The sequence below is a fragment of the Novacetimonas sp. GS1 genome (assembly GCF_036686925.1).
Taxonomy (GTDB): Bacteria; Pseudomonadota; Alphaproteobacteria; order Acetobacterales; family Acetobacteraceae; genus Novacetimonas; species Novacetimonas hansenii.
Genome location: NZ_VSZP01000001.1, coordinates 1,110,203 through 1,272,500, shown reverse-complemented (window position 1 = coordinate 1,272,500; position 162,298 = coordinate 1,110,203). Strand labels below are relative to the sequence as shown.

Here is a 162,298-nt window from a genome sequence, read left to right as displayed (position 1 = left end):
CCTCCCGCAAGGGGGAAATCGCCACTTCCGGGATATGGGGCCATGCGCCCAATGCCTTGAGCACCCCCACCGAATGATGGGTCAACGCGATTTCGCGGCCATCGAACGGCGCCTCTGCCAAAGCTGCGGCAGGCGCACGTTCCAGAACCGTGACCGACAGGCCCAGCGCCTCCAGTGAAAGGGCGGTGGCCAACCCGACCGGGCCACCACCGATAATCGTCACGTCGCTTTGCACGTCCTGATACTCCTGTGCGGCTGCATCATCCCATGCCCCTGCCGGGACGGGTCCTGTGGAATCATCCGTTCAATAATTCCGTTCAATAATCATGGGGCACATGATGGAAGCTTCCGGCCTGCGCCCTTTTTCGGGAAAGGGTTCACCAAAAACTTTCTATGGTCCCCTGTGTTATTATCTGGGGTCTTTTTCATCTGCGGCGAAACGGGTGCCTATGCCTTCCCACTGTGCGACATAACCTTCGACCGAGGCGCGCCGTGCGGGGCGGGCATCGGGACCGGGCGTGCCGACAAACAGGAAGCCCGCCAGCCTGTGCGGGGCCTCAAACCCCAGTTCCGCCGCCAGTTGCGGGTCATAGGTCACATCGCCACTGACCCAGACCGCGCCGAACCCGGTCAAATGCAGGGCGTTAAGCACATTCATCGCCGCTGCGGCCACGGCCATTTCCTGTTCAATCAGGGGGATCTTGTGATCGGGACGCAGATGCATGCCCAACGCAATGACCAATGGCATGGTCGAAAACCGTCCGCGCCGCTTTTCGATCTTGGCCTCTGCCACATCCGGGTCAAGGCGCTTCATGCTTGCCACCACCAGTTCGGCGACACGGGCACGGGCGTCGTCGCGGATCACGACATAACGCCACGGACGCAGCCGCCCATGATCGGGTGCGCACATCGCCGCCGAAAGTATCCGTTCAAGCTGCGCCGCATCAGGCGCAGGCTGCACCAGCGCATCGGTGGAAAAGCGTGACAGCAAAAGATCAAGCGATGTCATTACATACGTTCCTTCGATAACGGGTCGGGTGGAACAGCACATGTGCATATCAACGTGCATCGCCCACCGGGCCGTGGGGCGGTGTTGCGACATGCCGATGCCGCCGCGACCCTGCGCACCCCGCCCATCCGCAATACGCGTCGCACCATGCCGCAGATACCGTGCAAAGCCAAGGGAACCGCACCAGCATGCCGCCGCGCGCGCCCCATGCGCACCAGTGGGTGGCAGGATCGGTATGGATTCCACCGCCCCCCTTGCTGTAGAAGGGACAACCATGACCGAACCCCGCTCCGCCACGATTCACCGCGCCACCAGCGAAACCGACATCACCGTGTCCATCAACCTTGATGGCACCGGGCAGACCCGCATCGCCACGGGTATCGGATTTTTCGATCACATGCTGACGGCCCTGGGCCGGCACAGCATGTGCGACCTGACGGTGGAGGCGAAGGGCGACCTGCATATCGACTATCACCACACGGTGGAGGATACGGGCATCGCGCTTGGCAAGGCATTTGCCCGCGCGATCGGCGACAAGCGTGGAATCCGCCGGTATGGCAGCGCGCTCGTCCCGCTTGATGAAGCGCTGAGTGAAGCGGTGATAGATATTTCGGGTCGTCCCTACCTTGCATGGTCGGTGGAGTTCACCCGGGACAAGATCGGGGAGATGGACACCGAACTGTTCGAGGAATTCTTTCGCGCCTTCGCCATGAGTGCGCTGGTGACATTGCATATCACGCAGCGTTCGGGCCGCAACTGCCACCATATCGCCGAAGCCTCGTTCAAGGCGCTGGCCCGCGCATTGCGCATGGCCGCCGAACATGACCCCAGGGCACAGGGCATCGTCCCGTCCACCAAGGGCGTATTGTGACCTTCTACGCCACATGGGCGCCACCGGAACGACCCGATGCGATGGCTGCGACCCTTGTGCCACAACGCATGTCGTGGCTGGTGCTGGTTTTGGGGTGGCCGGGGCTTCTGGCGCGCGGCGCCTTCGTCTCCGGGCTGATGGCCGGGGGCCTGACGCTGATGGCATGGGCCATCGTGCCCCATGGTGTTCCCCTGTTCGTGCTGCTTGCGGCAATGCATGTGCTGGCCGGGATATGCGCCGCGGACATCCTTGCATGGGAACTCCGCCTGCGCGGCCTGGTGCCCGGCCCCGTCATCATGGCCACCAATGCCAGTGATGCCCGCCTGCGCCTGGTACAGGCCACCGTACAGGCCACCGCCCCCTTCACCACCCCGAGTGCATGAGAACGCCGATGTCCTCCCCCCAGCGCCAGTCCATCGTCGTCATCGACTATAACGGCGGCAACCTTGCCTCCGCCGCGCGGGCGCTGACACGCGCGGCGCAGGATTGCGGCATCGCGGCGGATGTCACCATCACCGCCGACCCACACGCCGTACTGGCGGCCGACCGGATCGTCCTGCCCGGACAGGGTGCGTTCGCGGACTGCGCGGCGGGACTTGCCGCACAGCCGGGCCTGCAGGATGCGATCATCGCCGCGACAGACGGGGGCACGCCGTTCCTTGGTATCTGCGTGGGCATGCAACTGATGGCGACACGCGGGCGCGAACATGGGGTGACGCCAGGTTTCGGATGGATCAGGGGCGATATCACCCTGATGTCCGCCCCCGGCCTGCGCCTGCCGCAGATGGGGTGGAACCAGTTGGACTTCACCCCCGGTGCCCACCCCCTGACAGAGGGGCTGGCAGCCGATGCCCACGGCTATTTCGTGCATTCCTTCGCACTGAGCGGCCATGACCCGGCAACCCTTGTGGCCACGACCGATTACGGCGGCGCGGTACCGGCCATTGTCGCGCACGCAAACCGCGCAGGTACGCAGTTCCATGTGGAAAAAAGCCAGAAGGTGGGGCTGCGTATCCTCGCCAACTTCCTGCGCTGGGCCCCGGCACCCGCCACGGGCGGCGCATTGGGGCCGTCATGACGTCCTCCCCCGCCCCGCGCCTGAGCACGGAACGGCTGCAATCGCTGTCGGAAGACGACCTGCACTCCCTGTGCGAGGCGACGCACGCCGCCATCCTTGATGGCGGGGGGTTCGGGTGGCTTTCCCCCCCGCCCCATGATGTGCTGGAACGTTATTTCCGTGGCCTGCTGCTGGTGCCGGAACGCCAGTTGTTCGTCGCGCGCCATGACGGGATGATCGTGGGTGCCGCACAGCTTGTGCGCCCGCCGCGCAATAACGAAGCGCAGGCGATGAGCGCCACCATGATGCATTTCTATATCGCCCCCTATGCCCGTGGGCTGGGACTGGGGCAGATGCTCCTGACCGAGGTGGAGCAGTGCGCCCGCGCGATGGGGTACCAGATCCTCAACCTTGATGTCCGCGCGACGCAGGAAGGGGCCGTCGCCCTGTTCCGTGCGCACGGATTCTATCACTGGGGCACGCACCCCAGCTATGCCCGTGCGAACGGACAGACCGTCAGCGGACTTTTCTTTACCAAGCGCCTGCAGGATGACGAGCGGATCGTGCCCGCCCACCCGCAGGATACCTCCACCCCCATCCCTGCCGCAGGACATGCCGCCGTGACCGGACACAGCCTGACACTCTATCCCGCAATCGACCTCAAGGATGGTGCCTGCGTGCGCCTGCGCCGTGGGGAAATGGACCATGCCACAGTCTATTCCGACGATCCCGGCGCACAGGCGCGCGCCTGGGTCCATGCAGGATACAGATGGCTGCATGTCGTTGACCTTAACGGTGCGTTTGCCGGGCGTTCGGCCAATACCGAGGCGATCGAGGCGATCATCGCCAACGCCACCGTCCCGGTACAGCTTGGCGGTGGGCTGCGTGACCTCGACAGCATCGGCCACTGGCTTTCGGTGGGGATCACGCGCGTCATCCTTGGCAGTGTCGCGGTCAAGAACCCCGACCTTGTGCGCGAGGCATGCCGCCTGTTCCCCGGTCGCATCGTCGCGGGCATCGACGCCCGCAGCGGACAGGTCGCAACCGAAGGCTGGGCCGAAACGTCGGAGATGAAGGCCGTGGAACTTGGCCTGCGGATGCAGGATGCCGGTGTCGCCAGCGTGATCTTTACCGAAATCAGCCGTGACGGCATGCTGACGGGCATCGATATCGCGCAGACGGCGGAACTGGCGAATACGCTGGATATTCCCGTCATCGCCAGCGGCGGCGTCGGCAGCCTCGAACATCTCGAAGCCCTGCGCGCCGCAACTGCGCAGGCACCGGGGATCGAGGGCGTGATCGTTGGGCGCGCGCTGTATGATGGGCGCGTCAATCCCGCCGACGCGCTGCGGGTGCTCGCCTGATGCTGAAGCTTCGCGTCATTCCCTGCCTTGATGTCAAGAACGGGCGCGTGGTCAAGGGCGTCAACTTCGTCTCCCTGCGCGATGCGGGCGACCCGGTGGAACAGGCGGCGGTGTATGACGCGGCGGGGGCGGATGAACTCACGTTCCTTGACATCACCGCCAGCAGTGAAAACCGTGATACCATCCTTGATGTCGTCAACCGCACGGCCGAACGCATCTTCCTGCCGCTGACGGTGGGCGGTGGCGTGCGCACGACTGACGACATGCGCCGCCTGCTGCTGGCGGGGGCGGACAAGTGCGCCATGAACTCGGCCGCGGTATCACGCCCCGAACTCATCAGCGAGGCGGCACGGAAATTCGGCAGCCAGTGTGTGGTCGTCGCGATCGACGCCCGTTCGGACGGGCATGGATCGTGGGAGGTCTATACCCATGGCGGGCGCACCCCCACCGGGCGCAACGTCATTGACTGGTGCCGCGAGGTCGCCGAACGTGGCGCGGGGGAGATCCTGATGACAAGCATGGACCGCGACGGAACGGGCAAGGGGTTTGACCTTGATCTGCTGCGTGCGGCGTGCGGCGCGGTGCGTGTCCCCATTGTCGCATCGGGCGGGGTGGGCGATCTGCATCATTTCATCGAAGGGGCAAAGGCAGGCGCGACAGGGCTTCTGGCGGCCAGTGTCTTTCACTTCGGGCAGTTCACTATACCGCAGGTCAAGCAGGCGCTGGCCGGGGCTGGCCTGCCCGTGCGCCAGACCTGCTGATCCCCCCTTCCCTCCGAACGCAGCCCACGCACGAAAGAGACACGATGCCAAAGCCCCCCAAATCCAAACCCGACGCGCCAAAGGCCCCCAAGGCCAAGAAGGCCGCGACCACCAAAACCCCGGCCAAAGCACCTGCCAAGACCCCGGCCAAGGCGGCGTCAAAGGCTGCGGGCAAGGCCCAGGCCCCCACCATCGCCACAGACATGCCGCAGGCGACGCCAGACGTGCTTGATCGCCTGTTCGAGGTGGTGAGTTCACGGCGCGGCACGGACACATCCATCAGCCATTCCGCCCGCCTGCTGGCACGCGGACGTCGCAAGATCGCACAGAAATTCGGCGAAGAAGCCGTCGAATGCCTGATTGAGGCCGTATCGGGCAATCGTGACGAACTGATCAGCGAAAGCGCGGACGTGCTGTACCACCTGATTGTCATGTGGGTGGATGCAGGCGTTGAACCGCAGGAAGTCTGGTCCGAACTCCTGCGTCGCGAGGGCACAAGCGGCATCGCGGAAAAGGCTGCCCGCCCGCGCGACCCGCTGGCATGACCACACGCCGGACCATCGGCCCCATCGGACACGTGGCGCCATCCACCACGCCACACACCGCATCACCGCATATTATCTGACAAAGGACAGGGCAGAGATCATGGCCGTCAAGGAAAGCCTACCATACGATCCGCAGAACGTCTTCGCGCGTATCCTGCGCGGCGAACTGCCGTGCAACAAGGTCTATGAAAACGACTACGTCCTTGCGTTTCATGACATCGCGCCCAAGGCGCCGATCCATGTGCTGGTCATCCCCAAGGCCCCGTATGTGTCCTTTGCCGATTTCAGCCAAAATGCGTCAGAGGCGGAAATTACCGGGTTCACCCGCGCGGTGGGCCAGGTCGCACGCATCTTGCAGGTTGACGGGCCGGGGTACCGCCTGTTGTCGAATATAGGGGAGGAAGGCGGACAGGAAGTACCGCATTTCCATGTCCATATCTTCGCCGGGCGTGCGCTTGGCCCGATGCTGCCGGAATAATCACCCGGTGGCATAGAGCCCGGCACAATATAGTCGGGTGATACATAAAAGTTTTTGGGTGCCGCCTTTCGATCGAAAAAGGCGGCGTCTTCTGAAGCTTTTTGGAAAAAGCTTCACCAAAAACCTTTATGATTTCAGGATATTATTGAGCCTGACTTTTCAAACAGTCTCTAAAACGCCTTGAATGCCCTTCAGCAGCGACTTGTATTTTCCATTCCCCCTTTCTTGACCTTTTGGGGGCTCTCAGGCGGATGGCACCGCCGGGTCGGCCGCCTGCAAGGCGAACAGGCGGTGATACACCCCATCGGGATGCGCCATCAGTTCCGCATGTGTCCCATCCTCGCACACCGTGCCATGGCGGAAGACGATGATGCGGTCCAACCCCACCACCGTGGACAGGCGATGGGCGATCACCAGCACGGTCCGCCCTGCCATCAGCCGCTCCATCGCCTGCTGGACCAGTTGCTCCGATTCTGAATCGAGGCTGGATGTCGCCTCATCCATGATCAGGATGCGCGCATTGCTCAGGAACGCACGGGCAATGGCAATCCTCTGGCGCTCGCCCCCCGACAGCTTGACCCCGCGTTCGCCCACCATCGTGGCATACCCCAGCGGCAGACGTTCGATAAAGTCCGCCGCATTGGCCAGTTGCGCTGCCCGCACGATTTCAGCAGGGGTGGCGTCAGGCCGGCCATAAGCGATATTGTCACGCAGGGAACGGTGGAACAGCAACGGTTCCTGTGGGACAATCGCGATGGAGGACCGTAAGGAAGATTGCGCCACGGTGGCGATATCGGTGCCGTCGATGGTGATCCGTCCCGCCCGTACGTCATACAGCCGTTGCAGCAGTTTCGTCAGCGTCGTCTTGCCCGATCCCGACGGCCCCACCAGCCCGACACGGCTGCCTGCCGGGATATCAAGGCAAAGGTCTGAAAACAGCGGCGCACGCCCCTGCCCACCATAACCAAACCCGACATGTTCAAAACGGATATGCCCCTGCGTCACATGCAATGCAGGCGCGCCGGGCGGGTCCACGATCCCGGGAGGGCGGGCGAACAGGTTGACGAGTTCGTCCATCTCGTTCACCGCGCGTTGCACGATGGAGATCTGCTGTCCGATATCGCGCAGGTATCCCTGCACCACGAACATCATCGTCAGCACATAGGCCACATCCCCCGCATTGGCCTGCCCCCGCGCCCACAACACCACCACGGCTGCAATCATGCCGATGCGCATGACCAGGGCCGCCAGTGCCTGCAGGTTGGCGCTGTTGGTGCCACGCAGCCACGAACGCACGGTGCGGTGCCGCCAGCGCCCGACAATCCATGCCAGGTGCGCGTCCTCGCGCTGTTCCGCGCCGCTGGCCTTCACCACGGCGTTGCAGGTCACCGCATCCGCCAATGCCGCCCCCATCCGTGTATCCCACGTGTTGGCAAGGCGTGAGGCCGGCGCGACGTACTGCAATGTCAGCACGACCGACAGCACCACCAGCGCCACCGACCCCACCGCCAGCAACAGCCCCATCACCATCCAGTGCAGGCCAAGCACCAGCGTGGTTGCCACCAGCACCAGCGCCTCGGGCACCAGCAGGAGCATGATGGTATCACCCAGCGTATCCATCGCCCATGTCCCGCGCGTGATCTGGCGCACGGTCGAACCGGCGAAATTATTGGCATGCCATTCGCTGGAAAAACGCTGCACCCGCGCAAAGGCCCCGGTCATGATATTTTCCATGACACGGGAATTCAGGTGCGTGATCCCACGATAGGAGGCCCGCCGTCCCATTACCCCAGCAAGGCCCAGTGCAGCCAGCCCCGCGACCATGACCATGGCGTCATGCCTGCTGCCCGGATGGGCATGCGCGACATCATCCACCAGCCATCCCGCAAGCAGCGGCGTCAGAACATCGGTCAGGGTCGCGACCATCACCCCGCCCAGCGTCCATCCAAGCAGGGCCGGATGCATCCGCCAGCGCGCAATGGCGAAACCAAGGACAGCAACAAAAGTACGCCGCGCCCGCGCAGGATCGCGCGATGTGGGAAGGGTCGTGGTGGGGTTGGTCATGTCTATTCCGATACCCGCGCGGAACCGGCATGTCGCGCACGGGGGCTGTGGTGAAAGGCGATGAGGCTGTGTTTGAAATACACTGGTAACGGGGAACGATAAAATTTCCGGTGATGTCCTTCGTTTCACTACGGATAACGCCTTGAGCAAGGCTTTCCGGGACGGCCCCACCAGAAACTTTTACTTTCCCCAGATGCCCTCACGATCATCTTTTCAGACACCCTCAACAAAGAGGATACGGACGACTATCCGACCCTGGGGGCACGGAACAAGCGTCAAAGTGGTGCGACGCATGGATTTACAGAATATTGCAAAGGGTGGAAGAAAGACAGCATCGCCATTATCGTGATCCAGGACCGAGCATGACCACCCCCGCCCGACCCGGCCCCCGCCCTGCCCGCCGCGCCATGACACGCGCCGAAGTCCGCACCTTCATCGAACAGCTTGCCGCCGCCAATCCAGAGGCACGCAGCGAGCTTAACTTCGTCGATGATTTCACGCTGCTGGTCTCCGTCGTGCTGTCAGCACAGGCAACCGATGCATCGGTCAACCGCGCCACGGCAGGACTGTTTACCGACGCGCCCGACCCGGCGGCGATGGTTGCACTGGGCGAGGAAAAGGTTGGCGCGCATATCCGCTCCATCGGGCTGTGGCGGACCAAGGCACGCAATGTCGTCGCCCTGTCGCAACAGTTGCTCGACCGCTTTGGCGGGATGGTGCCACATGACCGCGCGGCGTTGGAATCCCTGCCCGGTGTGGGACGCAAGACCGCGAATGTGGTGATGAACATCGCCTTTGGCGACAGCACGATGGCGGTGGACACGCATATCTTCCGCCTTGGCAACCGCACCGGCCTTGCCCCTGGCACAACGCCACGCGCGGTAGAGGAGCAGTTGGTCAAACGCATCCCTGCCGACATGCTGCGCCCCGCCCATCACTGGTTGATCCTGCAGGGACGTTATGTGTGCAAGGCCCGCAAACCCGAATGCTGGCGCTGTCCCGCCTTTGCACCGTGCCAGTATCGCCTGAAGGATGATATCCGGCACGACGCCCCCACATCACAGGCATGATTTGAAAATATCATGACGTGAGATAAAGTTTTCTGGCGAAACTTTTGTCGAAAAGCGCCCCCCCCTCCGCCTGAAAGATAAGTGTTACGCCTCCGAGGCTTTCATACCCATCCCAAAGACAGGTATTAAAAAAGCAATCGCCGACAACACACTGAAACAATAAAATTTTTTGGAAATTTCCAAAATATCACAATCAGGAAAGGGATTTTACCATCCCTTAGAATCTGTTTAAAAAAACAGGCTGAATAACATCCTGAAATTATAAAGGTTTTTGGTGAAGCTTTTTTCCAAAAAGCTTCAGAAGACGCCGCCTTTTTGAAAAAAGACGGCACCCAAAAACTTTTCCTGTTCCTTATCAATGATTTGTTTTCAAACAGCCTCTCAAGCAATCATGCCGGAAGACCTTCACGCAGCGCTATTCCGCCTGCGCCATCGGCAGGTTGGGCGTCCCATGCTGCCCCGGTCCCATCACCCATGGCCGTGCGCCACGCACCTGCCGGTCGGAACGTACCACCACCCCGTGATGGGACGTAAGATACAACGCCTGCGCACCGGATCTCCATAATGTCAGATAATCGACAGGCGTCACGTCAGTACACGCCCCCTGCCCCACGGCGCGCAATGCACCGGACAGTATCACAACGCCATCCATCCCGGCGCAGGATGCCGCCGCCGTGCCATCGCGCAAACGCATCATGATACGATGCCCCCCACGCGCCAGCACACACATGCCCGCCTGACAGGTCAGACGCCCATCCGGCGTGGTCATGTCATCGTCCACGATGACGGCGCGACGGTCCAGCACGCGCACCCAGTCGCGCAAAACGAAGCTATCCACATGTCCCTTTGGCCCGACCAGCAGCCGGGGGCCATCCACCACCGCCAGCATCCGTCCCTGTGCCGGGATGATGACATCGGGCGCGCGCACCATCCATGGCGTCATCATGGCGATGGCGATCGGCATGACGCCGCATATCCGCCAGGTCGGACGCGTCCACAGACATAACCAGCACAGACCTGCGAAATATAGTCCCAGTCCCCACATGGGCATCTGTGGCACACCCACATGCGCGCCCGGCCATGCCGCAACATGATGCGCCAGCCAGATGACCACCGCATTGCCCCATCCCATCGGCACCAGCGCCAGCGAATCAAGGCCCACAGGCATCAGCACCAGCGCGCCCATCGCACACGGCATGATCCACAGCGCCGCCAGCGGGACCGCAATCAGGTTGGCCAGCACGAACCATGCGCCGACATCCGCAAAATGTGCCATGCCAACCGGCAGGCAGGCCAATCCGGCAAGGAGACTGGCCAAAGACAGATGCCCCACCCGCCCGATCATGCGCTGCCATGCATATTCCCCGTCGCGCAGCAGGCGCAGCGGCACCGCGCAGACCTCGAACCCCGCCCCCAGCGCCATGACAGCCGCCGCCGACATCTGCATCGGCAGTTCAAGCATCTCCCCCGGTTCCAGCAGCAGCATGCCCCCCATCGCCAGCGCAAGGGAACGCAGGGAAAGCACACGCCGTCCCGTCAGGATCGCCAGCGTCGCCACGGCCGCCATCACAAGGCCGCGCTGCGCCGGCAGGTGCGCACCCGTCAGCAGCACATAGCCACATCCCAGCACCAGCCCCGCCACCGCCGCGACCTGCCTGCACGGCCACCAAAGTGATGCGCGTTCCGAAAGCGCCAGAACGAAGCGCACGACCGCGATGCCCAGCCCCATGACGATCCCGATATGCAGTCCCGCCACAGCCAGCAGGTGCGCCAGCCCCGAATCCGCGAAATCAGCACGCGTCCGTGCCGAAAGCCCGCCCGATCCCCCCGTCAGCAGCGTCACGGCCATCGCGCCACGCTGATCCGGCAGGACATCCATGACCCGTTGCGCAATACGCGCCCGTACCCGCCCCAGCCAGACGGACCACGCCCCCGCCGTACCGGCGGTCATCACGGCAACATCCAGCGCACGGGCCGATCCGCCGATCCCCGCGAACCAGGCCCGTCGCTGCGCATCATACCCACCGGGCAGGTCCGGCGGCATTGGCGGGCGTAACAGTGCCCGCACCGTGATCCACATCCCTGGCGACAGCGTCTGCATGTCCCCATCACGCAGGCGCAGGCGGATCATGCGGCGCATCGGCGGCATGCCGATATCAATGCCATCAAGCAGGCGCACATGCGCAAGGTCCACACGACGGCGCGTCCCGCCATCCGGTGCGGCCACGTCCTCCACCGCGATGATCTGCCCCCGCATATGGGTGGCGCGATGCGGCAGGTCGGGAAATGGTGCCGCATGGTGCGCGGCCACCCATGCGGCAAGGAACCCGCATACGGCGGCACATGACAGGCCCGCGCCGAGACGCACACGCAGCAGATCGCCACGCCAGCGCACAAGCCCCGCCCCAAGCAGCGCGACCATGGCAAGGAACATGACCCACCCCATGCCGGGTTCGCACGACAAGGTGAAATAGGCCGCATTCCCCCCAGCCATCGCCACCGGCAGCCACAGCGCCAGCCGCCCGCGCTGCATCCACAGCCGCGCCGCCAGATCCGTTGCAAACCGCGCATACAGGCACCGCACATGCGACCACAGACGCGGCCACCGGGGATGAAGCCAGAAGGCAGAGCATCGGGCAGACCACCGGGCAAGCGACAGGAAAAGCCGTGGGAAAAGCCACCGGCAGGGCCATCGGGACGACCATCGTGCATGCCATCGGTCGTGGGGAATGGGGGGCTCCGTCAGGTTAGGGCAGATCCTGTTTGAATGCGTGCCTTCAAACAGGTGAAGATGCTCGTAAAAACAATAAACCGGAGCATTTTCACCGAACCGGTTTTCGGTGGAAATGCTCTGGCGCAATGAAGGATGATGATTCGGGTATATACCATGACCACCACAGGAAGCATCGGCACCCCCTGACGGCGATATTGGCATGCACCGACACACCTGCCCCCTGTTGGCAGGGGCCAACACATGCTAAGGAGCCGTTTCATGACTGTCCGTACACGCTTCGCCCCCAGCCCCACCGGCCTGCTGCATATCGGCAATGCCCGTGCCGCCCTGTTCAACTTCCTCTATGCCCGCCACCACGGCGGGAAATTCCTCCTTCGCGTGGAGGATACGGACCGCGAACGCTCCACCCAGAAGGCGGTGGATGTGCTGTTCGACGGTCTGGCATGGATGGGAATCCAGTCGGACGAGGAACCGGTGTTCCAGTCCACGCGCCAGGAACGCCACGCGCAGGTCGCGCATGAACTGCTGGAACGCGGGTTGGCCTATCGCTGTTACTGCACGGCCGAAGAGCTCAAGGAAATGCGTGAAACCGCGATGGCGGAGGGACGCCCCCCCCGCTATAACGGCATGTGGCGCGACCGTGACCCCGCCGACGCGCCGAAAGACACCCCCCATACCGTGCGCATCAAGGCCCCGCGTGAGGGGGAGACGGTCCTGCACGACCTTGTGCAGGGCGAAGTGCGCGTCGCCAACGCCGAAATGGATGACATGATCATCCTGCGCGCCGACGGCACCCCCGTCTATCAGCTTGCGGTGGTGGTCGATGACCATGACATGGACATCACACATGTCATCCGTGGCGATGACCACCTGACCAATACCTTCCGCCAGGCAATGATCTATCGCGCGATGGGCTGGGACCTGCCGAAGTTCGCGCACCTGCCGCTTATCCACGGCCCCGACGGCGCCAAGCTGTCGAAACGCCACGGCGCGCAGTCGGTGGTGGAGTTCCGGGAGATGGGATATCTGCCCGAAGCCCTGAACAACTACCTCCTGCGCCTTGGCTGGGGGCATGGCGATGCGGAAATCCTGTCGCGGGAGGAACAGATCAGGCTGTTCGACCTCGACGGGGTGGGGCGTTCCCCCTCGCGCATGGATTACGCCAAGCTGCTGCATATCAACGGCGTGTGGATGCGCCAGGCGGATGATGCACGCCTGACCGATGACGTGATGGACCGCCTGGCGCAGATGGACGGCGTGTCCACGGACGAGGCGATGCGCGCGCGCGTGCTGCGCCTGATGCCCGGCCTGAAGGAACGGGCCAAGACGCTGGTTGAACTCGCGGACAGTGCGGCGTTCCTTGGCCGCTCCATCCCGCTGTCGTTCGATGCCAAGGCGCAGAAGCTGCTGACCCCCGAAAACCGCGCGATGCTTGCACGGCTTGGCGCGGCCCTTGGCGCACTTGCACCGTTCGACGGGCCGGGGATCGACGCAACCCTGCGGCAGTTCGCCGAGGAAAACGAACTCAAGCTCGGCAAGGTGGCGCAACCGCTGCGCGCGGCGGTCACGGGGTCGAGCATGTCGCCCGGCATTGACGACACGCTGCTCGCACTGGGCCGTGACGAAGTCCTTGCCCGCATCAAGGCTGTTGCCGATGAATGAACGCGTGACCCATCCCCCTGCCCCACCGCGCGCGACGGGGGGGGCAGTTCTTTCGCACCTCCCCCCGCCACCTGCTGGGGGTACAGGGCATGCACCCGACACGCATCACCCCGATCCTCGACCTTGCAGACAGCTATACGCTGCTGAACCGTTCGCGAAAGACGCCGCGCGACCTGCTGCGTGGCCGCACGGTCATCAACCTGTTTTTCGAGGACAGCACCCGCACCCGCACGTCCTTTGAACTGGCGGGCAAGCGGCTGGGCGCGGATGTGGTGAACATGTCGGTGGCCAATTCGTCGGTGAACAAGGGCGAAACGCTGCTGGACACGGCCGCGACGCTGAATGCGATGCATACCGACCTGCTGGTGGTGCGCCATTCGCAATCCGGCGCCCCCGCCCTGCTGGCGCAGAAGGTGGAGGCCAGTGTCGTCAACGCGGGCGATGGCACGCATGAACATCCCACGCAGGCCCTTCTCGACGCGCTGACGATCCGTCGCCATTTTGGCGGCCTGCATGGCCTGACGGTCGCGATCTGCGGCGATATCAGCCATAGCCGCGTGGCACGGTCGAACATTCACCTGCTGACGGCCATGGGCTGCACGGTGCGCGTGGTCGGGCCGCCAACACTGGTGCCCGGCGCGATCGCCGCACTGGGCGTCAGCATCCATTACACGATGGAAGAGGGCCTGCGCGACGCGGATGTGGTCATGATGCTGCGGGTGCAGCGCGAACGCATGAAGGGCGGCCAGGTGCCCAGCCCGCGTGAATATTTCCGGTATTTCGGGCTGGATAACAAACGTCTGGCCCTGGCACGGCCCGGCGCGCTGGTGATGCATCCCGGCCCGATGAACCGGGGCGTGGAAATCGACAGCCGCGTCGCCGATTCCGAACAGAGCGTGATTCGCGAACAGGTGGAAATGGGGGTGGCGGTGCGCATGGCCGTGCTCGACCTCCTCTCCCGCGGGGAGGATACGCGATGAGCGCGACCGTCTTTGAAAATGTGCGCCTGATTGACCCGGCGAGCGGTCTGGACCGCCCGGGACGCCTGCTGGTGCGTGATGGTATGATCGCGGGCGTGGACCTGCCACAGGCCGAGGGCACGCCAGAGGGCGCGGCCATCGTACGTGGCGACGGACGCATGGTACTGTGCCCCGGGCTGGTGGACATGCGCGTCACCATCGGGGAACCGGGATTCGAATATCGCGAAACCGTGGCCTCGGCGGCACGCGCGGCGGTCGCGGGCGGGATCACGACCATCGCGGTGCTGCCCAACTGCCTCCCCACCATCGACGACCCGGCGCTGGTGCGTCTGTTGCGCACGCGTGGCGAGGAAACCGGCATGATCGGTATCCTGCCCTATGGCGCGCTGACACGCGGGTGCGCTGGCAGCGAAATGGCGGAAATCGGCCTGCTGAACGAAGCCGGTGCGGTGGCCTTTACCGATGGTATCCGCGCGATTGGCGATACGCGCCTGATGCGGCAGTTGCTGACCTATTCCCGCGCATTCGGCGCGATGGTCGTGCAACACCCGGAGGACCCGTCGCTGGCGCGGGGCGGGTGCGCCACCGATGGCGAACTTGCCACGCGCCTTGGCCTGCCGGGCATCCCCCCCGCGGCAGAGGCAATCCTGATCGCACGTGACCTGCGCCTTGCACGCATGACGGGTGGCCGACTGCATTTCGGCCATGTCTCCACCGCGGAAGGGCTGGACCTGATCCGGCAGGCAAAGGCGGACGGGCTGCGTGTTACCTGTGATACAGCGCCCCCTTATTTCGACCTGAACGAAACGGTGATCGGTGATTTCCGCACCTATGCCAAGCTTTCGCCCCCCCTGCGGGCGGAGGCCGACCGACGCGCGGTCTGCGCGGCCCTGGCGGATGGCACGATTGACGCCATCGCATCGGACCACGCGCCATGCGATGCGGACGACAAGCGCCAGCCCTTTGCCGTTGCCGCGGCAGGGGGAACCGGCCTTGCCACATTGCTGTCGGTAACGCTGGCGCAGGTGCATGCAGGCAACCTGACGCTGTCTGATGCGCTGGGGCTGCTGACGCATCGCCCTGCCGCCCTGCTGCGCAGCAAGGCGGGGACGCTGGCGACGGGCGCACCTGCCGACCTGTGCCTGTTCGATGCCGAACGCGCATGGAAGGTGGAGGCCGGGGAACTGCCCGGCAAGGCACAGAACACCCCCTTTGACGGTCGCGCGCTGGAGGGACGGGTACTGGCGACATGGAAGGCCGGGCGACAGGTCTTTGGCCTGGATGCGTCATGATCTACGGCATTCCATCCTATGACCTCCCGCTCATGGCGGCGGTGGGGTTCCTGTCCTACCTGATCGGCAGCATTCCCTTCGGGCTGGTGCTGACGGCGCTGTCGGGCGGGGGCGACATCCGCAAGATCGGGTCGGGCAATATCGGCGCAACCAATGTCCTGCGCACCGGGAACAAGAAACTGGCGGCGGGGACACTTGCCCTTGACGGGACCAAGGGGGCATTCGCGGTCTTTTGCGCATTCGTGCTGTGCCCGTTCCATACCGAAGCCGCCGAAGCGCTGGCGGCGGCATGTGCCGTGGCGGGCCACTGCTTCCCCGTGTGGCTAAAATTCCGTGGCGGCAAGGGGGTTGCGACGGGCCTGGGCGCGATGATCGCCCTGTCACCTGCCATCGGTCTGTGCTGCTGCGCCATGTGGCTGATCTTCGCACGGGCGACGCGCATCTCCTCCGCCGGGGCGCTGGTGGCATTCGCGGCCCTGCCGCTTGTCATGATCTGGCCAGGGCACGTGCCTTTCTCTTCCCCGCTCTATCTGGCGGGCGTGCTGATCGCTGCACTGATCATTGCACGGCACCATACCAACATCACCCGCATCTTTCGCGGGACCGAACCCCGGATCGGGCAGGCCCGCACGACAGGCCGGGACGGCACATGACCCCGCCGGACCATGCCCGCGTGGCCGCCTGCCTGCGGCTTGCACGGACACGGGGCATCGGTCCGGTTTCCTACCATCGCCTGATCCGCAAATATGGCGATGCGGGCGCGGCACTCGACATGCTGCTTCGCGGGCCGGAGGCGGGGCACGTACCGCCCTTGGGCGAGATCGCGCGCGAAATGGACCGCACGGCGGCCATTGGCGGACATATCCTCATTCATGGCGACGCGGACTATCCCCCCGCCCTTGCGATGGTGGCCGACGCACCGCCCGTCCTGTCGGTCATGGGGGATATGACGCTGCTGCGGGGGCGGATCGTCGGCGTGGTGGGCGCACGCAATGCCTCCGCCGGGGGGATGCGCATCGCACAGAGCCTTGCGACCATGCTGGCGGGGGCGGGTGTGACCGTCATGTCGGGCCTGGCACGCGGGATCGACGCCGCCGCGCATCGTGGCGCGTTGCCCGCACGGCGCACGGTGGCGGCCATCGCAGGTGGCCTCGACTGCCCCTATCCCCCGGAGCATGGCCGCCTGCACGATGAAATCGCCCAACAGGGCGCACTGATTACCGAGGCCCCGCCCGGCACCATGCCCCAGGCGCGGCATTTCCCGCGTCGCAACCGCCTGATCGCGGGAATCAGCCTTGGCTGCGTGGTGATCGAGGCGGCCATGCGTTCAGGCAGCCTCATCACCGCGCGCATGGCGCTCGACTATGACAGGATCGTGTTCGCGGTGCCCGGCTCGCCGCTCGACCCGCGTTGCAACGGCAGCAATGCCCTGTTGCGCCAGGGCGCCATATTGACGGAGAATGAACGCGACATCCTGCGTGAACTGCCATCGGGGCCTGTGCCGTCGCCTCTTTTCACACCTGCGCCGGACCCGGTTCCAAGGGGGGTGGAAATGGCGGAAAACATGCCTTCTTCCCCCCGTATGGATGGGCATGGAGCCCATGCGGCGGTGCTGGAGCTACTGTCTTTTGCACCATCGAGTGTTGACGATCTTGTACGGCGCTGCCAGTTCTCGACGGCAACCGTCCTTACGGTACTGTCGGAAATGGAGATGTCGGGCCTGATCGACATCCTTGCGGGGGATATGGTCGTCCTGTCTTCCGCCCCCCCGGCATGACCACGGACAACCGATGGATTGAAACGCGTGATCCGGAGACACAATGACTGACGTCGTGGTGGTCGAATCGCCAGCCAAGGCGAAAACGATCAATAAGTATCTGGGTGACAACTATACCGTTCTCGCCTCCTTCGGGCATGTACGCGACCTTCCCCCAAAGGATGGCAGCGTACGTCCCGACGAAGGTTTCGCCATGATCTGGGAAGCCGATGAACGCGGCGCCAAGCAGATGGCGGCGATCGCACGCGCGCTGCGCGGGGCGCGGCACCTGTATCTGGCGACTGACCCGGATCGTGAGGGGGAAGCCATCTCGTGGCATGTCCGCTCCATGCTGGAGGAGAAGAACCTCCTCAAGGGCGTGGACGTGCAGCGCGTGACCTTTAACGAAATCACGAAAAGCGCCATCCAGACCGCCATGGCGCATCCGCGCGACCTCGATTTTCCGCTGATCGAGGCCTATCTGGCGCGCCGTGCGCTCGACTACCTCGTCGGTTTCACACTGTCGCCGGTGTTGTGGCGCAAACTGCCGGGTTCACGCAGCGCGGGGCGCGTGCAATCCGTCGCCCTGCGCCTGATCTGTGAGCGCGAGGCCGAGATCGAGGTCTTCCGCCCGCGTGAATACTGGTCCATTGCCGCCCTTTTCTCCACGCCGAAAGGGGCGGCCTTCACCGCGCGGCTGACGCATCTTGATGGCGCGAAGCTTGACCAGTTCGACCTGAATGACGAAGCCTCCGCCATGGCCGCCAAGGCCAGGGTCGAGGCTGGAAGCTTCAGCGTCGGTGCGGTGGAACGGCGCAAGGTCAAACGCAACCCGCCCCCGCCCTTCACCACGTCAACCATGCAGCAGGAAGCATCGCGCAAGCTGGGCATGGGCGCGCAAGTCGCGATGCGCACGGCGCAGCAGCTTTACGAAGGCATAGATATCGGCGGCGAGACGGTCGGCCTTATCACCTATATGCGAACCGATGGCGTGCAGATGGCGGGAGAGGCCATCGGCGCGATCCGTTCGCATATCGGCACGACGTTCGGCACCGAATACGTGCCCGAAAAAGCCCGCGTTTATGCCACCAAGGCCAAGAACGCACAGGAAGCGCATGAAGCCATCCGCCCCACGGACGTGCGCCGCAGCCCCGCGGACATGGCGCGTTACCTGAACGCAGACCAGAAGCGGCTGTATGACCTGATCTGGAAACGCTCCGTCGCCAGCCAGATGCAGTCGGCGGAACTCGACCAGGTGGCGGTTGACCTGCACGATGCGCACGCACGCTGCACCCTGCGCGCCACGGGGTCGATGATCGCATTCGACGGGTTCCTGCGCCTCTATAGCGAAGGGCGCGACGACAGCGCGACCAAGTCCGAGGACGATTCGGACCAGGACCGCATGCTCCCGGCCATGAGCGAGGGCGACGCCCTCAGGCGTGGGGAGGTCACGGCGGACCAGCACTTCACCCAGCCGCCGCCGCGCTATTCCGAGGCCTCGTTGGTGAAGAAGATGGAGGAAATCGGCATTGGCCGTCCCTCCACCTATGCTTCCATCCTGACGGTGCTGCGCGACCGCAACTATGTCCGTCTGGAAAGCCGCCGCTTCATCCCCGAGGATCGCGGACGGCTGGTGACGGCATTCCTGACCTCGTTTTTCGAACGTTATGTCGATACGCAGTTCACGGCCGGGCTGGAGGAACAGCTTGACGACATTTCCGGCGGGCGGGCGAACTGGCGCGATGTGATGTCGGCATTCTGGACCGACTTCTCCCACGCCGTGGACCAGACCAAGGACCTCAAGATCTCCGACGTCATCAGCGCGCTGGATGCGGATCTTGCGCCCTATTTCTTCCCCCCGCGTGACGATGGGGGCGACCCGCGCGTCTGCACCGCATGCGGCACCGGGCGGCTGGGGCTGAAACTGGGACGGTATGGCGCGTTCATCGGCTGTTCCAATTACCCCACATGCCAGTACACCCGCCGCCTTGTGGTGGACCCCAAGGAGGCGGAAGACGCGGATTCGCTGAAGGAAGGGATGCGCGTTCTGGGCAATGCGCCGGACGGTGGCCCCGAAGTTACCGTGCGGCGCGGGCCGTGGGGTCTTTATGTGCAGCTTGGCGAACCTGATCCCGAGGACAAGAAGGCCAAGCCCAAGCGCGCGACCATCCCGCGCGGGATCGAGGGGGACAAGATCACGCTGGAACAGGCGGTTGGTCTTCTGTCGCTGCCGCGCATCGTGGGCATGCACCCCGAAACAGGCGAACCGATCGAGGCAGGGTTGGGCCGGTTTGGCCCGTATGTGAAGATGGGCGCCGTGTACGGTTCGCTTGACAAGGATGACGACGTCCTGACGGTGGGGCTGAACCGCGCGGTTGATGCGCTGGCGAAAAAGCTGGCCTCCATCCGCACCATTGGTCCGCACCCCAAGGACGGGGAACCGGTCATGGTGCGCAAGGGCCGCTTTGGCCCCTATGCCCAGCACGGGCAGATCGTCGCCACCCTGCCGCGCGGGCAGGACATGAATGACGTCACCATGGACGAGGCGCTGGCCCTGCTGGCGGAAAAGGGCAAGCCCCTGAAGCCCAAGGGCAAGACCACAAAGGCGAAGGCCGCCCCGCGCAAGGCCCGGACGACCAGGGCGAAGGCGGCGGATGCCGACGCCCCCGCCGATGGGGACGCCCCGGCGAAACCCGCCCGCAAGACCACCGCGAAAAAGGCCACAACCACGAAGAAGGCAGCCCCGAAGAAAGCGGCGACCCCGCGTACCCGCAAGGCCACGACCGCCAAGGCCACATCGGACAAGGCCGACTGACGATGCGTCAGCCGCGCCCGTCCGACACGGCGCCGGACGGGCCAGCCGCCCCCATGACCGACCAGCCGGTGCCTGGCAGCCAGGGACGGAATAGCCAGGGACGGATGCCCGACCGCGAGAGCATGAGGCAGTTCATCGCCGGTGCGACCGGCCGCGTGGGCAAGCGTGAAATCGCACGCGCCTTCGGCCTCGGGCCAGAGCATAAGGCCGCGATCCGCGACATGCTGCGTGATCTGGCACTTGAGGGGACGGTCGTGCCGGCCGGGGCAAAACGCTTCCGTGTGTCCGACCGCCTGCCGGAATCGGCGGTGGTGCAGGTCACGGGCACCGACCCCGACGGCGACCCCATCGCCCGTCCCGTGGCATGGGCACATGAAGGGGCCGCGCCCGTCATTTTCATGCATGCCGAACTTCGTGGCCGTCCCGCGCTGGCGCCGGGACAACGCGTGGTCGCACGGCTGAAGAAGATCGGGCCGGGAAAGTATGAGGGGCGGACACTGCGCCGTCTGGATGATGCGCCGGCACAGGTTGTAGGGCTGTATCGGGCAACGCCGCCCGATGATCCCGACACCGCACGCACGCCCCTGCGGTACCGCGAGGCCGGCCGCCTGATCCCCGCCGACCGCCGCGCCCGCGCGCAATGGAGCATCCCGGCCGGCGAGGCCATGGACACCCCCGATAACGAGATCGTCGTGGCGACCCCCCTGCCACAATCCGGCCCCGGCCTGCATCCGGCCCGCATCATCGAACGGATCGGCCCAGCCGACAGCGCACGCACCATCAGCCTGATGTGTGCCTGCGCCCACGGCATCCCCCACACCTTCCCCGCCACATGCACGCACGAAGCCGACGCCGCGCGCGCCGTGCCGGTCACGGGACGTACCGACCTGCGCGATGTGCCGCTTGTCACCATCGACGGGGCGGATGCACGCGATTTTGATGATGCGATCTATGCCGAGCCTGAGGGTACGGGATTCCGCCTGATCGTCGCGATTGCCGATGTGGCATGGTATGTCCGGCCCGGCAGCTCGCTGGATCAGGAGGCCCGGCGGCGCGGCAATTCCGTCTATTTCCCCGACCGCGTCATTCCCATGTTGCCAGAAGCCCTGTCGAATGGCTGGTGCTCCCTGCGACCGGGGGAGGACCGGGGCTGCCTGTTCGTGGAGCTTCATGTCGATGCCGGGGGCACAACCACGGCGCAGCGCTTTGGCCGGGGCCTGATGCGCAGTGCCGCGCGCCTGACCTATGAACAGGCCCAGGCCGAATCCGAAGGCCATGGCGACAGCATGACAGCAGCCCTGCCCGAAGGGATGGTCGGTTGCCTGTTCGCGGCATGGCGGGTTCTGGCCGCCGCCCGCGCACGACGCGGCACGCTTGACCTCGACCTTGCCGAACGCAGGGTCGTGCTGGATTCCCTGGGCCAGGTGGAGACGATTGGCCCGCGCCTACGCCTCGACAGTCATCGCGTGGTGGAAGAATTCATGATTGCGGCCAATATCGCCGCCGCGCGGGAACTGGAAAACCGTCATTATCCATGCCTTTATCGCATTCATGCCCCTCCCACGCCCGAAAAGCTCGAATCCCTGCGCGCGGCTCTCGCCACGCTCGACATACGTCTGCCTGCGGCTGGCATGATCGGGGCATCCGACCTTGAGGGCGTGTTGCGCGCCGCGCAGGGACAGCCTTATGCGCCACTGGTCAATGAACTGATCCTGCGTGCGCAGAACCAGGCGGAATACAGTCCCGACCCGGTCGGGCATTTCGGCCTGACGCTGACGTCGTATGCCCATTTCACCAGCCCGATCCGCCGCTATGCCGACCTGGTCACGCATCGTGCGCTGATTGATGCAACCGGGCTGGAACGTGGCGGCCCCGACCATGGGCGCACGGCGCTGGGCCAACTGGAGGAAATCGGGAGGGCGGTCACATCCACCGAACGCCGCGCCGCCGCCGCCGAACGCGACGCCATCGAACGCTATGCCGCGTCATGGCTGTCGGGACGGGTGGGCACGGTCATGGCAGGACGGGTCACCGGGCTGTCGCGCTTTGGCGTGTTCGTGACGCTGGATTCCACCGGCACGACGGGCCTGCTGCCGCATGGGGCGCTGCCGGTTGACCAGTGGCACCATGATGAGATCACGCAGACACTTTCAGGACGCCATGGCGGGATCACCTTCCGGCTGGGACAGGAAATCGCGCTGCGTCTGGATGAGGCGTCGCCCCTGACCGGGGCGCTGGTGTTCGCGATGCCTGATACGGTCGCGGGACAGGACATGGCGCCGCCACGCACACGCAGGCGACGCGGATGAAACGCCGTTCGCTGTTACCCCCCCTCCTGCCGCCCCTATGCGCGATAGTGTCCGTCACGATCCTGCGCACGCCGCCATCATCACCGTCATCGCCCACGCGGGAGGGAATGCCGCGTGGGCTGCGCATGATCCTGCAGGTGCCGCGCGATACGTTCCTGATGATCCTTGTCGTTGCCCGCCTGACGGGTGCGGCCTATGCCGATGACGCTCTGGTTTCCCCCGCGCCTGATCCCCCACCCCACCCCACACCCGTGCAGGCCAGCGACACCAGCCCGACGCAGGACCATTTCGATCCGACTCTGACCTCTTCCGTGCTGCGCGCCAGCCTGTCCTTCCTGCTGCCCCGCACGCTCGACATCCATACCGTGCGTGATTTTGGCCTGTGGGGCCTGAATGGGCTGAGCGCGATCGACCCGTCGCTGACGGTGGAGGAACAGCATGACATGCTGCACCTGTCGGTGGCGCAGCATACGGTCCTTGCGCTGGCGACTCCCGCTGCGGACGACCTTGCGGGCTGGACCGACGCGATCACCCGGATGATGGAAACCGCGTGGGAACGTTCCGCCGACATGCGCGCCACCGGGCAGGATGGCATGTTGCAGGGGTTCTTTGACGAACTGTTCAACCATCTTGACCCCTATTCACGCTATGTCGCGCCGGACGCGGCGGTTTCGGACCGTGGCATCCGCACCGGCGGCACCGCCAGTGCGGGCCTGACGCTGGGCCTGGACCATCACGCCATCATCATCACGGCGGTCAATGCGAACGGCCCGTCATGGCCGACCGCGCTTTCGGCGGGGCAGGTCATCTATGCCGTCAATGGCCGTTCAACACAGGATCGCACGGTGGAGGCGGTTTCAACATGGCTGCAGGGACCACCGGGCAGCCTTGTGCGCCTGCTGGTGGGGGCGCCGGGACGACGCCGCACCACGGTTTCGGTGCGGCGGGAATCCGTCCCCCCGGAAACCGTCTTCGCCTATACCAGCGGTCATCACGTTGTCCTGCACATCACAGCATTTTCCGCCAACACCGCCGAGGAGATGAGCCAGTACCTCGACGAGGCGATGAATATCGCGCATCTGAGTGGCCTTATCCTCGACCTGCGCGGCAACCGCGGCGGCGTGCTGCAACAGGCGGTGACGACATCTGCGCTGATGCTCGATCACGGGGTCGCGGCGATCACGCAGGGGCGCGACCCACAGGCAAACCATGTCTGGGCGGTGCAGGGCGGCGACATGACCAATGGCCTGCCGATCGTCATCCTGGTTGATGGCCGTACCGCCAGTGCGGCCGAAATCCTTGCCGCCGCGCTGGCGGACCAGAAACGCGCGGTGGTCGTTGGCAGTGCGACACTGGGCAAGGGGCTGGTACAGACGATCGGGCAGATGCCCAATGGCGCGGAACTGTTCGTGACGTGGAGTCGCGTCCTCGCCCCGCTGGGCTGGCCGCTACAGGGGCTTGGCGTCATGCCGCAGATCTGCTCCAGCCTGGGTGAAGCCAACCTTGAACGCCAGCTTCAGGACCTTGCCGCAGGCAATGCCGAAAGTGCCACATGGGTGCGTGCCTCGCGCCTTGCGCGTTATCCGCTGGAAGTGTCACGCACGCTTGCGATCCGCAAATCCTGCCCGGCTGCGATCGGGACGGATAATGATCTTGATGCCGCGCATTCACTTCTGGATAACCCGGAGGAATATCGCGCGGCGCTGGCGACCATTCCCGATGATCCTGCCGCGCCGCCTGCCCACGCGGAGTAGGGGCCACAATATATTGTGTTATTCCTGCATGCCTCCCTTTGTATTTATGCAAAACTGGAACAGTCATGATGGATGAGGAACCCCGGCTGAAGACCTCGATATGGGTCAGCGCGGTCCTGCGGCAGGCCAATCTGGCGGGGAATCCCGCCGTTGTGCTTCATCGTGGCGATGCGGATGCCGGTGGCGTGATGGTGGTGTTGCGCGACCGTCACGACGCGATGTCGGTACTGGCCCAGACACGTGCCCCCGATGGACGGCGGGCATGGTTCCGGGCTACAGGAAAGGCGGCCGTGGATCAGGCCGCCGTGGATACGTATGTTGAACGGCAGATGAAACGCGATCCCGATCTGTGGGTTGTGGAATTCGAGACGCCTGATCTGGCGCCACCATTTGAAGCAAGGCTGATATGAAGCGCGTGATCTTGCAAAGGTAAAAAGCGTCATTTGACACGCTGTCATGTGTGACATCTCGCACACAGTTGAAAATGACAGTGGGTCATGCCGCCGAAAGCGGCAGTATGGTCACCGCTTATGGATTGTCAGGGTGCGCATCTTTCCGCAAAAGAATGCACAGACTGACCGCCCAGAGGAACATGGCACGTTCACCCGACCGGGCAACATGTTGGAAATGGCCCGTCGAAGGGAGAAGAAGAGTATGAATCTGCGGTACGGACTGCTTGCAGGGTCTTTATTGGCTGGCTCGGTTACCCTGGGCTCCGTGCTTGTATCGGTTCCGGCATTCGCCCAGCCCGTTCAGGGCCTGTATATGGCGGGCGAAGGCGGTGCCAGCCTGCCGCAGGGACAGGTCGTGCGTCATTCAGACGCACGTGACAAGTACAGCCCAGGCGCGGTCGGAATTGGCAGTATCGGCTATGGTCTGGGCAATGGCTTTCGTGTCGAGCTTGAGGGCCATTTCCGCCATAACAACCTTGAATCCCTCGGCTCGATGGGTGGGAAATACAATGCCCACACAAATGGCCGTCAGGAAGAATCCGGCCTGATGGCCAATGCGCTGTTCGACCTCGACATCGGCAAGAGCTGGCTGTTCCCCTATTTTGGCGCGGGCATCGGCTATGGCTGGCAGAACATGAACGCGCTCATTACCGGCAATTACCAGGGGCAGGCCTATAGCCAGCATGTCGGCGGCACCTATGGCAACTTTGCCTATCAGGGGATATTCGGCCTTGCCTTCCCGATTCCATGGGCGGTTGGGCTGTCGGCGACGGCGGAATACCGGTTCTGGACCATGCTGGGGCCGCAATCGCACCATTCCGTCATTTCCGGCCCTGCCACGGCGGCGCTGAATTCCGATTACGGGTTCCGCAACGGCAACCGCGATACGCGCACGGACTTCAACCACTCCCTGATGCTGGGGCTGCGTTACGAGTTCAATCCCGCCCCGCCGCCACCACCGCCCGTCAGCGCACCCGCCGCGCCCGCACCGGTGGAAAACCGCACCTATCTGATTTTCTTCGACTGGGACAAAAGCACGTTGACCGAGCGTGCGCGCGCCATCGTCGCCGTTGCGGCGCAGGCATCCACCAGCACCCAGACCACCCGGATCGAGGTCAACGGCTATACCGATACCTCCGCCAGCCATCCGGGTCCGCAGGGCGAACATTACAACCAGGAACTTTCCCTGCGGCGCGCCCAGACCATCAAGGCGGAACTGGTACGTGACGGCGTACCCGGCCCGTCCATCGACATCCATGGCTTTGGGGAGGCCAATCCCCTTGTCCCCACCGGCCCGAACACGCGCGAGGCGCAGAACCGCCGCGTGGAAATCATCCTGCATTGAGGCCTGCCCGGTTACGGCCCGATTTCCGCCGACAGGACAACCGGACATGAAAAAAGGCGGCCCCATTACGGGAGCCGCCTTTTTTCATGTCCGTATCTGAAATCATGAAGATCTTTTCAGGAGCGCCCCCCTGAAAAAATCTTCACAGGAAAATTCATGATCCCGGCATGTTATGTTTTTTCAAAGCCCCCTTCAGACCAGGCCATTGAACAGCGAGGTCGAAAGGTAACGCTCTGCAAAAGATGGGGCGATGGTGACGATTGTCTTGCCTTCGTTTTCTGGCAACCGCGCAAGCTGCATGGCCGCATGCAGCGCCGCCCCCGAAGAAATCCCCACCGGGACACCATCAAGGCGCGCACAACGCCGGGCAGCGGCGATCGATTCCCGTTCTGATACCGTCAGGATACCATCAAGGCTGTGAAGATCGAGCGTATGGGGACAAAAGCCGGGCCCAATTCCCTGAATGCCATGCGGGCCGGGTTCATCACCATTCAGGACGGCGCTTTCGACCGGTTCGACGCCAAAGACCTGCAATCCCTTCTTGCGGGATTTCAGCCCATGGGCAATGCCGCTTGCGGTGCCGCCCGTGCCGACGCCGGCTACGACGATATCCACCTCACCGCGCGTATCAACCCAGATTTCCTCTGCCGTGGTGGCCGCGTGAATGGCGGGATTGGCCGGATTGTCGAACTGACGCGGCATCCATGCGCCCGGCGTGTTCTTCAAGATCGCCTCAGCCCGGGCAATCGCACCCGCCATGCCAAGGCGCGCAGGGGTCAGTTCCAGTTGCGCATCCAAAAGACGCAGCATCTTGCGCCGTTCGACCGAGGCCCCTTCGGGCATGGTGACAATCAGGCGATATCCCCGCGCCGCCGCGACAAACGCCAACGAAATGCCGGTATTGCCCGATGTCGGTTCCACCAGGATGGTCTTGCCCGGTGTGATTTCACCACGCCGTTCGGCGTCCATCACCATCGCCGCGCCAATCCTGTCCTTGACCGAACCAAGGGGATTGAAAAACTCCAGCTTCATCAGAAGGCGGCTTTTCAATTCGTCCTCCCGCATCAGATGGGGCAGTTCCACCAGCGGCGTCCCGCCGACCGTCTCGGTAATCGACCCGTAAACCCTGCCACGCGGCTGGGCAAAGCCGAATGTCATATCCTGCTCGGTCGAATCATTCATATGTCGGGACTCCTGTTGGTCGGATCATCATACAGATCGTGTTCCCTGACATAATCCACTGTCACGATGAACAGAAGCGTGGATCATCCGGGCAATTGCTGATAAATTCACGACAGGCAACTTTGTTTCACAAACAGGACCGTACGATATGCTTCTTCGGTGTGACAGGACCATGATCGCGATACTGATCATGCTTGACGTGGCATTTCATGCGGGGCGCAATGGAACCGTCAGTGCGGCGGACATTGCCGATCGCGCGAATCTGGCGCGCCGTGGGATCGAACCCCTGCTGCAGACGCTGTCACGCTCCGGACTGTTGGAAAGCATCCGTGGCCCGCGTGGGGGCTATCGCCTTGGCCGTCCGCGCCGCGACATCCTGCTGTCCGATATTCTGGAGGTTGTGACGGCGGACGAATCCACCGATGGCGGCCCGACAGGCCAGCTTTTTGAAAAAGTGATCGAACCGTGCTGGAAAGAGCTGGACGACACGGTCGAAAAACGATGTCGCAAGCTGACGCTCGATGACCTTGTGAAACGGGCTGAACATAGCGGCATGCGCCGCCCCCTGCCCGAACCCATTACATTTTCCATCTGAGGGGCCACCTTACAGGCAGGCCCGACGCGATCGCGCCATTACGATGGCACATGTCCCGTCGCCTTTGTAAATATGGACGACATCAGCGGCTTCTGACGGGTTTCGGACGCGTATCCGAATAATTTTCCCCACGACAGGGGCACGCATCCGCAGCAGGCCGCCACGGATGCATGGGATCATGCAGGGACCATGACCCCGGTTATTTTGCCGCGGTGCCGACGCCCGGCGCTTCGACATGGGCCGTGATGTTCAGCGTATCGCGCGGTTCCTTTTCCCCACGGATCAGTTGCACACGGAACGTGTCATTGCCGGCATAGGCAGTGTTCGCCGTATATGTCACATAAGTGTGATCGTTATAGTTGTAGATGAAGGCCTTGCCATGTTCCGGCGCGGGCGACACCCCAAAGGATGCATAGGCATGGCCGTCAGGCTTGCGCACCTCAACCGCGCAATATCCGTCGTCGCTGCGCACCTGCATCGTGGTGGCCTGCGTATCCTTGCCGGTCGATGCCAGCGGGTCCGTATGGCACAGGCCCGACACCTTCATGTAATTGTAGGGGTTGGGGGGACCGCCGAGATTCACAGCCGGTTTGTTCATACATCCGGCGAGCAGAACGCCCGTCGTCATCATCATTGCAGACAGTCGCAGTCGCACTCGATCAGCTCCGCTCTCTAGTAATCGCATCCATCCGGCATGCCCGTCCGGCCCGAACGCACCCGGCGCGGGACACATGGAGGACAGACTGCCACCGCCCCGCTCTAGAGCAACATGGCCGCAGGTGAAAGACCTATCCTTGATCCACACGAGTCGGTGACTATGACGGCAGGGTATGCACTTTTTTTGTCCGGGGGCATCTCCCCTCCCTTTTGGCCGATATCCGATTAGGGTATAGAGCCTGTCAGCATTTCATTTTTGCCGGTTCATGTGGGGGTCCACGGATCCGGCGACACTCACGCCGCAAGATCTGGAGAACCGTCCTGATGTCTTTGTCCTTTTGGCGCGCCGCGGCCGCTGGCCTCGCTCTTGCCGGCCTTGTCAACTCTGGCCATGCGCTGGCCGCCGGTCCGTGCTCCCCTTCCCCCGCGCACGAGGCATTCGATGTGCAGGGGCTCAAGAGTGAACTGATGGTCACTGCCCTGTCATGTGGCGCACAGGACAAGTACAACAGCTTCGTCACCAAATTCCGCCCCAAGCTGGCGGGCGAGGAAAAGGTCCTGACGGCCTATTTCCGCACCACCTATGGCCGCAGCGCACAGCGCCAGCATGACGATTACATCACGCAGCTTGCAAACGTGCAGTCCGAGCGCGGTCTGAAATCCGGCACCGCCTTCTGCCAGCAGCGCATGTCGATGTTTGACGAGGTGCAGGTCCTCGAAAGTGCTGCCGACCTGTCGAACTATGCACAGGCCAAGGACATCTTGCAGCCCGCGTCCTACCTGACATGCACGGCGCCCAACCATCCCGCGCCCGCAGCCACGCGCTCCAGCACACGTTCCACACGCCGCACGGTCCGAAGCTGATACGGGCAAGCCCGGCAGCCATGGTGTAAACAAGGAAAAAGGCCGGTCCATGTGTCCGGCCTTTTTTGCGTGCATCCCCCCACGCATCGGGCATTATGGCCGCGTGCAGGTGTCTATGTCTTGACATCACACGGTCTGAAAGCACAAAGAACAGTTCATGAACGACGATCTTTTCTCCAAGCCCGCCGCCCAACGCCGGACACAGGCACGCAAATCCCGCGCCCCTGCTGACGCCCCACGGGCCGGGAGCGAAGATTACGACGCCAGTGCGATCGAGGTGCTGGAGGGGCTTGAACCCGTGCGTCGGCGTCCTGGCATGTATATCGGCGGCACGGATGAAACCGCCTATCATCACCTGGCGTCCGAAATCCTTGATAACGCGATGGACGAAGCCGTGGCGGGCCATGCCTCTGTCATCGACGTGTCGCTGGAGGCAGGGAACTGGCTGACGATCCGTGATAACGGGCGTGGCATCCCGGTTGACCCGCACCCCAAATTCCCGCAGCGTTCAGCGCTGGAGGTCATCCTGACGACGCTGCATGCGGGGGGCAAGTTCTCGGGCAAGGCCTATGCCACATCCGGTGGCCTGCATGGCGTGGGATCGTCGGTGGTCAACGCCCTGTCCGCCCGGATGGAGGTGGAGATCGCGCGCGATCGGACAGTGTGGCAGCAGGTTTATGAACGCGGCATCCCTCTTGCCCCGATCGAAGAGGTCGGCCCGACGCAGAACAGGCGAGGCACGCAGATCCGCTTTGTCCCCGACCCGCAGATTTTCGGAAAGCTCCATTTCTCGCCCCTGCGCCTGTACCGCCTGTGCCGGTCCAAGGCATTCCTGTTCCGGGGCGTCACCATCCGCTGGTCATGCGATCCGGCCCTGATAAAGGGCACGGACGTCCCGGCGGAATCCGTCCTGCATTTTCCCGGGGGCCTGGCCGACAGCCTGCGTGACGAACTGGGCAATACCGCGCTGCTGACCGACATCTGGGCCGGGGATGCGGACCTGCCGACGGCCGTGGATGGCGAAAGCACCGGACGCATGGAATGGGCCATCGCGTTTGTCGAACGCGGGACGACAGGGCTTTCGTCATACTGCAACACCATCCCGACCCCCAATGGCGGCACACATGAAACCGGCTTTCGCACCGCATTGACCAAGGGGCTGCGCAACTGGGGCGAACAGCGATCCAACAAGCGCGCGGCCACGATCAATGCCGATGACATCATGGGCCTTATCTCTGCCAAGCTGTCGGTCTTTATCCGCGACCCGCAATTCCAGGGCCAGACCAAGGAAAAGCTGACCAGCGGGGAAGCAAGCCGCCTGGTGGAAACGGCGCTGCGCGACCGGTTCGACCACTGGCTGGCGGGCAACCCGCCACAGGCGGATAACCTGCTTGCGGTCGTGATCGAACGCGCCGAAGAACGCCTGCGCCGCAAGGAAATGAAGGACACCCCGCGCAAGAGTGCGACACGCCGCCTGCGCCTGCCGGGGAAACTTACGGACTGCACCCGTGAAAATGCCGCCGAGACGGAAATCTTCCTTGTGGAGGGGGACTCGGCCGGTGGGTCGGCCAAACAGGCCCGCAATCGCGAGACACAGGCCGTCCTGCCCCTGCGTGGCAAGATCCTGAACGTCGCCAGCGCCTCGGCAGAGAAACTGCGCGCGAACCAGGAACTGCGCGACCTTGTGGAGGCACTTGGCTGTGGCATTGGCGAACATTTCGACGCCAGCCGCCTGCGCTATGGCCGTATCATCATCATGACCGACGCCGACGTGGATGGCGCGCATATCGCGTCACTGCTGATGACGTTCTTCTATCGTGAACTGCCGGCGCTGATCCGTGGCGGGCATCTCTACCTTGCACAACCGCCGCTCTATCGCCTGACGCAGGGAGGCAAGACCGTCTATGCGATGAACGATGGTGATCGTGAACGCAGGCTGAAGCGCGAGTTCAAGCCCAATGCAAAGGTCGAGGTTTCACGCTTCAAGGGGCTTGGCGAAATGCCACCATCGGACCTGAAGCAGACAACCATGGACCCGAAGCACAGGACGCTGCTGAAGGTCGTCACCCCGATCGAAGACAGCAACCTGACACGCGAACGGGTCGAACACCTGATGGGACGCAAGCCTGAGCTGCGTTTCCAGTTCATTCAGGAACATGCCCGGCAGGTGGAAAACCTCGATATCTGAGGGAACAGCCCACCTTCTATTCCCATGCCAAATGGAAGGCAGTCTGGGGAAACTGTTTGCACGAAAACTGAAAAGGACGCCCCACCGATACTATGGTGGTGGCGTCCTTTTTCTTTCTGGACTGTTTGAAAACGCCCCATTGGGAGGACAGGGCGAAAGTCCTTACGCGCGGCCATCCCCCCAAAAAAGTAACGCCTCTGGACACTTTCCAGGACCAGATTTTCCAAAAACGTTCTTTGTTTTTATTGCGTTACTGACATCTCTTTTCCGGGCCGCTCCCACCTGTGCTCAGGGAAAGGCGGGGCAATCCCGCCCAGCCCTAGCCGGCCGCAGTCTGCGCCACGGGGGCCATACTGTCGGATGCAACGACCGGGGCGGGTTGCACAAGGCTGCTGACCGTCGGGTTGAACACCCGCAGGAAAGTACCCGGATGGATACCCATCCATAACGTCACCACCGCCAGGGGCACCAGCACCGCAAGTTCGGGGCCGGTCAGGTCCCGCAGGAGGGCGACCATACCCCCTGCCCCCTGCCCGAACATCACGCGGCGATACAGAACCAGCATATAGACCGCCCCGAGGATCATGCTCGACCCGCCAAGGAACGCCAGCCAGAAGGACACATGGATCGCACCGACCATCACCAGCAGTTCGCCCACGAACGCCCCTGTACCCGGCAGGCCGATATTGGCCATCACGAACAACATCGTCAGCGTCGCCAGCACAGGCATTTTGTGCGCGACCCCGGCAAGGGCCGAAATCTCACGTGTTTCCGCACGCCATGACACGGCAGAGACACAAAAGAACAGTGCCGCGATCACGATACCATGGGACAGCATCTGGAAGATCGCGCCGTCGATTCCCTCTGGCGTCAGGGTGAACAGCCCGATCGCGATCACCCCCATATGGGAAAAGGAGGAATAGGCGATCACCCGTTTCATGTCCGTCTGCGCCAGCGCGATGATCGCGGCATAAATAACGGCCACAACGCCCAGCGTCAGGATATAGGGCGCAAACACCCGCGCCGCATCCGGGAACATCAGCACGCCAAAGCGCAGCAGGCCATAGGCCCCGGCCTTTGACAGTACACCCGACAACATGACCGAGGCAGGGGTCGGGGCCTCGGTATAGGCATCGGGCAGCCATGCATGCAGCGGAAACAGCGGCAGCTTCACCCCAAATGCCAGGATGAACCCCGCCAGCAACCAGCCCTGCATCGCGTGGGAGAAGGAGGCATGCTGCAAGGCCGGGATATCGGTGGTGCCCGCCACGTTCCACATCACCAGCAGCGCGATCAGCATGAACAGCGACCCACCAAACGTGAACAGGAAGAACTGCAACGAAGCCCAGACACGTTTCGGCCCGCCCCAGATCCCGATCATCAGGCTGCCGGGCAGGAGCGTCGCTTCATAGAAAACATAGAACAGCACGAGGTCCTGCGCGGAAAACAGGCCAATCAGCGTGGTTTCCAGCAGCAGCATCGCCACCATGTAATCACGCACCCGCGTATTCACCAATTTCCATCCGCCAATAATCGCAAGCGGGGTCAGGAAGGTAGAAAGCAGCACGAACATCAGGCTGATGCCGTCCACACCAGCATGGTACGACACGCCAAAGGCGGACGCCCATGTCGCACGCTGCTCGAACTGCAACCCGATATGGGTGGGATCGAACTGCACCCACATGACCACGGACAGGACGAACACGATCGCACTGGTCCACAACGCCACCCACCGCGCAGAGGTCTCGACCGCTTCGGTCGTACCTCGCGTCAGCATGATGGCCAGAACGCCCCCTAGGGGCAGATATGTGACGAGGGAAAGCAGGATCGGGTGCACGTCAGTCTCATCGCCATGGAAAGATGGACCGAACTTAGGGACATTACGGAAATGAAATCCAGCCGCCTGCCGCTCACGTTCTGCCGAGCAGGAGGCCCCAGCCCCCCTGCACCCCCTTCTTACGCATCATGATGACAGCATGCGCAGCAACCTCAGCGACGGCCGAACATCCGCTCCAGATCGCCTTTTTCCAGCTTCAGCCACGTGGGCCGACCATGTGAACAGGTCCCGGCGCGCGGGGTTCGTTCCATGTCACGCAGCAGGGCGTTCATTTCCTCGTGTGTAAGGCGTCGGCCCGCCCGCACACTGCCATGACAGGCCATGCGTGCGATGATCGCATCCAGCCGCCCATCGACTGCCTGGGCCTGCGCCGGGGCCAGAAGTTCATCCTCCGCCAGTTCTTCTGCCAGGTCACGCAGCATCGCGGCTGCATTCCCCCCACCCAGCAGGGCTGGCACGGTGCGCACCATGACCGCATCGCCACCAAAGGCATCAATTTCGAGTCCGAGGGCTGACAGCGTATCGGCAAAGGACATCAGCAGGTCGGCCTGCCCCCTGGGCATGTTCACCACCTCGGGCAGTAGCAGGCGCTGCGCACGGATCTCACCGCCCAGATACTGCGCACGCAAGCGTTCGTGCGTCAGGCGTTCATGGGCCGCATGCTGATCCACCAGAACAAGTTCCCCCCGCGCGGTTTCCGCAAGGATATAGGTGCCCAGAACCTGCGCCACGGCAGCGCCAAGGGGGAAATCAGCCGCGGGTTCCGGATTAAGCATAGGGGAGGACACAGCCCCTTGCACCGCGGGGATATCCGCCTCTGACCATCTGACCACCTGACGCGCGCCCGGTGCGATATCCATCAGCGGCAGGCGGCGTTCGGCGACGCCTTCGGCCATCGGCGGTCCATCATCCCCATCCGGCGGAAATGGCGACATCTGCACCGGCGATACCGGCGGGGCTGATGCTGGTTCAGGTGGATACCAGATGCGCGCCCCACCTGCGGGCCGCGACTGTAACAGGCCGGGCCGCACGCCTGCGACGCCCGCACCGATTCCCAACGCCCGGCCCAGCGCACCAATCACCAGCGCACGCACGGCCGCCGCATCGGCGTAACGCAGTTCGGTCTTGGCGGGATGGACATTGACGTCCACCTGCTCTGGCGGGATCTGCAATGACAGGGCCACGACCGCGTGGCGGCCATGTTCCATGACGTTGCGATACGCCACACGCACCGCCGTACGCAGCACCGGGTCCACCACCGGACGCCCGTTCACCAGCAGCAGTTGCCCATTGGCCGTCGCACGATGCACCGAAGGCGCACAGATATAGCCCGACAGGCGCAGGTCCCCGCGCTCCGCCTCCACCGGGATCAGGCCATCGGCCTGCCCGGCATCCAGGATGGCCGCAGCCCGCGCCGCCATGTCCTGCGCCGGAAGGTCAAGGACGACACGTTGATCGAACTGCAGGCGGAAGGCCACATGCGGGGCCGACAGGGCGAGGCGGCGGACGGTGTTTTCCGCATGGCCCGACTCCACCCGCGCACTCTTGAGGAACTTGCGTCGCGCGGGGGTTGCAAAAAACAGGTCTTCCACCACGACACAGGTGCCCACCACCCCGGCACAGGGACGCGGTTCGTCCACCCGGCCCCCTTCGACGCGGATGGACCATGCGGTGGGCGCCCCCCGCGTGCGTGAGGTCACGTTAAGACGTGCCGCAGCCCCGATCGACGGCAGCGCCTCCCCACGGAAACCAAGGGTCGCGATCCGCACCAGCGTCTCGTCCGACAGCTTTGACGTGCAATGACGCTCCACCGCAAGGCGCAGGTCATCGGGCGTCATGCCGCAGCCATCGTCGATCACCTCGATACGTTCAATGCCACCATGCAGCAATGCGACCGAAATCCGCTGCGCCCCGGAATCGAGCGCATTTTCCACCAGTTCCTTGAGTGCCGCCGCCGGTCGTTCAATGACCTCGCCCGCCGCAATGCGGTTGACGACCTGTTCGGACAGGCGACGGATCACGGGACGGTCCGCGATGGGGGGATGTTCTGTCATAGGTGGCATCATGGACGCCCCACCCCAACACCGCCAGCATGCGCAGCAAGGGTGCAGGGGCGCGGACGCACCTTCGTATCAGGGAAAATCAGGACCTGCCATCATGACGGCAGGTTACTTCTTGGGCGCGGCGGATACCGTCGGGGTCGCACCCTGCGTCAGGTTGCGACCCAGAGCCGAATCCTCGCGCAGGCGGGCATTTTCGGCCTTGGCGTTGACAACATTCCCTGCGCCACCCCCATGCCAGAACATCAGGTGATCGACAAAGCTCGTGCCCGCCTTGCCCAGTTCCCCCTTGTCCGGGGCGTTGGAGGCCTCGTTCGCCTCCCCCACCAGCGCGGTCTGTCCGGGGCTGTTATCACCATACGTGCCCTGCAGGGCGACGTTGGGCGACAGGGTTTCCAGCGCCTGCATGCGCGGGTTGGATTCCTGCGCGCGCTGGACCGCGGCACTGCTTGGCGCGCCAAGCTCGTCCGAGGGCGGCATCGACAGCGGCGTGCGCGTGGTTACGGTATATTCGTCGGGCATGCTGCGTTCGAGGCCAAACGCGCGTGAGACGTCCCCACCCGAACAGCCGGTCAGGGAAAGACCACCTGTCGTGACCAGCGCAAGAGTGAGGGTTCGAAAAGCCGTGGATGCCATGATTCGCCTATTACCGCCCATGCAACAGTTAGACAAGCACCGCTTTGACATTCTGTCCTATCCCCTGTCGCGATCGAGAAGATTATCAATAATCAGGATGGCCACGCCACAATCTATCGCCGCATCGGCAAGGTTGAACACCGGCCATGACCACCCGTACGCATGCAGGTGTACAAAATCCACCACGGCCCCGAACTGCAGCCGGTCTATGACATTGCCCACGGCCCCGCCCATGATCGCACCCAGCGCGCCCGCCACCCACGGACGCGGCGTGCGCGACGCCCACAGCCCCAGGAGCACGACAATAAACAGCGCCACGACCGAAAAGATGACCCGACCGGCACTGCCTGCACCGCCCAACATCCCGAAGGTGATGGCATGGTTCCAGACCATGGTGAAATTCAGCCCCGGCAACAGGGCGACACTCTGCCGTCCCGGCAGATCATAACCGTGCAGCATCCAGTGCTTCGTGGCCTGGTCCAGGGCAAGGACCAGACAGAAGAACAGGACCGTCCAGCCCATTTTGCTGGCCCTGCGCCGACGTCGCGGCGTGGGTTCCAACATGCCAGATCCTGACATGACGGACGAACTCACGCCCGGCCCTGCACCACATCGGCACATCGCAGGCACAGTTGCGGATGGGCGGGCACGGTGCCCACTTCCTCCAGCACCTTCCAGCAGCGCGCGCATTTATGCCCCGTCGCCGCACGGATGACCGGGCCGCCATGCGGCGCACCCTGCGCATCGCCGGATGTGTCGAGATAGATCGACGCGCTGCCCGCCTCGATACTTATGTCAACCTGCGACACGATCGCGAGTTCGCACCAGTCCACATCGCCAAAGGCCGTGGCCTCATCCTCTGACAGGGGCAGCGTCACTGCGGCCTGCAGGGAAGATCCGACAACCCCGTCACGACGCGCGGCCTCGATCTCGGTCGTGATGATGCGCCGCACCCCGCGCAGCGTGGCCCAGCGATCCTCCAGCGCGGGCTGGTGCCATTGCGCCGGAATGTCGGGAAAGGGCTGGAGATGGATGCTCTGCGTCGTGCCCGGCCGCGCCAGCCATGCTTCCTCTGCCGTAAAGACCAGCACCGGGGCCAGCCACGCGCACAGGCAGCGATGCAGGTGATCCAGAACCGTGCGCGCGGCGCGGCGCTTCAGGCTGCTGGCCGCATCGCAATAGATCGTATCCTTGCGCACGTCGAAATAGAACGCCGAAAGGTCGGCGGCGCAGAAACCATGCAGCGCGGGATAGACCCCCACCCATTCATGCGTCTCCACCGCGCGCGCCACCAGCCCGCCCAGTTCGCCCAGACGGTGCAGCACCCAGCGTTCGAGTTCGGGCAGGTCGTCATAAGCGACGCGCTCGTCCTCGGCAAAGCCATCCAGCGCACCCAGCAGCCAGCGCAGCGTATTGCGCAGGCGGCGATAAAGCTCGCCCTGCTGTTTGAGGATATCCTTGCCGATGCGCAGGTCTTCGTTGGTGTCGGAGTTCATGACCCACAGGCGCAGAATATCCGCGCCAAGCGAATCATTGACGTCCTGCGGCGCAATGACATTGCCCAGCGACTTGGACATCTTGCGGCCCTGCTCATCAAGGACAAAGCCATTCGTCACCAGCGTGCGGAAGGGCGCGATGCCCTTAGTCCCCACGCTTTCGAGCAGAGAGGACTGGAACCAGCCACGATGCTGGTCCGACCCTTCGAGGTAGACATCCGCAGGAAACGGCATGTCGCCATGGCCCAGCACAAAGGCATGGGTCGATCCGCTTTCGAACCACACATCGACGATATCGAACACCTGTTCGTAATCATCGGGGTTGCGCCCTTCGCCAAGGAAGCGCGACGCGGGCGAGGCATACCACGCGTCCGCGCCCTCGGCCGCGAATGCATCGACCACGCGCTTCATCACGGCGGCATCACGCAGGACCTCGCCCGTGCGCTTCTCCACAAACACGGCGATCGGCACCCCCCAGGCGCGCTGGCGGCTGATGCACCAGTCGGGACGCCCTTCCACCATGGAGGTCAGGCGATTACGCGACTGCGCCGGGACGAACGTCACGTCATCAAGCGCCGCGAGCGCACGCTTGCGCAGCGCCCCTTCGCCATCCATGCGGATGAACCATTGCGGTGTCGCGCGATAGATGATCGGCGCGCGCGAACGCCATGAATGCGGATAGGAATGAACCAGCGTCGCACGCGCCACCAGCCCGGCCGGGGCCTGTCCCTCCTGCGCGGCATGACGCATGACGGCCTCCAGCGCGGTGCAGACCGGCTCCGCCGCCTTAAAGACGTGCTGCCCCGCGAACAGGGGCACCCAGTCGGCATAACGACCGTCATCCATCACCAGTTCGGTGATCTCCAGCCCGTGCTGGCGGCCAAGGTTGAAATCGTCCTCGCCATGCGCGGGGGCGGTATGGACCAGGCCCGTGCCCGCCTCGGTCGTGACATGGTCGCCCGGCAGGACCGGCACGTCGAAATCATACCCCTGACCACGCAGGGGATGGGCGCATACCGCCCCCTTCAGCGCATGACCGGGCAGGGTATAGAGCACATGATGCGCATTGACCCCTGCCGCCTTGCAGAACGGCTCGATCAGGTCTTCCGCCACCAGAACCTTCGATTCCGGTTCCAGCAGGGCGCCATCGGCCACGTCATCCACCCGCACCACGGCATAGGTGATGTCCGGGCCATAGGCGATGGCGCGATTGGCGGGAATGGTCCACGGCGTCGTGGTCCAGATGACCGCCGACACATCTTCAAGCGCATGGGCCGGGGTGGGATCATGGATGACGGGAAAGGCGACATGGATCGCGGTGGATTCATGGTCGCGATATTCGATCTCCGCCTCGGCCAGGGCGGTTTTCTCCACCGGGCTCCACATCACCGGACGCAGGCCGCGATACAGCAGGCCATTGAGCAGGAACCTGCCGATCTCCCCCGCGATTGCCGCCTCGGACGAGAAATCCATCGTGGCGTAACGGCGCGCCCATTCCGCCTGCACGCCAAGGCGGCGGAACTCGGCTGCCTGGATATCCAGCCATTTCTGGGCATAGGCACGGCATTCGGCACGGAACTGCAGGACGGGCACGCTGTCCTTGTCCTGTCCGCGCTTGCGGTATTCTTCCTCGATCTTCCATTCGATCGGCAGGCCGTGACAGTCCCAGCCCGGCACGTAATGGATGCCATAGCCCGACATGCGGTGTGCGCGGTTGATGACGTCCTTGAGGATCTTGTTCAGGGCATGGCCGATATGGAGATGGCCATTGGCATAGGGCGGCCCGTCATGCAGCATGAAGACCTGACGCCCCTGCGCCTGTTCAAGCAGGCTGTCGTCAAGCTTTTGTTCGGCCCAGCGCGCCAGCATCTCGGGCTCCCGCTTCGGCAGGCTGCCGCGCATGGGAAAGGAGGTGGTGGGCAGGAACACCGTCTCCCGATAGAGATCCTGTGGTTTTGACTCGGTCATGACCCTGTTTTCTGACTGCTTGATCCAAAGAAACATGGAGGGACGGGACACGCCCCGTACAACCGCAACGCAACCTTATGGGGAGGGTGCGGGCCTGCGGTCAAGCTTTCGCGACACCGACACGCCCCACCCGTCATGCCCCGCCTGTCGCCAGCAGGTAATCACGCGCGGCCTGCGTATCGCGCGCGATCTGCGCACGCAGGGCGTCAAGCCCGTCGAAACGACGCTCCTCCCGCAGCAGAGTATGCAGCGCAACCGACAGGGTCTGCCCGTACAGGTCCCCGTCGAAATCCAGCAGGTGGACCTCCAGCCGGCTGACCTGCCCGTCATTGATGGTGGGACGTCGCCCGATATTGGCGACACCGGGACAGACACGCCCGTCGCCCATGCGCACACTGACGGCATAAACCCCGCGCGCCGGTTCCAGATGACGGCCCAGTGCGATATTCGCAGTGGGGAAACCCAGCAGGCGCCCGCGCTTGTCCCCATGTTCGACCTGCCCGCGGATCGACCATGCACGGCCGAGTTCGTCCGCAGCGCGTTCGGGATACCCTTCTTGCAGCAGGCGGCGGATACGGGTGGAGGAATATGGCCCCGCCGCATCGCACAATGCAGGCACGACCGTCAGCCCGATACCAAGGTCATGCGCCTCCTGCGCAAGGAAGGCGACATCACCGCGCCTGCGATGGCCGAACGCGAAATCCGCGCCACAGGCGACATGCCGCACCCCAAGGCCCGCATGCAGGACACCGGTTACGAATTCCTCGGCACTCATGGCACTGAATTCAGGGGTGAAGGGAATCTGGAACACGTGCCGCACACCCAGCGCGACAAGCGCTGAGAACCGTTCATCAGGCAGGGTCAGGCGAAAGGGCGGATCCTGCGGGCGGAACAGTTCGCGCGGATGTGGCTCGAACGTCACGACCGCCAGTTCCCCTTCGGGCCGCGCGGCCCGCAACGTGCGCAGCAGGTGGGCATGGCCCAGATGCACCCCGTCAAAATTACCCAGCGCGGCGACCGTACCGCGCGCGGCGGCGGGAATGTCCCGCCAGTCGGTGTGAAGGTGCGCCTTCATGCCGGCACCGGCAGTCCGAACATCCGCCCTGCCGCGATCAGGGTTGCGGCCACCGGGTGCGTGGTGCCCGCACATGTCGCATCCTCGGGCCGCACGATCTGGCAGGTGCGCAGCCCCGCCTGCGCCGCCGCATCCAGTTCGGCCACCACATCGGACAGGAACAGCACGTCGCCCGCCACCCATCCGGCCCGTGCCACGATGTTGGCATAGCTCGACGCCACGCGCTTCCCCCCCATGGCAAGATCGTAGAAGCCGGAAAACAGGTCGGTGACGTCGCCGTCATCCGTATGACCATAAATCAGTTCCTGCGCCGCAACCGAACCGGACGAATAGACCGCAAGCACAACCCCGGCCGCCGCCCACAGACGCAGCACGGGCAGCACATCGGGATAAAGACGCGCACTGAGGTGCCCCGTGCGATAGCCCTGCGCCCATGCCATTCCCTGCAACGCCTTGAGCGGGGCGACCTTCTCGTCACGGTCCATCCAGGCCTCAAGCTGCGCCAGCGGCGGCACACCGGGGGCAAGGCGGGCAATCTCCGCCACCTGCGCGCGGACCTGCGGGTCGTCCGCGTGATCGCGCAGCAATCCCGGCAACGCCTGCCGGGCATAGGGAAACAGCACGTCATGAACGAAGGAGACAGGAATGGTCGTCCCCTCGATATCCAGCAGGGCGACACGCGGTGGCATGAGGGGCGCGATATTGGGCGATACGGGATCAGACGGCAATTTCACACCCTTTATCATCATCGGCGGCGGCAAAACGGGTGGCGATATCATCGCCGGTATACCGTGCGATCCAGCCATCGGGGTTGGTAAAGACCCGCAACGCCACAAAATCGGGAACAGCCCCGCCATCGAACCAGTGGGGGATGCCCGCAGGCACCGAAATCAGGTCCCCCGCCGTGCAGCGCACATTGAACACCCGCCCGTCGGTATGCAGGACGAAATCACCCTGTCCATGCACGAAAAACCGGATCTCGTCCTCGTCATGGATATGTTCGCACAGGAATTTGCGCCGGGTGGCGTCCCACCCCTCGCCCGCGCCATGCATGCTGATGACATCGGCGGACCCCGCGCCCGTTTCCCCCATCAACTGATCGAGATAGGGGCGATATGCCGCCAGCACGTCCGCCGCCGGGGCGGTGCGTGCGGGGGTGACGGGGCTGTCCCACCGTTCGAAACGCACACCGATCGCACGCAGCACCTGCGCGATGCGCGCGGGATCTGTCGTGCGTTCGACCGGGGCGCCGGGCGCATCGTCACGATAAAGCGCAAGGCTGCTCATGGACGGATCTTTCGTTTCTCCAGCTCGCACGCCAGAAGGAATTCGAGCCCCTCCAGCCGGGCAAGGGCCATATCCATGTCATCCCCCCAGACATAGACACCATGCCCACGGATCACATAGCCAAGCGGCATGTCGGGCATGTACGGCGCAATGACGCGGGCAAGGCGTGCGATATCCTGATCATTGTCGAACACCGGCAGGCGCAGGCTGGCCTCATGGGTCTTCTGCCCCTCGAACACCTTGAGCACTTCGTAACCCGCAAGGGTGATCGAATCCCCCGCCAGCATCGACAACACGGTGGAGGCCACGGAATGCCCGTGCAGGACAGCCCCGGTACGGGGCGAGGCTGCATAGACCTGGCAATGCAGCAGGGTTTCGGCGCTGGGCCGGTCACCTGCATGCACGGGCGCGCCATCGGCCGTGACCTCGATCACACCATGGGGGGTCAACATGCCCTTGTGCCCGCCCGAACGCGTGATCGCGATCAGCCCGTCAGGCAGGCGGCGGCTGATGTTCCCCGCCGTTGCCGGCACCCAGCCAAAGCGGTCCATGCGACGGCCGGCTGCGATGATCTCACTGACAGCGACCGCGCGCGGGTCGGAAGAAATAACCTTGTCCATCGAACCTTCACGCAATTTCGCGACTCACCACGTCACGCGATGCCCCCGCCCTGCGGGATGGCGTCGCGCGTTTTCATTTCACGTTCTGGCCCGACGGCTGCCCGCTTTCGCTGAAGCTTGCGTCGCGCTGTGGCGTGGCCGGACCTGAAATATGGCCGCCCGCGCCCTGCTGCGGCGGGGTGACGGGTTCATCGTCAGCCATGTTCTTCTTGAACGACTTGATACCGCGCGCCATGTCGCCCATCAGCGAGCTGATCTTGCCCCCGCCCCCGAACAGCACGAGCACGACCGCAAGAACGATCAGCCAATGTCCCCAGCTCAAGCTACCCATAACATCCTCGATTCCCGCGTCACCGACGCAAAAGCTGTTTTTCCCGTGACCCATGCCGCCATGGCATGCGCCAGGCACGTCCCCCCATCACATGAGGGCACGAACCCGTCCATGCAAGCATTGCCTCGCCGCTTTTGCGCCGCGCGATACCATATCGGCCCCGCCCCCGCGCATTACCTGAGCGGCAGAATGAAACCATATGCAGGATAGACACTTTTCCCCATGCCGTGAATGGGGCTCCACCAGACCTGCACCCGCGACCAGTCGTTGCGAGTCGAAACATCAATGACCGGGTCCGCCCGCCCGATGCGGCCGGGCACCCAGTTCGCCTGCTCCACAACGACCTCCCGCGGGCCACGGACGGACCGCACGACCGCGACATGCCCGTCAGGCAGCCGCCCCGTCGCGCGCAGCACCAGCACCGCGCCCGCGCGTGGGGCATGGGTGCGTGGATACTGCCCCGACGCCTGCGCCCACCAGCTTGCGGCCGCGCCACGCAGGTTCACGCCCGTCACCTGCCGGGCATAGGGCGCGCACTGCAACGCGCCATGCCAGCTTCCGCTGCCACTGCCGCCACCTGCGCATCCGCCAACCACCGGCAGCACAGCCACCGCAAGGACACGCCCCAAACGCAGCAACATTCGCGTCCCACGCCCGCCATCACACGTCATGCGGATTTCATGCGCCATATGCGTTCCTCCGCCTCCTGCGCGTCCATGCCCAGCGCGCGACAGGCAATATCGCGCGAAAATCCTGATCGCGCCATCGCCTCCATCGCGCGGCGGTCACGCATGGTGGCTTCGTCATCGGTGCAGTCGGGGCTGATGAAGGGACCGGCCCGGCGCTTGCGCACGAATACCAGCGCCGCGGCCAGTTCGGTTTCATGCGCGCCCTCACCACGGGTGCCCAGCGTCTCTTCCATCGCCTGCGCCACCACCGATGCCGCCACGCCACGCGCCTGCAGGTGCGCGCCCACCGCGCGACGCGACCGCCCCGCCCGCGTCAGGGAACGGGCGCGCGATTCGCTGAAGCGCGCATCATCGACCGCCCCAAGCGCCTGCATATCCGCAATGACGGCGGCAATGTCGGGTGCGGCGGCGGCGATGTGCTGCGTCACCAGCGACGGTTCCATGCCTTCCGCCTCCGCACGGCGGCCCCAGCGTTGCAGCACACGGCCCAGCATACGTTCCATGCCCGCGATGGTGGTGGCAAAGCGCGCGACATGGGCCAGCGCCGCCGCACGCAACGCCGCACGGTCGGGCGCGGGACCTGCCGGGGTGGGACGACGCGGCTCGCGCGCCACGCGCCGGGCGTGACGTGGGGACTTGCGCCGGGGGGGCGTGTCGGGGTCTGTCATGACCTGCACTGTGCCATACCTTCCCCGCCCAAGGCGATATGCCACGGCAATCCGCCGTCCCGCGGCGCGATACACATCCTGACATACAAGCGTGGGGCAATCTGTCACCCACACGCGATACGCAGCCGTGGACCATAACCTGCCCCCACTCCCGCACCACATAACACATGCCCGATAACACGTGCCCGTGGGTCATTGGCCTGTGGACATGACTTGAGGCCCCAGGGATATGGCAGGCCCTGATATGGCAGGCCGTGCCGGACTCCGTGGTTGCATTCATGTCATTTGGGCAATATTCTTTCCTATTCCGCGCGGCGTGGCGCGACCTGCATCCGGCAGGCCCCATGCCCACGGAAAGCATGAACGCGGCAAAGGCCCACCCCTGGCGGCGTGGGCTTTTCACGTTTTTCGCAAATGATTTTTCAATCCAAGCAACAGAAAACCACAAGGCAATTCCATGATTCCCGCCCTGATGCCGACATACAATCGCGCCGACCTCGCTTTCGAGCGGGGCGAAGGCGCCTGGCTGTACGCGGCGGACGGACGACGATTCTTGGATTTCGGGGCGGGGATCGCAACCTCCTCGCTGGGGCATAACAACCCCCACCTTGTCGCCGCCATCGCACAGCAGGCGGCACGGGTGATGCACGTCTCCAACCTGTACCGCATCCCGCAGGCCGAAAGGCTGGCCGAGCGACTCGTCGCGGCCAGCTTTGCCGACAGCGCCTTTTTCTGCAATTCCGGCGCCGAAGCAAACGAAGGCATGATCAAGATGATCCGCCGCGCACAGGCCAAGAGCGGCCATCCCGAGCGCGTGCGCATCATCTGTTTTAACGGCGCGTTCCACGGCCGCACGCTTGCGACGCTGGCGGCGACGGGCAATGCGAAATACCTCGACGGGTTCGGGCCAGTGGTGGACGGTTTCGACCATGTGCCGATGAACAACATGAACGCCGTACGCGCCGCCATCACGGCCGAAACGGCAGGCATCATGATCGAACCCATACAGGGCGAAAGCGGCGTCAACCCCGCCGATCCACGCTTTTTGCGGGAACTGCGCACCGCATGTGACGAATACGGCCTGTTCCTTGGCATGGATGAGGTGCAGTGCGGCATGGGCCGAACGGGCAAGCTGTTCGCGCATGAATGGTCGGGCATCACGCCAGACGTCATGTCCACGGCCAAGGGGATTGCCGGCGGCTTCCCCATGGGGGCGATCCTGGCGGTGGAAGACGTCGCCCGCCACCTGACAGCCGGCAGCCATGGCACGACATTCGGCGGCAATCCGCTGGCATGTGCCGCGGCGAACGCGGTCCTTGATGTCATCCTCGCCCCTGGTTTCCTTGATCAGGTGAATGCGCGTGGGAAAATGCTGTCGAAGGAATTCGACACCCTTGTCGCGCAATATCCCGACATTTTCGCCAGCCATCGCGGCCTTGGCCTGATGATCGGCCTGCACTGCGTGGCCCCAGTGGGCGTGGTACAGGACGCGGCAATGCATGAAGGTCTGCTCAGCGTCACGGCGGGGGGCAATGTCCTGCGCCTTGTTCCGCCCCTTACGATTACCGGGGAGGAATGCCGCATAGCAGGCGACATGCTGGCCCGCGCGGCGGTGCGCGCACGCGCCCACATGGCCGCCCAGACGGAGGACGTGGCATGAACGCGCTGTCCACCAACGCACCGAACCGGGCACAGCCGCGCCATTTCCTCGACCTGCGTGACCTCGATGCGGCCACCCTTCGCGCGATCCTTGACGTGGCGGCGGGTATCAAGCGCATGCAGCATGGGCGGGCGCGCCCGCTGCACCCACGCCTGCCGCTGCATGGGCGGATGCTGGGGCTTATGCTGTCCAAGCCCTCCACCCGCACGCGCGTCTCGTTCGAAGTCGGGATGCGCCAGCTTGGCGGTGATGTGATCCTGCTGTCGCCCGGTGACATGCAACTGGGCCGCGGGGAAAGCATCGCCGACACGGCGCGCGTGCTGTCACGTTTTGTCGATGCGCTGGTCCTGCGTACGGGCCGGACGCAAAACCTGCGCGAACTTGCGAAATGGAGCAGCGTGCCCGTCATCAACGGCCTGACACCGGATTCCCATCCGGTGCAGATCCTGGCCGACATCATGACGTTCGAGGAACATCGTGGTCCGATCACGGGACGGACGCTGGCATGGGTGGGGGATGGCAACAATGTCGCCACTTCCTTCATCGAGGCCGCAGCCCTGTTCGGCTTTCGCCTGCGCCTTGCCACGCCGCCGACGCACCTGCCCTGCACGCGCGCGGTGGAATGGGCACGTGCACAGGGTGCGGACATCACGGTGGGCACGGATGCCATGACGGCGGTGGCCGGGGCGGATGCGGTCATTACCGATACATGGGTCAGCATGTCCGACAATGCATCGGAACAGCGGGCGCATGCGTTCGAACCCTATCGCGTGGATGCCGCACTGATGGCACGCGCGGCCCCCGATGCCCTTTTCCTGCACTGCCTGCCTGCCCATATAGGCGAGGAAGTTACCGCTGACGTCTTCGACGGCCCCAATTCCGTGGTCTTCGACGAAGCGGAAAACCGCCTGCACGCACAAAAAGGCCTGCTGGTCTGGGCCCTGTGTGGCGATGACTGGCAGAGCTTTGGAAAGGAAACGCCCTGACATGACCGGCCCCGCGCAACAGCCCACCCTGCCCAGCACGACCGAAGATACCGCCAGCGTTCCCGGCTGGGTGGAAAAAAGTGTCAATGACATTTTCGCGGCCCTGCCGGGCGCGGGGCCGCAACTTGACGCCCTGCGCGATTCCTACCTCGACTGCCTTGCCGGGGCGGGACGCGGGCAGGATCTCGATGCGGAACATGACACCTGCCGTCTGGCGCTGCTCGATCAGGTGACGCAGGGCAAGCTGCTTGATACCGCGACAACGCAGGTCCTGACCCAGCGCCTTGAGGCGCTGGAGGCGGACATTACCGCCAACCTGTGATGCACGGTGCGCACAAGGATGTATGCAGGGGGGTATATGCAGGGGGCTGCATACGGGGATAAGGGGCACCATCCCGTGTCCCCATCAGCACCCGGCACCCATGACGCCATGCCTGCCGGGGCTGCGTGCATGACGGTCACATTGCGTCGTGATCGCCATGCCTCTGGTCATATGCCTCTGGTCCTATGTTCCTGCCTTCATGCTTTCCGATCGTGCGCTTTCCCGCCATGCGCCCTTCCTGTCATGCCTGCCGAGATCTGACGTCATATGATTGATACACCTGCCTTCCTTGACACCAACCGTCCCGACACCCCCAACCTGGTGGTGGAACAGGGGGTTGTGCCCTTCTACCTTGCCAGCCGTCCGGTACGTGGCCGCCTTGTGCGACCGGGCGTACTGACGGACACGCTGCTGACGCGCCATGACAACCCCGACGTGGTTCTGCGTCTGGCGGGCGAGGCACTGGCCCTGGTGGCGGGTCTGGCCTCAGCACTGAAATTCAGGGGATCGTTTTCACTTCAGGCGAAAGGTGACGGACCGATCTCGCTGCTGGTGGCGGACTGCACCGATGCGGGTGCATTGCGTTTCCATGTCAGGTCCGACGATGAAAAAGTCGCGGCCCTGCTGCGCGATCATCCCCATCCCACGGCGGCGCAACTGCTGGGGGGCGGCTATCTTGCCTTCAGCGTGGATCAGGGGCCGGATACCGACATCCATCAGGGCATCGTGGAAATCAGGGGAGAGAGCCTGTCGGACATGGCAGCGCACTACTTCACCACCAGCGAACAGCATGCCTGCTGGGTGCGCCTTTACTGTCACAAGGGGGATGCGGGATGGCGTGCGGGCGCACTGATCCTTGAACGCATCGCGACGGAAGGGGGGCATACCTCCGACGATGCCCCCGAAGATGGCGACGATGCGTGGGAGACAGCGACGACGCTGGCCTCCACCCTGACGGAGGCGGAAATCCTGAACGACAGCCTGTCGTCGGAGACGCTGCTTTATCGCCTGTTCCACAGCGAAGACCCGTGCATCGGCCACCCCCGCGCCCTGGCGTTCGGTTGCCGGTGCAGCCGCGCACGGCTTGCGGGTATCCTCGAAACCTTCCCGACCGACGACCTTGATCACATGGCCGAAGACGGGACGATCACCATGAACTGCTCCTTTTGCAACCATGCCTTCCACTTCCAGCGCGAAGAAGTCGGGCGCGACGCCGCATAGGCACGGGTCGCGCCGCACTTCGCTGTCGCGCGGATGGCGGAATGTGGCATGGTAGATGACGTTTCAACATGACCAGTCGCGCATCCGGACATGGACCGGGGCGCCAGAGCTTTTCCGGGAAATCCGTTCATGCATCCGCACTGCCTGTCCCTCCCCCGCATGTCCCGCATCACCCGGCCCGCGCGCATGCTGCGCCTGATGGCGCTGGGCCTGCCGCTTGTCATGCTTGGCGCATGCCATAGCGACCAGCAGCAGCCCACCATGACCTTCACGCCACTCAGCTACAGCAGCCTTGCGCCGCTGCCGCTGAATGTCGCCAGCATTTCCGTGGTGGACCGGGGACAGCCCGGAATGGTGCCCGGCGACCTGTCGGGTCGCGCGCCCACACCGCCGGATCAGGCGCTCAAGCAGATGGCGCATGACCGCCTGATCGCATCGGGCACCGGCGGACATGGCGTGTTCACCATCGACCGTGCCTCCATCCTGCATGAACCGGGTGGTATCCTTGACGGACAGATGAACGTCCACCTTGACGTCGTATCCGCCGATGGTCAGCGCAGGGGATATGCCGTGGCGCAGGTCACACGTTCCTTTGACCCGGGAACGCGCAAGGACGGCAATACCGATACGGCGTCCAACCTGTATGATCTGGTCAACCAGATGATGCAGGACATGAACCGGGAACTGGAAACGCAGATCCGCAATAACCTTGGCAACTGGCTGACAACTGCCCCGGTCACGGGCGCGGTGTCGGAACAGTCGCTGGATGGTGCATCCGCCCCCGTCGCAACACAGACCGTCACCATGCCGATGCCCAACACGACATCGAACACATCCATCCCAACCGTGACCACGACACCTGCCGCCACGACACCGGCGGCCACCACATCCGCCCCCCCGGCCGCCGCAAGCGAAGGGCCGGATGCGATCTTCCCCGACGGATATTCATCCGACACAGCCACCACCACGAAACCTGCGCGCCAGCTTTCCCCGAAACCCGGGTACCTGACCCTGCCCGCAGGCAGCAGCGGTAATTGAGCCGTAATCACGGCTCCGGGCTGACCTACGGCCCCAGCAATGTTTCAAAGGGCGTCACCAACATGAAAAAGGCGACGCCCCAATTCCTGTGCATTGCACAGATGACCTGAAAGCAGACATTGATAAGAAAAGCATTGATAGACCCGGCTCAATGGGCGATTTTAACTGTGAATTATTCGCAAATACACCGTATACTTAAATAACAATACAACAGACGGAAAGTTTTTTATTTCTTGAAAACGGGTTATTTTTGAAAAAAAATCTTATGATGTGGCTGTAAATAAATTTATTTACTCAACATTATTAATATATACCGCCATTCACGGTGAAGGCCGGATAGGTTGTTTTGGTTTCTCACTCGCAATTTATGGTCATGAGGTTGGGGATATTTGCCTCCAGCCTCATGAGATTTGATCCCAACGAATCTTTATTTTCTGCCAAAACTACTCAAACCGCTTTTTGCGTCAGACTTGATAACATACTGAAATCATAAAGGTTTTTGGTGAAGCTTTTTCCAAAAAGCTTCAGAAGACGCCGCCTTTTTGAAAAAAGGCGGCACCCAAAAACTTTTCTTGTTTTCTATCAATGATTTGCTTCCCAACAATCTCTCAAGATAGATGCGGATTTTCCCCAATACGCATGACGTTTTGCAAAACATGCCTCGCCACGACGTCCTGATGACTGCGCGATATTGCCCGCGATGTCTTCAGGCACTGGCGTCTCGACGATGGGCGGGAAGGTCTTCTTCCCGCCCGTTTTTCATTGCGCGCCGATCGTATGCAGCACCAATCCCGGCGTCAGGACCTGCGGCAGGACGACACCATCCCCATGCGCGGGATAATAGACATATAGCGGCACGCCATCACGCCCATGATCGTGCAGGAACGCACTGATTGCCGCATCACGCCCGGTCCAGTCGCCCTTCATGTACACCACCCCCTGCCGGGCAAAGGCATCGCGCACCCGCTGCGGTGACAGGGCAACACGTTCATTCACCAGGCACGAAATGCACCATGCCGCCGTCATGTCGATAAAGACGGGACGTCCCTGCGCACGCAACGCATCCAGCCGCGCCTGTGAAAAAGCTTCGACCCCATCGGCGGGATGTGCGGCGCCGCTCCCGCCGCCCTGCGGCGCAAGCGCGGGGGGCACCATCGTGACGCCCCCAACCGCAAGCGCCACGGCAAGCAGCGCCCCCCCCCGGCAGAACAGGACCATACCATCACGCCCCCCCCGACCGGCCATCACCATGTCCTGTGCCTGCCGCACAAGCCAGGCCGCGAATGCGACAAGTACCATTCCCCCCGCCAGCAGAGGCACCGCAACCTGCCCGCCCTGCAACGTTGCAACCCATGCCAGCCAGACGCATGTCGCCAGCATGGGAAAGGCCAGCGCCTGACGCACGATTTCCATCCATGCCCCCGGTCGCGGCAGCCGCCGCACCAACCCCGGCACCGTCGCAAGCAGCAGGTACGGTGCGGCAAGGCCCAGCCCCATGGCGACAAAGATCGCAATCCCCGCTACCGGCGACGCCGACAACGCACCCGCGATGGCCGCCCCCATGAATGGGGCCGTGCATGGCGTCGCCACCACAACCGCCAATACCCCGGTCAGGACATCGCCCATATGTCCCGACAGCCGTCCCGCGCCACCAAGGGCCGCAATCCCGGTGCCAAAGGAAAAGACCCCCAACAGGTTGAGCGAAATGGCGAACAGCAGCCAGCACATCAGCATGACGAACGTGACTGACTGAAACTGGAAACCCCATCCCACCGAATCCCCGGCCATGCGCAGCCCCACGATCAGCGCACCGAGCACGACAAAGGCCACGACAATCCCCGCCGCATACAGCGCCGCCCCGACCAGCGCCGCGCGCCGTTCCCCCTGCGCCATGCGTTCAAGCGACAGGATCTTCATCGCCAGCACCGGAAAGACACAAGGCATCAGATTCAGGATCATGCCCCCCGCAAACGCCAGCGCCAGCAGGCGCGCCAGCCAGACAACACGTCCCCCATGCGCCGTCCCCACCATCAGGGACGGACCGCCCGGATGCGCCGTAACCGCCAATGCCTGTTCCCGTCCCGATACGTCGCGGATCACCACGATGCCCGGCAATGCCGCATCACGATGGAACCCGTCCGTCACCTTCAGCCCCAGTTGCAGCAGGCCATCACGCACATGCAGTACCTGCGGTGCGTCATGGTCGATCTGCCCCGGCTGTTCGGGCATAAACCACGCATCACGCACCATCGCAGGCGACAGCCCCTCCCCCGACAGCGAAAGCGTGCCATCGGGTGCGATCGCCGCAGCAAAGGGCGACGCCACGGGACGCTGCGCCGCGGCACGCGCAAATAGCGGCGCCTGGGGCGAGGGATAAAGCGGCGCACGTGGCAGGGTCATTGTAAACTGCGCATGTTCGGGCACGCACACCGTGGCGCAGACCAGCCAGTCGGCCGTGGCCTCCACCACCATGTCCGTGCCCTCTTTCACCTCCTGCGGTTGCAGGCGCACCGGCAGCACGACATCACCGGTATAGGCATAGGACATCAGCGGCCCGTCACGCAGCCGTTGCGGAACGGGCCATTCAATTGGCCCCCCCTCTCCCACCGCACCGCCCGAGGCATGCACCGCCAGCGTCACCGCCTCCCCCGCGTCACCGGGATTGAGCCAGTAGGTGTGCCATCCGGGGGCGAGTTGCAGGCGCAGGCCGAAATGCATGTCCTGTCCCGGCATGAAGCTGTCGCTGTCGCTCAACAGCGTCGCCGTGCCATGCGGGCCAGATACCGATGTGCTTTGCGCCGCATGCGCGGGACACGACAGGGCGGGAAGCAGGACAGGAACAAGACCTGTCATGACGCACAGGGCGGACAGGAACAAGACGAACGGTAAGCGCAGGATTGCCAAGCAGGGATACTCCGTCAGCATAAATCGGGGGCGCGCCACGTGGGGACCACGGGACAGGCGCGATCATCATAGACCGTGCGAATTATAATGAGGATGATAATCCTGTCTCCACCCACCTGCCCGAAAACCCTGTCATCCCGGCACCGGGTCATCATAACGCCTGCCATAACGCCTGGTCATTGCCGCACAGGGCGTACGCGCGCCATAAAGCATGCCATGACGTCCGATCCCTCCCCCCAGCACCCGCTTTTCCCTGCCGGCCTGTTCGCGTCCGGCCCTTCTGCCGCGGAGGGCCTGCCCGTGGCGGAGGCGCTGCCCCGCCTGCGTGCCGCGTTGCATGACGGGGCGAACGCGGTGCTGGTGGCCCCGCCCGGCGCGGGCAAGACGACGCTGGTGCCGCTGGCACTGCTTGCGGCCCCATGGCGCGGGGATCGGCGTATCGTGATGCTTGAACCCCGCCGCCTGGCCGCGCGCGCCGCCGCACGGCGGATGGCCACCCTGGTGGGGGAGGAACCCGGCGGTCTGGTCGGATATCGCACGCGGCTGGATGGCGCCGCCTCCGCCGCCACACGAATCGAGGTCGTGACAGAAGGATTGCTGGTGCGCCGCCTGCTGTCGGACCCGACGCTCGATGGGGTGGCGTGCGTTATCTTTGATGAAATCCATGAACGCTCCGTCGATGCGGATGCGGCCCTTGCCTTCTGCCTTGACCTGCAACGTGAACTGCGGCCTGACCTGCGGCTGGTGGCGATGTCGGCCACGACCGACGCCGCAACCCTGTCACAACGGATGGACGCACCCGTCATCGACAGCGCGGGGCGGATGTTTCCCGTCGATATCCGCCACGCCCGCCACGACATTCCCCACCAACGCGACCTGCCCGATGCCATGGCGCGCGCCATCCGCGCCGCACTGGCGGAGGAAGAAGGCAATATCCTCGCCTTCCTGCCCGGCGTGGGCGAGATCCGTCGCACACAGGCCGCCCTGAGCACGTCCGGTGCGCAGGCGGGGGTGGAAATCCTGCCGTTATATGGCGAACTGCCGCCTGCGGAGCAGGATTACGTCCTGTCCGCCGAAGGCGGGCGGGCGCGCCGGGTCATCCTGTCCACCTCCATCGCGGAAACATCTCTGACGGTGCCGGGGGTGCGCATCGTCATTGATGGTGGATTCCGCCGCACGCCACGCCTTGATGTCGGCACGGGCCTGACGAAGCTGGAGACGGCGCGCATCTCCCGCGCGGCTGCGACACAGCGCGCCGGTCGCGCGGGACGCGAAGCCCCCGGAATCGCGATCCGCCTGTGGAGCGAGACGACCACCCGCGCCATGCCCCCCCATGACCGGCCCGAGATCATGGAGGCCGAACTGACGGGCCTGCGGCTGGATACGGCGGCATGGCAGGCGGCGATGGGCACCATGCCCGCTGCGCTGCCCTTTGCCGATACGCCCCCCAACGGCGCGTTCGAGGCCGCGCGCGGCCTGCTTGAAGCGCTCGGCGCGCTGTCGGCGGATGGGCAGATTACGCAGGCGGGTGTGCAGATGGCGCAACTGGGCGCGCATCCGCGCCTTGCTGCGATGATGCTGGCCGCGCGGACACCGGATGAAGCCGCACTGGCTGCTGACCTTGCGGCCCTGCTGGAGGAACGCGACCCGCTGCGCCCACGCCCGTCGGGCCGGGGGCCGGGCGGTACCACCATCCCGCCCGCCGATATCCGCCTGCGCCTTGACCTGATCGCCGGGGGCGAACATCCCGCCGCCGACCGTGGCGCCCTGTCACGCATCCGCCAGGCCGCGCGACAATATCGCCGCCGCATGGGAATCGGACGCGACGTGGAAGCACGGGGAGACTGCGCGGCGCTGCTTGCGGCGGCCTTTCCCGACCGTATCGCCCAACGACGCGGGGATATCGGCTCCTTCCGCCTGTCGGGCGGGGGCAGCGCGCGTATGGGCAAGACAGACACCCTTGCCACCCTGCCCCTGCTGGCGGTGGCGGGACTGCATGTGCGCACCGCATGCGAAATCCGCCTTGCGGCGCCACTCGACCCCGATAACCTGCCCGACAGCGTCCTTGCACGTGCGCATGAACAGGTGGAAACCACCATTGACCCGGCCACCGGCGGTGTCATGGCACGACGCAGGCTGCGGCTGGGGGCATTGGTGTTGCGCGACCGAACGGTCACGGCAGACGCGGCGGAGGTGGCAGACCTGCTGCTGCGTCAGGTTGGACAGAACCTGGCCGCCGCGTTTGAATGGACCGACGCATGCCGGCAGTTACAGGCGCGTGTCGCCCTGGCGCGCGGGGAACTGGGGCGCAGCGACCTGCCCGACATTTCCGACCCTGCCCTTGCGGCGGACGTAGGCGCGTGGCTTGGCGCATGGGTGGGCGGCATGTCACGGATGAGCGAAATCCGCGCCCTTGACCTGATGGCGGTGCTGCGCGCGATGATTGCGCACGACGCCCTGCGCTGGCTGGACCGGACGCTGCCGCCTGCGCTTGACCTGCCCGGGGGACGGGTGGGGATTGATTACCTCCAGCCCGTACCACTCGCTTCCGCGCGGGCACAGACCTTCTATGGCCTGTGCGAGACGCCGAAGCTGGCGGATGGTCGTATCGGGCTGCGGATCGCGCTGCTGTCCCCTGCCGGGCGGCCACAGGCGATCACCGCCGACCTTGCCGGGTTCTGGGCCGGATCATGGGCGGACATGCGCCGTGACATGCGCGGGCGCTATCCCCGCCATGACTGGCCTGAGGACCCGGCACACGCACAGCCATCGCAACGCCCGGCGCGACGCGGCGCATGAGGCGGGCGTGTGTCAGGAACATGCCGCAAAAACATGCGCGACAAATACGTACGAAGGGCGCGTAAGCAGGAAACGCATCATCAGGACAAAGGGACAGGGCGATACGGGAAGCCCGGACATGGGGAGCCTGACACTGGGAACGTAATACTGGGAACGTGACAGGGGGAGCACCACAGGGGGAGGGAACGTGACATGAACGCCTCAGTGGACAATGATTTGTCACCGCGTCGCCACACATCATGGCATTGCCTTTTTTTTCGCCTATCATCACAGCGACATGAGCAATTGTGCTCTTTTCGACCCCTTACGGATGCACATGGCCCGCCGTCTTTCCCGCCTGTATGCCATCATGCCGCTGACGCTGGCCTATGCCCTGCCGCCCTGCCCTGGTGGCGCGTGGGCACAGGCAGGCGTGGCCACGCCGCCTGCTGCCACATCGCCTGGCACCACATCGTCTGGCACCACATCGTCTGGCGCATCACCCACCGCATCGCCATTCGCCCCGGCCATGCCCCCGGTGGTCTCGTCCGGTCCCCTGACGTTCGCGCCACTGGTGCGGCTGGTGGGCCCGGCGGTCGTCAATATCGCCGTGACGCAGGACGTGCATGGCCAGCGCAACGGGCAACGCGTACTGCCAAGTGTGCGCGGCACCCCGTTCGAGCATAAATTCCGCGAACGCATGCGCTCCCACGGGGAGGAGATGCTGGGCGCGGGATCGGGATTCGTGATCGACCCGGACGGGGTCATTGTCACCAACACGCATGTCGTGGGCGATGCCGACCATATTACCGTCTCACTCGCCAACGGGACCGAACTGCCCGCCCACCTGATCGGCAGTGACGACCTGACGGACATCGCCGTCATCAAGGTCCAGCCACCACATCCCCTGCCCTTCGTCCGGTGGGGCGATAGCAGGCTGGTCAATATCGGTGACTGGATCATGGCGGCGGGCAACCCGTTCGGGCTGGGCTCGTCGGTGACGGCGGGCATCGTTTCCGCCCGGGGACGCGATATCGGCACCAGTCCGTTCGATGATTTCCTTCAGCTTGACGCCCCGATCAATCCCGGCAATTCCGGCGGCCCGTCCTTTAACCTGAGCGGACAGGTGGTCGCGCTGAATACGGCCATCGTCTCCCCCACGGGCGGGTCGGTGGGGATTGGTTTTGGCATCCCGTCGGAAATCGTCGCCCCGATCGTCGAGGAACTGCGTCGCAACGGGCATATTGATCGCGGCTGGCTTGGCGTGACACTGACCGATGGGGGCGACACCCATGTGACGGGGGTGGAAATCGTGGGCATCGACCATGGTGGCCCGGCGATGAAGGCGGGGCTTCATATCGGCGATTACATCACCGCCGTAAATGATGAACCCATCGACAGTTCACGCATGCTGATCCGTTCCGTCGCGGCAAAGCGCCCGGCCTCTACCGTCATGCTGCATATCCGCCGCCGCCATGAAACATTGAGCATCCCGGCCAATGTCGGTTTCCGCCCCGACGACACGGATGACTGATGCGCGGGACGGTTCGGGCTATCCCCGCCTATCCCACCGCGGGAATGAGGGCGGGAGGGGTTTCAAGCATCTGCTTGAGCTGCACCAGCGGATCGGATGCCGGCCTGCCGCCGTCATGAATGCTGACCCTGACATCTGGCGCGCGCGGCACGCCGGGGGGATCATCCATGACCGATATGCCCGGCGGCAATTCCCCCACCATGCGAAAGCTTACCCCCAGCCCGGCCCGCACGGCCGCCCATAGGGCCGCGACACTGCGCCCGGTAAAGACGATCCGCCAGGGAATGCCAGCCGCCTCCAGCCGATCAATCGCCCCCTGCCGGAAACGGCATGGGGCCGGCAGGACCACCAGGTCAACCATCTCCATCCTTTTGAAACACAGGCCGTCCCCCCCGATCCAACGCTGTGGCAACGTGCGCCAGGGTAGGGCATCCGCACGGCCATCCCCCCCAAAGGTCAGCACAAGATCCAGCACGCCACGATCCAGCGCATCGAGCAGGGCGCTGGCCCGATCGACGCTTGCCTCAAGCAGAACCTGCGGATATGCGCGCCGGAACAGCGCCAGAGTTTCGGGAAGCCATGTCTCGGCAAAATCCCCAACCACGCCCAGCCGCGCCTGCCCCGCCAGCGCGTGCCCACGCAATGCGGCCATGGCCTCGTCATTCAACGCCAGCAGGCGACGGGCATAGGCAAACAATGTCTCCCCCGCCGGTGTCAGCACAAGCCGACGCCCATGACGCCGCACCAGTGGCTGCCCGACCTGGCATTCAAGCTTACGCAGTTGCTGGCTGACGGCGGATTGCGAGCGGTTCAGGAGTTCGGCTGCACGGTTGAAACCGCCATATTCCTGCGCCGCGACAAAGCTGCGCAGGCAGTCGAGGTCAAAATGCGTGGGCATGGACACTTTCGTTTTCCTGAACTGAAACTTCAGAACAAGTCGTTATTCAAAACCATCGCTAGGCCCTAGGGATCATTACGGTCAAGGCGCGAACAACCGGGACCATCATGCGACATCATTTATGAAGGCATTCCAGACCATGATAAAATCCGTATTCCTCCCGGCGGTACTGGTCATGTTCTCCGGCAGCGCGGCTCTGGCCGCCTCGCCTCTTATGGGCACATGGACCCTGACCAAAGCGGATACGCTTTACCCGGATGGGCATCGTGTCCACGGTTTTGGCGATCCCCCGCAGGGGCGGATGATGGTGGACGCCAGCGGACATTACATGATCGAGATTTATCATCCGGCAGCAACACCGTTTGCATCTGGCACCAAGGCAACCGGTACACCGGCCGAATTCCGCGATGCCATGCTGCGCAACAGCGTGCATTACGGCACCGTCACGCTTGATCCCGCGTCCCATCACATCGTGTTTGATGTCGAACGCTCGGTCTTCCCGAACTGGGAGGGACAGCGGCAGTTGCGCGATTACACCCTGAACGGCACCCTGCTGAGCTATCAGGTGCCTGCATCGGCCACAGGGGACAGGACCATTGCGATTTCGGAATGGAAACGCCTGCCGGAGTGAGCCGAGGGGAAAATGCGGGCCTGCGCCGTGGCATCTGGGGCAGACACCTCATGCAGGCCCGCATCGAAGTGGCACGACCGGATGACGAATCGCAGGACATCGCGCTGTGGCGATCGTGCAATCTCGTGACGCAGCCCAATGATCCAGGGATGGATTTCCGGTTCGCACTGCCAGTGCGCCATGTCTTGCGTTCTGGTTTCAGGGGATGCCACAGGACAGGTCTTCGGAAGCGTCAGGGTCGGCCATGGCGGCAACCGGGACTGGCGCTCCTCCGTGGCCGCAACAGCGGAAGGGGACGAAAGCATCGGGCACGCGGTGGGTGAGGCCGGCGCACACTGGCTGCGCGCACCATGTGCCCGGGGGGCAGATCATGCTTCGCCCCCAAACCATGGTGCCCCCTTTTATGCACATATCGGCCATGAAGGCATGTCACGTGTCCCCATGGGCAAATGGCGCCTGCGGGCCGCGCTGATCTGGCAACGACGTCAGCAACACGCGTGCTGGTCCTCCCTGTCCACGGTCCATGCACCAACGCCCCGAACGAACAGAAACAGGACAGCAACAGATAAAGGGCAGGCGCGCCCCTTAACGCCATGGCCACCACTGCACATGTAACATCGGTAATGTCCGCGCGTCGCATCGGCTCTGGCCTTGTCGCGCGACGGGCGTAGAATGACATTCGAACTGCCGATCAGTGAGGTAATGTGCATATTCTTGTGGTGGAAGACGATCCGACGGTTCGCAATTTCGTGGCCAAGGGCCTGCGCGAGGCAGGACACCTGACCGAACTGACCGATAACGGCAAGGACGGCCTGTTCCTTGCGGTGAGCGAGAAATTCGACCTTATCATCCTTGACCGTATGCTGCCGGGCGGGATTGACGGCCTGCGCCTGCTGGAGACGATCCGCGCGCAGAACAACGCGACCCCCGTGCTGCTGCTGTCCGCGCTGGCGGATGTGGATGACCGCGTGCAGGGGCTGAAGGCAGGGGGCGACGATTACGTGACCAAGCCCTTTGCCTTCAGCGAACTCCTGGCGCGGGTAGAGGCGCTGGGACGGCGCGGACGCACCGAACAGGCGCCACAGACCAAGCTGGTGGTGGCGGATCTGGAAATCGACCTGCTGTCACGCACCGTTCGCCGTGCGGGGCAGAAGATCGACCTGCAACCACGTGAATTCCGGCTGCTGGAATACCTGACCCGCCATGCGGGACAGGTGGTGACGCGCACCATGCTGCTCGAAGGGGTGTGGGATTACCATTTCGACCCGCAGACCAACGTGATCGACGTCCATGTCTCGCGCCTGCGACAGAAGGTGGACAAGCCATTTGGCATGCCGCTGATCCATACCATCCGCAATGCGGGATACATGCTGCGTGCGGAATGACGTCCCCACCGGCAGAGGACGGCACCATACACGGCAGCACAACGCGCAATGGCCCAACGCGTGAAGGACCTGCCCCTGCATGAAGGCGCGCCGCGCAGGCCACGGCTGCGTGCGCTGCGTTCCGCCAGCCTGCGCTTTTCACTGGCGTACGGGGTGCTGTTTGCGCTGTCGTCCATCCTGTTCATGCTGTTCATCTGGTGGGGGACGATCGGCTTCCTTGAACGTCAGGTCGAAACGGCGATCAATGCCGATGCCCGCGCCCTTGTCGATCGCTGGGTCCTGGGCGGGGTGCCAACCCTTGCCCTGACGATCGAGGACCGGCTGGAACAGAACCTCGACGATGACGCGGTGTATATGGTGATCGACCCGGAGGGGAATTACCTTGCGGGCAACGTCTCCACCTGGCCGGCAAAGGTGCAGTACACCGATCGGTGGTATTCCCTGCCCGATACGCGCGCGGGCCTGCGGGGATTGGCCGAAATCCATGCCTATCGCCTGCCGGGCACGGAACTCACCCATACGGCGGGCCAACTGGACAGCGGCTATCGCCTGCTGGTGGGGCGCGACATGCGCGCACGCTCCATCCTGCGGCGGTTGCTGACCGATTCCCTGCTGTGGGCGTGGATCATGGTCACGCTGCTTGCCGTCAGCGGCGCGATGCTGGTGCATCGCATCTTCCGCCGCATGGTCAAGACCGTGGCACGCACGACATCGGCCATCGCCCATGGCGACCTGAACCGCCGCATGCCGCTGGTGGGCAATGGGGACGAGATGGACCAGGTGGCCGAGGCCATCAATGAGATGCTTGACCGGATCGTACGCCTGATGGATGGCGTGCGCGAAGTCTCCAACTCCATCGCCCATGACCTGCGCACCCCCATCACCCGCGCCCGCACACAGTTGGAGGACGCGGCCCTGCATGCGCAGGATGCCGACGAACTGCGGGCTGCGATCGAACGCGCGGTCGGCAACCTCGACAACATCACCGCCGTGTTCGAAGCCCTGTTGCGGATCGCACAGATTGAAACTGGCGCGCGTCGCTCCGCCTTTGCCACGTTCGACCTGCGCCCCGTCCTGTTCGATGTCGCAGAGCTGTACGAAGCGGTGGCGGAGGATCATGGAATCCGCCTCGCACTCGACATGGATGACGTGCTGCCCTTTTATGGCGACCGTTCCCTGATCCAGCAGGCTGTGGCGAACCTGCTGGACAACGCCATCAAGTTTTCGCCCGAACATTCGACCGTACACCTTGCCGCACGGCTTTCCCCCCTTGTCGCACGACGCACCGTCACCCCCGCCGGGGGGGCGATGCTGACGGTGGAAATACGTGACGAAGGCATCGGCATGACAGACGAAGACATGGCGCGCGCAACCGAACGTTTCTTTCGCGCGGAAAAGGCACGCAACACGCCGGGGTCGGGCCTCGGGCTCGCCATGGTACGTGCCATCGTACAGTTGCATGGCGGGGATATCCACCTTGCGACACATAATCCCGGCCTGTCGGTACGTCTGCACCTGCCGGTGGCGTCCTCCGCCCTGGCGGAATATGGATATGATCCGTTCGATGAGGACATGCCAGACATGACGCGAACTTCACAATTCTCCCATCAGCACGACACCAACAGTAGCGTATTATAGCATCATGAACATGCAACCGGTCACGGTCCCTGCCTTCCTTGTGATGAGCCTGTGCCTGTGTGGCCATTCGTGGCCCGTCGCGGCAGCGGATACCGTCACCGAGGCCACCGCCCCCCATGGCAACGTGGACCGGCCGGTTATCATCACCAGCGACACCCCTGCATTCTGCAACCGCCTGATCGGCATCATCGACGCCTATGGCCCCGGCCTGCCACATGACATCGACGACCTGCGCACGCAGGGTGCGGACCTGTGCCGGGAGGGCCGGGTACGTTCCGGCATCATCCGGCTGCGTCGCGCGCTGGTGGAACTGAAGGAGACCACGCATTCATGATCCCCGCCCCGATGCGCACACGCGCCCGTCCGGCCCGCCATATGCTGCGCGGCGCGCCGATTCTTCTCTCCCTCCTTGTCGGGACTGCCACAATGGCCGGTATCACATACGCCCATGCCGCCGATGGGGACGCCACGGCGGCTGACACCACCATGACCAAGCTGATGCTGTCGGCCACAGGCACCGTCCATGCGCCGCCCGATGAACTGACCGCCGTCTTTTTCGCCGAAGCCTCCGCCCCCACAGCCGCCGCGGCACAGGGACAGGTCAACACGCAGGTGGAAAAGGCAATGGCCAGCGCGCATGGCGTGACGGGCCTGACGGTCAGTGCGGAATCCTATACCGTGCGCCATCAGGAGGCCGATACCCGTAACAACCACCCGGCATTGTGGATTGCCCGGCAGAGCATCCGCATCACCGCAGCCGATGGCAAGATCCTGCTGCCGCTGCTGGGACGTATCCAGTCGGATAATCTGGCCCTGTCACGGCTGGATTGGTCCCTGTCCCGTCCGCATCGCACTGCCCTGCTGCAACAGGCGGAAGGGCTTGCGCTGCATGAACTGCAACAACGTGCGCAGGCGGCTGCGACGGCGCTGGGCTTGAAGGTCACACGTATCGAGTCGGTCAACCTGAATGACCAGGAAATGCCCCACCCGATGCCCATGATGGTAATGGCCGCACGCGCGGCCAGTGCCGACATGTCCGCCCCACAGGCCCCCGTCGCAGATCAGGATGTCACCGCACAGGCGGATGCGACCTTTATCCTGCATCCATGATGCGGTTATCCGCCAAACGGCCCTGCCAATAGAAATAATTGTCCCGGAGATGTCACCTATGGGGGATGTCACCTATGTTCAAGAAGGTGACATCCCCCGGAAGTCCTTTGAACCAAAGCCCTGACCAGGAAACATTCACGATTTCAGTGCATTATGTTTCCCAACCCGTCGGGGCGGCACACATATCAAAAAGCCCGGGCCACATCATGTGACCCGGGCTTTCGGATATATGGTCAGGCGGTTGCCACTGCGTATCAACGCGGGGCAAGCACCATGATCATCTGGCGATTTTCGAGCTTGGGCATATGCTCGACCTTCGCGATTTCATCCATTTCGCTGCGCACGCGCTCCAGCACCTTGATGCCCAGATCCTGATGCGCCATTTCGCGGCCACGAAAACGCAACGTGACCTTGACCTTGTCGCCTTCGCCGATAAAGGATTTCATCGCCCGCATCTTCACCTGGTAGTCATTTTCGTCGATATTCGGACGAACCTTGACTTCCTTGATTTCGATGACTTTCTGCTTCTTGCGGGCTTCGTTGCGCTTCTTCTGCTGCTCGTACTTGAACTTCCCGTAATCGAGAATTTTCGCGACGGGCGGCTCGGCGTTCGGGCTGATTTCCAGCAGGTCGAGACCAGACGCATAGGCGCGCGCAAGGGCATCACGCATCGGCATGATTCCCAGCATTTCGCCATCAGCATCGATCAGGCGGACCTGCGGAACGCGTATCTCCTCATTGACACGGGGCCCCTCTCGGTTCGGCGGAGTGGGCATCGGGGGTCTGGCTATGGTCATCTCCTGTGACTGTGCATTCAGATATCGTCGCGGCGGCCACCGGCCCCACGCCGAAACGCGCCCGACCCCGGACGACATGACGACGCGAAATCACGCGGACGCTGCTGATGTGGCAATATGTGGCGCAAACACAAGGGCCAGATCAAGTCCCGTGTGCAATAACCCTGACGGGGCCAGCCATGCATGCACCGCAAGCAGCCCCCAGCCAGACGCAACCGATGGGCGATTTCAGGTCATCGCCGCATGAAACAGAATGAAAAATTTCGGATGAAGCCCTGTCCGGAAAGCTTCAAATACTGCTGCCTTTTTTAAAAAAAGGCAGCAGCCGGAAATTTTTATCTGTTTTTTATCAGCACCTTGTTCAATCAGGACCGCCGCAGGTCCGGCGGGGTTGCTTCATGCGCCAGGGCCGTGACCGCCTCGTCCAACGGCACGATTTCCTGCGCCTTGCCCCCCAGGCGACGCAGGGCGACAGTCCGTTCCTCCGCCTCCTTGCGTCCCACCACAAGGATGACGGGCACACGCGCCAGACTATGTTCACGAATCTTGGCGTTGATCTTTTCATTACGCACGTCGGCTTCCACCACGACCCCCGCCGCCTGCAGCTTCTCCACCACTTCGCGGGCATAGGGTTCGGCATCCGTCACGATGGATGCAACGACGACCTGCACCGGTGCCAGCCACATCGGAAAACGTCCCGCATGCTGCTCGATCAGGATGCCAAGGAAACGTTCGAACGACCCAAGGATCGCACGATGCAACATGACGGGACGATGGCGGGCGCTGTCCTCCCCGACATAGGTGGCATCAAGGCGTTCGGGCATCACGTAATCAACCTGCAACGTGCCGCATTGCCAGTCGCGGCCGATGGCGTCACGCAGCACGAATTCCAGCTTCGGGCCATAAAATGCCCCCTCGCCGGGATTATGCTCGTATTCGACACCCGCCATGTGACACGCCTCTTTCAGCGCGTTTTCCGAACGGTCCCATGTATCGTCGCTGCCTGCGCGCTGCTCCGGGCGGTCGGCGAATTTCACGCGGAAATGCTCGAACCCAAGGTCCTGGTACACGGCCGAGAGCATACGCACGAAACGCGCCGTCTCATCCGCGATCTGTTCTTCGGTGCAGAAGATATGCGCATCATCCTGCGTGAAGCCACGCACGCGCATGATACCGTGCAGCGCGCCGGAGGGCTCATACCGATGGCAGGCGCCGAATTCCGCCATACGCAGCGGCAGTTCGCGATAGGAACGCAGCCCGTGGCGAAAAATCTGCACATGACATGGGCAGTTCATCGGCTTGAGCGCGAGGGTCTTGTCCTCGTCCTCCACCGTGGCGATGAACATGTGCTGGCGGTATTTGTCCCAGTGACCCGATGCTTCCCACAGGCCACGATCGACCAGTTGCGGGGTGCGCACCTCCTGATACCCGTTCCGGGTCTGCGCGCGGCGCATGTAATCCTGCAGGACAGAATACAGGCGCCACCCCTTGGGATGCCAGAAGATCTGGCCCACGGCTTCTTCCTGGATATGGAACAGGCCCATTTCACGCCCGATACGGCGGTGGTCGCGCCGTTCCGCTTCCTCAAGCTGGTGGATATGTGCGTCAAGTTCCTTCTGGTCGCGCCACGCGGTCCCGTAAATGCGCGTCAGCATGGGATTGCGATGATCGCCCCGCCAGTATGCCCCGGCCACCTTCATCAGGCGGAACGCCTTGCCGATGTCGCCCGTGCCGCGCAGATGCGGACCACGACACAGATCCAGCCATTCCCCCTGCCGGTAGATGGAGATTTCCTCATCCTCGGGCAGATCACGGATCAGTTCGGCCTTGAACCGCTCGCCCCGCTCCTCAAAGAAACGGATCGCCTCTTCACGCGGCCAGGTTTCACGTGTGAAGGGGGCATTGGCGTCTATGATCTCGCGCATGCGGGCTTCGATGCGGGGGAAGTCCTCGGGCGTGAAGGGCTCGTTACGATAAAAATCGTAATAGAAGCCATTTTCGATCGACGGGCCGATCGTCACCTGCGTTCCCGGCCACAGCGACTGCACCGCCTCGGCCAGCACATGGGCGGCATCATGGCGGATCATCTCCAGCGACTCGGCGTCCTTGCGGGTGACGAAACGCACATGGGCGTCGTGGTCGATTTCGCGGCCGATATCCATCAGGTGGCCGTCCACCTCCATGGCAAGCGCCGCACGGGCAAGGCCCGCGCCAATGGACTGCGCCACCGTAGTGCCCGTCACCGCCCCGTCAAAGCGGCGTACGGATCCGTCAGGCAGGGTGATGGCAGGCATGTTCTGGTGCTCCGATAAAAATGTGTCACGCTGTAATGGCGTCAGCGGAGCGCGGCTGCAACCCTGTCAATGTGTAATGTGGCCAAATCCTGCGCCCACAGTGCCCGTACCTGCCCCGGCGTACGCCCCAATGGCGCGCTGAGTGCCGGATCACCCGCGCGCGAAAACAGCACGACACTTGGTGTTCCCATCACCGCGGCAAGGTGCATCGGCCCGGTATCGTTCCCCACCGCGGCCACGGCGCGCGCCGCCACCCCGCCAAGGTCCAGCAGCGACGTCCGCCCCGTCATGTCCACCGTCGCATCGCACGCGGCGACAATGGTGGCGGCAAGCGGCGCATCGGCGCGCGAACCGATGACAACCGGGCGCAGCCCCCCCCGCCCACAGCCGTATGGCAAGCCCTGCGAACCGTTCCACGGGCCAGCGTTTGACCGGATGCGCCGCCGACGTACCCGGCACCAGCAGCACATATGGCCCCGGCAGGCGTGGCCCGTATCCCGACAACCACGAAATATCGGCGTCTGGCACCTCCGCAATGCCCGCGCGGCGCAGCTGGTCGCGCTGGCGGGCGCGGTTGTGCATGGCCTTGCGCTGCGGGTTGTCATGGGGTGCCTGTGCCCCGGGCGCGATGCCCGACCATGCGCGATGTCCCGACAGGTGGAAATAACGCGTGGTACGACCTGACGTCTGCAGGTCATAAATGAAATCATATTGCCGCAGCAGCGCACGCATCGCCATGACCGCCCGCAGGTTGCGCCACGGCGCGCGGGCATCGACGCGGACATCGTCGAACCATGGCGACGCCCGCGCCAGTTCAACAAAGGGCGCGGTCGTCAGCAATGTCACGCTGTCATGGCGATGATGGTCGCGAATGGCGGCGAAAGGAGCAAAGGACTGGGCAAAATCACCCAGCGCACCCAGCCGGATGACAAGGATGCGCCGCATGTGACCTCCAGGGGCTGTGTCAAACATGATCTTGATAACATAGTGAAAAATGGCAGGCGGTCAGGGTGCGGCACCTTTCAGACAGATCAGGGGAGAGATTTTAAATACCCACTGATCAACATAAGAATTCACACCAATACCAAATTGGATACTCCCAGATTATCAGGCCAGCACCTTTCGCAAAGCGTCCTTTTGCCTTCCTGCGCGGTTACCGCCCCCTCAGGGAGCTGCGGGATCGGCCTCCAGCAACGAAAGGTCCTGCCGCGCAAGGTCCGCTTCATGCGAATCGGGGGCAAGCGCGATCACCTGTTGCCAGTCGGCGCGGGCGTCCTCCATCCGGCCCTGACGTTCGTGCAGAATGCCGCATTCCAGTTCGGCGGCCACATTATGCGGCGACAGTTGAAGGGCGGCGGCAATATCTGTGACGGCAAGGTCGATATGACCCAGCGCACGATTGGCGGCGGCCCGCGTCACCAGCGCATCCACCCGCAAGGCCGTGTCCCCCGGCAGAGGTGTCAGGTCGGCAACCGCCTGCTGCGCCATGCCCATATCCACGCAAAGACGGGCATGGATCACCCGCAGCGTCATGTCATGCGGGTCCAGCCACAGCCCGTATGTCGCACTGTCAAGCGCCTGGCGTGGGCTGTCATTGGCCTGCCATGCCCGCGCGGCCTCTTCCGCCACATGGGCGCGATGGCGCAGGGATTCGGGCGTATCGTGCGGCCCGGCCTGTGTTCCATCCTGTATCCCGGCCTGTGTCCCGTTCTGTTGCGCCCCGCCCACCACCCCGGCGGGCTGTGGCGTGGTGTCGCCCCGTAATGCGGTAACGGCGCGCGACGGGACGGATGGGGACGGAACGGGGGGCGACGGCGGGTGCCGGGATGGGGCCACCCATCCCTGTGGCCAATGGGCGACACGCGACAGCCGATCCAGGGTGGCCGCAGCATCCCCCACGTCACCAAGCGCCATGTCTGCCAAGGCCCCGCAATATTCAGCCTCCGCCCCGCCCCCATGGTCCTGCCAGTCGTCGGCATAATCGCGGGTGCCATCAGGGTCATCGGCCAATTGCGCCTGGCAGGCGGCAAAGGAAAAATTCCGCGCCGCCCCGTTCCCCATCCCGGCAGTCGTACGGGCAGTCGTACGGACAGGCATGCCGGGGGTAACCGTATGAAGGGAAACCTGACCCGGACGCGGGGCATTGGGAGCAGAGGCTTCGGCCGCATCGGCCCCCACGACGGTCGCGCGCGCGCTTCCCCCCGCCGACTCCAGCGCCACAGCAACCATGCCCACCTGCATGGCACGCATGCACAACACCATCCACCGCCCCGTAACGGCACCGCACGGCGCCCGATGCAATGCGGAACTCCGGGGGCCGGCGTGCGGAAACATGCATGCAAAAGCTATCATAATGGTTCCTTCGTCGCCCCCTGCCCCGCCAAGGTCAAGTACCCTGACGCCATGATAGCTCCCCACGTTGCAACAGACGGTGCAGAACTGTCACTTACGTGATACACATTCCGAAATGGAATTCGTGACCACCCGCCCAGTCATTCTCCAGGTCCTGCCCGCGCTTGAATCAGGCGGCATAGAGCAGGGCACCATCGAAATGGCCGAGGCCATCACACAGGCGGGCGGCACCGCACTGGTGGCAAGCGCGGGCGGGCGCCTGATCCCCCGCCTGCGCTATGTCGGGGCGACCCCGGTCCATCTGGACCTGAGGCCGAAAAACCCGCTTTCTATCCTGCGCAACTCCCTACGCCTTGCGCAGATCATACGCGAATATTCCGTCAACCTCGTGCATGCGCGTTCACGCGCGCCCGCCTGGGCCGCCGCCTCCGCATGCCGTCGCACCGGCGTGCCGCTGGTGACGACGTGGCATGGCGTCTATGGCAACACCATCCCCGGCAAACGCCGCTATAACGCGGTCATGGCGTCGGGACGGCGGGTCATCGCCGTCAGCGACTACATCGCGCAGCGCCTGCGCACGGAATACCGGGTGGGTGACGACCGGCTGCGCCTGATCCCGCGCGGGGCGGATGTTGCGCGATTCGACCCGCATGGCGTGCGTGGCAACCGGGTGCAGAACCTGCTGGATCAGTGGGACCTGCCTGAACATGCCGCCATCATCGTATTGCCGGGCCGGATCACGGCGTGGAAGGGGCAGATGCTGCTGCTGGACGCGCTGGCGCGGATGGAACGCGCGGGCGGATGTGGACGGGAATGGATCTGTGTCTTTGTCGGTGATGCAAAGGAACGCGACAAACATACGCAGGCCCTGGTGGAAAAAACGCGCGAGGCCGGGTTGCGCGAACGGGTGCGCTTTACCGGGCACTGCGCGGACATGCCGGCGGTCATGATGCTGGCGGACCTTGTGGTCGTGCCGTCGCTGCGGCCCGAACCCTTCGGCCGTGTGGTGGTGGAGGCGCAGGCCATGGGCCGCCCGGTTGTTGTGGCCGCCCATGGCGCCGCGCTGGAAACGGTGGAAGACGGGGTTACGGGCTTCACCTTCCCCCCCGGCGACGCCGCCGCCCTGGCGGAGGCAGTGCGCGCCGCATTGTGCATGACGCCGGAACAGCACGCCATGATGGCGACACAGGCCCGCGCGAATGTCATGGCGCATTACACCAGCCAGGGCATGCAGTACGCGACCCTCGGGGTCTATGATGAACTGCTGAATACCCATCTGGCCGAGACATTCCTTTACAATACCGGGCACATGGCGCCCGATCATGAAATGGAACAGCAGGCGTCCTGACCTTCCCCGCGCCACGGGCATGACAGGATGCCGCGACAGCCTGACACGCCAGCCCCCATGCGGCATTGATCTGTCGCATCGTCGTTGGTGAAGATGACGCAGCCTCCCCCACACGACATATGGCGTATGCGCTGGGGGGATTTCCAATGCGCAAGGCAATTGAAATTCTTGTGCAAGAACTTCATGGATACACCATGCAAGCGGATCGGATAAAATCCGCACATCATGACAAACAGGAATTTCGGGGCCTCAAAATGAGCGATACACTTTCTGTCCAGACGGAGGCCCCGACACGGGACCAGGCCACAACCGCACCGGTCCCCCCCGCCACCCCACAGCCAGACCTGCGCACCGTCGATGCGGACCCCGATTTCTGGTACCCCGTCGCATGGTCATCACAGGTGCGCCGGGGCAAGACGTTCGGCGTGCGTTACGCGGGCGTGCCCATCGTGCTGGTCCGTCCCGAGGAAGGCAGCGTCTTTGCCCTGTATGACCGCTGCCCCCACCGGCAGGTGCCCCTGAGCAAGGGCACCGTCAACGGACAGACCGTGCGCTGCTGCTATCACGGATGGGCGTTCGGGCGCTCTGGCCGGTGCATCGACGTGCCTTATCTTGGCAAGGGCAAGCTGCCGAACGGGGTGCGCACCTATCCCTGCCGGGAGGCGGGTGGCCTTGTGTTCATCTTCCCCGGCGACCCGGCCAAGGCAGACACCGTCCCCTTTCCCAAGCTGGGCAGCGTGGACGATCCGGCCTTCAAGACCAAGCGGTTCAGCCCGCGCGTGAACTGCCATTACACGTTCATGCATGAAAACCTGATGGACATGAACCACCAGTTCCTGCACCGCCGCCAGATGGGCCAGATCAAGGCGCGTTTCCTGGGGCAGGACAAAGGCGAAAACTTTATCGAGGCACGCTACAGCTTCATGCGCAGCGCGGGTCAGCAGCCACTGGCCGAACGGCTGATCTTTGGCAAGCACAAGGACCTCAAGGGCGCGGAACAGCCGGTTGAGGAGGTCGTGACCATCCGCACGACATATCCGTACCAGACATTGCAGATCCACGATAAGGACGGCGACCTGATCATGGATCTGTGGACGGCCTATGTCCCGGTGGACAAGGACCAGCGCGTTACACAGAGTTTCGGGCTGCTGGCGGTGCTGCGCCCCCAGACGCCGCTGCTCATCGACCTGATCTGGCCCGCGCTGGGCTGGTTCACCAACCGCATCTTCCTTGAGGACAAGGACATCGTGGAGATGGAGCAGCAGGCATGGAACGAACAGGGCGGCGACCGTAACGTGGAAATCTTCCCCGTGGTCAAGGCGCTGCGTGAACTGCTGGCACGCAGCGGCGTTCCCGCGGGCAAGGGAATGCCCGACACCACGAATCCTGCCCCGACCAGCGCGGCCTGATCCCGGCGACGCCGCACGTTCCCGCCCCACCGCGCACCAGCCCGGCGCACGGTGGGGCCTGACATGAGTGATGCCAGCATGACCGACGCGCCCCCCCCGCCCGAAAGGGCCAGAGCCGAAAGCGCACGCGCCGAGGCCGCACGCCGCGCCCGCCAGCAGCGCGAGGCCCAGGCCCTGCGCGACAACCTGCGCCGTCGCAAGCAGCAGACCCGTGCGCGCACCACGCCCATCGCCGCATCCGCTGTCCTGCCGGACGGCGCCGCCGCACAGGACAGCGCACACACCCCGCGCGACGATACGCCGTCCACATAAAGCAGCTGCATCGACGCATAACACGATTGCACGACTCGACTGCCTTCGGTAGTGGTCGCTGCTCGCCTGCGGCGGGACACCCCGCCATGACGCACGAAGAAAGGGACCCCATGCCAATAATGCCTGATTCATGGATTCGCCGCATGGCCGTCGAATCCGGCATGATCGAACCTTTCGTCGAAAAACAGAACCGCGAGGGCGTGATTTCCTACGGCCTGTCCTCCTATGGCTATGACGCGCGGGTGGCCTCGGAATTCAAGATTTTCACCGACGTGGACAACGCGGTGGTCGATCCCAAGAATTTCGCGGAAAACAGCTTCGTCACCCGTCATGGCGAGTCGTGCACCATTCCGCCACACAGCTTCGTCCTGGCGCATACGGTGGAATATTTCCGCATACCGCGCGACACCCTTGTCGTGTGCCTTGGCAAATCCACCTATGCCCGGTGCGGCATCATCGTAAACGTGACCCCGCTGGAACCGGAATGGGAAGGGCAGGTCACGATCGAGATCAGCAACACGACCCCCCTGCCCGCGCGCATCTATGCCAATGAAGGCATCTGCCAGTTCCTGTTTTTTCAGGGAGCTTCGCCGTGCGAGGTCAGCTATGCCGACCGGGCGGGAAAATATATGGGACAGCGCGGCGTCGCCCCGCCACGGATGTAGGAGAGCAGGGCCATGGACCGTTTCATCATTCGCGGCGGGCATCGCCTGCATGGCGATATCGTCATCGGGGGCGCCAAGAATTCGGCACTCAAGCTTCTGGTCGCGGGGCTTCTTACGTCCGAAACACTGGTGCTTTCGAACGTCCCGCGCATCGCGGACATCCGCACCATGCGCACGCTGTTGCTCCAGCACGGGGTGAAGGTGGAAGACGTGGACGGCACGGGGGCTGTCCTGTCGATCGGCGGGCAGATCACCAACACCGAAGCCCCCTATAACATTGTTTCCAAGATGCGGGCCTCGATCCTCGTGCTCGGGCCACTGCTGGCGCGCTGCGGGGAGGCGCGGGTCTCCCTGCCGGGCGGTTGTGCGATCGGAACCCGGCCGGTGGACATGCACCTCAAGGGGCTTGAAGCACTTGGCGCGCGCATCACGCTTGAAAATGGCTATATCAACGCCCACGCCCCCGAAGGGCTGACCGGCGCGCGCATCATCCTGCCGTTCGCATCGGTGGGGGTGACGGAAAACCTGCTGATGGCGTCGTGCCTGGCAAAGGGGCGCACCGAAATCGTCAACGCCGCGCGCGAACCCGAAATCGGGGATCTTGCCGCCTGCCTCAACGCCATGGGCGCGCGCATTACCGGCGCGGGTAGCGGGACGCTGGTGATCGACGGTGTGGACGCCCTGCACGGGGCGGAATACCGCGTGATGCCTGATCGCATCGAATGCGGCACCTATGCCTGCGCCGCCGCGATCACGGGCGGGGACCTGCGCCTGATCGACGGGCGGGCCGAACATCTGGGCGCGGTCGTGCGTGCGCTGGAGGAAGCGGGCGCGGAAGTGTTTCAAGAAGACGGCGCCCTGCGGGTGCGGCGCACTGGCGCGCTGCGTGGGGTGGACATCATGACCGAACCCTATCCGGGTTTCCCCACTGATATGCAGGCACAGTTCATGGCGCTGCTGTCGGTGGCAGAAGGCGCGTCGATGGTGACGGAAACGATCTTTGAAAACCGTTTCATGCATGTCCCCGAACTCAACCGCATGGGTGCGCGCATCAACGTACACGGGTCATCCGCCATCATCCGTGGCGTGCATTCCCTGTCGGGCGCGCCGGTCATGGCGACTGACCTGCGGGCGTCGTTCTCGCTCATCCTCGCGGGGCTTGCCGCGCATGGGGAGACGATCCTGAGCCGTGTCTACCACCTTGACCGTGGTTACGAAGCGGTGGAACGCAAGCTTGCGCAGTGCGGGGCACAGATCGAACGTGTCGCGGGCTGAAAACAGGTGCGAAACCGCCCGGACGGGCCGCGCAAAAGGGCTGCCGTGTGAAAAGCGCCCTTTCTGCGGGGCGGCACAATGTGGTATGCGCGCAGGCGACATGTTGCGCCTGTCACGCCTGTTGTGATTGCGGTCCGGGCGCGTTTCCTCTTGTTCGGAGAATTCAGTGACCGTCCTGACACCGGCCTCCAGCCTTGTCCCGGAAACGGACAGCCCGATGATCATCGCCCTGCCCAAGGGCCGCATCCTGAAGGCCGCGACGCCGCTGCTGAAGGCGGCGGGCATTGTGCCCGGCCCCGATTTCACCGATGACCGCAGCCGCCTGCTGCGCTTTCCCACCAATGACCCGCACCTTGACGTGGTGCGCGTGCGCTCGTTCGATGTGGCGACGTTCGTGGCCTTTGGCGGCGCACAGGTGGGGCTGTGCGGGGCCGACGTGCTGATGGAATTCGATTATCCCGAAATTTATGCGCCGCTTGACCTTGGTATCGGGGGATGCCGCATCTCCATTGCACAGCCGCGTGGCTGTGACCTGTCGGACGATCCCGCACGCTGGTCGCAGGTGCGGGTCGCAACCAAATACCCCTCCATCACGCGGCGGCATTTCGCGGCGCAGGGGATCAACGCGGATATCGTACACCTGCATGGGGCAATGGAACTTGCCCCTGTGCTGGGTCTGTCGCACCTGATCGTGGATCTGGTGGATACCGGCTCCACCCTGAAGGCCAACGGGCTGGAGGAGGTACGCACCATCGCCAACATCACCAGCCGCCTGATCGTCAACCGCACGGCGTTCAAGACACAGCCCGAACGTATCGGGGGCATCATCAACCGTTTCCGCCAGGCCCTTGCGTCCGGCACGACACAGACCGAGGGATGATTTCGGCCATGAACCGCCTTGATACCAGCAGCCCTGATTTCGATGCTGCCTTTGCCCGGCTGCTGGCGGATCGGGACAGCGACACGGCGCGGGTCGATGCCCCCGTGACGGAAATCCTGGCCGCCATACGCCGGGATGGGGATGCGGCGCTGTGTGAATTCACCCGGCGGTTCGACCGGATGGCAATAACACCCGATCGCCTGCGGATCACGGATACGGAAATCGACGCCGCCTGCGCCGAGGTCTCGCTGTCTTTGCACGCGGCACTCGACGTCGCGGCGACACGCATCGAATCCTTCCATCGTGCGCAGCTCCCCGATGACCTGCGCTATGTCGATGCGCAGGGTGTGACGCTTGGCATGCGCTGGACGCCGCTGGACGCTGTGGGGCTGTATGTACCGGGCGGAACGGCGGCCTATCCCTCCTCCGTCCTGATGAATGCCGTGCCCGCGCGTGTCGCGGGGGTGCGCAGGCTGGCGATGTGCGTGCCGACGCCCGATGGCGTGCTCAATCCGCTGGTGCTGGCCGCCGCGCGCCGTGCCGGCGTGAGCGAGATCTATCGCGTTGGTGGCGCGCAGGCGGTCGGGGCCATGGCCTATGGCACCAAGACCATCGCGCCGGTCGATCGCGTGGTCGGGCCGGGCAATGCCTATGTTGCCGAAGCCAAGCGTCAGGTGTTCGGCCGCGTGGGAATCGACAGCATCGCGGGGCCGTCCGAAATCGTGATCGTCGCGGCCGATGCCAATGACCCGCGCGCCCTCGCGCTGGACCTGCTGGCGCAGGCGGAACATGACCCCATGGCGCAGGCCGTCTTGATCACGCCCGACGCGGCACTGGCGCAGGCGGTGCAGGACGCGGTGGAGGCGGAGCTGAAGACCCTGCCCCGCGCGCAGATCGCCCGCGCAAGCTGGGACGCGCATGGCGCCATCATCACAGTACGGACCCTTGATGAGGCAGTGGAACTCGTCAACCGCATCGCGCCCGAACATCTTGAACTGGTGATGGACAACCCACAGCCGGTGTTCGACAAGGTGCGGCACGCGGGCGCGATCTTCCTTGGCCGTTACTGCCCCGAGGCGATCGGTGATTATGTCGGTGGCCCGAACCATGTCCTGCCGACAAGTTCCACCGCACGTTTTGCATCGGGACTGTCGGTATTCGACTTCCTCAAACGCACGACGTTCATTGACGCAAATGCGGACTCCCTGCGCACGATCGGCCCGGCCGCCGTGGCGCTGGCGCGGGCCGAAGGGCTGGATGCGCATGCCATGAGCGTGTCCATCCGGCTGGAGGATCTGACGCGCGGGTCGGGTAAAGCTTGACCATGGGGGAACAATCCCCACATATCCACCCTTGTATTCCTGTCAGCACGATGCGGAAATAATTTCCTCGTCGTGTCTGGCCTTTTTTCACCCCACCAAACCAATACGATTGAAGGATACGATGTCCAAGGAAGACATGATCGAATTCAGCGGCACGGTCACCGAGCTGCTTCCCAATGCGATGTTCCGCGTCAAGCTGGATAACGAACACATGATTCTGGCGCACACCAGCGGCAAGATGCGCAAAAATCGCATCCGCGTGCTGGCCGGTGACCGGGTGAATGTGGAAATGACCCCCTATGACCTGAGCAAGGGTCGCATCACGTTCCGCTTTAAATAAGACGGATCGCCCGATCATGACCCGGACACCCGGTTCCTCCGTCACGGGAACGGGCACGCAGCTTGTTCTTGCCTCTGCCTCCCCCCGGCGTCTTGATCTTCTGCGACAGGTCGGCGTACAGCCTGATCAGGTCATTGCCGCCGATATTGATGAACGTCCTGCGCCGGGGGAACTTCCCCGTGCCTATGCGCTGCGCATGGCCGACACAAAGGCCCGCGCCGTCGCAGCCACCCTTGATTTCCCCGCCCTGGTGATCGGGGCCGATACGGTGGTCGCCGTCGGTCGGCGCATCATGCCAAAGGCAGAGGATGAGCAGACAGCACGCGCCTGCCTGTCCCTCCTGTCGGGCCGGCGGCATACGGTGCTGACTGCCGTGACACTGTGCCCAAGCGCCACATGGGCGAAAGGCCGCACCAGCACCCGTATTGTCAGCAGCACGGTTGCGTTTTCCCGCCTGATCCCTGCGCAGGTCGATGCCCTGATCGCGGCGGGCGACTGGCGCGACAAGGCCGGGGGTTATGCCCTGCAGGGGCATGCGGCGGCATTCGTGCGCTTTCTGTCCGGCAGTTATTCAGGGGTGGTTGGCCTGCCCCTGTTCGAGGTCGCGCAAATGCTGCGTGGGCAGGATGGGAACTGGATTGCGTGAACATGCTGATTCGCGTGGCAAGCGGCCCGGGGGAATTGCGGGTTGCGCTGACGGATGGCGACCGGCTGCTGGATTATGCATTATGGCGTCCTGACCTGCCTGACGGGGTGGGCGATCTGTATCGCGGTCGTGTCAGCGCCCATGTCCCGGCACTTGGTGGCACCTTCGTTGACCTGACAGATGGCCAAGCCGGTTTCCTGCCTGATTCCGAAGGCAGCGGCCCCATGACGCAGGGCACCGCCATACTGGTGCGCGTCAGCCGCAGCGCACAGGGGGGCAAGGGCGTGCGCCTGAGCCTGCGTGGCATTCCCGACACCCGTGCCGAAGGACCACCTGCCCTGCTATCACGCGGGGCCGGGCCGGTGGAACGCATGGCCGCATGCTGGCCCGACGCGATCGTCGTGATTGACGATCCCGCCGTGGGCGCGCGCCTGCCCCAGGCGCTGCATGCCCGGATTGAACGCCAGCCGATGGCGTTCGACGCAGAGACGGAAATGATGGCCGAATCCCTGTCTGATCCGTTCGTCGCGTTGCCTGGCGGTATGTCTGCCACCATCACGCCCACGCCCGCGCTGGTTGCCATCGACATGGATGGCGGACATACCAGCATGGATCGCAGGCCAAAGCAGACCGCGCAGTTTGCTGCGAATCGTGCGGCCTTGCCCGAACTGTTGCACCAGTTACGGCTGCGCAACCTGTCGGGGGCCATCGTCGTGGATGCGGCCGGCCTTGCGGTACGCAAACGCCGCGCGCTGGCCGAACCGATCGAACAGGCGCTGGCGGCGGACCCACTGCGTCCGCGCTTTTTGGGGATCAGTGCATTGGGGCTGGCGGAAATCGTGCGTCCGCGCATCCATCCCCCCCTGCATGAACTTCTGGACAGTGTAACGGGACGGCTATTGCGTTCGCTGCGGCAGAAGGTCCGGGATTACAGGGGAATGCAGGTGCCCCGGCCGGTCACATTACAGGCCGGATGTGATATCGTGCGCATGATGCGGACCTATCCGGCATGGGTGGAGGATTTCACACGCCTGACGGGATGTCCCCTGCGCGTTACCATCGCGCCCGACCTGCCGCCATCAGGATGGAGGTACGATAATGACTGATCCCGCCACGCCACCGCCCTGCCCCGTTTGTGGCAAGCCGATGGTTCAGGCCTATCGCCCGTTCTGTTCGCGTCGTTGCGCGGATATCGACCTTGGGCGCTGGTTCACAGGGCAATATCGCGTGCCCGCCGACAATGATTTCAACGATATGGACGAAAATCACACAAGACGGGTTGATCCCGATGAAGAGGTAGGGTAAAGCCTGCACATCGTCAGGGCGGTTCACCCCGCCCCGGCCTGCCGGACAACGGCTCCGGTGCCCAAGTAGCTCAGTTGGTAGAGCATGCGACTGAAAATCGCAGTGTCGGTGGTTCGATCCCGCCCTTGGGCACCATTTCATTTCCCAAAATATGAAACCTTCATTCCCTCGCCAAAAGCAGGGGGAGTTCACATCTCTCGCCATGACTGGCAGGGTATTGAGGATTTTTGTGAAGCTTTTCACACCCCATTCACAAGGCATCGTCTGGATGGGGCATCGCCGGGATGGAAAAAAACGATTCCTCCGACTTTCATCTTCGGATCTGGCACAGACAAAGACCGCACTTAATTTTGCCAATGGGGACTGTTCGAGAAGTTAGAGCCAGCACCCCACGTGAATCGTCGCAAACAATACGTACCTATGCCAGCCACCCAATTTTTTTGGTGAGGCCTGTTCCAGAAAATGTTGGAAAACATCGTATTTTCACGATGACGAAAGTCATGCGTTAAGAATTTTCCCATTCTGTATCAACGGGTTATTTTAAAATAGTCTCTAACAGACTGTCGGATTGGGATTTTTACGCAACAACATTGCTGAAATCCTGACAATTAAAGAATTTTCGACACATAAACAGAAATATCGTTTCATAAGTTATGAATAACGTCCACTTTAGCTCCCAATCCGACAGGCTGCTAAACTGAGGACTGATAGCCATATCCCGTCCCTTACGGCCCGACAGGGCCGGGGCAATATCATTGATACAGACCGCCGCCATATTTCGCCCCGCCACATTGGCAATGACGTGCGTTCATAGGACATATCATGTCTTTATTGGCTGAATGGTTGCCTCAAGAGGCAGGAGGAACAACCTCCTGCAATTCCCAAAGCATCTGGTAAAGCTATGAACGATATTCCCTGCCTGAAAACGACAGAATCTCATGTAATGATTTTATAAATACCTGAATAATACCTTATAATTTCAACATGTAATTGGTTTCACCTGTCCAGACAGTCTCCCTTGTCATTTTCATCCTAACGGAAATCGGCTCTATATTTCTGCACTGCCGCCTGAGCGCAGGCTTCGTCCTTTTCCCCACCGGGCGCACCAGATACCCCGATCCCGCCCAGAACGGTATTGTCCGACACCCGGCGCAGCGTTACCCCCCCCCGGCACGAACAGCACTTCGGGAATGGTATTAAGCGCCCCGTTCGCCGGTCCCGTCACCTTTGCCGCGATCAGTTCGCTGGTGGTGTTCATATTGAACGCCAGCCCATAGGAATAGGCGGTATAAGCCTTGCGATAAGACACCGACAGGGATTGCAGCGGCACGCTGTCGCCCTTGATAACGGCCTGCTGATGGCCGGTCGTATCGACGACGGTGGCCGTCACGGAATATCCCTGCATCGCACATGACCGTACAGCTTCGAGCGCAAGTTGCGCCGCCAGAAACCAGTCGAGCTTCTGCATGGTGACGATATGTTCCCCCACATGGCCATTGGGGACATGCATATCAGGGGATTGCGCGGCAGCGGCCTGCGCCACCGCGCACATCATGGTGCCGCCCAGCGCCATTCCCCTTACGACCCGCGTGCATGACTGCATCATTCGGCCATCCATCCCTTGCTGAATATGGGGAACCATCATTGCGGGGCATCCCTACATCCCACAACAACAAAGGCCACGGCGCACATAATAGTGTGTGCGCCACGCGCCCTTACACAAATTTCGAGATCATGAAAACTTCTGACGAAGCGTTTCCAAGCCACATCGCCAAGGCATTGCCTCTTTGAGACTATTTAAAATAGTCAGGCGCGATAACATACTGAAATAATAAAGGTTTTTGGTGAAGCTTTTTCCAAAAGGCTTCGATAGACGCCGCCTTTTTGAAAAAAGGCGGCACCCAAAAACTTTTCTTGTTTTTTTATCAATGATTTGTTTTCAAACAGTCTCTTAATTCACAAGGCAACACCCCGCCCCTTGTGAAGGAACAATCAGAGACTGCGTGAAAACAACCCATTAATAAGAAATGGGAAATTTTCAGACGTTATCTTATTCCCTGAACAGGCGATGTCTTTCAAACATTTTCTGAAAGACGCCTTGCCAAGAACTTGTCTCACACCAGCAGGTTACTGGCCGTCACTTTTTAAGCAGCCTCGCATCCGGAAGTATATTCCCCCCGACGCGCAAGGGCTGCTGCACAATCAGCTCGCGCGGGCGCGCACCCATTCCTCCACCCCCTCGGGGGGCATGGGACGGGCGAACAGATAACCCTGCATCACGTCGCAATTCAGGTTCTTGAGCATGGTGCATTGCTGCGTGGTTTCCACCCCCTCGGTGACGACCGTCATGCCCAGACGTGAACCGATGCCGATCACCGCTGTCGTCACCGCCTGTGCATTCGCATCATGATCAAGATTCATGATGAAACTACGGTCGATCTTGATCTCGCTCAACGGCAGGCGCGTCAGGCGTGACAGCGATGAATAGCCCGTGCCGAAATCATCCATCGACAAACCGATGCCAAGGTTGCGGATCGCCGCAAGCACACTCATCGTTTCTTCATTTTCTTCCATCATGACGCTTTCGGTGATCTCCACCGTCAGGCGCTCCGCCGGGAGGCCATGGTCGCGCAGAAGGTTGGCAAGGTATTCCGGCAACAGGCGATCACGGAAATGCCCGGCAGACAGGTTAACCGCCATGGTGGGCACATGGATGCCCGCGCGATCCCACGTCGTCATCTGACGCACGGCCTTTTCCAGCGACCACTTGCCGATCGCCTCGATCTGTCCCGTTTCCTCCGCCACCGCGATGAAGCGGGAGGGATAGATGTTGCCCAGCGTGGGATGGTTCCAGCGCGACAGGGCCTCGACCCCGTAAATCATGCCCGTGCTGGATTCCACCTGCGGCTGGTAATGCAGCGTCAGCAGGCCGTCAGCAATAGATTCACGCAATGCCAGCCCCAGCACAAGGCGATCCTGCGCAGCCTTGTTATCCTCGCTGGAGGCGACACGGAACGTACCCGGCCCCTGCTTTTTCGCATTACGCATCGCCTGTTCGGCATAACTCAGCAGGGATTCGCCATCCGGCCCATGCTGCGGATACTGGCTGATGCCGATGCCCACGGTGCCAACGATCTGGTTGCCTGCGATTTCGATGGGTTCACGCAGGCAATCCATGATCTTGCGCGCAAAGTCCGAAACCGTGCTTTCCGTGACGTTAGGCACGATGATGATGAATTCGTTCGCCCCGGAACGGCTGAGGATATAATTGCTGCGTGACAGGCGTTTGAGACGCTCCGCCACGGCCTTGAGGAACCCATCGCCATGGACATGGCCCAACGCGTCATTGATGTCGCGGAAACGGTCGATGTCGATCATGTAAACCGCAAAGCGCGACTCATTGGGCAGGGTAATCATCGTCTTGAGCATCCGGTGGACGACCGAACGGTTCAGGAAACCGGTCACCGGATCATAATTCGACAGTTGGGAGATATGCTGCCGGGCCTCATGCTGTTCAATCACCAGCCCGCAGAAGGGCACGCACCCTTCCACGATTTTCTGCGGCCAGTTGCTCAGCTTGTGCTGGTTGCGCGAATACAGCGCAAAGATACCAAGCGTACGCCCCTTGCGGTTCTTGATCGCCAGCGCCCAGCAGGAATGCAGCCCCAGCGACGCCCCCAGTGCAAGATAGCTGTCCCATACGATGGTCGTGGCCTCCGCCGGGTCGGAATCCAGCGCATGCAGGTCGGCCTGCGTCAGGGTCAGCCGCTCCAGCGCCAGCGCGAAACGGCGCGGCAGGCCCGGACCCGAAAGGATCTGGAGATGGTTATCCTCGTCCAGAAGCATAAGGACCGCGACGGTATTGGGGACGAAACCTTCGACCTCCTGACAGATCATGTCCGCCACGTCCTGGATCATGGTGTCACCAGACAGGGCGTGAAAAACGCTGTTTTGCAGGTCAAGCAGCCGCTTGCGGTGCCCCTCCTCCGTCACGCCCTTCATGAAGGCCATATAATAGCGCTTCTTTTCCGGGCCGATCAGCGCGGTCGAAATCGACATTTCGCCAGAGATGTAATCCCCGGCCTTGCTTTCGAACGTGACCTCACGCGATGTGCCAACGATCTTGTTGATGCCGGTCCGGCGGTTGGCGTCAATATAGCTGTCATGCTGCTGGCGATAGATACTGGGGACAAGGCAACTTACGTTCTTGCCCAGGATCTCTTCCTTGGAATACCCCCATAGATGCTCGGCCGCTGTATTGAAAAAGACAACCATGTTCCTGTCGTCGATGATAACGACACCATCCGATGCCTGCTCCAGCAGGTCGAGGCCAATATGGGAATCCATCGGCAGCAGGGAAGACACGGTCTTTGTATTGATCTCATTCATGGGGTCATGGGTCCACAGTCATCAACAGATCAGGAAATAACGGCATGACGGACAACGAAGCCTGACATGACGCCACCACACCCGCTCGGGGTGGCCCATGCAATGGGAACAGGTTCGCTTGATACCGAAACGTTATTTCAGGGCAATCCGGCAAATACCGCCCCCTCCGCGTCGGGATGACGATATCCAATAAGTTAGCTTAATTTATTCTGTATACTGCTCTCATATATTTATGTACATGAAATACACACGTAAATACAAGGGCATAGGATACCTGTTTCGTGTTTCACGTTTTATTAATGAAACCGCCTGAGTGTTGCAAGGGTAAAGATACATATCCAATGCAATTAAATTGTCACCATTGATACACAAATCAAGGGCGCCATATTCCAGATTTTAAAATTTTCCCTTATATATCAATAAGATAAAAATATATCAGATAACCAGTATCACTGACTGGTTCTTGTGTTCACTTTCTAAAAAGATAATTTTAGTTTTTGTTTAAATTACGACTTCCATGCCGCGTTTTGCACATATTTTGCACAACATGGGATTTCCTGCTTTGCGTCCTGTAATCACCATGAAAAATATAAGAATAATATCCTATACATGACTCAATATTTCCACTTTACTTGAAGGCGATATAGGAATAAAATCCTATGCATAGCAGGGATGCAAAACTACCCAGAACAGGATGCCCTATCGTAATCGGGCAAGTTATTACAAATCCGTAACCTAACCGGCCACTTAGCCGCGCGCAGGCAGCATGCGCTGCAACACCCCGTCGCGGCAGATGATGGCATGATACAGGGCGGCCATCGCATGGCATGCCGCAACCATAATAAGGCCCCAGGCCAGCCAGTAATGGCATTGCCCGAAAATGCGCTGCACCCCCACGCCCATATCGGCAAAGGGGGAATTGATCGGCACGCCAAACGCCATGACGGGCCGCCCACGCGACCATCGCAGCATGTAGCCCACTGCGATTTCCGCCCCCAGCATGACATACAGCAACCAGTGCACCAGACGCACAACCTGATCGGATAAATTCCGGACGGGAAAGCGTATGGCCCGCCCCCCCGTCACGGCCCAGACGATACGGGTCAGGAATGTAGCGGCCAGAAGCACCCCGACCGAAGTATGCGTCATGATCATGCCCACCCGCACCACGGTGCCACGTGGCAGGAAGCCCCACGTCTCCCCCAATGCGAACTGCACCAGCACCATCAACGCCGTCAGCCAGTGGAGCCAGCGTGTCTCCACACTATAACGGGTGGGCAACCGCCCTTCGGGCAATGGCACATGGGATACGGGCATGCGGACCTCAGTTCATGCCGGGCGTGGCGGAGCTGTCGACGCCACCGACATTCATGTTGCTGAAGGTTCCGCCATCGGGCGATCCCATTCCAGGCACACCTTCGCTCGATCCACCGGGGATGGTGCTCTGCGACTGGATGCCACCGCCATCACCGGACCGGTCCGCCGGGGAAATGCCATCCCCCATGCCCATACCTGCCTCGGGCGCGTTATATTGTGACGTCGTGTCACCGGGACCATAATTATCCAGGCGGCTGTCGCCATTATATCCGCCCCCATACTGATTGCCGCCATAGGTCGTGGCGCCGCCCCCGCTGGCCGGACGCGCCTGCGCCATATCTGCGGCACCTGTCATAGCCACCGCCACAAGCAGCCCCGTCGCCAGCAATCGCCAGTGTGGGGTCTTTCCATATCGGGCCATCTTCTTCATCCTCGCTCGTCGCTCCATCCCTGTCATCATGCCCATGCGTCCCATGATACGCATATGTGCCTGACCACGCGCCACACCTAACAGGACCAATCCATCTGATCCGAAGGATAGCGCCGTCAGGGGGTAATATCCAACAGTCCCCCCATGCTGGAATGGCACATACGCGCGTCCTGTCGCCGCCAGGCGGGGCGAAAGGAGCGCCCGCCCGATACCCCATGTCCCCTGCGGTAAGGACAGCATCCCTTGTAATCCCACGATTTGCATGATCCCACCGGCACGCAACGCCACCCCATATGCCCATGCATATCTGCCTGCGCCCCGCATCAGACGCGACCGAGCCATACCGTGGCCGGACGGCTGCCGCCGGGACCGGTTGCGTCACGGGGGCAGGAAGCGCACAGTCGCGCCGCCGTCTTCATGGCAGGATATCGCACGCAAGCGGAGACAACCAATGACCACCCTGTCCACCCTTCCCCTGACACAGATGAAGGTCATATCCGACCTGCTCGCCGCGCCGGTGGGAACGGTCCTCCTCACCTCTGAAATATCCCGTGACGAGCCCAAGATCGTCATCCGCAGCCGCCTTGTCTCCGCCGAGGGGACAAAGCCGGGGCTGATCCTGATGACACCCGAAATGAAGGGATATTTCGCACCGGACGAATTCTGCACCGAATTCGTGCGCAGCGCGCTTGACGTAACCGAGGTGATGCCTGCCATCCTGACAAAGATACTGCCCGGTTTCCGCTATAAGCTGGATGCGGTGGTGCGCGGTGACGTATGGCACCTGCGTGATGAAAAAGGGCAGGATTTCGCGGGCCTCGCCATCGGGTCGGACGAGGAAGAAAGCAAGGTGTTCGGTTATGCCCGGATTACCGATGGCCGCATCGGCGACATCGTACCCGCCACACGCCTTGCCTATCTTGGGCAGCTTGATTTCGCCGCGGCCCCTGCCAAGGTCACTGTGTAAGGGGCGGTCACACCATAAAATCCCGGACGCCATGTCCGCAATGACCGTTTGAACACCCCCCTTACCTCTCCCGACTGATGCGCCTATGAAAACGGCCCTGTTCCCAACCCATTCGGGGGCGGAAACAGGGCCGTATCAGCCATATTCAACGAAAAAGATCAGGCGATGGCCTGCTTCCCCTCCAGCTTGCGCGATTCCGGGGTGCGGGGCAGGAAGAAGCGCAGGAAACGTGCAAGGTTCGGTGCCAGTTTCGGCCGCAGCAGGCGCGGGTCATAACCTGAAAAGCGGCGTTCATTTTCATTAAGGCACAGGTCGACAAAATCACGCAGCGGCATGTCGATGCTTGCCACATCCTTGGTGCCGTTTACGGTGAAGTTGTTGTCCTGTTCATGGACATTCCCCTCGGCATCCATCGTCTTGGCCATGCCGAGACGTTCGTAAACCAGAAACACCCATACCGCGAGGACGCGGGCTTCGAACCACGGGCGCTTCCACATCGGCATCGTCGCGCGGTGCCATGCCAGCCAGTTGGCAAACAGCAGGATATGGCGACATTCCTCCTGCATCACCGGTTCGAACGTATCAATCAGTTCCAGCGGGAAGAAGCCGGAGCGCTTTGCAACCTCGAACAGGCCAAAGGCAAAGAAACTGTCCACACATTCGGAAAAGCCGGTGACAAGGTAGGCCCATTCCACATCACGCGGTTCGTGATAGGTCGGCTCCGACGCCAGGGGGATGCCATAGGCTTCCACCATCTTGGAGAGGACCTCCTTGTGGCGGTTTTCCTCCCACGCATTGCGCGACAGGGCATCCTTCATGTCTGGATCATCAATCAGGCGCGCATAGGCGGCCATGCGCAGCCTGGCCTTGCCCTCGGTCTGGACCGCGATGTCCCAGATCGGCAGCGACGTCACGCGACGCAACGTTTCCGCATCCAGCTTGGGCCATTCGATGACAGAGGGTTTGTAGGGATTGAAGGTCTCGCGGAACATCTCCGCCACGGCACGCTTATGTTCCGCCGAACCGGGTTTCAGCGGTCCGGCAACCGGGCTGGACCAGTGACGGGCGGTGTAATCCGCCTTCGCCACGGCATCAGGGGTGGCCGTGCCGGGGTCCTGCGCCTCTGGCAGGTTGGTATAGATATCTGAAAGTGCGTTCATGTGTCGGCTCGCTGCTCGAAACGGTATCGCGGGAATTCACCGATCGGCTGGCATCAGAAACAACAGCCCGCCGCCATCACGGCATATGGCGCACGGCCATGCGACCGGGCAAGGACCTGTCTTTCGTTGCGCAAGGACGCTGAATTCCGGGCGGACCCTGTTATGCGCCCCACAGGCGGGGGCGGCGGCAGTATGAGGGCTGCCACCACCGCCGCCCTTGTCATGGATCAATGAATGTCGGAGATCTTCTCGATCACGCGCGTCACGAGGCCATATTCGATCGCCTCTGGCGCGGACATCCAGTAATTACGGTCGGTGTCCTTGCAGACCTTCTCGTACGACTGCCCGGTTTCGCGTGCGAACAGGCGGTTAAGGCGTTCGCGCATCTTGATGATCTCGCGCGCTTCGATGTCGATGTCCGTGGCGGGGCCACGCACGCCGCCCATCGGCTGGTGCAGCAGGAAACGCGTGTTGGGCAGGCAGTAACGCCGTTCCCTGTTGCCCGCCGCGTAAATCAGCGCACCGGCCGATGCCACCCATCCGGTGCCGATCATGTTGATCGGGGCCACCGAATCGACAAAGCGGATCATGTCATGGATGGTATCGCCACTTTCGACATGGCCACCGGGCGAATTGACATACACGTCGATCGGCTTGTCCGACGCCCCCGCCAGCGCCAGAAGGCGACCGGTGACATCGCGTGCGATCTTGTCATTGATCGGCCCGAACACCAGCACCTTGCGCTGGTCGAACAGGCGGCTTTCAAGTTCGCTGATGGGCGAGGAGAGCGTGCGGTTACGATCGGGTTCCTCGGTCTCCGGGCCTTGGGGTTCGGGGATATCGGGATCGCGCGGATCCTCGTCATCCATGCGGACGCGATCTTTCGGCTGCATGCCGTTCATTGGGCTCTCCCTCTTTTCCGGGGCTGGCATAGTCATCCCCCTATCCTGCGCTGCCTTGGCCGTGGTGCCAAGCCCTGTCCTGCGATCTGGCCCCGCGATCAGGCGAAGCGCCCCTCGCTATGACGGGCGGGACAGGGTAGTAGGAAACACGTGTGACATCTGTTTGACGGAGTGGATATGGGCAATCCTGCGCCCGCGCCAAGTTCCGATGCGGTCTTTTTCGTGCGTCGTGGCATCCGGCGCGGTGAACCCGGCACGGGTGCGCGCCTGGCATGCGCCATCGCGACACTGGCCCTGCTTGGTGGATGCGCGACGGGCCATCGCGATACGGTCGATACGCTGACGGACTGGTACCACAGCCACCAGGGCGGCGTTATCGGACAGCAGCGCCCGCCCCCGCCCGGCGCGCATGATCCCTATCCGCATGTCGGCCTCGGCCCGCGTGAAGCCCCAGTCCTGCCATCACAGGACCTGCGTGACGACATCACCACGAACCTGAGCGAACAGCGCGCCCTGATCCACCGCGAGGATGCGACGATGGGGCCGATTCCCTCTGTCGCGGATGTGCCGCCACCGCCCACCACCACTGCGGCGGGAACGCAGTCGGCCTCCTTTGCCGCGGCGTCTTCCGCCCCGTCCCCCACCACGGCCCGCCCGGCGCATCAGGCCGGGGGCGACGACACGATTGCAATGCCCGAGGTCAGCACCGCCCTGCCGGGGGAGGCGCAGATCCTGCCCACCACCCTGCCCGCCCTGGCGAAGGCCCCACCCGAACCCGTAACCATTGCCGGAATGGGGACGATCGGCACGAACGAGGGCGTCAGCCGCCGCCTGCCCGATTATCAGCTTGATGACGATCTGGGACGCCCCGTGCGTTTTGACCCGGGGTCAGACCAGATGCAGCATGGGCAGGATCGCACGCTGTCGGACCTTGCCAAGGCGCGCGGTGACGGGACCATCGTCATCAATGGCTATGGCGACGCCACCACCGCCAGCGCGCAGGGACAGGCGCAGGCCATGTCGCTTGCGATCCTGCGCAGCCGCACATTGGCGCGGGCGCTGGCGGCCCATGGCGTGCCGGAATCGGCCATCCGCCTGCATGCCAGTGCCTTCGGGACTGGTGCAAGAGTTGGCATCGTGCGCTAATGTATTGGCTGGTCCGCCATCCTGGCGGCCATGGCTTCAGATTCCCAACCCGGCGCGATCCCTGATCCCGCCTGCGTGCAGAGCAGTCCCATGACCGAAGAATTCCATCGCATCCGCCGCCTGCCTCCCTATGTTTTCGCCGAAGTGAACAAGGCCAAGGCCAGCGCGCGAGCCCGCGGGGAAGACATTATCGATCTGGGGATGGGCAATCCCGATACCCCCACACCGTCGCATATCGTTCAAAAACTGGTGGAAACCGTGGCGGACCCGCGTGCGCACCGCTATTCCGTCAGCCGTGGCATCCCCGGCCTGCGCCGTGCGCTGGCGGGGTATTACGAACGCCGTTTCAATGTCGGCCTTGACCCCGAAACCGAAGTAATCGCAACACTGGGGTCCAAGGAAGGGCTGGCGAACCTCGCATCCGCCATCACCAGCCCGGGCGATACGATCCTGGTGCCCAACCCGTCCTATCCGATCCACCAGTTCGGATTCATCATCGCGGGTGCCTCCGTCCGGTCCATTCCCGCCACCCCGGACGAAGAGATGCTGCGCGCGCTTGACCGCGCGGTGCATCATTCGGTGCCCAAACCGACCGCACTGATCGTCAATTTTCCGTCAAATCCCACCGCATATGTCGCAGACCTCGATTTCTATCGTGAACTCGTCGCCTTTGCGCGCAAGCACGAGATCTGGATCATGTCCGACCTTGCATATGCGGAAATCTATTTCGGGGATCGCGTCCCCCCCTCCATCCTGGAGGTACCGGGGGCCAAGGACATCGCGGTGGAGTTCACCTCCCTGTCCAAGACCTATTCCATGGCGGGATGGCGCATGGGCTTTGCGGCGGGCAACCCGCGGCTGATTTCCGCGCTGACACGTATCAAGTCGTACCTCGATTACGGGGCGTTCACCCCGATCCAGGTGGCCGCTGTCGCCGCACTCAGCGGACCGCAGGACTGTGTCGCGGAAATCCGCAACATCTATCGCGAACGCCGCGATGTGCTGATCCGTGGGCTGCATGCGGCGGGATGGGATGTCCCCTCCCCCGAAGGGTCAATGTTCGCATGGGCGCCCATCCCTGAAAAATTCCGCGAACTCGGCAGTGTCGGCTTTTCCAAGCTGCTGCTTGGCGAAGCGGGCGTCGCGGTCGCGCCCGGCCTTGGCTTTGGCGAACATGGGGAGGGCTTTGTGCGCATCGGCCTGGTGGAAAATACCCAGCGCCTGCGGCAGGCGACACGTGCGATCCGCCATTTCATGACAGAACATAACGCCGCCCCCACACCGCAGCGTGACCCTGCGGTCACGGATTCCGTTTCCTGAACGCCCTCACCCCCCTTACGGAAAAAACATGACTGCTGTTTCTTCATCTGTTGAGCCCACTCCCCTGCGCATCGGTATCGCGGGGCTGGGCACGGTTGGCGCCGGTGTCGTCAAGATGCTGCGTGACAATGCCGCGCTGATTACCGCGCGTGCCGGGCGCCGCCTGATCGTCACGGCGGTCAGCGCACGTGATCGCACGCGTGATCGCGGCGTGGACCTGTCGGATGTCGCATGGTGCGAAAACGCCGCCGACCTTGCCGCCCATCCCGATGTTGATGTCGTGGTCGAACTGGTCGGTGGCGCGGAGGGTATCGCGCGCAAGATCGTCACTGGCGCGCTGGAAAATGGTCGGCCGGTCGTCACCGCGAACAAGGCGCTGATGGCAATCCATGGTGCCGAACTTGCGACACTGGCGCAAAAGGCGGACGTGCCGCTGATGTTCGAGGCGGCGGTCGCAGGCGGCATCCCCGCCATCAAGACCGTGCGCGAGGCGCTGGCCGGGGATCGCATCCTCAAGGTCGGGGGCATCCTTAACGGCACATGCAACTATATCCTGACCGCCATGCGCGAGACGGGACGCGACTTTGCCGACATCCTCGCCGATGCACAGAAGCTCGGCTATGCCGAGGCAGATCCCTCCACCGATGTCGATGGGGTGGACGCGGCGCACAAGCTTGCGATCCTTGCGGGGCTGTCGTTTGGCCGCCCGGTTGTCTTTGCCTCGGTCTATATCGAGGGTATCCGCCGCATTGGCGCGCTGGACCTGCATTTCGCGCGCGAACTGGGTTATCGCATCAAGCTGCTGGGCATTGCGCGGCAGCATGAAAACGGGATCGAGGCACGGGTCCATCCGTGCCTTGTGCCCAACACGACCCCCATCGCGCAGGTCGATGGCGTGTTCAACGCCGTGGTGGCCGAAGGCGCATTTGTCGGCCGCCTGATGCTGGAGGGACGTGGCGCGGGCGAAGGGCCGACGGCCACCGCCGTCACCGCCGACCTGATCGACATCGCCCGTGGCAACGCCATTCCTGTCTGGGGACGCAGCACCGATGGCCTGACGCAGGCTGTCGCCCTGCCGCGCGCACAGTTTTCGGGCCGGTATTACCTGCGCCTCAATGTTGTGGACCGTCCGGGCGTCCTGGCGGACATCACGGCTGTCCTGCGTGATGATGGCGTGTCGCTGCACACGATGCTGCAACATGCCCATGCGCGTGAAACGTTGCCCGATGACAGCCACAGCGTGCCCCTGGTGCTGATTACCCACCATACCAGCGAGGCCGCGATGCTGCATGCGCTGCGGCACATTGCGCAGCTCAAGTCGGTTCTTGACGAACCGGCCATGATCCGGATCGAGGGGGACTGACCCCTTTTGCACCGCCGCCCGTCCCGCCACCAAGGATTGTTCCATGACCGACGCCCCCGCCCCACGCAGCCCCACCGCAAGAGATAGCGCACCGGGGCGCACCATGACGGGAATGCGGGCATGAACATGGGGGGACTGGCGGACGGGCTGCTGGCGACGGCGGCGGACAGCACGGACGATGCCCTGGTCCTGGGGGTAAGTTCCAGCCTGACGGGACGCCGGTGGCTGTGGCGTGATCCCTCGGCCACGCATGACGTGGGGCGGACGGCGCGCATGGGCATGGCGATCATGCAACAGGCCGGGGTGCCCGAAATCGTCGGGCGCATGCTGGCGATGCGTGGCATCGCGCCTGAGGTGGTACAGGATTTCCTGACTCCTACATTACGTGCGCTGATGCCTGACCCCGCTGGCATGATCGACATGGACAAGGCCGCGCAACGTCTGGCGCAGGCCATCACGGCATCGGAAACCGTCGGGGTCTTTGGTGATTACGATGTGGACGGCGCCTGTTCGGCGGCACTGCTGACGCATTTCCTGCGCCAGATGGGCTGCCGTGTCATCACGCACGTCCCCGACCGCATGAACGAAGGATACGGCCCCAACACCCCCGCGATCGAAGCGATGATCGACGATGGCGCGGGCGTGATCGTGTGCGTGGACTGCGGCACGGCGGCGTCGGATATCCTGTCCCCCCTGTCGGCACGGGCGGATATCATCGTGCTGGACCACCACAAGGTGCAGGGGGACCTGCCGCGCATCACCGCGACCGTCAACCCGAACCGGCTGGACTGCCCTTCACGCCTGCATGGGGCGTGCGCGGCGGCCGTGGCGTTCATGGCGGTGGTGGCCACTGCTGGCGTGCTGCGGCGGGAGGGCTGGTTTGAAACGCGGCCCATGCCACAGCTGATGGATTACCTTGATCTGGTGGCATTGGCCAGCGTGTGTGACGTCATGCCGCTGACGGGGTTGAACCGGGCCTTTGTCACGCAGGGCATGAAAATCATGGCACGCCGGCAGCGGACCGGCCTGAACGCACTGCTTGACGTATCCGGCGTCACGGATGACCGGCTGTCATCCAGCACATGCGGCTTCGCCCTTGGCCCACGCATCAATGCGGGGGGACGGATCGCGGAATCCGGGCTGGGGCTGGAACTGCTGCTGTGCGAGGACGCGCTTGAGGCGCGGCACCTGGCGGAACGCCTTGATGCCGTCAACCGCCGCCGTCAGACGGTGGAGGGCGATATCCTCGACATCGCCATGGACATGGCCGCCCGCCAGCGCGAGGAAGGACACCCTGTCCTGCTGCTATGCGGTCGGGACTGGCACCCCGGCGTGGTCGGGATCGTGGCGGGGCGGGTCAAGGAAAAGTTCAACCGCCCCGTCCTGGTCGGTGCGATGCTGGAGGATGGGACGGTCAAGGGGTCGGCACGATCCGTGCCGGGGATCGACCTTGGCACAGCCATCATCGCGGCACGACAGGCAGGACACCTGACATCGGGGGGAGGACATGCGATGGCGGCAGGCTTTGGCCTGAATGCCGGGGACATCCCCGCGCTGCATACGTTCCTTGATGAACGCCTGTCACATGCCGCGGCACTGCCGGATGCGGTGGACCTGTGTATCGAAGGCGTCGTGGGCGTAGCCGCCGCAACGGTTGAGCTTGCAACCGATATCGGGCGGCTGGCCCCATTCGGGGCGGGTAACGACGAACCGCTGCTGGCGCTGCCGCGGGTGCGCATCCTGCGCGCCGACCGCATCGGGCGGGAGGGCAACACGCTGCGACTGCTGATCGAAGGGGAAGGCGGTGGCCCCCGTCTGAAGGCGTTGCTGTTCCGGGCGGGTGACAATCCCATGACGCCCGTGCTGGAGGATCGGAATGCGCCGCCCGTACATCTGGCTGGATGGTTACAGGCCCAGACATGGAACGGCCGTACAACCGCCAGTTTTTTCATCCGCGACGCAGCTTTTGCGAATTAATTTTCATATTCTGATTCCAGGGGGTTGACCGCACCCCCGTGTCAGGATATCTACCCGCTCACGCCTTTAGTCCCGTTCGTCTAGAGGCCTAGGACACCGCCCTTTCACGGCGGCAACACGGGTTCGAATCCCGTACGGGACGCCAATTATTCTAGTGGCTTAGAAGTTTGCTCACGGAATAATTAACTGCTTTTGGCCCTCTATCGGGTTCATCGCAAATAAAGACGATAAGCAGTATATTACCAGTTAGGCCATTATAAAGCTCATACTGGGCTTAGGCGAAGCTTATCATCAGAGGCCGAGTCATTTTCACCTAAATCGACCTAGTGACAGGCCATCTGCTTCCGGCGGCAGTCAGGTATCGCGGCAAGGGTCAATATCAGGTGCGCAAGCGCATCACCGGCAGAGAGAATCCAGCAGACCTTCTCTGCGACCAGCCTCGCCCGATACTGACTGGACACGAGATTTGTCCAACTGAAGCTTGCCCAGTTTCAAGACATGCATCCGCTGAAACGCCAGAGCGTCCATGACGGTGGCCGCATGCTCCGTGCGTGCGGGAAATGCAGACGCGGGACAATGATCGCAAAGTTCACATCCCCGCCCTTCTTATGACGGGATCATACGGCATACGCTGGTCGATCTGACCATGACGGCCACCCGGAGGCTTTGGGGACCGGCAGGCCGAGCAATATGGCGGCGCCACTGTGATCAAACCATTCAACCTGCTTGAACGGCCCCGGCTCTACCGGAGAGTAAAACTCCCGGAGAATGAGCCCTATGGTAAACAAGAAGACATCGCCTTAATTTGCCAGAGTTCCGTGAACGCGCTGTGCGCCTTCTGAAAGCGCATCAACCGGATTTCCAACATGCATGCCACTTTTGACGACAGGCCTTGCCCCTTCCCTTCCTGCCAAAGCCTTGTGGGGTAAATTGGTGTCCCAGACCCCAAACGATGAACCTGCCAGCGCCGCCCTGCTGGACAATATCCGGGCCGAACTCCCAAGCCCAAAAGAGGGGGCACACATCTCGTTCAAGATTAAGTCCCTTGCCAAGCAACGGAGATCAGAAAAGCATGGCTAATGAGCCGTCACTCATGGACGAAAAATGGGTCCGCATCATGGGCGAATACGGTTGTGAAGGCGTTTGGCATCGCGACGGATGCGCGACATGTGCGGACGAACTCCCCATCAGCGAGAGATTGCGCGCGCAGCTTCTCTCCTGGGCGAAACGCTATGATTGACGTGCCCCCTTTTTTGTATCCACTTAAAAGGAGAGTTCCCGTTTTTTATGGCTTGGGGTTGATGGAATGACAAGGGTCTCGGGGGCATGCCCCCGAGACCCTTGTCTGGCGATCTGATCCGGTGTCCTGCCATCCAGCTGGGAATGGGGACGCACCGTATTGTAGTCTTCCCGCCAGTCAGCCAGAACCTGTCGGGCATGGCTGAGAGACGTGAACAGCGTCTCGTTGAGGCATTCATCCCTCAACCGGCCGTTGAAACTTTCGACAAAGCCGTTCTGTTGCGGTTTCCCGGGGGCGATATAGTGCCATTCAACCTTCATCTCATCCGCCCATTTCAGGATGGCATGGGATGTGAACTCCGTACCGTTGTCGCTGACAATCATGAGGGGTTTGCCATATCGTTCCACCAGGGCCGTCAGTTCCCGCGCCACACGTCCACCTGATAATGACGTGTCGGCAACCAATGCCAGGTTCTTGCGACTGAAATCGTCGATAACAGCCAGAATGCGGAACCGGCGGCCACAGATCAGGGCATCCGAGACAAAATCCAGGCTCCAGCGCTGCCCGGGTTCCTGAGGGATGGTCATGGGAGAACGCGTCCCCAGTGCCCTCTTGCGGCCGCCCCGATGGCGGACTTTCAGCCCTTCCTCCTGGTAAAGACGGAACAGCTTCTTGTGATTGGGGCTGAACCCTTCGCGTGCCAGAAGATAACCCAGGCGGCGATAGCCAAAGCGGCGTCTCTGGCTCGCCAGATCCCGCAGGCGCTGGCGCAGGGTGGCATCATCTGCCCGGGTGGAAACATACCGCGCAACACGCCTGGCAAGACCAACAAGGGCACAGGCGCGACGCTCACTCACCTCCAGAGCCTTTTGAAGGTGTAGGACCGCCTGCCGCTTTGCGACAGGCGTCACCACTTTTTTCCAACAATTTCCTTCAACGCCGCATTATCCAGCATCGCATCCGCCAGGAGACGCTTCAGACGACCGTTTTCATCTTCCAAGGCCTTCAGTCGTTTGGCCTCAGATACCTCAAGGCCACCATAGCGGGTCTTCCATTTGTAAAACGTCGCATCACTGATCCCGTGTTTGCGGCAAAGATCAGAGACCTTGAGCCCAGCCTCCTGTTCCTTCAGCACCCCTATGATCTGCTCTTCCGTAAAACGACTGCGTTTCATTCGTCCGTATCCTTCTCGATCGGACTCTACTTTAAAATGGTTACATTTTCGGGGGGCACGTCAATTAGCCAGCCAGTAAGCTGGCACATAAGTATCGTTCACATATGAAAGTGGCCGACGCCCTGTATAGGTTGCGCTGAACGTAGCGCTGGCATTTTTATAAGTATATGTGACGTTTGTTTTATACATAAACTTCGGATAAGCAACCTGATGCTTACCTTTCAAGCTAACATACTGCCCTTCATATTCAATGCCACCTTCGTACTGTGCATCATTATAGCTAAAGCTGTTAAATATTTCCAACCCCTTGACCGGGCGAAATGTCACGGAGACATCAGCCCCATTCATGGTCTCCTTACCTGCATTGGTAAACGTACTATAGGGCTGGAAAATATTGCCAGCTTCCGTGCTGACCAGTCTGTTATAATAATCCACATGATAAAAATCGACTGTTGCAGACAGGTGCTTGGCATTATACCTGTAACCGACAACATAATCCCATGTACGTTCAGGCCGTAGTGAATTCTTGGTCTCGTTGAAAACCTGCTGGTTGGCATCCGTCCATGCCCCACCATTGGGCATATTCCATGGATAGTACGTATAAGCACGCATGTTTTCTGCTATATCGAAATATAATTCATGGTGCCTGAGAAAGTTATAATTCATTGAAAAATGTGGAAGGAATGCATCTGCCGCAGTCAGGTTCCCACGAGGCAAGGCACTGGCACCAGTATAGGCGGCATTATTATAACTTGCGCCACCATGCGTGGTCTGCAACATGGAACGGAAACCCGCGCTGACTGTCAGGTTATGCAGGATGTGATATGTATCTTGCAAGAAGAACTGAAATGTATTCGTATTATATTCATCGTCAAATTCTGTTGTGTATGGATTGACATATGGTCCCATGGAACTGATTGGCTGCCCCTGCCCTAACAGGGGTTCGCTATACAGACGGGCTGGAAAGCTGTTCCAGTTATTTTCATACCAGAACCCGGCCTGAATATGGTTCGATGCAATATCATATTCAAAAGACTGTATGCCACCGATCCGGCGCATGCCCATATGGCCTACATACTGGCTCATCGGGGAACCATTGGGGGAAGGGATGGCTTCCTCCATTTCATAATTGCCGCTGGAAACATGGGCGTACAGAATTGTTTTTTCCGTCAGACGTGGCGTCAGGTGAAATTCCGCAATAAGGGCAGAAAGGAAATTCCGCTGTTTCTGCCCTGCATCATTATAGGTTGCACTGGATTCATCCTGCACATTCCCCAATTTCTGAATATTGGAAGAATATATCCCCTGTGCTGCGGCATAGGCTTCAGCATAGTTCGGGTACAGGTAATTCAGGTTACCACCCAATGTCTTCAGCATATTCAGGCTTTCTGCCATGTAATTATACTGGTCGAGTTCGGACCAGTCGAAAATGGCAGTGACCTTACCGACATCATGAAATGGCTGAACAAGCTTGAAATTGACCTGCTGGGCAAGCTGATCGCCATAGCCTTTCCATAAATTATTGTCCGTTCGGGCATAAGACGCATAAAATCTGGTTCCCGAAGCATTCAGCTTGCCACTATCTACCCTGGCAAACGTGCGGAAGGTGTGATTGCTGCCGAATGTCTGCGATACGCGCCCACCAGCCACCTCGTCTGGATCGCTCGTGCGATAGGTCAGTGCACCACCAAGGTTCGTTGTAGAAGGCGTGCTGAGCGCGCCCCCACCTTGAGACAGTTGCATGCCGGCAATATTGTCCTGAATCTCAGCCTCATTAATATCAAGGCCATTATATTGCTGGAATCCCTGATCCCCCATGGGAATGCCATCAAGCGTGGCACCGATCTGGCTCTGGTTGAAGCCACGGATATAAAGCGTATTTGCGACCGTATCCAGGCCAAACGGGTCATCCGATGCAAAGCTTACGCCCGGGGTTGTGTTGGCCAGTACAGCAAGCGGGCTGGTGCCCGGAACATAAATGTCCATCGTCTTACGAGACACGGCCTGCTGCGAACCCCGCGATACGTTGTGCGCCGTGGAAACCTTAAGCACTTCAGGTTCCGACGATGGCAGGGCCACGTGACCCGTGGACTGGGTCTTGGATTGGGCCGTGGACTGGGCTGTCCCCGTCCCCGCATGTCCCGAAAGCTTGATATGGCGCGGTCTGGGCGCTGTCGTAGTCTCTGCTGTACTCTGGGCCGCGTGGCTGCTTTCTACTCCCAACCCGATAACAAGGGCGGGAAGAGAAAATGCGCATGATAATGCACAAGTCAGATGATATCTGTATTTAAGTATATACATAAACCTGCCCCCTTTTTCCATGCCATGCACATTCTCGGCTTCAAGATATATTTTTAAAATCCACCCTTGATCCATTTATGGAAGTGGGCATTCGAACACCCCATATAGTGCGCATCAATACAGAAAGGATCATGGAGTCACGTCATTCACAAAGGAAATACCGTCTGGAACGGCCGCGAATACTGTTATTTCCAATTTTTGTTTGGGGAGGAAAAGTGCAGATACTTCGACGATTGTACTGGCAGGACGATACGGCCCCACCCATTCGGACAGCAATGCTGCATGGGCAGAAAATTCAGCAATATCGGTGGTATAGATAGTCCAGCTTAGCAGATGCTCACGCGTCAATCCATCAGCCTTCAGACAGGCATCCAGCGTGGCCAGCACGAATTCAATCTGTCCTGCTGCATCATCTTCCCCGATGACCTCCAGGTTCTTCAAGCCGCCCTTGAGTGGAGCAACACCGGCATAATGAACCATATTACCGAACCTGACCGACTGGGAAAATCCCATCGCATCAAAGACATCCGCATCAAGATAACCAATATTGGGCGTTGTGCGGGTGATATTGCAGACGCTCATGATTTGCTACTTTTCACAAGATCGGCTGCCTGGGATGACGTCTGGCTTTTCTCCCCTATGGACGAAGTACTGTGGACTTCATGCGGCATGTTATCGCGCACAATCGTCATCGGATCTTCAAAATCACCAACATAACCCAGTGCGAAACAGCCAGTCTGGTAGCCCATCAGTTTCAGCAGGTCATCAGGCAGGGTTTTCGCAATTTCAAGCGGTGTTGTAAGATACTGGTTTTCTTCTTGCCTGACCCATCCGACAGCATAGGTAATGTTAATGGCTTGGCGGATTTTGTCCGATATATTGGCACCGGCACCATGCCAGACCTTGCCTGTATAAAAGAGGGCCGAACCACGTCGCATAACCGCAGGAATAGCTTCACTGTCATCATATTTGGTACGATCGTCCAGATGACTACCCGGCACCACACGGGTTGCCCCCATTTCTTCTGTATAATCAGTCATGGCCCACAGAATATTACACTGCACATCGTAATCAGCGGGAAAAGGAAAGAAATCCCATACGATCTGATCAAGATGAAGGGCCTGAGCCGGGGAACCCGGAAAGACGCTGATGATCTGCGTCAGATGCAATTGTACAGTTGTCGCCTTGTGCAGAAACTGTTCCGCCACTTTTACAGCAGTAGTATGCATGACAAGTTCACGCGCTGCGGGTGAACGTGCGATCAGGGCGCCCGTGCGTTTTGTAAGTTTACCAATAAAATTATCAGCCCCATACAGGGTATGGTCAATATAAGGCTGCATTTCCGCAGTGACCCTGTCCATCAATTGTGGCGATGCAAGATCATCTACAATCGCGTAGCCATATTTACGCAGCGTTGCGACCACTTCTTCTGGTGTGGCCGTAGGAGGAAGGTGAATGGCTTCCATGATCGTTTCCCATTTGGGTTGTGACTGGAAACCAGCGTGCGTGGGTCAGGGGGAGTTTTCAATCCATCTTTGGATCGATTCCGAAAGGAAATAACAGTGACAGCCCCCCCGAAATACCATCATTTTGCAAAGCCACAGGCGCATGAAACGCAATTCGCCTCGCATGTCGCAGATGGCACGCAGGCCCTACCCGCAAACAGGATGCCTTCTGTACAAGCAGGGGCATAGCATCACGCTGATCCGTCCTGTTTTACATAATGGCGATCAGGCATACTCTGCCCCTTCGGATGCCGACTGGGCCTGATGGGCGGAGACGGGCTATGGCACCTATAAAGAAGGCAGGTTCGCGACAGCCGTCGGACAAGGTGAAGGCGCAGCTTTCGCATGTGATCGACGCCGACGCCATCAATGGTCTGTTCAGGGGAACCTGATGAACAGGGACAAGGCAACCCCAGGGACCAGTGCGCCAATTCATCCCGTCGTCATGAAGAAGGGGTGAATGCCCCCATCGAATGGATATATGCTCAACGCCCCACTGCTTCGCATGGTCATTGCCGCCAGCGTCAGACGGGGTAAGCTATGGGAAGAAATCCAGAGATAGCCTGATGAGATCATGATATCCGAAATACCATCCCCGTCAGGTAGTCCCCCCCGATTCCAGAATTTCAATCGGGGTACGCGTATAAAAAAACGAGGAGACGGCCCCCACAAGTAACAGGCCGCTTGCCACACAAAAGGCGGCATAAAACGTGCCGGTTCTTTCCACAATATAGCCCGTGACAATGGGCGCGACCATCCCAACAGAGTTTGTAAAGGTCAGGGCGAGGCCAAAGGCGGACCCGATATACCGCGACGGAACCAGCAGATCGTTCAGTAACGCCTGGTTCGCCCCGGACCCGGCACGCACAAACCCCAGCGCCAGACCAACCCCAACCACCACGGCCATTGCACTATTGGCCTGCGGTATGATCATCACAAGGAATGCGGAAATCACAAAAAGAACCGAGGTCACGACCCGGTTTGAAGCCGTGGTCGAACCATAACCACGCGACAGATAGGTGATCGCCACGCTCAGGATGACGGAAATTGCCGCGGCGGCAAGGTAGGTTAACGAAGCATCGAAACCGGCAACCGCCATATTCAGCCCGAATTTATGGTTCATATAAATGGGAAGCCAGCTTACCATCAGGAAATTCATGTAATTACCCGAGGCACCAGAAATCACGATCCCTGCGAAAGACCGTTTGCGCAGGATCGCCAGCAATTGCAGGACTGATGGACGCGGCGGCGCGGCTTCATCCGCCGTGCCCACATGCACAGCCACACGATGGTCCCTGTATCGGACCCACCAGACCAATGCCCATACAAAACCCGGCAATGCCAGGATGACCGTCGCCAGCCGCCAACCGTAAACATAGGTCAGCGCACCGGCTACAGCCGTGCCGAGGGCAAGCCCGACCTGCATGCTTGCCATGAAGACAGTAAACAGCACCGGCCGTTCCCCCGATGACGACAGGCGGTTGATAACCGACGCCCCGATGGGAAAGGTCGGGGCCTCCCCCACACCCAGCAGAACCCGCGAAACCAGCAGGTTGCCATAACTGCCGCCCAACGCCCCCGCAACCATCGCCAGTGACCAGAAGGCCACGGAAAGGCTGCCCATGATGCGGTTTCCGTATTTTTCCGCAAGAACCGCGCTGGGAAAATTCAGAAGTATATAGATCCACAAAGAAGCCGACAGAAGCCACCCGACCGAGGATGGGGAAAGATGGAACTCCTGCGAGATCAGCGGCATGCTGGCTGAAAGCGATGAACGATCCGCGTAATTCAGCGCACACATGACCATGATCATGAATAGGAAAAAGTTTCTTTTCTGCTTCATCTACCCGCGTACCCGTCTGGGGGATGCCTGAAAACATTCCCCCGGACAAAAGAAAATAGATATTTCACGATATAAATTTATGAAAAAGACCTTGAATTCAAACGTCTTTTCCAAATGCGAATTGACAGGGTCAAACGCTTCGTGATGCTTCACGCCATGACGGATAATGCGCATCGGCATAGGCTTCGGTGATATAGCCATACCGGATATCGCGCCTCACGTATTCGGCAGGACGTTCGGCAGGGGCACCATACCCGCCCCCTCCGGCCATCTGGATGACAAGGCGATCCCCAGCGGGTACGACCGCACTGCCACGTGGCGGCAGTGACGCGCCAGAGGCCAGCGACACATGCCCCTTTCCCCCCGGCAGGCCACCATCGCGCCCCCGCGCGGGATAGATCGTGCGGTCATAATTGGGGGAAGTGGCAAACGCGACGTTCTCCCTGCTTTCGATTTCCACAACCTGCCCCAGGCCACCGCGAAAACGCCCTGCCCCACCACTGTTCACCGCCAGATCCTTTCGGGTCACGACAATCGGCGCCATGGTCTCCAATATCTCCACCGACACATTCCTGATGCCTGATGGAAACGCCGTGGCCGACATCCCGTCCTGATGGCCCTGTGCGCCCATTCCACCGGCATTAAGGCTGATGAGATTGAATGTCCTGCCCAATGCATGGGTTTCGCCTGGCACAGCAGGGACAAGGCCCGGCCCACCGGAAAGCACGATGTTCCACAGGCTGGATGAACTTTCCGCGGGAACGGCCATGCCCGCAATCGCAGAAAAGCAGCCCATGACCACATCAGGCAGCAACTGCCCCACGGCCCCACGGCCCGCAACCGGGGCAGGATGGCGGGCATTGAGAAGGCTGCCATCAGGGGCAGAAACCGTCACGACCGAAAGGCTGCCAGCATTGTTCGGCACATCAGGATTCACAAGCAGCTTCACGCCATAGGCGGTATAGGCCTCGGTATAGCTTAGCGGGACATTGATCCCGATACCCACGCAATCCGGGACATCCACATACGCGACATCAATGCCCTGTTCGCTGATGGTCACTTTCGCGCTGAGTGTAAAAGGTGCGCCAAACCCATCGACGGTCATGGAATTCAGGAATTCCCCATGTGGCAGGGCCTTTATCAACTCCAGGCTGGCATTGCGTGAGGTCTCGAGGATATAGTGCCCGGCCGCGTGAAACGTCTCGTGCCCGAACGTTTCGATCAATTCAACCAGAAGGCGCGCACCCAGGTCGTTGCTGGATATTTCGGCAAAGATATCGCCCAGGACCTGCCCGGACTCCCTGACGTTCTGGCGGATGATGGCGATCACATCGTCATTGAGGCGCCCGGCGCGACGGATCTTGAGGATGGGCAGGAACAGGCCTTCCTCATATACCTGTGCGGCCCGCCCGAAGACACCGCAGCCCCCGATATCCACGACATGCAGGGTGCAGGCGAAAAACGCGACAAGCTGACTGTCGGCAAAAACCGGCGTCACAAGGACAATGTCATTCAGATGACCCGTTCCCTTCCACGGATCATTAAAGATGAAGGCATCCCCCTCTTCGATCTGTGCGGGGGAAAAAGCGTCCAGGACATGCATAACGCTTTTGGCCATGGAGTTCACATGCCCCGGCGTCCCGGTGACGGCCTGGGACAACATGTTCCCCCGTGCATCATAGATCCCGGCGGATAGATCCCCCGCCTCCCGCGTGGGGGCGCCAAAGGCACACCGGACCAGGGCATGGGCCTGTTGCTCGGCAATGGAAATCAGTCGGTTCCAGATAATCTGGTAACGCACGATATCCTGGCCGCGCCGGGAAGCATCTTGAGACATGCCAGCTACCTTCATCAAATATTTCGAGTAAGAACAATATCGCCAGAGATGTCGCAGATCGCCGAGAAAGAAGACGGCACAACGGTTGTCGTATCCGGGTCGATAATCAGAAGCGGCCCGGGATAGGTCGTCCCCTCCACCATTGCCTGCCGGCCAAGCGCATGCCCGCGCTGCGGCCCATCAACGGTTTCAAGCGTCACCTCGACCGGATGTTGCGGCCCCACGGGAATGTCTTTTGCAAATTCGATCTGGAAATGCCGATCCCTCAGGCCACCATCGCGCTCTTCGACATGGACGCTGAATCCGGTGATCTGGATCGCCAGATGCGCGAAGGCGATATTGTAAATCTGCTGATATTTTCGTGTAAACAGATCAACAAGACACGCATGGAGTTCATCAGTGGGCACATCCTCGGGCAACGCAATGGTAATCTCATGCCCCTGCCCCAGATAACGCAGGTCCACAAAGCGCTGCACACGCATCGCGCCATCGCCCACCGCTTCCTTGATGACAAGGCGTCCCTCTGCCTCAAGGCGCGCAAGTATGCCGGCAATTGCGGTGGGATCGGCGGCGTCCAGGTCAATGATCCGGGCATGCGACACCTGATAGGCCGCAGGCATGCGCAGGAAACCAATGCATGAACCGATGCCCGCCCCACGCGGGATGATGACCCGCCCAATCCCCAGCTTGTCCGCCAGAGAAGCCGCATGCAGCGGCGCGCACCCACCAAAGGCGATCAGGATGCGCTGCGGCAGGAGGCTGCCCTGTTCCTGCGCATGGATGCGTGCGGCACTTGCCATATTTTCATTGACGATTTCATCGGCGCCAGAGGCCGCAACCTTTGGCGCAAGCGCCTGCGAGGATGAAAATGCCCGTGCAAACGCCTCCCGCGCGGCCTCCACATCAAGGGACAGTCCGTCATTGCCAAAATAACGTGGGTTCAGACGACCCAGCACCACATTCGCATCTGTAACCGTGGGAAGACGTCCGCCCTTGCCATAACAGGCCGGACCGGGCGTGGACCCCACGGATTGTGGCCCCACCGTAATCCGGCCGATCCGGTCAGAGGAGACCACCGACCCACCGCCAGCGCCGATTTCGACCATTTCAACCACGGGAATGCGAACTGGAAAGCCACTTCCCTTCATGAAACGATATTGCCGATCCACCTCGAACACGCGCCCATAACTCGGCGCGCCCCCATCAATCAGCGCCAGCTTCGCCGTGGTGCCGCCCATATCGAACGACAGCGCCTCTGCCTCGCCACGCCGTCGCGCGACATGGGCGGCAAGGATCGCCCCACCCACCGGGCCACTTTCGACCAGCCGGATGGGAAAACGCCGCGCCACGTCAACTGAGGTCAGGCCCCCGCCCGAATTGACAAGGAACAGGGGACAGTCAAACCCCCGGCGTGTGATCCCTTCGTAAAGCAATTCCAGATAACGGCTGACGAGCGGTTGGACATAAGCATTCGCACATGTGGTGATGAAGCGGTCATATTCGCGTATTTCGGGGCATACCTCAGAAGAGAGCGAGATATACAGATCCGGCAGGCTGGCATGCAGGATATCGCGGACCTTGCGTTCATGCGTGTCGTTGATGTGACTGTGCATCAGGCAGATTGCGACGCTCTGCGCGCCCATCTCCCGGATCGCCGGGATCAGGCGACGTACATCCTCTTCGGAGACTTCGGACCTGACGCTGCCATCCGCGTGGATGCGTTCACATATCGTAAAACGCGCGGGGCGGGGGATGAGGGGGGCGGCTTTCGCACTGTGGATGTCATACTGGGCATAGCGATGTTCATAGGCAATTTCGATCACGTCGCGGAATCCCTGCGTTGTGATCATTGCGGTTTTGGCGCCCTTGCGTTCGATCAGGGCATTCGTCGCCAATGTCGTACCATGCAGGATGGAGCGGACATCCGATGGCAAGAGTCCAGCATTGCGAAGGGAGATTTCAATCCCCCGCAACATCCCATTTTCCGGATGTGCAACATCCGTCAGAACCTTCGATGCGAAAACATGATTTCCGTTTTCTATTGCAATATCGGTAAATGTTCCGCCGATATCGACAGAAATTCGTGCCCCTGGCCCCGCCATGATAATGTCCTTTGGAAATAAATTCGTCAGAATGTGTACGAAGCCCGCACGTAATACATCCCGCCACTGAACCCGAATGGGGAGTAATAGGAGTATTTCGTAACATAGGACTGCGCCTTGGCGGCCCAGCCGGGAATCCTCGTCGGGTATTTGTTCCCCAGATTATACGCACCCACCGTCAGCATCAGTTTGGGGATCACACGGTAACTGACCTCCATATTGGTCAGAAAGGCCGGGCGTTGTTCAAACGGCGCGATGCTTACACCTGCGGCGGGACTGCCAAGGAACAGCGTAGAGCCATAACGTTCCTCCTGAAGGAAGACGCGCCATTTCCCATAATTCCAGGTTACATTGACATTTTCACGGTTTCGCGGCGCAGTCCGCAACAGCAGCGCCGTCGAATATCCGTTGACAAAGGACAGGCCATGCGCGGCCGCAGCGGCCGGGGTCTTGTTGATGCTGCGGACCTCGTTATCCGTAAAGTTAAGACCGATGCCAAAGTTGAAATGACCGACATGCCGGGTGAACAGGTCATAACTTGCGGTGAAATCACCGCCCCAGGTATTGGTGTTCAGGGCATTGGTATAAAACTGCAAGCTGTTGGAAGCACTATCGCCAAGCCCGTACATCCCCATCAGTGATGATATATACGACCCCGAAAGGGTCGTCGTATCCATCAGTCGGTTATTGATGGCGATATAGTACAGATTCCCCGAATAATGAAGGTTGGGGATCAGTTCCCCTTCCGCGCCGATCGTAAAGCTTCTTGAGGATTCGCCTTTGAGCCTGCCTGCGCCCAGCGCATTGGCGATCGCATGATTGGCCGGAAGCTGGTCGATCTGATAGGTGGGGAATGGGTCGATAAAGTAATAATGTTCCTGCCCCAGGGTCGGTGGCCGGTATCCCGCATTGATGTTGGCACGCAGGGCGATACGCTTGTTAAAGCCATAGCGGGTCCCGATGGAGCCGGTTTCGACTGTCGCAAGGCTGCTGTAACTGGTGGCGCGACCGCCAAGCGTCCATTCCCATTTGGAGGTTACAAAGAAATCGAGGTTCAGATATCCATCGAACGTATCACGTGAAGTATTGTTCGCCGCAAGTGGCGACGTGCCGGGATGATCGGCAGCCCCCGGCGTCAGCCCGTTTCCACCATTGGCCCATGACTGATACTCCCCCGCTGTCATCTGAAAGGTGTCATGACGATATTCGGCACCGAAATTCACGCGGATATCACGCGGAAGGAACGTTGTCCTGATCGGGCGCGACACCCGAAGACCCGCAGTCAACTGCGAGGAAATATTCGATCCGTCGTCAAAATTCCTCTTTGATGCCAGCCCCAGCGACGGATTGTCCGTATGCTGCATATTATATTGCTGGTAATCGCGCCCGTAATTGACATAGGTGTCCCACGCGAACTTTTTATATGTTCCCTTGATGCCGTTATCGACTTCAAAGTCATATTCATCCATATCGAGATAGGGTTGCATTCCCGTCGGGTAATAGGATGCAATCACATTGGATGTCTGGCTGACGGGTCGATATGCCTCCGCCACATTGACACGCCTATGGGAAAATGTGTCCGTGCTATAGAAATGTATCGCATCGGTCAGCGGAATTTCTATATTTGCGCTCAGGTTTTCCAATGTGCTTTTGGGCAGGCCCAGGCCACGTTGCACATCCTTGTTGAACCCGGCTTCACGCGGGTCCTGCGATCCATCGGCAAGGAGCGGAAATTCATTCCCCTGTAATTTTCCGCTGTTATTGGTTGGCAACTGGTGTTTGACCTGAAAGGCAAGATGCGCAGATCCACCCCGATGGCCGATTTTCCAGCCATAATCCCCATATCCGTCAATGGCCTGCCCATCGCCCTGGTAATAACCACTATTTTCAAAATTGATCGTACCGCCGGACACATCGCTCTTCAGGACGATATTGATCGCGCCCGCAATGGCGTCCGCGCCATACAGGGCGGTCGCACCTTCGGTAATGACCTCGATATGATCCACCGCGCCAATCGGGATCAGGGACAGGTCGGCCGGTTCACTTCCGACATTAGGCCCTGGATTGACGTTGAAATTCGCACCGATATGACGCCTGTGACCATTCACAAGAATAAGTGTCTCGTCAGGTGAAAGCCCCCGCAAGGCGATGGTCTGCGTGAAGGCCCCGCCCCCTTCTCCGTTATGGGGGGGCGAGGTGACGGAAGACACCATCTGGGTCAGCGCCTGCGTCAGGTCCGTCTTGCCCGTTTTCATCAGATCATCGGCCTTGATGATAATCACCGGGGTCGTACTGTGGGGATTTGTGCTGGGGGAAAGAACGGAATTCCCCGGGATTCTGCGTGAATTGACACTGATATCCTCGGCTTTCGCCGACACGATGCCTGATGGCGCCTTCCCCTCATGCAGTGCGATCCCGGATGAAGCCGCAGAATGCGCCGCCGAAAGGGGGGCCGGACGGGTGGCCACGCCTGCATTGCCCTGCCGCGCCTGCGCATAGGCGTGCGTGTCTTTGGTTTTTTTCGCCAGTACAGACGACGCAACCACCGTCTGCGCAGATGCGGATATCGGTCCCGAAAGTAGCGTCGCAGCCACCAGGGCGGATGCAAAATGCGATGATCCCCATTGTTTCAGCACCGGATTGCCAATACCCGACGCGCCATGGGCACGATCATGACATGAGCGCGCGATGGTCGCGTGTTGAATGAACGAAGCCAGTTCCATCCGTCCACCCTTTGGGGAAAGGCAGCTGCATTCAGAAGGTCGGCTCATGACGAGAACCCGGGCACAAAATGCATCTCTATATAACTTTCTAAACGAGTGGATTTATGGAAAACACACCTTTAACGAACAAATATCAGGATTCATTTATTTTACAACTATGTTGTATAAAATTATGTATTACTATTATTTATAGTTAAATGTAAGCACACGCGCCCTTCCCAATGATGTCCATAAAATGCCCACCCGGATGAAAACATCGATGTTTTTGAAAACCCCTTGCCAGAAAACACGCACGCGGTTTCAGGATGACTGTGCCTGGCGCAGGCATTCATGCTGCCTTGTCCGCCTTGATATCTTCTTGATATAATCAGGTGTTTTATTTTCACACCCTGTTCCGGGCGATGGGCGAGAAGACCATTTCACAGGAGAAACCGGATGGCGCACTGGATATTAGTGCGACCCCGTAACCAAATTCCGCAATGACATGACACCTGTCGAACGCCGCGCAGCGGTCAATGCGCCTGGTCTTATTGCCGTGCGGGCGCGGGCGACACAATTGCAACATGAACTCGAAGCCCTGGCGCAGGAGATCGCAGCCTTTCCCACCACACCCCTGATACAGGACGCGGCACAGGAAATCCGTAATGCCGCCTCCACCGTCGAAGAGGCACACCACACCCTGCTGGGCGGGATGAATGACCCATCCGTAAGAGGGTCCGCAGGGTAATACAGAAAATCCGGGCAATGACCCGGCACCATGTTGCAGACAAGGAAGGGTAATGGAAAATATCCTCCCTTCCTGACACCAACAGATTTTCGAAAAAGGCCACCTTTTCGAAAAAAGGCGACACCCAAAACTTTTACCGCCTCATCACTTAGATGACTGTTTGAAAAGCCAGGCTTAACAATATCCTGAAATTATAAAGGTTTTTGGTGAAGCTTTTTCCAAAAAGCTTCAGAAGACGCCACCTTTCAAAAAAAGGCGGCACCCAAAAACTTTTTGCCAACGCGTTGTTTTCAAACACTCTCTTCTTTCAAGCCTCCCTGTCACTCCACCCCTGCGCCATCTGGCTTCACACGATATGGCGCCGCGGCCCTGGGCAATCCGTCTTCGATCGGCAGTGCCGGATTACGCGACCATTCATTCCATGACCCCATATAGATCCGCAGCCGCGTGAACCCGGCCAAGGCCAGCGCGACATAGGTATTGGCCGCGCGGGCGCCCTTGAAACAGTAGATGATGATGTCATCACCGGGAAACAGGCCCCGCGATGCAGCCAATGCACGGATTTCCTGTGCAGGGCGAAAGGAGGCATGGTTATCGGTGACATGCATGAACTCATACCATTCGATCCATACCGCGCCGGGTATCCGCCCTTTGCGTGGCGCGAAATCAATACCATAGGGCGACGAGCTTTCGCCCAGCCATTCCACCCGGTCACGATTGTCCAACAGCCTGACCGTCGCCGAGCCTAGGGCGGCGCGCACATCCGCGTATGTGGCCATCAGCTCGGCATTGATCGAAAGCGGGAACTGCGTCTGCACAGGGGTCGTAACCTCGGTCGTGAACGCACCGCCTGCCCTGCGCCACGCGCTCAGCCCGCCATCAAGGATGCCGACATGGGGATAACCAAGGTAGCGCAGTATCCAGTATCCCCGACATGACGCGCCATAACGCGTATGCAGGGCATCTTCGTAAATGATGGCGGTCTTTTTCCCATCCAGGCCATAATCGGCAAACAGGTTGGCAAACGTATCCTGAAGCGTCCTGAGGCCCCCTTCGGTTGTTTCGGCAAGATAGGTAAAGATATCGGCCATGTTGACCGCGCCGGGAATATGCCCGGCCTCGTAATCCTTTGCGTCGCGCACATCAATCAGGATGGCGTCGCCACCGGCCATCAGTTTGCGAACATCATCAGGGGAATAAAGGACAGGTGCCGACATCATCGCTTTCCGCATGGTTGAATACTGAGACCCAGCACTATCAGCAACCAGCACACGGATGGAGGCGGCACGGCACGGTGCCGCCATGATGTGGGCGGGACACTCCATTACCATGCCCCCCTTCCATGATGGGGACAGGCAGTACAGCATTGCGTGAGTAGATGTATTTTGGCGGGCGTCCGCATGACAGCATCTGTATGCGTTGGCCTGCTATTACATTCGACCCTCCCGCCATGAAGGACGTACATGATGCGGACTGCCGGAAAATTCCTCCTCCTCGCCACGGCCCTTACCACCAGCATCGCCATGACCCTTATCCCCGGTCACGACGCAGCGGCGCGGGCACGTCCCGTCCTGCTGGAACATGCCTGCGTCATTGACGGCAGTGGTGCTGCCGCGCGGCCCGACACCTCCATCCTGATCGAGGACGGGCGCATCATATCCGTCGGCCCACAGATCAATGCGCCGCGTCATGCACGCCGCATCGACATGACGGGACGCACTGTCCTGCCTGCACTGATTTCGGACCACAGCCATGTGGGACAGGTATCGGGCACCACCAACGGCACACAGAATTATACACGTGCCAATATCCTCACGGCCCTGCGGCAATATGCACGTTATGGCGTGCTGACGGTCACGGCGCTGGGGCTGAACCGTTCGCCCCTGTTTGACGAACTGCGCCGTGAACAGCATGCCGGCCGCAATCCGGGGGCGGACCTGTTTGGTGTGGATCAGGGCATTGGCGCACCCGATGGCGTGCCACCACAAAAACGTTTCAACCTGGCCGCTGACGAGGTCTTTCGCCCCACCACCCCTGACGAAGCCCGCGCCGCAGTTAACAAGATGGCCGACGAAGGCACTGACCTGATCAAGCTGTGGGTGGATGATTTCCGCAATGGCGTGCCGGGGGCAAAACCCCTGCCAAAGATGTCGCCCGACATTTATCGCGCAGCCATCGCACAGGCACACCTGCGCAACAGGCGCGTGGCGGCCCATATCCATGACCTGTCCGATGCACGCGCGCTGGTGGATGCCGGGGTGGACATCCTTGCCCACGGTGTGCGCGACCAGCCGGTGGATACGGGCCTGATCGAAAGCATGGAACAACGCGGCACATGGTATATCGCCACCCTTGACCTTGACGAAGCCAACTATGTCTTTGCCGAACATCGCGAATGGCTGGATGACCCGTTCCTTGCCGCGGGCCTCGACCCTGCCCTGCGCGCGCAGTTCGCAGACCCCAGATGGCGGGCACAGGTGCTTGCCGCCCCCCTGACCGCCGCATCGCACACGGCGCTGGCGATGAACATGCGCAACCTGCTGACCCTGTACCGGGCGGGCATTCATGTTGGTTTCGGCACGGATTCAGGGGCAATGCCCACACGTATCCCCGGATTTGCCGAACATCGTGAACTGTACCTGTCGGTCGCTGCGGGACTGACGCCGTTACAGGCGATCTCGCTTGCGACAGGCAATGCCGCCGCCCTGCTGCACCTGTCTGACCGGGGCCTGATCGCACCGGGGCTGCGGGCTGATCTGCTGGTGGTGGATGGCCGTCCTGACCACGATATCGGCGATATCAACAAGATCGCACAGGTCTGGCAACGTGGGGTCAGGACCGACGGGCCACTGGTCCATGGCGAATAGGGCACATTTCCCCACATATGAACATCCCGGTGATGTCCGGCGGGCCACAACATCCGCCTGAACGCCAGAGACAGACAAGCAGGTGGACAGGCAGGCAGGCGGACAGGCAACCACATCAGGGCGTACGCATTGGTTGCATGCACTTTTGTCTGAAAGAAAATGGCCAAGGATATGGCAGACGGGACATGAAGAGGAGATATCTGCAATGGAACCATGGCACTCGTTCACCGAATTCGGGAAATCCGGCACGATTTACCAGTTCAAGCGCCCCCCCGAAGACCTGCCTGACCAACCGGCGATCTTTCTGCTGACCACCGTGATGGGATCTGTCGCCAAAGGCGGGTCATGGGAATTCCTCAGCCCCAGGATCGGGCGCGTCCACTCCCTGCGTCATGAATGGGACAGCGTCATCACCCCTGCACGCGCCGTGGCGGAGGAAAGCGACGACGTACTTGTCTGCTTCGTCTCCGACGGTTCGCTTGACGACGCGTTCGACGATCTGTGCAAAGGCGGCGCACAGGCGCTGCCAGCCTGAACTGCATGCGGGCGCCGCCTTGGGAAAGGGCGCCCGTCAAAGCCTGTGCGTATTATTTCATCTTGCTGAACGTACCGTTCTTGAGCGAGACCTCGATTTCCTCCAGCGAGCGTCCACGCGTTTCCGGCACATAACGCAGGACGAACAGGAACGCCGCAAGGTTCAGCACGGCAAACATCCAGAACGTGCCCGCCGCCCCCAATGCCTGCACCAGCGACAGCGTCGTCAGCGATACCACCAGGTCCGCCACCCAGTGCGTCGCGGCCACAAGGCTCATTCCCTTGCTGCGGCATGACAGGGGATAGACCTCCGCCCCCACCAGCCAGACCGCGACCGACAGGCTTCCGACGTTAAAGATGGCATAGGATACGACGGCCGCCGCCGTGATCCATGTATTGATCCCCTGTGTCGCACCGATGGCGAACATCGCCCCCAGCACCAGCAGCGACACCACAGCCCCAGGGATCAGGCGCAACAGCAGCGTACGCCGCCCCCACGCATCGACGGCCCAACTGCCGAATGTGGTGGAGGCCAGCATCGCCACCCCAATGGCGATGGAGGTCAGCAGCGCCGAACTCTTGCCAAATCCTACACCGGCAAAGATCGTCGGCGCATAATACAGCACAGCATTCACACCCGTGATCTGACAGAACAGGGCCACCCCGACCGAGGCCACCAGTGCGGGACGCACCCATGGCTGGAACAGGGCGGACCATGGCGCCTGCTCGTCATGCATGGCGATGATGGAGTCAAGTTCGCTTCGCGCCACCGCCGGGTCATGGCGCAGGCGTTGCAGCACTTCAAACGCGCCTTCAAGGTTGCCTTTCATCGCCAGCCAACGCGGGCTGCGCGGCAGCAGCGACATCCCCACAAACAGGATCACCGCTGGCACGACGCCCAACCCGAACATCAGCCGCCAAGAACGGTCCTGCAACAGATACCCCACGATGAAAGAGGCAAGGATACCCGCGACCACCGCCATCTGGAACAGGACCACCATCTGCCCGCGTTTTTCACGCGGCGCGATTTCGGCGATATAGACCGGCACGATCTGCGAACACATGCCCACCGCCAGCCCCAGGATGAACCGCGCGAACACCAGCAGGGACACACCGGGCGAAAACGACGCCACCAGCGTGCCGAATATGAACACAAGGGCGGCCAGCATGATCATGTAACGCCGCCCCAGCCGGTCCGACAGGGGGGCGGCGACCAGGCAACCACCCAGCGCGCCAGCCACGATGGCCGACGTCACGACCTGCTGTCCCAGCGTATCGAGCGTGAAATCACTGGTAATCTGCAACAGCGCGGCGGAAATGATGCCCGTGTCATAACCGAACAAAAGCCCCCCCGTCGCCGCCACGGCCGCGATCAGGCCAACAATCGGGGGGGTGGAGGCAGCCTTGGTGTCTTGCGCCATTATTCTTGTTTCTTTCAGTGCGTCATGTGCCTGACGGCATAGGGCCGGGACAGGGTGTTGCCCCTGACCCGGCGGTTCATGTGGCCCATGGCCCTCAATGCAGGGAAATCTTGACCAGCAGCCACGGACGCTGCTCCATATCATGCCCGTCGTGGAAAACCGGCAGGCGCACCCACTGCCCCACCGTCAGCCATAACGTATTACCCACCAGCGCCATGCTGTCGGGCGCAATCAGGCGCGGATCATGGGCAACCATCGACAGGTGGCCATCCGGGGCGCGCCGGATGACGGCATGATGTTCGATATCGGTCAGATACAGCGCATTGTCCGGCGCGGTCGCCATGCCATCGACCACGGCGGTCTCGCCCTCGTCACGAATGGCCTGCCCAAGCTGGGCTGGCGTGGTGGCCGGATCTGACACAAGCGCGGTGGGCGCGCTGTACAGGCGGCGGCCTGACAAGGGTTGCCAGTACAGGCGCGTGGAATCGGCACTCAGCGTCAGGCCGTCAATCCCGCCCTGCCCCATGACGGGATGGGTCGGGTTGTACTGCAACATCTGTCCGTCAAGTTCCATGGCAAAGCCCGGATCGGCCCGGACGGAGGGCGCATTTTCCAGCACGCGCCGCGCCTTGCCCGTGGCGATATCCACCACGATGATCGCAGGATGGTCCGCGATGGAGGTATCGCTGACATATGCCGTGCCCTTTGCACCATGCGTCATGTCCACACGCACGTCATTGACATGGCTGTCATCACGCGTGGCCCCCGTCCCGGCACCCAGCGCAATGGTGGAAACGACCTGCCCGCTTGCCACATCAATCCCCAGCAGCGCGGGCCGGGGCGGGGTCGTGTCGCCTGCGACCGTCCCTTCGTCCACCACCCACAGGCGACCCGTCGCATCCACCGTCATGCCCAGTGGCGAAATGAAGCGCGCCTGTGTCGCCGCATCGGGAAAGGGCTGCGGCTTGCCATTGCTGAGCACCGCGAGGCGCGGCCCCTTATGATCGGCGGCACTGCGCGGGAAGCTAAGAATGATGCGCCCATCAGGCAGGGCGGCAATGCCCGATGCCTGCATGTCGGCAAAACGCGCGGCGACGGTGATGTTGCCCGATGGGATCGACCCACGGTCCACACTGTCACCCGCCTGCGCCTGCAACGGAACGCACAGCCCCCCCGCAAGGGCCATGACCTGCAACAGGCGGAAAGGGCGTAAGGGAAACTGCGGAGAGTTCATACCCGGCATTCCATTCTTTCTCTGACTCGGACCAAGCTGCCACCGACATATTGCGACCAGGACAACATACTGAAAATATTAAAAACCCTTGGGGGAGTCCGCCCGGACCCTGCCGTTCATGCCCGCGAAATCCGCCAACCGACACAGGACATGGCGTGATGGCGCGGCTTATGTCGCAGCCCCATAACGCATGGCATCACGCACACCACCATAAAGCGCGCGGTACCGTGCAAGCGACACGTCATAGGCCCCCGACAGCGCGGCATCGGGATGCACCGTTTCCACCCGTTGGGGCGCAAGGCAGACATCGCGCACGCTTTCCCCCGTCACCGCCAGGCGCGCAAGGCGTGCCGCGCCGAACGCACCGCCCTGCTCCCCATGCGCCAGGCGATGCAGCGACACGCCAGTGACCGTGGCGATAATCGAAATCCACAGGCGGCTGCGTGACCCGCCGCCAATCACATCGGCCTGCGTCAGGGGGAAGTGCGCATCCGCCAGCACATCGACGACATCGCGAAACGAAAATGCCACCCCTTCAAGCACCGCCTGCGTCATGTCCGCGCGCGTCGTGCCCGACGACAGGCCCGCGAACACCCCCCGGATGGCCCCGTCATTATGCGGCGTGCGCTCGCCCGAAAGATACGGCAAGAAAATCACCGGGGATGGGCGTTCCACCCGTTCAGGAAGTTCAGCAAGCAGGTCGCCTTCAGCAATGCCGGTCGTGCGCGACCACCATGCCAGCGATGACGCCGCCGACAATGTCACCCCCATCTGGTGCCACATCCCGGGCACCGCATGGCAGAATGCGTGAATTCCCCCCTGCGGATGCGGGCGGAAACGCTGCGTCGTCACCCACAACACCCCCGACGTCCCCAGCGACACAAACGCCGAACCTGCGACCACCGCGCCCAGCCCCACGGCACCGGCGGCATTGTCACCCGCCCCACCGGCCAGGATGGGGGCATCCTTCATCCCCCATCGCCGCGCAAGGGCGGGATGCATCCGCCCGGCGGGTGCGCTCCCTTCCACCAGCGCGGGCATCGCATGGCGCGTCAGGCCTGTCGCGGCCAATGCCGCATCCGACCAGCATCGCTGCCCCACATCCAGCCACAACGTGCCGGACGCATCGGACATATCCTCGATCATCTCCCCGCACAGGCGATAACGCAGCCATGCCTTCGGCAGCAGGACATGACGCGTCGCGGCAAATATCTCGGGTTCATGCCGCGCCACCCATAACAGCTTTGGCGCGGTAAAGCCGGGCATGGCCACATTGCCGCACACCTGTCGGCTCTGGGGGAAACGACGTTCGAATTCATCGCATTCGGCAGTCGCGCGCACGTCATTCCACAAGATGCACGGACGCAGCACCTGCCCGCCATCGCCCAACAGGACCGCGCCATGCTGCTGCCCCGACAGGCCGATGCCGCGCACCTGCGCCATTTCATGCGGATGTGCCGCCGCCAGCGCGTCCAGCACCGCAAGCGTCGCATTCCACCAGTCCTCGGGGGCCTGTTCGTTCCATCCGTCATGCGGCGAACTGATGGTCAGGGAACGCGAACACGCACCCACCACACTCTGACTGCCATCAACCAGTACGGCCTTGATGGCCGATGTGCCCAGATCAATTCCGACAAACATTTATTATTATCCCGTACCGTCGGATACGGCGCATGTGGCGCCGTCCCGCACGGCCTGTATTGCTTTGCCGTTCTGCGTTGTCCCAACTGAAAACACACAGGGTCCGGCTTGGCAAGCATCCGGTACACACCTTCGGGTTATCGCACACATAACCGGGAGGGGGCATCAGAGTGGGGATTTTCAGGAAAATGCGATGCCCGAAAGGTTTTATCGCTTTGTCATCAATGGTTTATTTTAAAATATTACACGCACCATATGCCGGGTACGCACAAACGGGGATGGGGTATCCCCCATCCCCGCAACCGGCGACGGATGCACGCACCCGCGCGGGATCAGTGATCGTGCTGTTTAAGGAACGTCTCCACGATGCCATTTACATCGGAGGCGCATTCCAGTTGTGGCATGTGCCCGATCCCGCTGAAGACATGACGCGTAATGGCTTCTGGCAGGCCATCGGCCTCCGTAACGGGCAGGATCTCGTCCTCTTCCCCCCACAGAAGGGTTGCCGGCACCTGTCCGCCCGTCAGCACGGGCCGCAGGTCGTCGCCCTGCTTCCCGCCGGGGAAACACGCCGCCGCCACCGCCTGCAACGCCGCCTGCGCCCCATCAAGGCGTTTATAGCGCAGGACATCATCAGTCATGCGCCGACCAATCAGCGATTTGTCATGCACGAGGAACTTCAGCACATCTTGCAACGCGCGTGTGCGGTCGGCCTCGATAAAGCCGTTGATGAAGGTCATGTTGACCTGCGCCCCCAGCCCGGCAGGCGCGATCAGGGACAGCGAGGCCACGCGCCCCGGCGCGGTGCGCGCCAGTGTCAGCGCAATCCCGCCACCCAGCGAATGCCCCATCACATGTACCCGCGACAGGTTGAAATGATCCAGCATCTGCGCGGTGACATCGGCAAAGAATTCCAGCGTTCCCGGCCCGACATCCTTGGACGACCCACCATGGCCCGGCAGGTCAAAGGCGATGACCCGCCGCCCGTGCGCCAGCGCCGCATGGTTCAGCATCCAGTTCTTGAGATCCCCGCCGAAACCATGGATCAACACCAGCGGCGTCGCGTCCCCCGTGCCAAGGTCATGCACGCGCAATATATGCGTACCAACCGTTACAAGGGTTGGTTCCACCGCAGCTTCCGCACCTTCGTCCGAGGTGTTGTTCGCAGCGAATTCCGACTGGAAACGGGTAATGAACGCGTCGATTTCCGTATCCGGCACCGACGCGTCCGCCACCACCGCAATCAGCGCGCCGACCGGCAAAGTTTCCCCATTAGGTGCAACCTGACGGCGCAGGATACCTGATGCCGGGCTTTCGAAGGAATTGGTGATCTTTGAGGTCTCGATATCGACCAGTTCGTCACCCGCCTTCACCGGCTTGCCCGGGGCGATCATCCAGCCCGCGACCTTCCCCTCTGTCATGGCAAGGCCGAATTTGGGCATGGTGATGGGTGTGATCTCACTTGCCATGTCAGGCTTTCTCCGTAACGCGCACGTTCATGACCGATGTGACGGCCGCTTCTATCCGCTCCACACTGGGAAGATAGAGGTTTTCCAGCACCGTTGCGAACGGCACCGGGGTATGGGGCGGCACGACACGGCGGATGGGCGCGCGCAGGGCGTCGAACGCTTCTTCCGCCACCAGGGCCGCGATGTCGGTGGCCATGTTGCATCTTGGGCTTGATTCATCGACGATCACAAGGCGACCGGTATCAGCCACGCATTCCAAGATCGTGTCGCGATCCAGCGGCGATGTCGTGCGCGGATCAATGACCGTACAGCCGATCCCCTTGCGTTCCAGCCGGTCCGCCGCCTGATTGGCAAGGCCCACCATACGGCCGAAAGCCACAATCGTGACATCGCTGCCTTCACGCGTCAGGTTCGCTTCGCCGAACGGAATGGTATAGGCCTCGTCCGGGACGTCTTCTTCTTCGTCATACATCACCTTGTTTTCAAGGAATATGACAGGATCGTCATCGCGGATCGCCTCAATCAGCAGGCCCTTCGCCTCATAGGGGGAAGAAGGGACAACCACCTTCAGGCCGGGGATATGGGTGAACAGGGGATACAGCGCCTGGCTGTGCTGTGCCGCGGCATTGAACCCCGCGCCATACATCGCGCGGATCACCAGCGGCGTGCGCGCCTTGCCACCGAACATGTAACGGAACTTGGCCGCCTGGTTCATGATCTGGTCAAGGCAGCAGCCAACGAAATCCACGAACATCAGTTCCGCGACCGGACGCAGGCCCGTCACCGCCGCCCCTGCCGCCGCGCCAATATAAGAGGCCTCGGTAATCGGGGTGTCGAGGACGCGATCCTCCCCGAATTCCTCCAAAAGGCCCTTGGTCACGCCCAGCACGCCGCCCCATGCATCCTTGATCCCGGCAGAGCCACCACGGCCACCGGCCACGTCCTCGCCCATCAGGATGACGCGCGGGTCACGGCGCATTTCCAGGCGGATCGCCTCGTTAATGGCCTGTCGAAAGCTTTTCTTGCTCATTCTTCATTCTTTCGGACAATGGTTGCGAATATCGCGGTCACAAGCGGAGCGTTCCCGCCCGCCCGCACCGATGCGCAACCGGTTCAGTACCGCACATACACATCCGCCAGCAGGTCCGGTTCCTGCGGCAGGGGATCGGCCTTGGCCTGCATGACCGCGCTTTCGATCTCGTCCGCGACGGCGGCGTCGATCTCGTCAAGCGCCGTCTCCTCCAGCAGGGCGGCCTGTGTCACGCGTTCACGGAACAGCTTGAGACAGTCATGGTCGCGCCTGGCCTCCGCCACCTCGCCCGCGGCGCGATAGGTCATCGCGTCCCCTTCGAAATGGCCGTACCAGCGTTGCAGGTGGACATGCAGCATCGCAGGCCCATTGCCCGCGCGCGCATGTGCGATCACCTCAGCCGAGGCCTGGTGTACGGCAAAGAAATCAGATCCGTCGCATTCGAAATAGGGCATGCCGAACGCGGCCGCGCGCGCCTTTTGCGTGCCGGCACAGGCATAGGACGCGGCCGTAGCCTCGCCATAGCCATTATCCTCCACCACGAAAACGGCAGGCAGGTTCCACACCGATGCGAGATTGAGGCTTTCGAGCGTCGATCCCTCGTTCGAGGCCCCGTCGCCATAGAATGCGACCGCCACAGCGCCATTGCGCAGCGTCTTGTGCGATAATGCCGCGCCACAGATCAGCGGCGGCCCACCACCAACAATGCCATTGGCGCCCAGCATCCCGCAGCCAAGGTCGGCAATATGCATCGACCCGCCCTTGCCCCGGCACACACCGGTGCTGCGGCCATAGATTTCGGCCATCATGCCCGCAACCCCCACGCCCTTGGCGATGCAATGGCCGTGGCCACGATGGGTGCTGGCGATCGTGTCGTTATCCGTCAGGTTGGCGCATACGCCAACGCCCGAGGCCTCTTCCCCGCAATACAGGTGAACAAAACCTGGGATCTCGCCCGTTGCGAACTCGACATGCAGGCGTTCCTCGAACATGCGGATGGTGCGCATCGCACGATAGGAACGCAGCAGCGTTTCACGCGCTATTTGCATGGATATCTTCCCTGTTCCAGCCATGGGTTCGTCTATGGCGTTCATTCTCCACCCGATGCGCGGCAATCTGGCGCGACCGGGCACATCCGCACCTCAGCGCCACCACGCCGCCTGAAACAAGCATGGACGCATCGCTTTCACGCCCATGTGACGCCCCATGTCCGAAGTGTCGCGAAACGCGACACTTCGCCATGGGTTAAGGCGACATTAACCGCACCAGACACCCACGTACCAACCGTTACACAATACCAACCGTTACACGACAAGGCGACGCATGCCCCCATTTCCCCATCCCGTTCCCAATGAAACGCCCATGCTGCCCACACAGGGCGAGCTGGAGGCCTCATGGCGCCGGTGTGGCCATGACTACGCACTTGACCCCGTCGCACCGTGGATGCCGCAGGTGCTATGCGATGCAGAACTGCGGCAATGCTGCCAGCGGTCAGGGGCGCTGTTGCGGCATGCGGAGGCGGCGATGGCGCAACTGCACACCATGCTGTCACCGCTGGGATATGCGACGCTGCTGGCGGATGCGGATGGGGTTGTGCTGGCGCACCGGGTCGATCCTGCCATCCGGCGGGGGTCGCGGCGATGGTGCCTGTGGCCCGGCGCGGTATGGGATGAAACGCACGGGGGCACAAACGGTGTCGGCACCTGCCTGGCCGAAGGGCGGCCGGTGGCCGTCCATGGCACACAGCACTGGCGCACCACCCTGCGTGGGCTGGCCTGTATCGCGACGCCCATCCACGATGCGCTGGGCCGCGTGGCGGGCGTAATCAATGCCAGTTCGTTCCATCCGGCACAGGATGGCCGTGAAACCGCGCTGATCAGTGCGATCGTGACGCAGGCGGCGCGGCAGGTTGAACACACTGCCTTCATGGACCGATATCACGGCCATGCGATCATGCTGCTGGGCGAAGGGCATGACGGATCGGTGCCCATGATTGCACTGGATTCGAACCGGGTGGTGGTCGGCGCAACCCATGCCGCGCGGGCGCATATGGGAATAGCCCCGGCGCAGGACCTTAATTTCTGCCTTCTTGCCGACACGCAGGACACCATGGCCGAAGGTGGCGAGCTGCGTCATGCACAGAAAATGGCAATCCGCTCCGCCCTGGCAAGTGCGCGTGGCAAAGTGGCGGTGGCGGCGCGGATGCTGGGCATCAGCCGATCCACACTGCACCGCAAGATGCGGATGCTGGCCCCCACGGACACGCAGGCCTGTTAACGGCAATCCGGGGATACCCAACATTTTCAGGGGTTGCCCCTGATTCGGGCATGAAAGGTCTTTACAAATCTTTTGGAAAAATCAGCATCGATATTTTGTAAATTGATGATGATGTCAGGATTATTTTCGATGCCCCCTGCAACCGATACGAAAAGCCATCAACGGCAGTTCAAAAAAGGCAGCATCAGCAATCATTTGGGATACTAAAAATTCTGATGGAGATGATTTATTTAAAAAACACTCCTAAATATTTCCATCACTACTTTATATGATGTTTGAAACGTTCTGCATTCACACCTCACTGAAACAATGAAAGTTTCCGGAAAATTTTCCCAAGAAACCAGTGAAAAGCATCGTATTTCAAGAATGTTAAAGTAACGACTGAAATATCCAACTCCTTAAAAACCATTTATAAAAAATAAGAAAAGTTTTCAGGGGCCGCTTCCTTTTAAAAGGATGACATTCTGTCGAAGAGATTATTTGAGAAGTCAACCTAAATAACATAATAAAATTATAAAGGTTTTTGGTGAAGCTTTTTCCAAAAAGCTTCAGAAGACGCCGCCTTTTTGAAAAAAGGCGGCACCCAAAAACTTTTCTTATTTTTATCAATGATCTGTTTTCAAACAATATTTAAGATTTTTGAAAATTCTTACCAAAAACTTCCTGATGATTTCAAGGCGCTTCCCGAAGCGACTGTTCAAACAGTCCTTTTAATCCTTACTCCAAAATAACATTCAAAAACTTCAGCGGCTGCTGAGGACTTTTCCTCCGCAAACACGCCCCCGCCTTACATGCATGCCCCCAGCCACCCGACAGATGCGCCACGCGGGTAAGCCCTGTGCGCGCCCCCCTGTCACGAATCACGCCAAACCATTATGACATGATGACGAGGGAGGAATACGAAATGACATTTCCGATCCGGCTGACGGTGCTGCTTGCCGCGACGGGGCTGCTGTCGGCCTGTGGCGGGGGAGCGGGTCCTTATAACATGGGACTTAGCGGGCCTGACGGTCCCCCCATCGCCGACAATGACTGGAACCAGACACAGACGGGCATGGGGGGATATTACGGCCCCTATAATGATGGATTTGCGCCCGAGGGGCTGGATGGTGGGCCGCCGAACTACCTTGCCGATGAATATATGCCACTGCCCTAACCGACGGAGGGCAGAATCATTTGCGCGTTTCAGGGGCGGCGCGGGTGTCCATGAACTCCGCAATGCCCGCACGGATTGCACGTTCGAAGGCGGCGAGCGTCTCTTCGCCCACATAATGCTCCATGCCTTCGGCATCAATGCCCGCATTCTTCTCGCTGATGCCCAGCGCGCGCAGGAACGTCTCCACAATATGGTGGCGGGCCTGACTGTCAGCGGCCATCTTCTCCCCCGCCTCCGTCAGGAAAATGCCGCGATAGGGGCGACGCGTGACAAGGCCGTCCGCCTCCAGCCGGCACAGCATCTTGGCCACCGTTGGCTGCGACACACCCAGACGCTGTGCGATGTCTACCTGCCGCGCTTCCTGACCATCATGCAAAAGGTCGGCGATCAGTTCGACATAATCTTCCACCAGCGCGGTCTTGCGGGACTGACGCGCCTGCTCGAACCCGGCAGACTGCGTGCGGGGGTCGGGCATGGGGCCCGGTTTCCTGCGCGTCATGCTGTCTCCTGAAAATCGGGACCGGCGCACGACCGATGGATATGGCCCGATGGCCGTGGCGTATGCAGAAGCATTTCCCCCCTTGGTGTCCCATCCGATGCCATGGCTGCGTTCACGCGCTGAAGACGATCGTCTTGCGCCCATCGGGAATGATACGGCATTCCGTGAAATACCGCACCGCACGCGCCAGGACGCGGCGTTCGATATCGCGCCCCTTGCGCACAAGGTCGTCAGGGCTGTCGGCATGGGAAATACGTTCCACATCCTGTTCGATGATCGGCCCTTCATCAAGGTCACCGGTCACGAAATGAGCCGTCGCCCCGATCAGCTTGACCCCACGGGCAAAGGCCTGGTGATAGGGGCGCGCGCCCTTGAAGCCGGGCAGGAAGGAATGGTGGATATTGATGCACCGCCCCGCCAGTCGCGACACCAGCGAATCCGACAGGACCTGCATGTAACGCGCCAGCACCACCAGTTCCGCGCCCGTACCGGACACGATATCCCAAATCCGCGCCTCCTGCACCGGGCGTGTGGCCGCCGTGACGGGAAGGTAGTGAAAGGCGATGTCACCGAAATCAATGCCCGCATAGGTTTCGCGCGGGTGGTTGGCAATGATCGCAACCGGGTCGATCGACAGTTCACCGATACGCCAGCGATACAGCAGATCCACCAGACAGTGGTCAAAGCGCGAAACCATCAGCACCGTGCGCGTGGGCTGCGCACGTGCGCGCAGGGTCCAGTGCATCTCGAACTCCCGCGCCATGGTCGCCACGGCATCGCGCAATGTCGTCTCCGCCGCGGCATGCACGGGCATGCGGAATACCACGCGCATGAAGAAGGAACGGCTTTCCCACGCATCGAACTGCTGCGCCTCGGTAATGTCGCATCCCGCGCCAAACAGCGTCGAACTGATGGCCGCGACGATCCCGGGCCGGTTCACGCACCGCAGGGTAAGGATATAGACGGACATATCGGGCATGCGCGCCTCTACTTGCCGGTGGAAAGGTGGTCGGGGGTTGCGGGATAAAACCAGCATCCCGTCGCATCACGCACATCATCCTGCGTCAGGGGCACGGGGGCCAGGACATCATCTCCGGGGCGCCATCCCTCTGGCGTCATGACATCGCCATCGGCCGAACGCTGCAACGCGGCCAGCAGACGCAGCAATTCGTCCACCGAACGCCCCACCGACATCGGATACCATATGATCGCACGCACAATGCCCGTGGGGTCGATGAAATAGGTCGCGCGCACTGTCGCACTGTCATGCGCGTCAGCCGCCAGCATGCCATAGGCCTGCCCGACCGCCATCGACGGGTCCTCCACCACGGGGAAGGGAATCTCCACCCCGAAACGGGTACGAATCGCCTCCAGCCATGCAAGGTGGGAATACAGGCTGTCCACCGAAAGGCCGAGCAACGCGCACTCCATCGCCTCGAAGCGGGCATATTCACGCGTCAACGCCAGGAATTCACTGGTGCAGACCGGGGTGAAATCCGCCGGGTGGGAGAAGAAAAGCAGCCATTTCCCGCGGAAATCACTCAGCCGCACCTCTCCTTGGGAGGTACGGGCCTGAAAATCCGGGGCCGGGTCGCCGATACGCAACGGATGCTGTGCCGTGGCGTTGGAAATGGGAGAGGTCTTGCCGTCATTCATTGTCTGCCCCTTTTGCACCTGTCGCATCTTGACGCAAGATGCCCGACAACATACATTTATTATGTAATTTATAAACTATTGTGAAGACAACGCCATGTCAGATTTAGCCCTCGCCGCTGCGGACCGTCAGGTCGTTACAGCCCTGAGATCTGATAAGGTACCGTTTATAAAGACTTTTTTTGATAATACGACCTTTACTGCCACACATGTCGTCCATGATCCCGCCACCCGTGAGGCCGCGGTGATCGACAGTGTGATGGAATATGACCCCGCCGCCGGACGCACCGCCCATCACCATGCGCAGGACGTGGTGGATTACATCCGTGCAAACGATCTGGACCTGCAATGGCTGCTGGAAACACATGTCCATGCAGACCACCTGTCGGCCGCGCCATGGATACAAGAACAGCTTGGCGGGCAGCTTGCGATCGGGGCGGATATCATCCGGGTACAGGACATATTCGGCAAACTGTTCAACGCCGGAACACGTTTCGCGCGCGATGGGTCACAGTTCGACCGCCTGTTCCATGATGGGCAGACGTTCATGCTTGGCTCCATCCCCGCCATTGCACTGCATGTGCCGGGCCATACGCCGGCGGACATGGCGTATGTGATCGGGGATGCCGCCTTTATCGGCGATACGCTGTTCATGCCCGATTATGGCACCGCGCGCGCGGATTTCCCCGGCGGGGATGCGCGGATGCTGTATCGTTCCATCCGTCGCCTGCTGCGCCTGCCGGAACGGACGCGGCTGTTCCTGTGCCATGATTACAAGGCACCGGGGCGCGACACGTTCGCATGGGAAACGACGGTGGGGGCGGAACGCGCCCACAATGTCCACGTTCACGAAGGCGTGAGCGAGGAGGCGTTCGTCAGCATGCGCACCGGGCGTGACGCGACGTTGTCGATGCCCAACCTACTGATGCCCTCGGTCCAGGTGAACATGCGCGGCGGCCACCTGCCGGAGGCAGAGGAAAACGGCACGCGTTATATCAAGATCCCGATTGACCGCGTGTGACCACCCACCCATTGCTGCGGCATCACAAGACCCACATAACAAGACCACGGCACGATCAAACCTGATTGTTTTCGAGGAGTTAGCCATAATGAACGACACCCCAGCCCCCACGGCCCCCGCCCTGGTCAGCAGCGCGCGCGGGCTGACCTATGACATCGCCATCATCGGCGGCGGGGCCGCGGGTCTTTCCACCGCCGCCAGCATCCTCAAGCGCAAGCCGGGCATCACCGTCGCCATCGTGGAACCGTCGGGTTCGCATTTCTACCAACCGGGCTGGACGCTGGTGGGCGGTGGCGTGTTCAAACAGTCCCAGACACGCCGGTCGGAAAAGAAGCTGATCCCGGCGGGCGCGGACTGGGTCCAGGCCGCCGCCAGCGGTTTCGACCCTGATGGACGTATCGTCCACCTGTCGAACGGGTCATCGCTGCGCTACAGCATCCTGATCGTCGCCACCGGCATCATGCTGGACTGGGATGCGATCGAGGGCCTGCCCGAAGCACTCGGCCGCAATGGCGTGACCTCCAACTACCGCTATGACCTTGCCCCCTATACGTGGCAGATGGTCCAGACGCTGGGACGTGGCAATGCGGTGTTCACGCAGCCACCAATGCCCATCAAATGCGCGGGCGCCCCGCAAAAGGCGATGTATCTGGCATGCGATGCATGGCGCAAACGCGGGATTGCGGACAATATCAACGTCTCTTTCCATACCGCGACACCCGGCCTGTTCGGGGTGAAGGATTATGTCCCCGCGCTGATGGAATATATCGAGCGGTATCGCATTGACCTCCAACTGAAATCCAACCTTGTCGCCGTTGATGGGCCACGGCAGGTTGCCACCTTCTCCAACGTCGGCGCGGATGGCGTCACGACAAAGAGCGAAGTCGAATTCGCGATGCTGCACGCTGTCCCGCCGCAGCGCGCACCAGACGTGATCCGCAACAGCCCGCTTGCCGGGGCGGACGGTTTTGTTGCGGTGGACCCCGCCACCCTGCGCCACGTCAAGTATGATGACATATTCGCACTTGGCGATGTGGCCGGGACCTCCAACGCCAAGACAGCCGCCGCCGTGCGCAAGCAGGCCCCCATCGTCGCGGTCAACGCGCTCGCCGCGCTGGAGGGACGGCCCATGGTCGCGGATTATGACGGCTATGGCGCATGCCCGCTGACGGTGGAGCGCGGGAAGATCGTACTGGCGGAGTTCGCATATGGCGGCAAGCTGGCGCCAAGCCTGCCGAAATGGGTGCTTGATGGCCGTCGGCCGACCCATCTGGCCTGGCTGCTGAAGGAATATGTCATGCCGCTGCTGTACTGGGATGGAATGCTCAAGGGGCGTGAACTGATGGTCGAACCCCGCCCGCTATGTGGCAAGAGCTGAGAGAGACCATTTCAAAACAGCCCATTAATCAGAAAGAATAGAAGTGTCGGGATGTTGCCTTCCTATAAAGAAGCAACACCCGTCACAGCTTTAAAATTTTCATTCCAATGGATTATTTAACCTGTCCATCCGGGCAGGACGCAAAAACCGATGATCCGAATGACAGACGTTTTTGCGGAAAAAGCTGTTCCCACGCGGCGCACTGAACACGTCGGATCCGTCACCCCGCCGAAACCACAAAGGTTTTTGCAAAAATTCCCAAAAAAACCTTTGTGAAATCATCGCTTTTTCAGAATGTTGAAGCAACCTCTGAAAGTGCCCATTCCCATATCCATGGGCTGCTTTCAGAGATTGTTTGAAAACAAATCATTGATAAAAAACAGGAAAAGTTTTTGGGTGCCGCCTTTTGATCGAAAAAGGCGGCGTCTTCTGAAGCTTTTTAGAAAAAGCTTCACCAAAAACCTTTATGATTTCAGTATGTTATCGCGTCTGACTTTTCAAACAGCTTCTCAAAAAAAACTGTCCCCGAAAACTCCTGCAAATTCGCACATTTCCTGCACGCTCTGCGTGCTGCCTCCTTGATGTCAGGGAGGCATTATTTCACGAAGGCCTTCAGACCTGCCCGTTAAGGATGCACCACGAACAAAAGCGGCGTATGAAACGGCGGTGATGAAAAAAACGCTCCCCTCCCCCTCCCACCATGTCGGCAGTTCGCGCCCGCTGCGCCTGTCCGATGACGTCATCAGCCATGCCATCTATGGCGGTCCGGGCAAATGCTACCGCTATGCCCTGACGCGCACATGGGCCCCTGCGCTGCCGGCGGTAATGTGGCTGATGATGAATCCCTCCGTCGCAACGGAAGATGGTGACGACCGAACAGTTGCCAAATGCCAGCGTTACGCACGGGCATGGGGATACGGGACGATTTTCGTGGGCAATACCTTTGCCTATCGCTGCACGGACCAGACGCGACTGATGGAGGTGGCGGACCCGGTGGGGCCGGAAAACGATCATTACCTGCGTGACATGGCCCACAGGGCGGATCTGGTGGTTGCGGCATATGGATGCCCACGTCATCAGGCGTTGCGCGCACGCGGCACCGATGTGGTGCGCATGTTGCAAAATGCGGGAATCGTGGTGAATGCCCTGCGCCTGAGCAGCCGCGCCCGGCGTCCCGAACACCCGCTTTACCTGCCGGCGGACCTGCGCCCGACACCACTGCCCGCGATTGATACGCTGTCAGGCGACTGAGGCCCCAGCGCAAGGGCAAGCTGTTGCACCTTCACCTGCGCGCGCGGCAGCAGCGTGGACACCACCACACCCAGCAACCGCACGCCACGTTCGGGCGGGAAACACCCGCGCAGCAGCCCCAACGCATGGGCCGACAGTTCCTGTGCCGTTGCCACGGGCTGCATCAGGGTACTGGCACGCACGATCTGGCGGAAATCGTTGTATTTGATCTTGATCGTCACGGTGCGCCCGGTCAGGTCACGCCGTTCGCAGCCGTGCCAGACGCGCTGGCACATATCGGTCATCGGCGCGGCCATGTCGGACCATTCGTACAGGTCGCGCTCAAACGTCCGTTCCGTCCCCAGTGACTTGCGCGGACGATCGGATTCGACGGGACGATGATCCACGCCCCGCGCCACGCCATGGTAAAACGCGGCAACCTTGCCAAAATGTCGCGCCAGATCCTCCAGCGTGCGGGCGCGCAGGTCACGCCCGGTATGGATGCCCAACGCATGCATCCGCGCCGCCGTGGCCGGGCCAATGCCATGGAACCGTTCCACCGGCAGATCCGCCACGAACTCCGCCCCATGGCGCGGGGTAATGACATACAGGCCATCGGGCTTGCGATGGTCGGACGCCAGCTTGGCAAGGAATTTGTTGTACGACACCCCGGCGGAGGCACACAGGCCGGTTTCGGCACGGATGGTGGCACGGATTTCACGCGCAATTTCCGTGGCCGACCCACGCGGCAGCAACGGATGCGTCACATCCAGATATGCCTCATCCAGGGAAAGCGGCTGTATCAGGGGGGTATAACGGGCAAAAATCTGATGTATCCGGGCCGAAACCGCCCGATAGACGTCAAAGCGTGGCGGCACGAACACCAGTTCGGGACATTTGCGACGCGCAATGACCGACGGCATGGCCGAACGCACACCAAAACGCCTGGCCTCGTAACTTGCGGCGGCGACGACCCCACGCAGCCTGTCGCCACCAACGGCAACCGGGCGGCCCCGCAGGGCAGGATTGTCGCGCTGCTCCACCGAGGCATAAAATGCATCCATATCCACATGGATGATCCGCCGCACGTCCGGCGCCTGTATTGCCCACGGCGTGGCGCCATCCGTTATGGGCGTCTCCGTCATGGGCATATCCGGGGGTCATGCCCGCCGGTGTGGCGCACCGCGGCCCAAAGGGGCCACGGCCGCGCCACATGACTGACAATCAGCCGTTGCACTTCTTTTTCTTGACGAAGAAGAAGACCAGGCCAGCAATGGCCCCAAGCGCCAGAATACCCTTAAGGCAAGGGGACTTGGACGGGCACTTTGTCGTACATTCGGACATGGGTCGATTTCCTTAAGTTCTGTCGTCTTCGTTCCCATACGGAACGAAACACCCCATCCTAGCGCACACCGCACCATAAGACATACCGGATTTGACGATGCAGCCCCCCATTCCCATCCCATGGCGGGATGCCGCGTGCATGACATGCGAGGAAAGAGGAGCCGGGATGCACATGTGCCCCTTATTGTTGCGAAGGTTTGCGGGTAATCATATCAGCCAAATATTTTCAGAGGGTCATGGAAATGAAGAAAATCGGACTTCTGTCTGCCTCGCTGCTGATGCTGGGTGCGGCTACGGGCGTTGCTTCCGCCACGCCGTCGAACACGCGCGCCGTCAATCGCGACTTTACCAAGCTGTCGATCGACGGCAGCCGTGCATTCGACGATATCACGATGGCCCGCACCGCACTGGCCAATGGCGATACCGCAGGCGCGACGAAGCTGCTGACCGATGCCAACAATGCCTTTACCCGCGCCAAGACCGACAATCGCGTCTTCATGAAGGCGGAATCCCAGCTGTCCAAGCCCAAGAAGGTTCCGGCTGGCGCGCCCGTCCCGACCACCGCACCGAACACGCAGCCCGTCGCATGGCTGCCGGTTGATGGCGAATATATCGTGACGGAAGACCTTGAACCGACCTCGGCCAAGGGCACGGCCATCACCGCCGCCAATGCCAGCCTGAACAAGGGCAAGATCGCGCAGGCCAGCCAGAACCTTCAGGTTGCGGCTGTTGACGTGGACTTTGTGCTTGCCATCGCGCCGCTGCAGGCCAGCGCCGATGACGTGTACCGCGCCACCAACCTGCTGGCGGGCAAGGACACAAAGGGCGCGGACGCAGCCCTGGCCGATGCCCAGAACTCGATCCGTTTCGTGACCGAGGACATGGTCGAAACACCTGATGCACCGGCAGGTGGTAAGGCCAAAAAAAGCAAGTAATACCCCATGACAGCCAGCCCGGCGCACCGCAAACATGGTGTCGCCGGGTCAGGCCGTACAGGATGGGCCGCAGGATGGACCGCACAGGGCGGACACGGGCATGACGCCATTGGTCGGATATGCCATGCGGCCCTACCGCGCAGACGATCCGGGCCGCAGCCCTGCGCAGGACAGGCCAATGAGACGATTCGCCCTGATGGCAGGAATGGCTGGAATCATGACCGGCCTGATGCCCCTGCACCCGCATACGGCATGGGGCGGCGAAATCCGCATCTGCTTTGATCGCCGCGTTGCGGAATCGGACCCCGCGCCCAATACCCCACATTTCGATTCGATCACGGTGCCGCCGGGCACTGTCTTCAATTACGCCGGACATGCCTTTGGCCCGGCGGACGACCCGTTGGACCGCGCCCATGCCGCCCCGTTTGGCGATGGATGGCGGGGCCTGCCCCGGGCGGAGGAACAGCGCAGGCGCGCGTTGCAGATGGAAGATATTGGCGGCGACAACGGCTATCACCGCCCACAGGCCGCCATCATGATCGATACTGCCGCCACCCTGACACGCGCCCATCCCTGCGCCAGCGTCACGGCACGGGCCGTCCTGTCGGAAGACTGGACATGGACGGCGGATCATATCCCCGCCACCCCCCATGTGTATTATCAGGCCTATGGCGTGGTGCATGGCGACCACTTCGACCCGACATTCGATACCGACCCCGACGCATTCCAATGGGTGGCGGCGCATGGGGGACTGAACGGTATCGTCATTTCCGATATCGAACAGTTCACAACCCTGCATTCGGATGACTAGAGCAGATCCTGTTTGAATGCGTACCTTCAAACAGGTGAAGATGCTTGTAAAAACAATAAACCGGAGCATTTTCACCGAACCGGTTTTCGGTGGAAATGCCCTAGACGACGGCCTGCAAGACCAGTGCGCCAGTGATACATCGAAATCCTGTGGAGGTGCGCTTCGATACGCATGAAGGCAAGCCCGAAAAAAACTTTATAATTACAATTTCGTATCAGGTTTTCCCACTCAAATACCCTGATATGCCCGCCCGTATCGGTGGCCATAGCAGGACCGGTCATAGCGATGGCGACAAATCGTTATTCTTCTGGCACATTTATACCTGTGGCACATTCGGTTTCAATGAACCGCCATGCCCCCGCAGGCAGGGTGCTGCCGTATCCGCCAGGACGTAACGTAGGGAGACCTGAATGGCGCTGTACCAGTCTTCACAATTCCTAACGGTGTGGACCGACGCCGAATTCGACCGATTGCATCATCCGCGTACGCCTGCACCACATTCGGGCATCTATCGGTGTGTGGGATGCGGTTTTGAAATCGCCACACCAGAGGGACAGCTCCTGCCCCCCATCCATGCCCATCCCCACCGGCTGGGCACGCAGGAGGCCTGGCAGATGATCGTCTATGCCGACCATCGCCTGAAATAACCCGCCGGGCGCATGGCGGGGTTGCCCCGGTGCCCCGTTAACCGGGGCACGCCGGGACCGGGCATCACCACATGCCCATGCCAGGTCCACCCCAGCCACCGCCCCAGCCACCACCGCCCCAGCCCCACATGCCCCAGTTCCAGGAGGCATCTTCATACATATCCGCGGTCATCTGCTGCTGATCCGCCAGATTCTGCGCCTGAACATAGGACTGGTACCGGCCATAGGCGGCCTGGTTGCCAACATACAGGCAGTTGCAGACCTTGGGATCGGAATAGATGTAAAGGACATGGTCCCCGAACGGTTTTTGCAAGAAACGGTTCGGTGGCAGCTTCTGCAGCATTTCCTGACGTTGCGGCGTATTCGCCGGGCGCGCGACAAACCCTGCGGCGGCGAGGCTGTTTTCGCGATCGGCAATCTGGTCACGCACGCTTTCACATCCCGCAAGCGACAGGCACGCCACGGTCATGAATGCCGGGACCGCCAACAGATTCCGATTCGTCCTGATCTTGGTTTTCATCCAGATACCCCTTGTTCCACCCCGTTCATATTCCCGATCCGAAACGCTGGCAAAGCCGAACAGGATGCCATGCAGGACATGACGCATGGTTCATCAGGGGAAAATATCACGTTCCTGCCGCGCGATGACAGATCCCGGCACGTCGATACATTATTTTTCATCGACTTTGATCTATCTCATGTCCGGTCGAAAAAACCCGTGCGATATCTAAGGGGCGATGGGGGCATCGCATATCGAATTATCACTTTTAAACTTTGCGGGGCCAGCATATGGCCCCGCATATTTTTTCCAAAAGCCGACCGGCACATGTCGTATTACGCAGGCATTGTCCAAAGTTCACAACGTTCTGGAAACGCGTGCACGTGATTTCAGGTGCTTTATCACCGGATCATTCCAGACGTCACCGTCATCATGCCCGCAACAGGCGCGATGGCAACAGGCACGAAAAACCCGCCATGAAGGAATTCATGACGGGTTGTTCAGACATCTGGTCAACAGCATTGGGGCGATGCTGTTACGTGCGTCGCATGACCATCATCAGGTCAGGATCAGACCACGGAACCGCCTACGCTGTGTGCAGTGGCCTGCGCCGCGACATGGGGCGCGATTTCCCCTTTGCCCGCGCCTGGCATGGGAAGCGTGGTGACAGCATCGTCCTTGAGCATGTAACCCTGCCCCCAGACCGTGGTGATCAGGTTTTCACCGCCCGCCTTTTGCAGCTTCTTGCGCAGCTTGCAGATAAAGACATCGATGATCTTCATCTCCGGCTCATCCATGCCGCCATACAGGTGATTGAGGAACGCATCCTTCGTCAGGACCATGCCCTTGCGCAGCAGCAACAGCTCAAGGATCATGTATTCCTTGCCCGTCAGGTGAACGGACCGCCCGTTGACCGAAACGTCACGACTGTCGAGGGAAAGACGCAGCGCCCCGGCCTGCAATGTCGGCTCGCTATATCCCTTGGACCGGCGGATGACCGCCTGCATGCGCGCCGTCAGTTCCATCGGATCATATGGGCGGGTCACATAATCATCCGCCCCGGTTGAAAACGCCTTCACCTTGGCCTGTGCGCTGTCCTGCGCGGACAGGATCAGGATCGGCGTGGCGATCCGCGCCGCGCGGCAGCGCCGGACGACATCGTGGCCTTCCATGTCCGGCAGGCCGAGTTCAAGGACGGCAATGTCGTAGTCATACAGTTTCAGCATCGCAATCGCATCATGCCCGGAGGTCGCATGATCGACCATGAAGCCAACCGCCTGCAACTGGCTGGCTTCCTTGTCCATCATGGCCTTATCCGGTTCAACGAGTAAAACACGCATATCGACCACCAATATTTTTGTTAATATGTGTTACTACCTATAAGTGTATTTTTTTTATGAAACAATCTCATGGTTGTGAATAAGCCACCACACACTCATTCATCAAGAGAATATGTTCCTATGTATGGCTGAAATATATTATTTAATGTCGATAATTTGTCATCAAAGCAGGAATTTATTTATTTATCGTGCATCAACCGGACAGATGCCACGCCCCAGAAATGACACGTTTCGCGTGTAATGTTGGTCATGATGGCAGGGAATTATCCATGCCATTGCCACCCCGGACCAGCCGGTTCCTTAGCGCATAAATGTAAAGAAAACGGCATGTAACCGCGGGTTGTAGGCATACACGCGCAGGTTATCGCCCCTGCTTTTTCATGTATTGCAATGGTCATGACGGTGCCGCCGAACAGGGGAATGGTCCCGTCACATCACAGGTCATGACAGGGGGCACATGCCCCCTGCATCACTATGTCGTGATATCGACTGCGTGGTTGACCGGACCTGCCCCATGGCCATAGCCAGGCGCGGCCATGATGGCGCGATAAAGATAGGCGCGCGCACGGGAAATGGCCGCAGGTAACGCCATTCCCTGCCCCAGTCCCGCCGCGATGGCACTGGCAAGCGTGCATCCGGTGCCGTGGGTATGTGCGGTCCGTACGCGTGTGGAGGTAAAACTTTCCACCGTTCCGTCCGAATCCACGAACACATCCACCAGTTCATCCCCCGGCAGATGCCCCCCCTTCAGCAGCACCGCACACGCCCCCATGTCACGCAGGTCCAACGCCGCGCGCCGCATGTCACCATGCGCACGCACCGGTCGGCCCAACAGCACCTCAGCTTCGGGCAGGTTGGGGGTCAACAGGGTCGCAAGCGGAAGCAGGCGGGTCGTCAGCGCGGACACCGCCGCAGCATGCAGCAGCGAGGCCCCGCCCTTTGCCACCATCACAGGGTCCAGCACATAGGGCACATCCGGACGGGTTGCGATCATGTCGGCCACGGCGTTTATGACCCCGTCATGGCCCAGCATCCCGCTCTTGAACGCATCCACACCGATATCATCCATTACGCAGCGCATCTGCGCGGTGACGAAATCCGGCGGGACAGGCAACACACCATGCACGCCGCACGTGTCCTGCGCGGTCAGGGCGGTAATGGCGGTCATCGCGAAACCATCCAGCGCGGTGATCGCCTTGATGTCCGCCTGTATGCCCGCACCGCCGCCGCTGTCGCTGCCTGCGATGGCAAGGATGCGCCCCCGCATGGTCAGGCCATCATCTGCACAGCGGCGATGGCGGCACACATATCGTCCACTACCTGGCGGACCAACGGTTCATCCTGCGCTTCCACCATCACACGGATCAGGGGTTCGGTCCCACTTTCACGCAGCACAAGACGCCCGCGCGCACCCAGCAGCGCCTCTGCCGCGCGGCGGGCTTCGGCAATGGCGGGGTCCTGCAACGGGCTGCGCCCGGCAAAACGCACATTGCGCAGCAGTTGCGGATAGGGCGTGAACATCCGGCAGACCTCGCTTGCCGGACGTCCATCCTCCACCAGCACCGCCAGCACCTGCAACGCCGCGACAAGGCCGTCGCCCGTGGTGGCGAAATCCGACAGCAGCATATGCCCCGACTGCTCCCCGCCAAGGTTCGCACCAAGCTCGCGCATCTTCTCCACGACGTAACGATCGCCCACGGCGGTGCGGATCAGTTCCAGCCCCTGTTCGGACAGGAACCGTTCCAGCCCCATATTCGACATCACGGTCGCAACGATCTGCCGCCCCGCAAGCCGCCCCTGCTTCAGCCATGACCGAGCGATCAGGGCAAGGATCTGATCCCCGTCGATCAGGCGTCCCTTCTCATCCGCGATCAGCACCCGGTCCGCATCCCCGTCCAGCGCAATGCCGATATCGGCGCGATGGCGCGTGACCGCAGCGCACAACGCCTCCGGCCGGGTGGAGCCACAGCCCTCGTTGATGTTGATCCCGTCAGGGTCACAACCAATGCGGATGACCTCTGCCCCCAGTTCCCACAACGCCGTGGGTGCAACGCGATAGGCCGCGCCATTGGCGCAATCAATGACGATCCGCAACCCATCAAGCCGCAGGCCACGCGGGAAGGAGGATTTCGCACTTTCGATATACCGCCCAGCAGCGTCATTAAGGCGTGAGGCCCGCCCGATCTGATCGGGGGCGGCCAGACGTCCGCTGAGGTCGGAACGCATGGTTTCCTCGATCTCTGCCTCGACCTCATCAGACAGCTTGAACCCGTCCGGGCCAAACAGCTTGATGCCATTATCGCCATAAGGATTATGCGAGGCGGAAATCATGACCCCAAGATCGGCGCGCAACGAACGCGTCAGCATGGCAATCGCGGGCGTGGGCATGGGACCGACCAGCGTGACATCCATCCCCGCCGACAAAAAGCCGGAAACCAGTGCGCATTCGATCATATAACCCGACAGCCGCGTATCCTTGCCCAGCAGCACGCTGTGACGATGCGTTCCCTGAATGAAACGCAGACCGGCGGCCTGACCCAGTTTCTGCGCGATTTCAACCGTCATCGGGTCCTGGTTGGCGGTACCCCGAATCCCATCGGTCCCGAACAGTCTTCTTGTCTTCGTCATGCCTGCGCCATCCCCGGGCTGCTTGAACTGGTGTGCATGGACCTACCTTACCTGCTGCGTGCAATCCAGTCCCTGCCATATCTTCAGGCCCTGCATCATGGTGCCTGTGTCATGAACGCGCAGGATCGTGTTCGCGAATACCAGCCCGGGCAGGCTGGCGGCCATGCTGCCCGGATCGCGCGACGCAGCGTCCGCCACGCCCGTCACCTGCCCCACGAAACGCTTGCGCGACACACCCAGCACCACACGGCACCCCAGATTGGCCAGCAATGGCAGCCGGGCCAGCAGTTCCATGTTCTGCGCCGCGGTCTTGGCAAAGCCGATCCCCGGATCGACCATGATACGCCCACGCGCCACCCCCACCTCCACGGCATGGTCAATACGTTCACGCAGTTCGCGCACGACATCCACCGCGACATCGGTATAGGTCGCATGATCGTTCATCGTCTCCGGCGTGCCACGCATATGCATCAGCATGACCGGGCAGCCCGCATGCGCCACCACGGCCGCCGCCGCCGGGTCGTGCATCAGGGCAGATACGTCATTGATCGCGTCCACCCCCGCCGCCAGCGCATGACCCATGACCAGTGCATGGCGTGTATCGACCGAAATCACGGCGCTGCATGTCCGCGCGTCATTGCGCAACGCGGTAATGACCGGGGCGATCCGGTCCCATTCCTGCGCCGGGGTAACACGCGCGGCACCGGGGCGTGTGCTTTCCCCCCCGATATCAAGGAATACCGCCCCCTGCGCCAGCATATCCACCGCCGCGGCAACCGCATGATCCACCACCAGATGCCGCCCGCCATCGCTGAAGCTGTCAGGGGTGACATTGACGATCCCCATCACCCGCGCCCCATCAGGCAAGCCCGCCGCCCCCAGGGGGGCACAGACCCGTGCCAGGACATCATCCCATCCCGGCGGGAGTGCATCCACACGCACCAGCCCCATGTCCCGATATCCGCGCCATAACCGCGCAAGCGTAAAGGCCGCCGGCCCGCCACACAGCCATCGCGCCACGCCAAGGCGCACCGCATCAGCCGCCGCCGGCCCCGACAGCAGCCCCAGCGGTTCAAGAAGCCTGTCGTCCGTCATGTCCATTCGTTACCGTCTCGTATGCCGCAATAAGGATGTTTGAAAGTCGGCCTCAATAACACACTGAAATCATAAAGATTTTTGGTGAATCTTTTTCTAAAAAGCTTCAGAAGACGCCGCCTTTTTCGATCGAAAGGCGACACCCAGAAACTTTTCTTTTTTATCAATGATGTGTTTTCCAACAGTCCCCAAGAAAACATGCAGAACCAACCGTTTGATAAAAAAGATGCCTTTCGGCGCCTGTGACAACAATACCCCCCCCCCCCCCACCCCCCCCCCCCCCCCCCCCCCCCCACCCCCCCCCCAACCCCCCCCCCCCCCAAAAAAAAAAAAAATCCCCAAAATTTTTTAAAAAAAATTTTTAAAAAAAAAAAAATTAATTTAAAAAAAAAAAAAAAAAAAAAAAAAAGGGGGGATTTAAAAAAAAAAAAAATGGTGGTATAATTTAGGGTGGAAAAAGGATTGTTTAAAATGGGATTAAAATTTTTTTTGAGTTTTAAATTAAGAAAGGAAGAATGAAATAAAATTTTTAAAAATTTAGAAAAAGATAAAAGAATAATTAAGAAATAAGAACAAAGATATATAAAGTAATTATTAATAGCAATGGAAAGATATAAAAAAATAAGGGTGCTTAAACAAAGTCCCGGTTTCCTCGCCCGTCAGGGTTTCATATTCCAACAGCGCCTCACCCAGGCGATGCAACTGATCAATGTGATCCAGCAACAATGTCCGCGCCTTGAGATAGGCCGCATCAATCAGGCTACGGACCTCGTTATCAATCTCACGCGCGGTTTCCTCGGACACGTTCTTGTTCTGGGTCACGCTGTGACCAAGGAAGACCTCCTGTCCGTTGCCACCATAGGCCACCATGCCGAGCTTCTCGCTCATGCCCCATTCAGTGACCATGCGGCGCGCAACATCGGTTGCCATCTTGATGTCGCCCGATGCCCCGGTCGAGACATTGTCGGGGCCAAAGATGATTTCCTCTGCCGCGCGACCACCCATCGCCAGCGTCAGCTTGCCAATGCACCACGAACGGCTTTCGGAATAACGATCCTTTTCCGGCAGGCTCATGACCATGCCCAGCGCACGGCCACGCGGAATGATCGTCGCCTTGTGCACCGGGTCGGACCCCGGCGTCAGGATACCCACCAGCGCATGCCCGCCCTCGTGATAGGCGGTCATTTTCTTCTCGTCATCGGTCATGACCAGCGAACGGCGTTCCGCGCCCATCATGACCTTGTCCTTGGCGTTCTCGAACTCCAGCATCGCGACCGTGCGCTTGCCCATGCGCGCCGCCATCAACGCCGCCTCGTTCACAAGGTTGGCAAGGTCCGCGCCAGAAAAGCCGGGCGTGCCGCGCGCAATCACCTTGGGATCGACATCGGACGCCAGCGGCACCTTGCGCATATGCACGCGCAGGATCTTCTCACGCCCTGCAACATCGGGGTTCGGCACCACGACCTGCCGGTCAAAACGACCTGGACGCAGCAGCGCGGGGTCAAGGACATCGGGCCGGTTGGTCGCGGCAATCAGGATCACGCCCTCATTGCTGTCAAAACCGTCCATCTCCACCAGCATCTGGTTAAGCGTCTGCTCGCGTTCATCATTGCCACCGCCAAGGCCCGCGCCACGATGGCGGCCCACGGCGTCAATTTCGTCGATGAAGATGATGCATGGCGCGGCCTTCTTGCCCTGTTCGAACATGTCGCGCACACGTGAGGCGCCAACACCGACAAACATTTCAACAAAGTCCGAGCCGGAGATGGTGAAGAACGGAACGTTCGCCTCCCCCGCGATGGCGCGGGCAAGCAGCGTCTTACCCGTGCCGGGCGGGCCGACAAGCAGCACGCCCTTGGGGATCTTGCCACCCAGACGTGTGAACTTCTGCGGATCGCGCAGGAAGTCCACGATCTCTTGCAATTCGCCCTTGGCCTCATCAATGCCGGCGACATCGTCAAATGTGACGCGTCCCTGTTTTTCCGTCAGCATCCGCGCCCGCGACTTGCCAAAGCCCATCGCGCGCCCGCTGCCGGACTGCATCTGGCGCATGATGAAGATCCATGCCCCCACCATCAGCAGCAGCGGTGCGTAATTGATCAGATAGCGCAGGAACGGATTGGTGTCGCTGTCGATCGGCTTTGCCACGACTTCGACGCCCTTGTCCGTCAGGCGCGAGATCAATGTCGGGTCCTGCGGCGCATAGGTATCGAACGATGTCCCATCGGTCAGAGTGCCGGTAATCGTATGATCCTGCACCACGACAGAGCGCACATGCCCGGTGTTTACGTCACCGATGAAATCCGAATACGCCAACTGCTGCGATGCGTGCTGTGCGCTTCCCGGCTGGAAAACGTTGAACAGCAGCAGAAGCAGCACAATGATGATTACCCACAGGGCCAGGTTCCGGCCGAAATTATTCATCTTGCCCACTGTTCCATGTGCTGACGCCCTCGTGGACCCACCGGGGCAGGCCAACTGACAGACACCAAGTTCCTGTTACGTCTTTCTTACATAGGACGATCAAGGCATATTCACACCCCCCATGACAGACCTTTCTGTCAAACGGGGTGATGAATCTGCCCTGATGGGGTAAATCTGGCAAGCATTGTCGCCGGACAGGGCGGGGCAAAGGCAAAACGCCACCCCTGTTCCATGCCGGGGGCGAATACCCCCATATGCGGCACCGCCACCACCCGTCCGCCCCGATGCAGCGCGGGCAGCGTGCGCAACACGCGCGCAGGAAAGGGGGGCCGCCCCCGTTCGCGCGGCCACCATGTGGCAACCGCCCCGGCCGCACCGACATACAGGTCCGACAGCGCAGGGACCGCCCCATCCGCCACCCCATCCACATGCAAGACGAAACGCCCGTCCCAGCATATGCCCGCACGGGCGCGGACATGCCCCTGCATCGCCGCTTCCTCCCGCGCCAGCAACCATTCCCCACCATGCGCCAGCAGGCACGCCCCGCCCAGGGTCGCAGCACGCGGAACCGCACACAGGGCGGCAACGCCACCGGGCGAAGGGGGATATTCATGGCCGGATACGGTGCGTACCAGCGCGGACAGTACCCGTTCGGGCGGCAACATACGGGGCAGGCCGACCCATCCCCCCGCATCAAAGCGGGCATGAGCCGCCAGCCATTGCGCATCCTGCGCATCACGCGCCATACGCCGCCCCCCCGCCTGCTGGGCCGTTTGCAGGCATACCCGCCGCAACTGCGCATCCGTTGACAGTGCATGTCGCGCCCGGGCGCGTTCGGTGCGCAGATCGGTGTTGGACGGGTCCTCCACCCAGTCGATGCCCGCATGACGCAAGGTGGCGTAAAGATCAGCCTTGCACACGCCCAGCAACGGCCGCACAAACCGCACGTCAGTCCCCGCGACCGCCTGCGCCATCGCCGCCAGCCCGTCGGGGCCACTGGACGCACGCTGGCGCATCATGACGGTTTCAGCCTGGTCATCACCATGATGGCCAAGCAGGAGGTCAAGACAGCCCAGTTCGCGGCAGGCGTGACACAACGCCTGATAACGCAGGCGTCGCGCACGTTCGGCCATGCGTGGACCACGCAGCAACCCCCGCAGACGCAACAACCGTGCAGGAATATCCATCTCTGCAAGGCAACGCACCGTCCGTGCGGCCTCATCCGCCGATTCCGCACGCAACCCGTGATCCACCACCAGCCCGACAACCGCGTGCCGCCACCGCCGCGTCAACAGCGCAAGCGCCAGACTGTCCGCTCCCCCGGATACCGCGATTGCAACCGGCACCGCATCAGGCCCATCGGGCAACCATGGTCCCAACGCCTGCATGCATCGCGCGAATCCGGCATCGCCAATCACCCGGCCGCCCTGCGCACGCATCATGCGCGTGGTGTCATCCATCCTGCCCCGCCGCCCCGTAATGCCTGAGAGATTGTCTGAAAATGCAGCCCCACCAACATACCGAAACCAATATAAATTCCCGGACATCGCTGTTTCAGACAGGGCGACAGCTTGTGAAGCATTCCCAAAAAAAGCTTCACAGGAAACATCTTCGTCCAAGAGACTGTTTGAAAAATCAGGATCAACAACATCCTGAAATCATAAAGTTTTTTGGTGAAACTTTTTCTAAAAAGCTTCAGAAGACGCCGCCTTTTTCGATCGAAAGGCGGCCCCCAAAAACTTTTCTTATTTCCTATCAAGGGTCTGTTTTTAAACAATCTCCAGAAAACTGTTTGGAAACAGGCTTTTGACAATGAAATGAGAAAATCAGGCGTTACTTCAACCGTTTGAAAAAACAATATTTTTCAAAGCTTTGGGAAAAGTGGTCAAAAATTTTATCATTCCAACTGGTTGCCTGATTTCACCTTGCAAACAGTCTGTCACCCTCTACTGACAGGAACCATCAACCGCCGCACTTCGCCTTTTTGCGATAGATGCCTTCCGCACTGCGGATGCGGGGCTCAGGTTCTGGAAATTCACTCGACAACTTGTCCAGTGCCTGACAGGCGGATGCCTTGTCCCCCAACGCCACCAATGTCGCGGCAACCCCCAGCAACGCACTTGGCGCGCGGGCCCCATGGGGGGAACGGTTATAGGTGTCATAATAAGCCAGCGCCGACTGGCGATACTGCTTCTGTCCCGCCAGCGATTGCGCCAGCAGATACTGCGCATCAATCTGACGCACACTTTTGGGACCGGACAGCACCTGCTGCGCATCCGCCTGCGCGGCGGTGTAATCCTGCCGCAGCAAGGCCGCATTCCCGTCCTTCAGGATATCAGCCGCCGTACGTTTCGCTGGTGCTGCGCCATCCGCCGACGCCAGCGGCGCTGCCCCCGCTGCCGCGGTCGAAGCCGCGCTGGCGGCACCACCCGATGCGCCACCGTGCCCGTTCTGCATCGCGAAATTCATATCAGCGATCTGCTTGCTCAGTGTCGCATTCTGCTGCTGCACCTGATTGTTTAACTGATCAATCTGTCCGCGCATGTCGCGGGTCTGCTCCTCCAGCGTATTCACACGCTCCAGCAGTTGCAGCACAAGATTGCCGTTATCATCGGCCCGCGCCGCACCAACATGCACGACCGCCCCCCCCATCACCATCCCCAAAAGAGCAGTTCGCAGCGACCGCCGCCCCGCGTGAACAAAGCTGGACACAACAGACCGCATGGATGGAATCCTCTTCTTGAGCATTTATATCTTGCCGGTATGTACGGGACCGGATGGAACAGGCATATACCTAAAACAAAACCGGCCGGGTGATAAGCACCCGACCGGCTCCGTTAAAACCTCCATTTCCCATGACGGGAAAGGAAACCTTACTGCACCGCGGAAATCGCGTTGCGGTTCTGCGACCAGGAAGCTTCGTCATCGCCAGGGGCGGTCGGACGGTCCTTGCCGTAGGAGATGGTCGTGATGCGCGAAGCCGCGACACCCTTGGCCACCAGATAGTCATGGGCTGCGTTCGCACGACGCTGCCCCAGGGCAAGGTTGTATTCCTCGGTCCCACGATCGTCGCAGTTGCCGGCGATCTGGATGTTGACCTGCGGATACTTTGCAAGCCAGGCAGCCTGACGGTCCAGCGTTGCCTTTGCGTCGGCGGACAGGGAGTTCTGGTTCAGTTCGAAGAACACGCGATCACCCGCGTTCGCCACCAGGTCGGCTTCGCTGCCGGGCACGGGGCCGGTCTGCTGCTGGGTGGCGGCGCCGGTGTTGACGGCCTTGTTCGTGTGATCGGAGCAGGCGGCAAGGAAGAGAGCCATGCCAGCGGCGCCAAGAAGCTTCAGTCTCATTACTTTTGATCCTGGATTGGTTTCTTTTATATTGAAACCACTTGTTAAATTTCCGGGTACAAATTCTGCTGGTCCCGAGTCTCGTTTTGCCCTGCCAACAAACGTAAACAGAGACCCGCGAACGCTGGAGACCTGCGGCATGAATACTTCATCGGCACCATGATCGTCAAGTTGAAGTGGACACATACCGGACCATCACGCGACGAAATGCTGCATGATATTGTACCCATCGACTGTTGTAAAAATGTCTCCTTTTACTGGTTCAGGGGCGACCATGTCGGATCGGACGAACTGCCGACCGGCAGGGGACGCTCGTGGAAGCCGGTAATGTCAATGCTGCTGATGCCGGAGCTGAACCCCGCGCCGCCCGCATGGGCGGCGGTCTGGCGACAGAAAGCAAGAACCCGGCCATTTGGGCAGAAAGTCGGGCTTTCCACTGTAAAGCCCTGCGTCAGGATACGTTCCCCCGTCCCGTCAGGCGCCATGACACCAAGAGAGAAGGAACCGTTGGCGATACGCGAAAATGCGATCAGGTCGCCACGCGGTGACCATACGGGCGACCCGTAATGCCCATGGCCATAGGAAATGCGCTTTGCATCGCCCCCGGTGGCCGGCATTACATAAAGCTGCGGGGAGCCGCCACGATCGGAGTTAAAGACAATCTGTGACCCATCGGGGCTGTAGCACGGGCTGGTGTCAATCGCGCCCGATGCCGTGATCTGGTGGCGCGACATGCTCGACAAATCCACCGAATACAGGTCGGACCCGCTGCCGCGCGTCACCGACAGGACCACCGCATCGCCGCGCGGGCTGAAACGCGGCGCGAATGACATGCCCGAAAACTCGCCAAGCATACGCTGCTGCCCCGTATTGAGGTTGAACAGGTAAACGCGCGGACGGTTGTTGATATATGACATGAAGGCGAGTTCGCTATTCGCCGGGTTGAAGCGCGGGGTGATCGTATCCCACTGCCCGCTGGTCAGATACCGGCTGTCGGCACCGTCCTGGTCCATGATCGCAAGGCGGCGCGTCTGGTGCGAACGCGGCCCCGACATCGCGACATAAGCAATGCGGGAATTGAAATACCCTTTCTCCCCCAGCAGGCGCGTATAGATCACGTCGGAAATCACATGCGCGATCCGCCGCCAATCCTGGCTTGACGCGGTATAGGCTGTCCCCTGAATCTGGCTGCCGGTGGTCACATCCCACAGGCGGAATTCCACCCGGATGGACGACCCGGTATTTTCCGCACGCCCGGACACCATCGCACGCGCACCCATGGTCTTGTACGTCGCGAAATCGGGACGCCCCGTCGGCATGGAGGCCGAAATGGGACGGAACAGGCCGCAATTCCCCAGATCGGCGGAAATGACATCGGTGATCTGCTGTCCGATCCCGTTCCCCAATGACGGGATGACAATGGGAATCGGCGCAGTACGGGCCTGATCCACGGTAATTTCCGCATCCGGGGCCGCCGACTGGGCATGCGCCACGCCCACGGGCGCGAACAGCGGCGTCGCAAGCAGCCCCCCCGCGATCCCCGCCCCCATGACGCCACGGCGACCAAACGCAGCGGCCAGGCGATCGGCATCCGCATCGGGGATAACAGGCTTTACACTTGGACTCATCTCAATCGTCTCCTCGGTCTCGTCCTGCTTTTATGGACGAAATACGAATTTCAACTGTCGGGTCTGGCCCAGCAGGTTCTTGGGAATTGGCAGCTTGGCGCAGGTGGGGCTCAGCACCGCATCACGCGCGCGTTCCGCCAGCGCGCGATAGGACGGGTCGCTGTCCATGCGCGCCTGTGTCTGCGGTGCGAATTCCACGATGCGTGCCGTGCCCGTGGCATCCACCGTCACCACAAGATGCGCCACGAACTGCGCATAATTACGCGCGGCCGTATCTTCGGAATAACAGCGTCGCACGGCATTGCCGATGCCCTTCTGGTCGGCCGCACTCATGGACTGGGTAATATCTCCGTCAGGGGCACCGCCACCATCGGGCGCGCCCCCCTGTGCCGGGTTGGCGCGGGCCTTGGGCGGATGGGTCTGCTTCTGGTCCGCACGGAAGGAATCCAGCGTCGCCAACAGCGAATGCGTGTCCGGCACAGCCTTCTTCGTCTCGTTCGGCTGCGTGATGTGGGAGAATTCCTGCACCTTTGGCGGCGCATTATCCTCCGGCTGCGGCGAAGGCGGCACCGGCGCACTTGCGGGCGCGGGCACCGACTGTGGCTGCGGCGGCAGCTTCAGCGCATCAGGCGACGGTTCCTCCGCCTTGGGGGGCGTGGGGGTATCCGGCGTGGGGGCCGGTGCCTCCTGCGGCGGCGGCATAGGAGGAGGCGGCGGCGGGGGTGGGGCTGCCTCCTCGTTGGGTTCCTTTTCCGGCGGTGTCGGCGCGGGCGGGGCCGGATTGGGCACCGGGGCCGGGGCGGGCGCAGGTTTGGGCGCGGGCTTTTCCCCCTTGTGCGGGGGGGCATCGCCGGAATCGGATGTAAATTCCATCTCCACCGTGGGCGGTGGGGGTGGTTCAGGCGGCGTTGGCACCGGCAGGCGCAATATCACCGCCAGCAGCAACGCCACGTGCAGGCCGCCCGATACAAGGATCGAACGGCGCAGCAGGACACGTTCGGAACGACGCGGAGGCGGCACGATCAGGGGACTCCCGAAATTGTCCAGTATGTTGGCCAAGCCCGTATCAGTGCCCGCCACCGGGCGGCTGCTGTGCCAGCAGGGCGACGTGCGTGAACCCGCCTGCCGTGATCTGCCCCATCACCTGCATGACGCGGCCATAATCAATATGTGAATCCCCGCGCACGAAAATGCGGTGTTCACGGTCATTCTGCGCCGCGGCACGCAACTGATCCACCAGCGCATCCGGCGACACGGCATTATCCCCAAGATAAAGGGAACCATCGGAACGGATGGAAACCGTAATGGGTTTCGTGTCCGTATTGACGGGGGCCGCGTCGGTTTTCGGCAGGTCCACATTGACACCACTTGTCATCATCGGCGCCGTGACCATGAAAATGATCAGCAGCACCAGCATGACGTCCACAAGCGGCGTGACGTTGATATCCGACATGGGGCGCCGGCGACGACGCCGGCGCAGGTCACGCAGGCCACCGGCCATGATCAGCCCCTTTCTTCGGACTGGCGCGACAGGATGGCCGCGAACTCGGTCCCGAACGCATCCAGCCTGTCCTCGAACACACCAAGGCTGTTGCCGATGACGTTATAGGCGATCACGGCAGGGATGGCGGTGACAAGGCCGATGGCCGTGGCAAACAGGGCTTCGGAAATACCCGGCGCCACGACGCTGAGGTTGGTGTTATGCATGGCAGCGATCGACCCGAACGCATGCATGATGCCCCACACCGTGCCGAACAGGCCGATGAACGGCGCCACCGGCCCGATGGTCGCGACAAAGATCAGCCACCGGTTCAGCCGGTCCATTTCGCGCGTGATGGTGATGGACATGGCGCGATTGACGCGATCCTGCACCCCGCCATGCACCAGGTCGATGCCCGTGATACGCGACGACCGACGCCATTCGCCCATTGCCGCGCCAAATACGGCGGCCATCGGGTGAATCGGCTTTGCGCCGTCGGATTCATACAGATCCTCCAGGCTGCCGCCCGCCCAGAACCTCTCCTCGAAATCGGAGGCCTGCCGGTTGACCCGGCGGATGGTCACGATCTTGTCGAAAATGATCGCCCATACGATGACGCTGCTGACAACCAGCCCCATCATCACCAGCTTGACGACAATCGCCGCCTGAAGAAACAGACTCCATAACGACAATCCGCCAGCCGCAGCCGCGCCCAGATTCGCCGCGTTAACCGCTTGGTCCAAAAACGCCTCCTGCACACCTTCAATCGTCCGCTCAAACACGAACATTGCCTGTTTGGCAAGTCAGCGCCAAGCCGCTTTCCGCGCAGCAATGCACTACCTGCAACCCCCGACGCCAAAAGAGCGTCACCGGCATGCGTTCCGACCGGAAAAATATGCGCGGCGAAGCCTGCTCAGGCCAGCAATGTATTCAATAGATCACGCCATCGCGGCGGAAATCGGGCAGGTCGCCCGTCGTCTGCGCGAATGCATGCAAGGCGCACATCCAACGTGGCGCATACCTCCTGCGGCGCGGTATTGTGACCTTCGTCAACGCGTGCGAACGACTGGAACAGGCGACAGCTTGCCGGGCCGAGTTCCGTCAGCCGAGTCGTGATGCGCATGATGTCATCCAGACGGAACGGGCGACGGTAATCCAGCGCGGCGTTACGCACGACAAACACCAGCCCGTAATCGGACAGCAGCCCCGACACCGCACAGCCCTGCGCACGGATCGCCTCCGTGCGTGCGCGCTCCGCAAAGGCGAGATAGCGCGCGTGATAGACCACGCCCCCGGCGTCCGTATCCTCGTAATAGATGCGAAAATCGATCTCGTGCTGCGCCATGCCGATTACCTATGCCCCGTCCCCGATCTCCCCCAGCAGGTCGCCCTGCCCCGCCGTGCGCGCGGGGGGCACCAGCCCCAGATGACGCCATCCGCGTTCACCCAGCATGCGGCCACGACTGGTGCGCAGGACCAGCCCCTCCTGGATCAGATAGGGTTCGATCACATCCTCGATCGTGTCGCGCGCCTCTGCAAGGGCGGCGGCCAGGGTTTCCACCCCCACGGGACCACCATGATGGTATTGCGCGATGCGGCGCAGGTAACGGCGGTCCATGCCATCCAGCCCCATCGAATCCACCTCAAGCCGCGCCAGGGCCGCATCGGCCAGCGCCCGGTCCACCGGACCATGGCCCGATCGCGCCACGGCGGCGAAATCACGCACCCGGCGCAACAGCCGCCCCGCGATTCGCGGTGTCCCGCGCGAACGGCGCGCGATCTCTTCCGCCCCGTCATGGGTCAGTTCGAAATTCAGCTTCTGCGCCCCGCGTGAGACGATCTGGCGCAATTCCTCGGGCGTGTAGAACACCAGACGCAGCGGAATGCCAAACCGGTCGCGCAACGGGGTCGCCAGCAGCCCCGCACGCGTCGTTGCCGCAACCAGCGTAAAGGGCGCAAGGTCGATGCGCACCGACCGCGCGGCGGGGCCTTCGCCGATGATCAGGTCAAGCTGAAAATCCTCCATCGCCGGATACAGCACCTCCTCGATGGAGGGCTGGAGGCGGTGGATCTCGTCAATGAACAATACGTCGCGCGGCTGCAAATTGGTCAAAATCGCCGCAAGATCGCCCGCGCGCTGGATGACGGGACCGGACGTCGCACGGAACCCCACCCCGAGTTCACGCGCAACAATCTGCGCCAGTGTCGTCTTACCCAGCCCCGGCGGACCATGCAGCAGCACATGGTCCATCGCCTCCCCCCGCTGCCGCGCGGCCGCGATGAAGATGGCAAGGTTCTCGCGGCTGGCCTTCTGGCCGGTGAAATCGTCAAGCGTCTGGGGGCGCAGGCTTGCTTCGGCGATGTCATCCTCGCCCCGGGCGGCATCGACCTCGCGTTCGGGATGTCCGCTCATCGGGCCAGTTCCTTCAGGCTTTCGCGGATGATGACGTCAAGGTCCCCCCCACCGTCAAGACGGTCCATGACCCGGGCGACGACCGGCTGCGCCTCTGCCCGCCGGAACCCAAGGCCCGACAGCGCCAGCAGCGCATCAGACATCACGCCGCCATTGCCCGTAACCTTGACCCCCGCCATGACCACGCCGGGCGCGCCGCCACCGGGCATGCCGTCGCATTTGTCACGCAGTTCGGTGACGATCCGCTGCGCAAGCCGCGCGCCAACCCCCGCCGCCCGTGTCAGCCCCGATTTATCACCCGAGGCGATGGCCGCAATCAGTTCGGATGCCGGAAGCGTGGACAGGATCGCCAGCGCCACCTTCGCGCCCACCCCCTGCACCGTGGTCAAAAGACGGAACCATGAACGTTCCGCCGCGTCGATGAAGCCATACAGGAGGATCGCATCTTCGCGCACCACGGTTTCAATCAGCACGCGCGCGACCTCTGGCCCCTGCGGCAGGGCGGACAGGGTGCGGGTCGAGGCCAGGACAAGATAGCCCACCCCACCGACATCAATGACGCAGCGATCCGCCTCCACCTGCCCCACAAGGCCGGTCAGTTGCGCGATCATGCCATCCTCGTGGCGCGTGCGATATGCGCGGCACTGGCACGATGGTGGGCATGGCAGATCGCCACCGCCAGCGCGTCCGCCGCATCAGAACGTTTCGCGATCGCGGTCGGCAGCAGGCGTCGCACCATCATTTCCACCTGTTCCTTGGTCGCCGCCCCGGTGCCAACAACCGAACGCTTGACCGATTTCGCACCATATTCGGACACCGGTATATCCAGAAGCACCGGCACCAGAAGCCCGACACCACGGGCATAGCCCAGCTTCAGCGTGGCGGCCCCGTTACGGTTGACATAGGTTTCCTCGATCGCGGCCTCGTCAGGGGCGAAACCGCGACCAAGTTCCAAAAGCGCGTCATGCAGGTGGCGCAGGCGTAACGGGACCGACATCGCGGCGTCGGTTGCGATGACGCCATCCGCCACGTGCGACAGCCGGTTGTCCCGTGCCTCGATCACACCCCAGCCGGTAAAGCGCAGGCCGGGATCAATCCCCAGTATCCGCACCATCGCCGTGCGCGATCAGGCCGACAATGCTTCGGCGACGTCATCAGGCAGGTCGAAATTGGCATAGACCGACTGGACGTCATCATTTTCTTCCAGCACGTCAATCAGCTTGAGCACGCTGCGGGCCTTGTCCTCGTCCAGGGTGACGACCGTTTCGGGACGCCAGTCGAGCTTGGCCGACGCAGGTTCGCCAAATCGGGTTTCCAGCGCATCACGCACCGCGAAAAATGACTCCACGGGGCAGGTCACTTCATGCCCTTCCGCGGTGGTTTCCACGTTATCGGCCCCGGCCTCGATCCCGGCTTCGAGCATCCCGTCCTCGGTCGCGACATCAAGCGGATAGGTCACGACACCAAGGCGCTGGAACATGAAGGAGACGGAGTTCGTCTCGCCAAGCGATCCGCCATGCTTGGAAAATGCCGCGCGTACATCCGACGCCGTACGGTTACGGTTATCGGTCAGGCCCTCCACAATCACCGCGACACCGGCGGGGCCATACCCCTCGTAACGGACCTCCACATAATCATCGCCACCACCTGCGCCCGACGCTTTCTTGATCGCGCGTTCGACGGTGTCCTTGGGCATGTTCACCTCACGCGCGGCGGACATGGCGGCACGCAGGCGCGGATTCATGGCCGGGTCGGGCATGCCTTCACGCGCGGCGACGGTGATTTCACGGATGACCTTGGCAAACTGCTTCGCCCGCCTGGCATCCTGCGCGCCCTTGCGGTGCATGATGTTCTTGAATTGGGAATGACCCGCCATCGTTCGTCCCTGATCCTGTAAATCTTGTTTATTATCAATTGGTCACAGCACCCGCACCCTGACCGGCCGCCCCTCAGGCCAGCCGCCCGTGGCAGTGCTTGTATTTCCGGCCCGACCCGCAAGGGCACATTGCGTTACGCGGCACCTCGCCCCAGCTTGACGGATCATCGGGCATGATCGCCGCGGCCCCGATCGGCTCCGCCATCGCAAGGTCGGGGACCTTTCCATTCGCATCCGCCAGCAGGCCCGGCCCCGGCTCATTTTCCAGCCCCGGCACACGCGGGTCGGAATGGACCTCCGCAGCGACACCGGCAAAGGGATTGTCGATCGCCGGGGGCGCGACCTCGACCCGTGCCATGGTCGATGTCACACGCAGGCGCAGATGATCGAGCATCGCATTGAACAGCTCGAACGCCTCATGCTTGAACTCGTTGAGCGGGTCTTTCTGGCCATAGGCACGCAGGCCAATGCCCTGGCGCAACTGGTCAAGGGCAAGCAGATGCTCCTTCCACACCGCATCGAACGTGGTCAGTAACACCTGCTTTTCAACATAGCGCATGATGGAAGGGCCGAAATTCGCGGCCTTGGAGGCCTGCGCCTGGCTGGCGGCCTGTTCGATCCGCTCCGCCACGGACGTGGCGTCCATCCCGTCCTCCGCCGCCCATTCGTCGATCGGCAACGTCAGGCACAGTTCCGTCATGATGGCGGCGGACAGGCCGTCCTTGTCCCACTGCTCCGCAAAGGAACGTTCGGGAATATAACGTTCGACCATGTCGTGGATGACGTCGGCGCGCATGTCCGCGATGATGGGGGACACATCCTCCATCGACATATATTCGCGGCGCTGGGCATAGACCTCCTTGCGCTGGTCATTCATGACGTCGTCATATTTAAGCGTATTCTTGCGCATGTCGAAGTTGCGGGCCTCGACCTTTTTCTGCGCACGCTCCAGCGCCTTGTTGATCCACGGATGGACGATGGCCTCGCCCTCCTTCAGGCCCATTTTCTGCAACATCCCGCCCATACGGTCGGTGCCAAAGATCCGCATCAGGTCATCTTCGAGCGAGATGAAGAAGCGCGAGTTGCCCGGATCACCCTGACGCCCCGCACGCCCACGAAGCTGATTGTCGATGCGGCGGCTTTCATGGCGTTCGGTGCCGATCACATACAGGCCGCCCGCCTTCTGCACGGTGTCATGGTAGTCGCTCACCTGCCTGCGCAGTTCGGCTTCCTTGCGGGCGCGTTCCTCCTGGTCCTCGATCCCGCCAAGCTCCTGGGCGATGCGCATCTCCACATTGCCGCCAAGCTTGATGTCCGTGCCACGCCCGGCCATGTTCGTGGCAATGGTGATGGCGCCCGGCGCGCCGGCCTGCGCCACGATCGTCGCCTCCATCTCGTGAAAGCGGGCGTTGAGGACATTGTGCCGGACCCCGCGCTTGTGCAGCAGGGCGGACAGAAGCTCGCTCTTTTCAATGGAGGTGGTGCCGACAAGGACGGGCTGCCCGCTTTTCGACACATCTTCGACCAGGGCACTGACGGCTTCGTATTTCTCACGCGCTGTCAGGTAAACCTCGTCATCGTCATCCTTGCGCGAGACGGGACGGTTGGTCGGGATCTCAATGACCTCGAGCTTGTAAATATCCGCGAATTCATCGGCCTCGGTCATCGCCGTGCCGGTCATGCCCGACAGGCGGGGATAAAGGCGGAAATAGTTCTGGAACGTGATGGAGGCCAGCGTCTGGTTTTCCTGCTGGATCTCCACATGCTCCTTCGCCTCCAGCGCCTGGTGCAGGCCGTCCGAATACCGCCGCCCATCCATCATGCGCCCGGTGAATTCGTCGATGATGATGACCTTGCCACCCCGGACGATATAATCGACATCGCGGGTAAACAGCGTATGCGCGCGCAGCGACTGCTGCACATGGTGGATGACGGCGACGTTCTGGATGTCGTAAAGGCCGCCCTCACGCAGCACCTGCGCGTCACGCAACATCTGCTCGACTTCCTCCGCCCCACGGTCGGTCAGGATGACGGAGCGGTATTTTTCATCTTTTTCAAAGGCTTCCGGGTCCCTCACCAGAACCGCCATCACCTCGTCAACGGAACGGTAGAGGTCGGAGCTGTCATCCGCCGGACCGGAAATAATGAGCGGGGTGCGCGCCTCGTCAATCAGGATCGAATCGACTTCATCGACGATGGCATGGTGGAAGGGGCGCTGGACCATGTCCTCGGCGCGGTATTTCATGTTGTCGCGCAGGTAGTCGAAGCCGAATTCGTTATTCGTCCCGTACGTGATATCCGCGGCATAGGCGGCGCGGCGTTCATGTTCGGGGATATTGGGCACGACCACGCCCGTCGTAAGCCCGAGGAAAGAGTAAAGCTGGCCCATTTCCTGCGCGTCGCGACTGGCGAGGTAGTCATTGACGGTGACGACATGCACGCCCTTGCCCGACAGCGCGCTGAGATAGACAGCAAGCGTCGCGACCAGGGTCTTGCCCTCGCCGGTGCGCATTTCCGCGATCTTGCCATCCTGCAGCACCATGCCGCCGATCAGCTGCACATCGAAATGGCGCATCCCCAGCACGCGGCGCGATGCCTCGCGGCAGACGGCAAATGCTTCGGGCAGCAGCGCATCAAGGGTTTCGCCCTTTGCGATGCGTTCACGGAACTCAACCGTCTTGGCCGCGAGTGCCTGATCGTCAAGCGCCTGCATCTGGGGTTCAAGCGCATTAATGGCGGGGATGCGCCGCTGATACGCTTTCAACGCCCGGTCATTGGCGGTTCCGAACAGGGCACGGGCAATACTGGCGAACATATGGACCTTCCCGAGATGGCGATTCCTGCGTCCTTGGGGCGATGGACACAGGGGGGCATGCATGCGGATAACATTCTTGCGCGGAACCATCAGATAGGACCCACGTCGCCATGGGTCAACAGATGCCGCCCAACCACATGGCGAAATGATCGTCCCGATGGCCGCCCGGATGCCTGCCATGGCGCCCGCCCTGATCCCTGCCCTGAATCCCTGCCCTTGCAACCGCCACCCTGACCGCTGCCCTGCCCCGCCCTGTGATGGCCATCATGATGGCCCCAGTGAATGGGCCCCATGACGAAACCCCATGACGGACCCAAATGACGGGCCGCAGTGACGGGCCTCAGTGATGCTCCACTTATGACGTCCCCAATGACAGCCCCTGTGCTGCGCCCTGTGGCGCACCCTGTGGGGTTCCTGTGGCCGTTCCCTGCGACCGTTCCAATCGCCATCCAGGCATTCCCCTGCCCGCCCCCTTGCGGGACAGGGCGGCCTTCGCCATGATGCCGGCCAACGCGTCCATAATTAGGGTTTTTCGCACATGCGGACTTTCGGTCCGGCAAAGGCCATCGCCACGATGGCCCTGCTTGCCTCCACCATCATCGTCCCTCCAGCCCTGGCCGCAGGCACTGCCCCCGCAGCCAGCAAGCCCGCCGCGGCCACTGCACCGGCCGACACAAACCCGCGCCTGGCGTCGGTCAACGGCCAGGATATCCGCCTTAACGATATCCGCCAGGCCATAGCGACCATGCCCGACCAGCTACGCAAGCTGCCGGAAAATGTCATCATCCCGATTCTGCTGAACCAGCTGGTTGACCAGAAGGCGATCCAGATCGTCGCGGAGAAGAGTGGCCTTGCCAAGCAGCCCGACGTGCAGCACCAGATGGAAGTCGCGGCGCAGAACGCGTTGCAGAACGCCTATCTGTCATCACAGGTCACGCCCGGCCTGACCGATGACGCGGTCAAGGCGTATTACGACAAGAATTACGCCAACAAGCCGGGGGCGGAGGAAATCCACGCCCGCCACATCCTCGTCCCGACCGAGGAGCAGGCCAACGACATCATCAAGCAGCTCAAGGGTGGTGCGAATTTCGCCGACCTGGCGACCAAGCTGTCGAAGGACCCCGGTTCGGCCAAGCAGAACGGTGGCGACCTTGGCTGGTTCAAGAAGGGCGACATGCTGCCGGCGTTCTGGGATGCGGCATCAACCCTGCAGCCCAACAGCTTCAGCCAGACCCCGGTGCATACCCAGTATGGCTGGCACGTGATCCAGGTTCTTGGCAAGCGCACGGCCGCGACCCCGACACTGGATTCCATGCGCGACCAGATCCGCCAGAAGCTGATTCAGGAAGGCGTGCAGAAGGCCGTCAGTTCCGCCGTGGGACAGGTCAAGATCGTGCGTTACGGTCCTGATGGCAAGGCGTTGCCCGACAACGCGCCGACCCCGCCGCCCGCCGCCGCGCACTGATCGCGCGACGGTGCGGCATGGCGCAACGGGGCATCCCCACGCGCCATGCCGCGCCAGACCGGCCCGCATGGGCCGCGCAGGCCGGGCCGGGGATGACCCGTGTTGCCCCGGCCGCCCCGGCACGGCGGATGCGTAACACCATGACCTGCCCTGTCGTGGCCTGCCGCGTCATTTCGTGCCGCATCGTGTAACATGTTCCCGTTTCGCGTGGGATCAAACCCACCCCACACCAAGGACCAGATGTGTCATGGCTGACGCTCTTCCCACCTCCCCGCTTGCACGGCCATTCCCCGAACTGAAGCCCATGGCCGGCGTCCGCTTTGGCGCCACGGCGGCGGGCATCCGCTATGCGGGGCGTACGGACCTTGTCATGGCCGAATTCACGCCCGGCACGACGGTCGCGGGTGTCTTTACACGCAGCAAGTGCCCCGGTGCGCCGGTGGACTGGTGCCGCGCCGCACTGGCCGGTGGGGTGGCGCGCGCGCTGGTGGTGAATGCGGGCAACGCGAATGTCTTTACCGGTCGCGCGGGGTACGAGGCGACACAGGCCAACGCCGCCGACGCCGCGCGCCTGACGCAATGCGCGGCAAGTGAGGTCTTCCTTGCCTCCACCGGTGTCATTGGCGAGGTCCTGCCCTATCGCAAGATCAGCGACGCGCTGCCGGGCCTATATGCGACACTGTCGGATGACGGGTGGGAAGGCGCCGCGCGTGGGATCATGACCACCGATACCTTCCCCAAGGGCGCGGTGCGTGAAACCACGATCGCGGGCACCACCGTGCGCATCCAGGGCATCGCCAAGGGCAGCGGCATGATCGCCCCGGACATGGCGACGATGCTGGCGTTCATCGCGACTGATGCCGCCCTTCCGGCGCCGGTGCTTCAGGCGTTGCTGTCGCGCGGGACGGAAAAGAGCTTTAATTGCACCACGGTTGATTCCGATACATCGACCTCGGACATGGTGCTTTTGTTCGCGACGGGCCGGGCGGGCAATCCCGCCATCACGGATGCCCATGACCCCGCCCTTGCGGACTTCACACAGGCACTCGACTCCCTGTTGCTGGAACTCGCGCTGCTGGTGGTACGTGATGGCGAAGGCGCGACGAAGATGATGCATATCCGCGTCACCGGCGCGACATCCGACGAATCGGCCAAGCGCGTGGCAATGGCCATCGCCAATTCCCCGCTGGTGAAAACCGCGATCGCGGGGGAGGACGCGAACTGGGGCCGTGTCGTCATGGCTGTGGGCAAAAGTGGGGAACCCGCCAATCGCGACACGCTGTCGGTTGGGATCGGCGGCACATGGATCGCGCGCAACGGCACCGTGGTCGCGGGATATGATGAAACGCCGGTCGTCGCCCACATGAAGGGGCAGGAGATCGAAATCGACGTGGACCTCGGCCTGGCCAACGGCATCGGGCAGGCATGGACATGCGACCTGACGCATGGCTACATCGACATCAACGGCTCCTACCGCAGCTAGAGGCAGATCCTGTTTGAATGCGTGCATTCAAACAGGTGAAGATGCTCGTAAAAACCATAAACCGGAGCATTTTCACCGAACCGGTTTTCGGGGGAAATGCTTCAGCGGCACATTCGCCACGCCCCGGCATCGGGCCGGAACCACGTGCGGACGGGCGGCAGGGAGTGCCCGCCCGTATGCCGCCGGACGCTTTTTTCCGTTTCCGTTCCGCCCCATCCGGTGGCATTGCTGTTACATCCCCTTTCGCGGGCACACACCGGTCCAATTCAGCAGGAACGCGCAGCCGATGTCCGATCAGTTTTTTCAGCCCGTCCCCTCACGCCCCTTTCAGGAGGTCTGGACCTATGCCGGGTTCTGGATGCGGGTCGTGGCGCATCTGGTGGATTCGATCCTTGTGTGGGTCGGGCTGATGCTGCTGGGCGCCATCATTTCGCCCAGTGTCTCGATCACCATTTTTGACAAGCAGCCAGGCGGCGGTGGCGGCGATTACAGCGTATCGTACATCCAGCCCGCCGATTACATGATCATGTCGAACACGCCGCACATCCACTGGCATGGCCATGGCGTGCTGGAGATGGCGTGGCTGGTGCTGCCCGCGCTGTATTACATCCTGTTCGAAAGTTCCCGCCTGCAGGCGACGCCGGGCAAGCTGCTGTGCCGCATGCGGGTGACGGACCTGCACGGGAACCGGATCGACGCCCTGCGCGCGACCGGGCGGTACCTGGGGAAATACCTGTCGTTCCTGATATTCGGGATTGGCTTCCTGATGGTGGCATGGACCCGGCGCAAGCAGGGGCTGCATGATATCCTGGCCGGCACCTTCGTCATCCGCCGCGAGCTGGAGGCCGAGGCCCCGCCCTTTCCGCCGGCGTAACCAGCCCCCCCCCGCAACAGGATGGGGGATAAGGAAAACTGTCGGCCTGTTAGAGAGTGTTTGAAAACAACTCCTTGATAAAAAAGGAAAAGTTTTGGGGTGCCGCCTTTCGATCGAAACAGGCGGCGTCTTCTGAAGCTTTTTAGAAAAAGCTTCACCAAAAACATTTATGATTTCAGGATGTTATTGATCCTGACTTTTCAAACAGTCTCTCAAGGCTTCCGGACGGGGGGGGCCAGCAGCCCCGCACCGGCATTGCCCTTCCGCCACAAGGTCCGTGGATTTTGGGCGCATGACAGTGACAAATCATGAAAACAGCGTCGCGGACGGCAACTGTTCTACCCTGTTTTCGTTATAGTCCTTTATACTTTGAAATCCCGCGATTTTTCGGCCCGACTCCTACGGGCCGTAATCCTTGAGACCGTCCCCGCCCCCCGTGATGCACACGTGGACGGCGCGATACAGGAGGTGACCAGAGGCATGCCCGCCGTTTCCATGACCGTTTCCCGATCCCCGCACCGTTTCAGGGCAGGGGCATGCCTTGCGCTGTTCTTTTCCTTTCTGGCACTGTTTGCATCCCTGCACGGTGCCCGCGCCGATACCGCCCCACAGGGGCAGATGACGTCACAACAGGCGCAGCAGGTGCTGTCGGTCATGAATGACCCGCAAAAGCGCGCCGAATTCACCAAGACGCTGGAAGCGATCTCCAAGGGATTACCCGCCCCGGCAACCCCGGCCAAGGCAGCCGCCCCGGCCAAGGCCACGTCTTCGGACGTGTCGCTTGAACCTGACAGCATCAGCAGCGAATTCCTTGATGAACTGTCGCATGCGCGTGATGTGGCCCTGCGCCAGACACAGAACTTCATGGCATTGTTCAAGGATCTCGCCTTTGTCGGGCACTGGGTGCATTCGACGCTGAGCAATGCGGAATCGCGCCAGATCCTGATTGATTCGACCGGCCGCGCGACGCTGATCGTCCTGTTCGCCATGCTGGCGGAACATGGGTTCTCCCTGTTGCTGCGTAAGCCACTGGCGGCGGTGACGGCGCGCGCCGTGGCGATGGAAACACGCCTGAACCAGCGTGTCCGCGCGGCGGATGAACAGCAGGACGTGCAGGCCACCGCCACCCTGTCGGCCGACGGGACCAAGGAAACCGCGGACGAACGCGCGACCGAACAGGCCCGGCAACAGGATGACAAACAACAGCACGAGACGCTGCGCATCATCGCGCGCATCCCGTTTTCCATCCTGCACCTGCTGATCAAGCTGCTGCCGGTGGCGCTGTTCCTTGGGCTGGCCTATGGCGGGTCGGCGCTGCTGACCTCCACCCACCAGGCGGAGATGGTGACGCTGACGCTGACGAATGCCTATGTCATCGCGCGCGCGCTGTACCTGCTGCTGGAAATGGTGTTCGTGCCACGTTCGCCCACCATCCGCCTGTGTACCGCAAGCGATGGCACCGCGCGCATGGTCACGCGGTGGTGGAACTTCCTTGTCGCCGCGCCATCTCTGGTGATCTGCCTGTCCACGCTGGGCGGGGTGTTCGACATGCCGGCACGCGGGACAGAGGCAATCATCCGCGCCGTCGTCCTGATTGAACATATCCTTGTTGCGGTCTTCATCTGGCGCATCCGCAGACATGTGGCCGAGGCCCTGCAGCCGCCCGCGCGTTTCCAGGACAAACCATTCTGGGTCTTTGTCGGCCGGATGGTCCATTTCTGGTGGATCCTGGCGATGTTCTTTGACTTCGCGCTGTGGCTGGTCTGGGCGACGCAGGTGCGTGGCGGCTATACCTGGATCCTGCGCACGCTGTCGCTGACGATCGTGGTCATCCTGCTTGCGCGCCTGTTCGCGATCCTTGCCTTCGGCCTGCAGAACAAGCTGTTCCAGATCTCGCCCCTGACGGAAGAGCGCTATCCCGGCCTTCAGGCGCGCATGGATTATTACTATCCCTATGCACGGCGGGCCCTTTTGTTCCTGCTCAGCTTCCTGACCATCATCTGCCTGCTGCAATCGTGGGGGCTGCCGGCCTTCGCCTTCTTCCTGCATGGTACGCTGGGAACGAAGATCATCGGCGCGATCCTGACGGTGATGGTGGCCTATACCGTGGCCATCGTGGTGTGGGAGGCCGCGAACGCGGCGCTGCAGAACCAGATCAACCGCTTTGAAACATCTGAACAGGCCTCACGCGCCAGCCGCCTGCGCACGGTCCTGCCGATCATTCGCACGGTGCTGCTGACATTCATCATCGTCATCGTCACCGTCACCACCCTGTCGCAGATTGGCATCAACGTCGCCCCCCTGCTGACGGGTGCGGGGATCATGGGTGCCGCCGTGGCCTTTGGCGCGCAGAGCCTGGTCAAGGACTTCATCACCGGCTTCTTCATGCTGGTGGAAAATGCGATGCAGGTGGGCGACTGGGTCACGGCGGGGTCTGTGTCGGGCACGGTCGAACATCTGTCGATCCGCACGCTGCGGCTGCGTTCGGTCAATGGCGACCTGCATATCATCCCGTTCTCCTCGGTCACGTCGATCGCGAACACCTCGCGCGATTATAACCTTGTCGTGGTGGACTTCATGCTGGACCTGAGCGAGGACCCCACCCGTGTCGCCGCAATCCTGCATGACGAACTGGCGCTGATGCGCAAGGACCCGAAGTTCGCGCCACTGATCAAGTCCGACTTCTCCTTCCTTGGTGTGGAGCAGGCGGATGGCAACGGGGCGAAATTCCTGGGTTCGGTCCGCACGACGCCGGGATCGAAGTGGAAGGTGTATCGTGAATATTATCGCCGCCTGACCACGCGTATGGTCAAGGAAGCGGTGAAGTTCCCGATCCCCACCAGCGTCAGCATGCTGCGTAACGTGCCGGGGACAGATGGGCTGGACATCAATGGCAGCGGCAGCATGCACATGGTGTTTCCCCCCAATGTCGCGCAGGTGACACCGGCGGCGGATGTGGCGCATGATGCCCCCCCATCCCCCAACGGCGACGCCCCTGCGGCGGGCCAGAGTCCAAAGGCGCACGAATGACCATCCCCCCCGATCCGGACCCGACACTGGCCGCCATGGAGGCCCCCCTGCGCACGCAGGGGTTCGCCTTTGTCGGGGCGGAACGGATGCATGCGGAACTTGTGCAGTATGGCCTGCGGGAATGGGAGGATTTTGCCGCAAGCTGGAACCGGCTGGGGCTGGACCGTTACATGGCCGATGGCGGGCGTTACCGCCGCCGCCGCCATGCCACGTTCGCGGTGGGGGCGGACGGCATGCGACGCAAGAAACACCAGCCCCATTACCAGAGCCGCGATTACAACGAACTCAATGGCGGGATCGAACGCTGGTTCCGCGCGGTGGAGCCTGATATCGGCGACCATCCGGCGATGCAGGCGATCCTGCGCCTGATGTACCGCATCATGACCGACCTGACACCGACCGAACGCAGGCCGGAGGGCTGGCACGCGGAAATCCACCAGTTCCGCATCGAGGCCCTGCCCGAACAACCCGGCCACCCCACGCCCGAGGGCCTGCACCGCGACGGCGTGGACTGGGTGCTGGTACTGATGGTGCGGCGTGAAAATGTCATGTCGGGGGAAACCACCATCCATGACCTGCAACGCCGCCAGGTCGGCACATTCATGCTGGACCAGCCGCTTGACGCCGCGATTGTCGATGACAACCGTGTCTATCACGGGGTAACGGCGGTCCGCCCGATCGACCCGTCCCGCCCGGCCTATCGCGACGTACTGGTCGTCACCTTCCGCCACCAATGATCCCCCCACCCCGCCGCCCAGACGATGCGGCGACCGGGTTGGCAAGCACAACGGACGCCAGAACGCCGCAAAGGGACGCGACAGCGGCAAGAACCGGCGGGGTGATGACGGACGGGGCGATGACGGGCGGGGCGATGACGGGCGGGGCGATGACGGGCGGCGGCGCCGGGACATGGCGCCGCTTCGCCCGCTTATTGCTGGTCACGGTGCTGGTGGCGGGTGGGCTGCTTTATGGTTTCATCGTCACGGTGGACCCGTGGGACATGCTGCCGCTGTCACCGCGCCTGCCGCGCATCCCCATCAGCACCAATACCCGCTTCAGCCTGCCCGCACTGGCCCGTGGGACGGGTTTCGATTCCGTCATGCTCGGCACCTCCACCAGCCGCCTGATGCAGCCAGCCGTGCTGGACCATGCGTTGGGTGCGCATTTCCTGCAACTTGGCATGAACAGCGCGAGCGCATGGGAACAGGCGCGGCTGCTGTCATTATTCATGCGCCACCACCCTGCCCCGCGCGTGGTCATGATCGACATCGACGCCGCATGGTGCCGCAACCGGCCAGGCAACCTGACCGGCCCCAACCGCCCATGGCCGGAATGGATGTATGGCGGGTCGCCATGGGCAGGATACCTGCACATGGCCAACCTGTATGCCCTGCAGGAAGCGGCGAACCAGTTCCTGTGGCTGGTGGGGGTCAAGGCGCAGCGTTTTGGCTCTGACGGCTATACCAGCTTCGTCCCGCCCGATGCACGATATGACCGCGCCCGCGTGGATCGTGCATTCGCCGCATGGACACCGCCCGACCCCACGCCCGCACCCGCCGGTGCGGAGCATGTCGCACCCGACAGCCTGCCGCTGTTGCGCACCATGCTGTCGGGCCTGCCGATGGGGACACGCCGGCTTTTGTGGTTTCCCCCTGCCTCCGCCTTCCTGCATGGCCCGCCAGGCAGCCGCAGCAGGATGCGTGCGCTGGCCTGCCGCCGGGCCGTCACCGCCATGGCGGCGGACATGGCCGACACGCTGGTGGTGGATTTCGATATCCCCGGCCCGATCGTCGATGATCGTGACAGTTTCTGGGACCCCCTGCATTACCGGCTGTCGGTGGCGCAGCGGATAATGGGCGACCTTGGGCATATCGCGGGGGGAGGAGATGGGGGAACAGACGCGCATGTCCTTTTGCGCAACGGATGGTCCGTGCCCTGAATACGGGCATTGCCCAATATGCTCCCGCCTGAAATGCACAAGCCATGCGCTGTGCTCACCATTCCGTCGCGGCAGCAGGCCTTGTGCATGGCCGGTCATCTGGTATGGGAAAGGAACGCCCCCGCGAACATGCGCCCGGTGCGCCGTGCCGCCCCCGCCATGGGACGCGGCACCCGGCGCATGACAGCGCCGGTCCGTTGTACGCGCGGCGTTCCCTGCGTGTCCTGCCCATTGCCGTGGCAGGCACGGCCCTGAGGTTGGAGAGGCTGGTGAACACGTCCGTCAATGGTGCGCCGCAATGGCATCTGCAGGCCGAGGCGAACCGGACCCTGATCACATTGTCCGGCGAATGGATCGCGCAGACCGGCACCACACCCGACTTTCCCAATAATGGCCTTGCCCCCGCGACAAAGGGCAAGCCGCTGGAATTTTCCACCGACGGGCTGGGGCGGTGGGACACATCGCTCATCAGCTTCCTGTGGGAACTCAAGCGTGATGCGCGGCAGGCCGATCTGAGCGTCAGCGCCGAGACCCTGCCGGATTCCGCACGCAAACTGCTCGATCTCCTGCCGGAAATCCCGCCCGACGCGCATGCGCCGCCGCCCCACCATTTCGCGCCCGTCACGGCGGTGGGGCAATTCACGCTCGATACCCTCAATGAAATCGGCTGCGTCAGTGAAATGGGCGTCGCCACGGCGAAAGGTGGGCTTGCCGCGCTGCTGGGCAAGGGCATGATGCGCACGATCGACCTGATGTCGGACGTGCGCGCGGCGGGACCGACGGCGCTGGTGATCGTGGGCGTGGTCAATTTCCTTGTCGGCGCGATCCTTGCCTTTGTCGGCGCAGTGCAGTTGCATAAATTCGCGGCCGA

134 protein-coding genes, 2 tRNA genes and 3 pseudogenes (2 of these 139 cut by a window edge) are annotated in these 162,298 nt (G+C 61.7%); 70 read left to right on the top strand and 69 right to left on the bottom strand.

Translation table 11 applies throughout. From position 1 onward, the window contains the following. Both ubiM and FYB92_RS05830 read right to left on the bottom strand, forming a co-directional pair. Positions 1–235, bottom strand: partial view of a 5-demethoxyubiquinol-8 5-hydroxylase UbiM gene (gene ubiM, locus FYB92_RS05835; RefSeq protein ID WP_408902341.1) — the start only. The gene continues 944 nt to the left of window position 1, outside the view; 235 of the gene's 1,179 nt are visible here — the first part of the coding sequence; it begins with the start codon at positions 233–235; its stop codon lies beyond the left edge, outside the window. Positions 236–409: 174 nt separating this feature from the next. Then, complete coding sequence (locus FYB92_RS05830) at positions 410–1,009, bottom strand: nitroreductase (RefSeq protein ID WP_040513061.1); 600 nt, start codon at positions 1,007–1,009, stop codon at positions 410–412. Positions 1,010–1,283: 274 nt separating this feature from the next. Here FYB92_RS05830 and hisB point away from each other — a divergent pair, with 274 nt between their 5' ends. The 7 genes from hisB to FYB92_RS05795 all read left to right on the top strand — a co-directional run bounded on the left by hisB (position 1,284) and on the right by FYB92_RS05795 (position 6,085). Beyond that, on the top strand, positions 1,284–1,880 hold the full coding sequence (hisB, locus tag FYB92_RS05825; protein ID WP_003622348.1) for an imidazoleglycerol-phosphate dehydratase HisB: 597 nt from the start codon (positions 1,284–1,286) through the stop codon (positions 1,878–1,880). Beyond that, on the top strand, positions 1,877–2,263 hold the full coding sequence (locus tag FYB92_RS05820; protein ID WP_332828346.1) for a hypothetical protein: 387 nt from the start codon (positions 1,877–1,879) through the stop codon (positions 2,261–2,263). The genes hisB and FYB92_RS05820 overlap by 4 nt, the downstream gene beginning before the upstream one ends. Positions 2,264–2,271: 8 nt before the next feature. Then, positions 2,272–2,958, top strand: a complete 687-nt coding sequence (gene hisH / locus FYB92_RS05815) for an imidazole glycerol phosphate synthase subunit HisH (RefSeq protein WP_003622344.1) — start codon at positions 2,272–2,274, stop codon at positions 2,956–2,958. Beyond that, positions 2,955–4,301: a 1-(5-phosphoribosyl)-5-[(5-phosphoribosylamino)methylideneamino]imidazole-4-carboxamide isomerase gene (hisA, locus tag FYB92_RS05810; protein ID WP_048858890.1), complete on the top strand. Its 1,347-nt coding sequence runs from the start codon at positions 2,955–2,957 to the stop codon at positions 4,299–4,301. Before hisH ends, hisA begins: the two co-directional genes overlap by 4 nt. Further along, positions 4,301–5,062, top strand: coding sequence for an imidazole glycerol phosphate synthase subunit HisF (gene hisF / locus FYB92_RS05805; RefSeq protein WP_003622339.1), 762 nt, complete (start codon positions 4,301–4,303; stop codon positions 5,060–5,062). The genes hisA and hisF overlap by 1 nt, the downstream gene beginning before the upstream one ends. Before the next feature lie 203 nt (positions 5,063–5,265). Further along, on the top strand, positions 5,266–5,607 hold the full coding sequence (locus FYB92_RS05800) for a phosphoribosyl-ATP diphosphatase (RefSeq protein WP_225578829.1): 342 nt from the start codon (positions 5,266–5,268) through the stop codon (positions 5,605–5,607). 100 nt (positions 5,608–5,707) lie between these two features. Then, entirely contained in the window at positions 5,708–6,085 is a 378-nt protein-coding gene (locus tag FYB92_RS05795) for a histidine triad nucleotide-binding protein (RefSeq protein WP_003622335.1), read from the top strand. Positions 6,086–6,328: 243 nt separating this feature from the next. Here the strand turns inward: FYB92_RS05795 and FYB92_RS05790 are convergent, their stop codons facing one another. Continuing rightward, positions 6,329–8,149, bottom strand: coding sequence for an ABC transporter ATP-binding protein (locus FYB92_RS05790; RefSeq protein WP_332828345.1), 1,821 nt, complete (start codon positions 8,147–8,149; stop codon positions 6,329–6,331). 362 nt (positions 8,150–8,511) lie between these two features. Here FYB92_RS05790 and nth point away from each other — a divergent pair, with 362 nt between their 5' ends. Continuing rightward, on the top strand, positions 8,512–9,219 hold the full coding sequence (gene nth, locus FYB92_RS05785) for an endonuclease III (RefSeq protein ID WP_281650097.1): 708 nt from the start codon (positions 8,512–8,514) through the stop codon (positions 9,217–9,219). Positions 9,220–9,634: 415 nt separating this feature from the next. Here the strand turns inward: nth and FYB92_RS05780 are convergent, their stop codons facing one another. Then, positions 9,635–11,803 (bottom strand): ComEC/Rec2 family competence protein, encoded by a 2,169-nt coding sequence (locus tag FYB92_RS05780; protein WP_332828344.1) that lies wholly within the window; start codon positions 11,801–11,803, stop codon positions 9,635–9,637. A gap of 408 nt (positions 11,804–12,211) precedes the next feature. On the opposite strand from FYB92_RS05780, the gene gltX reads away from it, so the two are divergent. From gltX to FYB92_RS05730, 10 genes are all read left to right on the top strand, one after another. Beyond that, positions 12,212–13,615, top strand: a complete 1,404-nt coding sequence (gltX, locus tag FYB92_RS05775) for a glutamate--tRNA ligase (protein ID WP_332828343.1) — start codon at positions 12,212–12,214, stop codon at positions 13,613–13,615. A gap of 89 nt (positions 13,616–13,704) precedes the next feature. After that, entirely contained in the window at positions 13,705–14,595 is an 891-nt protein-coding gene (locus tag FYB92_RS05770) for an aspartate carbamoyltransferase catalytic subunit (RefSeq protein ID WP_231105661.1), read from the top strand. Further along, positions 14,592–15,887, top strand: a complete 1,296-nt coding sequence (locus tag FYB92_RS05765) for a dihydroorotase family protein (RefSeq protein WP_075595628.1) — start codon at positions 14,592–14,594, stop codon at positions 15,885–15,887. Before FYB92_RS05770 ends, FYB92_RS05765 begins: the two co-directional genes overlap by 4 nt. Next, the gene (gene plsY / locus FYB92_RS05760; protein ID WP_332828342.1) at positions 15,884–16,540 is read left to right on the top strand and encodes a glycerol-3-phosphate 1-O-acyltransferase PlsY; all 657 of its coding nucleotides are present in this window, start codon (positions 15,884–15,886) and stop codon (positions 16,538–16,540) included. Before FYB92_RS05765 ends, plsY begins: the two co-directional genes overlap by 4 nt. Continuing rightward, positions 16,537–17,664, top strand: coding sequence for a DNA-processing protein DprA (gene dprA, locus FYB92_RS05755; protein WP_332828341.1), 1,128 nt, complete (start codon positions 16,537–16,539; stop codon positions 17,662–17,664). Before plsY ends, dprA begins: the two co-directional genes overlap by 4 nt. A gap of 43 nt (positions 17,665–17,707) precedes the next feature. Further along, positions 17,708–20,458 (top strand): type I DNA topoisomerase, encoded by a 2,751-nt coding sequence (topA, locus tag FYB92_RS05750; RefSeq protein ID WP_075624547.1) that lies wholly within the window; start codon positions 17,708–17,710, stop codon positions 20,456–20,458. Between the two features lie 2 nt (positions 20,459–20,460). After that, the gene (locus tag FYB92_RS05745) at positions 20,461–22,767 is read left to right on the top strand and encodes a ribonuclease R family protein (RefSeq protein WP_408902340.1); all 2,307 of its coding nucleotides are present in this window, start codon (positions 20,461–20,463) and stop codon (positions 22,765–22,767) included. Next, positions 22,764–24,521: a S41 family peptidase gene (locus tag FYB92_RS05740; RefSeq protein WP_332828340.1), complete on the top strand. Its 1,758-nt coding sequence runs from the start codon at positions 22,764–22,766 to the stop codon at positions 24,519–24,521. Before FYB92_RS05745 ends, FYB92_RS05740 begins: the two co-directional genes overlap by 4 nt. A 65-nt stretch (positions 24,522–24,586) precedes the next feature. After that, positions 24,587–24,931, top strand: a complete 345-nt coding sequence (locus FYB92_RS05735; protein WP_003622312.1) for a DUF1491 family protein — start codon at positions 24,587–24,589, stop codon at positions 24,929–24,931. 244 nt (positions 24,932–25,175) lie between these two features. Beyond that, positions 25,176–26,318, top strand: a complete 1,143-nt coding sequence (locus FYB92_RS05730; protein ID WP_332828339.1) for an OmpA family protein — start codon at positions 25,176–25,178, stop codon at positions 26,316–26,318. Between the two features lie 192 nt (positions 26,319–26,510). Here the strand turns inward: FYB92_RS05730 and cysK are convergent, their stop codons facing one another. Next, positions 26,511–27,500 carry a cysteine synthase A gene (gene cysK, locus FYB92_RS05725; RefSeq protein ID WP_003622308.1) on the bottom strand — a complete coding sequence of 330 codons (990 nt, stop codon included), beginning with the start codon at positions 27,498–27,500 and terminating at the stop codon, positions 26,511–26,513. A 148-nt stretch (positions 27,501–27,648) separates the two neighbouring features. Here cysK and FYB92_RS05720 point away from each other — a divergent pair, with 148 nt between their 5' ends. Beyond that, complete coding sequence (locus tag FYB92_RS05720) at positions 27,649–28,095, top strand: Rrf2 family transcriptional regulator (protein WP_040511131.1); 447 nt, start codon at positions 27,649–27,651, stop codon at positions 28,093–28,095. A 199-nt stretch (positions 28,096–28,294) separates the two neighbouring features. Here FYB92_RS05720 and FYB92_RS05715 read toward each other — a convergent pair whose 3' ends face one another. Next, complete coding sequence (locus tag FYB92_RS05715; RefSeq protein WP_225578778.1) at positions 28,295–28,693, bottom strand: hypothetical protein; 399 nt, start codon at positions 28,691–28,693, stop codon at positions 28,295–28,297. 383 nt (positions 28,694–29,076) lie between these two features. Here FYB92_RS05715 and FYB92_RS05710 point away from each other — a divergent pair, with 383 nt between their 5' ends. Further along, complete coding sequence (locus tag FYB92_RS05710; protein WP_003622301.1) at positions 29,077–29,616, top strand: hypothetical protein; 540 nt, start codon at positions 29,077–29,079, stop codon at positions 29,614–29,616. 157 nt (positions 29,617–29,773) lie between these two features. Further along, positions 29,774–31,804, top strand: coding sequence for a DNA topoisomerase IV subunit B (gene parE / locus FYB92_RS05705; protein ID WP_003622299.1), 2,031 nt, complete (start codon positions 29,774–29,776; stop codon positions 31,802–31,804). Between the two features lie 319 nt (positions 31,805–32,123). Here parE and FYB92_RS05700 read toward each other — a convergent pair whose 3' ends face one another. The 12 genes from FYB92_RS05700 to FYB92_RS05645 all read right to left on the bottom strand — a co-directional run bounded on the left by FYB92_RS05700 (position 32,124) and on the right by FYB92_RS05645 (position 44,471). Next, on the bottom strand, positions 32,124–33,641 hold the full coding sequence (locus tag FYB92_RS05700) for an NADH-quinone oxidoreductase subunit M (RefSeq protein WP_332828338.1): 1,518 nt from the start codon (positions 33,639–33,641) through the stop codon (positions 32,124–32,126). Positions 33,642–33,793: 152 nt separating this feature from the next. Further along, on the bottom strand, positions 33,794–35,695 hold the full coding sequence (gene mutL / locus FYB92_RS05695) for a DNA mismatch repair endonuclease MutL (protein WP_332828337.1): 1,902 nt from the start codon (positions 35,693–35,695) through the stop codon (positions 33,794–33,796). A 114-nt stretch (positions 35,696–35,809) separates the two neighbouring features. Then, positions 35,810–36,337, bottom strand: coding sequence for a DUF3035 domain-containing protein (locus FYB92_RS05690; RefSeq protein WP_003622294.1), 528 nt, complete (start codon positions 36,335–36,337; stop codon positions 35,810–35,812). Between the two features lie 57 nt (positions 36,338–36,394). Beyond that, positions 36,395–36,901, bottom strand: coding sequence for a signal peptidase II (gene lspA / locus FYB92_RS05685; RefSeq protein WP_003622291.1), 507 nt, complete (start codon positions 36,899–36,901; stop codon positions 36,395–36,397). Positions 36,902–36,927: 26 nt separating this feature from the next. Next, entirely contained in the window at positions 36,928–39,801 is a 2,874-nt protein-coding gene (gene ileS / locus FYB92_RS05680; RefSeq protein ID WP_062809378.1) for an isoleucine--tRNA ligase, read from the bottom strand. Positions 39,802–39,934: 133 nt separating this feature from the next. Then, on the bottom strand, positions 39,935–40,876 hold the full coding sequence (locus tag FYB92_RS05675) for a bifunctional riboflavin kinase/FAD synthetase (RefSeq protein ID WP_003622287.1): 942 nt from the start codon (positions 40,874–40,876) through the stop codon (positions 39,935–39,937). Continuing rightward, positions 40,873–41,565 carry an acireductone synthase gene (gene mtnC, locus FYB92_RS05670; protein ID WP_040513027.1) on the bottom strand — a complete coding sequence of 231 codons (693 nt, stop codon included), beginning with the start codon at positions 41,563–41,565 and terminating at the stop codon, positions 40,873–40,875. Before mtnC ends, FYB92_RS05675 begins: the two co-directional genes overlap by 4 nt. A gap of 28 nt (positions 41,566–41,593) precedes the next feature. After that, positions 41,594–42,163, bottom strand: a complete 570-nt coding sequence (locus FYB92_RS05665) for an acireductone dioxygenase (protein WP_062809379.1) — start codon at positions 42,161–42,163, stop codon at positions 41,594–41,596. Further along, entirely contained in the window at positions 42,160–42,783 is a 624-nt protein-coding gene (locus FYB92_RS05660; RefSeq protein WP_062809986.1) for a methylthioribulose 1-phosphate dehydratase, read from the bottom strand. Before FYB92_RS05660 ends, FYB92_RS05665 begins: the two co-directional genes overlap by 4 nt. A 73-nt stretch (positions 42,784–42,856) precedes the next feature. Beyond that, complete coding sequence (locus tag FYB92_RS05655; protein ID WP_040513023.1) at positions 42,857–43,114, bottom strand: twin-arginine translocase TatA/TatE family subunit; 258 nt, start codon at positions 43,112–43,114, stop codon at positions 42,857–42,859. 173 nt (positions 43,115–43,287) lie between these two features. Beyond that, positions 43,288–43,755: a CHAP domain-containing protein gene (locus tag FYB92_RS05650; protein ID WP_040513019.1), complete on the bottom strand. Its 468-nt coding sequence runs from the start codon at positions 43,753–43,755 to the stop codon at positions 43,288–43,290. Between the two features lie 26 nt (positions 43,756–43,781). Then, positions 43,782–44,471: a regulatory protein RecX gene (locus FYB92_RS05645; protein WP_048859369.1), complete on the bottom strand. Its 690-nt coding sequence runs from the start codon at positions 44,469–44,471 to the stop codon at positions 43,782–43,784. 457 nt (positions 44,472–44,928) lie between these two features. Between FYB92_RS05645 and FYB92_RS05640 the strand changes: the two genes are divergently transcribed. The 5 genes from FYB92_RS05640 (at position 44,929) to FYB92_RS05620 (ending at position 49,698) form a co-directional block, all read left to right on the top strand. Beyond that, positions 44,929–46,131 (top strand): aspartate aminotransferase family protein, encoded by a 1,203-nt coding sequence (locus FYB92_RS05640; protein ID WP_332828336.1) that lies wholly within the window; start codon positions 44,929–44,931, stop codon positions 46,129–46,131. Then, a complete protein-coding gene (argF, locus tag FYB92_RS05635; RefSeq protein WP_003622272.1) occupies positions 46,128–47,117 on the top strand; it encodes an ornithine carbamoyltransferase in 990 nt (329 codons plus the stop codon). The genes FYB92_RS05640 and argF overlap by 4 nt, the downstream gene beginning before the upstream one ends. A 1-nt stretch (position 47,118) precedes the next feature. Then, positions 47,119–47,439 carry a hypothetical protein gene (locus tag FYB92_RS05630; RefSeq protein WP_332828335.1) on the top strand — a complete coding sequence of 107 codons (321 nt, stop codon included), beginning with the start codon at positions 47,119–47,121 and terminating at the stop codon, positions 47,437–47,439. A gap of 267 nt (positions 47,440–47,706) precedes the next feature. Continuing rightward, positions 47,707–48,660: an Hsp33 family molecular chaperone HslO gene (locus FYB92_RS05625; protein ID WP_003622266.1), complete on the top strand. Its 954-nt coding sequence runs from the start codon at positions 47,707–47,709 to the stop codon at positions 48,658–48,660. 129 nt (positions 48,661–48,789) lie between these two features. After that, positions 48,790–49,698 (top strand): hypothetical protein, encoded by a 909-nt coding sequence (locus FYB92_RS05620; protein WP_332828334.1) that lies wholly within the window; start codon positions 48,790–48,792, stop codon positions 49,696–49,698. A gap of 759 nt (positions 49,699–50,457) precedes the next feature. On the opposite strand, the gene FYB92_RS05615 is transcribed toward FYB92_RS05620, so the two are convergent. Next, positions 50,458–52,623 (bottom strand): protein-disulfide reductase DsbD domain-containing protein, encoded by a 2,166-nt coding sequence (locus FYB92_RS05615; RefSeq protein WP_332828333.1) that lies wholly within the window; start codon positions 52,621–52,623, stop codon positions 50,458–50,460. 195 nt (positions 52,624–52,818) lie between these two features. Here FYB92_RS05615 and hrpB point away from each other — a divergent pair, with 195 nt between their 5' ends. Next, positions 52,819–55,401, top strand: coding sequence for an ATP-dependent helicase HrpB (hrpB, locus tag FYB92_RS05610; RefSeq protein WP_332828332.1), 2,583 nt, complete (start codon positions 52,819–52,821; stop codon positions 55,399–55,401). 316 nt (positions 55,402–55,717) lie between these two features. Next, the gene (locus tag FYB92_RS05605; RefSeq protein ID WP_081378603.1) at positions 55,718–56,914 is read left to right on the top strand and encodes a S1C family serine protease; all 1,197 of its coding nucleotides are present in this window, start codon (positions 55,718–55,720) and stop codon (positions 56,912–56,914) included. 28 nt (positions 56,915–56,942) lie between these two features. Here FYB92_RS05605 and FYB92_RS05600 read toward each other — a convergent pair whose 3' ends face one another. Continuing rightward, positions 56,943–57,812 carry a LysR substrate-binding domain-containing protein gene (locus tag FYB92_RS05600; protein ID WP_003622253.1) on the bottom strand — a complete coding sequence of 290 codons (870 nt, stop codon included), beginning with the start codon at positions 57,810–57,812 and terminating at the stop codon, positions 56,943–56,945. 139 nt (positions 57,813–57,951) lie between these two features. Between FYB92_RS05600 and FYB92_RS05595 the strand changes: the two genes are divergently transcribed. Further along, positions 57,952–58,443 carry a lipocalin-like domain-containing protein gene (locus tag FYB92_RS05595; protein WP_159107965.1) on the top strand — a complete coding sequence of 164 codons (492 nt, stop codon included), beginning with the start codon at positions 57,952–57,954 and terminating at the stop codon, positions 58,441–58,443. Here the strand turns inward: FYB92_RS05595 and FYB92_RS05590 are convergent. Continuing rightward, positions 58,374–58,748, bottom strand: a complete 375-nt coding sequence (locus FYB92_RS05590; protein ID WP_332828331.1) for a hypothetical protein — start codon at positions 58,746–58,748, stop codon at positions 58,374–58,376. The genes FYB92_RS05595 and FYB92_RS05590 overlap by 70 nt on opposite strands. 399 nt (positions 58,749–59,147) lie before the next feature. Between FYB92_RS05590 and FYB92_RS05585 the strand changes: the two genes are divergently transcribed. The 4 genes from FYB92_RS05585 to FYB92_RS05570 are packed head-to-tail and all read left to right on the top strand — an operon-like array spanning position 59,148 to position 62,576. After that, entirely contained in the window at positions 59,148–59,828 is a 681-nt protein-coding gene (locus tag FYB92_RS05585; RefSeq protein ID WP_003622250.1) for a response regulator transcription factor, read from the top strand. Between the two features lie 48 nt (positions 59,829–59,876). Then, positions 59,877–61,466 (top strand): HAMP domain-containing sensor histidine kinase, encoded by a 1,590-nt coding sequence (locus FYB92_RS05580; RefSeq protein ID WP_003622248.1) that lies wholly within the window; start codon positions 59,877–59,879, stop codon positions 61,464–61,466. A gap of 4 nt (positions 61,467–61,470) precedes the next feature. After that, entirely contained in the window at positions 61,471–61,800 is a 330-nt protein-coding gene (locus FYB92_RS05575; RefSeq protein ID WP_040511129.1) for a hypothetical protein, read from the top strand. After that, a complete protein-coding gene (locus tag FYB92_RS05570) occupies positions 61,797–62,576 on the top strand; it encodes an SIMPL domain-containing protein (protein WP_075595617.1) in 780 nt (259 codons plus the stop codon). The genes FYB92_RS05575 and FYB92_RS05570 overlap by 4 nt, the downstream gene beginning before the upstream one ends. Before the next feature lie 254 nt (positions 62,577–62,830). Here the strand turns inward: FYB92_RS05570 and infC are convergent, their stop codons facing one another. The 4 genes and pseudogenes from infC to FYB92_RS05550 all read right to left on the bottom strand — a co-directional run bounded on the left by infC (position 62,831) and on the right by FYB92_RS05550 (position 67,917). Beyond that, complete coding sequence (infC, locus tag FYB92_RS05565) at positions 62,831–63,352, bottom strand: translation initiation factor IF-3 (protein ID WP_003622245.1); 522 nt, start codon at positions 63,350–63,352, stop codon at positions 62,831–62,833. Positions 63,353–63,738: 386 nt separating this feature from the next. Next, positions 63,739–65,667: a threonine--tRNA ligase gene (thrS, locus tag FYB92_RS05560; protein WP_075595616.1), complete on the bottom strand. Its 1,929-nt coding sequence runs from the start codon at positions 65,665–65,667 to the stop codon at positions 63,739–63,741. Between the two features lie 41 nt (positions 65,668–65,708). Further along, a pseudogene (locus FYB92_RS05555) lies at positions 65,709–66,612 on the bottom strand (glycosyltransferase family 9 protein). Positions 66,613–66,831: 219 nt separating this feature from the next. Further along, on the bottom strand, positions 66,832–67,917 hold the full coding sequence (locus tag FYB92_RS05550) for a hypothetical protein (RefSeq protein WP_332828330.1): 1,086 nt from the start codon (positions 67,915–67,917) through the stop codon (positions 66,832–66,834). Positions 67,918–68,134: 217 nt separating this feature from the next. On the opposite strand from FYB92_RS05550, the gene FYB92_RS05545 reads away from it, so the two are divergent. The 12 genes from FYB92_RS05545 to FYB92_RS05490 all read left to right on the top strand — a co-directional run bounded on the left by FYB92_RS05545 (position 68,135) and on the right by FYB92_RS05490 (position 77,656). Further along, positions 68,135–69,367 (top strand): glycosyltransferase family 4 protein, encoded by a 1,233-nt coding sequence (locus tag FYB92_RS05545; protein WP_332828981.1) that lies wholly within the window; start codon positions 68,135–68,137, stop codon positions 69,365–69,367. Between the two features lie 254 nt (positions 69,368–69,621). Beyond that, positions 69,622–70,776: an aromatic ring-hydroxylating dioxygenase subunit alpha gene (locus FYB92_RS05540; RefSeq protein ID WP_080545546.1), complete on the top strand. Its 1,155-nt coding sequence runs from the start codon at positions 69,622–69,624 to the stop codon at positions 70,774–70,776. 63 nt (positions 70,777–70,839) lie between these two features. After that, entirely contained in the window at positions 70,840–71,088 is a 249-nt protein-coding gene (locus FYB92_RS05535; RefSeq protein WP_239021135.1) for a hypothetical protein, read from the top strand. Positions 71,089–71,198: 110 nt separating this feature from the next. Further along, positions 71,199–71,753 (top strand): dCTP deaminase, encoded by a 555-nt coding sequence (gene dcd / locus FYB92_RS05530; RefSeq protein WP_003622238.1) that lies wholly within the window; start codon positions 71,199–71,201, stop codon positions 71,751–71,753. A 12-nt stretch (positions 71,754–71,765) separates the two neighbouring features. Beyond that, the gene (murA, locus tag FYB92_RS05525) at positions 71,766–73,028 is read left to right on the top strand and encodes a UDP-N-acetylglucosamine 1-carboxyvinyltransferase (protein WP_332828329.1); all 1,263 of its coding nucleotides are present in this window, start codon (positions 71,766–71,768) and stop codon (positions 73,026–73,028) included. Between the two features lie 217 nt (positions 73,029–73,245). Continuing rightward, positions 73,246–73,908 (top strand): ATP phosphoribosyltransferase, encoded by a 663-nt coding sequence (gene hisG, locus FYB92_RS05520; RefSeq protein ID WP_040512984.1) that lies wholly within the window; start codon positions 73,246–73,248, stop codon positions 73,906–73,908. 8 nt (positions 73,909–73,916) lie between these two features. Next, on the top strand, positions 73,917–75,230 hold the full coding sequence (gene hisD / locus FYB92_RS05515) for a histidinol dehydrogenase (protein ID WP_332828328.1): 1,314 nt from the start codon (positions 73,917–73,919) through the stop codon (positions 75,228–75,230). Positions 75,231–75,351: 121 nt separating this feature from the next. Next, positions 75,352–75,570: a translation initiation factor IF-1 gene (gene infA, locus FYB92_RS05510; RefSeq protein ID WP_003622234.1), complete on the top strand. Its 219-nt coding sequence runs from the start codon at positions 75,352–75,354 to the stop codon at positions 75,568–75,570. Positions 75,571–75,586: 16 nt separating this feature from the next. After that, a complete protein-coding gene (locus FYB92_RS05505) occupies positions 75,587–76,216 on the top strand; it encodes a nucleoside triphosphate pyrophosphatase (RefSeq protein ID WP_062809388.1) in 630 nt (209 codons plus the stop codon). 2 nt (positions 76,217–76,218) lie between these two features. Continuing rightward, entirely contained in the window at positions 76,219–77,322 is a 1,104-nt protein-coding gene (locus FYB92_RS05500) for a ribonuclease E/G (RefSeq protein WP_192266326.1), read from the top strand. After that, positions 77,315–77,521 (top strand): DNA gyrase inhibitor YacG, encoded by a 207-nt coding sequence (locus FYB92_RS05495; RefSeq protein ID WP_003622226.1) that lies wholly within the window; start codon positions 77,315–77,317, stop codon positions 77,519–77,521. Before FYB92_RS05500 ends, FYB92_RS05495 begins: the two co-directional genes overlap by 8 nt. A gap of 59 nt (positions 77,522–77,580) precedes the next feature. Further along, positions 77,581–77,656: transfer RNA gene (locus FYB92_RS05490), tRNA-Phe, on the top strand. A gap of 897 nt (positions 77,657–78,553) precedes the next feature. Here the strand turns inward: FYB92_RS05490 and FYB92_RS05485 are convergent. The 4 genes and pseudogenes from FYB92_RS05485 to FYB92_RS05470 form a co-directional block, all read right to left on the bottom strand. Beyond that, a pseudogene (locus tag FYB92_RS05485) lies at positions 78,554–79,031 on the bottom strand (GlcG/HbpS family heme-binding protein). A gap of 692 nt (positions 79,032–79,723) precedes the next feature. After that, positions 79,724–81,910 carry an EAL domain-containing protein gene (locus tag FYB92_RS05480; protein WP_003622220.1) on the bottom strand — a complete coding sequence of 729 codons (2,187 nt, stop codon included), beginning with the start codon at positions 81,908–81,910 and terminating at the stop codon, positions 79,724–79,726. A 747-nt stretch (positions 81,911–82,657) separates the two neighbouring features. Beyond that, complete coding sequence (locus tag FYB92_RS05475; protein WP_332828327.1) at positions 82,658–83,227, bottom strand: cytochrome b; 570 nt, start codon at positions 83,225–83,227, stop codon at positions 82,658–82,660. 7 nt (positions 83,228–83,234) lie between these two features. Then, positions 83,235–83,897 (bottom strand): hypothetical protein, encoded by a 663-nt coding sequence (locus tag FYB92_RS05470; RefSeq protein WP_332828326.1) that lies wholly within the window; start codon positions 83,895–83,897, stop codon positions 83,235–83,237. A gap of 211 nt (positions 83,898–84,108) precedes the next feature. Here FYB92_RS05470 and FYB92_RS05465 point away from each other — a divergent pair, with 211 nt between their 5' ends. Beyond that, positions 84,109–84,624: a hypothetical protein gene (locus FYB92_RS05465; RefSeq protein WP_003622215.1), complete on the top strand. Its 516-nt coding sequence runs from the start codon at positions 84,109–84,111 to the stop codon at positions 84,622–84,624. A gap of 158 nt (positions 84,625–84,782) precedes the next feature. Here the strand turns inward: FYB92_RS05465 and FYB92_RS05460 are convergent, their stop codons facing one another. Both FYB92_RS05460 and FYB92_RS05455 read right to left on the bottom strand, forming a co-directional pair. Next, entirely contained in the window at positions 84,783–85,784 is a 1,002-nt protein-coding gene (locus FYB92_RS05460) for a hypothetical protein (RefSeq protein ID WP_003622213.1), read from the bottom strand. Positions 85,785–86,011: 227 nt separating this feature from the next. After that, positions 86,012–86,686, bottom strand: a complete 675-nt coding sequence (locus tag FYB92_RS05455; protein WP_003622211.1) for an ATP-dependent Clp protease proteolytic subunit — start codon at positions 86,684–86,686, stop codon at positions 86,012–86,014. A 177-nt stretch (positions 86,687–86,863) separates the two neighbouring features. Between FYB92_RS05455 and FYB92_RS05450 the strand changes: the two genes are divergently transcribed. The 5 genes from FYB92_RS05450 (at position 86,864) to FYB92_RS05430 (ending at position 92,637) form a co-directional block, all read left to right on the top strand. Beyond that, on the top strand, positions 86,864–87,832 hold the full coding sequence (locus FYB92_RS05450; RefSeq protein ID WP_075595610.1) for an OmpA family protein: 969 nt from the start codon (positions 86,864–86,866) through the stop codon (positions 87,830–87,832). A gap of 90 nt (positions 87,833–87,922) precedes the next feature. Then, positions 87,923–89,152, top strand: a complete 1,230-nt coding sequence (locus FYB92_RS05445; protein ID WP_062809393.1) for an LL-diaminopimelate aminotransferase — start codon at positions 87,923–87,925, stop codon at positions 89,150–89,152. Between the two features lie 28 nt (positions 89,153–89,180). Then, complete coding sequence (locus tag FYB92_RS05440; protein ID WP_003622205.1) at positions 89,181–90,515, top strand: homoserine dehydrogenase; 1,335 nt, start codon at positions 89,181–89,183, stop codon at positions 90,513–90,515. Positions 90,516–90,641: 126 nt separating this feature from the next. Continuing rightward, entirely contained in the window at positions 90,642–92,492 is a 1,851-nt protein-coding gene (gene recJ, locus FYB92_RS05435) for a single-stranded-DNA-specific exonuclease RecJ (RefSeq protein WP_332828979.1), read from the top strand. A gap of 69 nt (positions 92,493–92,561) precedes the next feature. Further along, positions 92,562–92,637 (top strand) — tRNA-Glu (locus FYB92_RS05430). 1,118 nt (positions 92,638–93,755) lie between these two features. Here the strand turns inward: FYB92_RS05430 and FYB92_RS05425 are convergent. From FYB92_RS05425 to FYB92_RS05390, 8 genes are all read right to left on the bottom strand, one after another. After that, positions 93,756–94,906 (bottom strand): IS3 family transposase gene (locus FYB92_RS05425; RefSeq protein ID WP_237915129.1). Its coding sequence is split into 2 segments (ribosomal slippage): positions 93,756–94,648 and positions 94,648–94,906, totalling 1,152 coding nucleotides; the frame shifts between segments, so codons are not numbered across the junction. 60 nt (positions 94,907–94,966) lie between these two features. After that, positions 94,967–97,282: a TonB-dependent receptor domain-containing protein gene (locus FYB92_RS05420; RefSeq protein WP_332828325.1), complete on the bottom strand. Its 2,316-nt coding sequence runs from the start codon at positions 97,280–97,282 to the stop codon at positions 94,967–94,969. A 54-nt stretch (positions 97,283–97,336) separates the two neighbouring features. Next, entirely contained in the window at positions 97,337–97,789 is a 453-nt protein-coding gene (locus FYB92_RS05415; RefSeq protein WP_247066459.1) for a RidA family protein, read from the bottom strand. After that, the gene (locus tag FYB92_RS05410) at positions 97,786–98,673 is read right to left on the bottom strand and encodes a phytanoyl-CoA dioxygenase family protein (protein ID WP_040511118.1); all 888 of its coding nucleotides are present in this window, start codon (positions 98,671–98,673) and stop codon (positions 97,786–97,788) included. The genes FYB92_RS05415 and FYB92_RS05410 overlap by 4 nt, the downstream gene beginning before the upstream one ends. 637 nt (positions 98,674–99,310) lie before the next feature. After that, entirely contained in the window at positions 99,311–100,525 is a 1,215-nt protein-coding gene (locus FYB92_RS05405; protein WP_003622178.1) for an MFS transporter, read from the bottom strand. A 160-nt stretch (positions 100,526–100,685) separates the two neighbouring features. Continuing rightward, positions 100,686–102,392, bottom strand: coding sequence for a hydantoinase B/oxoprolinase family protein (locus FYB92_RS05400; RefSeq protein ID WP_332828324.1), 1,707 nt, complete (start codon positions 102,390–102,392; stop codon positions 100,686–100,688). Between the two features lie 14 nt (positions 102,393–102,406). After that, on the bottom strand, positions 102,407–104,494 hold the full coding sequence (locus tag FYB92_RS05395; protein ID WP_332828323.1) for a hydantoinase/oxoprolinase family protein: 2,088 nt from the start codon (positions 104,492–104,494) through the stop codon (positions 102,407–102,409). 26 nt (positions 104,495–104,520) lie between these two features. Continuing rightward, a complete protein-coding gene (locus tag FYB92_RS05390) occupies positions 104,521–107,217 on the bottom strand; it encodes a TonB-dependent siderophore receptor (RefSeq protein ID WP_081380276.1) in 2,697 nt (898 codons plus the stop codon). 484 nt (positions 107,218–107,701) lie between these two features. Between FYB92_RS05390 and FYB92_RS05385 the strand changes: the two genes are divergently transcribed. Further along, entirely contained in the window at positions 107,702–107,944 is a 243-nt protein-coding gene (locus tag FYB92_RS05385; protein WP_332828322.1) for a hypothetical protein, read from the top strand. Positions 107,945–108,264: 320 nt separating this feature from the next. Here the strand turns inward: FYB92_RS05385 and FYB92_RS05380 are convergent, their stop codons facing one another. Then, positions 108,265–109,161: a sulfurtransferase gene (locus FYB92_RS05380; RefSeq protein WP_332828978.1), complete on the bottom strand. Its 897-nt coding sequence runs from the start codon at positions 109,159–109,161 to the stop codon at positions 108,265–108,267. A gap of 246 nt (positions 109,162–109,407) precedes the next feature. Between FYB92_RS05380 and FYB92_RS05375 the strand changes: the two genes are divergently transcribed. Together FYB92_RS05375 and FYB92_RS05370 are read left to right on the top strand one after the other, a co-directional pair. After that, a complete protein-coding gene (locus FYB92_RS05375; protein WP_003622166.1) occupies positions 109,408–110,811 on the top strand; it encodes an amidohydrolase family protein in 1,404 nt (467 codons plus the stop codon). Between the two features lie 205 nt (positions 110,812–111,016). Further along, a complete protein-coding gene (locus tag FYB92_RS05370; RefSeq protein WP_062809403.1) occupies positions 111,017–111,346 on the top strand; it encodes a hypothetical protein in 330 nt (109 codons plus the stop codon). 52 nt (positions 111,347–111,398) lie between these two features. Here FYB92_RS05370 and FYB92_RS05365 read toward each other — a convergent pair whose 3' ends face one another. The 6 genes from FYB92_RS05365 to FYB92_RS05340 all read right to left on the bottom strand — a co-directional run bounded on the left by FYB92_RS05365 (position 111,399) and on the right by FYB92_RS05340 (position 119,189). Further along, on the bottom strand, positions 111,399–112,766 hold the full coding sequence (locus tag FYB92_RS05365) for a sugar porter family MFS transporter (protein ID WP_003622163.1): 1,368 nt from the start codon (positions 112,764–112,766) through the stop codon (positions 111,399–111,401). 94 nt (positions 112,767–112,860) lie between these two features. After that, positions 112,861–113,952, bottom strand: a complete 1,092-nt coding sequence (locus FYB92_RS05360; protein WP_062810000.1) for an L-dopachrome tautomerase-related protein — start codon at positions 113,950–113,952, stop codon at positions 112,861–112,863. Between the two features lie 216 nt (positions 113,953–114,168). Further along, on the bottom strand, positions 114,169–115,641 hold the full coding sequence (gene xylB, locus FYB92_RS05355) for a xylulokinase (RefSeq protein WP_075624572.1): 1,473 nt from the start codon (positions 115,639–115,641) through the stop codon (positions 114,169–114,171). Positions 115,642–115,973: 332 nt separating this feature from the next. After that, on the bottom strand, positions 115,974–117,110 hold the full coding sequence (locus tag FYB92_RS05350) for an acetoin dehydrogenase dihydrolipoyllysine-residue acetyltransferase subunit (RefSeq protein WP_332828321.1): 1,137 nt from the start codon (positions 117,108–117,110) through the stop codon (positions 115,974–115,976). Between the two features lies 1 nt (position 117,111). Next, positions 117,112–118,140: an alpha-ketoacid dehydrogenase subunit beta gene (locus tag FYB92_RS05345; RefSeq protein WP_062809406.1), complete on the bottom strand. Its 1,029-nt coding sequence runs from the start codon at positions 118,138–118,140 to the stop codon at positions 117,112–117,114. An 83-nt stretch (positions 118,141–118,223) separates the two neighbouring features. After that, entirely contained in the window at positions 118,224–119,189 is a 966-nt protein-coding gene (locus FYB92_RS05340; RefSeq protein ID WP_040511114.1) for a thiamine pyrophosphate-dependent dehydrogenase E1 component subunit alpha, read from the bottom strand. Positions 119,190–119,463: 274 nt separating this feature from the next. Between FYB92_RS05340 and FYB92_RS05335 the strand changes: the two genes are divergently transcribed. Both FYB92_RS05335 and FYB92_RS05330 read left to right on the top strand, forming a co-directional pair. Then, on the top strand, positions 119,464–120,417 hold the full coding sequence (locus FYB92_RS05335) for a GAF domain-containing protein (protein ID WP_332828320.1): 954 nt from the start codon (positions 119,464–119,466) through the stop codon (positions 120,415–120,417). Positions 120,418–121,321: 904 nt separating this feature from the next. After that, a complete protein-coding gene (locus FYB92_RS05330) occupies positions 121,322–121,573 on the top strand; it encodes a hypothetical protein (protein WP_225578769.1) in 252 nt (83 codons plus the stop codon). A gap of 16 nt (positions 121,574–121,589) precedes the next feature. Here FYB92_RS05330 and mntR read toward each other — a convergent pair whose 3' ends face one another. From mntR to FYB92_RS05315, 3 genes are all read right to left on the bottom strand, one after another. Further along, positions 121,590–122,072 carry a manganese-binding transcriptional regulator MntR gene (mntR, locus tag FYB92_RS05325; protein WP_040511112.1) on the bottom strand — a complete coding sequence of 161 codons (483 nt, stop codon included), beginning with the start codon at positions 122,070–122,072 and terminating at the stop codon, positions 121,590–121,592. 112 nt (positions 122,073–122,184) lie between these two features. After that, complete coding sequence (gene purU, locus FYB92_RS05320) at positions 122,185–123,051, bottom strand: formyltetrahydrofolate deformylase (RefSeq protein WP_332828319.1); 867 nt, start codon at positions 123,049–123,051, stop codon at positions 122,185–122,187. 8 nt (positions 123,052–123,059) lie between these two features. Beyond that, positions 123,060–123,728, bottom strand: a complete 669-nt coding sequence (locus tag FYB92_RS05315) for a peroxiredoxin (protein ID WP_003622153.1) — start codon at positions 123,726–123,728, stop codon at positions 123,060–123,062. A 94-nt stretch (positions 123,729–123,822) separates the two neighbouring features. Between FYB92_RS05315 and FYB92_RS05310 the strand changes: the two genes are divergently transcribed. The 3 genes from FYB92_RS05310 to FYB92_RS05300 all read left to right on the top strand — a co-directional run bounded on the left by FYB92_RS05310 (position 123,823) and on the right by FYB92_RS05300 (position 127,375). After that, a complete protein-coding gene (locus tag FYB92_RS05310; RefSeq protein ID WP_003622152.1) occupies positions 123,823–124,746 on the top strand; it encodes an MBL fold metallo-hydrolase in 924 nt (307 codons plus the stop codon). Positions 124,747–124,834: 88 nt separating this feature from the next. Beyond that, positions 124,835–126,124 carry an FAD/NAD(P)-binding oxidoreductase gene (locus FYB92_RS05305; protein WP_003622151.1) on the top strand — a complete coding sequence of 430 codons (1,290 nt, stop codon included), beginning with the start codon at positions 124,835–124,837 and terminating at the stop codon, positions 126,122–126,124. A 669-nt stretch (positions 126,125–126,793) separates the two neighbouring features. Then, on the top strand, positions 126,794–127,375 hold the full coding sequence (locus FYB92_RS05300) for a DUF1643 domain-containing protein (protein ID WP_332828318.1): 582 nt from the start codon (positions 126,794–126,796) through the stop codon (positions 127,373–127,375). On the opposite strand, the gene dinB is transcribed toward FYB92_RS05300, so the two are convergent. Beyond that, on the bottom strand, positions 127,312–128,499 hold the full coding sequence (dinB, locus tag FYB92_RS05295; protein ID WP_075595070.1) for a DNA polymerase IV: 1,188 nt from the start codon (positions 128,497–128,499) through the stop codon (positions 127,312–127,314). The two genes, FYB92_RS05300 and dinB, sit on opposite strands and share 64 nt — an antisense overlap. Positions 128,500–128,940: 441 nt before the next feature. On the opposite strand from dinB, the gene FYB92_RS05290 reads away from it, so the two are divergent. The 3 genes from FYB92_RS05290 (at position 128,941) to FYB92_RS05280 (ending at position 131,091) form a co-directional block, all read left to right on the top strand. Further along, positions 128,941–129,633, top strand: coding sequence for a YfdX family protein (locus FYB92_RS05290; RefSeq protein WP_332828317.1), 693 nt, complete (start codon positions 128,941–128,943; stop codon positions 129,631–129,633). Between the two features lie 178 nt (positions 129,634–129,811). Next, a complete protein-coding gene (locus tag FYB92_RS05285) occupies positions 129,812–130,444 on the top strand; it encodes a hypothetical protein (protein WP_225578767.1) in 633 nt (210 codons plus the stop codon). A gap of 410 nt (positions 130,445–130,854) precedes the next feature. Then, a complete protein-coding gene (locus FYB92_RS05280; protein WP_003622138.1) occupies positions 130,855–131,091 on the top strand; it encodes a hypothetical protein in 237 nt (78 codons plus the stop codon). 64 nt (positions 131,092–131,155) lie between these two features. Here the strand turns inward: FYB92_RS05280 and FYB92_RS05275 are convergent, their stop codons facing one another. The 19 genes and pseudogenes from FYB92_RS05275 to secA form a co-directional block, all read right to left on the bottom strand. Then, positions 131,156–131,560, bottom strand: a complete 405-nt coding sequence (locus FYB92_RS05275; RefSeq protein ID WP_040512944.1) for a hypothetical protein — start codon at positions 131,558–131,560, stop codon at positions 131,156–131,158. A 599-nt stretch (positions 131,561–132,159) separates the two neighbouring features. Beyond that, positions 132,160–132,930, bottom strand: coding sequence for a response regulator transcription factor (locus tag FYB92_RS05270; RefSeq protein ID WP_003622130.1), 771 nt, complete (start codon positions 132,928–132,930; stop codon positions 132,160–132,162). Between the two features lie 472 nt (positions 132,931–133,402). Further along, positions 133,403–134,197 carry a bifunctional hydroxymethylpyrimidine kinase/phosphomethylpyrimidine kinase gene (gene thiD, locus FYB92_RS05265; protein WP_075632304.1) on the bottom strand — a complete coding sequence of 265 codons (795 nt, stop codon included), beginning with the start codon at positions 134,195–134,197 and terminating at the stop codon, positions 133,403–133,405. Positions 134,198–134,199: 2 nt separating this feature from the next. Continuing rightward, positions 134,200–135,558, bottom strand: coding sequence for a phosphoglucosamine mutase (glmM, locus tag FYB92_RS05260; RefSeq protein ID WP_062809412.1), 1,359 nt, complete (start codon positions 135,556–135,558; stop codon positions 134,200–134,202). 42 nt (positions 135,559–135,600) lie between these two features. Beyond that, positions 135,601–136,653, bottom strand: coding sequence for a dihydropteroate synthase (gene folP / locus FYB92_RS05255; protein ID WP_332828316.1), 1,053 nt, complete (start codon positions 136,651–136,653; stop codon positions 135,601–135,603). 648 nt (positions 136,654–137,301) lie between these two features. Further along, positions 137,302–139,077 (bottom strand): annotated as a pseudogene (gene ftsH / locus FYB92_RS05250) (ATP-dependent zinc metalloprotease FtsH); the annotation flags it as partial. Positions 139,078–139,214: 137 nt separating this feature from the next. Further along, entirely contained in the window at positions 139,215–140,537 is a 1,323-nt protein-coding gene (gene tilS, locus FYB92_RS05245) for a tRNA lysidine(34) synthetase TilS (protein ID WP_332828315.1), read from the bottom strand. A gap of 502 nt (positions 140,538–141,039) precedes the next feature. Next, positions 141,040–141,735 (bottom strand): hypothetical protein, encoded by a 696-nt coding sequence (locus tag FYB92_RS05240; protein WP_408902391.1) that lies wholly within the window; start codon positions 141,733–141,735, stop codon positions 141,040–141,042. A 215-nt stretch (positions 141,736–141,950) separates the two neighbouring features. Then, complete coding sequence (pal, locus tag FYB92_RS05235) at positions 141,951–142,424, bottom strand: peptidoglycan-associated lipoprotein Pal (RefSeq protein WP_003622115.1); 474 nt, start codon at positions 142,422–142,424, stop codon at positions 141,951–141,953. Between the two features lie 254 nt (positions 142,425–142,678). Continuing rightward, the gene (gene tolB, locus FYB92_RS05230; protein ID WP_003622113.1) at positions 142,679–144,052 is read right to left on the bottom strand and encodes a Tol-Pal system beta propeller repeat protein TolB; all 1,374 of its coding nucleotides are present in this window, start codon (positions 144,050–144,052) and stop codon (positions 142,679–142,681) included. Positions 144,053–144,082: 30 nt separating this feature from the next. Beyond that, positions 144,083–145,072: a hypothetical protein gene (locus FYB92_RS05225; RefSeq protein WP_040512935.1), complete on the bottom strand. Its 990-nt coding sequence runs from the start codon at positions 145,070–145,072 to the stop codon at positions 144,083–144,085. A 46-nt stretch (positions 145,073–145,118) separates the two neighbouring features. Beyond that, positions 145,119–145,553: a protein TolR gene (gene tolR, locus FYB92_RS05220; RefSeq protein ID WP_003622109.1), complete on the bottom strand. Its 435-nt coding sequence runs from the start codon at positions 145,551–145,553 to the stop codon at positions 145,119–145,121. A gap of 2 nt (positions 145,554–145,555) precedes the next feature. Then, the gene (tolQ, locus tag FYB92_RS05215) at positions 145,556–146,320 is read right to left on the bottom strand and encodes a protein TolQ (RefSeq protein ID WP_003622107.1); all 765 of its coding nucleotides are present in this window, start codon (positions 146,318–146,320) and stop codon (positions 145,556–145,558) included. A gap of 125 nt (positions 146,321–146,445) precedes the next feature. Further along, positions 146,446–146,877, bottom strand: a complete 432-nt coding sequence (locus FYB92_RS05210; protein WP_003622105.1) for a YbgC/FadM family acyl-CoA thioesterase — start codon at positions 146,875–146,877, stop codon at positions 146,446–146,448. Positions 146,878–146,886: 9 nt separating this feature from the next. Further along, a complete protein-coding gene (gene ruvB / locus FYB92_RS05205) occupies positions 146,887–147,945 on the bottom strand; it encodes a Holliday junction branch migration DNA helicase RuvB (RefSeq protein WP_003622103.1) in 1,059 nt (352 codons plus the stop codon). After that, entirely contained in the window at positions 147,942–148,556 is a 615-nt protein-coding gene (ruvA, locus tag FYB92_RS05200) for a Holliday junction branch migration protein RuvA (protein WP_003622101.1), read from the bottom strand. Before ruvA ends, ruvB begins: the two co-directional genes overlap by 4 nt. After that, positions 148,553–149,059: a crossover junction endodeoxyribonuclease RuvC gene (gene ruvC, locus FYB92_RS05195; RefSeq protein ID WP_003622099.1), complete on the bottom strand. Its 507-nt coding sequence runs from the start codon at positions 149,057–149,059 to the stop codon at positions 148,553–148,555. The genes ruvA and ruvC overlap by 4 nt, the downstream gene beginning before the upstream one ends. Positions 149,060–149,071: 12 nt before the next feature. Continuing rightward, positions 149,072–149,821, bottom strand: a complete 750-nt coding sequence (locus tag FYB92_RS05190; protein WP_003622098.1) for a YebC/PmpR family DNA-binding transcriptional regulator — start codon at positions 149,819–149,821, stop codon at positions 149,072–149,074. A gap of 73 nt (positions 149,822–149,894) precedes the next feature. After that, positions 149,895–152,636 carry a preprotein translocase subunit SecA gene (gene secA / locus FYB92_RS05185; RefSeq protein ID WP_003622096.1) on the bottom strand — a complete coding sequence of 914 codons (2,742 nt, stop codon included), beginning with the start codon at positions 152,634–152,636 and terminating at the stop codon, positions 149,895–149,897. Positions 152,637–153,174: 538 nt separating this feature from the next. On the opposite strand from secA, the gene FYB92_RS05180 reads away from it, so the two are divergent. The 8 genes from FYB92_RS05180 to FYB92_RS05145 all read left to right on the top strand — a co-directional run. Further along, complete coding sequence (locus FYB92_RS05180) at positions 153,175–154,101, top strand: peptidylprolyl isomerase (RefSeq protein WP_003622092.1); 927 nt, start codon at positions 153,175–153,177, stop codon at positions 154,099–154,101. Between the two features lie 17 nt (positions 154,102–154,118). Continuing rightward, positions 154,119–154,292, top strand: coding sequence for a hypothetical protein (locus FYB92_RS05175; protein WP_003622091.1), 174 nt, complete (start codon positions 154,119–154,121; stop codon positions 154,290–154,292). Between the two features lie 56 nt (positions 154,293–154,348). After that, positions 154,349–155,584: a bifunctional glutamate N-acetyltransferase/amino-acid acetyltransferase ArgJ gene (gene argJ, locus FYB92_RS05170; RefSeq protein WP_003622088.1), complete on the top strand. Its 1,236-nt coding sequence runs from the start codon at positions 154,349–154,351 to the stop codon at positions 155,582–155,584. 286 nt (positions 155,585–155,870) lie between these two features. Beyond that, on the top strand, positions 155,871–156,458 hold the full coding sequence (locus tag FYB92_RS05165; protein WP_003622086.1) for an RDD family protein: 588 nt from the start codon (positions 155,871–155,873) through the stop codon (positions 156,456–156,458). Between the two features lie 480 nt (positions 156,459–156,938). Continuing rightward, positions 156,939–159,488: a mechanosensitive ion channel family protein gene (locus FYB92_RS05160; protein ID WP_062809417.1), complete on the top strand. Its 2,550-nt coding sequence runs from the start codon at positions 156,939–156,941 to the stop codon at positions 159,486–159,488. Further along, a complete protein-coding gene (locus FYB92_RS05155) occupies positions 159,485–160,225 on the top strand; it encodes a 2OG-Fe dioxygenase family protein (RefSeq protein WP_003622081.1) in 741 nt (246 codons plus the stop codon). The genes FYB92_RS05160 and FYB92_RS05155 overlap by 4 nt, the downstream gene beginning before the upstream one ends. A gap of 104 nt (positions 160,226–160,329) precedes the next feature. After that, the gene (locus FYB92_RS05150) at positions 160,330–161,427 is read left to right on the top strand and encodes a hypothetical protein (RefSeq protein ID WP_332828313.1); all 1,098 of its coding nucleotides are present in this window, start codon (positions 160,330–160,332) and stop codon (positions 161,425–161,427) included. A 269-nt stretch (positions 161,428–161,696) separates the two neighbouring features. Next, positions 161,697–162,298, top strand: the 5' portion of a protein-coding gene (locus FYB92_RS05145) for an ABC transporter permease (protein WP_080545543.1). Its footprint extends 535 nt past the window's final position; the window shows 602 of its 1,137 coding nt (coding positions 1–602); its start codon is at positions 161,697–161,699; its stop codon lies beyond the right edge, outside the window.

What these genes read in the sequence shown, in the direction of transcription:
- FYB92_RS05830 (WP_040513061.1), bottom strand. Translation starts at nt 1,009, where the DNA reads ATGACATCGCTTGATCTTTTGCTGTCACGCTTTTCCACCGATGCGCTG.
- hisB (WP_003622348.1), top strand. Translation starts at nt 1,284, where the DNA reads ATGACCGAACCCCGCTCCGCCACGATTCACCGCGCCACCAGCGAAACC.
- hisH (WP_003622344.1), top strand. Translation starts at nt 2,272, where the DNA reads ATGTCCTCCCCCCAGCGCCAGTCCATCGTCGTCATCGACTATAACGGC.
- hisA (WP_048858890.1), top strand. Translation starts at nt 2,955, where the DNA reads ATGACGTCCTCCCCCGCCCCGCGCCTGAGCACGGAACGGCTGCAATCG.
- hisF (WP_003622339.1), top strand. Translation starts at nt 4,301, where the DNA reads ATGCTGAAGCTTCGCGTCATTCCCTGCCTTGATGTCAAGAACGGGCGC.
- FYB92_RS05800 (WP_225578829.1), top strand. Translation starts at nt 5,266, where the DNA reads ATGCCGCAGGCGACGCCAGACGTGCTTGATCGCCTGTTCGAGGTGGTG.
- FYB92_RS05795 (WP_003622335.1), top strand. Translation starts at nt 5,708, where the DNA reads ATGGCCGTCAAGGAAAGCCTACCATACGATCCGCAGAACGTCTTCGCG.
- FYB92_RS05790 (WP_332828345.1), bottom strand. Translation starts at nt 8,149, where the DNA reads ATGACCAACCCCACCACGACCCTTCCCACATCGCGCGATCCTGCGCGG.
- nth (WP_281650097.1), top strand. Translation starts at nt 8,512, where the DNA reads ATGACCACCCCCGCCCGACCCGGCCCCCGCCCTGCCCGCCGCGCCATG.
- gltX (WP_332828343.1), top strand. Translation starts at nt 12,212, where the DNA reads ATGACTGTCCGTACACGCTTCGCCCCCAGCCCCACCGGCCTGCTGCAT.
- FYB92_RS05770 (WP_231105661.1), top strand. Translation starts at nt 13,705, where the DNA reads ATGCACCCGACACGCATCACCCCGATCCTCGACCTTGCAGACAGCTAT.
- FYB92_RS05765 (WP_075595628.1), top strand. Translation starts at nt 14,592, where the DNA reads ATGAGCGCGACCGTCTTTGAAAATGTGCGCCTGATTGACCCGGCGAGC.
- plsY (WP_332828342.1), top strand. Translation starts at nt 15,884, where the DNA reads ATGATCTACGGCATTCCATCCTATGACCTCCCGCTCATGGCGGCGGTG.
- dprA (WP_332828341.1), top strand. Translation starts at nt 16,537, where the DNA reads ATGACCCCGCCGGACCATGCCCGCGTGGCCGCCTGCCTGCGGCTTGCA.
- topA (WP_075624547.1), top strand. Translation starts at nt 17,708, where the DNA reads ATGACTGACGTCGTGGTGGTCGAATCGCCAGCCAAGGCGAAAACGATC.
- FYB92_RS05745 (WP_408902340.1), top strand. Translation starts at nt 20,461, where the DNA reads ATGCGTCAGCCGCGCCCGTCCGACACGGCGCCGGACGGGCCAGCCGCC.
- FYB92_RS05740 (WP_332828340.1), top strand. Translation starts at nt 22,764, where the DNA reads ATGAAACGCCGTTCGCTGTTACCCCCCCTCCTGCCGCCCCTATGCGCG.
- FYB92_RS05735 (WP_003622312.1), top strand. Translation starts at nt 24,587, where the DNA reads ATGATGGATGAGGAACCCCGGCTGAAGACCTCGATATGGGTCAGCGCG.
- FYB92_RS05730 (WP_332828339.1), top strand. Translation starts at nt 25,176, where the DNA reads ATGAATCTGCGGTACGGACTGCTTGCAGGGTCTTTATTGGCTGGCTCG.
- cysK (WP_003622308.1), bottom strand. Translation starts at nt 27,500, where the DNA reads ATGAATGATTCGACCGAGCAGGATATGACATTCGGCTTTGCCCAGCCG.
- FYB92_RS05720 (WP_040511131.1), top strand. Translation starts at nt 27,649, where the DNA reads ATGCTTCTTCGGTGTGACAGGACCATGATCGCGATACTGATCATGCTT.
- FYB92_RS05715 (WP_225578778.1), bottom strand. Translation starts at nt 28,693, where the DNA reads ATGAACAAACCGGCTGTGAATCTCGGCGGTCCCCCCAACCCCTACAAT.
- FYB92_RS05710 (WP_003622301.1), top strand. Translation starts at nt 29,077, where the DNA reads ATGTCTTTGTCCTTTTGGCGCGCCGCGGCCGCTGGCCTCGCTCTTGCC.
- parE (WP_003622299.1), top strand. Translation starts at nt 29,774, where the DNA reads ATGAACGACGATCTTTTCTCCAAGCCCGCCGCCCAACGCCGGACACAG.
- mutL (WP_332828337.1), bottom strand. Translation starts at nt 35,695, where the DNA reads ATGACAGAACATCCCCCCATCGCGGACCGTCCCGTGATCCGTCGCCTG.
- FYB92_RS05690 (WP_003622294.1), bottom strand. Translation starts at nt 36,337, where the DNA reads ATGGCATCCACGGCTTTTCGAACCCTCACTCTTGCGCTGGTCACGACA.
- lspA (WP_003622291.1), bottom strand. Translation starts at nt 36,901, where the DNA reads ATGTTGGAACCCACGCCGCGACGTCGGCGCAGGGCCAGCAAAATGGGC.
- ileS (WP_062809378.1), bottom strand. Translation starts at nt 39,801, where the DNA reads ATGACCGAGTCAAAACCACAGGATCTCTATCGGGAGACGGTGTTCCTG.
- FYB92_RS05675 (WP_003622287.1), bottom strand. Translation starts at nt 40,876, where the DNA reads ATGAAGGCGCACCTTCACACCGACTGGCGGGACATTCCCGCCGCCGCG.
- mtnC (WP_040513027.1), bottom strand. Translation starts at nt 41,565, where the DNA reads ATGCCACCGCGTGTCGCCCTGCTGGATATCGAGGGGACGACCATTCCT.
- FYB92_RS05665 (WP_062809379.1), bottom strand. Translation starts at nt 42,163, where the DNA reads ATGAGCAGCCTTGCGCTTTATCGTGACGATGCGCCCGGCGCCCCGGTC.
- FYB92_RS05660 (WP_062809986.1), bottom strand. Translation starts at nt 42,783, where the DNA reads ATGGACAAGGTTATTTCTTCCGACCCGCGCGCGGTCGCTGTCAGTGAG.
- FYB92_RS05655 (WP_040513023.1), bottom strand. Translation starts at nt 43,114, where the DNA reads ATGGGTAGCTTGAGCTGGGGACATTGGCTGATCGTTCTTGCGGTCGTG.
- FYB92_RS05650 (WP_040513019.1), bottom strand. Translation starts at nt 43,755, where the DNA reads ATGTTGCTGCGTTTGGGGCGTGTCCTTGCGGTGGCTGTGCTGCCGGTG.
- FYB92_RS05645 (WP_048859369.1), bottom strand. Translation starts at nt 44,471, where the DNA reads ATGACAGACCCCGACACGCCCCCCCGGCGCAAGTCCCCACGTCACGCC.
- FYB92_RS05640 (WP_332828336.1), top strand. Translation starts at nt 44,929, where the DNA reads ATGATTCCCGCCCTGATGCCGACATACAATCGCGCCGACCTCGCTTTC.
- argF (WP_003622272.1), top strand. Translation starts at nt 46,128, where the DNA reads ATGAACGCGCTGTCCACCAACGCACCGAACCGGGCACAGCCGCGCCAT.
- FYB92_RS05630 (WP_332828335.1), top strand. Translation starts at nt 47,119, where the DNA reads ATGACCGGCCCCGCGCAACAGCCCACCCTGCCCAGCACGACCGAAGAT.
- FYB92_RS05625 (WP_003622266.1), top strand. Translation starts at nt 47,707, where the DNA reads ATGATTGATACACCTGCCTTCCTTGACACCAACCGTCCCGACACCCCC.
- FYB92_RS05620 (WP_332828334.1), top strand. Translation starts at nt 48,790, where the DNA reads ATGCATCCGCACTGCCTGTCCCTCCCCCGCATGTCCCGCATCACCCGG.
- FYB92_RS05615 (WP_332828333.1), bottom strand. Translation starts at nt 52,623, where the DNA reads ATGCTGACGGAGTATCCCTGCTTGGCAATCCTGCGCTTACCGTTCGTC.
- hrpB (WP_332828332.1), top strand. Translation starts at nt 52,819, where the DNA reads ATGACGTCCGATCCCTCCCCCCAGCACCCGCTTTTCCCTGCCGGCCTG.
- FYB92_RS05605 (WP_081378603.1), top strand. Translation starts at nt 55,718, where the DNA reads ATGGCCCGCCGTCTTTCCCGCCTGTATGCCATCATGCCGCTGACGCTG.
- FYB92_RS05600 (WP_003622253.1), bottom strand. Translation starts at nt 57,812, where the DNA reads ATGCCCACGCATTTTGACCTCGACTGCCTGCGCAGCTTTGTCGCGGCG.
- FYB92_RS05595 (WP_159107965.1), top strand. Translation starts at nt 57,952, where the DNA reads ATGATAAAATCCGTATTCCTCCCGGCGGTACTGGTCATGTTCTCCGGC.
- FYB92_RS05590 (WP_332828331.1), bottom strand. Translation starts at nt 58,748, where the DNA reads ATGCTTTCGTCCCCTTCCGCTGTTGCGGCCACGGAGGAGCGCCAGTCC.
- FYB92_RS05580 (WP_003622248.1), top strand. Translation starts at nt 59,877, where the DNA reads ATGGCCCAACGCGTGAAGGACCTGCCCCTGCATGAAGGCGCGCCGCGC.
- FYB92_RS05575 (WP_040511129.1), top strand. Translation starts at nt 61,471, where the DNA reads ATGAACATGCAACCGGTCACGGTCCCTGCCTTCCTTGTGATGAGCCTG.
- FYB92_RS05570 (WP_075595617.1), top strand. Translation starts at nt 61,797, where the DNA reads ATGATCCCCGCCCCGATGCGCACACGCGCCCGTCCGGCCCGCCATATG.
- infC (WP_003622245.1), bottom strand. Translation starts at nt 63,352, where the DNA reads ATGCCCACTCCGCCGAACCGAGAGGGGCCCCGTGTCAATGAGGAGATA.
- thrS (WP_075595616.1), bottom strand. Translation starts at nt 65,667, where the DNA reads ATGCCTGCCATCACCCTGCCTGACGGATCCGTACGCCGCTTTGACGGG.
- FYB92_RS05550 (WP_332828330.1), bottom strand. Translation starts at nt 67,917, where the DNA reads ATGCGTGCCATGCAGGTGGGCATGGTTGCTGTGGCGCTGGAGTCGGCG.
- FYB92_RS05545 (WP_332828981.1), top strand. Translation starts at nt 68,135, where the DNA reads ATGGAATTCGTGACCACCCGCCCAGTCATTCTCCAGGTCCTGCCCGCG.
- FYB92_RS05540 (WP_080545546.1), top strand. Translation starts at nt 69,622, where the DNA reads ATGAGCGATACACTTTCTGTCCAGACGGAGGCCCCGACACGGGACCAG.
- FYB92_RS05535 (WP_239021135.1), top strand. Translation starts at nt 70,840, where the DNA reads ATGAGTGATGCCAGCATGACCGACGCGCCCCCCCCGCCCGAAAGGGCC.
- dcd (WP_003622238.1), top strand. Translation starts at nt 71,199, where the DNA reads ATGCCAATAATGCCTGATTCATGGATTCGCCGCATGGCCGTCGAATCC.
- murA (WP_332828329.1), top strand. Translation starts at nt 71,766, where the DNA reads ATGGACCGTTTCATCATTCGCGGCGGGCATCGCCTGCATGGCGATATC.
- hisG (WP_040512984.1), top strand. Translation starts at nt 73,246, where the DNA reads ATGATCATCGCCCTGCCCAAGGGCCGCATCCTGAAGGCCGCGACGCCG.
- hisD (WP_332828328.1), top strand. Translation starts at nt 73,917, where the DNA reads ATGAACCGCCTTGATACCAGCAGCCCTGATTTCGATGCTGCCTTTGCC.
- infA (WP_003622234.1), top strand. Translation starts at nt 75,352, where the DNA reads ATGTCCAAGGAAGACATGATCGAATTCAGCGGCACGGTCACCGAGCTG.
- FYB92_RS05505 (WP_062809388.1), top strand. Translation starts at nt 75,587, where the DNA reads ATGACCCGGACACCCGGTTCCTCCGTCACGGGAACGGGCACGCAGCTT.
- FYB92_RS05500 (WP_192266326.1), top strand. Translation starts at nt 76,219, where the DNA reads ATGCTGATTCGCGTGGCAAGCGGCCCGGGGGAATTGCGGGTTGCGCTG.
- FYB92_RS05495 (WP_003622226.1), top strand. Translation starts at nt 77,315, where the DNA reads ATGACTGATCCCGCCACGCCACCGCCCTGCCCCGTTTGTGGCAAGCCG.
- FYB92_RS05480 (WP_003622220.1), bottom strand. Translation starts at nt 81,910, where the DNA reads ATGAATGAGATCAATACAAAGACCGTGTCTTCCCTGCTGCCGATGGAT.
- FYB92_RS05475 (WP_332828327.1), bottom strand. Translation starts at nt 83,227, where the DNA reads ATGCCCGTATCCCATGTGCCATTGCCCGAAGGGCGGTTGCCCACCCGT.
- FYB92_RS05470 (WP_332828326.1), bottom strand. Translation starts at nt 83,897, where the DNA reads ATGCTGTCCTTACCGCAGGGGACATGGGGTATCGGGCGGGCGCTCCTT.
- FYB92_RS05465 (WP_003622215.1), top strand. Translation starts at nt 84,109, where the DNA reads ATGACCACCCTGTCCACCCTTCCCCTGACACAGATGAAGGTCATATCC.
- FYB92_RS05460 (WP_003622213.1), bottom strand. Translation starts at nt 85,784, where the DNA reads ATGAACGCACTTTCAGATATCTATACCAACCTGCCAGAGGCGCAGGAC.
- FYB92_RS05455 (WP_003622211.1), bottom strand. Translation starts at nt 86,686, where the DNA reads ATGAACGGCATGCAGCCGAAAGATCGCGTCCGCATGGATGACGAGGAT.
- FYB92_RS05450 (WP_075595610.1), top strand. Translation starts at nt 86,864, where the DNA reads ATGGGCAATCCTGCGCCCGCGCCAAGTTCCGATGCGGTCTTTTTCGTG.
- FYB92_RS05445 (WP_062809393.1), top strand. Translation starts at nt 87,923, where the DNA reads ATGACCGAAGAATTCCATCGCATCCGCCGCCTGCCTCCCTATGTTTTC.
- FYB92_RS05440 (WP_003622205.1), top strand. Translation starts at nt 89,181, where the DNA reads ATGACTGCTGTTTCTTCATCTGTTGAGCCCACTCCCCTGCGCATCGGT.
- recJ (WP_332828979.1), top strand. Translation starts at nt 90,642, where the DNA reads ATGGGGGGACTGGCGGACGGGCTGCTGGCGACGGCGGCGGACAGCACG.
- FYB92_RS05420 (WP_332828325.1), bottom strand. Translation starts at nt 97,282, where the DNA reads ATGGATCAAGGGTGGATTTTAAAAATATATCTTGAAGCCGAGAATGTG.
- FYB92_RS05415 (WP_247066459.1), bottom strand. Translation starts at nt 97,789, where the DNA reads ATGAGCGTCTGCAATATCACCCGCACAACGCCCAATATTGGTTATCTT.
- FYB92_RS05410 (WP_040511118.1), bottom strand. Translation starts at nt 98,673, where the DNA reads ATGGAAGCCATTCACCTTCCTCCTACGGCCACACCAGAAGAAGTGGTC.
- FYB92_RS05405 (WP_003622178.1), bottom strand. Translation starts at nt 100,525, where the DNA reads ATGATCATGGTCATGTGTGCGCTGAATTACGCGGATCGTTCATCGCTT.
- FYB92_RS05400 (WP_332828324.1), bottom strand. Translation starts at nt 102,392, where the DNA reads ATGTCTCAAGATGCTTCCCGGCGCGGCCAGGATATCGTGCGTTACCAG.
- FYB92_RS05395 (WP_332828323.1), bottom strand. Translation starts at nt 104,494, where the DNA reads ATGGCGGGGCCAGGGGCACGAATTTCTGTCGATATCGGCGGAACATTT.
- FYB92_RS05390 (WP_081380276.1), bottom strand. Translation starts at nt 107,217, where the DNA reads ATGGAACTGGCTTCGTTCATTCAACACGCGACCATCGCGCGCTCATGT.
- FYB92_RS05385 (WP_332828322.1), top strand. Translation starts at nt 107,702, where the DNA reads ATGACACCTGTCGAACGCCGCGCAGCGGTCAATGCGCCTGGTCTTATT.
- FYB92_RS05380 (WP_332828978.1), bottom strand. Translation starts at nt 109,161, where the DNA reads ATGTCGGCACCTGTCCTTTATTCCCCTGATGATGTTCGCAAACTGATG.
- FYB92_RS05375 (WP_003622166.1), top strand. Translation starts at nt 109,408, where the DNA reads ATGATGCGGACTGCCGGAAAATTCCTCCTCCTCGCCACGGCCCTTACC.
- FYB92_RS05370 (WP_062809403.1), top strand. Translation starts at nt 111,017, where the DNA reads ATGGAACCATGGCACTCGTTCACCGAATTCGGGAAATCCGGCACGATT.
- FYB92_RS05365 (WP_003622163.1), bottom strand. Translation starts at nt 112,766, where the DNA reads ATGGCGCAAGACACCAAGGCTGCCTCCACCCCCCCGATTGTTGGCCTG.
- FYB92_RS05360 (WP_062810000.1), bottom strand. Translation starts at nt 113,952, where the DNA reads ATGGCCCTTGCGGGGGGGCTGTGCGTTCCGTTGCAGGCGCAGGCGGGT.
- xylB (WP_075624572.1), bottom strand. Translation starts at nt 115,641, where the DNA reads ATGTTTGTCGGAATTGATCTGGGCACATCGGCCATCAAGGCCGTACTG.
- FYB92_RS05350 (WP_332828321.1), bottom strand. Translation starts at nt 117,110, where the DNA reads ATGGCAAGTGAGATCACACCCATCACCATGCCCAAATTCGGCCTTGCC.
- FYB92_RS05345 (WP_062809406.1), bottom strand. Translation starts at nt 118,140, where the DNA reads ATGAGCAAGAAAAGCTTTCGACAGGCCATTAACGAGGCGATCCGCCTG.
- FYB92_RS05340 (WP_040511114.1), bottom strand. Translation starts at nt 119,189, where the DNA reads ATGCAAATAGCGCGTGAAACGCTGCTGCGTTCCTATCGTGCGATGCGC.
- FYB92_RS05335 (WP_332828320.1), top strand. Translation starts at nt 119,464, where the DNA reads ATGCCCCCATTTCCCCATCCCGTTCCCAATGAAACGCCCATGCTGCCC.
- FYB92_RS05330 (WP_225578769.1), top strand. Translation starts at nt 121,322, where the DNA reads ATGACATTTCCGATCCGGCTGACGGTGCTGCTTGCCGCGACGGGGCTG.
- mntR (WP_040511112.1), bottom strand. Translation starts at nt 122,072, where the DNA reads ATGACGCGCAGGAAACCGGGCCCCATGCCCGACCCCCGCACGCAGTCT.
- purU (WP_332828319.1), bottom strand. Translation starts at nt 123,051, where the DNA reads ATGCCCGATATGTCCGTCTATATCCTTACCCTGCGGTGCGTGAACCGG.
- FYB92_RS05315 (WP_003622153.1), bottom strand. Translation starts at nt 123,728, where the DNA reads ATGAATGACGGCAAGACCTCTCCCATTTCCAACGCCACGGCACAGCAT.
- FYB92_RS05310 (WP_003622152.1), top strand. Translation starts at nt 123,823, where the DNA reads ATGTCAGATTTAGCCCTCGCCGCTGCGGACCGTCAGGTCGTTACAGCC.
- FYB92_RS05305 (WP_003622151.1), top strand. Translation starts at nt 124,835, where the DNA reads ATGAACGACACCCCAGCCCCCACGGCCCCCGCCCTGGTCAGCAGCGCG.
- FYB92_RS05300 (WP_332828318.1), top strand. Translation starts at nt 126,794, where the DNA reads ATGAAAAAAACGCTCCCCTCCCCCTCCCACCATGTCGGCAGTTCGCGC.
- dinB (WP_075595070.1), bottom strand. Translation starts at nt 128,499, where the DNA reads ATGACGGAGACGCCCATAACGGATGGCGCCACGCCGTGGGCAATACAG.
- FYB92_RS05290 (WP_332828317.1), top strand. Translation starts at nt 128,941, where the DNA reads ATGAAGAAAATCGGACTTCTGTCTGCCTCGCTGCTGATGCTGGGTGCG.
- FYB92_RS05285 (WP_225578767.1), top strand. Translation starts at nt 129,812, where the DNA reads ATGAGACGATTCGCCCTGATGGCAGGAATGGCTGGAATCATGACCGGC.
- FYB92_RS05280 (WP_003622138.1), top strand. Translation starts at nt 130,855, where the DNA reads ATGGCGCTGTACCAGTCTTCACAATTCCTAACGGTGTGGACCGACGCC.
- FYB92_RS05275 (WP_040512944.1), bottom strand. Translation starts at nt 131,560, where the DNA reads ATGACCGTGGCGTGCCTGTCGCTTGCGGGATGTGAAAGCGTGCGTGAC.
- FYB92_RS05270 (WP_003622130.1), bottom strand. Translation starts at nt 132,930, where the DNA reads ATGCGTGTTTTACTCGTTGAACCGGATAAGGCCATGATGGACAAGGAA.
- thiD (WP_075632304.1), bottom strand. Translation starts at nt 134,197, where the DNA reads ATGCGGGGGCGCATCCTTGCCATCGCAGGCAGCGACAGCGGCGGCGGT.
- glmM (WP_062809412.1), bottom strand. Translation starts at nt 135,558, where the DNA reads ATGACGAAGACAAGAAGACTGTTCGGGACCGATGGGATTCGGGGTACC.
- folP (WP_332828316.1), bottom strand. Translation starts at nt 136,653, where the DNA reads ATGACGGACGACAGGCTTCTTGAACCGCTGGGGCTGCTGTCGGGGCCG.
- tilS (WP_332828315.1), bottom strand. Translation starts at nt 140,537, where the DNA reads ATGGATGACACCACGCGCATGATGCGTGCGCAGGGCGGCCGGGTGATT.
- FYB92_RS05240 (WP_408902391.1), bottom strand. Translation starts at nt 141,735, where the DNA reads ATGGTGATGGGGGGGGCGGTCGTGCATGTTGGTGCGGCGCGGGCCGAT.
- pal (WP_003622115.1), bottom strand. Translation starts at nt 142,424, where the DNA reads ATGAGACTGAAGCTTCTTGGCGCCGCTGGCATGGCTCTCTTCCTTGCC.
- tolB (WP_003622113.1), bottom strand. Translation starts at nt 144,052, where the DNA reads ATGAGTCCAAGTGTAAAGCCTGTTATCCCCGATGCGGATGCCGATCGC.
- tolR (WP_003622109.1), bottom strand. Translation starts at nt 145,553, where the DNA reads ATGGCCGGTGGCCTGCGTGACCTGCGCCGGCGTCGTCGCCGGCGCCCC.
- tolQ (WP_003622107.1), bottom strand. Translation starts at nt 146,320, where the DNA reads ATGTTCGTGTTTGAGCGGACGATTGAAGGTGTGCAGGAGGCGTTTTTG.
- FYB92_RS05210 (WP_003622105.1), bottom strand. Translation starts at nt 146,877, where the DNA reads ATGGCGCAGCACGAGATCGATTTTCGCATCTATTACGAGGATACGGAC.
- ruvB (WP_003622103.1), bottom strand. Translation starts at nt 147,945, where the DNA reads ATGAGCGGACATCCCGAACGCGAGGTCGATGCCGCCCGGGGCGAGGAT.
- ruvA (WP_003622101.1), bottom strand. Translation starts at nt 148,556, where the DNA reads ATGATCGCGCAACTGACCGGCCTTGTGGGGCAGGTGGAGGCGGATCGC.
- ruvC (WP_003622099.1), bottom strand. Translation starts at nt 149,059, where the DNA reads ATGGTGCGGATACTGGGGATTGATCCCGGCCTGCGCTTTACCGGCTGG.
- FYB92_RS05190 (WP_003622098.1), bottom strand. Translation starts at nt 149,821, where the DNA reads ATGGCGGGTCATTCCCAATTCAAGAACATCATGCACCGCAAGGGCGCG.
- secA (WP_003622096.1), bottom strand. Translation starts at nt 152,636, where the DNA reads ATGTTCGCCAGTATTGCCCGTGCCCTGTTCGGAACCGCCAATGACCGG.
- FYB92_RS05180 (WP_003622092.1), top strand. Translation starts at nt 153,175, where the DNA reads ATGCGGACTTTCGGTCCGGCAAAGGCCATCGCCACGATGGCCCTGCTT.
- FYB92_RS05175 (WP_003622091.1), top strand. Translation starts at nt 154,119, where the DNA reads ATGGCGCAACGGGGCATCCCCACGCGCCATGCCGCGCCAGACCGGCCC.
- argJ (WP_003622088.1), top strand. Translation starts at nt 154,349, where the DNA reads ATGGCTGACGCTCTTCCCACCTCCCCGCTTGCACGGCCATTCCCCGAA.
- FYB92_RS05165 (WP_003622086.1), top strand. Translation starts at nt 155,871, where the DNA reads ATGTCCGATCAGTTTTTTCAGCCCGTCCCCTCACGCCCCTTTCAGGAG.
- FYB92_RS05160 (WP_062809417.1), top strand. Translation starts at nt 156,939, where the DNA reads ATGCCCGCCGTTTCCATGACCGTTTCCCGATCCCCGCACCGTTTCAGG.
- FYB92_RS05155 (WP_003622081.1), top strand. Translation starts at nt 159,485, where the DNA reads ATGACCATCCCCCCCGATCCGGACCCGACACTGGCCGCCATGGAGGCC.
- FYB92_RS05150 (WP_332828313.1), top strand. Translation starts at nt 160,330, where the DNA reads ATGACGGACGGGGCGATGACGGGCGGGGCGATGACGGGCGGGGCGATG.